201 protein-coding genes (2 of these 201 running past the window's edge) are annotated in these 223,455 nt (G+C 68.3%); 92 read left to right on the forward strand and 109 right to left on the reverse strand.

The genetic code is table 11. From position 1 onward, the window contains the following. Positions 1–1,075, reverse strand: the 5' portion of a protein-coding gene (locus ACSFA0_RS05040; protein WP_435449126.1) for a carboxypeptidase regulatory-like domain-containing protein. The gene continues 1,013 nt to the left of window position 1, outside the view; only the first 1,075 of its 2,088 coding nucleotides appear in the window; the start codon lies at positions 1,073–1,075; the stop codon falls past the left edge of the window. A 145-nt stretch (positions 1,076–1,220) separates the two neighbouring features. On the opposite strand from ACSFA0_RS05040, the gene ACSFA0_RS05045 reads away from it, so the two are divergent. The 5 genes from ACSFA0_RS05045 to ACSFA0_RS05065 all read left to right on the forward strand — a co-directional run bounded on the left by ACSFA0_RS05045 (position 1,221) and on the right by ACSFA0_RS05065 (position 7,870). Continuing rightward, positions 1,221–1,958: a response regulator gene (locus ACSFA0_RS05045; protein WP_435449127.1), complete on the forward strand. Its 738-nt coding sequence runs from the start codon at positions 1,221–1,223 to the stop codon at positions 1,956–1,958. A 20-nt stretch (positions 1,959–1,978) separates the two neighbouring features. After that, the gene (locus ACSFA0_RS05050) at positions 1,979–3,805 is read left to right on the forward strand and encodes a sensor histidine kinase (RefSeq protein ID WP_435449128.1); all 1,827 of its coding nucleotides are present in this window, start codon (positions 1,979–1,981) and stop codon (positions 3,803–3,805) included. A gap of 29 nt (positions 3,806–3,834) precedes the next feature. Further along, positions 3,835–4,989, forward strand: a complete 1,155-nt coding sequence (gene rodA, locus ACSFA0_RS05055; protein WP_435449129.1) for a rod shape-determining protein RodA — start codon at positions 3,835–3,837, stop codon at positions 4,987–4,989. 77 nt (positions 4,990–5,066) lie between these two features. Further along, a complete protein-coding gene (gene tldD / locus ACSFA0_RS05060; protein WP_435449130.1) occupies positions 5,067–6,527 on the forward strand; it encodes a metalloprotease TldD in 1,461 nt (486 codons plus the stop codon). Positions 6,528–6,751: 224 nt separating this feature from the next. Further along, the gene (locus tag ACSFA0_RS05065; RefSeq protein ID WP_435449131.1) at positions 6,752–7,870 is read left to right on the forward strand and encodes a 3-deoxy-7-phosphoheptulonate synthase; all 1,119 of its coding nucleotides are present in this window, start codon (positions 6,752–6,754) and stop codon (positions 7,868–7,870) included. A gap of 24 nt (positions 7,871–7,894) precedes the next feature. On the opposite strand, the gene ACSFA0_RS05070 is transcribed toward ACSFA0_RS05065, so the two are convergent. Both ACSFA0_RS05070 and mpl read right to left on the reverse strand, forming a co-directional pair. Further along, the gene (locus ACSFA0_RS05070; RefSeq protein ID WP_435449132.1) at positions 7,895–8,398 is read right to left on the reverse strand and encodes a cupin domain-containing protein; all 504 of its coding nucleotides are present in this window, start codon (positions 8,396–8,398) and stop codon (positions 7,895–7,897) included. Positions 8,399–8,400: 2 nt separating this feature from the next. Continuing rightward, a complete protein-coding gene (mpl, locus tag ACSFA0_RS05075) occupies positions 8,401–9,807 on the reverse strand; it encodes a UDP-N-acetylmuramate:L-alanyl-gamma-D-glutamyl-meso-diaminopimelate ligase (RefSeq protein WP_435449133.1) in 1,407 nt (468 codons plus the stop codon). Positions 9,808–9,875: 68 nt separating this feature from the next. On the opposite strand from mpl, the gene ACSFA0_RS05080 reads away from it, so the two are divergent. The 7 genes from ACSFA0_RS05080 to ACSFA0_RS05110 all read left to right on the forward strand — a co-directional run bounded on the left by ACSFA0_RS05080 (position 9,876) and on the right by ACSFA0_RS05110 (position 16,149). After that, positions 9,876–10,469 (forward strand): hypothetical protein, encoded by a 594-nt coding sequence (locus ACSFA0_RS05080; RefSeq protein ID WP_435449134.1) that lies wholly within the window; start codon positions 9,876–9,878, stop codon positions 10,467–10,469. After that, complete coding sequence (locus tag ACSFA0_RS05085) at positions 10,466–11,014, forward strand: TlpA family protein disulfide reductase (protein WP_435449135.1); 549 nt, start codon at positions 10,466–10,468, stop codon at positions 11,012–11,014. The genes ACSFA0_RS05080 and ACSFA0_RS05085 overlap by 4 nt, the downstream gene beginning before the upstream one ends. Before the next feature lie 104 nt (positions 11,015–11,118). Continuing rightward, a complete protein-coding gene (gene accB / locus ACSFA0_RS05090) occupies positions 11,119–11,574 on the forward strand; it encodes an acetyl-CoA carboxylase biotin carboxyl carrier protein (RefSeq protein ID WP_435449136.1) in 456 nt (151 codons plus the stop codon). A 2-nt stretch (positions 11,575–11,576) separates the two neighbouring features. Continuing rightward, positions 11,577–12,926, forward strand: coding sequence for an acetyl-CoA carboxylase biotin carboxylase subunit (gene accC, locus ACSFA0_RS05095; RefSeq protein WP_435449137.1), 1,350 nt, complete (start codon positions 11,577–11,579; stop codon positions 12,924–12,926). Positions 12,927–12,932: 6 nt separating this feature from the next. Further along, complete coding sequence (gene prmA / locus ACSFA0_RS05100; RefSeq protein WP_435449138.1) at positions 12,933–13,817, forward strand: 50S ribosomal protein L11 methyltransferase; 885 nt, start codon at positions 12,933–12,935, stop codon at positions 13,815–13,817. Between the two features lie 52 nt (positions 13,818–13,869). After that, a complete protein-coding gene (locus ACSFA0_RS05105; protein ID WP_435449139.1) occupies positions 13,870–15,198 on the forward strand; it encodes a zinc-ribbon and DUF3426 domain-containing protein in 1,329 nt (442 codons plus the stop codon). Between the two features lie 48 nt (positions 15,199–15,246). Then, entirely contained in the window at positions 15,247–16,149 is a 903-nt protein-coding gene (locus tag ACSFA0_RS05110; RefSeq protein ID WP_435449140.1) for a carbohydrate kinase family protein, read from the forward strand. 93 nt (positions 16,150–16,242) lie between these two features. Here ACSFA0_RS05110 and ACSFA0_RS05115 read toward each other — a convergent pair whose 3' ends face one another. The 8 genes from ACSFA0_RS05115 to ACSFA0_RS05150 form a co-directional block, all read right to left on the reverse strand. After that, positions 16,243–16,722 carry a histone H1-like DNA-binding protein gene (locus ACSFA0_RS05115; RefSeq protein WP_435449141.1) on the reverse strand — a complete coding sequence of 160 codons (480 nt, stop codon included), beginning with the start codon at positions 16,720–16,722 and terminating at the stop codon, positions 16,243–16,245. Positions 16,723–16,919: 197 nt separating this feature from the next. Beyond that, a complete protein-coding gene (locus ACSFA0_RS05120; RefSeq protein ID WP_435449142.1) occupies positions 16,920–18,149 on the reverse strand; it encodes a ribonucleotide-diphosphate reductase subunit beta in 1,230 nt (409 codons plus the stop codon). 153 nt (positions 18,150–18,302) lie between these two features. Beyond that, complete coding sequence (locus ACSFA0_RS05125; RefSeq protein ID WP_435449143.1) at positions 18,303–21,257, reverse strand: ribonucleoside-diphosphate reductase subunit alpha; 2,955 nt, start codon at positions 21,255–21,257, stop codon at positions 18,303–18,305. 368 nt (positions 21,258–21,625) lie between these two features. Further along, the gene (gene ampD, locus ACSFA0_RS05130) at positions 21,626–22,234 is read right to left on the reverse strand and encodes a 1,6-anhydro-N-acetylmuramyl-L-alanine amidase AmpD (protein ID WP_435449144.1); all 609 of its coding nucleotides are present in this window, start codon (positions 22,232–22,234) and stop codon (positions 21,626–21,628) included. After that, positions 22,227–23,783 carry a sigma-54-dependent transcriptional regulator gene (locus ACSFA0_RS05135; protein WP_435449145.1) on the reverse strand — a complete coding sequence of 519 codons (1,557 nt, stop codon included), beginning with the start codon at positions 23,781–23,783 and terminating at the stop codon, positions 22,227–22,229. Before ACSFA0_RS05135 ends, ampD begins: the two co-directional genes overlap by 8 nt. 4 nt (positions 23,784–23,787) lie before the next feature. Then, positions 23,788–25,479 carry a sensor histidine kinase gene (locus tag ACSFA0_RS05140; RefSeq protein WP_435449146.1) on the reverse strand — a complete coding sequence of 564 codons (1,692 nt, stop codon included), beginning with the start codon at positions 25,477–25,479 and terminating at the stop codon, positions 23,788–23,790. Positions 25,480–25,485: 6 nt separating this feature from the next. Then, on the reverse strand, positions 25,486–25,731 hold the full coding sequence (locus tag ACSFA0_RS05145) for a PP0621 family protein (RefSeq protein WP_435449147.1): 246 nt from the start codon (positions 25,729–25,731) through the stop codon (positions 25,486–25,488). Beyond that, a complete protein-coding gene (locus ACSFA0_RS05150; protein ID WP_435449148.1) occupies positions 25,728–26,537 on the reverse strand; it encodes a cytochrome C assembly family protein in 810 nt (269 codons plus the stop codon). Before ACSFA0_RS05150 ends, ACSFA0_RS05145 begins: the two co-directional genes overlap by 4 nt. Before the next feature lie 56 nt (positions 26,538–26,593). On the opposite strand from ACSFA0_RS05150, the gene ffh reads away from it, so the two are divergent. Next, on the forward strand, positions 26,594–27,979 hold the full coding sequence (gene ffh / locus ACSFA0_RS05155; RefSeq protein WP_435449149.1) for a signal recognition particle protein: 1,386 nt from the start codon (positions 26,594–26,596) through the stop codon (positions 27,977–27,979). Between the two features lie 65 nt (positions 27,980–28,044). On the opposite strand, the gene mdoH is transcribed toward ffh, so the two are convergent. From mdoH to ACSFA0_RS05235, 16 genes are all read right to left on the reverse strand, one after another. Then, positions 28,045–30,057 (reverse strand): glucans biosynthesis glucosyltransferase MdoH, encoded by a 2,013-nt coding sequence (gene mdoH, locus ACSFA0_RS05160; RefSeq protein WP_435449150.1) that lies wholly within the window; start codon positions 30,055–30,057, stop codon positions 28,045–28,047. A gap of 395 nt (positions 30,058–30,452) precedes the next feature. Continuing rightward, a complete protein-coding gene (locus ACSFA0_RS05165; RefSeq protein ID WP_435449151.1) occupies positions 30,453–31,877 on the reverse strand; it encodes a sigma 54-interacting transcriptional regulator in 1,425 nt (474 codons plus the stop codon). A 20-nt stretch (positions 31,878–31,897) separates the two neighbouring features. Beyond that, positions 31,898–32,560, reverse strand: coding sequence for a hypothetical protein (locus tag ACSFA0_RS05170; RefSeq protein WP_435449152.1), 663 nt, complete (start codon positions 32,558–32,560; stop codon positions 31,898–31,900). Positions 32,561–32,621: 61 nt separating this feature from the next. Further along, a complete protein-coding gene (locus tag ACSFA0_RS05175; RefSeq protein WP_435449153.1) occupies positions 32,622–34,049 on the reverse strand; it encodes a sensor histidine kinase in 1,428 nt (475 codons plus the stop codon). Further along, positions 34,049–35,416: a tRNA (N6-isopentenyl adenosine(37)-C2)-methylthiotransferase MiaB gene (gene miaB, locus ACSFA0_RS05180; protein ID WP_435449154.1), complete on the reverse strand. Its 1,368-nt coding sequence runs from the start codon at positions 35,414–35,416 to the stop codon at positions 34,049–34,051. Before miaB ends, ACSFA0_RS05175 begins: the two co-directional genes overlap by 1 nt. Before the next feature lie 95 nt (positions 35,417–35,511). Further along, positions 35,512–36,006 (reverse strand): hypothetical protein, encoded by a 495-nt coding sequence (locus ACSFA0_RS05185; RefSeq protein WP_435449155.1) that lies wholly within the window; start codon positions 36,004–36,006, stop codon positions 35,512–35,514. 80 nt (positions 36,007–36,086) lie between these two features. Beyond that, positions 36,087–37,103, reverse strand: a complete 1,017-nt coding sequence (locus ACSFA0_RS05190) for an alpha/beta hydrolase family protein (RefSeq protein ID WP_435449156.1) — start codon at positions 37,101–37,103, stop codon at positions 36,087–36,089. Then, positions 37,096–37,905, reverse strand: coding sequence for an alpha/beta fold hydrolase (locus tag ACSFA0_RS05195; protein WP_435449157.1), 810 nt, complete (start codon positions 37,903–37,905; stop codon positions 37,096–37,098). Before ACSFA0_RS05195 ends, ACSFA0_RS05190 begins: the two co-directional genes overlap by 8 nt. After that, on the reverse strand, positions 37,902–38,642 hold the full coding sequence (locus tag ACSFA0_RS05200; RefSeq protein ID WP_435449158.1) for a 4'-phosphopantetheinyl transferase family protein: 741 nt from the start codon (positions 38,640–38,642) through the stop codon (positions 37,902–37,904). The genes ACSFA0_RS05195 and ACSFA0_RS05200 overlap by 4 nt, the downstream gene beginning before the upstream one ends. Positions 38,643–38,655: 13 nt before the next feature. Further along, positions 38,656–43,662: an amino acid adenylation domain-containing protein gene (locus ACSFA0_RS05205; RefSeq protein WP_435449159.1), complete on the reverse strand. Its 5,007-nt coding sequence runs from the start codon at positions 43,660–43,662 to the stop codon at positions 38,656–38,658. Then, entirely contained in the window at positions 43,659–50,381 is a 6,723-nt protein-coding gene (locus ACSFA0_RS05210) for an amino acid adenylation domain-containing protein (RefSeq protein WP_435449160.1), read from the reverse strand. Before ACSFA0_RS05210 ends, ACSFA0_RS05205 begins: the two co-directional genes overlap by 4 nt. 340 nt (positions 50,382–50,721) lie before the next feature. Then, on the reverse strand, positions 50,722–51,363 hold the full coding sequence (locus ACSFA0_RS05215; RefSeq protein ID WP_435450894.1) for a histidine phosphatase family protein: 642 nt from the start codon (positions 51,361–51,363) through the stop codon (positions 50,722–50,724). Between the two features lie 25 nt (positions 51,364–51,388). Further along, positions 51,389–52,033 carry a DUF4136 domain-containing protein gene (locus ACSFA0_RS05220; protein WP_435449161.1) on the reverse strand — a complete coding sequence of 215 codons (645 nt, stop codon included), beginning with the start codon at positions 52,031–52,033 and terminating at the stop codon, positions 51,389–51,391. A gap of 60 nt (positions 52,034–52,093) precedes the next feature. Next, entirely contained in the window at positions 52,094–53,011 is a 918-nt protein-coding gene (ttcA, locus tag ACSFA0_RS05225) for a tRNA 2-thiocytidine(32) synthetase TtcA (protein WP_435449162.1), read from the reverse strand. After that, positions 53,008–53,379, reverse strand: a complete 372-nt coding sequence (locus ACSFA0_RS05230) for a dihydroneopterin aldolase (protein WP_435449163.1) — start codon at positions 53,377–53,379, stop codon at positions 53,008–53,010. Before ACSFA0_RS05230 ends, ttcA begins: the two co-directional genes overlap by 4 nt. 7 nt (positions 53,380–53,386) lie before the next feature. Further along, positions 53,387–54,172: an SDR family oxidoreductase gene (locus tag ACSFA0_RS05235; protein WP_435449164.1), complete on the reverse strand. Its 786-nt coding sequence runs from the start codon at positions 54,170–54,172 to the stop codon at positions 53,387–53,389. Here ACSFA0_RS05235 and ACSFA0_RS05240 point away from each other — a divergent pair. Further along, a complete protein-coding gene (locus ACSFA0_RS05240; RefSeq protein ID WP_435449165.1) occupies positions 54,171–55,301 on the forward strand; it encodes a class I SAM-dependent methyltransferase in 1,131 nt (376 codons plus the stop codon). The two genes, ACSFA0_RS05235 and ACSFA0_RS05240, sit on opposite strands and share 2 nt — an antisense overlap. A gap of 21 nt (positions 55,302–55,322) precedes the next feature. Here the strand turns inward: ACSFA0_RS05240 and ACSFA0_RS05245 are convergent, their stop codons facing one another. Further along, positions 55,323–55,703, reverse strand: a complete 381-nt coding sequence (locus tag ACSFA0_RS05245) for a DUF5329 family protein (protein WP_435449166.1) — start codon at positions 55,701–55,703, stop codon at positions 55,323–55,325. Positions 55,704–55,817: 114 nt separating this feature from the next. Here ACSFA0_RS05245 and hisN point away from each other — a divergent pair, with 114 nt between their 5' ends. The 3 genes from hisN to ACSFA0_RS05260 are packed head-to-tail and all read left to right on the forward strand — an operon-like array spanning position 55,818 to position 57,748. After that, positions 55,818–56,591: a histidinol-phosphatase gene (gene hisN, locus ACSFA0_RS05250; protein WP_435449167.1), complete on the forward strand. Its 774-nt coding sequence runs from the start codon at positions 55,818–55,820 to the stop codon at positions 56,589–56,591. Between the two features lie 10 nt (positions 56,592–56,601). Then, on the forward strand, positions 56,602–56,796 hold the full coding sequence (locus ACSFA0_RS05255; RefSeq protein ID WP_435449168.1) for a DUF2905 domain-containing protein: 195 nt from the start codon (positions 56,602–56,604) through the stop codon (positions 56,794–56,796). Between the two features lie 22 nt (positions 56,797–56,818). Then, the gene (locus tag ACSFA0_RS05260; protein ID WP_435449169.1) at positions 56,819–57,748 is read left to right on the forward strand and encodes an ROK family protein; all 930 of its coding nucleotides are present in this window, start codon (positions 56,819–56,821) and stop codon (positions 57,746–57,748) included. A gap of 3 nt (positions 57,749–57,751) precedes the next feature. Here ACSFA0_RS05260 and ACSFA0_RS05265 read toward each other — a convergent pair whose 3' ends face one another. Next, positions 57,752–58,510: an SDR family NAD(P)-dependent oxidoreductase gene (locus tag ACSFA0_RS05265; RefSeq protein WP_435449170.1), complete on the reverse strand. Its 759-nt coding sequence runs from the start codon at positions 58,508–58,510 to the stop codon at positions 57,752–57,754. Between the two features lie 111 nt (positions 58,511–58,621). On the opposite strand from ACSFA0_RS05265, the gene ACSFA0_RS05270 reads away from it, so the two are divergent. After that, complete coding sequence (locus ACSFA0_RS05270; RefSeq protein ID WP_435450895.1) at positions 58,622–59,575, forward strand: LysR family transcriptional regulator; 954 nt, start codon at positions 58,622–58,624, stop codon at positions 59,573–59,575. Here the strand turns inward: ACSFA0_RS05270 and otsA are convergent. From otsA to ACSFA0_RS05285, 3 genes are all read right to left on the reverse strand, one after another. Then, a complete protein-coding gene (gene otsA / locus ACSFA0_RS05275) occupies positions 59,547–60,935 on the reverse strand; it encodes an alpha,alpha-trehalose-phosphate synthase (UDP-forming) (protein WP_435449171.1) in 1,389 nt (462 codons plus the stop codon). The two genes, ACSFA0_RS05270 and otsA, sit on opposite strands and share 29 nt — an antisense overlap. Beyond that, positions 60,932–61,687, reverse strand: a complete 756-nt coding sequence (otsB, locus tag ACSFA0_RS05280; RefSeq protein ID WP_435449172.1) for a trehalose-phosphatase — start codon at positions 61,685–61,687, stop codon at positions 60,932–60,934. The genes otsA and otsB overlap by 4 nt, the downstream gene beginning before the upstream one ends. Before the next feature lie 72 nt (positions 61,688–61,759). Continuing rightward, positions 61,760–63,019, reverse strand: a complete 1,260-nt coding sequence (locus tag ACSFA0_RS05285; RefSeq protein ID WP_435449173.1) for a multifunctional CCA addition/repair protein — start codon at positions 63,017–63,019, stop codon at positions 61,760–61,762. A gap of 118 nt (positions 63,020–63,137) precedes the next feature. On the opposite strand from ACSFA0_RS05285, the gene ACSFA0_RS05290 reads away from it, so the two are divergent. Further along, positions 63,138–63,863 (forward strand): OmpW/AlkL family protein, encoded by a 726-nt coding sequence (locus ACSFA0_RS05290; protein WP_435449174.1) that lies wholly within the window; start codon positions 63,138–63,140, stop codon positions 63,861–63,863. Here ACSFA0_RS05290 and ACSFA0_RS05295 read toward each other — a convergent pair. From ACSFA0_RS05295 to ACSFA0_RS05310, 4 genes are all read right to left on the reverse strand, one after another. Next, a complete protein-coding gene (locus ACSFA0_RS05295; RefSeq protein ID WP_435450896.1) occupies positions 63,851–64,552 on the reverse strand; it encodes a glutathione S-transferase family protein in 702 nt (233 codons plus the stop codon). The genes ACSFA0_RS05290 and ACSFA0_RS05295 overlap by 13 nt on opposite strands. 82 nt (positions 64,553–64,634) lie before the next feature. Further along, positions 64,635–65,207, reverse strand: a complete 573-nt coding sequence (locus ACSFA0_RS05300) for an MgtC/SapB family protein (RefSeq protein ID WP_435449175.1) — start codon at positions 65,205–65,207, stop codon at positions 64,635–64,637. 84 nt (positions 65,208–65,291) lie between these two features. After that, positions 65,292–65,954 (reverse strand): mechanosensitive ion channel domain-containing protein, encoded by a 663-nt coding sequence (locus ACSFA0_RS05305; protein ID WP_435449176.1) that lies wholly within the window; start codon positions 65,952–65,954, stop codon positions 65,292–65,294. A gap of 24 nt (positions 65,955–65,978) precedes the next feature. Then, positions 65,979–67,976: a lytic transglycosylase domain-containing protein gene (locus ACSFA0_RS05310; protein WP_435449177.1), complete on the reverse strand. Its 1,998-nt coding sequence runs from the start codon at positions 67,974–67,976 to the stop codon at positions 65,979–65,981. Positions 67,977–67,985: 9 nt separating this feature from the next. Between ACSFA0_RS05310 and ACSFA0_RS05315 the strand changes: the two genes are divergently transcribed. Continuing rightward, positions 67,986–68,615 carry a 5-formyltetrahydrofolate cyclo-ligase gene (locus ACSFA0_RS05315; RefSeq protein ID WP_435449178.1) on the forward strand — a complete coding sequence of 210 codons (630 nt, stop codon included), beginning with the start codon at positions 67,986–67,988 and terminating at the stop codon, positions 68,613–68,615. A gap of 105 nt (positions 68,616–68,720) precedes the next feature. Here the strand turns inward: ACSFA0_RS05315 and ACSFA0_RS05320 are convergent, their stop codons facing one another. Further along, positions 68,721–69,704, reverse strand: coding sequence for a LysR substrate-binding domain-containing protein (locus tag ACSFA0_RS05320; RefSeq protein ID WP_435449179.1), 984 nt, complete (start codon positions 69,702–69,704; stop codon positions 68,721–68,723). Between the two features lie 125 nt (positions 69,705–69,829). On the opposite strand from ACSFA0_RS05320, the gene ACSFA0_RS05325 reads away from it, so the two are divergent. After that, complete coding sequence (locus ACSFA0_RS05325; protein WP_435449180.1) at positions 69,830–70,165, forward strand: DUF2917 domain-containing protein; 336 nt, start codon at positions 69,830–69,832, stop codon at positions 70,163–70,165. Positions 70,166–70,171: 6 nt separating this feature from the next. Here ACSFA0_RS05325 and ACSFA0_RS05330 read toward each other — a convergent pair whose 3' ends face one another. Further along, positions 70,172–70,573, reverse strand: coding sequence for a BLUF domain-containing protein (locus ACSFA0_RS05330; protein WP_435449181.1), 402 nt, complete (start codon positions 70,571–70,573; stop codon positions 70,172–70,174). Between the two features lie 160 nt (positions 70,574–70,733). Here ACSFA0_RS05330 and ACSFA0_RS05335 point away from each other — a divergent pair, with 160 nt between their 5' ends. Together ACSFA0_RS05335 and ACSFA0_RS05340 are read left to right on the forward strand one after the other, a co-directional pair. After that, a complete protein-coding gene (locus ACSFA0_RS05335) occupies positions 70,734–71,435 on the forward strand; it encodes a Crp/Fnr family transcriptional regulator (RefSeq protein ID WP_435450897.1) in 702 nt (233 codons plus the stop codon). A 119-nt stretch (positions 71,436–71,554) separates the two neighbouring features. Further along, positions 71,555–72,844 carry a polysaccharide biosynthesis protein gene (locus ACSFA0_RS05340; protein WP_435449182.1) on the forward strand — a complete coding sequence of 430 codons (1,290 nt, stop codon included), beginning with the start codon at positions 71,555–71,557 and terminating at the stop codon, positions 72,842–72,844. Between the two features lie 31 nt (positions 72,845–72,875). Here the strand turns inward: ACSFA0_RS05340 and ACSFA0_RS05345 are convergent, their stop codons facing one another. Next, on the reverse strand, positions 72,876–73,808 hold the full coding sequence (locus ACSFA0_RS05345) for a hypothetical protein (protein ID WP_435449183.1): 933 nt from the start codon (positions 73,806–73,808) through the stop codon (positions 72,876–72,878). Positions 73,809–73,985: 177 nt separating this feature from the next. Between ACSFA0_RS05345 and glmU the strand changes: the two genes are divergently transcribed. After that, a complete protein-coding gene (gene glmU, locus ACSFA0_RS05350) occupies positions 73,986–75,410 on the forward strand; it encodes a bifunctional UDP-N-acetylglucosamine diphosphorylase/glucosamine-1-phosphate N-acetyltransferase GlmU (protein ID WP_435449184.1) in 1,425 nt (474 codons plus the stop codon). On the opposite strand, the gene ACSFA0_RS05355 is transcribed toward glmU, so the two are convergent. Beyond that, positions 75,407–75,913: an Lrp/AsnC family transcriptional regulator gene (locus ACSFA0_RS05355; RefSeq protein ID WP_435450898.1), complete on the reverse strand. Its 507-nt coding sequence runs from the start codon at positions 75,911–75,913 to the stop codon at positions 75,407–75,409. The genes glmU and ACSFA0_RS05355 overlap by 4 nt on opposite strands. Positions 75,914–76,053: 140 nt before the next feature. Here ACSFA0_RS05355 and glmS point away from each other — a divergent pair, with 140 nt between their 5' ends. From glmS to ACSFA0_RS05370, 3 genes are all read left to right on the forward strand, one after another. Beyond that, positions 76,054–77,934, forward strand: coding sequence for a glutamine--fructose-6-phosphate transaminase (isomerizing) (glmS, locus tag ACSFA0_RS05360; RefSeq protein ID WP_435449185.1), 1,881 nt, complete (start codon positions 76,054–76,056; stop codon positions 77,932–77,934). Between the two features lie 61 nt (positions 77,935–77,995). After that, on the forward strand, positions 77,996–78,907 hold the full coding sequence (locus tag ACSFA0_RS05365; RefSeq protein ID WP_435449186.1) for a protein NO VEIN domain-containing protein: 912 nt from the start codon (positions 77,996–77,998) through the stop codon (positions 78,905–78,907). A 112-nt stretch (positions 78,908–79,019) separates the two neighbouring features. Continuing rightward, the gene (locus ACSFA0_RS05370) at positions 79,020–79,217 is read left to right on the forward strand and encodes a hypothetical protein (RefSeq protein WP_435449187.1); all 198 of its coding nucleotides are present in this window, start codon (positions 79,020–79,022) and stop codon (positions 79,215–79,217) included. A gap of 37 nt (positions 79,218–79,254) precedes the next feature. Here ACSFA0_RS05370 and ACSFA0_RS05375 read toward each other — a convergent pair whose 3' ends face one another. The 3 genes from ACSFA0_RS05375 to ACSFA0_RS05385 form a co-directional block, all read right to left on the reverse strand. Continuing rightward, on the reverse strand, positions 79,255–79,641 hold the full coding sequence (locus ACSFA0_RS05375; RefSeq protein WP_435449188.1) for a hypothetical protein: 387 nt from the start codon (positions 79,639–79,641) through the stop codon (positions 79,255–79,257). A 246-nt stretch (positions 79,642–79,887) separates the two neighbouring features. After that, positions 79,888–82,455: a cyanophycin synthetase gene (cphA, locus tag ACSFA0_RS05380; protein ID WP_435449189.1), complete on the reverse strand. Its 2,568-nt coding sequence runs from the start codon at positions 82,453–82,455 to the stop codon at positions 79,888–79,890. Between the two features lie 117 nt (positions 82,456–82,572). Further along, positions 82,573–84,828 carry a cyanophycin synthetase gene (locus tag ACSFA0_RS05385; protein ID WP_435449190.1) on the reverse strand — a complete coding sequence of 752 codons (2,256 nt, stop codon included), beginning with the start codon at positions 84,826–84,828 and terminating at the stop codon, positions 82,573–82,575. Between the two features lie 127 nt (positions 84,829–84,955). On the opposite strand from ACSFA0_RS05385, the gene ACSFA0_RS05395 reads away from it, so the two are divergent. From ACSFA0_RS05395 to queC, 3 genes are read left to right on the forward strand one after another with little or no spacing between them, the layout of a single operon-like run. Then, complete coding sequence (locus ACSFA0_RS05395) at positions 84,956–87,226, forward strand: cyanophycin metabolism-associated ABC transporter (RefSeq protein ID WP_475539779.1); 2,271 nt, start codon at positions 84,956–84,958, stop codon at positions 87,224–87,226. Further along, positions 87,226–87,693, forward strand: a complete 468-nt coding sequence (locus ACSFA0_RS05400; RefSeq protein WP_435449193.1) for a cyanophycin metabolism-associated DUF1854 family protein — start codon at positions 87,226–87,228, stop codon at positions 87,691–87,693. Before ACSFA0_RS05395 ends, ACSFA0_RS05400 begins: the two co-directional genes overlap by 1 nt. A gap of 45 nt (positions 87,694–87,738) precedes the next feature. Further along, entirely contained in the window at positions 87,739–88,440 is a 702-nt protein-coding gene (gene queC / locus ACSFA0_RS05405; RefSeq protein ID WP_435449194.1) for a 7-cyano-7-deazaguanine synthase QueC, read from the forward strand. Here the strand turns inward: queC and ACSFA0_RS05410 are convergent. The 13 genes from ACSFA0_RS05410 to gspG form a co-directional block, all read right to left on the reverse strand. Continuing rightward, positions 88,419–90,194, reverse strand: coding sequence for an ABC transporter ATP-binding protein/permease (locus ACSFA0_RS05410; RefSeq protein WP_435449195.1), 1,776 nt, complete (start codon positions 90,192–90,194; stop codon positions 88,419–88,421). The genes queC and ACSFA0_RS05410 overlap by 22 nt on opposite strands. A 97-nt stretch (positions 90,195–90,291) precedes the next feature. Then, a complete protein-coding gene (locus ACSFA0_RS05415; protein WP_435449196.1) occupies positions 90,292–91,188 on the reverse strand; it encodes a 5'-nucleotidase in 897 nt (298 codons plus the stop codon). Positions 91,189–91,190: 2 nt separating this feature from the next. Further along, on the reverse strand, positions 91,191–92,423 hold the full coding sequence (gspF, locus tag ACSFA0_RS05420; RefSeq protein WP_435449197.1) for a type II secretion system inner membrane protein GspF: 1,233 nt from the start codon (positions 92,421–92,423) through the stop codon (positions 91,191–91,193). 1 nt (position 92,424) lies between these two features. Further along, positions 92,425–93,843 carry a type II secretion system ATPase GspE gene (gene gspE / locus ACSFA0_RS05425; protein WP_435449198.1) on the reverse strand — a complete coding sequence of 473 codons (1,419 nt, stop codon included), beginning with the start codon at positions 93,841–93,843 and terminating at the stop codon, positions 92,425–92,427. 25 nt (positions 93,844–93,868) lie between these two features. Beyond that, entirely contained in the window at positions 93,869–96,136 is a 2,268-nt protein-coding gene (gene gspD / locus ACSFA0_RS05430; protein WP_435449199.1) for a type II secretion system secretin GspD, read from the reverse strand. A gap of 2 nt (positions 96,137–96,138) precedes the next feature. Next, complete coding sequence (gspN, locus tag ACSFA0_RS05435; protein ID WP_435449200.1) at positions 96,139–96,936, reverse strand: type II secretion system protein N; 798 nt, start codon at positions 96,934–96,936, stop codon at positions 96,139–96,141. A gap of 7 nt (positions 96,937–96,943) precedes the next feature. Beyond that, positions 96,944–97,552, reverse strand: a complete 609-nt coding sequence (gene gspM, locus ACSFA0_RS05440) for a type II secretion system protein GspM (protein WP_435449201.1) — start codon at positions 97,550–97,552, stop codon at positions 96,944–96,946. Continuing rightward, complete coding sequence (gene gspL, locus ACSFA0_RS05445) at positions 97,549–98,754, reverse strand: type II secretion system protein GspL (RefSeq protein WP_435449202.1); 1,206 nt, start codon at positions 98,752–98,754, stop codon at positions 97,549–97,551. Before gspL ends, gspM begins: the two co-directional genes overlap by 4 nt. Positions 98,755–98,891: 137 nt before the next feature. Next, positions 98,892–99,926 carry a type II secretion system minor pseudopilin GspK gene (gene gspK, locus ACSFA0_RS05450; protein WP_435449203.1) on the reverse strand — a complete coding sequence of 345 codons (1,035 nt, stop codon included), beginning with the start codon at positions 99,924–99,926 and terminating at the stop codon, positions 98,892–98,894. Next, positions 99,923–100,570 (reverse strand): PulJ/GspJ family protein, encoded by a 648-nt coding sequence (locus tag ACSFA0_RS05455; RefSeq protein WP_435449204.1) that lies wholly within the window; start codon positions 100,568–100,570, stop codon positions 99,923–99,925. Before ACSFA0_RS05455 ends, gspK begins: the two co-directional genes overlap by 4 nt. 2 nt (positions 100,571–100,572) lie before the next feature. After that, positions 100,573–100,935: a type II secretion system minor pseudopilin GspI gene (gene gspI / locus ACSFA0_RS05460; protein WP_435449205.1), complete on the reverse strand. Its 363-nt coding sequence runs from the start codon at positions 100,933–100,935 to the stop codon at positions 100,573–100,575. Next, on the reverse strand, positions 100,932–101,444 hold the full coding sequence (locus tag ACSFA0_RS05465) for a prepilin-type N-terminal cleavage/methylation domain-containing protein (protein ID WP_435449206.1): 513 nt from the start codon (positions 101,442–101,444) through the stop codon (positions 100,932–100,934). The genes gspI and ACSFA0_RS05465 overlap by 4 nt, the downstream gene beginning before the upstream one ends. After that, positions 101,419–101,859: a type II secretion system major pseudopilin GspG gene (gene gspG, locus ACSFA0_RS05470; protein ID WP_435450899.1), complete on the reverse strand. Its 441-nt coding sequence runs from the start codon at positions 101,857–101,859 to the stop codon at positions 101,419–101,421. Before gspG ends, ACSFA0_RS05465 begins: the two co-directional genes overlap by 26 nt. Before the next feature lie 76 nt (positions 101,860–101,935). Between gspG and ACSFA0_RS05475 the strand changes: the two genes are divergently transcribed. After that, complete coding sequence (locus tag ACSFA0_RS05475) at positions 101,936–102,427, forward strand: type II secretion system protein N (protein ID WP_435449207.1); 492 nt, start codon at positions 101,936–101,938, stop codon at positions 102,425–102,427. Between the two features lie 21 nt (positions 102,428–102,448). Here ACSFA0_RS05475 and ilvA read toward each other — a convergent pair whose 3' ends face one another. Beyond that, on the reverse strand, positions 102,449–104,002 hold the full coding sequence (gene ilvA / locus ACSFA0_RS05480; protein ID WP_435449208.1) for a threonine ammonia-lyase, biosynthetic: 1,554 nt from the start codon (positions 104,000–104,002) through the stop codon (positions 102,449–102,451). Between the two features lie 101 nt (positions 104,003–104,103). Next, positions 104,104–104,364, reverse strand: a complete 261-nt coding sequence (locus ACSFA0_RS05485; protein ID WP_435450985.1) for a hypothetical protein — start codon at positions 104,362–104,364, stop codon at positions 104,104–104,106. Here ACSFA0_RS05485 and ACSFA0_RS05490 point away from each other — a divergent pair. Next, positions 104,315–104,764, forward strand: a complete 450-nt coding sequence (locus tag ACSFA0_RS05490; protein WP_435449209.1) for an OsmC family protein — start codon at positions 104,315–104,317, stop codon at positions 104,762–104,764. The genes ACSFA0_RS05485 and ACSFA0_RS05490 overlap by 50 nt on opposite strands. A 9-nt stretch (positions 104,765–104,773) precedes the next feature. On the opposite strand, the gene coq7 is transcribed toward ACSFA0_RS05490, so the two are convergent. Next, the gene (coq7, locus tag ACSFA0_RS05495) at positions 104,774–105,403 is read right to left on the reverse strand and encodes a 2-polyprenyl-3-methyl-6-methoxy-1,4-benzoquinone monooxygenase (protein WP_435449210.1); all 630 of its coding nucleotides are present in this window, start codon (positions 105,401–105,403) and stop codon (positions 104,774–104,776) included. A gap of 272 nt (positions 105,404–105,675) precedes the next feature. Here coq7 and ACSFA0_RS05500 point away from each other — a divergent pair, with 272 nt between their 5' ends. The 7 genes from ACSFA0_RS05500 (at position 105,676) to ACSFA0_RS05530 (ending at position 113,985) form a co-directional block, all read left to right on the forward strand. Continuing rightward, entirely contained in the window at positions 105,676–106,851 is a 1,176-nt protein-coding gene (locus ACSFA0_RS05500) for a porin (protein ID WP_435449211.1), read from the forward strand. A gap of 220 nt (positions 106,852–107,071) precedes the next feature. Next, positions 107,072–108,052 (forward strand): ABC transporter permease, encoded by a 981-nt coding sequence (locus ACSFA0_RS05505; protein ID WP_435449212.1) that lies wholly within the window; start codon positions 107,072–107,074, stop codon positions 108,050–108,052. Next, complete coding sequence (locus tag ACSFA0_RS05510) at positions 108,052–109,275, forward strand: M20 aminoacylase family protein (protein ID WP_435449213.1); 1,224 nt, start codon at positions 108,052–108,054, stop codon at positions 109,273–109,275. Before ACSFA0_RS05505 ends, ACSFA0_RS05510 begins: the two co-directional genes overlap by 1 nt. 35 nt (positions 109,276–109,310) lie before the next feature. Then, on the forward strand, positions 109,311–110,894 hold the full coding sequence (locus ACSFA0_RS05515; RefSeq protein WP_435449214.1) for an ABC transporter substrate-binding protein: 1,584 nt from the start codon (positions 109,311–109,313) through the stop codon (positions 110,892–110,894). Positions 110,895–111,041: 147 nt separating this feature from the next. Continuing rightward, positions 111,042–111,953 (forward strand): ABC transporter permease, encoded by a 912-nt coding sequence (locus ACSFA0_RS05520; RefSeq protein WP_435449215.1) that lies wholly within the window; start codon positions 111,042–111,044, stop codon positions 111,951–111,953. Beyond that, positions 111,953–112,960, forward strand: a complete 1,008-nt coding sequence (locus ACSFA0_RS05525; protein ID WP_435449216.1) for an ABC transporter ATP-binding protein — start codon at positions 111,953–111,955, stop codon at positions 112,958–112,960. The genes ACSFA0_RS05520 and ACSFA0_RS05525 overlap by 1 nt, the downstream gene beginning before the upstream one ends. Further along, complete coding sequence (locus tag ACSFA0_RS05530; protein WP_435449217.1) at positions 112,957–113,985, forward strand: ABC transporter ATP-binding protein; 1,029 nt, start codon at positions 112,957–112,959, stop codon at positions 113,983–113,985. Before ACSFA0_RS05525 ends, ACSFA0_RS05530 begins: the two co-directional genes overlap by 4 nt. A gap of 134 nt (positions 113,986–114,119) precedes the next feature. On the opposite strand, the gene zwf is transcribed toward ACSFA0_RS05530, so the two are convergent. Next, positions 114,120–115,586: a glucose-6-phosphate dehydrogenase gene (zwf, locus tag ACSFA0_RS05535; protein ID WP_435449218.1), complete on the reverse strand. Its 1,467-nt coding sequence runs from the start codon at positions 115,584–115,586 to the stop codon at positions 114,120–114,122. Between the two features lie 125 nt (positions 115,587–115,711). Between zwf and ACSFA0_RS05540 the strand changes: the two genes are divergently transcribed. Further along, complete coding sequence (locus tag ACSFA0_RS05540; protein WP_435449219.1) at positions 115,712–116,353, forward strand: HAD family hydrolase; 642 nt, start codon at positions 115,712–115,714, stop codon at positions 116,351–116,353. On the opposite strand, the gene ACSFA0_RS05545 is transcribed toward ACSFA0_RS05540, so the two are convergent. Continuing rightward, on the reverse strand, positions 116,345–117,019 hold the full coding sequence (locus ACSFA0_RS05545) for a lipocalin family protein (RefSeq protein WP_435449220.1): 675 nt from the start codon (positions 117,017–117,019) through the stop codon (positions 116,345–116,347). The genes ACSFA0_RS05540 and ACSFA0_RS05545 overlap by 9 nt on opposite strands. A 104-nt stretch (positions 117,020–117,123) precedes the next feature. Between ACSFA0_RS05545 and tal the strand changes: the two genes are divergently transcribed. Both tal and pgi read left to right on the forward strand, forming a co-directional pair. Next, positions 117,124–118,077 (forward strand): transaldolase, encoded by a 954-nt coding sequence (gene tal / locus ACSFA0_RS05550; RefSeq protein ID WP_435449221.1) that lies wholly within the window; start codon positions 117,124–117,126, stop codon positions 118,075–118,077. Further along, positions 118,074–119,633: a glucose-6-phosphate isomerase gene (gene pgi / locus ACSFA0_RS05555; RefSeq protein WP_435449222.1), complete on the forward strand. Its 1,560-nt coding sequence runs from the start codon at positions 118,074–118,076 to the stop codon at positions 119,631–119,633. The genes tal and pgi overlap by 4 nt, the downstream gene beginning before the upstream one ends. Before the next feature lie 15 nt (positions 119,634–119,648). Here pgi and ACSFA0_RS05560 read toward each other — a convergent pair whose 3' ends face one another. After that, positions 119,649–120,434 (reverse strand): CDP-alcohol phosphatidyltransferase family protein, encoded by a 786-nt coding sequence (locus tag ACSFA0_RS05560; protein WP_435449223.1) that lies wholly within the window; start codon positions 120,432–120,434, stop codon positions 119,649–119,651. Positions 120,435–120,497: 63 nt separating this feature from the next. Here ACSFA0_RS05560 and ACSFA0_RS05565 point away from each other — a divergent pair, with 63 nt between their 5' ends. Genes ACSFA0_RS05565 through ACSFA0_RS05580 form a run of 4 tightly spaced genes read left to right on the forward strand, consistent with a single transcriptional unit; the run spans position 120,498 to position 123,915 of the window. Continuing rightward, positions 120,498–121,496, forward strand: a complete 999-nt coding sequence (locus tag ACSFA0_RS05565) for a zinc-dependent alcohol dehydrogenase (RefSeq protein ID WP_435449224.1) — start codon at positions 120,498–120,500, stop codon at positions 121,494–121,496. 27 nt (positions 121,497–121,523) lie between these two features. Next, on the forward strand, positions 121,524–121,940 hold the full coding sequence (locus ACSFA0_RS05570; protein ID WP_435449225.1) for a 6-pyruvoyl trahydropterin synthase family protein: 417 nt from the start codon (positions 121,524–121,526) through the stop codon (positions 121,938–121,940). A 17-nt stretch (positions 121,941–121,957) separates the two neighbouring features. Further along, positions 121,958–123,016 carry a glycosyltransferase family 4 protein gene (locus ACSFA0_RS05575; protein WP_435449226.1) on the forward strand — a complete coding sequence of 353 codons (1,059 nt, stop codon included), beginning with the start codon at positions 121,958–121,960 and terminating at the stop codon, positions 123,014–123,016. Then, positions 123,013–123,915: a class I SAM-dependent methyltransferase gene (locus ACSFA0_RS05580; protein WP_435449227.1), complete on the forward strand. Its 903-nt coding sequence runs from the start codon at positions 123,013–123,015 to the stop codon at positions 123,913–123,915. The genes ACSFA0_RS05575 and ACSFA0_RS05580 overlap by 4 nt, the downstream gene beginning before the upstream one ends. Positions 123,916–123,930: 15 nt before the next feature. Here ACSFA0_RS05580 and ACSFA0_RS05585 read toward each other — a convergent pair whose 3' ends face one another. After that, a complete protein-coding gene (locus tag ACSFA0_RS05585) occupies positions 123,931–124,431 on the reverse strand; it encodes a C40 family peptidase (protein WP_435449228.1) in 501 nt (166 codons plus the stop codon). A gap of 38 nt (positions 124,432–124,469) precedes the next feature. Continuing rightward, positions 124,470–125,366, reverse strand: a complete 897-nt coding sequence (gene nhaR, locus ACSFA0_RS05590; RefSeq protein ID WP_435449229.1) for a transcriptional activator NhaR — start codon at positions 125,364–125,366, stop codon at positions 124,470–124,472. 180 nt (positions 125,367–125,546) lie between these two features. On the opposite strand from nhaR, the gene ACSFA0_RS05595 reads away from it, so the two are divergent. Together ACSFA0_RS05595 and ACSFA0_RS05600 are read left to right on the forward strand one after the other, a co-directional pair. Next, positions 125,547–126,239, forward strand: coding sequence for a Bax inhibitor-1/YccA family protein (locus tag ACSFA0_RS05595; protein ID WP_435449230.1), 693 nt, complete (start codon positions 125,547–125,549; stop codon positions 126,237–126,239). 45 nt (positions 126,240–126,284) lie between these two features. Further along, positions 126,285–126,827 (forward strand): Rrf2 family transcriptional regulator, encoded by a 543-nt coding sequence (locus tag ACSFA0_RS05600; protein WP_435449231.1) that lies wholly within the window; start codon positions 126,285–126,287, stop codon positions 126,825–126,827. Here ACSFA0_RS05600 and ACSFA0_RS05605 read toward each other — a convergent pair. Beyond that, complete coding sequence (locus ACSFA0_RS05605; RefSeq protein ID WP_435450900.1) at positions 126,824–127,672, reverse strand: IclR family transcriptional regulator; 849 nt, start codon at positions 127,670–127,672, stop codon at positions 126,824–126,826. The genes ACSFA0_RS05600 and ACSFA0_RS05605 overlap by 4 nt on opposite strands. A gap of 113 nt (positions 127,673–127,785) precedes the next feature. Between ACSFA0_RS05605 and ACSFA0_RS05610 the strand changes: the two genes are divergently transcribed. Continuing rightward, positions 127,786–128,760 (forward strand): Bug family tripartite tricarboxylate transporter substrate binding protein, encoded by a 975-nt coding sequence (locus ACSFA0_RS05610; RefSeq protein WP_435449232.1) that lies wholly within the window; start codon positions 127,786–127,788, stop codon positions 128,758–128,760. 13 nt (positions 128,761–128,773) lie between these two features. Continuing rightward, positions 128,774–131,134, forward strand: coding sequence for a cytochrome P450/oxidoreductase (locus tag ACSFA0_RS05615; RefSeq protein WP_435449233.1), 2,361 nt, complete (start codon positions 128,774–128,776; stop codon positions 131,132–131,134). Between the two features lie 14 nt (positions 131,135–131,148). Here ACSFA0_RS05615 and ureG read toward each other — a convergent pair whose 3' ends face one another. The 3 genes from ureG to ureE are packed head-to-tail and all read right to left on the reverse strand — an operon-like array spanning position 131,149 to position 133,089. Then, positions 131,149–131,799, reverse strand: a complete 651-nt coding sequence (gene ureG / locus ACSFA0_RS05620; protein WP_435449234.1) for an urease accessory protein UreG — start codon at positions 131,797–131,799, stop codon at positions 131,149–131,151. A 22-nt stretch (positions 131,800–131,821) separates the two neighbouring features. Next, entirely contained in the window at positions 131,822–132,517 is a 696-nt protein-coding gene (locus ACSFA0_RS05625) for an urease accessory protein UreF (protein ID WP_435449235.1), read from the reverse strand. Further along, complete coding sequence (ureE, locus tag ACSFA0_RS05630; RefSeq protein WP_435449236.1) at positions 132,517–133,089, reverse strand: urease accessory protein UreE; 573 nt, start codon at positions 133,087–133,089, stop codon at positions 132,517–132,519. The genes ACSFA0_RS05625 and ureE overlap by 1 nt, the downstream gene beginning before the upstream one ends. Before the next feature lie 68 nt (positions 133,090–133,157). On the opposite strand from ureE, the gene ACSFA0_RS05635 reads away from it, so the two are divergent. Further along, complete coding sequence (locus ACSFA0_RS05635; RefSeq protein ID WP_435449237.1) at positions 133,158–133,385, forward strand: AbrB/MazE/SpoVT family DNA-binding domain-containing protein; 228 nt, start codon at positions 133,158–133,160, stop codon at positions 133,383–133,385. Then, positions 133,382–133,786 (forward strand): type II toxin-antitoxin system death-on-curing family toxin, encoded by a 405-nt coding sequence (locus ACSFA0_RS05640; protein WP_435449238.1) that lies wholly within the window; start codon positions 133,382–133,384, stop codon positions 133,784–133,786. Before ACSFA0_RS05635 ends, ACSFA0_RS05640 begins: the two co-directional genes overlap by 4 nt. A 4-nt stretch (positions 133,787–133,790) precedes the next feature. Here ACSFA0_RS05640 and ureC read toward each other — a convergent pair whose 3' ends face one another. Genes ureC through ACSFA0_RS05660 form a run of 4 tightly spaced genes read right to left on the reverse strand, consistent with a single transcriptional unit; the run spans position 133,791 to position 136,786 of the window. Beyond that, a complete protein-coding gene (gene ureC, locus ACSFA0_RS05645; RefSeq protein ID WP_435449239.1) occupies positions 133,791–135,509 on the reverse strand; it encodes an urease subunit alpha in 1,719 nt (572 codons plus the stop codon). Further along, positions 135,509–135,814: an urease subunit beta gene (locus ACSFA0_RS05650; RefSeq protein WP_262076435.1), complete on the reverse strand. Its 306-nt coding sequence runs from the start codon at positions 135,812–135,814 to the stop codon at positions 135,509–135,511. The genes ureC and ACSFA0_RS05650 overlap by 1 nt, the downstream gene beginning before the upstream one ends. 10 nt (positions 135,815–135,824) lie before the next feature. Continuing rightward, positions 135,825–136,448 (reverse strand): HupE/UreJ family protein, encoded by a 624-nt coding sequence (locus ACSFA0_RS05655; RefSeq protein WP_435449240.1) that lies wholly within the window; start codon positions 136,446–136,448, stop codon positions 135,825–135,827. Positions 136,449–136,483: 35 nt separating this feature from the next. Next, positions 136,484–136,786: an urease subunit gamma gene (locus ACSFA0_RS05660; protein ID WP_262076437.1), complete on the reverse strand. Its 303-nt coding sequence runs from the start codon at positions 136,784–136,786 to the stop codon at positions 136,484–136,486. 120 nt (positions 136,787–136,906) lie between these two features. Here ACSFA0_RS05660 and ACSFA0_RS05665 point away from each other — a divergent pair, with 120 nt between their 5' ends. The 4 genes from ACSFA0_RS05665 (at position 136,907) to ACSFA0_RS05680 (ending at position 143,154) form a co-directional block, all read left to right on the forward strand. Next, positions 136,907–140,443: a hybrid sensor histidine kinase/response regulator gene (locus ACSFA0_RS05665; protein ID WP_435449241.1), complete on the forward strand. Its 3,537-nt coding sequence runs from the start codon at positions 136,907–136,909 to the stop codon at positions 140,441–140,443. A 58-nt stretch (positions 140,444–140,501) separates the two neighbouring features. Beyond that, entirely contained in the window at positions 140,502–141,500 is a 999-nt protein-coding gene (locus tag ACSFA0_RS05670; protein ID WP_435449242.1) for a response regulator, read from the forward strand. A 157-nt stretch (positions 141,501–141,657) separates the two neighbouring features. Next, positions 141,658–142,404, forward strand: coding sequence for a class I SAM-dependent methyltransferase (locus ACSFA0_RS05675; protein WP_435449243.1), 747 nt, complete (start codon positions 141,658–141,660; stop codon positions 142,402–142,404). 48 nt (positions 142,405–142,452) lie between these two features. Further along, entirely contained in the window at positions 142,453–143,154 is a 702-nt protein-coding gene (locus ACSFA0_RS05680; RefSeq protein WP_435449244.1) for a hypothetical protein, read from the forward strand. Positions 143,155–143,157: 3 nt separating this feature from the next. On the opposite strand, the gene ACSFA0_RS05685 is transcribed toward ACSFA0_RS05680, so the two are convergent. The 3 genes from ACSFA0_RS05685 to ACSFA0_RS05695 are packed head-to-tail and all read right to left on the reverse strand — an operon-like array spanning position 143,158 to position 146,370. After that, positions 143,158–144,147: a Bug family tripartite tricarboxylate transporter substrate binding protein gene (locus ACSFA0_RS05685; RefSeq protein WP_435449245.1), complete on the reverse strand. Its 990-nt coding sequence runs from the start codon at positions 144,145–144,147 to the stop codon at positions 143,158–143,160. 47 nt (positions 144,148–144,194) lie between these two features. Further along, positions 144,195–145,343, reverse strand: a complete 1,149-nt coding sequence (locus ACSFA0_RS05690; protein WP_435449246.1) for a mandelate racemase/muconate lactonizing enzyme family protein — start codon at positions 145,341–145,343, stop codon at positions 144,195–144,197. A gap of 31 nt (positions 145,344–145,374) precedes the next feature. Continuing rightward, on the reverse strand, positions 145,375–146,370 hold the full coding sequence (locus tag ACSFA0_RS05695) for an NAD(P)-dependent oxidoreductase (RefSeq protein ID WP_435449247.1): 996 nt from the start codon (positions 146,368–146,370) through the stop codon (positions 145,375–145,377). A gap of 141 nt (positions 146,371–146,511) precedes the next feature. Between ACSFA0_RS05695 and ACSFA0_RS05700 the strand changes: the two genes are divergently transcribed. Continuing rightward, positions 146,512–147,255, forward strand: coding sequence for an ABC transporter substrate-binding protein (locus ACSFA0_RS05700; RefSeq protein WP_435449248.1), 744 nt, complete (start codon positions 146,512–146,514; stop codon positions 147,253–147,255). A gap of 18 nt (positions 147,256–147,273) precedes the next feature. Here the strand turns inward: ACSFA0_RS05700 and ACSFA0_RS05705 are convergent, their stop codons facing one another. Further along, a complete protein-coding gene (locus ACSFA0_RS05705) occupies positions 147,274–148,092 on the reverse strand; it encodes a FadR/GntR family transcriptional regulator (RefSeq protein WP_435449249.1) in 819 nt (272 codons plus the stop codon). A 145-nt stretch (positions 148,093–148,237) separates the two neighbouring features. On the opposite strand from ACSFA0_RS05705, the gene ACSFA0_RS05710 reads away from it, so the two are divergent. From ACSFA0_RS05710 to ACSFA0_RS05720, 3 genes are read left to right on the forward strand one after another with little or no spacing between them, the layout of a single operon-like run. Then, positions 148,238–149,209: a 2-hydroxyacid dehydrogenase gene (locus tag ACSFA0_RS05710; RefSeq protein ID WP_435449250.1), complete on the forward strand. Its 972-nt coding sequence runs from the start codon at positions 148,238–148,240 to the stop codon at positions 149,207–149,209. Between the two features lie 38 nt (positions 149,210–149,247). After that, positions 149,248–150,717, forward strand: coding sequence for an NAD-dependent succinate-semialdehyde dehydrogenase (locus ACSFA0_RS05715; RefSeq protein WP_435449251.1), 1,470 nt, complete (start codon positions 149,248–149,250; stop codon positions 150,715–150,717). 32 nt (positions 150,718–150,749) lie between these two features. After that, entirely contained in the window at positions 150,750–151,634 is an 885-nt protein-coding gene (locus ACSFA0_RS05720; RefSeq protein ID WP_435449252.1) for an NAD(P)-dependent oxidoreductase, read from the forward strand. A gap of 22 nt (positions 151,635–151,656) precedes the next feature. Here ACSFA0_RS05720 and ACSFA0_RS05725 read toward each other — a convergent pair whose 3' ends face one another. The 3 genes from ACSFA0_RS05725 to ACSFA0_RS05735 all read right to left on the reverse strand — a co-directional run bounded on the left by ACSFA0_RS05725 (position 151,657) and on the right by ACSFA0_RS05735 (position 156,025). After that, the gene (locus ACSFA0_RS05725) at positions 151,657–153,186 is read right to left on the reverse strand and encodes a methyl-accepting chemotaxis protein (RefSeq protein WP_435449253.1); all 1,530 of its coding nucleotides are present in this window, start codon (positions 153,184–153,186) and stop codon (positions 151,657–151,659) included. Positions 153,187–153,338: 152 nt separating this feature from the next. After that, complete coding sequence (gene recJ / locus ACSFA0_RS05730; RefSeq protein WP_435449254.1) at positions 153,339–155,063, reverse strand: single-stranded-DNA-specific exonuclease RecJ; 1,725 nt, start codon at positions 155,061–155,063, stop codon at positions 153,339–153,341. Then, positions 155,060–156,025 carry a hypothetical protein gene (locus tag ACSFA0_RS05735; RefSeq protein ID WP_435449255.1) on the reverse strand — a complete coding sequence of 322 codons (966 nt, stop codon included), beginning with the start codon at positions 156,023–156,025 and terminating at the stop codon, positions 155,060–155,062. The genes recJ and ACSFA0_RS05735 overlap by 4 nt, the downstream gene beginning before the upstream one ends. A 58-nt stretch (positions 156,026–156,083) precedes the next feature. Here ACSFA0_RS05735 and ACSFA0_RS05740 point away from each other — a divergent pair, with 58 nt between their 5' ends. Together ACSFA0_RS05740 and lolD are read left to right on the forward strand one after the other, a co-directional pair. Further along, positions 156,084–157,340: a lipoprotein-releasing ABC transporter permease subunit gene (locus tag ACSFA0_RS05740; RefSeq protein WP_435449256.1), complete on the forward strand. Its 1,257-nt coding sequence runs from the start codon at positions 156,084–156,086 to the stop codon at positions 157,338–157,340. Beyond that, entirely contained in the window at positions 157,333–158,100 is a 768-nt protein-coding gene (gene lolD / locus ACSFA0_RS05745; protein ID WP_435449257.1) for a lipoprotein-releasing ABC transporter ATP-binding protein LolD, read from the forward strand. The genes ACSFA0_RS05740 and lolD overlap by 8 nt, the downstream gene beginning before the upstream one ends. 31 nt (positions 158,101–158,131) lie before the next feature. Here the strand turns inward: lolD and ACSFA0_RS05750 are convergent, their stop codons facing one another. Then, positions 158,132–158,905 carry a sigma-70 family RNA polymerase sigma factor gene (locus ACSFA0_RS05750; RefSeq protein ID WP_435449258.1) on the reverse strand — a complete coding sequence of 258 codons (774 nt, stop codon included), beginning with the start codon at positions 158,903–158,905 and terminating at the stop codon, positions 158,132–158,134. A 108-nt stretch (positions 158,906–159,013) separates the two neighbouring features. On the opposite strand from ACSFA0_RS05750, the gene ACSFA0_RS05755 reads away from it, so the two are divergent. Then, the gene (locus ACSFA0_RS05755; RefSeq protein WP_435450901.1) at positions 159,014–159,604 is read left to right on the forward strand and encodes an ATP-dependent Clp protease proteolytic subunit; all 591 of its coding nucleotides are present in this window, start codon (positions 159,014–159,016) and stop codon (positions 159,602–159,604) included. A 38-nt stretch (positions 159,605–159,642) separates the two neighbouring features. On the opposite strand, the gene ACSFA0_RS05760 is transcribed toward ACSFA0_RS05755, so the two are convergent. The 4 genes from ACSFA0_RS05760 to ACSFA0_RS05775 form a co-directional block, all read right to left on the reverse strand. Then, positions 159,643–160,683 carry a VWA domain-containing protein gene (locus ACSFA0_RS05760; RefSeq protein WP_435449259.1) on the reverse strand — a complete coding sequence of 347 codons (1,041 nt, stop codon included), beginning with the start codon at positions 160,681–160,683 and terminating at the stop codon, positions 159,643–159,645. A gap of 28 nt (positions 160,684–160,711) precedes the next feature. Next, positions 160,712–161,716 (reverse strand): DUF58 domain-containing protein, encoded by a 1,005-nt coding sequence (locus ACSFA0_RS05765; protein ID WP_435449260.1) that lies wholly within the window; start codon positions 161,714–161,716, stop codon positions 160,712–160,714. A 113-nt stretch (positions 161,717–161,829) separates the two neighbouring features. Then, positions 161,830–162,843, reverse strand: a complete 1,014-nt coding sequence (locus ACSFA0_RS05770) for an AAA family ATPase (RefSeq protein WP_435449261.1) — start codon at positions 162,841–162,843, stop codon at positions 161,830–161,832. Between the two features lie 52 nt (positions 162,844–162,895). Beyond that, positions 162,896–163,876, reverse strand: coding sequence for a S1C family serine protease (locus ACSFA0_RS05775; protein WP_435449262.1), 981 nt, complete (start codon positions 163,874–163,876; stop codon positions 162,896–162,898). A gap of 88 nt (positions 163,877–163,964) precedes the next feature. Here ACSFA0_RS05775 and ACSFA0_RS05780 point away from each other — a divergent pair, with 88 nt between their 5' ends. From ACSFA0_RS05780 to ACSFA0_RS05830, 11 genes are all read left to right on the forward strand, one after another. Next, positions 163,965–164,825: a TatD family hydrolase gene (locus tag ACSFA0_RS05780; protein WP_435449263.1), complete on the forward strand. Its 861-nt coding sequence runs from the start codon at positions 163,965–163,967 to the stop codon at positions 164,823–164,825. 125 nt (positions 164,826–164,950) lie between these two features. After that, on the forward strand, positions 164,951–165,301 hold the full coding sequence (locus ACSFA0_RS05785) for a hypothetical protein (RefSeq protein WP_435449264.1): 351 nt from the start codon (positions 164,951–164,953) through the stop codon (positions 165,299–165,301). Further along, positions 165,279–165,896 carry a DNA-deoxyinosine glycosylase gene (locus tag ACSFA0_RS05790; RefSeq protein ID WP_435449265.1) on the forward strand — a complete coding sequence of 206 codons (618 nt, stop codon included), beginning with the start codon at positions 165,279–165,281 and terminating at the stop codon, positions 165,894–165,896. The genes ACSFA0_RS05785 and ACSFA0_RS05790 overlap by 23 nt, the downstream gene beginning before the upstream one ends. Continuing rightward, positions 165,896–166,648, forward strand: a complete 753-nt coding sequence (locus ACSFA0_RS05795) for a class I SAM-dependent methyltransferase (protein WP_435449266.1) — start codon at positions 165,896–165,898, stop codon at positions 166,646–166,648. The genes ACSFA0_RS05790 and ACSFA0_RS05795 overlap by 1 nt, the downstream gene beginning before the upstream one ends. Continuing rightward, the gene (gene tfpB / locus ACSFA0_RS05800) at positions 166,645–168,429 is read left to right on the forward strand and encodes a type IV pilus assembly ATPase TfpB (RefSeq protein WP_435449267.1); all 1,785 of its coding nucleotides are present in this window, start codon (positions 166,645–166,647) and stop codon (positions 168,427–168,429) included. The genes ACSFA0_RS05795 and tfpB overlap by 4 nt, the downstream gene beginning before the upstream one ends. 106 nt (positions 168,430–168,535) lie before the next feature. Next, a complete protein-coding gene (locus ACSFA0_RS05805; RefSeq protein WP_435449268.1) occupies positions 168,536–169,024 on the forward strand; it encodes a tripartite tricarboxylate transporter TctB family protein in 489 nt (162 codons plus the stop codon). A gap of 10 nt (positions 169,025–169,034) precedes the next feature. Beyond that, positions 169,035–170,546: a tripartite tricarboxylate transporter permease gene (locus ACSFA0_RS05810; RefSeq protein ID WP_435449269.1), complete on the forward strand. Its 1,512-nt coding sequence runs from the start codon at positions 169,035–169,037 to the stop codon at positions 170,544–170,546. An 86-nt stretch (positions 170,547–170,632) separates the two neighbouring features. Continuing rightward, entirely contained in the window at positions 170,633–171,604 is a 972-nt protein-coding gene (locus ACSFA0_RS05815; RefSeq protein WP_435449270.1) for a Bug family tripartite tricarboxylate transporter substrate binding protein, read from the forward strand. Between the two features lie 3 nt (positions 171,605–171,607). Beyond that, positions 171,608–173,221, forward strand: a complete 1,614-nt coding sequence (locus tag ACSFA0_RS05820) for a gamma-glutamyltransferase family protein (RefSeq protein ID WP_435449271.1) — start codon at positions 171,608–171,610, stop codon at positions 173,219–173,221. Positions 173,222–173,353: 132 nt separating this feature from the next. Next, positions 173,354–174,244 carry a DMT family transporter gene (locus ACSFA0_RS05825; protein WP_435449272.1) on the forward strand — a complete coding sequence of 297 codons (891 nt, stop codon included), beginning with the start codon at positions 173,354–173,356 and terminating at the stop codon, positions 174,242–174,244. A 16-nt stretch (positions 174,245–174,260) separates the two neighbouring features. Next, complete coding sequence (locus tag ACSFA0_RS05830) at positions 174,261–175,055, forward strand: SDR family oxidoreductase (RefSeq protein WP_435449273.1); 795 nt, start codon at positions 174,261–174,263, stop codon at positions 175,053–175,055. A 263-nt stretch (positions 175,056–175,318) separates the two neighbouring features. Here ACSFA0_RS05830 and ACSFA0_RS05835 read toward each other — a convergent pair whose 3' ends face one another. The 4 genes from ACSFA0_RS05835 to ACSFA0_RS05850 form a co-directional block, all read right to left on the reverse strand. Then, entirely contained in the window at positions 175,319–177,085 is a 1,767-nt protein-coding gene (locus tag ACSFA0_RS05835) for an ATP-binding response regulator (protein ID WP_435449274.1), read from the reverse strand. After that, a complete protein-coding gene (locus ACSFA0_RS05840; protein ID WP_435449275.1) occupies positions 177,085–177,684 on the reverse strand; it encodes a response regulator in 600 nt (199 codons plus the stop codon). Before ACSFA0_RS05840 ends, ACSFA0_RS05835 begins: the two co-directional genes overlap by 1 nt. Positions 177,685–177,757: 73 nt before the next feature. After that, positions 177,758–179,644, reverse strand: coding sequence for a hypothetical protein (locus tag ACSFA0_RS05845; RefSeq protein WP_435449276.1), 1,887 nt, complete (start codon positions 179,642–179,644; stop codon positions 177,758–177,760). Positions 179,645–179,832: 188 nt separating this feature from the next. Beyond that, positions 179,833–180,756 (reverse strand): DMT family transporter, encoded by a 924-nt coding sequence (locus ACSFA0_RS05850; RefSeq protein ID WP_435449277.1) that lies wholly within the window; start codon positions 180,754–180,756, stop codon positions 179,833–179,835. A gap of 111 nt (positions 180,757–180,867) precedes the next feature. Between ACSFA0_RS05850 and ACSFA0_RS05855 the strand changes: the two genes are divergently transcribed. After that, on the forward strand, positions 180,868–181,851 hold the full coding sequence (locus ACSFA0_RS05855) for a quinone oxidoreductase family protein (protein ID WP_435450902.1): 984 nt from the start codon (positions 180,868–180,870) through the stop codon (positions 181,849–181,851). Here the strand turns inward: ACSFA0_RS05855 and ACSFA0_RS05860 are convergent. Continuing rightward, positions 181,841–182,734, reverse strand: coding sequence for a LysR family transcriptional regulator (locus ACSFA0_RS05860; protein ID WP_435449278.1), 894 nt, complete (start codon positions 182,732–182,734; stop codon positions 181,841–181,843). The genes ACSFA0_RS05855 and ACSFA0_RS05860 overlap by 11 nt on opposite strands. A gap of 69 nt (positions 182,735–182,803) precedes the next feature. Here ACSFA0_RS05860 and ACSFA0_RS05865 point away from each other — a divergent pair, with 69 nt between their 5' ends. Beyond that, complete coding sequence (locus tag ACSFA0_RS05865) at positions 182,804–183,802, forward strand: bile acid:sodium symporter family protein (protein WP_435449279.1); 999 nt, start codon at positions 182,804–182,806, stop codon at positions 183,800–183,802. 21 nt (positions 183,803–183,823) lie between these two features. On the opposite strand, the gene ACSFA0_RS05870 is transcribed toward ACSFA0_RS05865, so the two are convergent. The 10 genes from ACSFA0_RS05870 to ACSFA0_RS05915 form a co-directional block, all read right to left on the reverse strand. Then, positions 183,824–185,485, reverse strand: a complete 1,662-nt coding sequence (locus tag ACSFA0_RS05870) for a Na/Pi cotransporter family protein (protein ID WP_435449280.1) — start codon at positions 185,483–185,485, stop codon at positions 183,824–183,826. A gap of 86 nt (positions 185,486–185,571) precedes the next feature. Then, positions 185,572–186,399 carry a phosphodiesterase gene (locus tag ACSFA0_RS05875; RefSeq protein ID WP_435449281.1) on the reverse strand — a complete coding sequence of 276 codons (828 nt, stop codon included), beginning with the start codon at positions 186,397–186,399 and terminating at the stop codon, positions 185,572–185,574. Continuing rightward, positions 186,396–187,460 carry an ABC transporter ATP-binding protein gene (locus ACSFA0_RS05880; protein WP_435449282.1) on the reverse strand — a complete coding sequence of 355 codons (1,065 nt, stop codon included), beginning with the start codon at positions 187,458–187,460 and terminating at the stop codon, positions 186,396–186,398. The genes ACSFA0_RS05875 and ACSFA0_RS05880 overlap by 4 nt, the downstream gene beginning before the upstream one ends. Next, entirely contained in the window at positions 187,450–188,250 is an 801-nt protein-coding gene (locus tag ACSFA0_RS05885; protein ID WP_435449283.1) for an ABC transporter permease, read from the reverse strand. Before ACSFA0_RS05885 ends, ACSFA0_RS05880 begins: the two co-directional genes overlap by 11 nt. Positions 188,251–188,261: 11 nt before the next feature. Then, positions 188,262–189,071 (reverse strand): ABC transporter permease, encoded by an 810-nt coding sequence (locus ACSFA0_RS05890; protein ID WP_435449284.1) that lies wholly within the window; start codon positions 189,069–189,071, stop codon positions 188,262–188,264. After that, positions 189,068–190,081, reverse strand: coding sequence for an ABC transporter substrate-binding protein (locus tag ACSFA0_RS05895; protein WP_435449285.1), 1,014 nt, complete (start codon positions 190,079–190,081; stop codon positions 189,068–189,070). The genes ACSFA0_RS05890 and ACSFA0_RS05895 overlap by 4 nt, the downstream gene beginning before the upstream one ends. A gap of 50 nt (positions 190,082–190,131) precedes the next feature. After that, positions 190,132–191,130, reverse strand: coding sequence for a LacI family DNA-binding transcriptional regulator (locus tag ACSFA0_RS05900; protein ID WP_435450903.1), 999 nt, complete (start codon positions 191,128–191,130; stop codon positions 190,132–190,134). Between the two features lie 135 nt (positions 191,131–191,265). Then, on the reverse strand, positions 191,266–191,778 hold the full coding sequence (gene lspA / locus ACSFA0_RS05905; protein ID WP_435449286.1) for a signal peptidase II: 513 nt from the start codon (positions 191,776–191,778) through the stop codon (positions 191,266–191,268). After that, the gene (ileS, locus tag ACSFA0_RS05910) at positions 191,778–194,645 is read right to left on the reverse strand and encodes an isoleucine--tRNA ligase (RefSeq protein ID WP_435449287.1); all 2,868 of its coding nucleotides are present in this window, start codon (positions 194,643–194,645) and stop codon (positions 191,778–191,780) included. Before ileS ends, lspA begins: the two co-directional genes overlap by 1 nt. A 121-nt stretch (positions 194,646–194,766) precedes the next feature. After that, the gene (locus tag ACSFA0_RS05915; protein ID WP_435449288.1) at positions 194,767–195,792 is read right to left on the reverse strand and encodes a bifunctional riboflavin kinase/FAD synthetase; all 1,026 of its coding nucleotides are present in this window, start codon (positions 195,790–195,792) and stop codon (positions 194,767–194,769) included. Between the two features lie 169 nt (positions 195,793–195,961). Between ACSFA0_RS05915 and ACSFA0_RS05920 the strand changes: the two genes are divergently transcribed. Beyond that, positions 195,962–196,519, forward strand: coding sequence for an HNH endonuclease (locus ACSFA0_RS05920; RefSeq protein ID WP_435449289.1), 558 nt, complete (start codon positions 195,962–195,964; stop codon positions 196,517–196,519). A 12-nt stretch (positions 196,520–196,531) separates the two neighbouring features. Here ACSFA0_RS05920 and ACSFA0_RS05925 read toward each other — a convergent pair whose 3' ends face one another. The 3 genes from ACSFA0_RS05925 to ACSFA0_RS05935 form a co-directional block, all read right to left on the reverse strand. Beyond that, the gene (locus tag ACSFA0_RS05925; protein WP_435449290.1) at positions 196,532–197,911 is read right to left on the reverse strand and encodes an alpha/beta fold hydrolase; all 1,380 of its coding nucleotides are present in this window, start codon (positions 197,909–197,911) and stop codon (positions 196,532–196,534) included. A 73-nt stretch (positions 197,912–197,984) separates the two neighbouring features. Beyond that, on the reverse strand, positions 197,985–199,100 hold the full coding sequence (locus ACSFA0_RS05930; protein WP_435449291.1) for an acyl-CoA dehydrogenase family protein: 1,116 nt from the start codon (positions 199,098–199,100) through the stop codon (positions 197,985–197,987). An 11-nt stretch (positions 199,101–199,111) separates the two neighbouring features. Then, positions 199,112–200,293 (reverse strand): acyl-CoA dehydrogenase family protein, encoded by a 1,182-nt coding sequence (locus ACSFA0_RS05935; RefSeq protein WP_435449292.1) that lies wholly within the window; start codon positions 200,291–200,293, stop codon positions 199,112–199,114. 165 nt (positions 200,294–200,458) lie between these two features. Between ACSFA0_RS05935 and purN the strand changes: the two genes are divergently transcribed. Beyond that, positions 200,459–201,040 carry a phosphoribosylglycinamide formyltransferase gene (gene purN / locus ACSFA0_RS05940; protein ID WP_435449293.1) on the forward strand — a complete coding sequence of 194 codons (582 nt, stop codon included), beginning with the start codon at positions 200,459–200,461 and terminating at the stop codon, positions 201,038–201,040. Positions 201,041–201,055: 15 nt separating this feature from the next. Here purN and ACSFA0_RS05945 read toward each other — a convergent pair whose 3' ends face one another. Beyond that, positions 201,056–201,289, reverse strand: coding sequence for a DUF1653 domain-containing protein (locus tag ACSFA0_RS05945; RefSeq protein WP_435449294.1), 234 nt, complete (start codon positions 201,287–201,289; stop codon positions 201,056–201,058). A gap of 74 nt (positions 201,290–201,363) precedes the next feature. On the opposite strand from ACSFA0_RS05945, the gene ACSFA0_RS05950 reads away from it, so the two are divergent. Continuing rightward, on the forward strand, positions 201,364–202,632 hold the full coding sequence (locus ACSFA0_RS05950; RefSeq protein ID WP_435449295.1) for an RsmB/NOP family class I SAM-dependent RNA methyltransferase: 1,269 nt from the start codon (positions 201,364–201,366) through the stop codon (positions 202,630–202,632). A gap of 130 nt (positions 202,633–202,762) precedes the next feature. Then, the gene (locus ACSFA0_RS05955; protein ID WP_435449296.1) at positions 202,763–203,977 is read left to right on the forward strand and encodes a DesA family fatty acid desaturase; all 1,215 of its coding nucleotides are present in this window, start codon (positions 202,763–202,765) and stop codon (positions 203,975–203,977) included. A 170-nt stretch (positions 203,978–204,147) separates the two neighbouring features. On the opposite strand, the gene rpmG is transcribed toward ACSFA0_RS05955, so the two are convergent. The 3 genes from rpmG to trxB form a co-directional block, all read right to left on the reverse strand. Further along, positions 204,148–204,321, reverse strand: a complete 174-nt coding sequence (gene rpmG / locus ACSFA0_RS05960) for a 50S ribosomal protein L33 (protein WP_007830291.1) — start codon at positions 204,319–204,321, stop codon at positions 204,148–204,150. 11 nt (positions 204,322–204,332) lie between these two features. Beyond that, positions 204,333–204,566, reverse strand: a complete 234-nt coding sequence (rpmB, locus tag ACSFA0_RS05965) for a 50S ribosomal protein L28 (RefSeq protein ID WP_007830293.1) — start codon at positions 204,564–204,566, stop codon at positions 204,333–204,335. A 233-nt stretch (positions 204,567–204,799) separates the two neighbouring features. Next, positions 204,800–205,747 carry a thioredoxin-disulfide reductase gene (gene trxB, locus ACSFA0_RS05970; protein WP_435449297.1) on the reverse strand — a complete coding sequence of 316 codons (948 nt, stop codon included), beginning with the start codon at positions 205,745–205,747 and terminating at the stop codon, positions 204,800–204,802. 162 nt (positions 205,748–205,909) lie between these two features. On the opposite strand from trxB, the gene ACSFA0_RS05975 reads away from it, so the two are divergent. From ACSFA0_RS05975 to ACSFA0_RS06010, 8 genes are all read left to right on the forward strand, one after another. Then, positions 205,910–206,584, forward strand: a complete 675-nt coding sequence (locus ACSFA0_RS05975) for a Crp/Fnr family transcriptional regulator (RefSeq protein WP_435449298.1) — start codon at positions 205,910–205,912, stop codon at positions 206,582–206,584. A gap of 129 nt (positions 206,585–206,713) precedes the next feature. Then, positions 206,714–209,101 carry a DNA translocase FtsK gene (locus tag ACSFA0_RS05980; RefSeq protein ID WP_435449299.1) on the forward strand — a complete coding sequence of 796 codons (2,388 nt, stop codon included), beginning with the start codon at positions 206,714–206,716 and terminating at the stop codon, positions 209,099–209,101. Positions 209,102–209,111: 10 nt separating this feature from the next. After that, a complete protein-coding gene (gene lolA, locus ACSFA0_RS05985; RefSeq protein WP_475539780.1) occupies positions 209,112–209,753 on the forward strand; it encodes an outer membrane lipoprotein periplasmic chaperone LolA in 642 nt (213 codons plus the stop codon). 49 nt (positions 209,754–209,802) lie between these two features. Then, positions 209,803–211,095 carry a replication-associated recombination protein A gene (locus tag ACSFA0_RS05990; protein WP_435449300.1) on the forward strand — a complete coding sequence of 431 codons (1,293 nt, stop codon included), beginning with the start codon at positions 209,803–209,805 and terminating at the stop codon, positions 211,093–211,095. A gap of 237 nt (positions 211,096–211,332) precedes the next feature. After that, the gene (locus ACSFA0_RS05995) at positions 211,333–212,262 is read left to right on the forward strand and encodes a branched-chain amino acid ABC transporter permease (protein ID WP_262072645.1); all 930 of its coding nucleotides are present in this window, start codon (positions 211,333–211,335) and stop codon (positions 212,260–212,262) included. A gap of 13 nt (positions 212,263–212,275) precedes the next feature. Further along, the gene (locus ACSFA0_RS06000) at positions 212,276–213,451 is read left to right on the forward strand and encodes a branched-chain amino acid ABC transporter permease (RefSeq protein WP_435449301.1); all 1,176 of its coding nucleotides are present in this window, start codon (positions 212,276–212,278) and stop codon (positions 213,449–213,451) included. Between the two features lie 19 nt (positions 213,452–213,470). Further along, complete coding sequence (locus ACSFA0_RS06005) at positions 213,471–214,241, forward strand: ABC transporter ATP-binding protein (protein ID WP_435449302.1); 771 nt, start codon at positions 213,471–213,473, stop codon at positions 214,239–214,241. Positions 214,242–214,368: 127 nt separating this feature from the next. Next, positions 214,369–215,133 (forward strand): ABC transporter ATP-binding protein, encoded by a 765-nt coding sequence (locus ACSFA0_RS06010; RefSeq protein ID WP_435449303.1) that lies wholly within the window; start codon positions 214,369–214,371, stop codon positions 215,131–215,133. Positions 215,134–215,260: 127 nt separating this feature from the next. Here the strand turns inward: ACSFA0_RS06010 and ACSFA0_RS06015 are convergent, their stop codons facing one another. After that, positions 215,261–216,232 carry a Bug family tripartite tricarboxylate transporter substrate binding protein gene (locus ACSFA0_RS06015; RefSeq protein ID WP_435449304.1) on the reverse strand — a complete coding sequence of 324 codons (972 nt, stop codon included), beginning with the start codon at positions 216,230–216,232 and terminating at the stop codon, positions 215,261–215,263. A gap of 42 nt (positions 216,233–216,274) precedes the next feature. Beyond that, positions 216,275–217,339, reverse strand: a complete 1,065-nt coding sequence (locus ACSFA0_RS06020; protein WP_435449305.1) for a CDP-6-deoxy-delta-3,4-glucoseen reductase — start codon at positions 217,337–217,339, stop codon at positions 216,275–216,277. Between the two features lie 40 nt (positions 217,340–217,379). On the opposite strand from ACSFA0_RS06020, the gene ACSFA0_RS06025 reads away from it, so the two are divergent. From ACSFA0_RS06025 to ACSFA0_RS06040, 4 genes are all read left to right on the forward strand, one after another. After that, a complete protein-coding gene (locus tag ACSFA0_RS06025) occupies positions 217,380–218,309 on the forward strand; it encodes an SDR family oxidoreductase (RefSeq protein ID WP_435449306.1) in 930 nt (309 codons plus the stop codon). A 67-nt stretch (positions 218,310–218,376) separates the two neighbouring features. Next, a complete protein-coding gene (locus ACSFA0_RS06030; protein ID WP_435449307.1) occupies positions 218,377–219,630 on the forward strand; it encodes a cation:proton antiporter in 1,254 nt (417 codons plus the stop codon). A gap of 16 nt (positions 219,631–219,646) precedes the next feature. Next, positions 219,647–221,125 (forward strand): sensor domain-containing diguanylate cyclase, encoded by a 1,479-nt coding sequence (locus tag ACSFA0_RS06035; RefSeq protein ID WP_435449308.1) that lies wholly within the window; start codon positions 219,647–219,649, stop codon positions 221,123–221,125. A 15-nt stretch (positions 221,126–221,140) separates the two neighbouring features. Then, positions 221,141–222,784 (forward strand): putative bifunctional diguanylate cyclase/phosphodiesterase, encoded by a 1,644-nt coding sequence (locus tag ACSFA0_RS06040; protein WP_435449309.1) that lies wholly within the window; start codon positions 221,141–221,143, stop codon positions 222,782–222,784. Between the two features lie 25 nt (positions 222,785–222,809). Here ACSFA0_RS06040 and ACSFA0_RS06045 read toward each other — a convergent pair whose 3' ends face one another. Continuing rightward, positions 222,810–223,455 carry the 3' end of a cellulose biosynthesis protein BcsC gene (locus ACSFA0_RS06045; protein ID WP_435449310.1) on the reverse strand. Its footprint extends 3,659 nt past the window's final position, so only the last 646 of its 4,305 coding nucleotides appear in the window; the start codon falls outside the window, past its right edge; it ends in the stop codon at positions 222,810–222,812.

Consider the following 223,455-nt stretch of genomic DNA (forward strand, 5'->3'; position numbering starts at 1 on the left):
CATTGGTACGCAGGAACTCGAAATTGCCGCGCTCCCACTTCAGGCCGGTGGCGCCGCTGCGGAACAGGCTGGCGTAGGCGCCGCGGTTGTTGGCGTCGCGGCCGACGTTGTTGCCGTTGCTGTAGTAGGTGCTCGGGTCGTCGTTCAGGAACAGGCTGCGGCAGGCCGGTGCCACCACGTTGGCGGCGGTGCCGGTGACCACACCGTTGTCGTTGCCGTTCGTGACGCGCTGCGACGCGGGCAGGGCATAGCAGGCGGTCATGCGCTCGAACAGGCCGGCGACCATCGCCGGTGACGGAATCGCCATCAGCTGAGAGGCCGTCACGGCCGGCAGCGTCGGCACAGTCGTGGCGTCGCTGCGGAAGACGATGGAGATCGGCGCGGCATCGGCCGTCGCGGGCTGTGCCTTCACCGTGATCTCGATGTTGGCCGCGGTGCCGTCGGGCCGCACGCTCACCGAGATGGCGTCGAGCAGCTTGTCCTGGCCGGTGCCGTCGGCGACGAAGACACCGGACATCGGGTCGATCGTCACGTTCAGCGCGCTCAGCAACGGCTGCAGCGCGGTGAGCAGTTCGCTCACCTGGGCCTGGATGGTCGTGGTCGTGACGCTCTCGGGGCGGGTCGTGATGGCGCCGGCCAGGCTGGCCGGGTTGCCATCGGGCGACAGCTGCGAGACGACGATCGTCGTCAGCGGCGTGACGTTGGCGGTGCCGCTGCCGGCACTGGCCGTGGTGCTGTAGAAGCTCAGCTCGTCGCGGCTGGCCTTGACGACCAGCGGCGCCTTGGTGCCCAGGGGCAGGGTGCAGCTGTAGGCGCCCTTGTCGTCGGTCTGGGTCGTGCAGACCGTGGCGCCGGTCTGGTCCGTGACGGTCACCGTGGCGCCGGCGAAGGCCGCGCCGGTGGCGGCGACGCCGCTCAGCGTGGCCGGGGTAGCGACCGGCTCGGTGACCGGCGGTGTCGTGCCGGTGCCGGTGCCGGGTGCCGACGTCGATCCACCGCCGTCGCCTCCGCCACCGCATGCGGCCAGCGCGAGCAACACGGCAGCCGCCAGGCCTCCACGGGTCTTCTTGTTCATCGTCATCTCGGTCCTTTGGGTGATTCGTTACAAAGTCGTTACATGCGACGGGCGCCAGTGTCTGCGGCGGGCTGCCATGACACATCCCATGAATCAGTGAGTCACAAAAAATTTCCAAGTGTTTCGCGGCGTATGCTTCGCGCCCATGCATACCGAGGTATCAACCGGGCCGGGGAGGCCGTTCAGGGTGCTGGTCGTGGAGGACGACGTACGGGCGCGTGGCTTTTTCGAGCTGAGCGTGCGTGCGAGCGAGCGCCTCCGGTGGATGGCCGGCCTCGGCACGGTGCGCCAGGCGCTCGAATGGCTGGCGGCGACCGCGGAAGCGCCGGATGTCCTGCTGGCCGACCTCGGTCTGCCCGACGGCAGCGGGCTCGAGGTGATCCGGGCCGTGGTCGCCCGTTTTCCGCAGTGCGAGCCGCTCGTGATCTCGGTCTTCGGCGACGAGGACAACGTGCTGGCGAGCATTGAGGCCGGTGCCGTCGGCTACCTGCACAAGGATGCACCGCCGGAGGACATCGCCCAGACCATTCTCGACATGAAGGCCGGGGCGTCGCCGATCTCGCCCATGATCGCGCGCCGCGTGCTGGCCAAATACCGCTTTCTGCATTTGGCGGCCAGCGCCGGGGCCCAGGCCGAGACGGCCGTCGCGCTGCCGGCCGTGCCGAGGGTCGACGCACCGGCGCTGCTGTCGGCCCGCGAACAGGAGGTGTTGACCCTCATCGCCCGCGGCTTCTCCTACGCGGAAATCGCGCGGCTCACGTCGCTGAGCGTGCACACGGTGCAGACGCACATCAAGAACCTCTACGGCAAGCTGGCGGTGCATTCGAAGAACGAGGCGGTGTTCGAGGCGACGCGGCTAGGGCTGCTGCGCCACCCGGGCTGAGGGCGGGCCTGATGAGGACGATGCTGCGATGCGTCCTGCTGGCCCTCGCGGCGCTTTGGGCGGGGCTCGCGGCAGCGGAGGCGCCGAGCGAAGGCCTGCTGGTCTTGCAGCACGGCACCGTCGTGAGCAGCGTGGATGGTCGCACCCAGGAGGGCGCCGTCTCGCTGCCCTATCACTGGGACCGCCTGCACCGCGGCCGGCCGGGCGAGGCGCGCTTCACGCTGCCCTTCAGCGTGGCGGAGACACCGACCGAGCCGTGGGGTCTGTTCATTCCGCGTGTGGGCAGTGCCTTCGATGTCGCGCTGAACGGTCATGTACTTCAGACCTACGGCGACCTCGCGCGTCCCGACGGTGCCGACTACGCCAAGGCGCCGATCTACCTGCCGATCCCGCCCCACCTGCTGCGGCCGGGCGAGAACCGGTTGCAGATCCGCATCCGCGCCGACTCGGGGCGGCGCGCCGGGCTGGCGGCGCCGACGATCGGGCCGGCGATGCCGGTCCGCGGCAACTTATTCGCGTCGGCGTACGCCTGGCGCTTCACAGGTTCGGTGCTGTTGTCGGCGTTCAGCCTCGTGGTCGGCGCCATCTCGCTGGCGCTGTGGTTCACGCAGGCCGACGCGAGCGGCACCGGCCGGCCGCGCCGCGAGCCCTTGTATCTGTGGGCGGCGCTGGCGGAATGTTGCTGGGCGTTGCGGGTGGCCGACGGCGCCATCCGCGAGCCGCCCCTGCCCTGGGTCGCCTGGGGCGTGCTGATGACGGCCTGCTATTCCGGCTGGGCCGGTTCCTGCGTCATGTTCTGCCAGCATCTGGCCGGCTGGCAGGACCGGCCCGGCATGCAGTGGCTGCAACGCGCGGTGGCGGTCGTCTTCACCATGCCCGTCCTGGCCTGCTATGTCGCCCTGACACGGGCCGAGCCCTTCTGGCTGACCGGCTGGCTGGCGCTGGAGATCGTCGCGGTGACGGCCTACGTCCTCTTCTTCCTGGCGGCGACAGTCAGGCGGCCGACACCCGCGCGGGTGCTGGTGGCATCGGCGCTGGCGCTCACCCTCGCGGTGGCGGTGCGCGACTGGCTCGTGATCCGCGTCAGCGACGCCTACGGCGACACGACCTGGGTGCGCTACACCTCGCTGTTTTTCGGCATGGCGTTGCTGGGCGTCGTGCTGATGCGTTTTCGGGACGCCAGCGCCCAGTCGCGCGACCTGTTGCGCACGCTCGCCGTCCGCGTGGCCGACCGTGAGCGCGAACTGGCGTCGGTCTATGGCCACCTGGAACTGGCTGCGCGCGAACAGGAACGCACACGGGAGCGCGAGCGCATCCTGCGCGACATGCACGACGGCGTCGGCGCGCACATCAGCGCGGCGATTCGCCAGCTGCAGTCCGGCCATGCCAGCCATGCCGAGGTCTTGCGCACGCTGCGCGATTCGCTGGACCAGCTGAAGCTGTCCATCGATTCCATCCAACTGCCGCCGGGCGATGTGCAGGCGCTGCTGGCGGGCCTGCGCTACCGGCTCGAACCCCGCTTCGCCACGTCGGGGCTGGCGCTCGAATGGGCCGTGGACGAACTGCCGTTGCTGCCGCGCCTGGACGCGCCCCTGATGCGGCAGCTGCAGTTCCTGCTGTTCGAAGCCGTGTCGAACGTGCTGCAGCACGCGCAGGCCGGCGTGCTGCGGATCGAGGCGATGAGGGTGGGCGCTGCGGTGCGCATCTGCGTCGTTGACGACGGCGTCGGCTTCGACGCGGTGCGGGTTCCGCGCGCGCTCGCGCAACGGGCTGCGGCCATCGGTGCGACCATCGCCGTGCAAAGCCGACCTGGCCGCACGGTCGTCAAGCTCGATTTCGACGTCTGAGCGAGCGCAGGCGTCGATAATCCGCGCCCATGTCGGCCGTCTTCAACCAACCCTCGTTCGCGCGCCGCATCGCGCCCATTTTTCAGGGCTTCGACGGCTTCCTCGCGTTCGCGGTGTTCCTGCTGGCCTGCGCCGGGCTGCTGACGATGTACTCGTCGGGTTTCGACCACGGCTCGCGCTTCATGGACCACGGCCGCAACATGCTGCTGGCCGGTTTCATCATGTTCGTCGTGGCGCAGGTGCCGCCGCAGCGGCTGATGCATTTCGCGGTGCCGCTCTACACGGTGGGCGTGGCGCTGTTGATCGCAGTGGCCATCTTCGGCATCACCAAGAAGGGCGCCAAGCGCTGGATCAACGTGGGCATGGTGATCCAGCCGAGCGAGATCCTGAAGATCGCCATGCCGCTGATGCTGGCCTGGTGGTTCCAGCGGCGCGAAGGGCAGTTGCGGCCGCTCGATTTCGTCATGGCCACGGTGCTGTTGGCGGTGCCTGTGGGTCTCATCATGAAGCAGCCCGACCTCGGGACGTCGCTGCTGGTGCTGGCCGCCGGCCTGTCTGTGATCTTCTTTGCCGGTCTGAGCTGGAAGCTGATCGTGCCGCCGGTGCTCGTCGGCGTGGTGGCCGTCACGCTGATCGTCGGCTTCGAGTCGCAGCTGTGCGCCGACGGCGTCGACTGGCGCGTGCTGCACGAGTACCAGAAGCAGCGGGTGTGCACGCTGCTCGATCCCACCAAGGACCCGCTGGGCAAGGGCTTTCACATCATCCAGGGGATGATCGCCATCGGCTCCGGCGGCGTGGGCGGCAAGGGCTTCATGCAGGGCACGCAGACGCACCTCGAATTCATTCCCGAGCGCACCACCGACTTCATCTTCGCCGCGTACTCCGAGGAATTCGGCCTGGCGGGCAACCTCTTCCTGATCAGCGCCTTCATCTTCCTGATCTTCCGAGGTCTGGCGATCGCCATGGACGCACCCACCCTGTTCTCGCGCCTGCTGGCCGGGGCCGTGACCATGATCTTCTTCACCTACGCCTTCGTGAACATGGGCATGGTCAGCGGCATCCTGCCGGTGGTGGGCGTGCCGTTGCCGTTCATCAGTTACGGCGGCACGGCGATGGTGACGCTGGGGCTGGCCCTGGGCATCCTGATGTCGATTTCGCGCGCCAAGAAGCTGTCCCAGAGCTGAATGCATTGCCCCCGACGAGGGGTGGGCGAAGCGGACACGCCCGGCTGCGCTGCCTGATGGCAAGCAATAATGGTTTCATGATCTCTCGCGAACCCACCATCGAACGCCTTGCCATTGCGCAGCAGCTGTTGCTCACGCCCTTCGGGCTCGACGAGTCCCACCTCGGCAAGGCGCTCGCCGAGATCAAGGCCCACCAGGTCGACGACGCCGACCTCTACTTTCAATACACGCGCAGCGAGGGCTGGAGCCTGGAAGAGGGCATCGTCAAGACGGGCAGCTTCAGCATCGACCAGGGCGTCGGCGTGCGGGCGGTGAGCGGCGAGAAGACGGCCTTCGCTTATTCCGACGACATCTCCGAAGCTTCGCTGCTCGACGCGGCGCGCACGGTGCGCGCCATCTCGTCCGCCACGCGCGGCGGCCGGGCCAAGGTGCCGACGCGCAAGGTCGCGGGCAGCCGCTCGCTCTACAACGGCGTCGACCCGATCTCCACGCTCGACAGCACCGCCAAGGTGAAGCTGCTGGAGAAAGTCGAGCAACTCGCCCGCAGCCGCGACCCGCGCGTGGCGCAGGTCATGGCCGGCCTGGCCAGCGAATACGACGTGGTGCTGGTGGCGCGCGCCGACGGCACCCTGGCGGCCGACGTGCGCCCGCTGGTGCGCCTGTCGGTGACCGTGATCGCCGAGCAGAACGGTCGCCGCGAGATGGGCTCGGGCGGCGGTGGCGGGCGTTTTGGCCTGGCCTACTTCGACGACGAGCACATCGCCGAATACGTCGACCACGCGGTCAAGGCCGCGCTGACCAACCTGGAGGCGCGTCCTGCACCCGCGGGCGAGATGACCGTTGTGCTCGGTTCCGGCTGGCCCGGCATCCTGCTGCACGAAGCCATCGGCCATGGGCTCGAGGGCGACTTCAACCGCAAGGGGTCGAGCGCCTTCGCGGGCCGCATCGGCCAGCGCGTGGCGGCCAAGGGCGTGACGGTGCTCGACGACGGCACCATCGCCGACCGCCGCGGCTCGCTCAACGTCGACGACGAGGGCAACGCCAGCCAGCGCAACGTGCTGATCGAGGACGGCATCCTCAAGGGCTACATCCAGGATTCGATGAACGCGCGCCTGATGGGCGTGAAGCCCACCGGCAATGGCCGCCGCGAAAGCTACGCCCACGTGCCGATGCCGCGCATGACCAACACCTACATGCTGGGCGGCGACAAGGACCCGCAGGAGATCGTCGCGAGCATCAAGAAGGGCCTGTACGCCACCAACTTCGGCGGCGGGCAGGTCGACATCACCAGCGGCAAGTTCGTCTTCTCGGCGAGCGAGGCCTACTGGGTCGAGAACGGCAAGATTCAGTACCCGGTGAAGGGCGCGACCATCGTCGGCAACGGCCCCGACGCGCTCACCCGCGTGACCATGATTGGCAACGACATGAAGCTCGATTCCGGCGTGGGCACCTGCGGCAAGGAAGGCCAGAGCGTGCCGGTGGGCGTTGGCCAGCCGACGCTGCGCATCGATGGCCTGACGGTCGGCGGCACCGCCTGACGCCACGGCGCAACGCCGCTTCTCGAAAAGCCGTGCTACATTCGCGCCTCATGTCGCAACACGCCGCTTTCTATTTTTCGTACTTTTGGTTCCGGATCTCCGGCGGCCTAGAGGCGAGCGCGTAAGACAAACGTACACCCTCCAAAGACCGCCGGCGCTCACGCCCCGGCGGTTTTTTTATGCCCTTTTTTTGATCCCCGAACCTTAGACCCAGGAGCCGCACGATGACCCATCCCTCCGCCCCCACCAGCGACAGCTGGTATGCGCGCGTCGAAAAAACCAGCGAAACCGACGACGAACGCATCAAGGACATCAACGTGCTCCCGCCTCCCGAACATCTGATCCGCTTCTTTCCCATTCGCGGCACCGCCGTGGAGACGCTGATCACCGGCACCCGCCGCAACATCCACAACATCATGGCCGGCACCGACGACCGGCTGCTGGTGGTGATGGGCCCGTGTTCGATCCACGACCCGATGGCCGCGCTGGAGTACGCCCGCCGCCTCAAGGTGCAGCGCGACAAGTACGCCGATTCGCTGGAGATCGTGATGCGGGTGTACTTCGAGAAGCCGCGCACCACCGTCGGCTGGAAGGGGCTGATCAACGACCCGTACCTCGACGAGAGCTTCCGCATCGACGAAGGCCTGCGCATCGCACGCCAGCTGCTGATCGACATCAACCGCATCGGCCTGCCGGCGGGCAGCGAGTTCCTCGACGTGATCTCGCCGCAGTACATCGGCGACCTGATCAGCTGGGGCGCGATCGGCGCACGCACCACCGAAAGCCAGGTGCACCGCGAACTGGCGTCGGGCTTGTCCGCGCCGATCGGCTTCAAGAACGGCACCGACGGCAACATTCGCATCGCGACCGACGCCATCCAGGCGGCGGCACGCGGGCATCACTTCCTGTCGGTCCACAAGAACGGCCAGGTCGCGATCGTGCAGACCAACGGCAACAAGGACTGCCACGTGATCCTGCGTGGCGGCAAGGCTCCCAACTACGACGCCGAGAGCGTGGCGGCGGCCTGCCGCGATCTGGAGGCCGCCAAGCTGCCACCGACCTTGATGGTCGATTGCAGCCACGCCAACAGTTCCAAGCAGCACCAGAAACAGATCGACGTGGCGCAGGACATTGCTGGCCAGATTGCCGGCGGCAGCCGCAGGGTGTTCGGCGTGATGGTCGAGAGCCACCTGAGCGCCGGCGCCCAGAAGTTCACGCCCGGCCAGGACGCGATCGGGGGCCTGACGTACGGCCAGAGCATCACCGATGCCTGCCTGGGCTGGGACGATTCGACCGCCGTGCTCGACACGCTGTCGCAGGCGGTGAAGCACCGCCGGGGCTGATTCGGCCGCGGCGCCGACGCTCGCTCAGATCAGCCGGGCGAGGTCGGGCCAATGGTGCCGCAGGAGCGCGGCCTCGTCGCTGCCGGCGGGCATCAGCGAGAAATCGGCGAAGTCGAAACCCGGGCCCACCATGCAGGCCGCCAGCGCGTAGTCGCCGCTGGTGTGCGTGGCGATCGGCTCGGCGGCCTGCCACTGGCCGGACGGCACCACATGTTGGGGACGCGTGCCATGCGCATCGACCGGCCCGAGCCGCGTGTGCGCCGGCGCGGTGCGCAGCGCCGCATCGGCGGTCCACAGGGCGAGCGGAGCGCCCTCGAGATGCACCCACACCTCGTCGGACGTCACGCGGTGCCAGCGCGAATGGTGGCCGGCCTCCAGCAGGAAGTAGATGCTCGTCATCGCCGAGCGCTCGGGTCGGCCATCGGCAGGCATGACGTGCGCGACCGAGCGAAACACCTCCCGGTACCAACCGCCTTCCGGGTGCGGCTGCAGTTCGAGCGTCTGGATGAGTTGCTGAACCCGCGTCATGGTCAGTCCCGGGCGCGCAGCGCGGCCAGCAACTTGTCGTGCACGCCGCCGAAGCCGCCGTTGCTCATGCAGACGATGTGATCGCCCGCCCGCGCTGCGGCCGCGACCTGTGCGACCAGCGGTTCGATGGCGTCGATCACGCGCGCCCGGTCGCCCATCGGCGCGAGGGCCGATGCCGCATCCCAGCCCAGCCCGCCGCTGTGGCAGAACGACAGGTCCGCCGCCTCCAGGCTCCACGGCAGTTGCGCAGCCATGGTGCCCAGCTTCATGGTGTTGCTGCGGGGCTCGAAGACCGCGAGGATGCGGTCGCCTTGCCGGCCGTCGCCATCGAGCTTGCGGCGCAGGCCGTCGAGCGTGGTGCGGATGGCCGTGGGGTGGTGCGCGAAGTCGTCGTACACCGTGACCGCGCCGCCGTCGCGCTCGACCGTGCCGCGCAGTTCCATGCGCCGGCGCACGTTGCGGAAGCTGCCCAGCGCGGTGGCCGCTTCGGCGGGCGGCACGCCCACATGGTCGGCCGCGGCGATGGCGGCCAGCGCGTTCATCTGGTTGTGCTCGCCCGACAGCGCCCACTCGACGCGGCCGACCACGGCGCCCTGGCGCAGCACGTCGAAGGCGTCGTGCGCCCCGCGGGCTTGCCACTCCGCATCCGGGCCGGTGGCGCCGAAGCCGCTCACCTCGCTCCAGCAGCCCTGGGCCAGCACGCGTCGCAGGCTGTCTTCCTTCGCGTTCACAACGACGCGGCCGGTGCCGGGCACGGTCCGCACCAAGTGGTGGAACTGCCGCTCGATGGCGGCGAGGTCGTCGAAGATGTCCGCGTGGTCGAACTCGAGGTTGTTGAGGATGGCGGTGCGCGGCCGGTAGTGGACGAACTTGCTGCGCTTGTCGAAGAAGGCGGTGTCGTACTCGTCGGCCTCGATGACGAAGGCGGGCCCCTGGCCCAGCCGCGCCGACACGCCGAAATCGAGCGGAACGCCGCCGACCAGAAAGCCGGGCGCCCGGCCGGCGCGTTCCAGCACCCACGCCAGCATCGACGTGGTGGTCGTCTTGCCGTGCGTGCCCGCCACTGCCAGCACGTGCCGGCCCTGCAGCACGTGCTCGGCCAGCCATTGCGGCCCGCTGGTGTAGGGCGCACCGGCGTCGAGGATGGCTTCCATCAGCGGAAACTTCGGCGCGCCGTCGGGCAGTCGGGCGCGCGAGACGACGTTGCCGACCACGAACATGTCGGGGGCCAGCGCCATCTGGTCGGCGCCGAAGCCCTCGATGAGGTCGATGCCGAGCGCGCGCAACTGGTCGCTCATGGGGGGGTAGACGCCGGCGTCGCAGCCTGTCACCCGGTGGCCGGCTTCGCGTGCCAGTGCAGCGACGCCGCCCATGAAGGTGCCGCAGATGCCGAGGATGTGAATGTGCATCGGTCGATTCTAGGGATGCTCCTCAGGGCAAGTTCCATGGAATGGTGCGGTGCGGGCAGAATGGCCGGATGGACACGTCGAAGCGCGAAATCGCTGCCACAGCCGCCCGCCTCGTGGTCGAGGAGGGGTTGGAGTACGGCCCGGCCAAGCGCCGCGCGTTGCGCGACCTGGGCCTGTCGGCGCGCACGGCGCTGCCGCACAACGACGACGTCGAGGCCGAGGTGCGCGACTACATCGCGCTGTTCTGCGCCGACACCCAACCGAAGGAACTGCTCGCGCTGCGCCAGCTCGCGCTGGAATGGATGGAACGCATGGCCGTCTTCCGCCCACATGTGGGAGGCTCGGTGTGGCACGGCACGGCGACCCGGCTGTCGGACGTCTACATCCAGCTGTTCTGCGACGACTGCAAGTCGGCCGAGATCGCGCTCATCGACCACCATGTCGACTACGAGCCGCGCATGGTGACCGGCTTCCATGGCGAACAGGTCGAGGCCCTGAGCGTCCATGCAATGAGCCGGGCGCTCGGGGAGGAAATCGGCGTGCATTTGCTGGTGTACGACCTGGACGACCTGCGCGGCGCGCTCAAGCCCGATTCGCAAGGGCGCACGCCCCGCGGTGACCTGCAGGCATTGCGTCGGCTGCTGGAGAAGGACGCGACATGACATCGTCATCGACTCGACGAACCTGGATGCTGGGCGGCGTGGCCGCTGCGGCGGCCGTGGCAGGCGTAGGGGCTGCCTGGTGGCGCGAGTCGGCGTCGTCGCAGGCGGCGGGTGAGCAGCTGTCCGCCAGCTTCTGGGCGTCGCGCTTCGAACAGCCGGACGGCCAGGCCTTGCAGATGGCCTCGCTCAAGGGCAAGCCGCTCCTGTTGAACTTCTGGGCCACCTGGTGCCCGCCTTGTGTCGAGGAGTTGCCGATGGTCGACCGCTTCTACCGCGATCAGCGGGCGAACGGATGGCAAGTGGTAGGCTTGGCGATCGATCGACCCGAGTCGGTCAGGAAGTTCCTCGCGCGTACGCCCGTCACTTTTCCGATCGGGATCACGGGCCTGGACGGAACCGAACTGGTCCGTGAATTGGGCAACACCGGCGGCGGGCTGCCTTTTACGCTGGTTTTAGCTGCAAATGGCAGCGTCGCAGCCCGCAAGATGGGTCAGTTGCTGCCTGCCGATCTGGAGGCTTGGCAGCGCGCAGAAGTTCACAGTTAGAATCTCCCCGATACAACCCGGCACTTGGCGTACGAACGCAGAAGTAAGCCGATTTTCAGGTGAGTTCAATCTGGAACGACCGGCACAACCGGCAATGGAGTCCCATGGATCTGCGCAAACTGAAGACACTGATCGACCTGGTGTCGGAATCGAATATCTCCGAACTGGAAATCACCGAAGCCGAAGGCAAGGTCCGCATCGTCAAGGCGGGTGAAGCCGCACCGGTGCAATACGTTCAATCGGTGGCGGCACCCGCTGTCGCTGCGCCTGCAGCGGCGGCTGCGCCTGCTGCCGCGCCGGCACCGGTGGCCGAGCCCGTGGCAAGTGGCCACACCGTGAAGTCGCCGATGGTCGGCACGTTCTACCGTTCCTCCAGCCCGGGCTCTCCCGCCTTCGTCGAGATCGGTGCCCAGGTGAAGGAGGGCGACACGCTCTGCATCATCGAGGCCATGAAGATCCTCAACGAGATCGAAGCCGACAAATCCGGCACCGTCACGCAGATCCTCGGCGAGAACGGCCAGGCGGTCGAATACGGCCAACCGCTGTTCATCATCGCGTGACCATGTTCAAGAAGATCCTGGTTGCCAACCGCGGCGAGATCGCACTTCGAATCCAGCGCGCCTGCAGCGAACTCGGCATCAAGGCCGTGATGGTCTATTCGGAAGCCGACCGCGACGCCAAGTACGTCAAGCTGGCGCAGGAGGCGGTGTGCATCGGCCCAGCGCCGTCGGCGCTGAGCTATCTCAACATGCCGGCCATCATTTCGGCCGCCGAAGTGACGGACGCCGAGGCGATTCACCCCGGCTACGGCTTCCTCAGCGAGAACGCGAACTTCGCCGAACGCGTGGAGCAGAGCGGTTTTCAGTTCATCGGTCCGACGCCCGAATCGATTCGCATCATGGGCGACAAGGTGTCGGCCAAGCAGGCGATGATCAAGGCGGGCGTGCCCTGCGTGCCGGGCTCGGAAGGCGAACTCTCCGACGACGCCGCGACCAACAAGCGCATCGCGCGGGCCATCGGCTACCCGGTCATCATCAAGGCGGCGGGCGGCGGCGGTGGCCGCGGCATGCGCGTGGTCCACACCGAGGCGGCGCTGGTCAACGCGATTCAGATGACGAAGGCGGAAGCCGGCGCGGCCTTCAACAACCCGGCCGTGTACATGGAGAAGTTCCTCCAGAATCCGCGCCACATCGAGATCCAGATCCTCGCCGACAAGCATAAGAACGCGGTGTACCTGGGCGAGCGCGACTGCTCCATGCAGCGGCGCCACCAGAAGGTGATCGAGGAATCGCCGGCGCCGGGCATCGCGCGCAAGCTGATCGAGAAGATCGGCGAGCGTTGCGTCGCGGCCTGCAAGAAGATCGGTTACCGCGGCGCGGGCACCTTCGAGTTCCTCTACGAGAACGGCGAGTTCTATTTCATCGAGATGAACACGCGCGTGCAGGTCGAGCACCCGGTGACCGAATTCACCACGGGCATCGACATCGTGAAGACGCAGATCATGGTGGCCGCGGGCGAGAAGCTCCCGTTCACGCAGCGCCAGATCGAGATGCGCGGCCATTCGATCGAATGCCGCATCAATGCCGAAGACGCCTACAAGTTCACGCCGTCGCCGGGCCGCATCACGATGTGGCACCCGCCGGGCGGGCCGGGCGTGCGCGTCGATTCGCACGTGTACACCAACTACTTCGTGCCGCCGAACTACGACTCGATGATCGGCAAGATCATCGTGCACGGCGACACCCGCGAGCAGGCGATGGCGCGCATGCGCACGGCGCTCAACGAGACCGTGATCGAAGGCATCCAGACCAACATCCCGCTGCACCGCGAGTTGATGGTCGACGCCAAGTTCATGGCCGGCGGCACCAACATCCACTACCTCGAAGAGTGGCTCGCGGCGCGGGCCCGGTGACACGCCGTGTTTGAGCTGCGCCTGCTGGCACCCGAAGAGCGTGTCGAAGACCTGAGCGATGCGCTCGAAGCCCTCGAGGCCCTGAGCGTGTCTGTCGAAGACGCCGACGCGCAGACCGATGCCGAACAGGCGCTGTTCGGCGAGCCCGGCATGCCGCCGCCGAAAGACGGTTGGCAGCGTTCGCGCGTGATCGCACTGTTCTCCGACGAAGACGCCGCGCGCGAGGCGGCCACGCTGCTGTCGGCGCAGGATTTTTTCGCCGGCTGCGAGGTGGTCGGCGTGGCCGACGTGCCGGAGCAGGACTGGGTGCGGCTCACGCAGTCGCAGTTCGCGCCCGTCGAGATCACGCCCGAGTTCTGGATCGTGCCGACGTGGCACGAGCCGCCGGCTCAGGCGCGGCAGACCATCCGCCTCGACCCGGGGCTGGCCTTCGGCACCGGCACGCACCCCACCACGCGCATGTGCCTGCGCTGGGTCGCGACGCGGCAGCCCGCTGCGCCGGCGCGCGTGCTTGACTACGGGTGCGGCTCGGGCATCCTGGCGATCGGTGCGGCGAAGTTCGGTGCGGTCGCCATCGACGCGGTCGACATCGACCCCGCGGCGGTCGAGGCCACGCGCCTCAATGCCGACGCCAATGCCGTCAAGCTCAACACCGGCCTGCCCGATGTGGCCCAGGGCCGCTACGACGTGGTGCTGGCCAACATCCTGGCTACGCCGCTCAAGGTGCTCGCGCCGCTGCTGTGCGCGCATGTCGCGCGAGGCGGTTCGCTGGTGCTGGCCGGCATCCTCGAACGCCAGGCCGACGAACTCAAGAGCGCTTACGCGCCGTACGCGGCGCTCGAGGTGAGCGATACCGAGGACGGCTGGATCCTCATGACGGCGCGCCTGTAGCCGCCGTCGGCATGCGGACCGGGCCGAGGGCCGATCCTACAATCGACCCCTCATGAGTCTCGCCACCCGCTGCCCCGAATGCGGCACCACGTTCAAGGTGGTGCGAGACCAGCTTCGCATTTCCGACGGGTGGGTGCGCTGCGGCCGTTGCAGCCATGTGTTCGACGGCACCGAGCACCTGTACGACCCCGATGCGATGTCGGCGGACGTCGCGCCGTCCGAGCCCCTCGACCCGATCGAGCTCGTGCCGACCGAGCCCTCGGCAGCGGCTCCAGCGACCGCGACTTCGGCAGCGCCCGAGGTGCCTCGGTCCGGTGCGACGCCGACCCTGGCCGATATCGATTTCTTCAACGACGCCCTGCTGCGCCTGCAGCGTGGTGCACCGTCGTCCGACGATGCTGCGGCTGCCGGCTTGTCCGCGCCGTCGGTCATCAACGACTACATTCCACAGCCACCGCGCACGCACCCCGTGGTGCTCGAGGCGCCGACGCTCGGCTGGCCATCGTTCAGCGGTTACGCGTCGACCACCACCGTGCCGGTCATCGCGTTTCCTGCCGATGAGGCACCGGTCTCGTCGCCTCTCCCACCGCAAGCGATCGAGACCTGGTCACGACTGCCGTCCCTGAACCTGGGCGACGCGCCGCCGCATGCGGCGGCCTCTGTGCCTGCTGCCGGAAGCGCACCAGACACCGACGATGCTCAGTTCCAGAAGGCGTTACGTCGTGCGCGCGTCAAGTCCGCCAAGATTGCGAGATCACGCGCCAAGGCCAAGAGCGAGCCGGCCGCCGTCGTGATGACGGCGAGCGAGCCGGCGGAACCATCGCCGGCTGCAGCCGAGACGCCGGTTGCGACCACGAGACGACGCGTCTCACGCGACGGCGATGCACCGCACCGCCTTGGCTGGCGCCTGGGCTGGCCCTGGCGCACGCTGTCGGTGGTCGCGCTGCTGGGCCTGGTGGCGCAAATGGTCTACCAGGAGCGCAGTGCCATCGTCGCCCGCCAGCCGTCGTGGCGACCGGCCTTCGCCAGTGCCTGCGAGGTGCTGGGCTGCCAGCTGGCGGCGCTGCAGCGCATCGCCGACATCACGATCGACGGTGCTTCCTTCGCACGTGAGAAGGGTGGCGAGGGCTACCAGCTGAGCTTCACCTTGCGCAACCGCGCCGACCTGCCGCTGGCCATGCCGGCGGTCGAGCTGTCACTGATCGACCTGCAGGAGCGCACCGTCGTGCGCCGCGTGCTGAGGCCCGCCGATTACGGCGCGCCGGCGGTGATCGCCGCCCGCGGCGAGCGCACTGCACTGCTGCCGATAGCGCTCGTGGGCAGCGACGTCGCCGCATTGCCGCGTGTGGCCGGATTTCATCTCGATGCCTTCTACCCCTAGTCGCGCTGCATCGCTTCTTTCCACCTTCACCCACCAACGGTCCACCCCATGGCAGCCCTGATTTGCGGTTCTCTCGCGTTCGACACCATCATGAATTTCGAAGGTCGGTTCGCCGACCAGATCCTTCCGGACCAGGTGCACATCCTGAACGTGTCCTTTCTCGTGCCGGCCTTGCGCCGTGACTTCGGCGGTTGCGCCGGCAACATCGCCTACAGCTTGAACGCGCTCGGCGGCACGGCGTTGCCGATGGCCGCTGTCGGCAGCGACGGCGCCGACTATGTCGCGCGGCTGCAGGGCCTGGGCATCGGCACCGAGTTCGTCCGCGAGATCGCCGACACCTACACGGCGCAGTGCTTCATCACCACCGACCTGACCAACAACCAGATCACCGCCTTCCACCCGGGCGCGATGCAGCAGGCACACGTCACCCGGATCGCGCCGCGCGACGATATTCAGCTTGGGATCATCTCGCCCGACGGGCGCGATGCGATGCTGCAGCACGCCGAGCAGTTCCAGGTCGCTGGCATTCCTTTCGTGTTCGACCCCGGCCAGGGGCTGCCGATGTTCAACGGCGACGAGCTCGCGCGCTTCATCGAGCAGGCGGATTGGGTCACGGTCAACGACTACGAAGGCAAGATGCTCAGCGACCGCACGGGCTGGGACAACGCCGAGATCTCGCGGCGCGTGCGCGGCCTGGTCGTGACATTGGGTGCCGATGGCTGCGATGTCTGGGTGGATGGCCAATGCACGCATGTGCCGCCTGTGACGCCGGACGCGGTGGTCGACCCGACCGGCTGCGGCGACGCCTGGCGCGGTGCGCTGCTGTTCGGACTGGAGAAGGGTTGGTCGCTGGTGGACTGCGCGGCCCTGGGCAACCGTGTGGGCGCGATCAAGATCGCGCAACGCGGGCCTCAGAATTACCAGCTCGACCGTCAAGCGCTCGGCGTCTGAACTTCGTCTGCAAGTGGCCCCTTTAAGGGGCTCAAGAAAAAAGCCCGGCACCGCAAGGTGCCGGGCTTTGCGCCTTCAGGGCCGCTGAGAAGCTCAGGGCTTGCTGGCCGTCGGAAACGGCCAGGCTGCCTGCGGGTTCAGCGTCGTCTGCGCAGCAGGGGCAGGGGCGACAGCAGCCTTCGCAGGCGCCTTGGCGGCCTTCTTGGCAGCGGGCTTCTTCGCCGCTTTCTTGGCGGCGGGCTTCTTGGCGGCCGCCTTTTTCGCGGGGGCCTTCTTCGCCGGGGCCTTCTTGGCAGCAGCCTTCTTCGCCGGCGCCTTCTTGGCAGCAGCCTTCTTAGCAGGCGCCTTCTTGGCGGCTACCTTCTTGGCAGCGACCTTCTTGGCTGGCACCTTCTTGGCAGCAACCTTCTTCGCAGGTGCCTTCTTGGCGGCTACCTTCTTGGCAGCGACCTTCTTGGCCGGAGCCTTCTTCGCCGCGACCTTCTTTGCCGGAGCCTTCTTCGCCGCGATCTTCTTGGCCGGGGCCTTCTTTGCTGCGGCTTTCTTCGCCGGCGCTTTCTTTGCAGTTGCCATTTCTTTCTCCTTGATCAAGTTGAAAAATCAACCTTTTGAAGCACTTCGCGCGCGCTGTTGCGCTCGAAGCGATCCATGGCGTTGGACATCAGATCCCAGCACCATGAACACCTGAGCCCTCTGCACCGCCACGCTCTTTGGCGCGGTCGATGCGGAGGGCAATTCCTGAATCCATCGATTGTTGTCGTTTAAAAGTTTCAATCCCAGGAGAGCGCACCACCCGACTGGTATTCGATCACGCGGGTTTCGAAGAAATTGCGCTCTTTCTTCAGGTCAATCATTTCGCTCATCCAGGGGAACGGGTTTTCTTCGTTCGGGAAGAGCGTTTCGAGGCCGATCTGCTGCGCGCGCCGGTTGGCGATGTAGCGCAGATAGCCCTTGAACATGGAGGCGTTCATGCCGAGCACACCACGGGGCATGGTGTCTTCGGCGTATTGGTATTCGAGCTCGACGGCCTTCAGGAAGAGGGCCTTGATCTCCGCCTTGAACTCGGTGGTCCAGAGGTTGGGGTTCTCGAGCTTGAGCTGGTTGATGAGGTCGATGCCGAAATTGCAGTGCATCGATTCGTCGCGCAGGATGTACTGGTACTGCTCGGCCGCGCCGGTCATCTTGTTCTGGCGGCCGAGCGCCAGGATCTGCGTGAAGCCGACGTAGAAGAACAGGCCTTCCATCAGGCAGGCGAACACGATCAGCGACTTGAGCAGCGTCTGGTCGGTCTCGTGCGTACCGGTCTTGAAGTTCGGGTCGCTGATCGCCTCGATGAAGGGGATCAGGAACTCGTCCTTGTTGCGGATGGAGGCGACCTCGTTGTACGCGTTGAAGATCTCGCTCTCGTCCAGGCCGAGCGATTCGACGATGTACTGGTAGGCGTGCGTGTGGATCGCTTCCTCGAAGGCCTGGCGCAGCAGGAACTGGCGGCACTCGGGCGCCGTGATGTGGCGGTAGGTGCCCAGCACGATGTTGTTGGCGGCCAGCGAATCGGCGGTCACAAAGAAGCCGAGGTTGCGCTTGACGATGCGGCGCTCGTCCTCGGTCAGGCCGTTCGGGTCTTTCCACAACGCGATGTCGCGCGTCATGTTCACTTCTTGCGGCATCCAGTGGTTGGCGCAGGTGGCAAGGTACTTTTCCCAGGCCCACTTGTACTTGAACGGCACCAGTTGGTTGACGTCGGTCTGGCCGTTGATGATGCGCTTGTCTGCCGCGTTCACGCGACGTGCGACGGGTGCTGGTGCTGCTTGGCGAACCGGTGCCGATGCGCCGTCATCGAGCGTCGTGCGAGGCACAGACGTGGCGGCTTGGGCAGTTTGCGGCGTCGGGAATTCCATCGAGCGGGCGACCGGTGCGCCGCTTTGCGATGGTGAGTGCTGCAATCCTTGTGGCATGTCCTTTGGCAAGGATGGCTTGACTTCTTCGTCCCAGGTCAACATAGAAAAATCCAATGCTCAAATTATGTGAGCAACGATGCGAGTTGCAAAGTGCAGCCTCACATCGCGCCCGAATTATCTCTTGCTTATGTTGTTCGCGTGCATCGCATTTTGTGGGGCGATGCCGCGAATCACATTCGCATCACGCCGACGACATCACTGGCACGCTTCGCAGGTCGGGTCGTCGACACCGCAGAACGCGATGTCGGTAGCGGGCATCGCATTGAGCTGCGCTTGCGCGGCTGCAGCAGCGGCCTCGATCGCGCTCATCTTCGGCGCATCGCTGTTGCCACCGGATGAGACCGCGTTGAGTCGGCCCGACTGCACGGTCGACTTCTCGGCATGCGTCGCGCTCTGCGTGCGCAGGTAGTAGGTCGTCTTCAGGCCGCGCAGCCAGGCGAGCTTGTAGGTGTCATCGAGCTTCTTGCCCGAGGCGCCGGCCATGTAGATGTTCAGCGACTGCGCCTGATCGATCCACTTCTGGCGACGTGCAGCGGCTTCGACCAGCCAGGTGGTCTCGACCTCGAACGCAGTGGCGTAGAGCGCCTTCACGTCCTGCGGCACGCGGTCGATCGGACGCAGCGAGCCGTCGAAGTGTTTCAGGTCCATCACCATCACGTCGTCCCACAGGCCCAGGCGCTTCAAGTCGCGCACCAGGTAGTGGTTGATGACGGTGAACTCGCCCGACAGGTTCGACTTGACCGACAGGTTGCCGAAGCAGGGTTCGATGGACGCGTCGACGCCGATGATGTTCGAGATCGTCGCGGTCGGGGCGATGGCCACGCAGTTCGAGTTGCGCATGCCGTCGGCCTTGATCTTCTGGCGCAGGGCCTCCCAGTCGAGCGTGGCCGAGCGGTCGACCTCGACGTAGCCGCCGCGGGCCTTCTCGAGCAGGTCGAGCGTGTCGATCGGCAGCACGCCCTTGTCCCACAGCGAGCCCTTGTAGCTCGAGTACTTGCCGCGCTCCTTGGCGAGGTCGGTCGACGCCCAGTAGGCGTGGTAGCAAATGGCTTCCATCGACTCGTCGGCGAACTGCACCGCTGCCTGCGAGGCGTAGGGGATGCGCAGTTCGTACAGCGCGTCCTGGAAGCCCATGAGGCCCAGGCCGACCGGACGGTGGCGCAGGTTCGAGTCGCGTGCCTTCTTGACCGCGTAGTAATTGATGTCGATCACGTTGTCGAGCATGCGCATCGCCGTCGAGATCGTCTTCTTGAGCTTGACCTGGTCGAGCACCTTGGAGGTGACGCCGTTGGCGTCGGGCGTGCCGTCCTTCAGGTGATTGATCAGGTTGACCGAGCCCAGGTTGCACACGGCAGTCTCGGTGTCGCTGGTGTTCAGCGTGATCTCGGTGCACAGGTTCGACGAGTGCACGACGCCGGCGTGCTGCTGCGGCGAGCGCACGTTGCAGGCGTCCTTGAACGTGATCCAGGGGTGGCCGGTCTCGAACAGCATCGTGAGCATCTTGCGCCACAGGTCGGCCGCGGGCAGCGTGCGCGAGGGCTTGATCTCGCCGCGCAGCGCCTTCTCTTCGTAGGCGACGTAGGCCTTTTCGAACTCGGCGCCGAACAGGTCGTGCAGGTCGGGCACGTTGTTGGGCGAGAACAGCGTCCAGGTGCCCTTTTCCATCACGCGGCGCATGAAGAGGTCGGGGATCCAGTTGGCGGTGTTCATGTCGTGCGTGCGGCGGCGGTCGTCGCCGGTGTTCTTGCGCAGCTCCAGGAACTCCTCGATGTCGAGGTGCCAGGTTTCGAGGTAGGTGCAGACGGCGCCCTTGCGCTTGCCGCCCTGGTTCACGGCCACGGCCGTGTCGTTGACGACCTTGAGGAAGGGCACGACACCCTGCGATTCGCCGTTGGTGCCCTTGATGTGGCTGCCCAGGGCGCGCACGCGGGTCCAGTCGTTGCCCAGGCCGCCAGCGAACTTCGACAGCAGCGCGTTTTCCTTGATCGACTCGTAGATGCCGTCCAAGTCGTCGGGCACGGTCGTGAGGTAGCAGCTCGACAACTGCGAGCGCAGCGTGCCGGCGTTGAACAGCGTGGGGGTCGACGACATGAAGTCGAAGGACGACAGCACTTCGTAGAACTCGATGGCGCGCGCCTCGCGGTCGATCTCGCCCAGCGACAGGCCCATGGCCACGCGCATGAAGAAGGCCTGCGGCAGCTCGATGCGGGTCTTGCGCACATGCAGGAAGTAGCGGTCGTACAGGGTCTGCAGGCCGAGGTAGTCGAACTGGTTGTCGCGTTCGGCCTTCAGGGCGGCGCCCAGGCGCGGCAGGTCGAACTGCAGCAGCTTCTCGTCGAGCAGGTCGTTGTCGACGCCCTTCTTGATGAACTGCGGGAAGTAGTCGACGTAGGCTTGCGAGCGCTCGGCGGGCATCACTTCGCGGCCGATGATCTCCTTGAAGATCGTGTGCAGCAGCAGGCGCGCGGTCGCGAAGGTGTAGTCGGGGTCCTTCTCGATCAGCGTGCGGGCGGCCAGGATCGAGGCCTTGTAGACCTCGTCGAGCGGCACGCCGTCGTACAAGTTGCGCATCGTCTCGGCCTGGATCGGCGCGGCCGTGATGCTGTCGCCCAGGCCTTCGCAGGCCGATTCGATCAGGCCCTTGAGTTCGTTCAGGTCGAGGGCGACGCGCTCGCCGCGGTCCAGCACGTGCAGCGTCGGCGCTGCGGGCGCTTCCTGTGCGACCTGCTTGGAACGTTCCTGCGTGCGGCGTTCGCGGTAGAGCACATACGCGCGGGCGATCTCGTGGTGCCCGCCACGCATGAGGCCGAGTTCGACCTGGTCCTGCACGTCCTCGATGTGGAAGGTGCCGCCGCCCGGACGCGAGCGCACCATGGCGCGCACGACGGCCTGCGTCAGCGTGTCGACCGTCTCGCGCACGCTGGCCGATGCCGCGCCCTGCGTGCCGTGCACCGCGAGGAAGGCCTTCATCATCGCGATGGCGATCTTGTTCGGCTCGAAGGGCACCACCGCGCCGTTGCGGCGAATGATCTGGTAATGCGCCAGGGCGTTGCCGGCGGGCGAGCCGGCGGTGTCGCGGGCTGCCGTGCCGACGGTGGGCGAGGGCGTGGCGCGGGTGGTGGCGGACGGTTGGTTCAGGGCGGTTTGCATTCGGTCCTCTGTTGGCAAATTCTTGTTGGGGGAAGGGTGCGGCGGAAGCGGTGTCCGGCGCTGGCGGCCGGGGAATCTTGGAGGAAGCCGGCCAGGCAGCACACTATATCTAGTGTGTGAGGGGGTCACAATCACTAGATGTAGTGTTTTTCACGAAGATCAAGGTCTGTGAAAAATGTCACACGAGGTGTTGAAGCCCCCGCATTGCCGCATGGCGACTGCATCGTTTCTACCCAAGCCAGCAGTGACGCACTTTCCCAGCGGATTTGGGCTTGAAAGCCGCATGGTTGCTGGACATCCGCCGGCCGTTTCGAGCCGCACGCAGAGCAAACGGCCGGGCATCGACAGCGAGCCCTCGATTGAAATTTCTAGCGGCTTTGCGTCTGCGGCGGAAACATTGCGCCCGGCCAGCCGGTGTCGGCCTGCAGGCGTGCCCACTGGAAGCCGGCGCCGGGGTCGTGCTTGCGTCCCGGCGCGATGTGCTCGTGGCCGGCGACGAAGTCGATCGGGTAGTGCTGCGCGATCGCCGGGCAGAGCGCGGCGAGGGTGGTGTACTGCGCGTCGTCGAAGCGCTCGCCCTCGAGGCCTTCGAGTTCGATGCCGATGGAGTCGTCGTTGCAGTTGTCGCGACCGCGCCATGCCGACGCACCGGCGTGCCAGGCGCGCGCGTCGCAGCTCACGAACTGCCACAGCGCACCGTCGCGCCGCACATAGAAGTGTGAAGAAACCTCGGCGCCGCGGATCTGCTGGAAGTACGGGTGCGCGTCCCAGTCGAGGCGGTTGGTGAAGAGTCGCTCCACCTCGTCGCCACCGTAGTGCCCGGGCGGCAGGCTGATGGAATGCAGCACGATCAGGTCGATCTGCGCCCCCGCAGGCCGCGGTCCGAAGTTCGGCGACGGCAGACGGTTCGCGCCGCGCAGCCAGCCGTCCTGCCAAAGGCCGGGCTCGACCTCGCCGGCCTCGGTCGCGTCACTCATCGCCGCCGGCATCGTCGTGGCCGTTGGGCGTGCCGATGCCCAGCCGCGCGATGCGGTAGCGGATCTGCCGCAGGCTCAGCCCCAGACGTGCGGCCGCGGCGGTGCGGTTGAAGCCGCTTTCGCGCAGGGCACGCACGAGGATCTCGCGCTCCTGCTGGTCGAGATAGGTCTGCAGGTCGGCGGGCACGGCGGGCGGCGCATCGACGTTCGCGGACGCCGGCGCGGCGACCACGGTCGGCTGCGGCGGCTGCAGCTGCGCGGGCGCCGGGATGGCCATCGCCATCGGTGCGAAGTCGGACACGCGCTCCAGCGGCGCGATGTTGCTCGGCTCGAAGTCCAGATGCAGCTCGTCGCCGTCGTTGAGCGCCACCGCGCGGTGCAGCAGGTTCTCGAGCTCGCGCACGTTGCCTTGCAGCGGGTGGGCGGCAAGGCTGTCGATCACCGCCGGCGACAGCACCGGCACGTCCATGCCTGCCTCGTGCGCGATGCGCGCGAGCAGCGCGGCACACAGCGCAGGCAGGTCTTCGCGCCGGTCGCGCAGCGCCGGCACGGCGATCTCGATCACGTTGAGCCGGTAGAACAGGTCTTGCCTGAAGCGGCCCGCCTGCACCTCGGCCTGCAGGTCCTTGTGGGTGGCGCTGACGATGCGCACGTCGACCGCGTCTTCCTGCGTCGAGCCGATCGGCCGCACGCTGCGCTCCTGAATGGCGCGCAGCAGCTTCGACTGCATGGCCAGCGGCAGGTCGCCGATCTCGTCGAGGAAGAGCGTGCCCCCGCGCGCCGCCTGGAAGTAGCCGTCGCGGTCGGCCGCCGAGCCGGTGTACGAGCCCTTGCGCGCACCGAAGAATTCCGCCTCGAGCAGGTTCTCCGGAATGGCGCCGCAGTTGACGGCCACAAAGGGCCCGTCGCTGCGCTGGCTGCAGGCATGCACCGCGCGCGCGACCAGCTCCTTGCCGGTGCCCGATTCGCCGCGCACCAGCACCGGGGCCATGCCGCGCGCCACCTTGGCGATGCGCGACTTGACCAGACGCATCGGCTCGGAGTCGCCGACCAGTCGGGCCAGCGCCGCATTACCACTGCCGTTCCCGATCGCCGACTCGCTGCTGCGCGCGTTGTCGACCGCACCGGCGCTCGGCGTGCCGGTGCGCACCGCCGCGGGCTGCGCCTGCACCGCCGAGGCCACGACCCCACGGAACTGCTTCAGGTCGACCGGCTTGGTGAGGTAGTCGAAGGCGCCGGCCTTCAGCGCCTCGACCGCGTTCTCGGCGGAGCCGTAGGCCGTCATCACGATGCAGCGCTCGCTGCGCTGTTCGCGGTGGATGCGTTGCAGGATCTCCATGCCCAGCCCGTCGGGCAGGCGCATGTCGGTGATGACCACGTCGAAGCGCTCGGCCTGCAGGTGCTTTTCCGCCTCGGCCACGCTGCCGGCGGCCTCGACGCGGTAACCCTCGCGCAGCAGCGTCAGTTCGTACAGGGTGCGCAGGTCGGGCTCGTCGTCGACGACCAGGATCTGCGCGATGCGGGGTGCGGACGGGTTGGGGTTGCTCACGACGTTATTGTGTCAGCCGCACTTCGGTCGCCGCGAAGTTGACGAAGAAGGCGTTGCCTTCCGGGCCGTCTCGCGCAACCAGGCAGCGCTCGTAGCCCATGGTCGCGCCGTGGCGCTCGCAGAGTTCCCGGCACAGGAAGAGGCCGAGGCCGCTCGACCGGCTTTCCGACGAGAAGAAAGGCTCGAACAGGTGCCGCTGCACCGCGGGGTCGAGCGGCGCGCCGTCGCTCCACACCTGCAGGCTGGCGCGCCCGGCCGTGCCGCGGTGGGTGTGGACCTGGATCGCGCCGTCGCTTGCGCTGGCGTAGCGCGCGGCGTTGTCCAGCAGGTTCACCAGGATGCGGCGCAGGTGCTCGGTGTCGAAGCGCACGTCGAGCCCCGCGGCCTCGAGCACGACCTGCACGCCGCGGTGCTGCGTCTGCTGCACCCACTCGTCGACCATCGCGCGCACCGTCGGGTCGAGCGACAGCTGTTCGTCCAGCGGCAACACGCGCTGCTGGCGCGCGCGTGCCACGTCGAGCACGTCGTCGACGATGCGCGCCAGCCGCAGCGCGTTCTGTTCGACCATCGCGGTGAGCTGGCGGTGGGCCGGGTCGGTCAGGTCTTCGCTGAGCAGCGCGCTGGCCTGGGTGATCGCGGCCAGCGGGTTGCGGATCTCGTGCGCCACCGCCGCCGACATGCGGCCCATCGCCGCCAGCTTCTCGGTGCGGATGCGGGCCTCGAGCTCGCGCAGATCCTGCAGGAACATCACGCACAGGCTGTCGTTGCGCCGGTCGCCGGAAGGCGTGAGGCGGGTGCGCACCCGCACCTCGCGCGCCGGCCCCTGGGCCTGCGCCACCGGCAGTTCGCGCGATTGCGCGGCCCGCCGCGAGAAGGTGCGACCGGCCAGCGCCGCCAGCGGGCGCCACGCCGGCTGCGACGCCAGCACGAAGGGCGGCGTCATCGACGCCAGGCCGTGCCCGAGGATCACGTCGGCCGCCGGGTTGGCGGCATGCACCCGGCCGTCGGCGTCGATCACCAGCACGCCTTCGCTGAGCGTCTCGATCACCAGGTCGTTCACCTGCGCATGCATCTGCGCCGCGCTGCGTCCGCGTTGCGCCAGCGCCTCTTCACGCGCCAGGCGCCGTGCGAGCTCGTGCGCCAGCAGCGCCACCACGAACAGGCCCGTGCCGGTGAGCGCCGCCTGCACGAAACGCGCGCTGGCGTCGGCTGGCGAGTCGATCCAGCGCCAGCCTGCGTCGGCCAGCAGCAGCAGCGTGACGGCCGCGCTGGTGCCCAGGCCCACGGTGACCGTGCCGAGCACCGCGCCCATCAACACCGGCAGCGCGAACAGCGGCGTGTAGTTGATGCTGCCGACCTGCAGCACCTGCAAGGCCGTGAAGGTGGCCAGGTCGATGCCGATGGTCACGGCCCAGGCCGCACCGAAGCCGCGGATCGGCGGGCGGAAGGGCGCGAAGCGCGCGCCCAGCAGCGCGGCGATCAAGTAGCCCGACGACAGGCCGACCGCGATCCAGTGCACGGGCTGGCCGATCGCATAGCTCACGAACTGCAGCAGCAACAGCACCGCGGCCACAAAGCAGCGTGCCGTCATGAAACCGCGCCAGAGGCGCTGCAGCGCGGTGTCGCGTTCGCTGCGGGTGTCCAAGGCAGCCCAGTCGGTCAGGGGTTCGCCGCGTGACCAGAGCAGGGAAGCCACGGCTTCTTAACCTTCGCCGATGCGCCGATGCGCCGCGCTGCAATACAGTGCGCCGCCCGGCCCCGGCAGGGCGTCGGTCGCCGGCAGGTGCAGGCCGCAGTGCGCACAACGCACCATCGCCTGCGGTGCCCCGACGGCGGGCGGCGCAGCACGCTTCGGCGCCGCTGCACGCTCACGCATATCGTCTTGTCGGTTCTTGCGCCAGAGCCAGATGCCGACCGCCACGACGAAGAGGACCAGCAGGTACTTCATGGGGTACCCCGTCCCAGCAGCACTTCGAGCACGAAGCGCGAGCCGACGTAGGCCAGCAGCAGCAGCGCTGCCCCGGCGTATAGCACGCGCCGCGCGGTGCGGCCGCGCCAGCCGAAGCGGGCACGGCCGATCAGCAGCACCGCGAAGGTCAGCCAGGCCAGCACCGAGAACAGTGTCTTGTGGTCCCACTTCCAGACCTGGCCGGCCGCGCCGTAGAGCGTTTCGCCGAACAGCAGCCCGGCCAGCAGCGTGGCCGACAGCAGCACGAAGCCCGCGCTCACGAAGCGGAAGGTGAGGCGCTCCAGCGTCAGCAGGGGCATGCCGGCCTCGGGGTCGGTGGCCTGCCGGATTTGCGTTTCGGCACGCGTGGTCAGCCAGGCGTGGACCACCGCCGCGCCGAACAGACCATAGGACGCGATGCCCAGTGCCAGATGCAACGGCAGCCAGGGTGAGGCCGCGACATCGAGCACCTTGCCCGGGAACAGCGTGGCCAGCAGCACGGCGCCCGCGCCGAGGGCGGCGAGCCCGCGCCGCAGTGCCAGCTTGGGGTACATGCGGCTTTCGATGCCGTAGACGGTCAGCACCAGCCAGGCCGTGACCGACAGCGCCGGTGCCCAGTCGAAATGCGGCTGACGGCCGACGAGGCCCCATGCCAACGCGCCGGCGTGCAGCAGCCAGGCCAAGCCGAGCAGCGAACGGGTGGCCGACGGGCCGAAGCGCGATGCGCCCGCGGCCGCAATGCCATAGGCGGCGGCGGTGGCGAAGCCCAGCGCCACGCCGAGCGGGGAGGGGCTCGCTAAAATCATGGTTCCGAGTTTAGCTGTGCCTTTGCGCGCGCTCGGGTCTCAAGGCATTCCACTCCATGGCCACCGCGCTCACCGAAAAATTCTCCCGGCTCGTCAAGACGATGAGCGGGCAGGCCCGCATCACCGAAGACAACGTGCAGGACATGCTGCGCGAAGTGCGCATGGCGCTGCTCGAGGCCGACGTGGCGCTGCCGGTGGTGCGCGATTTCGTCGCGCGTGTAAAGGAGAAGGCGCTCGGCCAGGAAGTGCTCGGTTCGCTCAAGCCCGGCCAGGCGCTGGTCGGCATCGTCAACCGTGAACTCGCGGCGACGATGGGTGAGGGCATCTCGGACATCAACCTGGCAGCCCAGCCGCCGGCCGTCATCCTCATGGCCGGCCTGCAGGGCGCCGGCAAGACCACGACCACGGCCAAGCTGGCCAAGCACCTGATCGAGAAGCGCAAGAAGAAGGTGCTGACCGTCTCGGGCGACGTCTACCGCCCGGCCGCCATCGAGCAGCTCAAGACCGTGACCAAGCAGGCCGGCGCCGAGTGGTTCCCGAGCACCGCCGACCAGAAGCCGATCGACATCGCCCGCGCCGCCATCGACCACGCGCGCCGCCACTTCTTCGACGTGCTGCTGGTCGACACCGCCGGCCGCCTGGCCATCGACGAAGTGCTCATGGCCGAGATCAAGGCCTTGCACGCCGAGCTCAACCCGGTCGAGACGCTGTTCGTCGTCGACGCCATGCAGGGCCAGGACGCGGTGAACACCGCCCGCGCCTTCAAGGAAGCGCTGCCGCTCACCGGCATCATCCTGACCAAGACCGACGGTGATTCGCGTGGCGGTGCGGCGCTGTCGGTGCGGCAGATCACCGGCGTGCCCATCAAGTTCGCCGGCACCAGCGAGAAGATCGACGGGCTCGAGGTGTTCGATGCCGAGCGCCACGCCGGCCGCATCCTGGGCATGGGCGACATCGTCGCGCTGGTCGAGCAGGTCACCGCGGGCGTCGACGTCGCCGCAGCCCAGAAGCTCGCGGCCAAGGTCAAGAGCGGCGCCGGCTTCGACCTCAACGACTTCCTCGGCCAGCTGCAGCAGATGAAGCAGATGGGCGGGCTGTCGAGCCTGATGGACAAGCTCCCGCAGCAGATGGCGGCCAAGGCAACCGAGGCCGACATGACCCGCGCCGAGCGCGACATCCGCCGCAAGGAAGGGATCATCCAGAGCATGACCCCGCTGGAACGCCGCAAGCCCGAACTGCTCAAGGCCACCCGCAAGCGCCGCATCGCCGCCGGCGCCGGCGTGCAGGTTCAGGAGGTCAACCGCATGCTCAATGAGTTCGAGCAGATGCAGACCATGATGAAGAAGATGAAGGGCGGCGGCCTGATGAAGATGATGAAGAAGATGGGTGGCATGAAGGGCATGCCGCCGATGGGCGGCGGTGGCGGTATGCCGCGCTTCTGATACCTTCCTTTCGCCCAAAGAAAAACGCCCGCTGTTGCGGGCGTTTTGCATGGAGGGGTGACGGATCAGGCCGTCGCGAGCGCCGGACGCGCCAGCTTCAGCGCATGCATCCAGGCGCGGCGCAGGACGGCCGGCGAACGCGATTCCTCGGGGATCAGCAGGTAACCGCGGTCGCGCAGCGTGGTGCCCAGCGCGATCTGGCTGGTCAGCACGGTCAGCGGGATCGCCAGCAGCAGCGGCAGGCCCACCGGCATCAGCCAGATCAGCGCGCTCGGGTCGATCAGCGCGATGCCGACGGCCAGCAGGGCGATGATCGAGGTCATCGGTGCCAGCTGCGAGAAGGCGATGCGCCATGGCACGGCAGCGGCTTCGCGGGGAGGCGACTTCCAGTTCAGCTTGACGCCGGTGAGGGCGACCACGACGAACAGCGAGTGCGCCAGCATGCGGACCGGGGCTTGCACGATGGCCAAAGCACTTTCCAGCACAGAGCTCTTGAGCAGGCCACCCAGGCCGCCGAACTGGCGTTGCTCGCCGCGCATCAGCACGGCAGCGATGCCCAGAACGCGCGGCAGGAACAGCAGGCTCAGCGTCCAGGCCCACAGAGCGGCCAGTTCCCCGGGCAGCACATGCCAGCTCGAGATCAGGCTCGAACCCGACAGCCACAGGGCGGTGCCCAGCGTCAGGAAGGCCAGCCACAGCGGGGCCGAAACGTAGGCCATGGTGCCGGTCACGAACATCGCGCGGTGCACCGGGTGGATGCCCGGCTCGGCCATCAGGCGGGCGTTTTGCAGGTTGCCCTGGCACCAGCGGCGGTCACGCTGCAGTTCGGACAGCAGGTCCGGCGGCTGTTGCTCGTAGCTGCCGACCAGGTCGGACACCAGCCACACGTGGTAGCCGGCGCGGCGCATCAGCGCGGCTTCGACGAAGTCGTGCGACATGATGCCACCCGACATGCCGCTGGTGCCGGCGATCGGTGCCAGCGCGCAGTGGTCCATGAAGGGCTTGACGCGGATGATGGCGTTGTGGCCCCAGTAGTGCGATTCGCCCAGTTGCCAGAACTGCATGCCCAGCGTGAACAGGCGGCCCGTCACGCGGGAAGCGAATTGTTGGGCGCGGGCGTGCAGCGTGACGTGGCCGATGGCCTGCGTCGCGGTCTGGATCACGCCGGCCGTCGGGTTGGCTTCCATCAGCTTGACCATCGCGGTCAGGCAGTCGCCGCTCATCACCGAGTCGGCGTCGAGCACGACCATGTACTTGTAGTCGTTGCCCCAGCGGCGGCAGAAGTCGGCCACGTTGCCGGCCTTGCGATGCGTGCGGCGGGTGCGCAGGCGGTAATAGACCTCGACCTGCGGCTGGTTGGGGCTCTCGGCCAGCGCGGCGCGCAGGTCTTCCCAGGCGGCGCGTTCGGCCTTGGCCGTTTCGGCGTCGTAGCTGTCGGACAGCACGAACACGTCGAACTGCTTCGAATGACCGGTCGCGGCGACCGACTCGCAGGTGGCGCGCAGACCGGCGAACACCGTGGCCACGTCTTCGTTGCAGATCGGCATGATGATCGCGGTGCGTGCTTCCGGATTCATCGGGTGGTCGGCCACCTGCTTGACGGACAGCGCGTGCTTGTCACCGCGCACGGAGACGTAGAAGCCCATCAGCGCGGTCACGAAACCGGTGACGACCCAGCCGGACAGCAGGCCGTACAGGCCGATCTGGCCGTATTCGAGCCAGACGTTGTCGTAGTCGGGTTGCACGCCGGCGAACAGGGTCGAGGCGATCACGGTGCTGAACAGGGCCAGCAGCATGAAGGCCAGACGGCGCTGCTTGGCGGCGCGTTGCCACGGTTGTGCCGGGCCGAGTTCGGCGGCCTGCTCGCGGGCAGCCTTGCCGCCGGCGCCGAGCTTCACCAGCATGGCGGTGCCGATGCTGTTCCAGAAACCGCGCCAGGGGCGAGGCGCCATCGAACCGCGGTTGACCGGCGGTGCGGTCACGGCATTGGGATGGCGATCCTCGCGAAACGCGCTGCGCTTCGGGGCGAGGTCGGCCGGGGTCAGAACCTTCATCTGGGAGAAATCGTTAGGTTTCATGGTCGGCTCACCAACGTTGCTTTTGAAGGGAAGAGGGGGTGTCGCCAATCGCTGGAAAGCGCTTGACGACGCAGTCGGGGTAGGCACCGCCCGATCCGTCGGAACCGGTGGCCAGCGGGCTGGCAGCACGGGGCCGTGAGAGGAGAACCTGCGGGGAGCGCAGGCCATCGCGCTGCTGGCGCAGTGCGAAAGAGGGGCTGAAAGAGGCGGTCATGCCTCTACACGGGCAATCGCCGTGCCAGTGTGGAAAAGCGCTTTTAAATCAACGGCTTAGGCGAAAATTTCACCCAAGAATCCCGCGCAGGCGCCGGGGGAGTCGGGAAAACCCCTGTTTTTGTCGCTGAACCCCGACAGCCGCTGGGGTGGTATCGACCAAATCCAATGAAATCAACGACTTACTTGCGTCGCTCTTCAGCGACAGCTTCGCCGGATGGCGACGAGGGGCCGTCCGCCTTGAAGTGACCGGGGGTGAGTTCGTGCTTCTGCAGCAGCCGGTAGAACTCGGTCCGGTTGCGGTCTGCCAGGCGCGCGGCGTCGGCCACGTTGCCATCCGTCAGCTTGAGCAGGCCCACCAGGTAGTCGCGCTCGAAGCGCTGCTTGGCGTCGGCATAGGTCTGCACTTCCACACTTGGCACGCGCAGTGCCCGCTGCACCAGCGCCAGCGGGATCAGCGGCGAACTCGACAGTGCGCAGACCTGCTCGACCACGTTGAACAGCTGCCGCACGTTGCCCGGCCAGGAGGCCGTGGTCAGTGCCTTGATCGCCTCCGGCGCGAAGCCAGACAGCCGCTTGCCGTACTTGGTCGACAGGCGCTGCAGGAAGTGGTTGGCCAGCAGCGGGATGTCCTCGCGCCGCGCCGACAGCGGCGGCAGCGTGAGCGTGACGACGTTGAGGCGGTAATACAGGTCTTCGCGGAACTGGCCCGCCTCCATCGCAGCGTCGAGGTCGCGGTGGGTGGCCGAGACGATGCGTACGTCGACCGCGATCGACTGGGCGGCACCGACCGGCCGCACCGCGCGCTCCTGCAGCACGCGCAGCAGCTTGACCTGCAGGGCGGGCGGCATGTCGCCGATCTCGTCGAGCAGCAGCGTGCCGCCGTCGGCCTGCTGGAACAGGCCCTTGTGGTTGGCGTGGGCGTCGGTGAAGGCACCCTTCATGTGGCCGAACAGTTCCGATTCGAGCAGCGCCTCGGGGATGGCCCCGCAGTTCACCGCGACGAAAGGCTTCTCGGCACGCGCGCTGGCTTTGTGGATGGCGCGGGCCAGCAGTTCCTTGCCGGCACCGCTGTCGCCGCGCAGCAGCACCGACGCGTCGGACTTGGCGACCATCCGTGCCTCCGCCAGCAGTTCGGCCATGCGGTTGCTGCGGCTGACGATCTCGGAACGCCAGCTCTCGTCGCCACCGGCGCTGGGCGTGGTGGCCGGCGAGCCCATGGCCAGCGCCTGGCTGATCTTCTCGAGCAGCTCGCGCGCGTCGTAGGGCTTGGTCAGGTAGGTGAAGACGCCACGCGCCGTCGCCTCGACCGCATCGGGGATGGTGCCGTGCGCGGTCAGCAGGATCACCGGCAGCGTGGGGTGGTCCTTGCGGATCTCGTCGAACAGCGCGAGCCCGTCGCGGCCGGGCAGGCGCACGTCGCTCAGCACCAGTTGCGGGTGCTCGATCTCCAGCTGCGTGAGCGCCGATTCGGCCGAGGTCACGGCGGTCACCTGGTAGCCGGCGGAGTTCAGCCGCATCGACAGCAGCCGCAGCATGTCGGGGTCGTCGTCGACCACCAACAAACGGGCGCCAGTGGCTTTGGCGGAAGGGGGGGCGTCGCTCATGGGATTCCTTCGCCCGCCGCTCAGGGCGTGGCGGGCTTGCTGCCGTTCGTCGGCGCCGGTGCGTTGGGCCGGGCGAAGCTGCGTTCGATGGCGCGCAGCGCTTCGATCCGGTCGTTCAATTGGTCGATGCGGCGCTGCGCGTCGCGGGCCTGCTGGGCCTGGCGGTCGCGGTCGTCCTCGACCTTGCGCTGTTCGAGGAAGCGCGCCGCCAGCAGGCGGGCCAGCGGCTGCAGCGGCTGCGCGTCGGCCGTCGGGTTCGAGATCACGCGCTGCAGCAGCCCGAGAGAACGCGCCAGATCGGCCGGCACGCGCGTCTGCGCCAGCACCAGGGCCACCTGCATCTGCACCAGCGGCACGTCGCCGGGGTCGCCCAGCCGCGCCAGCTCGGCGCCCAGTTCGTTGGCGCTGAGCGAACGCAGGCGATCGGCGTAGGTGAGGACGGCTTCGGCCGGTGTGGCGCCGCGCAGCGAATAGGCGAGCGCCGGCTGGGTGGCGAGCGCGATCGGCTCGGCCTCGACCGGGGTCACACGCACGACCGGCGGCGGGGGTGGGGCCGGCACGCGCGCGGCGGGCGGGGGTGGCGGCGGCGCAGGCGGCGGCGTGGTGCAGGCGCCCAGCAGGGTCAGCGACGACAGGGCGAGCGCCGAGGCCAGGGCCGGACAGCGGGCGAACGAAAAAGACATGGTGCGGGACAACGTGGGACGCGGGGTGTTCGGGGCGGGGATAAGACGAGGAGGGCGGGGCTCAGGCGGAGCGTGGAAGCTCGATGCGGAATCGCGCCCCGGGGCCGCCCGGCAGCAGCGCGACGTGACCCCCATGTGCAGCAATGTACTCCTGCACGATCGACAGGCCGATGCCTGTGCCTTTGACAGCGTGCTCCGGCTGGCGTTCCCCGCGGAAGAAGGGTTCGAACACGCGGTCGCGGTCGCCCTCGGCGATGCCGGGGCCGGCGTCGGCGATGTCGATGCGCGCGGTGTCCGACGTGCCGGACACGTCGAAGCGGATGACGCCACCCCGTTCGGAAAAGCGGATCGCATTCGACAGCAGGTTGGCCAGGGCCGTGCCCAGCTTGGCCGGGTCGACCGTGATCGACAGTGGCTCGCCCTCGACCTGCACCTGCAGCCCGTGCGCCTGCCACTGCAGGCGCTGCGCTTCGACCTGCTCCTCGATCAGCGGGATCAGCGCCGTGCGCTCGCGGTGCAGGTCGCGCGCCTCGAAGGCGGCGGCGTTGAAGCGCAGCAGCGCCTCGATCTGGCTCTGCAGCGAGATGGCGTTCTGCTGCAGGATCTGCGCGACCTCGCGCTGCGCCGGGTTGAGTGCGCCGGTCACGCCGTCCTCCAGCAACGAGATGCCTTCGCGCAGGGCCGCCAGCGGCGTCTTGAGTTCATGCGAGACGTGACGCAGGAAGCGTGCCTTGTCGGCATCAAGTTCCGTCAGTCGCAGGCGCAACCATTCGAGCTGCTGCGACACGCGCCGCACGTCGGCCGGGCCGCGGATGTCGATCGGCTCGTCGAGCCGGTTCTCGCCCAGGCCGACGATGGCGCGCTGCAGTCGCTTGAAGGGCCGCGCCAGCCACACGCCGAAGGCCAGCGCCAGCGCCACTGCCAGCGCGCTGGCGGCCAGCACCTCGCGCATCAAGCGCTTGCGGGCGTCTTCCAATCGCGTGGAGAGCGCGGTGTTCTGTGCCTCGATTTGCGTCTGCGCCTGCTGGGCGATGTCGGTGTTGACGGCGTCGAGGTCGCGGAACTGCATCGCCAGCGTGGTTTCGCGCGCGAGGGCGGTGTCCGGGGCGCCGACCAGCAGCCGCTCCATCGCGTCGAGCTGCATGCGCCAGGCGTCGATGGAGGTGCGCTGCACGCCGTTGTCGGCCAGCCGCGTCAACACGTTCTGCGCGTCGCGGGCGGCGTCGTCGAAGCGGCGGCGCAGCACCGCGTCGTTGAGCACCAGCGACTGGCGGCCGGCGCGCTCCATCGCGGCGCTGCGCTCGGCCAGCGACTGCGCAGCGCCCGAGAGCGTGAGCGCGCGCGTGGCCGCGTCGCGGCTCTGGGTCATCAGCGCGTCGTACTGGAACACCGCGCGCAGGGCCACGCCGACCAGCAGCGCGGTGATCAGGAGAAAGGCGAAAAGCAGCAGTTGCTGGAACGAGCCGCGCGCAGAGCCGAGCTTGGCCATCAGACGGCGATCGCGGCAGTGGCCGAGGCGGCGTCGGTGACCTCGCGCGTGGGCACTTCGCCGCGCAGCGTGTAGGCCAGCGAACGCGTGATCCGCAGGTCGATCATCTGGCCCACCAGCCGCGCATCGCCTTCGAAGTTGACGACGCGGTTGCAGGCGGTCCGGCCCATCAGCTCGCTCGCGTTCTTGCGCGATGCGCCTTCGACCAGCACGCGCTGCGTCGTGTCGACCAGCGCCTGGCCGAAGTGCTTGACGTTGGCGTCGATCGCGGCCTGCACCTGCTGCAGGCGCGCGAGCTTCACGGCGTGCGCCGTGTCGTCGTGCAGCGCGGCGGCGGGCGTGCCGGGGCGCGGGCTGAAGATGAAGCTGAAGCTCGAATCGAAGCGGCAGTCGTCGATGAGCTTCATCATTTTCGCGAAGTCCTCGTCGGTCTCGCCGGGGAAGCCGACGATGAAGTCGCTGCTCAAGGCCAGCTCGGGGCGGATGGCGCGCAGCTTGCGTACCGTGCTCTTGTATTCCATGGCGGTGTAGCCGCGCTTCATGGCCATCAGGATGCGGTCGCTGCCGTGCTGCACCGGCAGGTGCAGGTGGCTCACCAGTTTCGGCACCTTGGCATAGGCCTCGATCAGGCGCAGGGTGAATTCGTTCGGGTGGCTGGTGGTGTAGCGGATGCGCTCGATACCCGGGATCTCGGCGATGTACTCGATCAGCAGCGCGAAGTCGGCGATCTCGCTCGTGCCGCCCATCGCGCCGCGGTAGGCGTTCACGTTCTGCCCGAGCAGCGTGACCTCGCGCACGCCCTGGTCGGCCAGGCCGGCGACCTCGACCAGCACGTCGTCGAGCGGGCGGTTGATCTCCTCGCCGCGGGTGTAGGGCACCACGCAGTAGCTGCAGTACTTCGAGCAGCCTTCCATGATCGAGACGAAGGCGGTCGCGCCTTCCAAACGCGCCGGCGGCAGGTGGTCGAACTTCTCGATCTCGGGGAAGCTGATGTCGACCTGCGGGCGATCCTGAATGTCGCGCTGGGCCAGCATTTCGGGCAGGCGGTGCAGCGTCTGCGGGCCGAACACCACGTCGACGTAGGGCGCGCGCGCGATGATGGCCGCGCCTTCCTGGCTGGCCACGCAGCCGCCCACGCCGATCTTTACGCCGCGGGCCTTCAGGTGCTTGATGCGGCCGAGGTCGCTGAAGACCTTTTCCTGCGCCTTCTCGCGCACCGAGCAGGTGTTGAAGAGGATGAGGTCGGCCTCTTCCACGTCCTGCGTCGGCTCGTAGCCCTGCGCGGCGTTCAGCACGTCGGCCATCTTGTCCGAGTCGTACTCGTTCATCTGGCAGCCGAAGGTTTTGATGAAGACTTTTTTGCTCATGAGGTGGGGAAGAGAGAGGGGCCGCTGGAAGGGGCGACGCGGGCGCTCAACGGAGCGCCGAAGGAGAGGGGCGGGCGCGGCGGCTGCCGCCGACCTCACTGCCCGAAGGCGGGCAACTGGTGGTACGGCGTCTTGCCGTCGTCGGTCGCGCCGCCGGCGGCCACGAAAGGCCAGAAGTTCAGGAAGGGGCGGCCCACCGTGGCGCGCTTCACGCTCGCTTCCGTGGGGGTGAGCACCCAGACCTCGCGCACCAGGCCCGCCGGGTCGCGCGTGTAGTTGACCAGCAGGTTCTGCCCGGTGATGGCGCCGGTGGTGACCACCATGTTGTCGGCGCTGCGGATGCGCGCGCCGGGCGACAGGCGATCGGCCCGGCCGTCGAGCACGATCTCGGGTGCGGCCGTCACCATGAACTGGCCGCGCAGCGTGCCTTCCGGGAAGTTGCGACCGCCGACGGCGGCTTCGTTCTGCACGGGCGCTTCGAGCATCTGCGCGACGGCGGGCGGCGACCAAGAGAACGCTGCCGCCAGGGCGAGGGCGGGCAGCAGAGAGGTGAGAGGCGCGGCAGCAGGGGTGCGACGGCAGCGGTTCATGGTGTTTATCCAGAGGCTGGGGAACATCGGATTTTAGCGGCCGACCCCATCGGCCGCGGCCGATGGGCGTGCACGCAGCATCAGACGGTCGACGATGCCCGGCCGACGATCGAACCCACCGAGGCCGGGGATGGCGCGCCGAAGGCCACACCGCCCGCCGTGGCGCCGGGCCGGGGCGATCCACCGGTCGTGCCGAACGCCGCATCGCCCGCCCATTGGGCGATCGCATCGAGCAGCTTGGTCTGCATCGCGCGGGTGGTCGCCGTGTGGTCCACGTCGGGCCAGAAGCGGTATTGCACGCGTTCGAAGACGCGCGATCCCCGCAGCTGCCCCAGCATGCCGCGGTTGCGGTCCACCGCGTTGTAGGTCACCGAATACATCAGCGACACCGCCACCCCGCGGTCGGCCAGCGTCAACAGACGGCGTTCGTATTCGGCGGCGTCGACCACGGGCGCCTCGGCGCTGTCGAAGATGTCGCCCTGCTGGGCCGCCGGACGGCGCGTCGACCGCAGCGCGGCCAGACGCGCGAGCGTGCGTGCGCGTGCTTCGGCGTCACCGGTGCCGAACCAGTGCGTCATGTCGCGCCACCAGAAGTAGCTGGCGCGCACCGCCGCATTGAAGGGGAAGGCGGCCAGGCGGCGCAGCTTTCGCTCGATGCGCACGCCACGGGTCAGGTACTTCTCGCCATCGAAGGCGAGCATGCCCACGATGCGTGGGTCGTCGAGCGCTGCGGCCATCGCGTTCTCGGCACCGGAACAGATGCCGAACACCAGAAAGCGGCGGATGGCGAAGCGTTCGCTCAGGCAGTCCATCGCCGCCTTGATGTCTTCGACGGCCTGGACGCGAAAGGCGTGGCGGCTCTGCGCCGACGCGCTGTCGCCGATGCCGGACAGGTCGAAGCGCAGCGTCGGAACGCCGGCGCTGGCCAGCCGCCGCGCGACCTTCACGTTGATCCGGTGCGGTCCGATGCGGTGATTGACCCCGGTGTTGAGCACGAGGCAGGCCACGTCGGCGCGTCCGGCATGCGGTCGGCTGAACATGCCGAACAGGCCGCTGTCGGGGCCGAACATCAATGGGGTCTCGGTGTAGTCATTCATGAATTTCTGCCATCACACGTCGCAATGCCTCCGCGGGAACCATCTCATTGTTGGGGTGGGGGTTGCTCGTCCATATCATGGAATGCAGCAATGGCACATGGCGCGCGCTCTGCCCTGCTGTCTGCGCCGTCACCCACGCTCGGGTGGTGGTGTCGTCCGGTTTGGCGATCACCACCAGCTCGGTGCTGGCACTCATCTGCAGCGCATCGGGCGTCAGCGCCATGATCTGGCGGCGCAGCACCTCCGAGATGCCGAAGCCGAACGCCTCGGTGGCGAAAGCCTCAGGGTCGGTGCGCAGGCTGCGTCGCCATTCGGCCTTGGGGATGGCATGACTCAGCTCGAGTTCGGCGACATGCTTCTCGCGCAAATGCGCCAGGTAGCCGGGGCCCTCCAGCACCGGCTCCCACAGCACCAGCCGTGCGATGCGGGGGCTGGCCGATGCGGCCGCCTGCAGGGCCAGCGTAGCGCCGATGCGTGCACCGAACCAGACGATGCGCGACGCGCCGGAGCGCGCGACCAACTCGCGGTGTGCTTCGCCGATGTCGCGGCGCCAGCCGTCCAGGTCACCGTCCTCGTCATCGCCGGGCGAATCGCCGGTGCCGTAAGGGTCGAAACGCAGCACCGGCACGCCTCGACGCGACAGGCGCAGCGCGAGCAAGCGGTAGAAGCGGTGGCTGCGCAGCGCCTCGTGGCCCATCGGCGGGCACAGCAGCACGGCGGTGTCGCTGGCGCGCGTGCCTTCCGCCGCATGGAAGAGACCGAAAAGACGCCGCGAAGGCGGGCCGAACATCAGAGGCGTCATGCAGTGAATTCCATCGGCGCTGCAGCGCTGGCGCTGGCACCCGTCGTGAGGGGGCCGTGGCGCGACAAGCGCAGGGCCAGGGCGGCTGTCACACCCTCGCCGTCCTCGATGGAGTGCAGACGCAGATGCTCGATGCCGTCGGGCGTGGCCATGACCACCGTCTGCGGCACCGGCTCGATGCCGACCTCGAAGCCGTCGAGGGCCAGATGCAGGCCGATGCCGACCGCCTTGAGGCAGGCTTCCTTGCGGGTCCAGCAGACGAAGAAGGCGCGATCGCGTTGCGCCTCGGGGCAGGCGGCGAGCGCAGCGCGTTCGGCGGGCGAGAAGTAGGCCGCGGCCAGCGCGAGCGCATCGGGCATCGGCCGCACCCGCTCGATGTCCACGCCCAGTTCGTGGCGGGTCGACAGCGCGATGAGGCCCGTGTCCTGGCTGTGGCTGAGGTTGAAGTGCAGGCGCCCCGATGCCGGCGTCAGCGCCGGCTTGCCGAAGCGCCCGGCGACGATGTGCGGCGGCGCATCGGTGGCTCCCGGGTGCCGGTCGAGCAGTTGGCGCAGGGCGGCGTGCGCCGCGATGTAGCGGTGCCGGTCGTGCTCGAAGACGAAGCGCCGGGCACGCGCCATCTCGTCGGCCGACAGTCTGGCCCGGGCCGCCGCGGGGATGTGCTGGTCCAGGTCGATGCGCCACAGCGCGCAACCAGCGGCGGCATCGGCGGGCAGGGGCAGCGGGGCGAGGATCATGCGCACGGGCGGATCAACGCTTGCGGCCCCAGCCGGAGAACACCCGCCCGAGCAGGCCCGGCCTCGTCGGCGCGCGCGCGTCGGCGGACGTCAGCGGTGCAGGCATCGACACCTGGGAGGCCGCCAGTTGCGCCAGGCTCTCGAACAGGTAGCGCCGTGCCTCGATGCGTTGGCCGAAAGCCTGTTCCGATTGCTGCACCACGCGCATCGCCAGCAGGGAGTCGCCGCCGAGATCGAAGAAGTTGTCCGTGGGGCGGATGTCGTTGACATCGATGCCCAGCGCGCTGGCCCAGACCTGCGCCAGACGCGCCTGCTCGGGGGGCAGCAGGGCCATGGGCCGTGCTTCGCGCGCGGCTGCTGCGGCCACGACCTCTTCGTCGTGTTCGCGGTCCGACTTCGCCGCCAGCCGCGCGAGCACCTTGGCGCTCGCCGACCGCTCACGGTCGAGCAGCACCGCGAGCGTCTGGTCAGGCGCGGCGACGACGGCGTGCAACAACTCTACATAGCGTTGCTTGAACGCGGCGCCGGTTTCGGCCAGGTAGATGTCGGCGTTGTAGGTGATGGCGCCGACGAGGCCTTCGGTCTTCTCGACGAACCACAGACCGAGGTCGTCGGTCGCACCGCTTTGCCGCGTGTGGATCTGCTGGTGCTGAAGCCCGCCGAAATCGACCGGTCGCCCGCGTGCGTCCTCGAACGAAAACAACCCCTGGTAGAGACCGACGCCCTGGGCGCGCGCCGCGAACTCGGGTTCGGCGACCAGGCGCTCGAACGGGATGAGCTGGTAGCGCATGTGGTCGAGCAGCGTCTTCTTGACGTAGCGCATGAAGTCGCCGGTGCCCATCGTGCGGTCGATCTCGAACGACAGCGGCAGGACGTTGTTGAAGAAGCCCATCACCGACTCGAGTTCGAGCTGCTCCCGGCCTCGCACCGGCGCGGCGATCACGAGCGAATCGGTGTCGATCGCGCTGCCCAGCATGAGCGCGTACACGCCGAGCGCGAACATGTTGAGGGTGACGTCGTGGCGGGCGGCCGCCGCACGGAAGCGCTCCGTGGTGGCGGCGTCGAAATTCATCCACAAGGTTTCGCCGTGCCCGCTCATGCCGGACTTCCGGGGAAGGTCGGTGCGCGGTGCACGGGGGACGGGCGTGTTCGAGAAACGCGCCTTCCAGTAGGTCAGCTGCTCGGCCGCCTCGGGCCCGCCGAGCCAGGCCTCGTACCACTGGGCATAGTCCCCCGTGCTCACCGGCAGCTCGGGCAGCACGGGCTGCTCGCCGCGCACCGCCGCCCCGTACAGCGCCGCCAGCTCGCCCTGGAACAGGTCGTACGACCAGCCGTCCCAGACGAGGTGATGCACCACGAAGACGAAGGCATGGTCGGTGGGGGACATCCGGTAGAGCGCCGCATGGAACAGCGGTGCCTGGTGGATGTCGATGGGTCGATCGATGGCCTGTCGAAGGGCTGTTGCGAGAGCAATCTCGCGCTCCGACGTCGGCAGGCCCGACAGGTCGATCAACGGGAACGGGAAATCGAGCGACGGGTGGATCACCTGGCAAGGCTCGCCCGTGTCCGGGTCCTGGCCCATCGCGGTGCGAAGCGTCGACTGGCGCTGCACGATGGCGCGAAACGCCTGCTCGAACTTGTCCGTGTCCATGGGGCCGGTGAAGCGGTGCGTCGCCGGCTGGTTGTACACGGGCCGGCCCGGATGCAGCTCTTCGATGAAGCGGATGCGTTGCTGCATCGGCGTCTGCGGCGCGCGCGCGCGATTCGGCAGCGCCACGATGGGCGCGCGCCGCGGCGTGCTGGCGTTCTCGATGGCTTCGATCGCTCGCGCCAGCGCCTCGGCGGTGGGCGCTTCGAACAGCGTGCGCATCGGGACGGGCACGTCGAACTTGCGGCTCAGCAGCGTCGCCAGGCGTGCGGCCAGCAGCGAGTGGCCCCCCAGCGCGAAGAAGTCGTCGTGGACGCCGAGGCCCGGCAGGCGAAGCACCTTCTCCATCGCTTCGAGCACGGTGCGTTCGCGTTCCGTGCGGGCGGCGACGCGCGTGGTGGCGTCGGCCACGTGCGCTTCCGGTAGGGGGAGTGCCTTGCGATCGACCTTGCCGTTCGGCAGCAGCGGGATAGCCTGCAGCGGCACGACATGCTGCGGCAGCATGTACTGCGGCAGGCTGGTGGCCAGATGCCGCTTGACCGCGTCCGCGTCGAGCGTGGCACCGGGCGCCAGCATGAGATAGGCCACCAGGCGCACGTCGCCGGGCGTGTCTTCGCGGGTGATGACCACGCTTCGCGTGACGCCGGGCACTTCGTTGCAGCGCGCCTCGATCTCGCCCAGTTCGATGCGATAGCCGCGCACCTTCACTTGGGCGTCGAGCCGTCCCATGTGTTCGAGCAGGCCGTTGTTGCGCCAGCGCCCGCGGTCGCCCGTGCGATAGAGGCGCGAGGGCGTCCCGTCGACATCCACCGTGACGAAGCGGTCGGCCGTGAGTTCGGGGCGGTCGAGGTAGCCGAGCGTCACGCCGTCGCCGCCGATGCAGATCTCGCCGGGCACGCCGACGGGCATGGGCTGCAGGTGCGCGTCGAGGATCCGGACCGTCGTGTTGTCGATCGGCTGGCCGATCGACACGCCGGTGCTGGCGAGCGAGACCGGCTCGACGCGCCAGAGCGTGGACCAGATGGTCGTCTCGGTCGGGCCGTACATGTTCCAGACCTCGCCGGCCACGCCGAGCAGGTCGTGCGCCAGGTCGGGTGGCAGGCTCTCGCCGCCCACCAGCACCTTGAAGGCGGACCGGCCCTTCCATCCGCTGTCCAGCAGCATGCGCCAGAGGCCCGGTGTGGCCTGCATCATCGTGGCGCCGGTAACCGAGAGCAGGTTGGCGAGATCGCCGCCGTTCAGGACCGTCTCGCGCGGCGCGATGACGACTTCGGCACCGACGGTCAGCGGCAGCATCAGCTCGAGCACCGCGATGTCGAACGACAGGGTGGTCACGGCCACCAGCTTGTCGGTCGCCGAGATGCCCGGCTGCCGCTGCATGCTTTGCAGGAAGTTGGCCACCGCGCCATGCGGCACGGCGACGCCCTTGGGCTGGCCGGTCGAGCCGGAGGTATAGATCACATAGGCCGGGTCCTCGGCGCGCGGGTCGCGCGGATCGGCCTCGAGCGCATGGCCCGGTGCCTGCAACCAACCTGTGTCGGTGTCCAATTCGAAGCGGCGCGCGGCGGCGTCCTCGCGCCACTGGCGCGGCGCAGCGGGCACGTCCGAGCTCGTCAGCAGCATCGCCAGCGACGCGTCCTGCGCGTAGTAGTCGAGGCGCGCCTGCGGGAAGTCCGGGTCCAACGGCACGTAGGCCGCGCCCGACTTGAGCACGGCCAGCAGCGCCACGACCATGTCGTTGTCGCGCGGCAGGCAGAGGCCCACGCGTTGGCCCCGGCCGACGCCGCGCTCGCGCAGCACGCGAGCCAGCCGGTTGGAACGTGCGTCGAGCTCGCCGTAGTCGAGACCGCGCCCCCCGAGACGAACCGCGGCGTTCGAAGGCGATTGCGCAGCCTGCGCGCAGAACGCCGCGTGCATCAGCGGCGCGCCGATCCGCGCCGTCGGGGCGGGCTGCAACGCGCGCAAGGCGGACGCGTCTTCAGCGGACATGAGCGCGAGCTGGCCCACCGGCTGGACGGGCGATGCCGCCGCACTGCGCAGCAGTTGCTCATAGACCCGGAGCCAGCGCGAGATCGTGACCTTGTCGAACAGGTCGGTGTTGTACTGGACCTCGACCTGCATGCCGTCGGCCACGGGTGCGATGTTCACGAACAGCTCGAAGTTCTCGCAGGCACGGGGCACGCTGCCCAGCACCGCGTCGATGTCGGGAAAGCTGCCCTGGTTGGGGGCAGCGTCGCGGTCGACGTTGAACATCACGCTCACGAGCGGCAGGCGGCTCGGGTCGCGTGCCACGGGCAGCTTGCGCAGCAGCGTGCCGTAGGTGAGGTTCTGGTGATCGAAGGCGTCCAGCAGCAGCCCTGCCGATTGACCGATCAGGGCGTCGAAGGGCAGCGCCGCGTCGATCGCCACGCGCAGCGGCAGCAGGTTGACGCAATGGCCGACCAGCGCGGGCATGTGGCTCGCCATCTGGCCGGCGGCGGCGATGCCGATCACCAAGTCGTCCTGCGCCGTCAGCCGGTGCAGCAGCGTGGAAAAACCGCTGAAGAGCACGGCATACAGGCTGGCGCCTTGCGCGGCACCGGTCTTGCGCAAGGCATCGATCAGCCCGCGGTCGAGCACATGGTCGATGCGCTCCGATGAGAACGTGCGGACGGCCGGACGGGCGCGGTCGAGCGGCAGTTCCAGCACCGGCAGGCTGCTCCCTGCAAAGCGCGCGAGCCAGTAGTCGACGTGTTCCTGCATGGTCGGGCTGGTGGCTTCCTGCTGCTCCCAGGCCACGTAGTCGGCGTAGCCGGGCGCGGGGTCGAGCGCGGGGCCGGCGCCGATCTGTTCGGCGTAGAGCTGGCCGAGGTCGTCGGCGATCACGCCCCACGACCAGCCGTCGCAGACGGCGTGGTGCGCCGTCATCAGCAGATGAAACTCTGCCGCCGAGAGGGTGTAGAGCGCGGCGCGGAACAGCGGGCCGCTTTCGAGCGAGAAGGGTTCGCGCACCGCGGCGGCTTCGTCGGCGGCGAGCGCGCGCTGCTGCGCGTGCACGTCCAATGGCCGCAGGTCGCGCTCGACCAGTTGGAACGGTGCCGGCTCACCGATCAGCAGCTGGGTGCCATCGGCCGAGAAGGTCGAGCGCAACGACGGATGCCGTCGTACCAGTGCGTCGAAGGCCGCGGCGAGCGCCGCGGTGTCGAGCGCGCCGCGTAGCCGGAGCGTGAGCGATTCGTTGTACGACAGCGATGCTTGGGGGCCGAGCTGGTCGGCCAGCCAGACTTCGCGTTGGGCTTCGGTGCTGGGAACGGTCGCTTCGATCGCGCCCGCGGCGAAGGGATCGAAATCGGGCGCGCTGTCGGCAGGGTTCTGGAGGGTGGACTCGCTCATGCTTGCAATTTCACGAATTTGCCCTGGGCGGCCGGGTCGGGCACGAACCACGCGGGCGTGCCGTCGCGGTCGCGGCCGAGGCGGGCATTGGGAACAGGGGGATGCGCGGCGTCGAACGACGGCGCTGAGGGTGTGGAGCCCGGCAGGAACTCGGACTGCTGCATTTCGGCGACCGATTCCTTGAAGGCGGACTTGATCGTCGCGATGTCGTCGTGCGTGTGCGCGGTGGTCAGGAAGCAGGGGAAGTTGTCGAGGATGTGCACGCCGCGGCTGCGCATCATCGCGAACAGCAGGTCTTGCAGCGGGTGGTCTTCCAGCCAGCTCACGCGCCAGAGCGACGAGAAGTAGCGGATTTCCAGCGGCGCACCGACTTCGCGGCAGAACGCCGTGAGCTCGTCGGCGAGCGCTGCCGTGTGCAGGTTGAGTTGCGTCTGCAGGCCTTCTCCGGCTTCCTTCAGGTGCAGCAGCGATGCCTTGCAGGCCGCCAGCGCCAGCGGGTGCCGCACGAAGGTGCCGGCGAAATAGGTGACGCCGACGGTGGGCATCGACGCGTCGCCGTATTCCCAGGCGCCGCCGTCGAGTGCGTCCATGTACGCGCGCTTGCCGGCCACCACGCCGACCGGGAACCCGCCGCCGATGACCTTGCCGTAGCAGGCCAGGTCGGCCCGGATGCCGAAGACCGCCTGGGCGCCGCCCAGGTGCGAGCGGAATCCGGTGATCACCTCGTCGAAGATCAGGCAGGTGTCCGACTTTTCGGTGATGGCGCGCACTTCGCGCAGGAACTCGCGCGGCTGGAAATCGGGCCGGCGGCTCTGCACCGGCTCGACCAGCACGGCGGCGATGTCGTCGGCGTTGGCGCGGATGAACTCCAGCGCTTCCGGGGTGCCGTAGTCGAGCACCCGCACGTCGCCGAACATGCCCTGCATGACGCCCGGTGCGGCGGACAGCCCCTTGGCGTTGCGGCCGGCGCGCACCAGCACTTCGTCGAAGGTGCCGTGGTAGGAGCCCGCGAACAGCACGACCGTGTTGCGGCCGGTGACCGTGCGCGCGATGCGGATGGCAGCCATCACGGCTTCGGAGCCGGTATTGCACAGCGCCGCGCGGTCGAAGCCGGTCAGGTCGCAGAGCAGCCGCGTGACCTCCGCCGCGAGCGGGTGCTGCGGGCCGATCTCGTAACCCAGGTCGAGCTGGCGGTGCACGGCTTCGTTGACGAAGTCGGGCTGCCAGCCGAACAGGCTCATGCCGAAGCCGTTGAGCACGTCGACGTATTCGTTGCCGTCGATGTCCCACAGGCGCGAACCCTTGGAGCGCTCGACCACCACCTGGTAGGTGATCTCCTTGGTCGCAGGACGGAAGCCGTTGACCACGCGCGGGTCGGCCATGTGCGGCCGGTTGGCTTGCGTGAAGGCTTTGCTCTTCTGCGTGCGCTCGGTGTAGCGGCGCATGAAGGCGGCCAGCCTCGCGCGCTGGCGCTCGCTCGGCTCCTTGCTCTGCGTATGGATGCGCGCGATCGCGCCGAACGCCTTCTTGACGTCGTAGGTGATGCGCGTAGGCGATTCGGCGGCCTCGGCTTCGACGGGCGGCACCGGCTGCAGGGCCGGTGCGGGCGCAGCGGCGGCCGCAGGCGTCGCCATCGACGTGCCGACCAATGGCGCGCCGGCGAGCAGCGCCAACTGCTGCTGCATCAACTGCATCTGCTGGGCGATCACCTGGTGCATCAGGGGCTGGCCTTCGACCGAGGTAGGGAGGAAGAGCGGCAGGGCCACGGGCAGGCTTTGCTGGGCCATCACGGCCGGCGTCGGCGCGGTTGCCGCAGCGACCTGCGCGGCCGCCGCTGCGGCGGGCGGCGCCTCGGGCGGCAGCGTGGCGTCGAGGTAGCCGGCCAGCGAATCGAAGGTCCGGTAGCTCTCCATCAACTGCCGGAAGCTCAGGTTCACCTTGAAGTGCTTCTTCACCTGGCCGGCGGCCTGCGTCAGCGTGAGGGAGTCCAGGCCGAGCTCGACGAACAAGGTGTTGCCATCGGCCTGCGCCATCTCCACGCCGGAGATGTCTTCGAAGATATCGCGCAGGCGCGAGGTCAGCGCGGCGTGGCGCGCGGGGGCGGCAGTCATGGGAGGCTCCGGGGTTGGCGGGGACAAGGGGGTCGATGCGACGGCAGGGCGCGAGGCCTCGGCCTCGCGCGCCGAGGGTGCGGGCGCTACCGCGACATCGACCCAGAAACGTTGGCGTTCGAAGGGGTAGGTCGGCAGGCACAGGCGTGATTTCCGGCTGCGCGTGTCGAGATGGAGCGGGTCGATCGCTGCACCGTCGATCCACAGTCGGCCGACGGCCAGGCGCCATGCCGCGCATTCGTCGCCCGGCTGGTCGGTCAGCAGGGCGACGGCGCGCACGGGGGCTGCGCTGCCCGCCTGTTGCCGCACCAGCGTCGTGAGCGTCTGGCGCGGGCCGACCTCCACGAACAAGGCTTGGGGCAGGTCGGCGAGTGCGGTGCGGACCGCCGGCGAGAAGCGCACGGTCTCGCGCAGGTGGCGCGACCAGTACCGCGCATCGGTGGCTTCCGCCGGGCTCAGCAGCCGGCCGGTCAGGGTCGAGTAGATCGGGATCGTCGGCGGCGACAAGGGCACGTCGCGCACCAACGCCTCGAAGGGCGCGACGGCCGCGTCCATCATGGCGGAGTGGAAGGCGTGCGAGGTCTGCAGCAGGCGCGCCGTGACGCCTTCTGCATCGAGCACGATGCGAAGTGCTTCCACGTGCGCCGACGCGCCGGCGACGACGCACGCGCGGGGGCCGTTCTCGGCGGCCAGCGACAGCGTGTCGGGCAACCGCGCTTGCAGTTCTGCGGCGGGGAGGCGCACGGCCAGCATGTCGCCGGGCGGCTGCGCCTGCATCAACGCACCGCGGTGCGCGACGAGCCGCGCCGCATCGTCCAGTCGCATCACGCCAGCCACCACGGCGGCGGCGAATTCACCGACGCTGTGTCCGATGAGTGCGGCCGGCTGCAGGCCGATCGACAGCAGCTGTTGCGCCAACGCGTATTCGAGCGCGAACATGGCCGGCTGCGTCACCGACGTCGGCGACAGGGCGGCCGTGTCGGTGGACTGCAGGCACGCGCGCAGGTCGACGTCGAGCACGCCGTCGAAGGCCCGCAGGCAGTCGTCGAACGCGGCGCGAAACACCGCGTCGTGCGCGTAGAGCCCTTGCCCCATGCGCGCGTACTGCGCGCCCTGGCCGGTGAACAGCAGCACGGTCTGCGGCTGCACGGCGGCTGCAACGCCGCTGGCCCGGTTCGGGGAATCGGCGTCCCGCAACGCAGCGATCGCTTCCGTCACATCGCTGGCCACGACGCACGCGCGGTGCGAGAACACCTTGCGCCCCACCCGCAACGTGTGCGCGACGTCGGCGAGTTCGATCTGCGGGTGCGCTTCGAGATGGTCGGCGAGCCGCTGCACCATCGTGCCCAGCGCGGCCGGTGTGCGCGCCGACAGCTGCAGCAGTTGCGGCAGCGTCGTGCGTTCGCTCGGCATGGCCGGCGGCGCTTCCTCGACGATCACGTGCGCATTGGTGCCGCCGACGCCGAAGGCGCTGACCCCTGCACGACGCGGTTGCGCTGCGCGCGGCCAGGCGGCGAGCTTGTGCTGCACATGGAACGGCGTGGCGCCGAAGTCGATGGACGGGTTGGGTGCGTCGAAGTGCAGCGATGGCGGCAGCGTTTCGTGGTGCAGTGCCAGCACGGTCTTGATGAGGCCGCCGGCACCGGCCGCGGTGACCATGTGGCCCACGTTGCTCTTCAACGAGCCGATGGCGCAGAAGCCGAGGTCGCTGGTGTGGCGTGCATAGGCCTGGCGCAGGCCTTCGATCTCGACCGGGTCGCCCATCGGCGTGGCCGTGCCGTGCGCTTCGACATACGAGATGCTGCGCGCGTCCACGTCGGCCGACGCGAGCGCGGCCGACACAACCGCCGCTTGGCCCTTGATGCTCGGCGCCGTGAAGCTGGCCTTGGCACCGCCGTCGTTGTTGATCGCTGCGCCGCGCAACACCGCATAGACCGTGTCGCCATCGGCCACCGCGTCGGAGAGCCGCTTGAGCAGCACCACGGCCGCGCCGTCGCTGAACACCGTGCCCTGCGCCTGCGCGCTGAAGCTGCGCGTCTTGCCGTCGGGCGACAGCATCGAGCCTTCTTCGTACAGGTAGCCGCTGCGGGGCGGGCAGGTGACCGACGCGCCGCCGGCCAAGGCCATGTGGCATTGACCACCGCGCAACGCATGGAACGCCTGCGCGATGGCCACGAGCGACGTCGAGCAGGCGGTGTGCACCGACACGGCCGGGCCCGTCAGGTTCAGCTTGTTCGCCACGCGGGTCGTGATGTAGTCCTTCTCGTTGGCCAGCATCACCTGGAACTCGCCGACGGCTTCGATCAGGTCGGGCCGGCTGCTGACGTGGCGCTGGAAGTACGTGGCGTTGTACATGCCCGCATAGATGCCGACTGGCTCGGTGCACTGGTCCGGCGCATGGCCGGCGCGCTCCATGCATTCCCAGCACAGCTCCAGGAAGATGCGCTGCTGCGGGTCCATGAGCGCGGCTTCTTTCGGGTTGATGCCGAAGAAGGCGGCGTCGAACAGTTCGACGTCGTCGATGACGCCGCGCGCCCGCACGTAGGCCGGGTCGCTGCGCAGGGCCGCGCTCACGCTCGCGTCGAGCGTGGCGTCGGTGAAGATGCTGATGCTGTCGCGGCCGGCGACCAAGTTGTCCCAGAACTGCTCGATGTCCGCGGCACCCGGGAAGCGACCGGCCATGCCGATCACCGCAATGGGTTCTTCCGCGTGGCGCTCGCGCCCGACCGCGCGTTCACCTGGTGGTACTGCGTCCTGCAGCCCGGCCATCTCGGCGGCGATCGCCAGGGGCGTGGGGTGGCTGAAGAACAGGTTCGCCGAGAGTGGCTGCGCGCTGTGCTGTTGCAGTTGCGCCAGGACCTTCAGCACGAGCAACGAGTTGCCGCCCAGGTCGAAAAAGTTGTCGCGTCGGCCGATGCGGTCGAGCCCCAGCGCGTCGGCGAAGGCCTCGCACACCCGCGCCTCGAGTGGATGGCGCGCTGCCTCGAACGCTTCTGCCATGTCGGGCCGGGCCCGCGTGGGTGCGGGCAACGCGCGGCGGTCGAGCTTGCCGTTGTTCGTGATCGGCAGCTTGTCGAGCCACACCTGTGCGGCGGGCACCATCACGTCCGGCAGGCGGGCCGCGATGTGCGCGCGAAGTTCGTTCCACGGCACGGCCTTGTCGCGTGCCACCAGGTAAGCCACGAGGCGAGGCTGCTCGCCGGCGTCGGTGCGCGCCACCACGGCGCTGGTCAGCACGCCAGGATGCGCGTTCAGCACGCCTTCGATTTCGCCGGTCTCGATGCGGTGGCCGCGGATCTTCACCTGGCCGTCGACGCGCCCGATGAACTCGAGGGTGCCGTCGGGCAACCACCGCGCATGGTCGCCGGTGCGGTAGAGCCGATCGCCGGGGCCGCCGAACGGGTCGGGCACGAAGCGCTCGGCCGTGAGGTCGGGCCGGCCCAGATAGCCTTTGGCGAGTCCGCGGCCACCGATGCAGAGTTCACCGACCAGACCGATCGGCAACAACTCCAGCGTGGGCGTCAGCACATGCAGGGTGGTGTCGGTGATGGGGCGCCCGATCGGCACCGAGCGGGCGTCGGCGGGCAGGTCGCGCGGGATGCGATGCGTCGCGGCGAAGGTCGTGCACTCGGTGGGCCCGTAGCCGTTGATGAGCGTGAGGCCGGGCAAGGCGGCGAGCGCGCGGCGCACATGGGCCACCGACAGGGCCTCGCCGCCCGTGAGCAATTGACGCAAGCCGGCGAGGTGTTGCGGGTTGTCGTCGACGATGGCGTTGAACAGCGCGGCCGTGAGCCAGGCGGTCTTCACGCCGTGCCGATCGATCGTGCGCGCCAGCCCGGCACCCGTGGGCATCGCTTCGTCGTGCACGACACAGCACCCGCCGTTGAGCAGCGGACCCCAGATCTCGAGGGTGGACGCATCGAAGCCCAGCGGCGCCGCATGGAGCATCGGCTCGTCGGGCCGGAGGTCGACATAGTCTGCATCGACCACCAGCCGCAGGATGGCGCGATGGCAGATCTCGATGCCCTTGGGCGCACCCGTCGAGCCCGACGTGTACATCACGTAGGCGCGTGCCTCGGCGTCGACCGTCACGGGCTGCAACGGCGGCAGCGCGCGGGCGTCGGCCGTTGCCTCGTCGATCCAGAGCGCGGTCATGCCGGCCGGCATCGCAGCGGCATGCACACGCTGGCTGACCACGACCTTCACGCCCGCATCGCCCAGCATGAAATCGATGCGGTCGGCAGGGAAATCAGGCTGGACCGGGACATACGCCGCACCGGTCTTGAGGATGCCCAGCAGCGCCGCGATGGCCGCGGGCGAACGCTCGAGCATCACGCCCACCGCGTCGCCCGGCGCTACGCCGAGCGCCTGCAGCCGACGTGCCATTCGCTCGGCGTGCGCATTCAGCTCGGCGTAATTCCATGCGACCGTGCCCGCATCGTTGGCGGTGCCGATGAGCGCCACGCGCGCCGCGTGCGTCGCTGCCTGTGCGGCGAATCGCGCATGGACCGTGAGGGCGTCGTCGCGCGGCAACAGCGGGCGGTTCCACTCGTGCAGCATGCGGCGACGGTCGTCGGGCGATGCCGGCGCTGGTGCTTGCAGTGTCATGGGCGTTGGCGCGGCCGGAGGGTTGGGATAGGGCGCAACATCATGTTTCTCGTGGTCTCGAAGCAGTGCTGAAAAAGTCACTTTGCAGCAGGCGTCAGGACGGAGCAACGTTCCATTCGTAGCGCCTGACATTGCAAAGCGCTCACCGCGGGAGATCGGCCTGGCGAAAGACGCATCCTCAAAGATGCAACTGGTTGCTATTGTCGGATTGACAATCGCTCACAAAAACTTAGTACTTTGTTATTGTGCGCTTTATTTAACGGTTGTGAGTACTAAAAGCTGACACGCCTGCATAAGCAGGGGTCAATCAGCTTTGCGGGTCTCCCGGCGCTTCCTACCGTCAATCGACTTTTTCGTCCAGCGGGCGGTGGCTCAGGTGGGTGGCGTCGCCCCATCCCACCAGCCCGAAACCACCGGGCGTCCAGAGCAGGCGGTTGATGGTCGCGTTGCCCAGGTCCCAGGTGCGCGGCGACTGCAGCGCCTGGCGGGTGGCCGCCCGGTAGAGCACGTCCATGACGCCGCCGTGAGCAACCAGCGCCACCAGCGCGCCCGGATGGCGCGCCGCCAGCTCGGCGGCCACGCCCGTGATCCGGTCGCGAAACACCAGCAGGCTTTCGCCGCCTTCGGGCGCGAATTCGGGATCGCGCGTGCGCCACAGGCGGGCCTGTTCGGGCAGCGTCGCTTCGATCTCCGCGAAGCGCATGCCCTCGAAGCGGCCGAAGGCGCGTTCGCGCAATCGCGGCTCCGGCTGCACCGTCAAGCCGAGCGGGCCGGCGATGTGTTCGGCGGTGTGCCAGGCGCGCGACAGGTCGCTGGCGTAGATCACGTCGATGGCCTCGTCGGCCAAGGCTTCGCCCAGGCGCTGCGCCTGCCACAGGCCCGTTTCGTTCAGGCCGATGTCCAGTTGTCCCTGAATGCGCGTGTCGACGTTCCAGGCGGTCTCGCCATGGCGGACGGCGATCAGTCGGGTCGCTTCCATCAGTCGACAGACGTGCCGTTGTCCAGCCTCATGGCCGGGCCGCCCGGGTCGGAATCTCGATGTTCACGCGGCGCTCACCCTCTGGCGGGGTCGGAAAGCCCTGCAGCGCCGCTTCGAACATCACCGGCAGCACGGCCGCATCGGCGCTGTAGGGGCCGTCGTTGCGGGCGCGGGTTTCGTACACCACCTTGTTCGACGGCAGCTCGCGCAGCACCACGCTCACTTCCCGCAGGTACCAGGGGCTGGCCGCCGGGGGGAAGGCCGGGCCGTACCAACCGGCGCCGTACCAGCCGCGCCCATAGCCCAGGCCGAAGCGCGGGCCCGGGCCCCACGGGCCCCAGCCCGGGTAGAAGCCAGGGTCGCCCCATGGCGAATAGGTCGGCGTGACGCGTGCGCCGATCTGCGCGGTGTAGCGGGCGCCAGCGTCGTCGCGCCGGAGGCCGGTCCGCTCGAGCGCCGGCGCGGCCATCGCTTCGATCGCCGCTGCGCCGCGCGCGCCGTCGCCGTCCTGCTGCGAGGGCAGCCGCTCGAAGCGGTAGGTGGCGCCGGCCGCCACGTCGGCGGCCGGCAGGCTCGAAAAGCTGCGCACGTCGCTGTCGACCACCCAGCGGGTGGCGCATCCGGTGAGCAGGGTCAGCAGCGCAGCAGCGGTCAGGATTCGGCGAAGAGGCATGGCGAGGGATCTCCAAAGGCGCGACAGCGGCAAACAGCGCCGGCAGCGCCGTCGCACCGCTCAGAGCTGGACGATGCGCAAGGGCGAGGCCGCCGCAGGGAATTCGGGTGCGTCGAAGGCCTTGTCGCCTTCGGGGTCGGGCACACCCGTCGCCTTGAGACCCTTGAAGTCGAAGGATGTTCCGTCGAGCAGGTGCGACGGCACGATGCTCTGCAGGGCGCCGAACATGTTCTCGATGCGACCGGGGTGCTTCTTTTCCCACTCGCGCAGCATCTCGCCCACCTGCTTGCGCTGCAGGTTCTCCTGGCTGCCGCACAGCGTGCACGGGATGATAGGAAACGCGCGGTGCTGCGCCCAGCGGATCAGGTCCTTCTCGGCCACGTAGGCCAGCGGACGGATCACGACGTGGCGGCCGTCGTCGCTCACCAGCTTCGGCGGCATCGACTTGAGCTTGGCCGCGAAGAACATGTTGAGGAAGAAGGTCTGCAGCATGTCGTCGCGGTGGTGGCCCAGCGCGACCTTGGTGGCGCCCAGCTCGTCCGCCACGCGGTACAGGATGCCGCGCCGTAGCCGGCTGCACAGGCCGCAGGTCGTCTTGCCTTCCGGAATGACGCGCTTAACGATGCTGTAGGTGTCCTGCTCCTCGATGTGGAAGGGCACGCCCAGCGCGGTGAGGTAGGTCGGCAGCACGTCTTCGGGGAAGCCCGGCTGCTTCTGGTCGAGGTTGACCGCCACGATGTCGAAGTGGATCGGCGCGCGGGCGCGCAGCTTGAGCAGGATGTCGAGCAGCGCGTAGCTGTCCTTCCCGCCCGAGACGCACACCATGACCTTGTCGCCCTCTTCGATCATGTTGTAGTCGACGATGGCCTTGCCCACTTCGCGGCACAGGCGCTTCTCGAGCTTGTGCGTCTCGCGCTCGATCTTCAGGACCTTGTCCTGCGACACGGCTTCTTCGTGATCTGTCCAAACAACGCTCATGACCATTGCCCCGTTTCCACGCGAATCGCCACTTCGCAGTCGTCGAAGATCTTCAGCTTGGCGATCTTCACCCGCACGCCCAGAACGCCGGGCAGCTGCATCAGCCGGTGCGCCAGTTTGCCGATGAGGCTCTCCAGCAGGTTCATGTGCACCTCGGTGCACTCGTCGATGATGATCCGCCGCACCTTGCGGTAGTCCAGCACATGCGTGATGTCGTCGTCGGCCGGCAGCAGCGGCTGGCTGCCGAGGTTGAGCTCGGCGTCGACCTGGATCTGCTGCGGCGCGTCTTGTTCCTGCGCGAGGATGCCGACGCTCGCGTCGAAGCGCAGGCTGGTCAGCGTGAGGATCTGGGTGCCTTTGGTCAGCATCGGTGGCTCACATCAGCGAAAAATCGCGTTCGAATTTCATCAGGTGCTGGCCGCCGTCCACCAGCAGCGTGGTGCCGGTGATGGACTGGTTCTCCAGCGCGAATCGCACGGTGGCCGCCACGTCGGCGGCCGTCGAGGAGCGGCCCAGCGGGCTGGCCGAATGCAGGCGGCGGAACTTCTCTTCGCTCAGCATGTGGCTCGTGAGCGTGAGGCCCGGCGCGACACCCACCACGCGCAACTGCGGCGCCAGCGCCAGCGCCAGCATGGTGTTGGCAGCCTCCAGCGCGGCCTTCGACAGCGTGTAGCTCAGGAAGTCGGGGTTCTGGTTCCACAGCTTCTGGTCGAGCAGGTTCACCACGGCGCCTTGCGCCTCGGCGCCGCGCGACAGCAGGTGCGTGTGCAGCGCCTGCGCGAGCAGGATCGGCGCCGCGGTGTTGGTGCGCAGATGCGCCTCCAGCGACGCGAAGCCCAGGCTCGCCGCGTCGTCGTGCTCGAACAGCGAAGCACTGTTGACCACCGCATCGAGCCGGCCGAACTGCGCGACCACCTGCGGCACCAATTCGCGTACCTGGGCCTCGTCGGACAGGTCGGCGCTGACCATCGCCGACGGCAGCCCCGATCGCGCGGCGCAGTCGGCCGCGGTCTGCCGCGCCTCGTCGGCCGAGTGACGGTAGTGCACCGCCACCTGCCAACCGCCGTCGGCCAGCGCGAGCGCGATCTCGCGGCCGAGCCGCTTGGCGGCGCCGGTGACGAGAACGGTGCGCACGGGGCGCGCAGATGGGGAATGGGGCATGGAGGAGGAAGTGAAGAGAGACAATCGTGGCGTGACCACGACCCCTCCAATTTTAACGACCGCGCTCGACCGGCTCATCGGTCAGGCCATTCAACGTGCCGGCGGCTGGATCGGCTTCGACCGGTTCATGGCGCTCGCGCTCTATGCGCCAGGGCTCGGCTACTACGCCAACGCGAGCCGCAAGTTCGGCCACCTGCCGTCGTCGGGCAGCGACTTCGTCACCGCGCCCGAGCTCACGCCGCTGTTCGGCCAGACGCTGGCCGTGCAGGTGGGCGAGGCGCTGGAACGCAGTGGCACCGACGACGTGTGGGAATTCGGCGCGGGCTCCGGCGCGCTGGCGCTGCAACTGCTCGATACGCTGGGCGAACGTATCGCGCGCTACCGCATCGTCGACCTGTCGGGCACGCTGCGCGCGCGCCAGCAGGAAACGCTCGCGGCCCACGCGGCGAAGGTCGAATGGCTCGACGCGCTGCCCGAGACGATGCAAGGCGTGGTCGTCGGCAACGAGGTGCTCGACGCGATGCCGGTGCACCTGCTGGCGCGTGTGGGCGGGCGCTGGTTCGAGCGCGGCGTGGTGTCGGGCGCGCAGGGCGGCTGGGCCTGGGAAGACCGCCCGACCACGCTGCGTCCGCCGATCGAGATCGAGGGCGAGCACGACTACCTCACCGAGATCCATCCGCAGGCGAAGGCCTTCATCGCGACGCTGGCGGACCGGCTGAAGAAGGGCGCCGCCTTCTTCCTCGACTACGGCTTCCCCGAGTCGGAGTACTACCACCCGCAGCGCCACATGGGCACCTTGATGTGCCATCAGGCGCACCGCTCCGACGACAACCCGCTGCTCGACGTCGGCGCCAAGGACGTCACTGCGCATGTGGACTTCACCGGCATCGCGCTCGCCGCGCAGGACGCGGGGCTGCATGTGCTGGGCTACATCAGCCAGGGGCGCTTTCTCATCAACTGTGGCTTGCTCACCCTGTCGGATCAGGCGAGCGTGGCGCAGCGCGCGCTGGCCGGCCACCTGGTGCACGAGCACGAGATGGGCGAGCTCTTCAAGGTGATCGGTCTGGCCGCGGGCGAGCCCTGGGAGCCGATGGGTTTCGCCGCAGGCGATCGCAGCCACACGTTGTAGGCGCAGCGCGCCGCGCGTGCATCAAGGCGGCGGCAAGCCACGAAGCGTGCGCAGCTCCTTCTTCAGGAAGATGTTGGCTTCCACGGGCGCGGCGTCGCCCACCTTCACCATGTACGGCTTGCCGGTCATTTCCGAGCGCGAGGCGCACAGCTCGATGAAGTCTTCGGCGGTGAAGATCTTGTGTTTGAAGTGCGCGTACTTGGCCTGCATGTGCTGCGCCGCCTCGGCGGCCGTGTGGGCGCCACCGTTGCGCAGGAAGGTCATGGTCGACATCTGCTCGACGCGCTGGATCAGCGTTTGAATCAGCGCATGCTCCTGGGCAGAGGGCGTCGCCATGCTGAGCGTTGCCCAGGCCAGCAGCCCTGCCGGCAACAGGTGCCGGAGCCAACGATAAAACGCCATGCTTTTGTCTTTCGCGAAGGGAGCGGCCGATGCTTGCAGCGTCGGCGCGGGCTGTCAAACCCACTCGGGTCTAATGGCGCCTCGTCCCTGGTCACCTCTGCCGAAATCCGCCCGATGAGCCTCATGCCCGATCTCCTCCGCACCGCCCACGCCCTCGCCGATGCCGCGGCCGCTCAGTCGATGGCTTACTTTCGCACGCCGCTGGACATCATCACCAAGGCCGACGAAAGCCCCGTGACCCTGGCCGACCGCGCCGCTGAGACGGCGATGCGCGCCGTGCTCGCCGTCGAGCGCCCGGCCGACGGCATCTATGGCGAGGAGCACGGGTCGGAGCGCACCGACGCCGCGCGCGTGTGGGTGCTCGACCCGATCGACGGCACGCGCAGCTTCATCACCGCCTCGCCGCTGTGGGGCACGCTCATCGGCGTGCTCGAAGGCGCGCGCGTGGTGCTCGGCATGGTCGACATGCCGGTGCTGGGCGAGCGCTGGGTGGGGCAGGCCGCCGTCGGCGCGCACCGCAACGGCGTGGCCGTGCAGGTGAGCACCTGTACCGACATCGCGCAGGCGCGCATCGTGACCACCTCGCCCGACATCTTCAACGCCGCCGACTGGCAGGCCTTCGACGCGCTGAGCCGGCGCTGCGCCATGCGCCGCTTCGGCGGCGACTGCTACGGCTACGCGCAACTGGCCGGCGGCACGGTCGATCTCGTGGTCGAGACCGGCCTGCAGCCCTACGACTACCTCGGGCCCGCGGGCCTGATCGAGGCGGCCGGCGGCGTGATCACCGACTGGGAAGGCCGCGCGCTCGGTCTCACGTCCGACGGCCGCGTCGTGGCGGCGGCGACACCCGAACTCCACCGACAAGCGCTGGCCATGCTGGCCACCTAGACTGGCCTGCATGATCCGCTGGCTCATCGTCGTCGTGCTCGCGCTGCTGCTCATGAGCGGGCTGACGGCGTGGCTGCGGCGCTTCGGCTTCGGGCGCCTGCCCGGCGACTTCGAGTTCCGCGCCTTCGGGCGCGACTGGCAATTGCCGATTGGCAGCACGGTGGCGCTCAGCACCCTCGCGGCGGTGATCGCCAAACTGATTTGAATCCCAGAGAGAAACCCACGCCATGAGAGCCTGCGTCGACATCGGCGGCACCAAGGTCGCGGTCAGCCTGGCGCTGCCGGGCAACGACACGCTGATGGCGCGACAGTCCGAGCCCACCGCCAAGACCGGCGACAACGATGCGGTCGCGCGACAGGTGCTGCGGCTGATCGATGCGGCCTGCCTTGCGACCGGGGTGTCGTCCTCGGCGATCCGGTCGGTCGGCGTGTCGTCGGCGGGGCCGTTCGTGCTGAACGACGGCTACGTCGAACTCGCCACGCCCAACATCTGCGGCGGCCTGGCCGGCCCGGCGCGCGGGCTGCCGAACGACTGGATGACGGCCCTGATCGAGGCCCCGCTGCGCGCGCGCTTCGGCCGCGTGCGGGTCGAGAACGATGCGGTGGCCGCGCTCGAAGCCGAGCGCCGCTGGGGTGCGCTGCAGGGCCTGGACCACTGCGCCTACGTCACCTGGAGCACCGGGGTGGGTGTGGGCCTGTGCGTCGATGGGCGTGCGCTGCGCGGCAAGAACGGCAACGCCGGCCATGCCGGCCACACCTTCGTCTCGGACGACGACAACCGCGATGCGCTGTGCGGCTGCGGCAACGTGGGCGACGTGGAAGGTCTCGTCGCCGGCAACGCGATCGCGCGGCGCTTCGGCCAGTCGGCTGAGGATCTGTTCAAAGCAGCGGTCGCGGGCGAGTCCGAGGCCGTGCGCACCACCGACGCGCTGTGCCGCGTGATGGGCCGCACGCTCTACAACATGGTCGCCACGCTCGACCTGCAGGCCATTGCCCTGGGCGGCAGCGTGTTCTGGCACAACCGCGACTTCCTGCTGCCGCGGCTGCAGGCGCACATCGACGGCCGCCTGGTGCCGCTGACCGGCGGCGTGCGGTTGCACGCGGCGGGCCTGGGCGACAAGGTCGGCGACTACGCGGCGCTGGCGCTGGTCGACTGAGCGTTACAGAAACATTCCGCCAGACGCTTCGATGCGCTGGCCTGTGATCCAGCGGTTGCCCGGCTGCAGCAGCATCGAGAGCGCGCCGCCGATGTCGTCGGGCAGGCCAACGCGGCCGAGCGCGGTTTGCGAGGCGATCATGGCATTCAGCTGCGCGTTGTCGCGCACGGCGCCGCCGCCGAAGTCGGTCTCGATGGCACCGGGCGCCAGCACGTTCACCGCGATGCCGCGCGGCCCCAGTTCCTTCGCCAGGTAGCGCGTCAGCACCTCGATGCCGCCCTTCATCGACGCGTAGGCGGCGTAGCCGGGCAGGGCAAAGCGCGCGAGGCCGCTCGAGATGTTGACGATGCGCCCGCCGTCGGCGACCAGGGGCAGCAGCGCTTGCGTGAGGAAGAACGGGCCCTTCAGGTGGACGTCGACCAGGACGTCGAAGTCTTCTTCGGTGGTCTCCGCAAAGCTGGCATGAACGCCCATTCCTGCGTTGTTCACCAGGTGGTCGAAGGTCTCACGCTGCCAGACGCGGGCCAGCACGGCCTCCACCTCGTCAGCGAAGGCCGCGAAGCTGCCGCTCTTGGACACGTCCAGCGGCACGGCCACCGCGCGGCGCCCCAGCGCTTCGATCTCGCGGACCAGCGCGTGTGCTTCGTCGGCACCGCTGCGGTAGGTCAGGATCAGGTCGGAACCCTGGCGGGCGAGGTGCTGCGCGGTGTTCTTGCCGAGGCCGCGGCTGGCGCCGGTGATGAGGGCGATGGGGGCGTTCATGGTCATTCCTTGGGGTTGAGTTGCAATGGAATGGACTTTAAGAAAAGACAATGAACGGATAAATCGCCAGAAATCAACAAAACTGTTCATCCATGGAGAACAATGGCAGCCATGGTCATGGAACTCGGCGCGCTGCGCACTTTCGTCACGGTCGCCGAACTGGCGAGCTTCACCCGCGCGGCCGAGCGGCTCGGCATGCCCAAGGCGCGGGTGTCGACCACGGTGCAGCAGCTCGAGGCCGAGTTGGGCACGCGGCTCCTGCACCGGACCACGCGCACGGTGCGTCTCACGCCCGACGGCGAGCAGTTCCGCGAACGCGCGCTGGTGCTGCTGGCCGATTCGGACGAACTGCAGTCCTTGTTCCATCAGGCACCCAGCACCTTGCGTGGGCGCCTGCGGGTCGACATGCCGATTGCGCTGGCCCGCGAGGTGGTGATTCCACGCTTGCCGGAGTTCCTCACGGCGCATCCACAACTCGATATCGAACTGAGCACCACCGACCGCCGGGTCGACCTGGTCCACGAAGGCTTCGATTGCGTGCTGCGGGTCGGCACACTGGAAGACTCCGGCCTGGTGGCGCGGCGCCTGGGCGAGCAGTGGCAGACCAACGTCGCCAGCCCCGCCTACCTCGCCGCGCACGGCACGCCCCATACCCTGGCCGACCTCGCATTGCACCGCCTGGTGCGCTATGCGCCTGCGCTGGGCGGCGGACCGGCGCTATGGGAATACACGACCGCGCAAGGGCTGAGCACCCTGCCGATGGCCAGCGTCGTCACCGTGACCGGCACCGATGCCTACCGGGACGCTTGCCTGGCCGGCCTCGGCATCATCCAGGCGCCCGCCTACTGGCTTCGTCCGTTGATCGCCGTGGGTGCGCTGGTGGAACTGATGCCGGACTTCTGCGCGCCACCGATGCCGGTGTCACTGGTCTACCCGCACCGCCGACACGTTTCCAAGCGCGTGCAGGCTTTCATGGACTGGATGGACGCGGTGCTTCGGCCCTACCTCCAAGCGCCCGTACCGGGCGACGAGAGGCTCAGTCGCGCACGTTCGGCATCTGCCTGAGCGCGTCCAGGAAGGTGTTGCGCCACCAGTGCACGTCGTGGTCGCGGATACGCTGCAGCAGCTTCTGATGCCGCGCGCGCCGTTCGTCGAGCGGCATCTGCAGCGCCTGCTGGATCGTCTCGGCCGTGCCATGCACGTCGTACGGGTTGACCAGCAAGGCTTCCTTCATCTCCTCGGCCGCGCCGGCGAAGCGCGACAGCACCAGCACGCCCGGGTCGGCCGGGTCCTGCGCGGCCACATATTCCTTCGCCACCAGGTTCATGCCGTCGCGCAGCGGCGTCACCAACCCAACCGCGGCCGCGCGGCACAGGCCCGGCACGCGCTTGCGCGCCACCATGCGGTGGATGTAGCGCACCGGCATCCAGTCGAGTTCGCCGTAGTCGCCGTTGATGGCACCGCACAGCGATTCGAGTTCTCGCCGGATGTCGCCATAGGCGTCGACGCTCTCGCGCGTCGGCGAGGCGATCTGGATCAGCGTGGCGCTGCGCCGGTTCTCCGGGTAGTTCGCGAGCAGCTCGCGAAAGGCGCGCACCCGGTGTGGAATCCCCTTGGAGTAGTCGAGCCGGTCGATGCCCAGGAGCAGACGACGCTGCGAGTACTCGCGCTTCATCGTCTCGTACATGTCCTTGGCTTCCTTGGCATGCGTGAGCGCCAGGAACTCATCGACGTCGATGCCGATGGGGAAGGCGCTGCAGCGCACCGTCTGCCCATAGGCGCGGTACATGTCGTCGCCCAGCGCCTCGCCATGCGCCTCGTTCACCACATAGCGCTCGAAGTGCTGCACGTCCTGGTTGGCCTGGAAGCCGATCAGGTCGTAGGCGAACAGCGAGCGCGCCAGCCACTCGTGCTGCGGGATGGCCGCCATGATGATCTGCGGCGGCAGCGGGATGTGCAGGAAGAAGCCGATGCGCTGGCGGCAGCCCATGGCACGCAGCTCGGCGGCCAGCGGGATCAGGTGGTAGTCGTGCACCCAGATGATGTCGTCTTCCTTCAGAAGCGGCATCAGCTTGCGGGCGAACAGCTGGTTCACGCGGCGGTAGCCGCCGATGAAGCCGGCGTCGAAGTTCGCCAGGTCGAGGCGGTTGTGGAACACCGGCCACAGCACGTCGTTGCTGTAGCCCGCGTAGTAGCTGTCGTGGTCCTCGCGGCACAGGTCGAGCGTGGCCAGCGTGACCTTGCCGGCCTGCTGCTTGTGCATCTCGCCTTCGCCGGTCGGGCCGTCTTCGACGATGGTGCCGCTCCAGCCGAACCACATCCCGCCGGTCTGCTGCAGCGATTCGCCCAGCGCCACGGCCAGGCCGCCGGCGGCGGGCTTGCGCGGGTCGGCCACGCGGTTGGAGACGACGACCAACCGGCTCACGCCTTGGCCTCCGGGCTCGGACCATTCGCCAGCAGATCGCGCGCTTCGAGCAGCCATTCATAGACGGCCAGCGTCGAGTCGAGCCGGTGCAGCGCCTGCGTCGGGCCGGAGCCGACCTTGATCGCGATGCCGCCGCGCGGCTGCACCACCGCGAAGCCGGTCTCGTCGGTCGTGTCGTCGCCGGCGAACACCGGCACGCGTCCCGCGAAAGGCGCCTCGCGCATGAACGCGTCGATGGCGACACCCTTGTTGATGCCCGCGGGCTTCACTTCGAAGACGAACTTGCCGTGCAACAGCTCCAGCTGGGGCTGGCCGTCGAGCAGACGGACGAGCGCGTCGCGGCAGACATCGCCCAGGTCGGGCGCCATGCGGTAGTGCAGGGCGATCGCCGAGTGCTTGCGTTCCACCAGCAGGCCCTGGTGCGCGCCCGCGAGGTCGTTGCAGGCATCGAGCACGAACGCCAGGTCGGGCGGTCGCTGTTCCTGCATGTCGCCTTCGGCATCGCGGCGCTGCACGCCGTGCTCGCCGGCGGAGGGCAGGCGCAGGGGGGCGAGGAAGCGGTCGAGCACGTCGATCTGCCGGCCCGACACCACCGCGAGCGCACCGCCCAGCAGGCCGTGCAGGTCGGTGAGCAGCGCGACGAGGGCGGGCGGCACCTCGATGGCTTCGGGCGTCTCGGCCAGGGCGACCAGCGTGCCGTCGAAATCCAGGAAGAGGGCGGCGTCGGGGGTGAGGCGGGGAGGCTTCTGCATCGCGACTGACCTTAACAGTCGCTGCTGCGGGCTCGCGTCGGCCAACGCCGCGAGTGGCTGGGGCTGGTTGGCTCAGCCCGCCTCGCCCAGCAGTGCGGCCACCGCCTCGGTGCGCGCGCGGGTGACGGCCTCGCCGATCTTCGGCCCGGTGGCGCCGCGCTGTGCCGCCGCTTCGGCGATAGGCCGGGTGGCCACGGCGAGTGCGGCATCGAGCACCTTCTGCAGGCGCGCGCGTTGCGGATAGGGCCGGTCCTCGAAGCCGAGCCGGCCACGCGCGTCGCATTCGCAGGCCAGCAGCGCCTGCGCGAAGCGCTGTGGCTTGCGCAGGGCGTCGCAGCGCTCCAGCAGACGCATCAGGGCGGCGGCGCCCAGGTCGGCGCTGCGGTGGATGTTGCCGTGCTCGCGCGCCACCACCTCGGCCAGCTCGCGCAGCTCGATCGGGATGCGCCAGCGTTCGCACACGGCCTGCAGCAGCTTCGCGCTGCGCTGCTCGTGCCCGATGTGGCGCGGCAACTCGTCGGCACGGGTCGTGCCCTTGCCCAGGTCGTGCATCAGGCAGGCGAAGCGCACCGGCAACGGCGCCTCCAGGCGCGCCGCCATGTCGAGCACCATCATCAGGTGCACGCCGGTGTCGACCTCGGGGTGGTGGGCCTCCGGTTGCGGCACGCCCCACAGGCGGTCGACCTCGGGCAGCAGCACCTTCAACGCCCCGCAGTCGCGCAGCACCTCGAACAGGCGCGACGGACGGGCCGTCATCAACCCGCGTGAGAGCTCCTGCCACACGCGCTCGGGCACCAGGGCATCGACTTCGCCGTCGGCCACCATCTCGCGCATGAGCGCGAGCGTCTCGGGCGCGATCGAAAACTCGGCGAAGCGGGCGGCGAAGCGCGCGACCCGCAGGATGCGCACCGGGTCTTCGCGGAAGGCGTCGGTGACGTGGCGCAGCACCTTCTGCCGCAGGTCGCGCTGGCCGTGGTACGGGTCGACCAACGCCGACGCGTCGAGCGGTGACTCGTCGGCGCGCTCGGCGGGCAGGGCGATGGCGTTGATCGTTAGGTCGCGGCGGGCCAGGTCCTGCTCCAGCGTGACGTCGGGCGCGGCGTGCACGACGAATCCGCGATAGCCCGGCGCGCTCTTGCGTTCGGTGCGGGCCAGCGCGTATTCCTCACGCGTCTGCGGGTGCAGGAAGACGGGGAAATCGCGGCCCACCGGCAGGTAGCCGCTTGCTTCCATCTGGGCCGGCGTCGCGCCGACGACGACCCAGTCGCGGTCGCTGCCCGGCCGGCCGAGCAGGGCATCGCGGATGGCGCCACCGACGAGAAATGTGTTCATTCGGCCAAGTGTAGGGATAGCCCGGGGACAGAAAAAGCACGATCGTTCGTAATATTTCTTTCGGCAAGGGCGCGCAGAGCGCATGCCGGTCTTCATCTTCTCTCGGAGCAACTCGTCAATGAAAAAATCACTCTTCGCACTCGCGGCCGTCGCTGCCATGGGTTCGGGCAGCGCCATGGCACAGAACGCGGGCGACTGGGTGCTCGGCGCCGGCTGGCTGCATTTCGCACCGCAGGATTCCAGCAAGCCGCTGACCTTCACGTCGCCCATCAATGCCGTCGTGCCAGGCTCCGGCGCGGGCGTCGGCAGCGCCGACACGCTGGGCCTGAGCGCCACCTATTTCTTCGACAGCCACTGGGGCCTCGAAAGCGTGTTCGGTGTTCCGCCGACCTTCGAGCTGGAGGGCGAAGGCTCGCTGGCGCCGCTGGGCAAGCTCGGCGACGCCAAGCAGTGGAGCCCGACGCTGCTGGCCAAGTACTACTTCGGCAACGGCAACGACGCGTTCCGGCCCTTCGTCGGTGCGGGCGCCACCTACGTCTGGTACAGCGACGTCAACCTGACGTCGAACCTGCAGAACACGCTGGGTGGCCGGCTGGGCCGTCCGGCGGGCAGCACCACCACCCGGGCCAAGCTCGACGACTCCTTCGCGCCGGTCTTGAACATCGGTGCGGCCTACCAGTTCGACAAGCACTGGGGCGTGTCGTTCTCGGTGTCTTACATCCCGCTGAAGACCAAGGCGAAGCTCACCACCCGCTCAGCGGCAGGCGCCACCATCGGTACCAGCGAAACCAAGCTCACGCTGGACCCGATCGTGACCTACCTTCAGGCCACCTACCGGTTCTGAGCGCCCTGCAGTCGATAGGGTTCGTCTTCGACGACGAACCGGTGCTCGGCGCGCGCGGCGTCCATCCAGGCCTCGACCGCCGAAAGGGCGTGCACGCGGTCGACGTAGGCCGCGATGTCCGGCGGCACCGGCAGCGCATAGGTCTTCAGGCGCGAGGCCATCGGCGCGAAGTAGGCGTCGGCGATGCCGAAGTCGCCCAGGAGCATCGGGCCGCCGTGTTGCGCCAGCAGGCCGCCCCACAGCTGTACCAGCCGCGCCAGCTCGTTGCGCACGTCGGCCCGGTCCCGCAGCAGCAACTGCCCCTGCGTCGCGAGATCGGCTTCGATGTTCATGCCGCAATGGTTGCGGATGGCGCGGAAGCCGGCATGCATCTCGGCGCAGGCGCTGCGGGCCTGGGCGCGGGCGGCGGCATCGACGGGCCAGAGCGCCTTGTCGGGAAAGCACTCGGCCAGGTACTCGGCGATGGCCAGCGTGTCGGACACGACGATCGCGCCATCGACCAGAAAGGGCACGGTACCCGCCGGGTTCATCGGCTGCACGGTCTTTTTGAAGGCCGAATCGGGCTGCGAGAAATCCGGCCCGAACGGCACCATCACCTCTTCGAACGGAATGCCGGCCTGCGTCATGAGCACCCACGGGCGCATGGACCAGGACGAGTAATTCTTGTTGCCGATGTAGAGCTTGCGCATGGTGGTCCCCATGATCCAAAGCGTCGATGCTAGCGGCGACACGCCGTGCGATTGATGCCGAAGCACCGCCCGATTGATGCGCTCAGTGCGGCTTCCTGTCGTCGTTCGAGGGCGGGGTGGGCGCCGAGGCACGGGCGTCCTCCGGCGGCGAACGGCCCGGGCCGGTGATGCGTTCCAGGAGCGCCACCACGCGCGGCACCAGGGAGAGTACCGCCAGCGCCAGCAGGGCGCTCAAGACGGCGGTCGTCTCTCGTCCCAATCCGCATGCCAGGCCGATCGCGGCCGTCATCCATAGCCCGGCTGCGGTGGTCAGGCCCTGCACCTGCTGTTCGTCCCGACCGTGCTTGAGGATGGTGCCGGCGCAGAGAAATCCGACACCGGCCACCAGGCCCTGGATCACGCGGCTCATGTCTGCAGGCAGGATGCCCGTCTGCTGCGGGACCAGCACGAACAGCGCCGAGCCGATGGCCACCAGCATGTGCGTGCGCACGCCCGCGGCCTTGCCATGCTGCTCGCGCTCGAAGCCGAGCATGAAGCCGAGGATGGCGGCCAGCAGCAGCCGGATGAGGATGCGCACGAACTGCGCGAGGTCGGGAACGTCGGAAAATTCCGTGGCGATCACGTCGGTGATCTCGTTCCACCAGGCCATGGCCATGGGGTCGTCGGTGGGTTGATGGGGGCCATGAGTGTGGCCCGGCGCGCCGGTGCCGCGCTGTAGGCTGAAACCCTGTGCCGCCGGTCAGGTGCGTGCGTCGGCGGGTGCAGCGGGTGGCGCGATGGCCGCGGTGACGGCCGACGGCGCCGCGTCGCGCGGCTGGGCCGGCAGCGTGGGCAGCCGTCCATGCCAGCGCCGCACCGCGCGCTGGAAGAACAGGCTGTTCGGGATCTTCAGTGTGGTGCCCGCCTCGGCCGTCCCGCTTTCTTCCAGCGTGGTGTAGACCAGGTTGATGTCGAGCACACGGCCCCGCAGGCCGGGCTTCTCGCCGTTTTCCAGCAACTCCAGGACATCGTCGAGCCGGAACATGCGGGTGGTGAAGATCAGCAGCGCGCAGAAGATGTTCGACAGCACGCTCCACGCGGCGAAGAAGGCCACCGCGCCGACGGCCGCAAAGCCGGTGAAGGCGGTCCACAGCACGGTGCCCGACACGCCGAGACGCTCCAGGCTCCAAAGCAGCGCTCCGCCGTAGATCAGGAAGCCGGCGATCCGGCGCGACACCACGGCCACCTCGCCCGGCAGCGCATAGCCGGTCGTGACGCGACGGACCACCCGACGCACGAAGCGGTAGAGCAGCCACGCGCCCAACAGGATCAGGGCGACCTGCGTGGCCGGCACGATGACTTCCAGCCACTCGAGCGCCCAGTCGGGCAGCGCAGCGCGCAGGGTCTGCAGCGATCGGTTCATGGCACGGCGCTCAACGCACGGCGTTCAGGGCAGGTCCTTGTTGGGCTCGGGCTCGCGGGCATCGCGCGGGCCGACCCGGCCGAGCCGGCTCTTGAGCGATTGCGGCTGTCCCGTGATGATGGCCGCGTAGTTGGTGGTGTTGGCCAGCACCTTCTTCACGTAGTCGCGCGTCTCGTTGAAGGGCACGTTCTCGGCCCAGATGGCGGCGTCGAGCACCGGCCCGTTGCGCCAGTTGCGCGGCCGACCCGGGCCCGCGTTGTACGCGGCGGCGGCGAGCGCCATGGAGCCGTCGAAGTCGTCGAGTGCGAGCTTCAGGTAGCTGGTGCCGATGGTGATGTTGGTGTCGCGGTCGTTGATCTGGTTGGGCGTGAAGCCGGCCAGCCCGATCTTGTTGGCGGTCCACCGTGCCGTGGCCGGCATCACCTGCATCAGGCCCGAGGCGCCCACGCCGGAGCGCGCGTCCATGATGAAGCGGCTTTCCTGGCGGATCAGCCCGTAGACGTAGGCCGGGTCGAGCCCGATGTCCTGGCTCTTGCGCAGCACCGTGTCGCGAAAGGGCATGGGGAAGCGCTGGTCGATGTCGATCGCGCCCTTGGTGCGCTCGCTGGTGTTGATGCAGCGGTCCCACACCTCGCGCTGGCAGGCGAAGTCGGCGGCCGCCAGCAGCTCGCGGTCGCCCATGCCGCCGTTGTCGTGCAGGTTGGTGGCGTAGTTCCACTCGCGCACGCCCTCGGACCGCAGCCCGGTCGCGATGGCGTACAGGCCGCGGGACAGCGACGGGTTGTTGCGCGCGGCCTGCTTTTCCTCGGGCTTGAGCGGGTCGGGTTTGGTCGGCACCACGGCGCGCTGGCCCAGGTCTTCGAGCGCCAGCAGTTCGTAGAAGCCGCGCGTGCCGGCGATGGTCTCGAGCAGCGTGCGTGCCTGCGCGATGCGCGCGTCGCCGCCCATGGCCGTGAGCGCACGGGCGCGCCAGTAGACCCAGGTCGGGTCTTCCTGCGCCTTGTCGCTCATGGCGAGGATCGATGCGTTCACGTCCTTCCATTGCGCGGTGCGCAGGGCGGCGCGGACCTTCCAGCCGAGCATGTCGTCGGACAGGTCGCTGTTCTTCGTGACGTTGGCGAAGTAGACGTTGGCCTGCGGCGAGAGCTTGATCGCGACCTGCCGACCGATGGTGCCCCACAGCCAGTTGCGCTCCTCGGCGCTGAGCATCGGCGCCCACTTGCCCTCGAGCTGGCCGGCGGCCTGGTCGGGGTCGGCCATGGCGACCTTGATGAGGGCCAGCACCACCATTTCCTTGCGGGCGCGCGACGCGGCCATGACCGCACCGCCCAGAAACTTGGCCGCGCTGGCGTTGACCTGGTCGAAGGTCGGCAGTGCGTCGGGCGCAGCCAGCGTGATGGCGGCACGCGCGGCCTGCGGCCGACTGGCCTCGATCGCCAGGCGCGCTTTCTTCCAGGCGACGTCGGGCGACAGCAGGCGCGCGGCGATCAGCCGGTCGGCCGCGGTCAGGCAGCCGTCGTCGGCATCGCGCTGGCGCAGCCAGTTGTCGCGCACGAGCTCGATCTGTTCCTTGGTCGCGGTGCCGCTCTTGAGCACATCGACCAGCGTGGCATAGCACGCCACCTGCAGGTCGTCGCGCATGCGGAAGCCGGGGTACAGCGTGGCGAAGCCGTCCCAGTCGCGGCGCTGGCCGAGCAGCAGCAGCCAGTCGTTGCGCAGCCGGTCTTCCTGGTAGGTGCCGGCGTAGCGCGCGAGAAAATCCTGCACCTCGAGCGGGCTCGCTTCGTTGAGCCGCGCCTTGAGTTCCCAGTAGGCGGCCCAGGGCTCGAGCGCGTGGCCACGCGCCTGCGGCAGCAGGGCCGCCAGACGCGACTTGTCGCCGCGCTGGAAGGCCTGCTTCATCTGGACGAGCACGTCGTCGTTCATGTTCTGCGCGCAGGCCGGCTGGAACAGCGCAGCGAGCGTGAGGGTGATCGCGCCGAGGAGGTGGCGCCGGGGTGCCAAAATGCCAGTAACTTGCATCGGGGGATTATGGACAAGGCACACGATGGGAACGCGGCGGATGGCCGCAAGGAAACGGCTGCTTTTCTGAAGGCTCAACTGCGGGCAGCGCTCATCGAGCAACGCCTGGCGATGCCCGACCGCGGACAGCGGGCCGATCTTTTGCAACGCGTCATGCGCATCTGGCTGGTCGGCCGGCCCGACACCGTGATCGGCGCCTATTGGCCCATCAAGGGCGAATTCGACCCGTTGCCGGCACTGCATCGCTGGAAGGAAGACGGCGAACTGCTCGACGAGCCGCATCGCCGCCGCATCGGCCTGCCCGTGGTCAACCGCGACCACAAGACCCTGACCTTCCACTCGTGGTACCCCGGCTGCCCGATGGAGAACGATGCCTACGACATCCCGAAGCCCAAGGACACGGAGCTGATCGTGCCGACGCTGCTCTTCGTGCCGTGCCTGGGCTACAGCGCCGGCGGCTACCGGCTGGGCTACGGCGGCGGCTTCTACGACCGCACGCTGGCCTCGCTGCAGCCACGGCCGTTCACGGTGGGCCTGGGCTTCACCGGCGGCTTCCTCGACGACCTCGAGCCCGAGGCGCACGATGTGCCGCTGGACGCGATCCTCAACGACAACGGCGTGGTCTGGCCGGTGGGTTAAGACACGCTGTGCCAGGGATACCGCGGAACCGGCTTTGCCGGGCCGCTGGTATCGCCCCCTTGAGGGGGAGGCAGCGACACGCAGTGCGCTGCTTCGGGGGTGGGTTCAATCCATGTGATCGACGGTGTCTGGGTCGGGCACCTCGCCGATCGTCTCGCGCGTGGTGGCCGCCTGCTCGCGCAGCCAGTCGCAGAAGGCCTTGATCTCCGGGCGCGGCGCGCTGCGCGGGCCGATCAGCAGCCAGTAGGCCATCGGTGAATCCATGCGGTGCTGCGGCAGCACCTCGACCAGGTCGCCATTGGCCAGGCTTTCGGCGATGAGCGAACTGCGGGCGAGCACCACGCCCTGGCCGGTGAGGGCGGCCTGCACCATCTGGTAGGCGTAGTTGAAGTACAGCCAGCGTTTGGGCTGGGCGCGGCTCTGGCCGTTGTCCTCGAACCAGCGGCGCCAGGTCAGCCATTCGAGGTGCGTGCGGTGGGCGTCGCCGGCCTCGATCAGCGTGAAGCGGGCGATGTCGGCCGGCGACTTGATCGGCGGGTTGCTCTTGATGAGCCAGGGGCTGGCCACCGGCGTGAGCGTCTCGCCGAACAGGCGGATGGCGTCCGGCGGCATGTTCTCGCGCGGAGCGTAGCGCAGCGCGAGGTCGACGTCGGCGATGTCGAGGTCGACCGCCGTGTCGCTGGCGTCGATGCGGATGTCGATGTCGGGGTTGTCGCGCTGGAAGGCTTCGAGCCGCGGGATCATCCACATCGACGCGAAGGACGCGAAGGTGGTGAGCGAGACGCTCTTGCGCCCTGCGCTCTGGCGGATCTGCCGCACCGCGCCGTCGATGCGCGGCAGCGACTGCTGCACCGCCAGCAGCAGCAGCGCCCCGGCGCTGGTGAGCTCGACGGCGCGCGTGTGGCGCAGGAACAGCGCCACGCCCACCTCTTCTTCCAGCGATTGGATCTGCCGACTCACGGCCGACTGCGTGAGCGCCATTTCCTCGGACGCGGCCCGGAAATTGAGGTGTCGCGCCACCGCCTCGAAAGCGCGGAGGTGGCCGGCCGAGATCGGGCGGGTGCGCAGGTGGGTCTGGGAATGCTGCATGGATTGATGCGGGAATGGAATCAGTAGCGTACTTCCATTTCATTGGACCGCCAATGGCGGGGCACCGATCATTCATTCCCGAAGCGCGCCATTGCGCTTTGGAGAATCTGCTCGAGGAGCCCCCCATGTCTGCCGCCTACAGCCCGTCCACTTCCCTCTCGCCCCTGTCCGCCACGGTGACGAACAAGGCCGCCGTTCCGCCGGCTGTTCGTCGCGGTGCCTGGCAGATCGCGGCGGGCCAGGCGATGACGCTGAAGGCACGCAGCGAGAGCGTGCTGCGGGTCCGCCAGGGCCGGCTGTGGGTCACCCGCGACGCCACGGCGCAGTGGGGTAGCGAAGATCTGGTGCTCGCGCCAGGCGAGTCGCTCGTCGTCGCTGCCGGCCAGAAGCTCGTGATGGAGCCCTGGGACAGCTTCGGCGCGACCTACAGCTGGGACGCCAGCGCCGACGCCGCGGGCTGAACGTCGTCAGCCGCTGACGTCGAAGCTCGGCCGGAGCGCCAGAAAGCGCTCGAGCGCGGCCTGACCTTCCAGGGCGTGGATGCCGGCCATGTCGTCCGGCTCGTCGCTCTGCGCGAAGCCCAGGTCGAAGCGGTGGTAGCGGCGCTCGTCGCGCGGGCCTTCGTAGAGCACCTGCACGTCGCTGTGCCGGGCGTCCAGACGAATCCGTTCCATCAGCGGGCGCAGCGCTTCGGGCGGCCCCTCGATGTGCTGGCAGAAATGGAGACCGTCGAACACCAGCAGCCCCGTGATGCCACGCTCGGCATTGCGCGCGCGCGCCTGGGCGACGATCTGGCCGACCACGGTGGGTCGCTGGTGAGGGGCGAGAACGCTGACGTAGAGAAGTTCGAGGAAAGCGGGTGCGGGCATGGACGGGAAAGAGTGCCGGGCGAGTGTAGGAAGCGGCACGAATTCATGAAATGTCAAAAGACACTCCCACCGCGCCTATAGTCCCGGCGTGAAATTCGACGAACACACCCTGCCCACGCCCCTGTTGCCGCACTGCGACCGCGCGTGCGAGGCGTGCGGGCTGCGCGGCAACCCGGCCTTCCTGCCGATCTCGGCCGATGACCTGAAGGCGATCGAGGCTTTCCGCGTCGGCACCCGTCGTGTGGAGGCCGGCGGCGCGGTCATCGACGAGCATTCGCGCTCTGCCCAGCTCTTCACGCTCTACGCAGGCTGGGCCTTTCGTTACAAGACGCTGAGCGACGGGCGTCGTCAGATCCTCAGCTTTCTGCTGCCGGGCGACTTCATCGGCTTGCAGGACGAGTTCGCGGAAGGGCAGACGCATGGCGTCGAGGCCGCCTCGGACACGACCCTCTGCGTGTTCGAGCGCGGCCGGCTCTGGGAGCTGTTCCATGCGCAACCCAAGCTGGGCTATGACATCACCTGGCTGGCCGCGCGCGAAGAAAAGATGATCGACGACAACCTCGTGACAACCGGCCGGCGCAACGCCGGTGAACGGGTGGCGATGCTGTTGATGCACCTCTACCGCCGGGCGGAGCGTGTGGGCATGGTGCGCGACGGCTGGGTCCCGTTCCCGTTCAACCAGCAGCACATCGCCGATGCGCTGGGGCTGTCGCTGGTGCATACCAACAAGACACTGCGGCGGTTGCAGCGCATGGGACTGCACAAGATCGACAGCGGCTGGCTGCGCATCCTCGAGCCGCATGCGCTCGAAACCCTGGGCGACTATTTCGAGCGGCCTTTGCGGCATGTGCCACTGATCTGACGCCCGCCCCGGCCGCCACGCCGCACCTTCGCGTATCGTCGGGGCTCATCGCCGGGAGCCGGCCGCTGCCGGCCTCGTCCTTCCCTTTCCATGCCGCCTTCCTGCGTCCTGTCCATTCCGTGAAGCTTTTCTCCCGCGAGCGCCTGCGCCAGGTCGTCATGGTCGGTGGCATCGAATCCTTCGGTGTCATCCTGAGCGGCATCGCCGGCCTGCTCATCGTGAACATCCTGCCGAAGGACCAGTACGCCGCCTACACCTTCCTCGTGGCCTGCACCACGCTGATGATGGGCATCACCGACCTGGGGCTGGCGCATTGCTGCCTGCCGGTCGTCGGGCAGCGCAACCGCGACGTTCCCTGGGTGGTCGCCGCCTGCCACCACGTCTTCCACAAGCGCTGGGTGCTGCTGTCGGCCGGGCTGGTGATCATCGTGCCCTACTGGTACTTCACCTCGCGGGAGCACGGCTGGACCGGGAAGGGCTACTGGCTCGCGTCCGCGCTGGTGCTGGGCGTGGTGCTGATCCAGCTGCGCGAGCATTACTCGAACACCGTGCTGCTGATCCTGGCGCAGATCTCCACACTCAACCGCATCGCCTTCGCCTCGCACGGGGTGCGCATCGCCCTGGTCGGGGCGGTCCTGCTGATGCCGATGACGGCCTATTCGACCGCCGGCCTGATGGTCGCCACCGCGGGCGCCAGCCTGGTGGCGTTGATGTTCTACGCGCGCGCCTTCCGTCTGCAGGGCATCGGCACTCACCGGCTCGACACCACCGATGCCACGCGGGTCGACAAGGAGATCTTCCGCATCGCCCGGCCGCTGGTGCTGCCGGCCATCTTCTACCAGGTGCAGGGCGTCGTCACAGTGTTCATCGTCTCGCTCTTCGGCACCTCCAACATGGTGGCCGAGGTGGGCGCCTTCGGTCGGCTGGCCATGGCGCTGGTGGTGGTCGACCGGGTGGCCAACGTGCTGCTGTTCCCGGCCATCGCCCGCGCGCAGGCGGGACCGCGCTTCGTGCGGGTGCTGGCGCAGATCCACGGCCTCTACCTGCTGGCGATGGCCTGCACCTTCCTCACGTCGCTGCTGTTCCCGCAGTACTGGATCCTGCTGCTGGGCGAGCAGTACCGCAGCCTGACGCCGCTGGTCTGGATGATGTTCCTGTCGTCGCTGCTGTCCAACGCGGCGGGCTTCGCCTTCCGGACCTTGACGGTGCGTGGCGCCACGGGGCGGCAGAGCTTCAGCATCGTCGCGACGCTGGTCACGCAGGTGCTCTACCTGTGGCTGGTCGGCATCAGCGACCTGAAGTCGGTGCTCGGCTTCGGCGTGGCGAGCAGCGCGGCCAGCTTCGTCTTTCAGTACAGCCTGCTGCTGGCGCACTGGCGCGAATGGCGCACCGAGGCGACGCACCCCTGAGCCGGCGTGCGGGCGGTGCGCCCGGCCGGGGTCAGCGGCGCTGGTAGAACCGGCCGATGGCCGACGCCACCCGCAGCGCGCGGCGATGGCGCTTGAGTTCGGCGTCCGAGAACATCCGGATCGGCCCGTCGACATGCTGGAAGTAGGCCTTGGTCTGCACCGACGGCGAATGGCCGGCGAGTGCCATGCGGAGGTGCGGCATGTTCCAGGGCTTGGGCGAGCCGATGGCGTGCGACAGGTAATAGCCGCCGGTGGTGAAGTCCATCGCGTCGGGGCCGGCGGTGTTGAGCAGCGCGCTGTGCGCCGTCAGCGCGAAGTTCAGCGCGTCCTGGTCGGTCGAATGGAACAGCGTCGCGGAGCCCCCCGCCTTGATGTGCTTGACGCCCTGGTTGTAGTCGAGCACGAGGGCGCACAGTCGCTCCCACAGCACCAGGAAATCGAGATGCTGGCGTGGCACGCCGATGAAGCCGGCGTTGTAGTAGCGTTCGCTCGGCCGGATCGACGGCATGCCGTGCTCGCTGAAGAAGGCGTTCCAGAGCAGGCGCTTCGGGTGGCGCGCCGGAAAGGCCCAGTTGACGTCTTCCGCCAGCGACAGGGCGTCGTCGGTGAACCAGCCGCAGAGCGATGGCCAGTCGCACTTCACCACGATGTCGGGGTCGATGTAGGCGACCAGGTCGGTGTCGGGCGCGAGCTTCTCGAAGACCTCGCGCACGAAGGTCGGCTTGTAATAGGTGAAGTGCAGCGGCGTGTCGAGCAGCACCATGCGCAGTTGGAAGCCCGGGCTCACCTGGTAGGTGGCCGTCGCCGCGTCGTAGGACGGCGATTCGGTGAGCCAGGCCGGCAGGGCGCCCCGGTAGCCGGCCCACAACGTGCCCGAGAACCCGGCGCTGACGAGGGAGTTGGACAGGGCGGCGAGGCCGAAGTGGTAGTTCCCTTCGAACAGCGTACAGAGAGAAATTTTCATGAAGGCTAGATGGGGAGCGCGCGAAGTGTAGTCAAAAGTGATTACTTTTCGGCGTTTTCAGGATGGCTTGGCGGGATTGTTGCAGCAGCGGACGCCATATCGTGAACAAATCGTCAACTCTTGCCCCGGGCCGATAATTCGGGCCCACCGAACGAGAGCAGCGAAGAAGCCATGAGCATGAACCAGGCGCAAACCGAACAACCCCCCGTGGCGATCGACGTCGTGGTGATGGCCGCGGGCAAGGGCACGCGCATGAAGAGCACCCGCCCGAAGCTGCTGCATCGCCTGGGCGGCCGGGCGCTGGTGGCGCGGGTGCTCGACACGGCGGCGCGCATCGGCGCACGGCATGTGGTGGTGGTCACCGGTCATGGCGCGGAGGAGGTCGAGGCCGCGATCGGTGCCGATTTCGCCGACATGGCCCCTCGTTTCGTGCGCCAGATGCCGCAGCTCGGCACCGGCCATGCCGTGCAGCAGGCCGTGCCCGCGCTGCCCGACGACGGCGTCGTGCTGGTGCTGTCGGGCGACGTGCCGCTGATCGGCGAGCCGGCGCTGCAGGCGCTGATCGCGGCCAGCGCCGGCGAGCGGCTGGCGCTGCTCACCATCGAGTTCGACGACCCGACCGGCTACGGCCGCGTCCTACGCGATCCGCCGACCGGCCAGGTGTTGGCCATCGTCGAGCAGAAGGACGCCACCGTGGCGCAGCGCGCCGTGCGTGAGGTCTACAGCGGCGTGATGGCCGTTCCGGCTCGGCAGCTCAAGGCCTGGCTGGCCCGCCTGGACAACCGCAATGCGCAGGGCGAGTACTACCTCACCGACATCGTCGGCTTCGCGACGGCCGACGGCGTGCCGGTGGTCGCCCACCGCATCGACGACCCGGTGCAGGTGGCGGGCGTCAACAGCCCGGCGCAGCTGGCCGCACTGGAACGCGCCTTGCAGCAGCGCCAGGCCGATGCGCTCATGGCCGACGGCGTGCGGCTGGCCGACCCGGCGCGCTTCGACCTGCGCGGCACGCTGGCCTGCGGCATGGATGTCGAGATCGACGTCAACTGCGTCTTCGAGGGCGCCGTGGTGCTGGGCGACGGCGTGCGCATCGGCGCCAATTGCGTCATCGCCAACGCGCGCATCGAGGCGGGCGCGGTGATCCATCCCTTCACGCACATCGATGGCGAGAAGGCGGGCGTGACCGTCGGCCGCGAGGCGCGCATTGGCCCCTTCGCGCGGCTGCGGCCCGGCGCTCAATTGGGCGCGGAAGTGCACATCGGCAACTTCGTCGAGGTGAAGAATTCCACCCTCGCGGACGGCGCCAAGGCCAACCACCTGGCCTACCTGGGCGACGCCACGGTGGGCGCGCGCGTGAACTACGGCGCGGGCAGCATCACCGCCAACTACGACGGCGCGAACAAGCACCGCACCGTGATCGAGGACGACGTGCACGTCGGCAGCAACTGCGTGCTAGTAGCGCCGGTGACGATCGGCGCGGGCGGCACCGTCGGCGGCGGCTCGGTCGTGAGCAAGAGCACGGCGTCCGGCGCGCTCACGGTGGCGCGCGCGCGGCAGACCAGCTTCCCGAACTGGCCGCGGCCGCAGAAGAAGCAAGGCTAAGGCGCCGCTGTCGGCGACATCGGCAGGACCGGCAGCCGGCTGTCGAACTTCGCCCGCTTGATGGCGAAGAAGGCCTTGACGTTGCGCACGTTCGCATCGGCCGTGAAGAGGCGCTGCGCCAGCGCCTGGTAGCCGGGCATGTCGCGCGCGATCACCACCAGCACGAAGTCGGGGCCGGGCGAGACGCGCCAGCACTGCTGCACCGCGTCGTCGGCAACCACGCGCGCCTCGAAGGCGTCGAGCGCGGCGGCGTCCTGCCGGTCGAGCGAGACCTCCACCAGCGCCTGCAGGCCGTGGCCCAGCAGCGGCGCGAGCCGGTCAGGCGAGAGGATCGCGACCTGGCGCTCGATCAGCCCGGCGGCGCGCAGGCGTTGCACCCGGCGCAGGCAGGTGGGCGGCGAGATGTGGTGGTCGGCGGCCAGTTGCTGGTTGGTCAGCGAGGCGTCGCGTTGCAGGGCATCGAGCAGGCGCAAGTCGATCGCATCGAGTGATATAGATTCCATTATTGGCAAACTGATGGAATAAAAATTCATGTGAATGAGTGGATGGAATTTTATTGCCATCAACCTCAAATAAGGAAAGCATCATTCATGCGGTGCGCCCTACGATCGCCGCACTCGGACACAACCCTAAAGGCCCTCCCATGTGCGGCATCGTCGGCGCAGCCTCCCATCGCAACATCGTTCCCGTCCTCGTGCAGGGCCTGCAGCGGCTGGAATACCGCGGCTACGACTCCTGCGGCGTGGCCGTCCACGCCAACGGCCTGACCCGCACCCGCACGACCTCGCGCGTCGCCGACCTAGTGGCGCAGGTGCGCGACGACCATGTCGAGGGCCTGACCGGCATCGCCCACACGCGCTGGGCTACGCATGGCGCGCCGGCCGTGCACAACGCCCATCCGCACTTCAGCTACGGCCCCGGCGAAGGGCCGGACAGCGCCCGGCCGCCGCGCGTGGCGCTGGTGCACAACGGCATCATCGAGAACCACGAGGCGCTGCGTGCGTCGCTGCAGGGGCGCGGCTATGTGTTTACGAGCCAGACCGATACCGAGGTCATCGCCCACCTGATCGACAGCCATTACGACGGCGATCTGTTCGAGGCGGTCAAGGCGGCGGTGCAACAGCTGCACGGCGCCTACGCCATCGCCGCGATCTGCCGCGACGAGCCGCACCGCGTGGTCGGCGCGCGCGCCGGCTCGCCGCTGATCGTCGGCCTGGGCGCCGACGGCACCGAGCGATTCCTGGCCAGCGATGCGATGGCGCTGGCCGGCGTGACCGACCAGATCGTCTACCTGGAGGAGGGCGACGTGGTCGACCTGCAGCCGGGCAAGCACTGGATCGTCGACCGCGCCCACAAGCCGGTGAGCCGCACGGTGCGCACCGTGCAGGCGCACAGTGGTGCCGCCGAGCTCGGGCCCTACCGCCACTACATGCAGAAGGAAATCTTCGAGCAGCCGCGCGCCATCGCCGACACGCTCGAGGGCGTGCAAGGCATCGTGCCCGAGCTGTTCGACGGCGTCGGCCAGGACGGGGCCACAGGCGCCAGCGCGCACCGCGTCTTCCAGGCCATCGACAAGGTGCTGATCCTCGCCTGCGGCACCAGCTACTACAGCGGCTGCGCGGCCAAGTACTGGCTGGAGGGCATCGCGAAGATCCCGACGCAGGTCGAGATCGCCAGCGAATACCGCTACCGCGACTCGGTGCCCGACCCGAAGACGCTGGTCGTCACCATCACGCAGTCGGGCGAAACGGCCGACACGCTGGCCGCCCTGAAGCATGCGCGTTCGCTCGGCATGGAGCAGACGCTGACCATCTGCAACGTCGCCACCAGCGCGATGGTGCGCGAATGCAAGCTCGCCTACATCACGCGCGCCGGCGTGGAGATCGGCGTGGCGTCGACCAAGGCCTTCACGACGCAGTTGGCCGGCCTGTTCCTGCTGACGTTGGCGCTGGCACAAGCCAAGGGCCGCCTGAGCGACGAGGCCGAAGCCGGCTACCTGAAGGCGATGCGCCATCTCCCGGTCGCGCTGCAGTCGGTGCTCGCGCTCGAGCCGCAGATCATCGGCTGGGCCGAGGACTTCGCACGCAAGGAAAACGCGCTCTTCCTCGGCCGCGGGCTGCACTATCCGATCGCCCTCGAAGGCGCGCTGAAGCTCAAGGAAGTGACCTACATCCACGCCGAGGCCTACGCCGCCGGCGAGCTCAAGCACGGGCCGCTGGCGCTGGTGACCGCCGAGATGCCGGTGGTGGCCGTGGCGCCGAACGACGCGCTGCTCGAGAAGCTCAAGAGCAACCTGCAGGAAGTGCGCGCGCGCGGCGGCGTGCTCTACGTGCTGGCCGACGGCGACACGCACATCGAGAACAGCGAAGGCATTCACGTCATCCGCATGCCCGAACACTACGGCGCGCTGTCGCCGCTGCTGCACGTGGTGCCGCTGCAACTGCTGGCCTACCACACGGCCTGCGCACGCGGCACCGACGTCGACAAGCCGCGCAATCTGGCCAAGAGTGTCACCGTAGAGTAAAAAAGCGTCCGGGCTGCGGCATACTTTCGACCCCTCAACGCACCAGCGAGCAGCCCACGGAATGGAAAAGGAAGTCGACCCCCAGGTCCTCAAGATCATCGATGAAAAGCGTCTGTCGGGCCCACGGCTGACGCCGGTCGAGATCGTCGCGAAGATGGGGGTGTTCGACGCGCGGGACAAGCCCTTCGAATACGCCTGGCTCGCCACTGGCGATATCGTCATCGCCACCATCTGGGCCGAGTACCTCAGCGTGGGAGCCGGCGGGCGCTGGTTCATGCTCGAGTCGCTAGACACGCAGCGCCGCGCTGGCGGCGGTGCGCGCAACGCCAACCAGACGCAGCGCGCCAAGGACCGGCTCGAACTGCTGAAGAAGACCTTCGACGCGGGGCAGGGCTTCCGCGCCGTGCTGCAGACCAACCGCATCGCGATCGCCGAGGTCGAAAGCAGCAAGAACTCCAAGGTGTCGACCCGTGTGCGGGACGACGACGAATGGCATGTGGCCGCGTGGGAGCCCGACCGCCAGTTCGCGGTGCTGGTCCGCGGGCCGCGCGGCTGGATGCCGACCGATGCCGAACTGCTGGCCGCCCGGGTGCGCGGCAGCATGCCGAACGACGGTGAGGCGGCAGCGTCGATGTCCGGAACAGCATCGCCGGACGAGGTCCATGCAGCGGCGATGCTCTACGTGACGAGGCATTTCAACGGCTACGGCTACAAGACCGAATCGGTGACCGGCCAGGGCCTGGGCTACGACCTCGACGTGCTCGACAAGAAGGGTGTGACGCTGCTGAAGGTCGCCGTCAAGGGCACCTCCAGCGCGGTGACCAAGTTCGGTCTGTCGGACGACGAGCGCAAGGGCTCGACCCGCGAGCCGCTCTGGCGCATGCTGGTGGTGTCGGACGCGCTGACGGCATCGCCGACGCACAAAATCTACAAGCCGACCGAAGTGACGAACGCCTCTGGTTTCGAGGCCTGAGACGGCCCCGTTACAGGTTCAGATCACAATCCGTGACAAACTGCAAGGCGTCTAGCCTCTAGGCCAATCGGTGGATGTTCTTCCCTCCCGATTGCGCCCTACGATCCCTCTCATGTCTTCTCCTCACCCCGATACGTCCGAATTCGCCGCGTTGCTCGACTTCGTGGCAACCGGTGGCCGCGCGCGGGAACAGCTCAAGCCGACGCAAAGCGCCGAGCAGCTGGCTGCGCAGATGCTCGCACCACGCGCAAAGGCGATGACCACTGCGCTGGTGACCATCGCCAAGGCCGTGCTCGGCCGGCCTCACTGAGGCCCGCTGGCCGCCGGCAGTGGCGGCCAGGCCCGCGTCAGCGGGCGGGCGCAGGGATCGGCGTGACGGTTTCGCGAATCACACCGCCGCCCAGCACGCTGCCGTCGGTCGCCGACATCCCCGTGCCCTTCACGCGCGCCTCGCAGGCGGCACGGTCGGCCATCGGCTGCAGCTCGCAGCGCGCGAGCGCGTTCTGGTCGTAGGTCGTCGGTGACGCACTGGTCAAGCCATTGCGTTGCGCCTCTTGCTTGGCTGCGCCGCGTTCGCGCAAGCATGCTGCGCGGTCCTGCAGCACGCCGTCACAGGGCAGGCTCGTGGACGCGGCGCTGCCGGGTGCGGCACCTTGTGCAAAAACGGCGGGTGCGCTGGCGAAGGTGCCTGCGGCACACAGGGCGAGGCCGAGGGTGCGGATCGAACGGATCATGGGAATACTCCTGGAGCAGATGAAGCGCCTGATCGTCGATAGCCGCTTCTCGCGTCGCGCTGCCGTCGTCGTAGGCTTGAAGCGTCACGATCACGGCTCCTGCGGCGCGCGGGTGCGGGACACCGCAGCGACATGCCTGCCCGCCCGCCGTCAATCGGTGTGGGACAGGTCTTTCAAGCGGCGCGTGGGGTGTCGCCCCAACCCGCCCCAACCCGCCTCATCCCGCCTCAACCCGCCCAAGCCCGTCTAACCCGCTGCGATCCGCTGTGCCAGATGCGCCAGCGCCTCGTCCACCTGGTCGACCAGGATGAGCGACAGGTCACCCGGCTGCAGGCGTTCGAGCGCACGGTCGATGGCGATGAACTCGCCGCGGATCTCCTCGATGTGCCGGGTGCGCCGCGCGCCCTGCAGGCCCTGACGCAGCAGCGCCATCACCTCGCCGTCGGCACGGCCGCGCTGGGCCGCGTCCTGGTAGAGGATCACGTCGTCGAAGGCCTCGCCGAGGATGGCCGTCTGGTCGCGGATGTCGCAGTCGCGCCGGTCGCCCGCACCGCTGATCACGACCGAACGCCGCTGTGCCGGCAGGGTGTCGACGGCGGCCACCAGCGCCTTCATCGCATCGGTGTTGTGCCCGTAGTCGGCGATCACGGTCGCGCCGCGGTATTCCATCATGTTGAAGCGACCCGGCACGCCCGCTGCGTCGTTCTTGAAGCTGGAGAGCCCGCTGCGGATCGTGTCCCAGTCCAGCCCCACGGCCCAGGCCGCCGCGGTGGCGGCCATCACGTTCTCGACCTGGAAGGGCAGCGTGCCGTTGCGGGTGATCGGCACGTCGCGCAGCGGCACGCGCTCGCGCCACGAGCCTTCGGCGGCGATCAGCGCGTCGCGGTCGATGTAGACGGTCCGCTTGCCTTGCGCGCGGTGCGTGGCCATCACCGGGTGCTGGCGGTCGGCGGTGAAGAAGACGACGTGGCCGGGGCAGGTGGCGGCCATCGCCGCGACGTTCGGGTCGGCGGCGTTGAGCACCGCGTAGCCATGGTCGGCCACGTTGCGCACGATCACGCGCTTGAGCACCGCGAGGTCTTCGACGGTGGTGATGTAGTTCAGCCCCAGGTGGTCGCCGCTGCCGAGGTTGGTGACGACCGCGACCTGGCAGCGGTCGAAACCCAGGCCCTCGCGCAGCACGCCGCCGCGCGCCACCTCGAACACCGCCGCATCCACCTCGGGGTGCAGCAGCACGTTGCGTGCGCTCTTGGGGCCGCTGCAGTCGCCGCTGTCGGTCTGGCGGCCGTCGACCCACACGCCGTCGGTGTTGGTCATGCCGGTGCGCAGGCCGCTGGAGGCGAGGAGGTGGTTGATGAGCCGCGCCGTCGTCGTCTTGCCGTTGGTGCCGGTGACCGCCACGACCGGGATGCGGCCGTCGTCGCCGTGCGCATACAGCGTGTCCATCACCGCTTCGCCGACCGCGCGACCGCGGCCGAAGGAGGGCGAGATGTGCATGCGCAGGCCGGGTGCGGCGTTGACCTCCACCACGCCGCCGTGCTGCTCTTCCAGCGGGCGCAGCACGTTCTCGCAGACCATGTCGACGCCGCAGATGTGCAGGCCGACCATCTGCGCCGCGTCGACCGCGCGCGCAGCCACCTCGGGGTGCACGGTGTCGGTCACGTCGGTGGCCGTGCCGCCGGTCGACAGGTTGGCGTTGTTGCGCAGCACCACGCGCTGGCCGCGCGCGGGCACGCTGTCGGGCGTGAGGCCCTGCGCTTCGAGCCGGCCAACGGCGATGGCGTCGAGCCGGATCTTGGTGAGCGAGGTGGCGTGCCCCTCGCCGCGTCGCGGGTCGAGGTTGACCGTGTCGACCAGCTGGCGAACCGTGCTCGTGCCGTCGCCGATCACCTGCGGCGGGTCGCGGCGGGCCGCGGCGACCAGCCGGTCGCCCACCACCAGCAGGCGGTAGTCGAAGCCCGGCAGGAATTTCTCGACCATCACTTCGCCATACGTCGCGGCCGAATCGAAGGCGGCGTTCAATTGCTCGCGCGTCACGATGTTGACCGTCACGCCCTTGCCCTGGTTGCCGTCCTGCGGCTTCACCACCACCGGCAGGCCGATCTCCATGGCCGCGGCCCAGGCGTCGTCGGCGTCGCTCACCGGCCGGCCCAGCGGCACCGGCACGCCGGCGGCGTTGAGCAACTGCTTGGTGAGTTCCTTGTCCTGCGCGATGGCCTCGGCCACGCCGCTGGTGCTGTCGACCTCGGCCGCCTGGATGCGACGCTGGCGCGAGCCCCAGCCGAACTGCACCAGGCTGCCGCGCGTGAGGCGGCGGTACGGAATGCCGCGCGCCACGGCCGCGTCGACGATCGAGCCGGTACTGGGGCCGAGGCGTTCGGATTCGTCCAGGTCGCGCAGTTCGGCGATGGCCGCCTGGGCGTCGAAGGCGCCGTCGTTCAAGGCCGCGCCGATCAGCTCGGTCGCCAGTGCGACCGCGCGGCGGCCGACCGCCTCTTCGCAGTACTGCACCACGACCTGGTAGACGCCGTCTTCCAGCGTGCGGGTGGTGCGCCCGAAAATCACGCTGCAGCCGCCTTGCGATTGCAGCGCCAGCGCGGCGTTCTCCAGCACATGCGCGAGCGACAGTGGCTGGCCGAGCACCATCGGGTGCAGCTCGCCGATGGTCGGGAACAGCGCCCGCAGGCGCGTCTCGAAGCCGGGCAACTGCTCGATGGCGTTCTCGGCGCCGTCGCAGGCCACGACGGCCTCGATGGCCGTGTGGCGGCTCCAGAGATTGGGCCCGCGCAGGGCGCGGATGCGGTTAACTTCCATGCTATTGGCTCCCCCCCGATGGCGTAAACGCCCTCCCCCCCAAGGGGGCGCAGCGAGCGGCCCGGCAAAGCCGGTCCCGCGGCTGCCCACGAACGGAGGCGCCAAGGGTCAGAGAATTCATGCGTTGAGTTGGCGAGATGGATGAGGTTGGCTCTGCGACAGCTGCAGCGACGCGAGCGCCGCCTGCAGGTCAGCCTCGAAGGCCTCCGCGCCGGCGCCGATCAGGTTGAGCGGAATGCCCAGCGCCCAGCCCGCGGCCACGGCGGCGAGCAGCACGTCGAGGCTCACGCCAGGGTGCGTGGCGCGCCACACGGTGAGCCGGCCCAGGCCGGGCAGGAAGGACTCGCTGCTGCCGTTGGCCAGCACGACGCGGTCCTGCCGCACGAGCACGGCCTTGCCACCGGCGGCCTGGTGGGTCGTCAGCGCGGGGGCGCCGGCGTCCGACGCATACAGGACGACCGTGCCGTCGCACAACGGCGCCAGGCCCGCCACGCGCGGGTCGGCAGCGTTGAGCACGGCGGTGCCTTCGGGCAGTACCACGTCGACCTGCGTGCGCAGCACCTTCACCATCTGGTCGCTCTCGGCGATGTCGAACTCGGCCAGCGCTTCGAAGCCCTCCAGGTCGGTCACGATGCCGACCTGGCAGCGGTCGTAGGCCAGCCCGTCGCGCAGGATCGAGGCGGCACCGTTCTCGATGACCACCGCCTCGACCGCGCGGTTGACCAGCAGCCGGTGGCCGGCCTCCCAGGTGGCGCTGGGACGCGCGTCGACGCGGCGGCGCTCGAGGAACAGGCCGTCGCCGCAGGCCAGGCCGGTGTGGCGCCCGCCCAGGCCGGTGAGCCACGCGACCAGGCGCGCCAGCACGGCGGTGTCGCGTGAACCGGCCACGCCCACGACGGGAATGCGGCCGGCCGGGCCGTCGTCGTCGGCCAGCGGGAACAGGTGGTCGCAGATGGCACGGCCCACCGGGCGGGGCGAACCCACGGCCGGCTTCAGGTGCATCAGCAGGCCCGGGCCGGCGTTGACTTCGACGATGGCACCGCGCTGCGCCGCCAGTGGCCGCGAGATGTCCTGGGCCACCAGGTCGATGCCGGCGATGTCGAGGCCGACGATGCGGGCCGCGAGCACGGCGGCGTGGGCCACTTCGGGGTGGACCTGGTCGGTGCAGTCGACGCTGAGGTTGCCGTTGCGCTGGATCGTCACCACCTGGCCCTTGGCCGGCACCGAGGCGCCGTCGAGGCTCTGGCGCTTCAGCTCCAGCTGCAGCTTGGCGTCGGTCGCGAGGTCGATCACGTCGAGCGGAAATTCTTCTTCCGCGCCGCGCCGCGGGTCGCTGTTGAGCTGGCTGTCGATCAGCGCTGCGACGCTCGAGGTGCCGTCGCCGGTCACGGTGATGATGTCGCCGCGTGCGGCCGCGACCACCTGGCCGCCGACCACCAGCAGGCGGTGCTCGTGGCCGCGCACGAAGCGCTCGACCATCACGTCGCTGCCTTCGGGTTCGGCCACGGCGAAGGCGGCCATCACCTCGTCGCGTGTCGTCAGTTCGAGGGAGACGCCACGGCCGTGGTTGGCGTCCGACGGCTTCACGACCACCGGCAGGCCGATGTCCTCGGCGGCGCCCCAGGCTTCTTCCGCGCTCTCGACCACCTGGCCTTCGGGCACCGGCACGCCGCAGCTCTGCAGCAGCGACTTGGTCAGCTCCTTGTCGCTGGCGATCGATTCGCCGATGGCGCTGGTGTGGTCGGTCTCGGCCGTCCAGATGCGCTGCTGCGCGGCACCGTAGCCCAGCTGGACGAGGTTGCCGCTGTTCAGGCGCATGTGCGGGATGCCGCGGTCGGCCGCCGCGCCGACGATGCAGGCAGTGCTCGGGCCGAGGTAGCAGTCCTCGACCTTGGCCTTGACGGCATCGACCGCGCGCTGGACATCGGCGGCGTCGAAAGGCGTGTCGTTGATCGCGGCCATCAGCAGGCGGTGGCCCTCGGCCAGCGCGGCGCGCGCCACCTGCTCGTCGCGTGCGCGGAACACCATCCGGTAGACGGCGTGCTTCGAGGTGCTGCGGGTTTGCCCGAAGCCGGTCGGCATGCCCGCCAGGTTGAGCAGTTCGATCACGACGTGCTCCAGCACATGGCCGGCCCAGGTGCCCTCGTTCAGCCGCTGGATGAAGCCGCCGCGCTCGCCCACGCCGCAGTGGTGCTCGATCAGCGCCGGCAGCAGGGTCGTCAGGCGGTCGGTGAAGCCGGGAATCAGGTTGGACGGGAAGTCTTCCAGCGCGCCGAGGTCGAGCCAGACTTCGAGTACCGGGCGGTAGGTCCAAAGGTTGGGGCCGCGCAGATAGCGCGTTCGCAGCAGGCGGATGTCGTCGAAACGGGTCATGGAAACGTTCGTGGTGCTGGGGTCGAGCGCCCGCGCGCCTTCAGGCGCGCCCATGGCGATGGATCAGAATCGGCGCCCGGCAGGCGCCTTCAGGCAGCCCGCGGCGGGTCCCAGACACAGAAACACAATGCAACATCACGATCCAGTCGGTACCCCGGAGGGCGAAGCGGGAACGGCTCCAGGCGCGCTGAAAAGCCGGCTGATAGCCGCCGAGAACGTTCTGGCAACACTTGCGGTTGACCTCGACGGCGAACTTCAGTTTGCGCAGGGCCTGCTGGCCCTCACCGACCGGCGGCTGCTCGACCAAGGACCAGAGGGTGTGTGGCGTGAGTGGGCGCTCGCCCCAGAGCTCCAGTTGCAGTTGGCTGACCACGCCGGCGTCGGCACGCTCGACCTGTTGGGGCCGCAGGGCCGGCTCGCGCGCTGGCGCTTCACGCTGGCGCAGCAACCGGCCGCGTTGCGCCTGCTCAAGCTGTTCGACCAGCGCATCGCCGGCGCGGCCAGCCCGGCGCCGATCGATGGCGACGAACTGGCCGGCGCCGAGCCCGAACTGCAGGCGCCGCCTTCGACCTGGGTGCTGCTGCGCCTCGGCCGCTTCGCCAGGCCGTACCGCAAGCAGCTCCTCGCCGGTTTCCTGCTCACGCTCGCCTCGACCGCCGCCACGCTGGTGCCGCCGTACCTGACGATCCCGCTGATGGACGACATCCTGATCCCTTTTCAGAACGGGCAGCAGATCCCGGTCGGCAAGGTCGTGATGTTCCTGGCTGCGTTGCTGGCGGCTGCGCTCACCGGCTGGGGGCTGGGCTGGGCGCGCACCTACCTGCTCGCGCTGGTGTCCGAGCGCATCGGCGCCGACCTGCGCACCACCACCTACGAGCACCTGCTGACGCTGCCGCTGGACTATTTCGGCGGCAAGCGCACCGGCGACCTGATGTCGCGCATCGGCTCCGAGACCGACCGCATCAACGTGTTCCTGTCGCTGCATGCGCTCGACTTCCTGACCGACGTCCTGATGATCGTGATGACGGCCGTCATCCTCGTCTCCATCAACCCGTTGCTGGCGGTCGTCACGCTGGTGCCGCTGCCTTTCATCGCCTGGATGATCCATGTGGTGCGCGATCGGCTGCGCACCGGCTTCGAGAAGATCGACCGCGTGTGGAGCGAGGTGACCAACGTGCTGGCCGACACCATCCCCGGCATTCGCGTGGTGAAGGCCTTCGCGCAGGAGAAGCGCGAGGCCGACCGCTTCCACGCCGCCAACGCCTACAACCTGCAGGTCAACGACAAGCTCAACAAGACCTGGTCGCTGTTCACGCCCAGCGTATCGCTGCTCACCGAGATCGGCCTCTTGGTGGTGTGGGGCTTCGGCATCTGGCAGGTGGCGCGCGGCCGCATCACCGTGGGGGTGCTGACGGCCTTCATCGCCTACATCGGCCGCTTCTACACGCGGCTCGATTCGATGAGCCGAATCGTGTCGGTCACGCAGAAGGCCGCGGCCGGCGCCAAGCGCATCTTCGACATCCTTGACCATGTGAGCAACGTGCCCGAGCCCGTGAATCCGGTGAAGGTCGGGCGGGTGTCGGGCCGCATCGAGATGAAGGACGTGGGCTTCCGTTACGGCTCGCGCGCCGTTATCCGTGATCTCGATCTGGTCATCGAACCTGGCGAGATGATCGGGCTGGTCGGCCACAGCGGCTCGGGCAAGAGCACGCTGGTCAACCTGATCTGCCGCTTCTACGACGTGACCGACGGCGCGATCCTGGTCGACGGCACCGACATCCGCCGCTTTGCCGTGGCCGACTACCGGCGCCACGTGGGGCTGGTGCTGCAGGAGCCCTTCCTCTTCTTCGGCACCATCGCGCAGAACATCGCGTACGGCAAGCCGGATGCGACGCGCGAGGAGATCGTCGCGGCCGCGCGCGCCGCGCATGCGCACGACTTCATCCTGCGCCTCGCGCATGGCTACGACTCACTGGTGGGCGAGCGCGGCCAGGGGCTGTCGGGCGGCGAGCGCCAGCGCATCAGCATCGCGCGCGCACTGCTGATCGACCCGCGCATCCTGATCCTCGACGAGGCCACGTCGGCCGTCGACACCGAGACCGAGAAGGAGATCCAGAAGGCGCTCGACAACCTCGTGAAGGGTCGCACCACCATCGCCATCGCCCACCGCCTGTCGACGCTGCGCAAGGCCGACCGCCTGGTCGTGATGGACCGCGGCGAGATCGTCGAGGTCGGCCCGCATGACGCGCTGATGGCGAAGGAGGGCGCGTACTGGCGGCTCTACCAGGCGCAGCTGCGGCAAGCCGATGAAGAAGCGAGCGACGGCGCGGTGGCCGAGCGCACCGGCGTCGCGGTCGCCCTGAGCAACCATGCGGCGCATCCCGCAGGAGACGCGTGATGCCGATCGACTTTCAACTCGAACGCGACGCCTTCGGTCGCCTGGTCCTGATCGACGCGCAAGGCCAGCGCCACGAAGGCATCGTGCCGGTGCGCGCCTTTCCGCTGAGCGCGCCCGGCGAAGGGCTGTCGCTGGTCGGCGCCGACGGGCGCGAGTGCGTGTGGGTCGACCGCATCGACGCACTGCCCGCGGCGAACCGCGCGCTGCTCGACGCGGAGCTCGCCGCACGCGACTTCGCACCGACGCTCCTGAAGCTGCACAAGGTGTCGAGCTTCGGCGTGCCCAGCACCTGGCAGGTGAGCACCGACCGCGGCGAGACGAGCTTCGTGCTCAAGGCTGAAGAGGACATCCGACGGCTGGAGGGTGGCGCGTTGCTGATCGCCAGCGCGCATGGGGTGCAGTTCCGCATCCCCGACGTGAAGGCGCTGGACCGCCCGTCTCGCAAGCTGCTGGAACGCTTTCTCTAGCTGCGAAACTTGGGCGTCTGATTCAAGCGATCCAAGGAAACGCCCATGCACACCACCGCCCTCGTTCTCTTCTCCGGCGGTCAGGACTCGACCACCTGCCTGGCCGATGCGCTGTCGCGCTACGAGCGCGTCGAGACGCTGGGCTTCGAGTACGGCCAGCGCCACCGCATCGAGATGGACGTGCGTCAGACGGTGCGCACGCAACTGCGCGAGCGCTTCCCCGCGTGGGCGCCGCGGCTCGGCGACGACCATGTGCTGAACGTCGATTCGCTCTCGCAGATCGGCGGCTCGTCCCTCACCGACGAGGTCGCCTTCGCCATGCAGGCCGACGGCCTGCCCAACACCTTCGTGCCGGGGCGCAACCTGCTCTTCCTCACGCTGGCCGGCGCCTTGGCTTACCGCCGCGGGCTGCAGGTGATCGTCACCGGCGTCTGCGAAACTGACTACTCCGGCTACCCCGATTGCCGCGACGACACGATGAAGGCGATGCAGTTGGCGCTCTCGCTCGGCCTCGACCGCCGCCTGGTGATCGAGACGCCGCTGATGTGGATCGACAAGGCGCAGACGTGGGCGATGGCGCACCGGCTCGGCGGCGATGCGCTGGTCGACCTCATCGTCGAGGAGACCCACACCTGCTACCAGGGCGACCGCACGCAGCGGCACGCCTGGGGCTATGGCTGCGGTGCGTGCCCGGCGTGCGAGCTGCGCGCCGCGGGGTGGGCGCGCTACGTCGACGCGACGGTGTAGCGCGCCGCGGCGCCCTCGGTCGACGGCACCAGCGTCCAGCGCTTGTCGTGGAAGGCGCCCACCGAGGCGCGGTGCGCGATCGACACCATGGCGCCGCCCGCGGCCTTCACATCGGCCGAAAGCCGGCGGTAGAGCGTTTCCTCGGCGGCCGTGTCGAGCGCGCTGGTCGCTTCGTCGGCGAACAGCCAGCGCGGCTTGCGCAGCAGCACGCGCGCGATCGCCAGGCGCTGTTGCTCGCCGCCCGAAAGCTTCTGGCTCCAAGTGTCGGTGTCGTCGAGCCGATCGGCCAGTGCCGGCAGCAGCGCGTCGTCGAGGGCGGCCTTCAGCTGCGCATCGTCGTAATCCGCGGCCGGGCGCGGGTACGCCAGCGCATCGCGCAGCCGCCCGTCCGGCACATAGGGCCGCTGCGGAATGAACATCGCATCTTCGGGCAGTGCGACGCTCCCGCGCGCGAAGGGCCAGATGCCCGCGAAGGTGCGGAACAGCGTCGACTTGCCACTGCCCGACGGGCCCTGCAGCAGCACGGTGTCGCCGGGCGCGAGCGTGAGTGCCGCGTGCTGCATCAGCAGCGTGCCGTCGGGCAGGGCGACGTCGAGTTCGGTCGCGCTCAGGCCGTCCGTTGCACCGATCTCGCGCGACAGCGCCGGCGACGCATCGGCATGGGCCCGCATCGCGGCATCGAAGGTGGTCAGCCGGTCGGCGGTGGCGCGCCAGACGGCCACGCGGTCGTAGTTGTCGACGAACCAGCTGAGCGAATCCTGCACGCGGCCGAAGGCCGAGTTCACCTGCATCAGCTGGCCCAGCTGGATGGCGCCGCTGAAGAAGCGCGGCGCCTGAACGATGAAGGCGAAGATCACCGACGCCTGGCCGAACGACGCGGTGAACGCCACCAGGTTCTTTTGCGCCTTGATCAGCTGCAGGTAGTTTTTCAGCACGGCCCCGAAGCGCAGGTCGAGCTGCCCGTGCTCGACCTTCTCGCCACGGTCCAGCGCGATCGCTTCGCTGTATTCGCGCACCCGCACCAGGTGATGCCGGAAGTCGGCTTCGTAACGCTGCTGCTGGAAGTTCAACCCGATCAGCGGCCGGCCGATCAGGTGCGTGATGGCGGTGCCGACGGCGCAGTAGATCAATGCGATCCACACCATCGATCCCGGGATCGTGAACGCATGGCCACCCAGCGTGAAGCTGGCTGTGCCGCTCTGCGTCCAGAGGATGCCGATGAAGCTGACGAGCGTGACCACCGCGTTGAGCAGTCCCATCGACAGCGTCATCGTGTAGTCGGTGAACATCTGCATGTCCTCCTGGATGCGCTGGTCGGGGTTGTCCGGCGTCGGCGCATCACCGCCGGACGTCGCGTAGCGCGCGAGCTCCAGCCGGTAAAAGGTGTGGTCGGCCATCCAGCGGCCGAGGTAGTTGCGCGTCATCCAAGCGCGCCAGCGCATCTGCAGGATCTGCGTGAGATAGAACTTCAGGATGGCGATCACGATGAAGCCGGCAGCGATCCAGCAGAACACGCCGATCTCGCGCCAGAAGACCGCCTGGTCCTTGTTCTGCAGCGCGTCGTAGAAGCGCCCGAACCACTGGTTGTTGAGCACCAGCATGTAGACCGCCAGCAGATTCAGCACGACGATGGTCGCGAGCATGAGCCGCGCCATCCATTTTTCCTCGGCGCTGAAGTACGGTGCGGCGAGCTTTCCGATGCGGCGCAGGGTGTCGAGGAGGGAGGTGGATCGCGCGGGTTCGGACATCGGCATGCAGTCATCGTGGGCGCCCTGGGGCGCGATGCGCACATCCTAGCGTCGCGCCGCGCTGACTCGCTGAGGCGAGGCTTAAGCCGCCGCCCGATGTCGTTCAGGGGTTGCTGATCCCGCTGGACACGTGGCCCGAAGGCACGTGCCGTGCGGCAGCGTCGACGTGGCCGGTCTGGTCGTCGAAGAAGAAGTCGGGCTCGAACTCGCGCAGGAATTCGCCCTTGGGCAGGCCGCCCAGGAACATCGCCTCGTCGACGCGCACGTTCCAGTTCATCAGCGTGCGGATGGCGCGCTCGTGGGCCGGTGCGCTGCGTGCCGTGACGAGCGCGGTGCGGATGCGCATCGACGCATTGCCCGCCATCTGCAGCCGATGCAGCGCGGCGAGCAATGGCTTGAAGGGACCTTCGGGAAGCGGCAACTGGGCCTTGCTCGATTCGTGCAGTTGGAAGGCGTCGAGCCCCTCGGCCTGGAACACACGCTCGGCCTCGTCGCTGAACAGCACCGCGTCGCCGTCGAAGGCGATGCGCACTTCATTCGGGAAGGCATCGCTGGCCTTCACCGATTCGACCAGCACGCGCGCGGCGGGAAAGCCGGCATGCAGCGCCTCGCGCACGTCCTCGGCGTTGACGGAGAGAAAGAGATGCGCGCGCAGCGGCCGAAGGTAGCCGAAGGGCGCACGCCCTTGCGTGAACACGCCGCGCTGCAGCTTGATGCCGGCGGCGGTGCTGGAGCGGAAGATGCGCATGCCCGACACCGGATCGTTGCGCGAGAGGATCACGACCTCGACGCGCTGCACGCCGTCGTCGTTGAAGCGAAGCAGCTTCTGCACCAACGAGTACGCGATGCCCGGTTGCGCCGGCACGTCGAGCCGCTCGTACTGCAGCCGCATGTAGCCGTCGGGGTCGCCGGACTCGAAGAGGCGGTTCTCTTCTTCGAGGTTGAACAGTGCCCTCGAGGAGATCGCCACCACCAGCTTGTCGTCGAGCGTTGCGGCCATGGCTACTTCACGAACTGGTTGAGCTGGATGATCGGCATCAGCACGGCGAGCACGATCAGCATCACCACACCGCCCATGCCGACGATCAGCAGCGGCTCGAGGATGGTGGCCAGGTGCATCGCGCGGCGCTGCACCTCGGCGCCCAGTTGCGTGGCCGCGCGCTGGAGCATCAGCGGCAGCGTGCCGGTCTGTTCGCCCAGGCGCGCGAACATCGAGACGATGCCGGGGAAGCGCTTCTTCTGCGCGAGGGCCGAGGCCAGCGGCGCGCCTTCGCGAACCAGCACCAGCGCGTCGAGCGCATCGGCGCGCATGGCGCGGTTGCCCAGCGTTTCGGCAGCCGCCTGCAACGCGCGCAGGATCGGAACGCCGGCGGTCGCCAGCATCGCGAGCGTGCTGGCGAAGCGCGCCGCGTTGTAGCCGCGCGCCAGCTTGCCCACCAGCGGCAGTGTGAGCCAGGCGGCGTCGAACTTCTCGCGGAAAGCGGGCCGCGCCAGTGCGGTGCGCAGCGCCACCACGCCGACCACGATGGCGACGAGCATCGCCCAGCCGTAGTTGCGCACGAAGTCGCTGATGGCCAGCATCGCGACGGTGAGGAAGGGCAGCGCACGCTTGGTGCCGGCGAACACGTTGGCCACCTGCGGCACCACGTAGCTCACCAGGAAGATCACGATGACGATCGCCACCAGTGTGACGATGGCTGGGTACAGCGCCGCGCCGACCAGCTTCTGCTGCAGCGCCTGGCGCTCTTCCAGGTCGTCAGCCAGACGTTCGAGCACCAGGCCGAGGTTGCCACTGTGCTCGCCGGCGCCGATCACGGCGGTGTAGATGGGCGAGAACTCGCGCGGGTGCTGCGCCAGCGCGCGCGCGAAGGGCGAGCCGGCGTTGACTTCCGCGCGCAGCGACGCGACCAGGTTGCGCTGGTTCTCGCGCTCGGCCTCGTCAGTCAGGGCTGTCAGCGCGCGCTCCAGCGGCAGACCGGACGACACGAGCCCGGCGATCTGCCGCGTCCACACCGCGAGCTCGGTGGTGCTGAAGACGCGCCCGCCGCCGATGAAGCGGCGCCATCCGCCGCTTTCCTTGCGCTGCGCGGCGGCATTGCCGACGACCGTGACTTCCAGAGGAATGAGCTTCTGCGCGCGCAGCATGCCTCGCGCCGTGCGCGCGGTCTCGGCCTCGAGCACGCCCCTGCGCGGGTTGCCCTGGTCGTCGATTGCCTCGAAGGAATAGGCGGGCACGTCAGTCTCGGGTCACGCGCATCAGCTCGGCGCGCGAGGTGACGCCGGCTTGCACCAGGCGCTCTCCGTCTTCGCGCATCGAGCGCAGGCCGCCGCGTTCGGCCGCCACGAAGATCTGGCTCTCGGGTGCGCGGCTGTGGATCAGCGACTGCACCGTGTCATCGGCCACCAGCAGCTCGAAGATGCCCGTGCGGCCCTGGTAGCCGGTGTGGCCGCACGCCTCACAGCCCACCGGCGCGAACTCGCCGTTGTCGGACGGCGCGGCGCAGACCGGGCAGATCTTGCGCACCAGGCGCTGCGCGAGCACGCCCAGCAGCGACGAGCTCAGCAGAAAGGGTTCGACGCCCATGTCGGTCAGCCGTGTCACCGCGCTGACCGCATCGTTGGTGTGCAGCGTGGCCAGCACCAGGTGGCCGGTGAGCGAGGCCTGGATGGCGATCTGCGCGGTCTCGAAGTCGCGGATCTCGCCGATCATGATGATGTCCGGGTCCTGCCGAAGGATCGCGCGCAGGGCCTTGGCGAAGGTGAGCTCGATCTTGGCGTTGACCTGCGTCTGGCCGACACCCGCCAGCTCATACTCGATCGGGTCCTCGACCGTCATGATGTTGCTGCGGCTCGCGTCGAGCCGGGCCAGCGCCGAGTACAGCGTGGTGGTCTTGCCCGAGCCCGTGGGGCCGGTCACCAGGATGATGCCGTGCGGCTGCGAGATCAACGTCTCGAAGCGCGCCAGCGTGTCACCGAGCATGCCCACCGATTCGAGCGTGAGCTTGCTTTCGTTCTTGTCCAGGAGACGCAACACCGCGCGTTCGCCGTGCGCGCTGGGCAGCGTCGACACGCGCACGTCGACCGCGCGGGTGCCGATGCGCAGCGAGATGCGGCCGTCCTGCGGCAGGCGCTTCTCGGCGATGTCGAGGTCAGCCATGATCTTCAGTCGCGAGATCAGCGCGGCATGCAGCGCGCGGTTCGGCTGCACCACTTCGCGCAGCGTGCCGTCGATGCGGAAGCGCACCGACGACGTGCGCTCGTAGGGCTCGATGTGGATGTCGCTGGCGCCGTCGCGCGCCGCCTGCGTCAGCAGCGCATTGAGCATGCGGATGATGGGGGCGTCGCCCGCCGACTCGAGCAAGTCTTCGACCGCGGGCAGCTCCTGCATCATGCGCGACAGGTCGGCCTCGCCCTGCACCTCGCTCACCACCGTGGCGGCGTTCGATTCGCCCTTGGCATAGGCCGCGCTGATGCGCTGCGCCAGCTGGTCGGCCGGCAGCGGTTCGAAGGCCTTGATGGTGAAGCGGCGTGACACCTCGCCCAGCGCGCTGCGCGGCGGCGTGCGAGGCATCCACAACGTGCAACTGCCGTCGTCGGCTTCTTCCAACAGCAGTTGCTGGGCACGCGCAAAGGCGTAGGGCAGGGGGTAGCGCATTGCGGTCGTGGCTTGCGAGACGTGGTCAGGGCAGTTCGCGGCGGCTCGCCGGGTCGGCTGTCGGCGGCAACGTGCCCCGGAGCGGACTCGAGCCGAGCTGCGAACTCGCCGGCGCCAACGGCGGCGGGATCAGCCGCGTGCCTTCGATGCGGCGGTCGCCGTCGCTCGATTCGGGCAGCGGCGGCAGGACCGCCGATTCGTCCACGCCGCGCAGCACGAAACTGTTCTCGGGCTGGGTGGTCTGCTGCATCGTGCGGATCGCATCGTAGCGGTCGACCGCGAATGCATTGGTGCTCTGGCCGTCGCGCATCACGACCGGCCGCAGGAAGACCATCAGGTTGGTCTTCTTGCGACTGCGCACCTCGCTCTTGAACAGGTTGCCGAGGATCGGCACATCACCCAGCAAAGGTACTTTCTCCGTGCCGCCGGAGTACTCGTCCTGCAGCAGACCGCCGAGCATCACGATGCTGCCGTTCTCCACCAGAACGTTCGACTCGATGCTGCGCTTGTTGGTGGTGGGCCCGTTCACGTCGGCCCGCGTGGATTGATCGACGCTCGAGACCTCCTGGAAGATCTGCATCTTGATCGTCCCGTTCTCGTTGATCTGCGGCTTCACGCGTAGCGTCAGGCCCACGTCCTTGCGTTCGACGGTGGTGAAGGGGTTGACGGTCGAGCTGTTGCCGTTGGTGCTGGCGTACTGCCCGGTCACGAAGGGCACGTTCTGGCCGATGATGATCTTCGCTTCTTCGTTGTCCAGCGTGAGCAGGTTGGGCGTCGACAGCACGTTGCCTTCGCCGTTGCTCTGCAATGCCCGTGCCACCAGGCCCAGCACGTTGCCACCGGCGATCGTGGTGCCCAGGCCGATGTTGAAGCCGCTCGACGGCTGCTGCGCCACACCGGTGCTCGAGGTGGCCGAGCTCAGGTTGAAGATGTTGGCGCCGGCCAGGCTGGAGTTGGTGCCCACGGCCCCGGTGGCGCCGATGGCGGTCTGCCACTGGATGCCGAACTCGGCGGCCTTGTTGGCGTTGACCTCGATGATCAGGCTCTCGACCATGACCTGGGCCCGCCGGCCATCGAGGCGATCGATCACGGCGCGAAGCTGGCGGTACTGGGGCTCCGACGCGGTGATGATCAACGAGTTGGTGGTGGGGTCTGCCTGGATCTGGCCACCGGTGGAGGGCTGATTGTTGTTGTTCAGCGGCGCCGTGGCGGCGCTGCTGAGCCCGCCGCCCAATCCCTGCTGATTCTGGTTGAGGCTGGTGGGCTGCTGCTGGGCGGCTCCCGTGGTGGCGAAGGCATTGGCCCCACCCGCGGTGTTGCCGGCGCCGCCGCGTGCGTCGCTCGACATGGCCGCGCGCAGCGTCGTGGCGAGCTTCACCGCATCGGCATTCTTCAGATAGACGACGTAGATGTTGCCGGCGTCGCCGTTGCTGCCCTGCTCGGGCGCCCGGTCGAGCTTGGCGACCAGCGTGCGCACCAGCTGCGCACGTGCCGGGTTGGCGGCACGCAGGATCAGCGAGTTGCTGCGCGGGTCGGCTAGCAGCGTGGTGCGGAAGGTGGCGTCGACGGTGCCGGGCGCGCCAGCGGCCGGGCCGGTGCTGCTGCCGCCTTCGATCAGCCGCGTCACCAGCGGCACCATGTCGGTAGCGATCGAGTTTTTCAGCGGGATGACCTCGATGTCCGACGCGTTCGGCACGTCGAGCGCGGCCACGATGCGCGCCAGGCGACGCATGTTCTCGGCGTAGTCGGTGATCACCAGCGAGTTGTTGCCGGGGTTCACGTTGATGGTGTTGTTCGGCGCGATCAGCGGGCGCAGCACCGGCAGCAGGTTGTTGGCGGCCTCGTAGTTGAGCTTGAAGACCTGCGTCACGATCTGGTTGCCGCTCAGGTTGGCGGCGGCGCCGATCGAGGTGGTCACGGCGCTGCTCTGCAGCTTGGCGTCGGCTTCCGGCACGATCTTGTAGAGCCCGTCGGCCTGCACCACCGCGAAGCCCTGCAGGCGCAGTGCGGCGGCGAACTGGTTGAAGGCCGCGGCGGGCGCGATGGCGCGGTCGGTCTGCAGGTTGATCGTGCCCTTGACGCGCGGGTCGACCACCACGTCGCGGCCGGTGATCACGGCCATGGTGCGCGCCACCGATTCGATCTCGGCGTTGTTGAAGTTCAGCGTGATTGGTTCGCCGCGGCGCGGTGCGCCGTCCTGCGCGAAGGCCGGTGCGATGCCGGTCGTCAGCAGCAGCTGCGCTGCCAGGGCGACGAGGCCCATGCGCGTGCCGAAGGAGGGGAATGGCTTCATGGTCAACCCAGTGTGATGAGCGAGCGCGCCCCTTGGCGCCGCCCGATGATGTTCAACAAGTTCGACAAGGCGTCTTCGCGGCCCGTGGCCGCACTGGCCTCGCCGTCGAAGCGCATGGCGCGGCCGTTCCAGCGGCCGCTGCCGTTGAGCTGCAGGCTGCCTTCGCGCGTGGTCAGCAGCAGGGTCGGCGTCGGGCCGCCGTCGACGGTGACGCGGTAGCTGCCCATCGGCCGCAGTGTGGAGAGGCTCGACGAGATGTCGGTCGCGTCGAGCGTGGCGCGCCCGGCGACGCCGAGCTGGTCGCCCTTGAATTCCAGGACCAGGCCCTGCGTGGCCAGGTCGAGCGTGCCTTCGGGCTTGAGCGTGTTCCATGGCGCGCCGAAGCCGCTGAGCATTGCGGCCGGCCAGCGGGACGTGCCGTCGCGCCAGTCGAGCTGCGCGCCACCGGCGCCGGGCCGCACCAAGAGGCGAAGCGGCTGCGGCGCGCAACAGGGCAGGCGCAGCGTAGCGTCGAGCGCCCCCCAGCGTGGTCGCAGCGTCCAGTCGAGCAGGCCGGGCAGCGAGATGGATTCGGCACCGCTGGCGCCGCTGGAGAACACCACGCCGGCCGTGCCGCTCCAGACGGTCCCGCGTGCGTTGACGAGCTGCAGCTGGTCGCCCGTCGCGCCGGCCAGCGCCGCGGCCAGCCACCGTGCCGGCGCGTATACGGTCAGCGCAGCAGCGCATCCGAGCACCAGGCCGAGCAGCGCCCAACGCCAGCCGTGCGAAACAGGAGATTGCAAAGCGGGGGAGGTGGCCATCGGGTGCTCAGCGCGCCGGCAGGTTCATGACCAGCGTGCCGTCCCAGCGCACCCGGGTGTCGGCGGCAGCGGCTGCGTTCGCTGCCGCCGCGGTGGCGGCGCCGGGTCCGCTCGGGAAGGCGCCGGCCGAGCGACCGGGCACGGGTGCGCCGCCTTGCGTGCGTGTCAGGTGCACCTCGCGCGGCACCGCGCGGGCGTTGCCGCGGGCCTGGGCCAGCCATTGTGCGAGCCCATCGGCCGGCGTGGCGCGCAGTGTGACCAGCACGCCTTCGCCGGCACCTGCACCGGCGACCTGGATCTGGGCGTTCGGCCCCAGGCCCTGGCGCACCGAGGTTTCGAGCGCGCGCAGCGCGTCTTCGCGGTTGGCGCGCGGCTGCGCCTGCAGTGCCTTGGCCTGGAGCTGCAGCGCCGCCATCTGCTGGAGCTGCGCATCGAGTTCGGCGTGGGCGGCCGGCGCGGTCGCCAACGTGCGCAGGGCGGGTGCCAGCGCGACCCACCAGACCAATGCGAGTGTCACCAGCGTGCCGGCGACCATGACCATGCGCTGCTCGCGCGGGGCGAGCTCGGGCCACCACGCCTGCCAACGGGCTTGCAGGGTTTCTATCCAGGTGTTCATCGGGCGGCCTCGGCCTGCACCAGCAGCAGGTCGCCTTCGCTGCGCGCGTTGTAGCCGCGCGAAGCCAGCGTCGTCGACAGCGCATTGGTGTCGGCCATGCCGAGTGCGAGGCCGCGCAGCCGCAGTTGGCCGGCGCTGTAGTCGATGGCGGTGGGCAGCTTGCCGGCCGGCAGGCTGGCGGCCAGGGCCGCGAGCATCGGTTCGAGGTCGGCCGGCGACATGCCGCCGGTGGCCTGTTGAAGGGTGGCGACTTCGCGCGTCATCTGCACCAGCGGTTCGTAGATCTGCACCGACGGAAAGGTCTGCGCGAGGATGCTGCGGATGCTGCCGCGCTTGGCCTCGAGCGCGTTGCGCTCCTTCCAGGCCCACGCGTTCACGCCGATGAGCTGCGCCAGCACCAGCACCAGGGCCCCCCAGCGCGCGGCCCGCCATTGCGGCGCGCGCCACAGGGTCTGCACGATCGCACCGAGCTTCTTGCTGGCACGGGCGCGCCCGGTGGAGGCGAGGTCGAACTGGGCCAGATCCCAGCCGGTGCGCGTGGTTTCGAGCCAGCGCACGGCCGGCTTCACGATCGGTACGGGTCGTCCCAGCAGGCTCTCGGCCAGCTCGGCCACGGCCGGCTCGGCCAGCACATTGGCACCGTCGGGCAGGGCGCCCATCGCCGTCAGGCCGGCGCTGTCGAGCGGCAGCGTGAGCACACCCTGGGTGTCGCAGACGGTGATGAAGGCGTCGTCGGCATCGCCGGTCGCGAACACCATCGGCGGCGCACCGGGCGGTTGCGGGGCGAATTCGGGAACGATGCGCGTGACGCGGCGGCCGGCCGATTCGAGCGACTGCACCGCGCCGCGCACCCAGGCGCGGTTGCAGGCCGCCACCCAGACCGGCTTGCCGACGGCGGCGTCGGGCTCGAGCGCGAAATGCAGGCTGTCGGGCTCGTCGAGCAGGCGGTCTTCGAGCAGCCCGTTGAGCACCGCGCGCAGTCGCGCTGCGCTGCTCAGGCTGCCCTGCGGCAACGTGATCTGATGCCACGACAGTGCCGCAGCGGGCAATGCCAGCACCACGTCGTCGCTCGTCGGCAGCAGCGAGGGCAGGGAACTGCCGCGCGATCGGTACTTGCGCCCATCGCTGGACCACATCACCCAGCCGAACTCGCCGCCGGCCGGAACCAGTGGGGGTGGGAGGGTGACGATCAGAAGCGGCATGGAGTCGGTCGGAAGAAAGGGGTCGCCATTGTAGAAGTCGGAGGTGCGAAATCGCTATGGACTTGATAGCGATCCAGGCAATCCAGACGCACTTCGGCAGGGTTTTTTAACTTAAAACTGTGTCAGCACGTCCGGGTTCACAATTTGCCGGGAATCTCCGTGGTGCCGGCGCCACGTTCGCGCCAGAGGATGCTCAGGTCGGTGCCGTTGCGCCGCACCAGCGAATGCTCGTCGACCCAGTGGTTTTCCAGCCGCAGGCGCCCGTGGACCTCGAAGAAGGCGGTGCCGACGCCGAGCGCCGTGGTGTCGAGGGGCTTGGTGCCGGTCGCCGGGAAAGCGTCCGCCGTCGACTTGAAATAGCCGCTGGCGCGTTGCAGCACCACGCGCCGTGCACCGGCCAGATCGAGTTCGGGCACCGCCGCGAACAGAGCTTCCCCGCTCGCGGTGTTGACGTTGAGCGTGGTCTTGACCGGGAGCACGGTGGCGTAAGGTGCCAGCGCGGCGGCCGTGCTCGGCGAGACGCCGAGCCAGACGATCTGCGCAAGCTGCTGCGGAATCAGCGGTGCCGTGCTGTCGTCGGTCGGCGCGGCGGCCGAGACGCCGCGGGCTGCCGCCGGGTCGACCGGCGCCGGCTTGGCACGCTGCAAGGCGCTGGTCATGACCGAGACCTCTTGCGTCGGCAAGCCCAGCAGCTCGAACAGTTTGGTGAACGACGCCACCGCCGCGGGCACCGGCTTGCCGTTGTCCACCAGGTTCATCACGTTGAGCTTGGATTGCGCATCGACGATGCGGCCCGAGAGGAAGGCGTCGGGCAGGCCGTCGAGCTCGTCGGCCGAGACGTTCTTGTCGCCGGCCAGGAAGCTCGTCAGCCGCGCTTCCTCGAGCGGAACCGCCCACGGCTCGCTCAGGTTGTCGGTGCCGCTGGTCGCGCTGCCCGACCGCCCGTCTTCCCGCAGGATCAGCCGTGACCAGTCGAGCGCGCCGATCAGCACCCAGGCGGCCTGCACGCGGGCGCGCTCGGCCGCTTCGATTTCGGTCGCGCGCCACTGCTGCCACAGCGCACCCGCCGCGAAAGTCGCGACCAGCGTGACCGTGAGCATCGCAGCCAGCAGGGCAGCGCCGGCCTGGCGGGGTGGGCGCGGGCGGTGCGCGAGGTGCGTGCGCATGCTCATGACTTGGGCACCGCAGCGGTCGGCCGCACCCAGTCGCGCGTCAGCACGCCGGTCAGGCCATTGCCCGGCGGCAGGTTCAGCACCAGGCGGATGCCGTCGGGGATGGCGTTCGCCATGCCTTCGGCATTGACCGCAGGCGTCCAGACGCCGTTGCGGAAGTACGAGAGCTGCCAGCTTTCGAGCGGCATGAGCGTGAGTTCGGCACCGCCCGCGCCGCTGCGGCCGTCCTGTGCCCAGGTGGCGGCGCGTTCCCAGGCCTGTTGCCAGTCGGCGCGCGTCGTGACCTCGGGCGACTGCCAGCGGCGCCATTGCGTGCCGGTGGCCGCATCGGTGCGCAGCGCCCACGCCACCACGACCACCGTGGGCCGGGTGCTGTCGCCGCCGCGGCGGGTGATGCGCAATGCGCTGCCGCTCCAGTCGATCGGCTGCAGCTGCGTGAGCACGATGGTCGCGTCCAGGTCGGTCGCCCACTGCGACAGCGTGGTCTGCAGTGTGAGCACCGCATCGCCGCGCGCCTGCGTGACGGTCTGCGCGCGCGTCATGCCGTCCAGCCCGCGCCAACTCATCATCGCCAGCAACGCCATGGCCGCGATGGCGACCATGAGTTCGATGAGCGTGAAGCCCAGGAGGTGACGACGGCGCATGGTCAGTACCGTCCCACCACCGTGGACACCTGAAGGATCTGCGCATCTGCCGCGTCGCGCACGCGCACGTCGACGCGGCGGAAGTTGGGATTGAGCGTCTGCGTGGTCGACACGGCCACCGTGAAGGCCACGTTGGCCTGCGTGCACACCACGGTGCCGGTGCCGACCGCCGGCATCTGCGTCGAAAGCCGTGCTTTGGTCAGCTCGTTCTCGGCACACAGCTGCGCCAGCATCACGTCGGTCTGCCGCTGGGCGTTGCGGGTGAGGGCCGATGTGGCCTGCGTGCCCGCGGCCAGTGCAATGGCGACGATGGCCAGCGCCACGAGCACCTCGATCAGCGTGAAGCCGGCGGCGCGTCGCGTCATGGCGCAACCACGGCGAAGGGGCGCAGGCCATCGGTGGCGATGCGCAGGGTGCGCACCGGCAGGGTGTCGCTGGTCAGCAGCACTTGCTGCGGCGCGATGATCGGTTCCGGCCCCAGCTGCAGCGCCGGCAGCAGCCGACCGTCGGCCGTCGCCGGCTGGGCGCTGATGCCCTCGGCCAGCCAGTCGCTCGGCAGCGTGCCCGGCGGCAGGCCGTCGAAGACGAAGCCACGCGGGCCCTGCGGCGTCGGTCGCCAGAAAACCACTGTGCCGCTGGTGCGCGACTGGGCGCGGGCCGATTCCAGCAGGGCCGACAGGCGATCCGCCTCGCGGTCGAGCGTCACCTGGCCGGAATCGCGCAAAGCCAGGCCGACGCCGGCCGTGGCCATGGCGATGATGGCGATCACCACCAGCAGTTCGAGCAGCGTGAAGCCGGCGCGACGGCGGCGTGGCGCAGCGCCGACGGGCCCAGGCTGGCGAGTCCGGTTATTGCCAGCTGCCGATGTCGGCATTGTTGCCTTCGCCGCCGGGCTGGCCGTCGGCGCCGAGCGAGAGCACGTCGATCTCGCCCTTGATGCCCGGGTTGAGGTACTGGTAGGGGCGTCCCCACGGATCGTTCGGCAGCTTTTCGACGTAGGGCTTCCAGTTGGGGGCGGCCGGGCCGGAGGTCGGCCGTGCGAGCAGCGCCTGCAGACCCTGCTCCGCCGTCGGGTAGCGCTGGTTGTCGAGCCGGTAGAGCTTCAGCGCCTGCATCAGGTTGTTGACGTCGGTCTTGGCGGCGGTGGCGCGCGCGTCGTCGGCGCGGCCGATCACGTTGGGCACGATCAACGCGGCCAGCACGCCGATGATGACGAGCACCACCATCAGTTCGATGAGCGTGAAGCCGCGTTGCAAGGCGCGTGCGAAGGGGCGGCGGAAGGATGGCATGGGCAAGGGGTGGCGGTCGTCGACTGACATGGGGTTGTCGCCTTTGGCGGCGTTGCGTGCATGATAATCCGCCCCCATGACGCTTCCCTACGCCTCTTCGCGCTGGCCCGTGGCCACCACCACGCTGGGCCTCTGGGCGCTGGCGGCGGCGAGCGTCGTGTTCTGGGGGCTGCGGTTGGCGGCGCCGGCCGATGCGATGGTGCCGCCACCCGTGGCGCGTGCCACGACAGCGGCCATCGACCCGGCAGCCGTCGCGCGCATGTTCGGCGTGGTCACGGCGAAGACCGAGGTCGCTGCCGCGCCCGAGGCCGCAAGCCGCTTCTCTTTGCTGGGCGTGGTGGCCGACACCGCGCAGCACGGCGCTGCGCTGATCGCTGTCGACGGCAAGCCCGCGCGGCCCTTCCGGGTCGGCAGCATGCTGGCGGACGGCTTCGTGCTGCAGTCGGTCGGTCCGCGCAGCGCGGCGCTGGGGGGCAGCTACGACGGACCGACGGCGATCACCTTGCAGCTGCCGGTGCGCCCGATGGCGGTGCCGGCGGCGCCGACGCCGGTCACTGCGGGCAACTGAGCCTGCTCGTCTTCTGCGGGCTCAGGCCTGCAGGAACAGGCGGTAGACCGGGTTGCCAGTTTCTTCCACGTACGGATAACCCAGCGTCTTGAGGAAATCCTCGAACGCGCCGTGGTCGGCCGCCGGCACCTGCAACCCCACCAGGATGCGGCCGTAGTCGGCGCCCTGGTTGCGGTAGTGGAAGAGGCTGATGTTCCAGTTCGGCCGCATGAGGCTCAGGAACTTCAGCAAGGCACCCGGCCGCTCGGGGAAGACGAAGCGCAGCAGGCGCTCGTCGTGCGCGAGGCCGGTCCGGCCGCCAACCATGTGGCGGATGTGTTCCTTGGCGAGCTCGTCGTGCGTCAGGTCGATCGCGCCGAAGCCGTGCGCGACAAAGGTGTGCGCAATGGTGGTCGATTCGCCGCGCACCGTCGTCGTGAGGCCGACGAAGACGTGCGCCTCTTTCGTGTCGCTGATGCGGTAGTTGAACTCGGTGACGTTGCGCGACGCGCCCGGCAGCTCGCCCACCAGTTCGCAGAAGCGGCGGAAGCTGCCGCGGGCTTCGGGGATCGTGACGGCGAACAGCGCCTCGCGCTCCTCGCCGACTTCCGCGCGCTCGGCCACGAAGCGCAGGCGGTCGAAGTTCATGTTCGCGCCGCACAGGATCGCCGCGTAGGTCTCGCCTTGTGCCTGGTGTTTCTCGACGTACTGCTTGATCGCCGCCACGGCCAGGGCACCGGCCGGCTCGACGATGCTGCGCGTGTCGATGAAGACGTCTTTGATGCCGGCGCAGACCGCGTCGGTATCGACGGTGATGAATTCGTCTACCAGCTCGCGTGCGATGCGGAAGGTCTCCTCGCCGACGAGCTTCACCGCGGTGCCGTCGGAAAACAGGCCGACATCGGCCAGCGTGACCCGTTCGTGCGCCGCCACCGACTGCATCATTGCGTCGGAGTCGTTCATCTGCACGCCGATCACCTTGATCTCGGGGCGCACCGCCTTGATGTAGTTCGCCACGCCCGAGATCAGCCCGCCGCCGCCGATCGCGACGAACACGGCGTCGAGCCGGCCCTGGTGCTGGCGCAGGATCTCCATCGCGATGGTGCCCTGGCCGGCGATCACGTCCGGGTCGTCGAACGGATGGACGAAGGTCAGTCCCTGGGCCTGCTGGAGTTCCAGCGCGTGGGCATAGGCGTCGGAGTAGCTGTCGCCGAACAGCGCGACGTCGCCGCCGAGCGCGCGTACCGCGTCGACCTTCAGCTGCGGCGTGGTCACCGGCATGACGACCACGGCGCGGGCCCCGAGGGTGCGCGCGCTGAGCGCCACGCCCTGCGCATGGTTGCCAGCAGAGGCGCAGATGACGCCCTTGGCGAGTTGCGCCGCGGTGAGCCGTACCATCTTGTTGTACGCACCGCGCAGCTTGAAGCTGAACACCGGCTGCTGGTCTTCGCGCTTGAGCAGCACCGTGTTGCCCAGCCGTGCGCTGAGCGCGCGCGCCGGCTCCAGCGCCGACTCGACGGCCACGTCGTAGACGCGCGCGGTCAGGATGCGCTTGAGATAGTCGGCGGGGGCGAGGGGCGGGGTGGGCGTGCTCATGGGGTGCCGATGATAGGCGTGAGGTAGGGGGCCCCCACGCTCCGCCGCTGCGCGGGTCGCTGCCCCCGGGGGGAGCCTTTCGCCTTGGGCGGCCCGGCGCCTCAAGAAAAAAGCCCCGAGTCTTGCGACTCGGGGCTAAATCCACCAATTGAGAGGGTGGAGGAGACAACCGGTGCGCACTCCGGAAAGCGCGCCATGAAATAAAGTATATCGGGTGTTTGTTGCAATGCAACAAGCGCTGACGCTTTTCCCACACAGATCGCATCGGCTTTCGTGAGGAGCGCACGTTTCTTCTTTGGAGTTCGAACAGATATGGAATGCACAGTCAGCTGGACCGGCAACGCAGGGACCGATTCGTCCATGGGCTTCGTGGCCGAGACCGGCAGTGGCCACGTCCTGGTCATGGACGGCGCCCCGGATGCGGGGAAGCCGCAGAACGGTGGCCGTAACCTGGCGCCGCGCCCGATGGAAACCGTGTTGGCCGGCACCGGCGGCTGCACGGCGTACGACGTGGTGCTCATCCTCAAGCGCGGTCGCCACCAGGTCGAGCGCTGCAGCGTCAAGCTGACCAGCGAACGGGCCGAAACGGACCCGAAAGTCTTCACCAAGATCCACATGCACTTCACGGTGGCGGGCAAGGGCATCCCGCCGGCGGCCGTCGAGCGGGCGATCGCCCTGAGCCACGAGACCTACTGCTCGGCCAGCATCATGCTCGGCAAGATGGCGGACATCACCACCAGTTTCGACCTGATCGAGGTATGACGCCTTCGTTCAGATGCGGTGCGCGACCGTCGTCATGACCCGTGCGGCCATGCGCATCAGGCCCTTCACAGGGGGCGGAAGCTCCCGCCCGCCCGCATCGAGGGCCTCCGCGGCATGGCGGGCTTCGTCGAGCTTCATCTGTGCCACCACGGCGCGAGAAGCGGTGTCGCCCGTCGGCAGTTTGCGCATGTGCCCGTCGAGGTGGGCTTCGACCTGGCGCTCGGTCTCGGCCACGAAGCCGAGACTGATCGGGTCGCCCAGCCGCCCGGCGATCAAACCCAGACCGAAGGCGCCCGCATACCAGAGGGGGTTGAGACGGGAAGGGTGGGCGCCCAGTTCGTCCAGCCGCTGCCGGGTCCAGGCCAGGTGATCGGTCTCCTCTTCGGAAGCCGCCAGGAGGTGGGCCCGCAGTACCGGGTCCTTCGTGGCCGCGGCCTGTGCGGTGTAGAGCGCTTGGGCGCACACCTCGCCGACATGGTTCACGCGCATCAGAGCGCCCGCTTCCTTTCGGTCGGCATCGCTCAACGGCGTTGGCGGGCTGCTGGGGAGCGGCGCCGGTCGGTTCGCATGCGGCTTGGCAAAAAGCGTTCGCAATGCGGCATCGGCGGCGATCAGCATCGAATCGGTAGTCAGAGGCATGTGCCTATTCTGACCTGATCGCGGGTGAAAGCCGGGTGCGGGGCCCACATCACCGGACACACCGCTGTCGCATGCTTGTTGCGGCCCTGCAACGAAACCGCCGACCCTTTCGAGATTTCAAGTGAATTCTTTTGCTCTGCTGCGGCGGCTCTGGTGCAATAGCTACAACTTCCCAAAAGGAGGTTGGCCCGGGGTCCGGTGGGAGCACAAAGTGTTCAGCACAGTGCGCCCTCTGCACCGGAGCCCTATGTTTAACCTTGGAGAAACTTGCAATGAAAAAATCCCTAGTTGCTCTGGCTGTTCTGGCTGCTGCCGGTGCCGCCTCGGCTCAATCGTCGGTGACCCTGTTCGGTATCGTTGACGCCGGCGTGAGCTACTACGACGCCAAGACCAAGCTGCCTAACGGCGACAGCGTGAAGAGCAAGCAGTGGGGCCTGACGAACTCGGGCTACAACTCCAGCCGTATCGGCTTCCGTGGCACGGAAGACCTGGGTGGCGGTCTGGCTGCTGGCTTCTGGCTCGAAGGCGCACTCGGCAACGACAACGGCACCACGGGTGGCACCGGCTACACCTCGGGCACGACCACGTCTAGCACGATCTTCTTCAACCGTCGTTCGACCGTCAGCCTGTCGGGCGCATTCGGTGAAGTGCGTCTGGGTCGTGACTTCACGCCTAGCTTCTGGAACGACACCACGTTCGATCCGTTCGGCACCAACGGCGTTGGCACGAACATCATCAACAACACGCACAACTCGGTGCTGAGCGCCCTGGGTTCGCCGGTTGACAACAACTACGTTCGTTCGAGCAACAGCGTCGGTTACTTCCTGCCGCCGAACCTCGGTGGTTTCTACGGTCAGCTGCAATACGCTTTCCATGAAAACCTGAGCACCGACGGCGGCTTCAAGAGCAAGGGTGGCCAGTACGCTGGTGGCCGCTTCGGCTACGCCAACGGCCCGCTGGACGTCGCAGTGGCTTACGGCCAAGGCGTGACGACCGACACCGCCGCTCTGGAAGTCCAAGCGAAGACCCTGAACCTGGGCGCTTCTTATGACCTGGGCATGGTCAAGCTGTTCGGCGAAGTGTCGCAAGTCAAGAACTCGTTCGAATACGCTGCTCCTGGCCTCGATATCGATCCGAAGATCAACGGTTTCCTGCTGGGTGCAACGGCTCCCATCGGCGCTGGCCTGATCCGCGTGTCGTACTCGCAAGCCAAGGCTGACCTGGACAGCGGCGTTGCTGATCCGAAGTCGCAGAAGTTCGCGATTGGCTACGTGCACAACCTGTCGAAGCGCACGGCTCTGTACACGACCTATGCCTTCATCAAGAACAAGAACTACGGCGTCGGCACCGGTGGTGCTGTGACCGCTGGTGGTTCGCCGAGCTACTCGTTGGCTGGCACGGCCGACAAGGCCAACGGCTTCGACTTCGGTATCCGTCACTCGTTCTAATCCCTCGCTGGCCTCGGCCAGCTTTGGTCAAGAACTCAAGAGTCGCCCGGCGCAAGTCGGGCGACTTTTTTTGTGCCTGCGATTCGGCGACCCCATGTGCCCGGAATGGTGCATGCGCACCGCAACGGCTTGCACTTGTCAACCGCGCTTGACCCGGGGGCGGGCATGGCGCTTGCTCGCTAGCATTCCATCTTCCCTTTCGCTGGAACGTCCCCCCTGAATGCTTGCTTTTGTTCTCCGTCGCCTGTTTCAGGCTGCGATCGTGATGGTCGCTGTGGCGTTCATTTCCTTCCTGTTGTTCCAGTACGTCGGCGATCCCGTGGTGTTCTTGCTGGGGCAGGACGCCCGGCCTGAGCAGATCGCCCAACTGCGCGCCGATCTCGGCCTCGACAGGCCCTTCTTCGTGCAGTTCTGGCACTTCCTTTCCAATGCGGTGCAGGGCGAATTCGGCTTGAGCCTGCGTCAAGGCGCCAAGGTGTCCCGGCTGATCGGTGAGCGCTTCCCGGCCACGCTCGAGCTGGCGCTGGTGGCGGCCGTTCTGGCGCTCGCCGTCGGCATTCCGATGGGCGTCTACACGGCGCTGCGCCGCGGTACGTTCATGAGCCAGTTCTTCATGACGCTGTCGCTCTTGGGCGTCTCGCTGCCGACCTTCCTCATCGGCATCCTGCTGATCCTCGTGTTCGCGGTGCATCTCGGCTGGTTTCCGAGCTTCGGTCGTGGGGACACGGTGCAGTTCGGCTGGTGGACCAGCGGGCTCTTCACGCGCGATGGCTGGCATCACCTGGTGCTGCCGGCCGTAACGCTGGCGATCTTCCAGCTCACGCTGATCATGCGGTTGGTGCGCGCCGAGATGCTCGAGGTGCTGCGCACCGACTACATCAAGTTCGCCCGCGCACGAGGCCTTAGCAATCGCGCCATCCATTTCGGCCACGCGCTCAAGAACACGCTGGTGCCCGTGATGACCATCACCGGCCTGCAGCTGGGCGGGCTGATTGCCTTCGCGATCATCACTGAGAGCGTCTTCCAGTGGCCCGGCATGGGCCTGCTGTTCATCCAGGCCGTGACCTTTGCCGACATCCCGGTGATGTCCGCCTACCTGTGCCTGATCGCGCTGATCTTCGTGGTCATCAACCTTGTGGTCGACCTGCTGTATTTCGCGGTCGACCCGCGGCTGCGCGTCGGCAAGGCGGGGGGGCACTGATGCAGGCCGCACGCATCAAGCCGTCGGGCCGCGCGTTCGCCCATATCGCCGAATTCCATTCCGAGCTCACTGCCCTGCGGCGTGAGTTGCATGCGCACCCGGAGCTCGGCTTCGAAGAGGTTTACACGGCCGCGCGCGTGAAAGAAGCGTTGCGGGCTTGCGGCGTCGACGAGATCCACGAAGGCATCGGCAAGACCGGCTTCGTCGCGGTGATCCGCGGCCAGCGCGACACGCGCGGTGCCATGATCGGCCTGCGCGCCGACATGGACGCGCTGCCGATGACCGAGCACAACGACTTCACCTGGAAGTCGTCCAAACAGGGTCTGATGCATGGCTGCGGCCACGACGGCCACACCACCATGCTCGTGGGCGCCGCCCGCTACCTGGCCAAGACCCGCCACTTCGACGGCACGGCCGTGCTCATCTTCCAGCCCGGTGAAGAAGGCTTCGCCGGCGCCCGCGTGATGATCGAAGACGGCCTGTTCGATCGCTTCCCGGTGCAGTCGGTCTACGGCATGCACAACTGGCCGTCGATGAAGCCGGGCACAGTCGGCATCAACATGGGCGCGATGATGGCGGCGGCCGATCGCGTCACCATCGACGTCACCGGCCGCGGCGGCCATGGGGCGCATGCCTACCAGACGGTCGACCCGGTGCTGGTGTCGGCGCACATCATCACCGCGGCGCAGAGCCTGGTGTCGCGCAACGTGCGGCCGATCGACAGCGCCGTGCTCAGCCTGGTCGCGATGCAGGCCGGCGACCTCGGCGCCTTCAGCGTGATTCCCGGCAAGGCCACGCTGGTGGGCACCGTGCGCACCTTCAACCCCGAAGTGCAAGACCTGATCGAGCGCCGCCTGAGCGAGCTGTGCAGCGGCGTGGCGCTGGGCTTCGGCGCGAGCGCCAGCGTGCACTACGACCGCATCTATCCGGCCACCATCAACACGCCGCGCGAAGCGGCCTTTGCGGCCGATGTGGCCGAGCGTCTGGTGGGCGCCGAGCATGTCGATCGCGACATGGAGCCGAGCATGGGCGCGGAAGATTTCTCGTTCATGCTGCAGGTCAAGCCGGGCGCCTACCTGCGCATCGGGCAGGGCGGTGCGGGGGGCGTCGGCAGCACCTCGCTGCACAACAGCCGATACGATTTCAACGACGAGATCCTGCCGCTCGGTGCGGCCTTGCACGCCAGCCTGGCGGAGCAGGGTATGCCGCTCGCGCAGGACTGAGTTCCAGCTTTTTCAACGCAGTCAGGAGTCTTTCCATGAAGTTCAAATCCACCGTGCTCGCCACCGCTGTCCTGTCTGCGCTGTGCGCGGCCAGCTTGTCGGTCGGCGCGCAGACCATCCGCATCGCCAACCAGGGCGACGCGCTGTCGCTCGACCCGCATTCGCTGAACGAGTCGCTGCAACTCTCCACCACCGCCAACGTGTACGAGACGCTCACCGGCCGCAACAAGGACCTGAGCCTCGCGCCGCTCCTGGCGACGAGCTGGAAGCAGGTGTCGCCCAGCGTCTGGCGCTTCGAGCTGCGCAAGGGTGTGCAATTCCATGACGGCACGCCCTTCACGGCCGACGACGTGCTCTTCAGCCTTGCCCGCGCCGGTGGCGACGGCTCCGACATGAAGAGCAACACGAACGACATCAAGGAAGTGCGCAAGGTCAACGACCACACCATCGACATCGAGACGAAGGCACCGTTCCCCGTGCTGCCGGACGTTCTGTCGACCGTCATGATCATGAGCAAGAAGTGGTGCATCGAGAACAACGCCGAGAAGCCGGTCGATCGCCGCAAGGGCATCGAGAACACCGCGTCCTTCAAGGCCAACGGCACCGGTCCGTTCCGCGTGCGCGAACGCCAGCCGAACGTGCGGACCGTGTTCGTCCGCAACGGCACCTACTGGGGCAAGATCGAAGGCAACGTGCAGGAAGTGATCTTCACGCCCATCGCCAATCCGTCGACGCGTGTGGCGGCCTTGCTCTCGGGCGAAGTCGACGTGATGGAGCCGATTCCCGTCCAGGACATCCCGCGCGTGAACGCCAGTGCCAACGCCCGCGCCGTGGTCGGCCCCGAGCTGCGCACGATCTTTCTCGGCATGGACCAGAAGCGCGACGAACTGCTCTATTCGAGCGTGAAGGGCAAGAACCCGTTCAAGGACAAGCGCGTGCGCCAGGCCTTCTATCAAGGCATCGACATCGTCGGCATCCAGCGTACGGTGATGCGCGGCGCATCGCGGCCCACCGCGCTGATGGTCGGCCCCGGCATCACGGGCTGGACCGAGGCGCAGGACAAGCGGCTGCCCTACGACATGGAAGCGGCCAAGAAGCTGCTGGCCGACGCGGGCTACCCAAGCGGCTTCGAAGTGACGATGAACTGCCCGAACGACCGCTATGTGAACGACGGCCAGATCTGCCAGGCCGTAGCTGCCAACCTCGCACGCATCGGCATCAAGATCAACCTCGCTGCTGAGACCAAGGGCACCTACTTCCCCAAGATCCTGCGCCGCGACACCAGCTTCTATCTGCTGGGCTGGACGCCGTCGACCTACGACGCGCACAACGCGCTCAATGCCCTGATGCGCTGCCCGGACGACAAGGCCGGCGACGGCCAGTTCAACCTCGGCGCCTACTGCAACCCGAAGTTCGACGAGCTGACGGTCAAGGTCCAGTCGGAAACCGACAAGACCAAGCGTGATGCGCTGATCAAGGAGGCGTTCGATGTGCACACCGCCGACATCGGTCACCTGCCGCTGCATCAGCAGTCGCTGGCCTGGGGTGTGAGCAAGAAGGTGGCGCTCACGCAGATGGCCGACAACTACATGTTCTACAAGTGGATGACGGTCAAGTGACCACCCCCGATCCGGCGCACTGCGTGTAGCCGGTTCCCCCTCAAGGGGCAACGCCAGCGGCCCGGCTGAGCCGGTTCCGCGGCGTTTCACGAACGGGCTTTGCTTTGCTCGCCATCATGCGGCGAAGCTGCCCACTTAACACTCACGATGATCAAAACACTCGCGCGCTGGGCCGACAGCGACGTCGGTTACAGCTTCCGGACTTCTCCCGTCGCCATGGTGGCGGCGGTGATCGCGTTCGTCTGCATCTTCTGCGCGGCCTTCGCCGGATGGGTGTCGCCGCACAACCCGTTCGACCTGGCCAAGCTCGAACTCATGGATGCACGCCTGCCGCCCGCCTGGTACCCCGAGGGGTCGCGCAAGTACCTGCTCGGCACCGACGACCAGGGCCGCGACATCCTCTCAGCCGTGATCTACGGCGCGCGCATCTCGCTGATCGTCGGCGTGGTGTCGGTGTTTCTCTCCGTCGCGGTCGGCACCTTGCTCGGGCTGATCGCGGGCTTTCGCGGCGGCTGGGTCGACGCGGCGCTGATGCGCCTGTGCGATGTGATGCTGTCCTTCCCGCCCATCCTGGTCGCGCTGCTTATCTCGGGCGTCGGCCGGGCACTGTTCCCGAACGCCGACACCACGGTCGCCTTCGGCGTGCTGATCTTCTCCATCTCGCTGACCAAGTGGGTGGACTACGCCCGCACGGTGCGCGGCTCCACCATGGTCGAGCGCAACAAGGAATACGTGCAGGCCGCGCGTGTCACCGGCGTGGCGCCGATGCGCATCATGCTGCGCCACGTGCTGCCCAACGTGACCGGCCCGGTGATGGTGCTCGCCACCATCCAGGTGGCGACCGCGATCATCACCGAGGCGACGCTGTCATTCCTGGGCGTCGGCGTGCCGCCGACGTCGCCGTCGCTGGGCTCGCTCATCAGCGTCGGCAACCAGTACCTCTTCTCCGGCGAATGGTGGATGACGGTGTTCCCCGGCCTGATGCTGGTGCTCATCGCGCTCAGCGTGAACCTGCTGGGCGACTGGCTGCGCGACGCGCTCAACCCGAGGCTTCGCTGATGACTCAACCCTTGCTCCAAGTCCAGAACCTGGTCGTCGAATTTCCCGGGCGCCGCGGCACGCTGCGTGCCCTCGACGACATCTCCTTCGACATCGCGCCGGGCGAAATCCTCGGCGTGGTGGGCGAGTCCGGTGCCGGCAAGTCGCTGACGGGCGCCGCCATCATCGGCCTGCTCGAGCCGCCGGGCCGCGTCGCCGGTGGCGAGATACGCCTGGAGGGCGAGCGCATCGACAACCTGTCGCACGACAAGATGCGCCACATCCGCGGCCGCAAGATCGGTGCGATCTTCCAGGACCCGCTGACCTCGCTGAACCCGCTGTACACCGTGGGCCGGCAGCTGGTGGAAACTATCCAGGCGCATCTGCCGGTGAACGGCGCCGAGGCGCGGCGCCGCGCGATCAGCCTGTTGCAGGACACCGGCATCCCGGCCGCCGAGCAGCGCATCGACCACTACCCGCACCAGTTCTCCGGCGGCATGCGGCAGCGCGTGGTGATCGCGCTGGCGCTGGCGGCCGAGCCCAAGCTGATCGTCGCCGACGAGCCGACCACCGCGCTCGACGTGTCGATCCAGGCGCAGATCATTCAGCTGCTCAAGCGCATCTGCAAGGAGCGCGGCGCGGCGGTGATGCTCATCACCCACGACATGGGCGTGATCGCCGAGACCTGCGACCGCGTGGCCGTGCTCTATGCCGGCCGCGTCGCCGAGATCGGCCCGGTGCAGGAAGTCATCCACCAGCCGGCGCACCCCTACACGATGGGCCTGATGGCCTCCATTCCCGACATCGAGGTCGACCGCGAGCGCCTCAACCAGATCGATGGTGCCATGCCCCGCCTGAACGCCATTCCGCGCGGCTGCGCCTACAACCCGCGCTGCCCGCGCGTCTTCGAGCGTTGCACGCAGGAGCGGCCCGATTTGCTCAACGCCGGTGCGACGCGCGCGGCCTGCTGGCTGCACGATGCGCACGACCCGCACACGGCGCTGCACCGCACGGGAGCGGCCGCATGAGCGCGACCACAACAATGAACGCCTCGCAGGCCGGCGTGCCGCTGGTCGAGGTGCGCGACCTTGCCAAGACCTTCGACGTCTCGCCACCTTGGCTCAACCGTGTGATCGAGCGCAAACCGAAGCAACTGCTGAACGCAGTCGACGGCGTCAGCTTCGAGATCGAGCGCGGCAAGACGTTGGCGCTGGTCGGTGAATCGGGCTGCGGCAAGAGCACCGTCGCGCGCCTCATGGTCGGCCTGTACGGCCCCACGCGCGGCGGCATGCAGTTCGACAACCAGGATGCGCACGCTGCCTTCAAGACGCCCGAAGGCCGCACGCTGCGCCGACGCATCCAGATGATTTTCCAGGACCCATACGCGAGCCTGAACCCGCGCTGGATCGTGGAAGACATCATCGGCGAGCCGCTGCGCGAGCACGGCATCCTGCAGAAAGGCCCGGCGCTCAAGCAGCGCGTGGGCGAGCTGCTGCAGTCGGTCGGCCTGAGCCCGCTCGACATGCCCAAGTACCCGCACCAGTTCTCCGGTGGCCAGCGCCAGCGCATCTCGATTGCGCGGGCACTCGCCACGCAGCCGGAGTTCCTGGTCTGCGACGAGCCGACGTCGGCGCTCGACGTGAGCGTGCAGGCGCAGGTGCTCAACATCATGAAGGACCTGCAGCGCGAGCAGGGCCTGACCTACCTCTTCATCTCGCACAACCTCGCGGTGGTGCGGCACGTGGCCGACCAGGTCGGCGTGATGTACCTGGGCCGCCTGGTCGAGGTGGCCGACAAGCACATGCTGTTTGATTCGCCACAGCATCCGTACACGCGGATGCTGCTCGATGCCATTCCGCAGATGAAGCACACCGGTCGCTCGCGCACGCCGGTGCAGGGCGAGGTGCCGAACCCGCTCAACCCGCCGACCGGCTGTACCTTCCACCCGCGCTGCCCTCACGCCAACGCGCGCTGCAAGGCGGAGCGCCCGCCGCTGCAGATGCTGCGCGGCGTGAAGGTGGCCTGCCACGCGGTGGACGAAGGCCGGATTTAGCCGGTTCAACCTGTCTGTCGAGGCGCGGGTCCCTTCCAGGAACACCGCGGAACCGGCTTCGCCGGGCCGCTGGTGTTGCCCCCGGTAGGGGGAGGGAGGCTACGCGAAGCGAGCAAGCCTGGGGGCGAGCCAATTCATTGCTCTTCGCTCCACGAGAACCCGTCGCGCGCGATCATCGCGCTCGACGCGCTCGGCCCCCAGGTGCCGGCCGCGTAGGGCCGTGGCGCGCCGTCGGACGACCAGCTGTCGATCAGCGGCTCGACCCAGCGCCAGGCCTCTTCCTGCTCGTCGCTGCGCACGAAGAGGTTGAGCCGCCCGTCGATCACGTCCAGCAACAGTCGCTCGTAGGCACCCACGCGTTCGCTGCCGAAGCGCTTGTCGAAGTCGAGGTCGAGCTGCACCGGCGCCAGCGGCTGCGTCGCGTCGCCATTGGGGCGCTTGCGGTTGTTCTGCGCCTGCGACAGCAGGTGCAGTTCGAGCCCGTCCTTGGGCTGCAGGTTGATCACCAGCCGGTTCGCGGCGCCGGCCGGTGCGCGGAAGATGGCATGCGGCGTGGGACGGAAGTTCACCTCGATGCGGGCATCGCGCGAGGCCAGCCGCTTGCCGGTGCGGATGTAGAAGGGCACGCCGGCCCAGCGCCAGTTCGCGATCTCGGCGCGCAGCGCAACGAAGGTCTCGGTGCGACTCTGCGGGTCGATGCCCGCTTCCGACAGGTAGCCCGGCACCCGCTCGCCGTAGGCCGTGCCGGCCGTGTACTGGCCGCGGATGGCGTGCAGGCCGAGCGTCTCGGGCGTCCAGGGCTTGAGCGAGCGCAGCACCTTGAGCTTCTCGTCGCGCAGCGCGTCGGCATGCGCGTTGATCGGTGGCTCCATGGCGATGGCGCAGACCAGTTGCAGGGCGTGGTTCTGCACCATGTCGCGCAGCGCGCCGGTCTGGTCGTAGAAGGCGCCGCGCTTCTCCACGCCCAGGTCTTCGGCGATCGTGATCTGGATGTTGGCGATGTGCTCGCGCCGCCAGATCGGCTCGAACAGCGCATTGCCGAAGCGCAGCGCGAAAAGGTTCTGCACCGATGGCTTGCCGAGGTAATGGTCGATGCGGAAGACCTGCTTCTCGCTGAGCACCTTGCCCACCGCGTCGTTGATCGCGCGGTTCGACGCCAGGTCGTGGCCCAGCGGCTTCTCGAGCACGACCCGCGTGCGCGGCGTGTTGAGGTTGGCAGCGGCGATCTGCTCGACCACCTGCGTGAAGAGCGCCGGCGCCGTGGCCACGTACATCACCACCGTGTCGGCATTGCGGCGCTTGAGCATGTCGGCGAGCTGGGCATAGTGGCCGGGCTTCGACAGGTCCATGCGCAGGAAGTACAGCATCGAGGCGAACTTCTTGAACTCCTCGGGGCTGGGCCGCTTGGCGCCTTCGACTGCGGCGAAGCGCGATTCGATCAGCTCGCGGTACTGGTCGTCCGACAGGTCGTCTCGCGCCACGCCGATGATGCGTCCGCCTTCGGGCAGGCTGCCGTGGCGGAAGGCCTGGAACAGGGCCGGCATCAGCTTGCGCCATGCGAGGTCGCCAGTGCCGCCGAACAGAACGAGGTCGAAGCTCATGGAAAAAGAATCCGTGGAGTTGGGGGAGGGCCGAGCACGAAGCTTGCCACCCGAATGGTACTGGCCGCGGGTGCAGCGCCCAGGCCGCTCGGCCTGCGTTCGCGCCGCATGGAACAATCCGACCCATGAATGTCGTTTTCGATCTCGGCGCGGTGGTGGTGGCCTGGGAGCCGGCCCGGCTCCTCCAGGCGCATTTCCCAGAGCGCGCACCGACGGCCGAAGCCGCGCAGGCGCTGGCCCGGGCCTTCTTCCATCACGAGGATTGGCTGGCCTTCGACTGCGGACTTCGCAGCGTCGACGAGGTCGTGTCCCGCACCGCCAGCCGATTGGTCCTTCCCGCGTCAACGGTGCATGACATGGTGGCGCCCTTGGGCGAGCGGCTCGACCCGATCCCCGACAGCGTCGAACTGCTCGATGAACTGCGCACACGGCGCGACAGTGGCGAAGACATTCGCCTGTTTTACCTGTCGAACATGCCGGTGCCCTACGCGCGGGCCTTGGAGCGACGTTTGCCGTTTTTCCAGTGGTTCGACGGTGGTGTGTTCTCGGGCGACGTGAAGCGCATCAAGCCGAACAGCGAGATCTACGAACTGCTGGCCTGGCGCCACGGCTTCGACCCGGCGCAGACCCTGTTCATCGACGACATGGCGCCCAATGTGGAAGCTGCACGGGCGCTCGGTTGGCATGCCATCCACTGCACCACGCCGAAGGTACTGCGCGCGCAGGTGGCGAGGTACCTGTCGCCCCGCGAGCCGTCGTCAGTCTGAAGCGCCGGTGCGCACCACCTTGTCGACGTCGAAGCCCAGGCTGCGCGCGTAGTCGAGGTAGGTGTTGAGCGTGGCGGCATCGAGCACCGGGTCGCGCGATAGCACCCACAGGTAGTCGCGGTCCGGCGTCCCGACCAGCGACACCTCGTAGTCGCGGTCGAGCTTCAGGATCCAGTAGTCGCCCCACACCATCGGCAGCCAGCTGAGCCACGATGGCGCGAAGCGCACCTCGAGCCGCCCGGCGCCAGGCTGACCCGCCACCGGCACCACGCGCGCACTGCCGACTGCTTCCTCAAAGCTGCCGTTGGCCAGGATGCAGCGGTTGCGCACCTCGATCGTGCCGTCCGCCAGCGGGGTGTAGTCGGCCGAGACCGGGCCGACGCACTGTTTCTGAAAGCGGTTCGGCAGCCGTGCCTGTTCGTGCCACATGCCGGCGTAGCGCTTGAGGTCGACCGGCGCGACCGCCTGCAGTGGTGCGCGCATCAGCGGTGCACCATCGGCCGGGCCGGCGAGGGCATGGGCCCGCGCACTGCGGGCCACACCGAACGCGGCGAGCGCCAGGACGCCGCCCACGCAGAAGGCGGTGGCCAGCGTGCCGATCGACGCGCTGACGCGGCGGTCGTTGAACGGAGCGGGGGCGGGGGGCGAACGGCGGCGTGTCGGCATGGGCTTCTCCATCAAGTCAGGGTGGGATCGTAGGCGTCCCGGCCCGCCATACCCGTCAGCCATGGACCACACGGCCTGTAGTTTCCGGACGGGATAATGGCCATATGAACCAACTCGATGCCCTCCGTCAATGGACCACCGTGGTCGCCGACACCGGTGACTTCCGTCAGCTCGCCCAGTTCAAACCGCAGGACGCGACGACCAACCCGTCGCTCATCCTGAAGGCCGTGCAGAAGCCGGACTACCGGCCGCTGCTCGACGACGCGGTGAAGACGCACCGCGGGCTGGCTGTCGACGAGGTCATCGACCGGCTGCTGGTGCGCTTCGGTACCGAGATCCTGCCGCTCATCCCCGGTCGCGTGTCGACCGAAGTGGATGCCCGCCTAAGCTTCGACACCGCCGCCACCGTGGCACGGGCCGACCGCATCGTGGCGCTGTACCGCGCCGAAGGCATCGACCCCGAGCAGCGGCTGTTGATCAAGATCGCCGCCACCTGGGAAGGCATCGAGGCCGCGCGCATCCTGGAGCAGAAGGGCATCCACACCAACCTCACGCTGCTGTTCTCCTTCGCGCAGGCGGTGGCTTGCGGCGCGGCGGGCGTGAAGCTCATTTCGCCCTTCGTCGGGCGCATCTACGACTGGTACAAGAAGTCGGCCGGCAGCGCCTGGGACGAGGCCGCGCGCAGCGGCGCCAACGACCCGGGCGTGCAGTCGGTGCGGCAGATCTTCGACTACTACAAGCGCCACGGCATCGCCACCGAGGTGATGGGCGCGAGCTTCCGCAACACCGGGCAGATCGCCGCGCTGGCCGGCTGCGATCTGCTCACCATCAGCCCCGACCTGCTGGCCGAGTTGGCGGCCAGCGACGCGCCGCTGGCGCATGCGCTCGACGCCGAAGCAGCGAAGTCGCGCGACATCCCGAAGGTCTCGCTCGACGAGGCGGCCTTCCGCTTCGCGCTGAACGAGGACGCCATGGCCACCGAGAAGCTGGCCGAGGGCATCCGTGCGTTCGCGGCCGATGCGGTCAAGCTCGAGAAGCTGATGCTGGAGGTGCAATGAGCGCGCGTACCGGCGTACGCTGCGACCGCACCGCAGCCTGGAAACAACTGCAGCAGCACTACGAAAACACTGGCGCCGGCTTCGACTTGCGCACGGCCTTCGAGACCGACGGTGACGCACGCTTTGCGGCCTTCAGCGAGGCCGCACCCCATGTCTTCGCCGACCTGTCGAAGAACCTGATCGACGCACGCACCGAAGCGCTGCTGCTGGCGCTGGCGCGCGAGTCCGGCCTGGAGGCGCACCGCGACGCGATGTTCGCTGGCGAGCCGATCAACCGCACCGAAGACCGCGCGGTGATGCACTTCCTGCTGCGCGCGCCGGCCGACATCCCGGTGGCCGCGCACAACAAGGCCGCGCTGGCCGACGTGCACGCCACCCTCGACGCCATGCTGGCCTACGCGGAGCAGGTCCGCGGCGACCACACCATCACCGATGTGGTGAACATCGGCATCGGCGGCTCCGACCTCGGCCCGCAGATGGCGGTGCTGGCGCTCGACGAATTCGTCGCGCCGGGCAAGCGCTTCCACTTCGTCTCGAACGTCGACGGGCACGAACTGGCCGGCGTGCTCAAGGGCCTGGCGCCGGAGCACACGCTCTTCCTCATCGCGTCGAAGACCTTCACCACGGCCGAGACAATGGCCAATGCGCAATCGGCCAAGCGCTGGTTCGCGCAATCCGGAGGGGTGGACGTGGCGCGTCACTTCGCCGCGCTTACCACCAACGTCGAAGCCGCGCACGCCTTCGGCATCGAGAAGACCTTCGGTTTCTGGGATTGGGTCGGCGGCCGCTATTCGCTGTGGTCGGCCATCGGCCTGCCGATCGCGCTGGCCATCGGCGCCGACGGCTTTCGCGCGCTGCTGGCAGGGGCGCATGCCATGGACGAGCACTTCCGCACCGCCCCGCTGGCGCAGAACCTGCCGGTGCGCCTCGGCCTGCTCGACGTCTGGTACCGCAACTTCCACGGTTTCACCAGCCGCAGCATCGCGCCGTACCACAGCGCGCTCAAGCGCGTGCCGGCCTATCTGCAGCAGCTCGAGATGGAGAGCAACGGCAAGCAGGTCGATGCCAGCGGCGAAGCGCTGCCTTTCGGCACCTCGCCCGTGCTGTGGGGCGAGCCGGGCACCAACGGCCAGCACGCCTACTTCCAGATGCTGCACCAGGGTACCGATGTGACGCCCCTGGAATTCGTCGCGGTGCGCGATGCGGCGCACGACCTGGAAGGCCACCACCCCAAGCTGCTGGCCAACGCGCTCGCGCAGGCGCAGGCGCTGATGGTCGGCCAAGCCGATGCGGGTGGTCACAAGAACTTCCCCGGCAACCGGCCGAGCACCTTCTTCGTGCTGGAGAAGCTCACGCCCGAAGCACTCGGCGCCTTTCTCGCGATGTACGAACACCGCGTGTTCACCAGCGGGGCGCTGTGGGGCATCAATAGCTTCGACCAGTGGGGCGTGGAGCTCGGCAAAGTGCTCGCGAGGGACATCGAACCCCGCCTGGCCTCCGGCGACACGCAGGGCCTGGACACTTCGACGGCGGGGTTGATTGCGCGCCTGCGCTGAAGCGGGCCCGGCCCTTCAGCAACTGGCCACGTCGCTGCGGCGCTGGCGCGCCAGCCCCACGATGTCGGCCGCGAAGGAGTACACCAGCGCGGCCAGTCCGGCCCCGGCGATCACACTGGCCCACATGGGCGGGACGATCGGCGCGAGGCAGACGATGAGCGTGGCGATCTGCCCCACGCACACCGTCTTGCGGCGCACGCTGGCCGGCAGCGGCGCCGCCAGCCAGGGCCAGACCACGGCGGCCAGCACGAAGGCATAGCGCAGGGCGCCGGCGGCCAGCACCCAGGCGCCGGTCTTGTCGAGGGCTGCCACCAGCACGCTCAGCGCGGCGATCAGCAAGGCATCGGTCTCCATGTCGAAACGCGCGCCGAACGCGCTGGCCTGGCCGCGGCGGCGGGCGACCGCACCGTCGACGGCGTCGAGCAGCGCGCTGACAGTGGCCAGCCCGACAACGCACCAGGCCAGCACCGGCGACTGAAGTGCCGGCTCGCCGACACCCGCGGCCAACAGCGCGACCAGCGCGAGACGAAAGAGCGTGATGCCGTTGGCGACCCCGAAACGACGGTGGGGGGCATGCGTCGGCAGGGCCTGCCACACGAAGGCCGATGCCGCGCCGAACACCGCGATGGCCTTGGGCACGAACCATGGGCCCGTCCCGGCCACCACCATGACCCCGGCCGCGACGCCGACCAAGCCGAGGCCCATGTACGCCAGCGCGAACGCTGCGTCGCGCTCGAGCGCGTCATGCCCAGCGCCGCGGCGCGTTCGCGGTGGGGCTGCGTGGGTGATCATCGTCTTCATTAAGATCGCTCATCGCCGAATCGGCCAGCGTCCGGGTGCCGCTCTCGCGGCAACGAAATGAGCATGCCAGCAATTCATCCCCCTTTGGTGTCCGATGACTTCCGCGCCTGCTGGACCGAGGCGCCGGGCCGCGCCGCGATCCGCAGCGGCACGCTGGCGCCTTCCGCCGACGGCGACGTGCAAGTGCGCGCCCTGCACAGTGCCGTGAGCCGCGGCACCGAGCTGCTGGTGTTCAACGGCGAGGTGCCCGAGAGCGAACACGCGCGCATGCGTGCGCCCTTCCAGGACGGCGATTTTCCGGCGCCGGTGAAGTACGGCTATGCCAGCGTCGGCGTCGTCGAAGCGGGGCCGTCCGCACTACAGGGTCGGGCCGTCTTCTGCCTGCACCCGCACCAGACGCGCTACGTCGTGCCGCAGGGCGCGGTGCACCTGTTGCCCGACGGCGTGCCGCCCGCGCGTGCGGTACTCGCCGCCAACGTGGAGACCGCGGTCAATGCGCTGTGGGATGCCGCCCCGCGCGTCGGCGACCGCGTCGCGGTGGTCGGCGGCGGCGTGGTGGGCTTGCTGGTGGCGTGGCTGGCCTCGCGCATGCCCGGCGTGCAGGTCGAGCTCGTCGATGTTCGCGCCGAGCGCGCACCGGTTGCTATGCGCCTGGGCCTGGCCTTCTGCACCCCTTCGACGGCAACGCCCGACGCCGACCTCGTCGTGCATGCCAGCGGCCAGGCGGCCGGGTTGGTCACGGCGCTCGGCCTCGCAGGCTTCGAGGCCACCGTGCTCGAATTGAGCTGGTACGGCAGCCGTGCCGTCGCGCTGCCGCTGGGCGAGGCCTTCCATGCCCGCCGGCTGACGCTGCGCAGCTCGCAGGTCGGGCATGTGGCCACCGCGCAGCGCAGCCGGTGGACGCACGCGCGGCGCATGGCGCTCGCGCTCTCGCTGCTGCGCGACCCGGTGCTCGACGCATTGATCACCGACGTTGCACCCTTCGACGATCTGCCGCAGGTGCTCGCGCGCCTGGCCGCCGGTGCGCCCGACACGCTGTGCCAGCGCATCGACTATCCCTGAACCCTCCTTCAACGAAAGCCTGCAGCCATGTACAGCGTCAACGTCCGCGACCACTTCATGATCGCCCACAGCTTCCGCGGCGAAGCCTTCGGGCCGGCGCAGCGGCTGCACGGTGCCACCTATGTGGTCGACGCCGAATTCCGCCGCCGCGCCCTCGATGCCGACGGCATGGTGGTCGACATCGCCCTCGCCACCGAGGTGCTGCGCCGCGTGCTGGGCGAACTGAACCTGCGCAACCTCGACGACGATCCGGCCTTCGCGGGGCAGAACACCACGACCGAGTTCATGGCGCGGGTGGTCTTCGAGCGCATCGCCGCGGCCGTGGCGGCTGGCGAATTGGGCGCGCATGCCGGTGGCCTCGAATCGCTGCGGGTGCGGCTGAGCGAATCGCATGTCGCGTGGGCCGCCTACGAGGCTCCGTTGAACGACGTGCAGGCGCACTGAGCCCTGCAGGACGCCGCATGTCGCGCGACTGCATCTTCCTCGTGCCCGGCGACTGGGAAGGCCGCACCGGCGGCTACCTGTACGACCGGCGCATCGTCGACGGCCTGCGGGCCGCCGGCTGGCGCGTCACGCGGCGCTCTCCGGGCGACGGGTTTCCGCTGCCCGACGCCACCGCCCGCGAGCAGGCGCGCGGCGTGATCGACGCGTTGCCCGACGGTGCGCTGGTGGTGGCCGATGGGCTCGGCTTCTCCGCTTTGCCCGAACTGGTCGAGCAACATGCGCAGCGCTTGCGGTGGTTGGCGCTGGTGCACCATCCGCTGGCTTTCGAGTCGGGCTTGTCGCCGGACGAGCAGGCGCGGCTTTTCGACAGCGAACGGCGCGCCCTGGCCTGTGCGCGCCAGGTGGTCGTGACCAGCGCATCGACGGCGCGTGCGCTCGCCGGCTTCGACGTGCCAACCGGGCGCATCACGGTCATCGAGCCCGGCACCGATCGCGCGCCCCAGGCGACCGGCGGCGGCGCGGGCGCCGGTGCGCTGTCGCTGCTGTGCGTGGCGACCGTCACCGCGCGCAAGGGCCACACGGTGCTGCTCGATGCGCTCGCGGGCCTGCAGGGCCGGGCGTGGCATCTGCATTGCGCCGGCAGCCTGGCGCGCGACGACGCGACGGTCGCGGCGGTGCGCGCCGGCGTGGCGGGCCATGGCCTGGCCGGGCGCGTTACCTGGCACGGCGAAGTCGACGGGCCGGCGCTCGAGGCGCTCTACGCCCAGGCCGACCTCTTCGTGCTGCCGTCTTTCCACGAAGGCTACGGCATGGCGCTGGCGGAAGCGTTGGCGCACGGCCTGCCCATCGTGAGCAGCGCGGCGGGCGCGATTCCCGACACCGTGCCCGCCAGGGCCGGCGTGCTGGTGCCGCCCGGCGATCCCGAAGCGTTGCGCGGCGCGCTTCAACGCCTGATGGACGATGTGGCCTGGCGCGCCTCGCTGGCCGCCGGCGCACGTGAGGCGGCCGAGCGCCTGCCCACGTGGGACGACGCCAGCGCGCGCTTCGCGGCCGTGCTCGATGCGGTGGCGGCATGAGCGGCTTCAGCAACGAGTGGCTGGCGCAGCGCGAGCCCTTCGACCGTACGGCGCGCGCGTCGGCTGCCGCCGCGTTCGACTGGAAGGCGCTCGCGACGCAGCTGCGTGGCGAAGGCAGCCACGACGCCACCGTCACCGTGCTGGACCTCGGTTGCGGCACCGGCGCCAACCTGCGTGAGATCGCGCCGCGGCTGGGGGCTAGGCAGCACTGGCGTCTGGTCGACCACGACGCGGCGCTGCTGGCTGCGGTGCCCGAGACGCTGACACGCTGGGCGGAGGCGCAAGGTTGGCAGGTGCGGCCGCATGGCGAGCTGCTGCGCATCGAGGGCGGCACGCTCTGCCTCGACGTCGCTTGTGTGCACACCGACCTCGCCGCGGGTTTCGATGCCGTGCCTTTCGATGGCGCGCAGCTGGTGAGCTGTTCCGCGCTGCTCGATCTCGTCTCGCAACCCTGGCTCGAAGCACTCGTGGCGCGATGCGTGGGCATCGGCGCCGCCGTGTGCTGGGCGCTCAGTGTCGACAGCCGTCTTGCGTGGAGCGATGCGGATGCCGACGACGCGCGGGTGCACGACGCCTTCCGCGCGCACCAGCGCCGCGACAAGGGCTTCGGTGCCGCGCTCGGCGACGCGGCCGTGCAGGTGGCCACGCACTTTCTGGCGACGGCGGGCTATCGCGTCCGGGCCGCCGGGAGTGACTGGGTCATCGAGGGCGCGCGCGGCACCTCTGACCGCGAAATGCTGCGTGCCCTGATCGATGGCATGGCACACGCCGCGCGCGAGCAATGCCCGGCGCACGCGGCGCGCATCGATGCCTGGCGCGCGCGTCGGAGCTCGATGGTGGGCACGACACATTTGCGCGTGGGCCATGTCGATCTGCTGGGCTGGCCTTCGAAGGGTTGAGGCCGCATGCAAGGTTCAGGGCCGGCGCACCGCCAGCGCCTGCCGCGACCAGTACGGGCCGTTCAGCTTGTCGAGCCTCACGTCGCCGCCGCTCGACGGCGCATGCACGAACTGCCCGTTGCCCACGTAGATGCCGGCATGCGTGGGGCGGCCGCCGCCGAAGAGCACCAGGTCCCCGGTCTGCAGGTCACGGCTGTCGACGGGCTGGCCGAAGCCGGCGAGCTGCGCCACGGTGCGCGGCGGGGCGACGCCGGCGCTGCTGCGGTAGACGTAGTTGATGAGGCCGCTGCAGTCGAAGCCACCGTCGACCGTGTTGCCGCCGTAGCGGTAGGGCGTGCCCACCAGCCCGAGCGCGTGGATGGCGATGTCCTGGGCCTGCGTCGGCGTGAGGGCGCTGTAGGCGACCGGCGCGCGGCCCTTCGGCGCCGGGCCGCTCGCGCAGCCCGCCAGGACGAGGCCGACAGCGACGATGCTGCTGCGCAGGAGCGTGTCCCACAGGGCGTGCTTGGCGTTCATGCAGGAATGGTACGGTGTCCGATCGGCCATTCGACCCGTCACTTCCGCGGGAACTGCACCCGCGCCGCGCGTGTGATGGCGGCCACGCAGGGGTGCGTGATGCGCCGCTCCACCGAGATGCCGAAGAACTCCTCCACGAGTTCGGAGGCGCGGCCCATCACCTCCACGCCGTACTGCGCGCAGGTCTCGTCCTCGAGCACCGTGGGCGACATGAAGACGCCGCGGCCCTCGCCACCGAAGGCCTTGAGCAAGGCGGCATCGTCGAATTCGCCGATCAAGCGCGGACGCAGCGCGTGCTCGGCCAGCCACAGGTCGAGCCGCTGTCGCATGGCGGAGGCCGAGCCCTGGATGAGCATCGGCGCGCCGTCCAGGCACTGCGGGAAGGGCTGCGTCAGCGTGCGATGCAAGGCTGGTGCGGCGAAGAAGCTCATGCCCGTGATGCCCAGCGTGTGGTTGAAGGCTTTCACGCTGGTCTGCTTGCCCATCGGCTCGTTGGCGATCACCAGGTCGAGCCGCTGCACAGACAACTGGCCGAGCAGGTCGCGGAAGTGGCCTTCGTGGCAGACCAGCCGCACCGGTTCCGCCACGGAGAGCGCCGGTTCCAGCAGACGGTAGGCCATGGCCTTGGGTACCGCGTCCGCGATGCCGACGCGAAAGTGCAGGATGCGCCCGCCGCCGCGCTTGTTGCCGACGGCGGCTTCGAGTTCCGCACCCAGCGTGAAGATCTGTTCGGCATAGCTCAGGGCGGTGCGGCCTTCGGGGGTGAGTTCGACGCCGCGCCCGTTCTTCTGAAACAGGTGGCAGCCCATCGATTCCTCCAGCAGCTTGATCTGGGTGGACAGTGTCTGCGGCGTGATGTGCAATTGTTCGCCGGCGCGCACGATGCCGCCCGCCTTGGCCGCGGCCCAGAAGTAGTAGAGGTGCTTGAAATTCATGGTTCCGTCTCGATACTAAGCTTTAAGCGAAGTAATGATGCCGAAAATTCTACTTTTCTCGAAGGCTCGATGCGCCTACAGTGCAACTCGACTCTTTCCCTTTTCATTGTTTTTTCCGCCCGCGTTCGAGTACGGCCTCCGACCGCTTCAGGCTAACCGCCGGTTCACGAAGGACATCACATGAACGAGACTCTCTCCAGCTACGGCGCCCATGGCGCCCTGGCATCCCCGGCGCAGCGCAACCAGGTGCTGCGCAACACCTACTGGCTGCTTGCCCTGTCGATGGTGCCCACGGTGCTGGGCGCCTGGGTCGGCGTGGCCACGGGCATCACCCGCGCCATGTCGCCCGGCATCGGCATGGTCGTCTTCCTCGCCGGGGCGTTCGGCTTCATGTTCGCGATCGAGAAGACGAAGAACTCGGCCGCTGGCGTGCCGGTGCTGCTGGCCTTCACCTTCTTCATGGGCCTCATGCTGTCGCGTCTGGTGGGCTCGGTGCTGGGCCTGGCGAACGGCGCCGGACTGATCATGACGGCCTTCGCCGGCACGGGTGCGGTGTTCCTGGGCATGGCGACGCTGTCGTCGGTGATCAAGCGTGACCTCTCGTCCATGGGCAAGTGGCTCTTCATCGGCGCCATCCTGCTGCTGGTCGCGGGCATCGCGAACTTCTTCATCCAGTCGAGCGCGCTGATGATCACGCTGGCCGTGCTGGCCATCGGCATCTTCTCGGCCTTCATCCTGCACGACCTCAAGCGCGTGAAGGACGGCTACGAGACCAACTACATCAGCGCCACGCTGGGCGTTTACCTGAGCCTCTACAACGTCTTCCAATCGCTGCTGATGCTGCTGGGCATCGGTGGCAGCCGCGAAGAGTAAGCCGCGCTTCCATTCATCGACCCCGCGCCAGAAAGGAACAACACCATGCGCCTGAGTACCAAGGGCCGCCTCGCGGTCGTTGCCATGATCGACGTCGCCCTGCATCGCAAGACGGGGCCGATCTCCCTGGCTGTCCTGAGCCGTCGTCAGCGCATCTCGCTGTCGTACCTCGAGCAGATGTTCGCCGACCTGCGCCGCCATGGCCTGGTCGCCTCGACCCGCGGTCCGGGCGGGGGCTACGGACTGGGCCGCGACGCGGCCTCGATCACCGTCGCCGACATCCTGTTCGCGGTCGATGGCCCGGCCGAGGAAGCCGGTGCGAAGAGCCGCGCCAAGGCGGCGGACGACGCTCAGCGTTGCGCCACGCCCGAGCTGTGGGATTCGCTCAGCCGCAAGGTGGTCGAGTTCCTCGATTCGGTCCACCTGCAGAAGCTGGTCGACGACCAGATCGCGCTGGGCGTGCAGCTGCATTCGCAGGAAGAGCCCGTGACCAAGCGGCCCGAGCCGCTGCGCGCGGCCGTCAAGCCCTCGCGCCCCAACGCGCCCAACTCGGTGTTCGAGCTGGCGCGCTTCGGGATCGCCGGCTAAGTACCTTTCGACGCCGCGCAGCCGTGCCCGAGCAGGGCACTGGCCGCTGCGGCTTCGCGCCGCACCGCTGCGGCAATCGGCCCCTCGGCCGATGGGTCGAAGCCGCCGCTGGCCCCCAGCGCGGTGAGCACGGCGCAGACACGGCCCGCATAGTCGTAGACCGGCGCGGCCACCGCACTGATGCCGCGCAAATAGGTGTCGTGCACCGGCGCGCACTGGGCGGCCACGATATCTCGCCGCAGCACCCCCAACGGATCGTCCGGATCGAGTTGGCGGCGCAGCTCGACGGGTGCGGCCATCAGTTCCTCCTTCGCCATCGCGCGCACGCGCGACTCGTCCAGGAAGCCCAGGAACGCCCGGCCCGTGGCCGACCACAGCATCGACAGCACCGAGCCGACCCGCACATTGACCGTCACCGGCAGGCCGGGCTCCTCGAAGCGCACGATGGTCGGGCCCTTGTTGCCCATCACCGCCACGAAACAGGTCACCTCCAACGATTCACGCAGGCGGATCAGCGCGGGCTCTGCCACGCGGATCGGGTCGGCCTGCCGCATCGCCGCCAGACCGATCTGGATCGCCTCGGCTCCGAGGTGGTAGTGCTGCGAGCCGCTGTCCTGCACCACCAACGCCGCTTCCACCAGGCTCACGAGATAGCGGTGGACCTTGGCCGGGCTTTCGCCCACGTGGGCCGACAGCGCCGTGAGGCTGGCCCGCCCGCCCAGCCGGGCCAGGCCCTTGAGCACCGCCATGCCCACTTCGGCGGACTGCACGCGCTGACGCCGATCTCTGTCGCGTGGCGGCACGGACTCGGGGGGAAGAACGTTGGCTTTCTTGGACGTCGACATCGGATGGAGCGAGGGCATCAGGGTTGGCACGGGGTGGTGAATTACGCACTGCGTATTACGATTACGCAAGAGTTCTTCCCCCCACACCGATACCCCCGATCGAAAGAGACACGATGAAGAAATACCTCGCCTGCGCCTTGTTCGCCCTGCCGATGTGGGCTGCGACGAACGCCGCCGCCCAGCCTGCCGCGTTTCCCGTCAAGCCGATCCGCTGGATCGTGCCGTACGCGGCCGGCGGCGGTTCCGACTTCCTCGCCCGCACCATCGGCCAGACACTGTCGACACAGGTCGGCCAGCCGGTGCTGGTGGACAACAAGCCGGGCGGCAACACGGCGCTGGCCGCAGCCGAAACGGCGCGTTCAGCGGCCGACGGCTACACCGTGCTGTCGGCCGACAACGGCACGATGGTGTTCAACCCCGCGCTGTACAAGTCGCTGAGCTACAGCCCGACGAAGGACCTGGCGCCGGTCACGCTGATGGGCCGCTTCCCGATGATCCTGGTGGTCGGCGCCAACAGCGGCATCGCCACTGCGCAGGACTTCATCGCGCAGGCGCGCGCCAAGCCGGGCAGCATGAACTACGCATCGGCTGGCGCGGGCAGCCCGCACCACCTGGCGATGGAACTGCTCAAGGTCCAGTCGAAGGTCTTCATGGTCCACGTGCCCTACCGCGGCGCCGCGCCGGCGCTGGCCGATGTGGTGGGTGGCCAGGTGCCGGCGATGATGGTGGACATGGCGGCCGGCGCCGGCTTCATCAAGGGCGGCAAGGTCAAGGCGCTGGCCGTGGCCAACGCCACCCGTCTGCCGCAGCTGCCCGACGTGCCGACCTTCGCCGAACTCGGCATCAAGAACGTCGAGGCCGCCGCGCTGGTCGGCATGGTCGTGCCCGCCGCCACTCCGCCCGACGTGATCAACGCGCTGAACAAGTCGGTGGTGGCGGCCATCAACGAGCCGGGCGTGCGCAAGCGGCTGATCGACTTCGGCGTGGAGCCGGTGGGCAACACGCCGGCCCAGTTCGCCGAACTGCTGCGCACCGAGACCACGCGCTGGCACAAGCTGATCACCGATCTCAAGATCACCCTGGATTGACGGAGCGAACGGCATGACGACGGTGACTGACCCTCGCGCGCCGGCGGCCACGGGCTGCCCCGTGGACCACCGCGCGCTGTCCGCGCAGGCAGCGCCCAACGGTTGCCCCGTCAGCCATCGCGCCGCCGCCTTCGACCCCTTCGAGGAAGGCTACCAGCAGGACCCGCCCGACTACGTGCGCTGGGCGCGCGAGCAGGAGCCGACCTTCTACAGCCCGAAGCTCGGCTACTGGGTCGTCACGCGCTACGAGAGCATCAAGGCGATCTTCCGCGACCACCACACCTTCAGCCCGTCGATCGCGCTGGAGAAGATCACGCCGACCGGCGCCGAAGCCAACGCGGTGCTCGCGTCGTACGGCTTCGCGCTCAACCGCACGCTGGTGAATGAAGACGAGCCGGCCCACATGCCGCGCCGCCGTGCGTTGATGGACCCGTTCACGCCCGACGAGTTGAAGCACCACGAGCCGATGGTGCGGGCGCTGGCGCGCGAGTACGTCGATCGCTTCATCGACGACGGCCGGGCCGACCTGGTCGACCAGATGCTGTGGGAGGTGCCGCTCACCGTGGCACTGCATTTCCTCGGCGTGCCCGAGGAAGACATGGACACGCTGCGCGAGTATTCGATCGCGCACACCGTCAACACCTGGGGCCGGCCCAAGCCCGAAGAGCAGGTCGCCGTGGCCCACGCCGTCGGCAACTTCTGGCAGTTCGCCGGCAAGGTGCTCGACAAGATGCGGCAGGACCCCGAAGCCGCCGGCTGGATGCAGTACGGCATCCGCAAGCAGCGCGAGCAGCCCGACGTGGTGACCGACTCGTACCTGCACTCGATGATGATGGCCGGCATCGTCGCGGCGCACGAGACCACCGCGAACGCCACGGCGAATGCGATGAAGCTGCTGCTGCAGCACCCCAGCGTGTGGCGCGAGATCTGCGACGACCCGAGCCTGATTCCGAACGCGGTGGAAGAGTGCCTGCGCCACAACGGCTCGGTCGCGGCCTGGAGGCGCCTGGCGACGAAGGACGTGCAGATCGACGGCATCGACATCCCGGCGGGCTCGAAGCTGCTGATCGTCACCTCGTCGGCCAACCACGACGACCGCCATTTCGCGGACGCCGACCTGTTCGATATCCGCCGCGACAACGCCAGCGACCACCTGACCTTCGGCTACGGCGCGCACCAGTGCATGGGCAAGAACCTGGCGCGCATGGAGATGCAGATCTTCCTGGAGGAGTTCACGCGCCGCCTGCCGCACATGCGGCTGGCCGAGCAGCAGTTCAGCTACGTGCCGAACACCTCCTTCCGCGGGCCGGAGCATCTGTGGGTCGAATGGGACCCGCAGCACAACCCCGAGCGGACGCAGCCTGCATTGCGTCGGCCGGAGGCGCCCATGCCCGTGCGCATCGGCGAGCCGTCGAAGGGCGCGATCACGCGGCCGGTGGTAGTGGAAAGCGTGACGCCGGTGGCCGATGGCATCGTGAAGCTGCGCCTCGTTGCGCCCGATGGCCGCGCGCTGCCGCGGTGGGCGCCGGGCTCGCACATCGACATCGAATGCGGCTCGCCTGACCTGTCGCGCCAATACTCGCTGTGCGGCGACCCCGTCGACGCCAACGCCTTCGAGGTCGCGGTGCTGCGCGAGCCTGATGGCCGCGGCGGCTCGGCGTGGATCCACGCCAACGTGCGTGTCGGCGACCGGCTCAAGATCCGCGGCCCGCGCAACCATTTCCGGCTCGACGAGGCGCGCCGCGAGGTGATCTTCATCGCCGGCGGGATCGGCATCACGCCCGTCAGTGCAATGGCGCGGCGTGCGCAGGCGCTGGGCATGGACTACCAACTGCACTACAGCGGCCGCCGGCGCTCGGCGATGCCCTTCATCGACGAACTGGGCGCGCTGCATGGCGACCGGCTGCACCTGCACATCGGCGAAGAGGGCGGCCGCAACGATCTGGCCGCGCTGCTGGCCACGCCGCAGGCCGGCACGCAGATCTACGCGTGCGGCCCGGTGCGCATGCTGCAGGCGCTGGAAGCGGCCTGCGCGAAGTGGCCCGAGGATGCGTTGCGCGTTGAGCATTTCGAATCCACCCTCGGCGCGCTCGACCCATCGAAGGAACACGCCTTCGAGGTCGAGTTGAAGGACTCCGGCATCGTCATCACGGTGCCGGCCGACCAGACGGTGCTGAGCGCCCTGCGCGCCGCCAACATCGACGTGCAGAGCGATTGCGAGGAGGGCCTGTGCGGCTCCTGCGAGGTGCGGGTGCTGGCCGGCGAGGTCGACCACCGCGACGTGGTGCTCACGCGCGCCGAGCGTGATGCGAACCAGAAGATGATGACCTGCTGCTCGCGCGCCTGCGGTCAGCGGATCGTGCTCGAGCTGTAGGCGGCCTGCAGACCTCAGTCTTCCTTGAGCATCCCGCGCTCTTCGATGAAGGCCACGACCTCGGCCAGGCCGGTGTGGGTCTTCAGGTTGGTCATGACGTACGGGCGCTGCTTGCGCATGCGCTGCGTGTCGGCCTCCATCACATCCAGGTTGGCGCCCACGTAAGGCGCGAGATCGGTCTTGTTGATGACGAAGAGGTCGCTCTTGGTGATGCCAGGCCCGCCCTTGCGCGGGATCTTCTCGCCGGCCGCCACGTCGATGACGTAGATCGTCAGGTCGCTCAGTTCGGGGCTGAAGGTCGCGGCCAGGTTGTCGCCACCGCTTTCCACGAACACGATGTCGGCGTCGGGGTATTCGACCAGCATGCGGTCGATCGCTTCGAGGTTGATCGAGCAGTCTTCGCGGATGGCGGTGTGCGGGCAGCCGCCCGTTTCCACCCCCATGATGCGCTCGGCCGGCAACGCGCCCGAGACGGTCAGCAGGCGCTGGTCTTCCTTGGTGTAGATGTCGTTGGTGATGGCGACCAGGTCGTACTTGTCGCGCATCGCCTTGCACAGCATCTCGAGCAGCGTGGTCTTGCCGGAGCCGACCGGCCCGCCGATGCCCACGCGCAAGGGCGGCAGTTTCTTGGTGCGATTGGCGATGTGGTGCAGGGCGGAGGCCATGGTGCGTCTCGTTTGAAAAAAGTCAGCTTCTGAAAAGGCGGGAGTACTGCGTCTCGTGCCGCGCCGAATGGATGGCGAGCATCGGGGAGAAGGCCTGGCGGTCGTCGTCGTCGAGGGCGATGGCGCGGTCGACGGCGGCGGGGATTTCGGCCGACAGGCGGCCCAGCATGCGCTGGCCGGCGCTCTGGCCGAGCGGCACCGATTTCACGGCGGCGCCGATCATGTTCTCGGCCCAGCCGAAGGCGAAGGCCAGGCAACCGTCGCGCACGCTGGCCTGCGTGCGGCTGGCCGCGAAGGCGAAGGCCACCGGGTAGGTGATGGTGACGGCCAGTCCCTCGAACTGCGCGGCGACGTCGGCATGGTGCAGCTTCAGCCACTCGACGAAGGAGCGGCCCATCTGCTCGGTCTGCAACAGGAATTCGGTCGATTCGCGCGTCTGCAGCACCCAGGCGTTGAGCGCCGCGATGCGCGCGGCGTCGGCGCTGCGCCAGGCGGTGATCGCTTGCGCCACCACCGGCAGATCGCCGCGCGCGAGGCCGAGGTGCAGCTGGTCGACGATCCAGTCGGAGGCCCTCGCTTCGTTGTCGATGCCCCCCCACTCGACGCCGGCCTCGAAGCCTTCGGAGTACGAGAAGCCACCGATCGGCAGGGCCGGCGAGGCCAGCCAGATCAGCTGCAGGAGGGCGGCGGCAGGCATTGCGCCTGCGGTGTCGGTCATCAATGCGAGTGATCGTGTGCGTGGTCGTGCGCACCGGCATAGGCGTCCGGGTGCAGCACCGGCCCGACCGGTGCGGCGCCATGCGAGTGGCTATGGTCGTGTCCATGCCCGCCGCCGTGCGCGCCATAGGCGCCGCCTTCCGGCTCGAAGGCCTCGTCGGCTTCGCGCACGATCAGGTGCATCGACCGCAGCATGGCGGCCAGCACGTGGTCCGGCTCGATCTTCAGGTGGTCGGGCTTGAGCTCGATCGGCACATGCCGGTTGCCCAGGTGGTAGGCGGCCCGCGTCAGGTCGAAGGGCGTGCCGTGCTGCGTGCAATGCGTGATGACCAGCACCGCCTGCGGCGCCGCGATCACCTTGATGAGCGAGCCGTCTTCCGCCACCAGCACATCGCCACCGCGCACGGCCGTGCCGCGCGGCAGGAACACGCCGATGCGGCGGCCCTGCGAATCGACGGTGTCGAAGCGGCTCTTCTGGCGCACGTCCCAGTCGAGTTCCACCGTGGCGGCGCGCTTGAGCAGCACGGCGGCGAGACCGCCGCCCTGGGGCATGAGTTTGTTGGCGTTGAGCATGACGGCTTGCAGTTCTTGGTGACGATAGATAATATAACGATTGTTATAACTTAGCGCATGGAGTCATCATGTCCGCGATCAAGCTCAGTCAGATTGGCAATTCGGTGGGTGTCATCTTGCCGAAGGAGTTGCTCGCAAGCATGAATGTGGGCAAGGGCGACACGGTTTACGCGACCAAGGCTGCCAATGGTGGCATCAACCTGACCCCTTACGATGAAGCGTTCGAGCATCAGATCGAGGCTGCGCGGCGCATCATGAAGAAGCGACGCAACGTACTGCGCGAGCTGGCCAAGTGACAGCTGCCAACCAGCCGTGGGTTTGGCTGAGCGACAAGCTTCTGCTGCTGGTGCATGAAGAGCAACTTGCCGAGCACGGAGGGCCGGGTGGCGTGCGTGACGCAAGCTTGCTCGCCTCGGCGCTGGGACGTCCGCAGCATCGCGCACTGTACGAATCGCCGGACGCGGCTGCGCTCACGGCGAGCTATGCCTTCGGCATCGCGCGCAACCATCCCTTCGTCGATGGCAACAAGCGGACCGCCTTCGTCGCGATGGAGGTCTTTCTCGATTTCAACGGATTCGAGTTGACAGCGGACGACGAAAGCTGCGTCTTGAAAATGCTGGGCCTTGCCGCTGGTGACGTCGACGAACTTGCGTTTGCTCAATGGATTCGCGATCACCTCGCGCCTCGCGACATCTGAGCTTTCAAAACAGGAAATACCGCTGCGTCATCGGCAGTGAGGTCGCCGGCTCGCACACCAGTAGATGCCCGTCCGCGCGCACCGCGTAGGTCTGCGCGTCGATTTCCATCTTCGGCGTGTAGCCGTTGTGCACCATGTGCTGCTTGCGCACGCCGCGGATGTTCTTCACCGCCGACAGCGTCTTGTGCAGGCCGTAGCGTTCGCCAATGCCGGCGTTGAGGCCGGCCTGCGAGACGAAGGTGAGCGAGCTGCGATGCAGCGAGCCGCCGTATGAACCGAACATGGGCCGGTAGTGCACCGGCTGCGGCGTGGGGATCGACGCATTCGGGTCGCCCATGGCCGCCATCGCGATGGTGCCGCCCTTGATGATGGTGAAGGGCTTCACGCCGAAGAAGGCCGGCTTCCACACCACCAGGTCGGCCCACTTGCCGACCTCGATGCTGCCCACTTCGTGCGCGATACCGTGCGCGATGGCCGGGTTGATCGTGTACTTCGACACATAGCGCTTGGCGCGGAAGTTGTCGTTGCGCGCGTTGTCTTCCGGCAGCTTGCCACGCTGGCCCTTCATCTTGTGCGCCGTCTGCCACGTGCGGATGATCACTTCGCCGACGCGGCCCATGGCCTGTGAGTCGGAGCTGAACATGCTGATGGCGCCCAGGTCGTGCAGGATGTCTTCCGCCGCGATGGTCTCCTTGCGAATGCGCGACTCGGCAAAGGCCAGGTCTTCCGCGATGCCGGCGTCCAGGTGATGGCACACCATGAGCATGTCGACGTGCTCGTCCAGCGTGTTCACGGTGTAGGGCATCGTCGGGTTGGTCGACGAGGGCAGAAAGTTGTCCTCGCCCACCACGCGCAGGATGTCCGGTGCATGGCCGCCACCAGCGCCTTCGGTGTGGAAGGCGCAGATGCCGCGGCCCTTGACGGCCGCGATGGTGTTCTCGACGAAGCCCGATTCGTTGAGCGTGTCGGAGTGGATCGCCACCTGCGTGTCGGTGGCGTCTGCCACGTCCAGGCAGTTGCTGATGGCGGCGGGCGTGGTGCCCCAGTCTTCGTGCAGCTTGAGGCCGATCACGCCGGCGTCGATCTGCTCGTGCAGCGCGGCCGGCAGGCTGGCGTTGCCCTTGCCGAGAAAGCCCAGGTTCATCGGGAAGGCGTCGGCCGCCTGCAGCATGCGCTCGATGTGCCAGGGGCCGGGCGTGCAGGTGGTGGCGAAGGTGCCGGTGGCCGGGCCGGTGCCGCCGCCGAGCATCGTGGTCACGCCGGAGGTCAGCGCCTCTTCGATCTGCTGCGGCGCGATGAAGTGGATGTGGCTGTCGATGCCACCGGCCGTGACGATGTTGCCTTCGCAGCTGATCACCTCGGTGCCCGGGCCGATGACGATGTCGACGCCCGGCTGCACGTCGGGGTTGCCGGCCTTGCCGATCGCGACGATGCGTCCGTCCTTCAGGCCGATGTCGGCCTTCACGATGCCCCAGTGGTCGAGGATCAGCGCATTGGTCATCACCGTGTCGACGGCGCCTTCGCTGCGCATCCGCTGCGACTGCGCCATGCCGTCGCGGATCGTCTTGCCGCCGCCGAACTTCACCTCTTCGCCGTAGCCGCCGGCGCGCAACGTGTAGTCGGCCTCGACCTCGATCACGAGGTCGGTGTCGGCCAGCCGCACGCGGTCGCCCACGGTGGGGCCGAAGATTTCCGCGTAGGCGCGGCGTCCAATCGTTGCCATCAGAGTTTTCCTTGCACCAGGCCGCGAAAGCCGTAGACCACGCGGTCGCCGGCGAAGTCGCACAGTTCGACCGTGCGTTGCTGGCCCGGCTCGAAGCGCACCGCCGTGCCCGACGCGATGTTCAGCCGCATGCCGCGTGCGGCTTCGCGGTCGAAGCCCAGCGCACCGTTGGTTTCGGCGAAGTGGTAGTGCGAGCCGACCTGGATCGGACGGTCGGCCGTGTTCTGCACGACCATCGTGAGCGTGCGGCGGCCGGGGTTGAGGGTGTGCTCGCCCTCGTCGGTGAAGAGTTCGCCGGGGATCATGCGATGAGCCTCAGGCCAGTGGCATGAGCAGGGCCGCGCCGAACAGCGCGACGGCCGCACCGGCCACACGCGGCAGCCAAGCGCTGCGCTGGCGCAGCGCCCAGCCGACTGCGATGCCTGCAGCGTGCAGCAGCGCGGTGGCGAGCACCATGCCGCCGATCGCCAAACCGGCCCCGTGATCGCCCGCCAATTCGTAGCCATGCGCCACGCCATGGAACACGGCGAAGGCGCCGACCACCGCTGCGGCGACCGGGCCGGGCAGGCGCAGCCGCGTGACGACCAGCAGGCCGATCACCAGCAGCGATGCGGCGATCATCGGTTCGACCGCCGGCACCTGCACGCCCGCCAGGCCGACGAGCGCGCCGACCAGCAGCATCGCCGCGAAGCCGACGGGTGCCCACAGCACGTCACGGGCGCCGCGCGCGATCAATGCGCTCCACAGGCCGACCGCGACCATCGCAGCCAGGTGGTCCATGCCGGTGAAGGGGTGCAGGAAGCCCTGCACAAAGCCGATGTCGTGGTGCGCCGCGCCATCCGCGCCGACGTGGGCCGAGGCCAGCAGCGGCAAGGCGCCGAGGGTGGCCGCAGCCAGGGAGGGCAGCAGGGCTGCGAAAGAGGAACGCGTCAGGCGCATGAGAATCTCCGCTCGGGGGAAAGAGAAAAAAGGGATCAGACGATCGGCTGGTGCACCGTGACCAGCTTGGTGCCGTCGGGGAAGGTGGCCTCGACCTGGATGTCCGGGATCATCTCGGGCACGCCGTCCATCACGTCGGCGCGCGTGAGCACGCTGCGGCCGTCGCTCATCAACGCGGCCACGCTCTTGCCGTCGCGGGCGCCTTCCATCACGGCGGCGGAAATCAACGCCACGGCTTCGGGGTAGTTGAGCTTCAGCCCACGGGCCTGGCGGCGCTCGGCCAGCAGCGCCGCCGTGAAGATCAACAGCTTGTCTTTTTCGCGAGGTGTGAGTTCCATGGGCGGTCGGGGTGCGGGCGTGATGGCAAGAGAGGGCCCGATTATGGGCAGCCGTCCCGCCGATGCAACACTCGTGCCGTGGCACAGAACCTGCACCGAAACGGTGTGAACGACACCGCGATGCCTCCCCCTTCCGACGACGCGCCGCAACGCATCGTCAAGGTCCGGCGCGACTACAACAGCTGGGTGGCGCGCGAGACGCTGGAAGACTACGCGCTGCGCTACACGCCGCAGCGCTTTCGCACCATGTCGGAATGGCGGGTGGCCAACACAGCCTTCGGCGGCGCCGCGTCCTTTCTGATCCTCGAGGCGGTGGGCGCCACGCTGCTGGTGCAGTACGGCTTCGTCAACGCCTTCTGGGCGGTGCTGGTCACCGGCTTGATCATCTTCCTGGCCGGTCTGCCCATCAGCACCTACGCCGCGCGCTATGGCGTCGACATGGACCTGCTCACCCGCGGCGCCGGCTTCGGCTACATCGGCTCGACGCTCACCTCGCTCATCTACGCGTCCTTCACCTTCATCTTCTTCGCGCTCGAGGCGGCCGTGATGGCCTATGCGCTCGAACTCGCACTGGGTATACCCCCCGCCTGGGGCTACCTGGTCTGTGCGCTCGTGGTGATTCCGCTGGTGACCCATGGCGTCTCGGCCATCAGTCGGCTTCAGATGTGGACCCAGCCCGTGTGGCTGCTCATGCTGGTCGTGCCCTTCATCTATGTGCTGGTGCGCGATCCTGGGGCGTTTTCGGGGCTGACGCACTACGCTGGCGCCGCAGGGCGCGCCATCGGCTTCGATCTGCACTTGTTTGGTGCCGCCTTGACGGTCGGCATCGCCCTCATCACCCAGCTCGGCGAGCAGGCCGACTACCTGCGCTTCATGCCCGTGCAGACACCGGCCAACCGCAGGCGCTGGTGGGGTGGGGTGCTGATGGGCGGCCCGGGCTGGGTCGTGATGGGTGTGCTCAAGATGGTGGGCGGGATGATGCTGGCCTACCTCGCCATCGGCCACATGGTGCCGCCCGAACGCGCGGTCGATCCGAACCAGATGTACCTGGCGGCTTTCGAGTACGTCTTCCCGGACTACGGCTGGGCGGTCGCGGCCACGGCGATCTTCGTCGTGATCTCGCAGCTGAAGATCAACGTGACCAATGCCTACGCCGGCTCGCTGGCCTGGAGCAACTTCTTCTCGCGCGTCACGCACAGCCACCCGGGCCGCGTGGTGTGGGTGGTGTTCAACGCGCTCATCGCCTTCATGCTGATGGAAATGAACGTGTTCGAGGCGCTGGGCGACGTGCTGGGCCTCTACGCCAACATCGCCATCGCCTGGATGATGGCGGTGGTGGCCGACCTGGTCATCAACAAGCCGCTGGGCCTGTCGCCGCCGGGCATCGAGTTCAAGCGCGCGCACTTGTGGGACATCAACCCGGTCGGCGTGGGCGCGATGGCGCTGGCCTCGGTGCTGTCGATCACGGCACACCTCGGGGTCTTCGGGCCGCTGCCGCAGGCCTTCTCTGCGCTCATCGCCATGGGCACCGCGCTGGTGGCCGCGCCGATCATCGCCTGGGCCACGCGCGGCAAGTACTACCTGGCGCGCGGCCCGGTGCAGCGCACGGCAGACGCCGGCGCGAAAGGCATCCACTGGATCCAGTTCGAGCCCGACGCCGGCCCGTACCAGCGCCTGCGCGTGCAGCGCTGCGTGATCTGCGAGCGCGAGTACGAAGGCCCCGACATGGCGCATTGCCCCGCCTACCAGGGCGCGATCTGCTCGCTGTGCTGCACGCTCGACGCGCGCTGCGGCGACCTCTGCAAGCCGCAGGCGAGCCTGTCGGTGCAGTGGTCGGGGGCGCTGCGCTGGCTGCTGCCGCGGCGCGTGTGGCCGTACCTCGACACCGGGCTCGGCCACTTCCTGCTGCTCACGCTGGTCATCGTGCCGCTGCTGGCTACGGTCTTCGGCGTGCTCTACCAGCAGGAGCTCCGCGCGCTCGGCGAAAGCGCGTTGGGTCTGATGCCCGCCGGCGATGCCGCCACTGCGGTGATGAAGGCGCAGCACGCGTCGCTCAAGTCCGGCTTCCTGAAAAGCTACATGGCGTTGCTCCTCATCGCGGGCATTGTGGCCTGGTGGCTGGTGCTGGCGCACCAGAGCCGCAAGGTGGCGCAGGAAGAATCGAACCGGCAGACGCGGCTGCTCATGCGCGAGATCGAGTTGCACAAGGAAACCGACCGTGCGCTGCAGGCCGCCAAGCAGAGCGCAGACATCGCACGCGAGCAGGCCGACCATGCCAACCAGGCCAAGAGCCGCTACATCAGCGCCATCAGCCACGAGCTGCGCACGCCGCTCAATTCCATCCTCGGCTACGCGCAGCTGATGGGCGAAGACGCGACCGTGCCGCCGCACCGCCAGCAGGCGGTTGCCGTGATCAAGCGCGGCGGCGAACACCTGCTGTCGCTCATCGAAGGCACGCTCGACATCGCCCACATCGAGGCCGGCAAGCTCACGCTGCATGCGCGGCCGATGCCCTTCGCTGCGGCGATGCGCGAACTGGCCGACATGTTCGAGCTGCAGGCGGCCGAGAAGGGACTGGCCTTCCATTTTGACGCGGCGGGCAACGTGCCCGAGGTGGTGCGCGCCGACGAGAAGCGGGTTCGGCAGATCCTGATCAACCTGCTGGGCAACGCCATCAAGTTCACCCGTGCAGGCGAAGTCACGCTGCGGCTGCGCTATGCGCGCGAGTTCGCGACGCTCGACATCGACGACACCGGCCCCGGCATGTCGGCCGACGAGATCGACCGCATCTTCGAGCCCTTCGCGCGGGGCGAGGCCGCGGGCGTGAGCGCGCGTGCCGCTGCGCCCGGTGCCGGGCTGGGCCTGACCATCGCCAAGATGCTGACCGACCTGATGGGCGGCGAGATGTCGGTGCGGAGCACGCCTGGTCAAGGCTCGGTGTTTCGCGTGCGACTTTTCCTGCCGCGGGTGCACGAGGCCGCGCTGGCCGGCCGTGCCGCAGCGGCGCCTGCGGTGGCGGCACGCCCGCGCCGCGGCTACCAGGGGCCGCGCCTGCGCGTGCTGGTGGTCGACAACGAGGAGGCCGACCGCGAGCTGTTGGTCGACGTGCTGGCGCCGATCGGCTTCGAGCTGCGCACCGCAGCCAGCGGCCACGATGCGCTGGACCTCATCGCCGCTGGCTTCCGGCCCGACGCAATGTTCGTCGACCTCGCGATGCCGGGCATCGACGGCTGGGAGACCATCCGCCGTGCGCGCGGCTTCGATGCGTCGATGGCGCCGCGCTGCGTCGCCATCGTCTCGGCCAACGCCTTCGACAAGCGGCTGGAGAACGACGTGGGCATCGCGCCGGAGGACTTCTTCGTCAAGCCCGTGCGACACAGCGAACTGCTCGACTGGCTGGAGCGCCAATTGCCGATTCGCTGGACCGACACCGCTGCTGCGCCGACCGCGGCACCCGTTGTGGCGGCTACGCTTGTGCGCCCGTCGCTCACGCATCTGCGCGCGCTGCAGGAAGCCGTCGGACTGGGTTACTTTCGCGGCATCATGAATCAGCTCGATGCCATCGACGCTGCGCAACCCGAATGCGCCGCCTGGACCGCTGCCCAGCGCGCGCTGGCGCGCCAGTTCCGCTTCGAGGCGATGGATTGCTCGGCATGAACGCCGCCCGGCCGCCCGAAGGCGTTCAGCACCGCAGCGCGAAGCGCGGAGGTTTCCAATGAACGCTTCCACACCACCGACCCGCGATTTCGCCCGCAACGCCGACCTGGTGTTGATCGTCGACGATGTGCCCGACAACCTGGCGGTGCTCCACGACGCGCTCGACGAATCCGGCTACACCGTGCTGGTCGCCACCAGCGGCGAGGCCGCGCTGGCCCGCGCCGCGCAGGCCCGGCCCGACATCGTGCTGCTCGACGCGATGATGCCGGGCATGGACGGCTTCGAGGTGGCGCGCCGCCTGAAGGCCGATGCCGCCACCGCGCACATCCCGATCGTCTTCATGACCGGCCTCACCGAGACCGAGCACTTGGTCGCCGCGCTGGAGGCCGGCGGCGTCGACTACGTCACCAAGCCGATCAAGCCGAAGGAAGTGCTCGCGCGCATGAACGTGCACCTGCAGGGCGCCCGCCGCGCGCGGCAGGAGGCGCAGCAGGCCGGCCAGGCGCGCAACGCGCTCGACGCCTTCGGCTACGCCAGCATCACCGTGCGCCTGCCCGAGGGTCGCATCATCTGGCAGACCGCGCTGGCGCGCGAGATGCTGCAGCGCTACTGCGACACCGTGGCGCCCGCCACGCCGCCGGCCGTGCTCGACTGGCTGCACCGCCACCTGCCCGACGTGCAGCGCGCACAGACCGAGCCGCCGCCGCTGTCGATCGTGCAGGGCGCGCGAACGCTCACGCTGCGCCTGCACCAGCAGACCGGCCACGACGACGCGGGCGACGACTGGCTGATCATCATGCGCGAGGTGTCCGACACCTCCGTCATCGAGGCGATGAGCCTGAGCCTGAAGCTCACCGCGCGGGAGGCCGAGGTGCTGTACTGGGTGGTCAAGGGCAAGACCAACCGCGACATCGGCGAGATCCTCGGCAGCAGCCCGGCCACCGTGAAGAAGCACCTCGAACGCGTCTACGTGAAGCTTGGCGTCGAGACCCGCACCGCCGCGGCCGGCGTGGCGACCAAGCGCATCCGCGAGTTGCAGCCGCAGTTCGAGCTATAGGGCGATCCAGAGGCGTCGCGGCAGTGGCCGGGCCGGGTCTGGGAAGAGGGTTTTCCCCGGGCCGAACCGTGAAATCGGTCGCTGAACATTTGCACACGAATGGGTATAAATATTGGCCAGGTGTGCACGGCACATCGCAGAAGCCTCGAGGCGCGCCATGAACAATCTCGTCATCGCCAAGTATTTCGATTGGGGAACTGGGTCCGCGGAAAAACTGCCCGAGGACGTGGCACAACTGGCCCAGCGTCTCGGCCCCAAGTGGCGGATCGAGCGTGCGATGGACCCGGGACGCGACATGACGAACATGGCGCAACGCGCCAACCTGTGGCACTTCGCGTCGCAGGTCATCGCTTACGGCGTGCCCGGCGACTTCGCCGAATTCGGGTCGTTCGACGGCAAGTGCGGCGTCATCTTCCAGAAGGTGATCGATGCGACCGACACCACGCGGCACCTGCATCTCTATGACCATTTCCAATTCGAGTTCAACCTGACCGGGCGCGACATCCAGAGCGAGCTCAAGCGAAATTTCGCCTCGGCCGAGGCATCGCCGCCAGTGATTCATGTCGGTGATTTCGAAGACACGGTGCCCGACGAGTTGCCCGAAACGCTCGCCTTCGTCCACATTGACTGCGGTTTCGGTGGCGACCCCGAAGCCCATGCCGAAGTGATCGAGCGCCTGCTGGTGCACGTGTACCCCCGCATGTCCCCCGGTGCCGTCTGCATGCTGATGGACTACCACGAAGCCGGCCGCAGCGAGGGGCCCGACCACAACCCCGGCGTCGCGATCGCGGCGCGCCGCTTCTTCGCGGACAAGCCGGAAAAAGTGTCGCTACTGTGGGCCGGCGAGTACAGCCACGGCTACTTTCGCAAACGCCAAGCAGGCGGGGTCGCGTCGGGCGGCTGATCGCGCTTGCGGGCCTACAGTACGGCGCTCTGCCGCCGATACATGCCCATGACCTTTTGCTTCTCGGACCTGCGACATCCCGTCCTCGCCGCCTGCCTCCTGGCCTGCACGCAAGCGCAGGCGGCCGGCCATTTCGACGTCGACGATGCAGGCACGCTCGATGCAGACCAGTGTCTGGTCGAGGTGTGGGCCGGTCGGCTGCGCAGCCCTGCCGACCTGAATTTTCAGCATGTCGGCGGGGCCTGCGCCGTCGGCCCGGTGGAGCTGGGGTTCAACGTCGACCGTGCCTCGGCGCCTGGCTCGGCGGCTGCCGTGCTCGTCGGCCCGCAGATCAAGTGGAATTTCTGGGGCCGCGAGCCGGAGGCGACATGGAGCGCTGCCGCAGCGTTGGCGACCAGCGTCGACGCGCGCCACGGCGGTCGGGCCGGCGGGCAATTGCTCCTGCCGCTGAGCTGGCGCGCCAGCGATCGCCTCGACGTGCTGGTCAACGCCGGGGCCGGCTGGGCCACCGGCACCGGCGTGGCCACGGCCCGCGGCGGTGCCGCGCTGGCATGGACCTTCAACGAATACATCACGCTGATCGCCGAGCGCAACCGCGCTTTCGACCTGTGGACATCGCGCCTGGGCGTGCGCATCGCCGTCGCGCCGCTGACGACGATCGAGCTCAGCGCATCGCGCAGCGGTCGCACCGACGACGGCCGCCTGCGCGGCATCGTGATCGGGCTGAACCGCGAGTTCTCGCGGCGTTGAGACTCACTCGATCTTGATGCCCGCGTCGTTCACCACCTTGGTCCACTTCGGCACTTCCTTCTGCAGCAGCTGGCCGAAGGCGTCGGGCGTGCTGGCCACCACTTCCACGCCCTGCTCGCGGAACTGCTTGACCACCTCGGGGTCCTTCAGGATGGCGACGATGTCCTGGTTGGCGCGGTCGACAACCGCCTTGGGCACGCCGGCCGGCATCTGCATGCCGAACCACACCACCACCTCGTAGCCAGGCACGCCGGCTTCCTGCACGGTCGGGGTGTCGGGCAGCAGGCCGGCGCGGCTGCTGCCGGTCACAGCGATGGGCTTGAGCTTGCTCGCCTTGATCTGCTGCATCAGGTTGGGCACGTTGTCGAACAGCACATCGATCTCGCCGCCCAGCATCGCCATCACGGCCGGCGCGCTGCCCTTGTAGGGCACGTGCGTCATCTTCGTACCGGTCATGCTCATGAAGAGCTCCATCGACAGGTGGTTGGACGAGCCCGAGCCGGTCGAGCCGTAGTTCAGCTTGCCCGGGTTCTTCTTCGCATAGTCGATGAGTTCCTTCAGGTTGCTCACGCCCGGCAGGTCGGGGCGGATCACCAGCGCGTTCTGCGTGTAGCCGGCCCACACCAGCGGCTGGAAGTCGGTCAGCGCGCTGTAGGGCAGCTTGCTGCCGTAGAGCGCCGGCAACGCCGAGAAGGGCAGGGGCGTGATCAGGATGGTGTAGCCGTCGGCGGGCGCCTTGGCCGCGATGTTGTTGCCCAGCACGGTATTGCCACCGGGGCGGTTGTCGACCACCACCGACTGCTTCCAGACCTTGCCGAGCCGGTCGCCCACCGTGCGCGCCAGCGTGTCGTTGAAGCCGCCCGGCGGGTACGGCACGATGATGCGCGTCGGCTTGCTCGGGTAGTCGTCGGCTGCGGCCGCGACGCCGCACAGGGCCAGCCCGAGGCACAGCGGCGCTGCGAGGCGAATGAGGGTTCGTTTCGTGAAAGGCATGTCTTGTCTCCGTTTGGTTTTTTGGGGGAGGGGCAGGGGCGCTGACGTCAGAACTTCACGACATAGCCGGGGCCGTCGACCATCGGGTACTTGTCGAAGATCGATTCGTCCACCTCGATGCCCAGGCCATGGCCCTTCGGCGGTTCGACACAGCCGTCGGCGCCGATGGCGAAGGTGCTGCCGAACATGTCGCGGAAGGGGTTGAACTTCGACACGCAGGCCTCGAAGTAGCCGGCGTTTTCGGTGGCTGCCAGGAAGTGCAGCGTGGCCGCGTGGTTCAGGCCCGTGGCCGAACTGTGCGCGTGCACCGGAATGCGGAAGGCCGAGGCCATGGCCGCGATGCGCACGCCTTCGGTGATGCCGCCGCTCTTCGACAGGTCGGGCTGCCACACCTGCACCGCGCCCGCGTCCAGCATCTGGCCGAACTCGAAGCGGGTGAAGTGGTTCTCGCCGGCGGCGATCGGCACCAGCGGCGTGATCTTCGCGGCCTCGCGGTACGACGCGAAGTCGTTGCAGGCAAAGGGTTCTTCCAGCCAGCCGGCGTGGATGTCGGCCAGCGCCGGCAGCACGCGGCGCACGTCGGCGATGGTGTAGGCGGTGTTGGCGTCGGTCAGGATGTCGATGTCGTCGCCCAGCACCTCGCGCACCTTGCGCACGCGGGCGATGTCGTTCTTCACCGTGTCGCCGATGCGCAGCTTGACGGCCTTGTAGCCTTGCTCGACATACGACTGCGCTTCTTCGGCCATCGACTCGGCCGGCTGGTAGCCCAGCGCGATGCCGCCGGCGTACGCCGGAATGCGCCGGTGCGAGCCGCCCAGCAGTTCGTACAGCGGCATCTTGGCGGCCTTGCCGCGGATGTCCCACAGCGCCATGTCGATGCCCGACAGCGCCAGGCAGGTGCCGGCGCCCAGGCCGTGGCTCGACAGCTGCATGCGGTGCACACGCTGCCATGCGCCCACCACGTCGGTCGCGTTCATGCCGACGAGCAGCGGCTGCAGCGTGTTGTGCACCAGTGCCGTGATGGCGCCGGGGCTGCGGCCGGGGTGTGCCTCACCGTAGCCGGTGATGCCTTCGGAGGTTTCGACGCGGATGATGATGCAGTCGCGCTTGAGCGTGCTGCCGATGCCCATGGTCACGGTCTTGCCTTCGGGCAGGCGGTAGGACAGCGGCACGGCGGTGATGCGGGTGATCTTCAAGGGTTGTCTCCTGTGCGTTGAAAGAGGGCGGTCAGGCGCGCAGCGCGGGCGGCGTGCCGAAGACCTGCGGGTTGACGATGTTGGGCGGCTGCTCGCCGCGCAGCAGCAGCGCGGCCAGCGTGTCGACGGCCAGCAGGCCCATGGCGCGCTCGGCCTCCTGCGTGAGGCCGGCGAGGTGCGGCGTGAGCAGCACGCCGGGGTGGCGGCGCAAGGCGCTGTCGTCCGGCAGCGGCTGGGTCTCGAACACGTCGAGCACCGCGCCGGCCAGGTGGCCCGCATCCAGGGCGGCCGCGAGGTCGTCTTCGCGCACCACGGGGCCGCGCCCGACGTTGACGAGCACCGCGTTCGGCTTGGCCTGCGCGAGCACCTCGGCATTCACCATGCCGCGCGTCTGTTCGGTGAGCGGGCAGGCGATCACGACGAAATCGCTGGCGGCGAACAGCTCAGTGAGCGACAGCGTCGTGATGCCCGCGGGCACCCTCGACGGCGTGCCGGTGCACACCGCCAGCGTCATGCCGAAGCCGTGCCGCGCGATGTCGCTGATGCGCTGGCCGATGGCGCCGTAGCCAACCACGCCGAGCGTACGTCCCTGCAGTTCGAAGGTGCGCGCGCCGGCCTGCGTGCGGGCCGCCCAGTCGCCGCTGCGCACGCTCAGGTCGAAGGCGGCCAGCTGGCGGCTGTGCGCCAGCAACGCAGCGAACACGTACTCGGCCACTGCATTGGCATTGACGGCCGGCGTGTTGCCGACCGGAATGCCGTTGGCCGTGGCGCGTTGCACCGGGATGAAGTCGAGCCCGACGCCCTGGCGCATCACACCGCGCAGCGCATGCGGCCGGTCGAACAGGTCGGGCGGCAACAGCCGCCGCACGATCAGACCCTGCGTGTCGGCCATGGCCTCCCGCAGCGCCGCGTCGCTCTGCGTGCGGGTGAGCCCGTCGGGCAGCTGCGACACGGCCGCCCAGGTGGCGAGGCGCGCCTGCGCGTCGGGGTGCAGCGGGTCGGTCAGCAGGACACGAGGAAGATGCATGGTGCGTCAGAAGTTGTGTGATGAATCTATCAGACAACTTTTTAGCTGACGACCGGGTTTGTGCGGAGTCGCGGCAACCCGCGTGCGCCATGGCCCGCACCCGGATCGGCGTTATTCTTCGATGCTCAACAGGAAACCGCCATGACCTTCGACCCTGCTGTCCGCCAGGCCTTCGCATCGCAAGGCGTGCTGCGCGCCTCCATCAACCTCGGCAATCCCATCCTCGCGAAGAAGGACAAGACGACGGGCGAGCCTGGCGGCGTGTCGGTCGACCTGGCCCGCGCCTTTGCAGACCGCCTCGGCGTCGGGCTCGAGCTGGTCGTGTTCGACACGGCGGGGAAGTCGGTCGAGGCCGTTGCCGACGAGAAGGCCGACATCGGCTTCTTCGCCATCGACCCGGTGCGCGGCGCGCAGATCGCCTTCACGCATGCCTACGTGCTCATCGAAGGCAGCTACCTGGTGCGCGACGGCTCGCCGCTGCAAGACAACGGCGAGGTCGATCGCGCGGGCCATCGCATCGCGGTCGGCAAGGGCAGCGCGTACGACCTGTACCTGACGCGCGAACTCAAGCACGCCGAGATCGTGCGCGCGCCGAGTTCGCCCACCGTGGTGCAAACCTTCCTGGACCAGAACCTCGATGTCGCGGCTGGCGTTCGGCAGCAGCTCGAGGCCGATGTGCAGAGGCATGCGGGCCTGCGGCTTCTCCCGGGCCGCTTCATGGTGATCCAGCAGGCCATGGGCACGCCGAAGTCGCGCGGGCAAGAAGCGGCGGCCGTGCTTAGTGCCTTCGTGGAGGAGATGAAGGCTTCGGGCTTCGTCGCCGACGCGCTGGCGCGCCACGGCATCCAGGGCGCCTCGGTGGCGCCGACCGAACCGGCCGCCTGATCGAAGTCGGGGCGGCCTTCAGCGCTTGGTCGTCGGAAGGCCCGGCGTGCCGCCCAGCTTGGTGCGGGCCACGCGCTGCGCGGCCGCGCGGCTGTCACCGGTCCAGAAATCCTTGCCGGCCTGCTCGATGCGCTGGCCGGTGTTGTGCATGTGCAGGAAGGCGGCGGTGCGCGCAGCGGCCGGGTCGCGTGCCTTGATGGCGGCGCAGATCGCTTCGTGCTCGGCCAGCACCTGGGCGGCGAGGTCGGTGCGCCGTGCCTCGTTGGCGCGGGTCAGACGGATCGCGTCGTGCAGCGCCCGCGTCAGCATGCCCAGCAGCTCGGTGTAGTGCGGGTTGTGCGCCGCGCGCGAGATGGCGATGTGGAAGGCCAGGTCTTCGGCCACGCCGTCACCGCCGTCCTTCACCGCGCGTGCGATGGCGCGCAGCGACTGCTGGATCAGCGTCATCTCGGCGCCGGTGCGGCGCTCGGCCGCCAGCGCCGCCATTTCGGCCTCGATGCCGCGGCGCAGTTCGAGGATGCGCAGCACCCCCTCGGCGGGGTTCTCGTTCGGCTGGCCGAGACGGAAAGCGTCGGACACCTTCGGGTCGCGCACCACCGTGCCGCTGCCCTGGCGCGTCTCGACCAGGCCTTCGGACTTGAGCCGAGAGATGGCCTCGCGCACCACCGTGCGGCTCACGCCGTACTGCTCGGTCATCGACTGTTCCGTCGGCAGGCGCGTGTTGACCGGATAGACCCGCGCGCGGATGTCGGCCGCGATGAGCCCCGTCACGCGATCGGCCAGCGTGCCTTCGGTAGCGATGCGGGCGTTCGGCGCGTCGGTGGTGGAGAAGGCCATGGCGGTCGGTCGTGCGGGCGGTTCGGAGGGAGCGAAGAATACCACCGACGCTCTCGTGCTTGACAAAGTGATATGACGTATTTGTAATACGACCAGAGACAACGCGGCACCTTCCGGGCTGCGAGAAAACCCTGATCGCTCCGTCATGAACCTTCCGCCACGGCCTCGCGCCTTTCTGTGCCGCCGCTTCACGCCCGCCGTCGAGGCCGCGCTGCGGGAACGTTTCGCACTGGAGGTGAGCGAGGACGACGCGATCCTGCCGTCTGCCGAAATCGCGCGCCGAGCCGCGGGTTGCGAACTGCTCTTCGTCAGCGCCACCGAAGCCGTCGACGCCGCCACCATCGCGCAACTCGCACCCACGCTGCGCGTGATCGCGACCCTCTCGGTGGGCTACGATCACATCGACAGGGCGGCCGCGCGCGCTGCCGGCGTGCAGGTGCTGCACACGCCCGACGTGCTGAGCGATGCCTGCGCCGAGATCGCGCTCATGTTGCTGCTCAACGCCTGTCGCCGCGGCTTCGAGGCCGATCGGCTGGTGCGCAGCGGTGCGTGGGCGGGCTGGGCGCCGACGCAACTGCTGGGCATGGGCCTGGTCGGCCGCCGGCTCGGCATCTTCGGCATGGGCCGCATCGGGCGTGCCATCGCCGTGCGCGCCCGCGCCTTCGGCTTGGGCATCCACTATCACAACCGGTCGCGGCTCGACGCGGCGCTGGAAGAGGGCGCGACCTACCATGCCACGCTCGACGGGCTGCTCGCCGCGAGCGACATCCTGATGATCGCGGCGCCCGGTGCGCCGTCGCTGCGCGGCACCTTCGACGCCGAGCGGCTGGCGGTGCTGCCTGCAGGCGCCGTGGTGGTGAACATCTCGCGCGGCGACCTGGTCGACGACGAGGCCCTGATCGCTGCGCTCCACAGCGGCCAGGTGCGTGCAGCCGGGCTCGACGTCTTCGCCAACGAGCCCCATGTCCACCCGGGCTATTGCACGCTGGACAACGTCTTTCTCTCGCCCCATATCGGCAGCGCCACGCACGAGACGCGCGACGCGATGGGCTGGCTGCTGATCCACGGCGTCGAGGCCCTGGCGCGCGGCGAGACGCCCGACAACCTGCTTTCCTGATTACCTGATTACCTGATTCCCACCCAACCACCCTTGCCATGAAGCTCCAACACCCCGATCTGTTCCGCCAGCAATGCCACATCGACGGCCGCTGGGTCGATGCGTCCGACGGCGCGACCCTCGACGTCACCAACCCGGCCGACGACAGTGTTCTCGGCACCGTGCCGCGCCTGACCGCGGGCGACGTGCGCAGCGCCATCGACGCGGCGAACAAGGCGCTGCCGGGCTGGCGTGACACCAGCGCCAAGGAGCGCTCGCGCCTGATGCGCCGCTGGTACGACCTCTGCATGGCGCACCAGGACGACCTGGGCATGCTGCTGACGCTCGAGCAGGGCAAGCCGCTGGCCGAGGCCAAGGGCGAGATCGCTTACGGGTCCAGCTTCATCGAATGGTTCGCCGAAGAGGCCAAGCGCGTCTATGGCGACATCATTCCGGCCGCGACGATGGACCGCCGCATCGTGGTGCTCAAGCAGCCGGTCGGCGTGGTCGCGGCGATCACGCCGTGGAACTTCCCCAACGCGATGATCACGCGCAAGGCGGGTGCCGCGCTGGCGGCCGGATGCACCATCGTCATCAAGCCGGCGTCGGCCACGCCGTGCTCGGCGCTGGCCCTCGCGCAACTCGCGGCCGAGGCGGGCATTCCCGCCGGTGTGCTCAACGTGGTGACCGGTTCGGCCTCGACCGTCGGCGGCGAACTCACCGGCAGCCCGATCGTGCGCAAGCTGTCGTTCACCGGATCCACCGAGGTCGGCAAGAAGCTGATGGAACAGTGTGCGGGCACCGTGAAGAAGGTGTCGATGGAGCTGGGCGGCAACGCACCCTTCATCGTGTTCGACGACGCCGACCTCGATGCCGCCGTGGCCGGCGTGATGGCTTCGAAGTTCCGCAACGCGGGCCAGACCTGCGTGTGCGCCAACCGCATCTTCGTGCAGGCCGGCATCTACGACCGCTTCACCGAAAAGCTCAAGGCGACGGTCGAGGCGCAGGTCGTCGGCAACGGGCTGGAGAAGGGTGTCAACCTCGGCCCGCTGATCGACGACGCGGCGGTGGCCAAGGTGCGCGAGCACATCGAGGACGCCGTGGGCCTGGGTGCTCATGTCGTGACCGGCGGCAAGGCGCATGCGCTGGGCGGCCGCTTCTTCGCGCCGACCATCCTGGCGAACGTCTCGCCGGACTCGAAGCTGATGCAGGAAGAAACCTTCGGCCCCGTGGCGCCGCTGATCCGCTTCGACACCGACGAACAGGCGGTGGCGATGGCCAACGACACGCCCTTCGGCCTGGCCGCCTACTTCTACACGCAGGACTACGCGCGCGCCTGGCGCGTGGCCGAGGCGCTGGAGGTTGGTATCGTCGGGCTCAACGAAGGGTTGATCTCGACCGAGCTCGCACCCTTCGGCGGTATCAAGGAATCGGGTGTCGGGCGCGAAGGCTCCAAGTACGGCATCGACGACTACCTCGAGATCAAGTACGTCTGCGCCGGCGGCCTCGGCCGTCCGATGCGGGCATGACCATCACAGTGATTTCAGCGCAGGAGATACGAATGGAAAACATCGGACTGGTCGGCGTCGGCCTCATGGGCCACGGCATCGCGAGCAACATCGTCAAGCACGGCCACCCGCTGTCGGTGCTGGAGCACCCGGGCAACCAGCCGCTCGACGCGCTGAAGGCGGCGGGCGTGAAGACCTTCGCCACCGCGAGCGAGCTGGCCGCGGCGGTCGACGTGGTGATCCTGTGCGTCACCGGCACGCCGCAGGTCGAGGCGGTGCTGCTCGGCGACACCGGCGTGCTCAAGGGCATCCGACCCGGCACGATCATCATCGATTGCTCGACCGCGCTGCCCGATTCGACCGAGCGTCTGGCCAAGATCGTCGCCGAGGCCGGCGGCCGCTTCATGGACGCCGCGATGACGCGCACGCCCAAGGAAGCCGCCGAAGGGCGCCTCAACCTGCTGGTCGGCGGCGATGCCGAGCTGTTCCGCGACTGCCGGCCGCTCCTGGCCTGCTTCGCCGAGAACATCACGCATGCCGGCCCGGTGGGCGCCGGGCATCGCATGAAGCTGCTGCACAACTACGTGTCGCTCGGCTCCGTCGCGCTGATCGCCGAGGCCGCCGCCTGCGCCGAGCGCGCCGGCGTCGACCCCGAAGTCTTCGTCGACGTGCTGGTCAAGGGTGGTGGCGGCGGCACCGCGCTGGAACGGCTGCGCCCCTTCTTGTTGAACAAGGACCCGAGCGGTTTGCGCTTCGCGATGTCGAACGCGCAGAAGGACTTGGGCTACTACACGGCCATGGCCGAGGCCAGCCACTCGGCCCGGAGCATTGCCGATGGCGTGCGCCAGACACTCGACGGTGCGGTGCAGGCCGGCAACGGCGAGGCGCTGCTGCCGGAACTGGTGGCGGTGCTGGCGAAGCGCGGCGACGGCAGCTAGGGCCAACAGGGGATTCGGCGCGTCACGCTGCGACCGTGAACGCCGATACCGCCTGCACCAGGTGCCGCGCCTGCACCCGCATGCCCTCGGCCGCCGCTGCGCTTTCTTCCACCAGCGCGGCATTCTGTTGCGTGGCCTGGTCGATCTGGGTGATCGCCTCGCCCACCTGTGACACACCGGCGCTCTGCTGGGTATTGGCCGAGCTGATCTCGCCCATGACGCCGGTGAGGCGCTGGACCGAGGCGACCACCTCGGTCATCGTCGTGCTGGCCTGACGGACCAGCGCGTTGCCCTGATCGACGCGCTGAACGCTGGCGTCGATCAGCTTCTTGATGTCTTTCGAAGCGCTGGCCGAGCGGCTGGCCAGGCTGCGCACTTCACTGGCCACCACGGCGAAGCCGCGCCCCTGTTCGCCGGCGCGGGCCGCTTCGACCGCGGCATTCAGCGCCAGGATGTTCGTCTGGAAGGCGATGCCGTCGATCATGCCGATGATGTCGGCGATCTTCTTCGAGCTGTCGTCGATCGAGCGCATGGTGTCGGCCACCTGTCGCACCGCCTCGCCGCCCTTGGTCGCCGCCGCCGAAGCGTCCTGCGCCAGCTGATCGGCATGCTGCGTGCTGTCGGCGTTCTGCTGGACGGTGGCATTGAGTTCCTCCATCGACGCCGCGGTTTCCTCGAGCGCTGCCGCCTGCTTCTCGGTCCGTTGGCTCAGCTCGTTGTTGCCCTGGGCAATCTGCGACGAGGCGCTCGCCACCGACTCCGAACTCCGGCGCACCTCGCCCACCACCGTGGTCAGGCTGGCCTGCATGTCCTTCAGTACCGTCAGCAGCTGTGCGGTTTCGTCCTTGCCCCGTGCGTCGAACTGGCGGCTCAGGTCGCCCGCCGCGACGGCGCGCGCGACCTCCACCGCCCGTTGGATCGGGCGCGTGATCGTCCGGCTGAACAGCACGCTGGCGCAGAGGCTCGCTCCGCACACCGCGAGCATCAGCACGATGGAAATCGTCGAGGCGCGTTGGCCATCGGCGGCGGCCTGCGTCGAGACGATCGCGCTGTCCGCCGCGATCTTGTCGATCGATGCGTCCAGCAACTTGGCCGGCTCACGGTCCATGCCGCTGACGGCAGCGTCGCCTGCCGCGGGGTCGAAGCCGGCCGCTACGAAGGCGTCGAAGCCCTTGCGGTAGTTCATGCCCATCGTGGCGTGCGACGCGGCGAACCGTTCCACCAGCGCCTTCGCTTCGCCCGCGGGCAGGGCGGCGATGAGCTTGCGGCTGGTCGCGTCCACGTCCTGTTCGATCTTGCGGAACGCACTCCAGTGCCGGTCCAACGCTTTCGGGTCCTGGCCACGGAGCAGCACGTTCTTCCATTCCTGCACCTGGGTCTTGAAGGCCAGCGCCAGGGTGTTGGCGTCACGTTCGCTGTCGTTGCTCGCCTGCACCGTCGTGGCGTAGGTCGCAAGCGATTGGTTCAGGCCGGCGATGCCGAACAGCGCGGCGCCGAGCACCAGAAGCAGTGCGGCGACCATGACCAGCGGAAGTTTGAGGCTCAGTTTCATCGGGGTTTCCAGATCGGGGGCACCGACGGCCCTCGGCATCGCCACGGAGAATCCGAAAAGGCAGGCCAGCAGGGCACCGAGGGTGCCAAGCAGGTTATCGGCGTGCGCCAGCCGAACTTGAGGGCGGCCTTGCGATGGGCGCTGTCGGCCCGCTACGCGCCTTCGGCACCCTCGATCAGGAAGCGCACCCGCCGCAGGCCCTGCCATTCATCGGCATCGAGCCGGAAGGCCAGCACCACCTTAGTCGGCAGCGGCTCGGTGTGGCCGAACCAGATGCCGTCGACCGGCTTGCCCTGGTGCTTGAGCCGCAGCGCCAGGTGCTTCTCGCCGACCAGGCGCTGCGAGATCACTTCGACCTCTTCGCTGAAGGTCGGCGGCGCGAAGCCCTGGCCCCAGACCTCGCGGTGCAGCGTGTCGACCAGGTCGACGCGCATGTACTCGGCGGCGATCGGGCCGTCGGTGTCGATGCGGCGCGTGAGGGAGGCGGCGTCGAGCCATTCGGTGGCGACCTGTGCCAGCGCGCGCTCGAAGGTGCCGATCTGGTCGCGTGCCACGGTGCAGCCCGCCGCCATCGCATGGCCGCCGAAGCGCAGCAGCACGCCGGGGTGCCGCTTGGCGACCAGGTCGAGCGCATCGCGCAGGTGGAAGCCGGGGATGGAGCGGCCCGAGCCCTTCAGCTCGTGCTCCTTGCCCGGTGCGCCGCTGGCGGCGAACACGAAGGTCGGGCGGTGGAAGCGGTCCTTGAGGCGCGACGCGACGATGCCGACCACGCCTTCGTGGAAGGCCGCGTCGAACACGCTGATGGCCGCGGGCACCGACTCACCGCCGTTGCCATCGACGTCGAACAGCGACTCCGCCAGCATCAGCGCCTGGTCGCGCATGCCGCCCTCGATGTCCCGTCGCTCGCGGTTGATGCCGTCGAGCATTCGCGCCAGTTCGTCGGCGCGACCGGCATCGTCGGTCAGCAGGCATTCGATGCCCAGCGTCATGTCGGCCAGCCGGCCGGCTGCGTTGATGCGCGGGCCGAGTGCGAACCCGAAGTCGAAGGTGGTGGCGACAGGCGCCTTGCGGCCGGCGGCGCTGAACAACGCGGCGATGCCGGCGGGCAGTGCGCCGGCGCGGATGCGGCGCAGGCCCTGGGCGACCAAGCGGCGGTTGTTGGCGTCGAGCTTGACCACGTCGGCCACAGTGCCGAGTGCGACCAGCGGCAGCAGCACGTCGAGCTTGGGTTGGCTGGCGGCATCGAAGACGCCGCGCGCCCGCAGCTCGGACCGCAGTGCCAGCAACACATAGAACATCACGCCTACGCCGGCGATGCTCTTGCTCTGGAACTCGCAGCCGGGCTGGTTCGGGTTCACCAGCACGTCGGCGTCGGGCAGTTGCGGACCGGGCAGGTGGTGGTCGGTCACCAGCACCTGCAGGCCGCGCGCTTTGGCAGCAGCGACGCCGTCGACGCTGGCGATGCCGTTGTCGACGGTGATGAGCATGTCGGCGCCGCCGTCGGCCACGCGCTCGGCGATCGGCGGCGTGAGGCCGTAGCCGTCGACCACGCGGTCGGGCACCAGGTAGGCGACATGTCTGGCGCCGAGCAGCTTCAGGCCGCGCACGGCGACCGCGCAGGCGGTGGCGCCGTCGCAGTCGTAGTCGGCCACGATGCACAGGCGCTTGTCGTCGCGGATGGCGTCGGCCAGCAGCACGGCGGCCTCGCGCGCGCCCTTGAGCGTGTCGGGCGGCAGCAGGCGCGCCAAGCCATCGTCGAGCTCTTCCTTGCCGAGCACGCCGCGCGCCGCGTAAAGCCGCGCCAGCAGCGGGTGCACGCCGGCCTGCTCCAGCGCCCAGACGCTGCGCGGCGGGATCTCGCGGGCGACGATCTTCACAGCGCGGCCAGCACCGTCGTGGCTTGCGTGCGGGTGAACAGGTTCTTCACCCAGCTGACGGCGCCGCGCGGCTGCGGTTCAAAACGGCGCGCGGCGCGGTCGCCGCACAGCGTGAGCTGCACCGCCTCGCCGCGGCGGTAGGCGGCCAGCAGTTCGGCGATGGGGCCGGCGTCGAGCGCCTGCCAGGCGGCCGTCCATGCCGCGGCGTCGTCGCGCAGTGCCGGGGCGCGCAGCGTGTCGAGCACGGTCGGGCTCTCCGCGTTGAGACGGCCTTGCGTCAGCACGCCGGTGCCACTCAACCAGAAGGAGTTGATCGGCTGCAGGCCGCGCGCGATGCGCTCGTCGTTCACGCGCTGCGTGTAGAGCAGCATCTGCATCTCGTTCTGCAGCTTGCGCACCGGCTTGAGTGCATCGGTCAGCGGCGCCCAGGCCGAGATCGGCCCGCCGGCCGCGCGGTCGAGCGATGCGGTGGGCAGGCCGCGGAACAGCTCGCCACGCGCGAGCCAGCGGCCGGGCGCGGTCGAGCGACGCAGCACGATGCCGTCTTCCTGGAAGAAAGGGCGGGCGGCTTCGAGCAGCGCCTGCGATTCGGAGGCGTCGATCGCCATGTCGCTCGGGTCGTGCAGCACCACCTCGTCGATGGCGACTTCCCAGTGACACAGCGTCAGCACGGCCCAGGGCTCGTCGGCGCCGGCGCGCGAGAGCCCCGTCTGCTGCGCCTCGCGCGCACCCCAGGCGATGCAACCGTCGGCCGCGTCGATGCCGAGGGCGCGAGCCAGCGCGCGCTCGTGCGGCGGTGTGAGGGTGGTGTCGGCCTGCGTGTCGTCGTGGGCCACGGCGAGGCGGGTGATGAGTGCGTCGAGATTCGGGAGTTGCAACGTGGCCAGCGCGGCAGGACAAGCGGAAGACCCGCGGCCGGCAAAGGGGATCAGGAGATGTGTCGGGGAGGGGGGAAGGGCCATGGGGCCTATTGTCGGGTCAGGGCGAAGAGCCACTTCGGGATGCCACAATTCCGCTCCTATGCCCCTTCCTTACGAACTGCAACTCGGCTGGCGCTACACGCGTGCGGGCCGGGCGACGCGGCGCAACGGCTTCATCTCCTTCATCTCCGGTGTCTCGATGCTCGGCATCGCGCTGGGCGTGGCGGCGCTGATCATCGTGCTGTCGGTCATGAACGGCTTCCAGAAAGAGGTGCGCGACCGCATGCTCGGCGTCGTCTCGCACATCGAGATCTTCTCGCGCGACGGCCAGGCGCTGCAGGACATCGGCCCGATCATGGACGCGGCGCGCAAGAACCCCGAGGTGATCGGCGTGGCCCCTTTCATCACCACCCAGGCGCTCATCGCGCGCGGCGAGGACATGAAGGGCGCGCTGGTGCGCGGCATCGAGCCCAGGCTCGAACCCGAGGTGACCGACTTCGCGAGCACCGCGCAGAAGGGCGCGCTCGACAAGCTGGTGCCCGGCGAATTCGGCATCGTGCTGGGCGGCGAGCTGGCGCGTTCGCTCTTCGTGCGGGCCGGCGACCAGGTCACGCTGGTGGCGCCGGGCGGCCAGGTGACGCCGGCCGGCGTGGTACCGCGGCTGAAGCAGTTCACCGTGGTCGGCACCTTCGATTCGGGGCACTACGAATACGACTCGGCACTGGCCATGATCCACGAGCAGGACGCGGCCCGCGTGTTCCGACTCGAAGGCCCGAGCGGCGTGCGCCTGAAGCTCAAGGACCTGAACCAGGCGCGCCAGGTGGCCGACGAGCTGGCGGTCACGCTGCCGGGCTCATTCCTGATCCGCGACTGGACCCGCCAGAACAAGACCTGGTTCGCCGCGGTGCAGGTCGAGAAACGCATGATGTTCATCATCCTCACGCTGATCGTCGCGGTGGCGGCCTTCAACCTCGTGTCGACGCTGGTCATGACCGTGACCGACAAGCGCGCCGACATCGCCATCCTGCGCACGCTGGGCGCGAGCCCGAAAAGCATCATGGGCATCTTCGTGGTGCAGGGCGCGATGGTGGGCGTGATCGGCACCGTCGGCGGCTTGCTGCTGGGCCTGGGCATCGCCTACAACATCGACGTCATCGTGCCGGCGCTGGAGCGGCTGTTCCAGGCGAGCTTCCTGCCCAAGGACATCTACCTGATCAGCCGCATGCCGAGCGACCCGCAGCGGTCGGACATCATGCCCATCACGCTGATCTCGCTGGCGCTGGCGTTCGTGGCCACGCTGTATCCGAGCTGGCGCGCCAGCCGGGTCAATCCTGCGGAGGCGCTGCGCTATGAGTGACATGACCCCCACGCTCGGCACTGGCGTGTCCTCGCTGCCCCCCGAGGGGGCCGCCATCGGCTTGGGGCGGCCCGGCGCCGATGGGCCCAAGGTCGTCCTCAAGGTCCGCGGCCTGACCAAGCGCTTCCACGAAGGCCGCATCGACCTCACCGTGCTGCATGGCGTCGACCTCGACGTGCATGCCGGCGAGACGCTGGCCATCGTCGGCGCTTCGGGCTCGGGCAAGAGCACGATGCTGCACCTGATGGGCGGGCTCGACGCGCCGACCTCGGGCAGCGTCGAGTTGCACGGCAAGAACATCGCGCACGCCGATGCGGCCGAACAGGGCCGGCTGCGCAATCGGCACCTCGGCTTCGTCTACCAGTTCCATCACTTGCTGCCGGAATTCAGCGCGCTCGACAACGTCGGCATGCCGCTGAAGATCCGGCGCGCGCCACCCGCGGAACAGGTCGAGGCGGCCACGAAGATGCTCAAGGCGGTCGGCCTCGGCGAGCGGCTGCAGCACCGCCCGGCGGAACTGTCAGGCGGCGAACGCCAGCGCGTCGCCATCGCGCGCGCACTGGTGACCCAGCCCGACTGCGTGCTGGCCGACGAGCCCACCGGCAATCTCGACCGCAGCACGGCCGACGGCGTGTTCGCGCTGATGCTCGAACTGGCCCGCCAGCACGGCACCGCCTTCGTCATGGTGACGCACGACGAGACGCTGGCTAGCCGGTGCGACCGCGTGCTGCGGCTGGTGGCGGGGCGGCTGGCCGACTGATTGCTTTCTTGCCGTCCCCGGTGGGGCGGCGCTAGTGCGAAGACAGGGCCAACGGCTGTTCTTCTTGCGTTGGCCGCACATCGAGCGGCAGCACGCACAACACCTTGCCACCCAGCGTCAGCACCAGGCCGAGCCGGCCACCCATCTGCATCACCTGGCAGACCGCGCGCGACGTTCCGGAGTGGGGGGCTATCACTGCCGCGGCAGCGACCGCACGCACCGGCGGCTGCCGCAGCATCGCGAACAGCGTTCGTGGATCGCCGTCGCGCAGTGCTTGCCTGTACATCCGGAAATGGGCCTCTGACGCCGCGTCTTCGCTGTCCCTGTCCTGACGCAGCCGCAGCAGTGCGCGATGCAACTGCTGTCGGCACGCCGCTTCGGTCCTGCCGCTGGCCTGCGCCATTTCCTTGAAGCTGGCTTCGAAGACTTCACGCAGCAGCACGGCGGCACCCTCGGCCGGCGACAGCCTGGCGGCCATCGACCGCAGCGCCCGGTCGATGGATTCCGCCTGCGCCGCCTCGGCCTCGGCCGACGGGGCGTTGGCGGCAGACGCATCGGCGTCGCGCAGCCAGCGCTGCATCCAGTTGTCGCGCCGCAGACGATCGATCGCGAGGTGCTGCATCACCGTGGTCAGCCACGCCTGCGCCGAATCGGGTCGCAGCGTGTCACCGGCTTCGAGCGCGCGCAGGTAGGCGTCCTGGACCACGTCTTCGGCATCGGCGTGCCCGGCGAGCATGCGCGCCGCCGCACGAACCAGGCGTTGTCGCAGCACCGGGAATTGCGAGAGATAGCGTTCGTCGAGCATCGCGCCAGCTTGCCACAGCGCGCGCCATGTCACGAAACCGCGGGCTTGTTCGTCAAGACAGTTCCATTCACAGGAGCCTTCCTCATGCCCACCTCGCCCATGTTCTCCATGGCATCCGACGACGACACGCACCCCGCGTCCACGGCCGAGCCGCGCAATTCCTACCTCGAGGAAAAGGCGTTCAAGTCGCGCACGCTCCTCATCTTCGGCAGCATCACCGATTCCGTGGCCGCCGACGTCACGCGCCGGCTGATCGCACTGGACGCCGACAGCCCCGAGAAGCCCATCGACATCCTCGTGAGTTCGCCGGGCGGCCACCTGGAATCGGGCGACGCGATCCACATCGTGCGTTTCATCAGCGCGCCGGTGAACATGATCGGCACCGGCTGGGTCGGCAGCGCCGCCACGCACCTGTTCCTGGCCGCGCCTCGGGAGCGCCGCGTGTGCCTGCCGAACACGCGCTTCCTGATCCACCAACCCAGCGGCGGCGCGGGCGGGCAGGCGACCGATATCGCCATCCAGGCGCAGGAGATCCTCAAGGCCCGCCTGCGCATCGCGCACGAGATCGCCCGCGAGACCGGCAAGCCGATCGAACAGGTGCTGCTCGACATCGAGCGCGACCGCTGGCTCTCGGCGCAGGAGGCGGTCGAGTACGGGCTGGTCTCCCGCATCGTCCAGCGGAAGACGGAGCTGGGCTGAGAGGGCTGAGGCCCCCGCGTCGGTCCGGCGCGGCGGACTCAAAGAATCCGGTTGAACCAGAACAGCGACAACCCCGCCGACAGGAAGGCCAGCAGCGCCGCGCCGAGGGCGAAGAGCGCGGAGACTTCCGTCTCCTTCTTCTCGACCGTGAGGCGCGAGCTCAGCGTGTCGTAGACCTTCTTCAGGTCGGCCGCGGTGCCGGCGTAGAAGTACTCGCCGGAGGTCTTGTTGGCCACGGCCTTGAGCGTCTCCTCGTCGAGCCGCACGCGCATCGACCAGCCCTCGAAGCCGATGGTTTCGCCGTCGACCGTGCCGATGCCGACCGTGTACACGCGCACGCCGCGGTCAGCCGCGACCTTGGCCGCGTCCATCGGGTCGACGCCCGTGGTGCGCTGGCCGTCGGTCAGCATGATGACTGCGGCGGACGTGTACGAACCCGGCGCCACCGGTGTGAATTCGGGCGGTGGCGCCTTGCCGGCCTGCTCGATCGGCACGCCGCGCTGGCGGCTCTGCGGGCCGAAGTTGGAGATGTCGATGCCGGCCTGCGGGAACAGCGTGGCGAGCGACACCACGATGGCATTGCCGGTGGCGGTGGCGCGTTGCAACTGAAAGGCGTCGATGGCGGTGACCAGGTCGTCGCGGTTGACGGTGGGCAGCTGCGCCACCTGCGCGCTGCCGGCGAAGGCCACGATGCCGACCTTCACGGTGCGGGGCAGGTCCTTGATGAAGGCCTTGGCGGCCTCCTGCGCTGCGACCAGGCGGTTGGGCAGCACGTCGGTGGCGCGCATGCTGCCGGACACGTCCATCGCCAGGATGATGGTCTGCTGGTTCGACGGCAGCACCACCACCGCCATCGGCCGCGCCGCGGCGATGAGCATCGCCACCATCGCTAGCAGAAAGAGCAGGGGCGGGATGTGCCGCTTCATGCTCTGGCCAGCGCCCATCGCCTCGCGCACGATCGACAGGCTGGCGTAACGCAGCGCCAGCTTTTTCTTGCGACGCATCAGCCATACGTACAGCAGCACCAGCAAGGGCACGGCGGTCAGCAGCCAGAGGAACTGGGGCCACAGGAAATTCATGGAGCGCTCCCGGATGTGGTCGCGAAGGTCATGCAGGCGCCGCCTTGCGGAATGGATATTGCGCGCCACCCGTGCGGACCCGGCGCTTGCGCAGGTCGGCGAAGCGCAGGATGGCCGCGGCCAGTTCGTCGTCGGTGGAGAGTTCGAGCGTGTCGACGCCGGCCTTGGCCAACGTGGCGCGCAGCGTGGCTTCGCGCTCAGCGGCGATGCGCGCGAAGCGCTTGCGGAACCCGGCGTCGTGCGTGTCGACCCACAGCTGCTCGCCCGTCTCGGCGTCGCGCAGCGGTACCAGGCCGAGGTCGGGCAGCGAAAGCTCGAGCGGGTCGAAAAGCCGCACCGCGACCACCTCGTGGCGCTGCGTCAGCTGGGCCAGCGGCTTCTCCCAACCCGGCTCGGTCAGAAAGTCGGACACCACGAAGACGGTCGAGCGCCGCGGCATCAGCACGGCCGCGGACTTCAGCAGGTCGGACAGCCGCGTCATGCCCTTCGTGGGCTTGCCTTCGACGGACCGCTTGTCCATGGCGTGCAGCAGATGCAGCACATGCGGCCGGCCGCTGCGCGGCGGGATCACCGCTTCGAGATCGTTGCCGTAGACCAATGCGCCGACCCGGTTGCCGTGCCGCGTCAGCAGCCGGGCCAGCACGCCGACGAAGCCTTGCGAGATCTCGCGCTTGGCCTTGAGGCCAGAGCCGAAATCCACCGAGCGGCTCAGGTCGAGCACGAACCAGGCGGTCATCTCGCGGTCTTCGGTGTAGACGCGCACATGCGGCACCTGCAACCGCGCGGTCACGTTCCAGTCGATGTGGCGCACGTCGTCGTGGTGCTGGTACTCGCGCAGGTCGGCCAGGTCGAGCCCGGTGCCGCGCATCAGCGTGCGGTAGTCGCCCTGCAGCAGGCCGTCGAGCCGGCGGATCACGGTCCATTCGAGCCGGCGCAGCACGCGCTCGGCGGCACCCGCAGCCGTCTCGGCCACGGCGACCGCCTGTGCGTCGTTGGCAGCGCGGGTGCGCTTACTGGGCCACCAGCTTTTCATGGCTTTTCCAGGAACACCGCGGAACCGGCTTCGCCGGGCCGCTGGTGTTGCCCCCGGCGAGGGGGAGGCGGAGCGACACGCAGTGCGCGAAGACTGGGGGAGTGCTCATTGCTCTAGGCCACCAGCTTTTCATGCTCGAGCGGCTTGGGAGGGGCGGGAATCGCACGCATGATCTTCTCGATCAGCCCGTCGGCGGTCAGGCCTTCGGACAGGCCCTCGTACGACAGCGTCACGCGGTGGCGCAGCACGTCGGGCACCAGCGCGGTCATGTCCTCCGGCAGCGCGTAGCTCCTGCCGCGAAGCAGGGCCAGCGCACGCGCGCCCTCGGTGAGGTTGATGCTGGCGCGCGGGCTGGCGCCGAAGGTGATGAAGCGGCGCATGTCCTTCAGGCCGTGCTTCTCGGGCGTGCGCGTGGCCGACACCAGCTTCACCGCGTACTGGATGAGGGACGGGTCGACGTACACGCGTCGTGCCTCGGCCTGCAGGGCGGCGAGCTGGTCGGTGGTGGCGACGACGGCCGGCTGCACCGGCGGGCCGATCACGCGCTGCACGATGACGAACTCTTCTTCGTCGGTCGGGTAGTCGACCAGCACCTTCATCATGAAACGGTCGACCTGCGCCTCGGGCAGCGGGTAGGTGCCTTCGGTCTCGATCGGGTTCTGCGTCGCCATCACGAGGAAAGGGCGCGGCACCTTGTGCGTCTCGCCGGCGATGGTCACCTGGCGCTCTTGCATCACCTCGAGCAGCGCACTCTGCACCTTGGCCGGCGCGCGGTTGATTTCGTCGGCCAGTAGCAGGTTGGCGAACACCGGGCCGAGCGCGGTGGAGAAGTCGCCGGTCTTCTGGTTGTAGATGCGCGTGCCGACCAGGTCGGCTGGCACCAGGTCGGGCGTGAACTGGATGCGCTTGAACTGGCCGCTCACGGTGTCGGCCAGCGTCTTGATGGTGAGCGTCTTCGCCAGGCCCGGCACGCCTTCGACCAGCAGGTGACCACCGGCCAGCATCGCGACCATCACGCGTTCGAGGAAGCGGTCCTGGCCGACCACGACACGCTTCACCTCGTAGAGGATCTGCTCCATCAGCTCGGCCGTGGCGGGTGAATTGGTCGGGGTTGTCTCGAAGCTCATGCGCGTGCTTTCGTGAAGGAGTGAAAGGCGAAGATGGCGAACGGTGAGAAGGTCAGAACGGTGGCGAGCCCAGCGCCGAAGCGGCGTTCTCGATCGGCACGGCGAAACCGATGCCGATGAAGGTGCGCTGCTGCGTGGGATTGAGGATGGCGGTCACGATGCCGAGCACCTCGCCATTCATGTTGATCAGCGGGCCGCCCGAATTGCCGGGGTTGGCGGCTGCGTCGAACTGGATCAGGTTGCCCAGCTCCTGCTTGCCTTCCGGCGAACGGAACGAGCGCTTGAGGCCGGACACGACGCCCGCCGACACGGAAGGGCCGATGCCGAACGGGAAACCGACCGCGGCGACCTGATCGCCTGATTGCAGGTCGGCAGTCGAGGTCATGGTCGCGGCGATCAGGTCGTCGGGTATCTTCTTCGCCTGCAGCACGGCGAGGTCGTTCTCGGGCTGCACGCCGGTGATGGTCGCCTCCGCCTCGAGGCCGTCGGAGAAGGTGATCTTGATCTTTTCCGACCCCGCGACCACGTGGAGGTTGGTGAGGATCACGCCCTTGTCGACGATGACCACGCCGGTGCCCACGCCGCGCTCGACCTCGGTGCCGGGCGCTGGATCGGCTTCGGGCGCCTTGCCGCGCGCCATGTTGCGCCCGCGCTTCTCGGTCTTCGCTTCAGGCGTCGCACGCTCGGTGCCGTAGCCGACCACGCGCACCACGGAGGGCCGGATGATGGCCGCCGCGCGGGTGGCCTGAGAGGGGAGGACGTTGGTCTGCAGCGTGCGCAGCACGGCGGCGTCGATGTCCTTCTGCGTCAGCGTGTGTCCGGACTGGCGCGGCCAGAACACCGCACCGCCGACGGTCAGTGCGAGCACGAGAACCAGCAGGCCCGCGAAGGACTTTCGACCCGGCTGCCATCGCGTCGGCGCGACGGCAGGCGCATCCGGCGGCGCGCCGACGGCGGGCGCATCCCCCTCGCGGGGCGCGTCGGCATCTTTCGACGCTTGCGGCGAGCGGCTGTAAATACCAGTCCTGCGCATCGGCACCTCCGGGCAAAGAGTGACGTGTCAAAGAATTCACGGTAGCACGCTTTGTGCCGCCTTGCATCGCTTCGGGCATCATGGCCCGATGACCGGTTTCATCGATACACACTGTCACCTGGATGCCCCGGAGTTCGGCGACGAAGGGCCCGCCGTGCGGGCACGGGCCGACGCTGCGGGCGTTGCGCTGTGCGTCATTCCTGCGGTAGCGGTCTCCAACTTTGCGACAGTGCGCACGCTGGCACATGCGCAGGGCGACGCTTATGCGCTGGGCATCCATCCGCTGTGCACCGGCGACGCGCAGGAGGCTGACCTGCAGACGCTCGATGCCGAACTGACCGCGCGCCGGGGCGACCCACGTCTGGTCGCGGTGGGCGAGATCGGGTTGGACTACTTCGTGCCCGAACTCGACGGGCCGAAGCAGGAGCACTTCTTCCATGCGCAATTGCAGCTCGCCCGCGCGCACGACCTGCCGGTGATCATCCATGTGCGCCGTTCGGTCGACAAGGTGCTCAAGCATCTGCGCCAGGTCGGTGCGGGTCGCCCGTGGCGGGGCATCGCGCACGCTTTCAACGGCAGCGAGCAGCAGGCCAAGGCCTGCATCGACATCGGGCTCAAGCTGGGCTTCGGCGGTACCGTGACCTTCGACCGTGCGCTGCAGGTGCGCCGACTCGCCACGGCGCTACCGCTCGATGCGATCGTCATGGAAACCGATGCGCCGGACATCCAGCCGCACTGGCTCTACCGCACCCAGACAGAACGCGAAGCCGGTGCCGCACAGGGCCGCAACGAGCCCGCCGAGCTGCCGCGCATCGCCGCGGTGCTGGCGCAGTTGCGCGGCATGACGCCGGACGAACTCGCGCAGGCGAGCACGCGCAACGCACTGAGCGCATTGCCTGGCCTGTCTTCGTTGGTGACGCCGTCAGGCGGTGGTCAGGCAAGCGTGTAGGCCGACATGCCGTCGTGCGACAAAACAGCGTCGCCGGTAGCCGCGTTGTCATCCGCGCCGTCGGATCGCCCGTTGTCCGGTCAGTGCGGCATGTCCGTGACTACAACGCAAACAAGGAGCTTTCCATGACCTCGACCCTCTTCCGTTCGATCCCCGCTGTTCTGGCGCTGGGCATCGCCTCCATCGGTTTCTCCGCTGCCGCACAGACGCCGGCACCGGCGCCGGCCGTGGCCCCTGCCACCGCCCCAGCGCCGACCGTGACCGAGAAGGTCAAGACGGGCACCAAGAAGGCCTACAACGCCACCAAGCGCACCGCCAAGAAGGCTGGTCACGCCACCGCCAATGGTGCGAAGAAGGCAGGCGGCGCGGTCGCCAATGTTGGCCACAAGACGGCCGATGGCATGCGCAGCGCAGGCCACAAGATCGGTGAGAAGATCCCCGGCACCGCCGAGAATGAAGCCGCCAAGAAGCCCTGATCCTGCGACCGGTCTCGACCGGCCTGCACCCTCGAAGAACCCGCCGCGGCGGGTTTTTTCTCGTGCGCCGTCCGATGCGCCGTCGCTCGACGGTCTGGCGCCCATCGTGTCGGCGCAGACGGTGGTGCTGGTGCTGGGCAGCTTCCCGGGCGCGCGGTCGCTGGCGGAGGGGCGCTACTATGCCCATCCGCAGAACCACTTCTGGAAGATCTTGCAAGCCCTCTGGCCCGCCCACCCTCTGCCTTCGGGCACCGCATCCGCCGAGCGCGCCGACTGGTTGACGCAGCATGGCCTCGGCCTGTGGGACGTGTATGGCAGCTGCCAACGCGAGGGCAGCCTCGACACGTCGATCCGCGATGCAGCGCTCAACGACTTCTCGACCCTCGAGGTGCCGCGGCTCGCCGCCATCGCGCACAACGGCGCCGAGAGCTTTCGCCATGCGCCCAAGGTGATCGACGCCCTGCGCGACGGCGGCCACGGCGTTCTGCCGGCCTACAAGCTGCCGTCGACCAGCCCCGCGCATGCGGCGATGCCCTTCGACCGCAAATGCGAGGCCTGGCACGACGTGTTCGCACGGCATGGGTTGGTCGCGTGATGGCAGCGCGCGCACCGGCCCTGCCTGAGGTCAACTTTTCCGACTGGGGCGACATCCGCTACCTGCACCTCGGCACGGAATGGGTGCAGGGCTCGATGAAGCTCGACGCGCCCTTCGAGATCGAATTGGAATACGTGCAGCGCATGATGGCCTGGCTGCTCTTCGTCGAGCCGTCGAGCGTCATGAACCGCCACGCGATGCAGCTGGGCCTGGGCGCGGCCACACTCACCAAGTTCAGCCGCAAGCAGTTGCGCATGCGCACCACCGCGGTCGAGCTCAACCCGCAGGTCGTCGCGGCCTGCCGCGGCTGGTTCAAGCTGCCGGCCGACGACGCCAAGCTGCGCGTGGTGCTGGCCGATGCCGGCACCGAGATCCGCAAGCCCGAGTGGCAAGGCACGGTCGATGCGCTGCAGGTCGACCTGTACGACCACGAGGCCGCCGCGCCGGTGCTCGACAGCGAAGCCTTCTATGCCGACTGCCGCGGCCTGCTGACCGAGGACGGCTGCATGACGGTCAACCTCTTCGGCCGCTCGTCGAGCTACGAACGCAGCCTCGAGAAGATCGCCGCCGCCTTCGGCACCGAGGCGGTCTGGGCCTTCAAGCCGACGCGCGAGGGCAACACCGTCGTGCTGGCGCAGCGCACGCCGACCCGGCCCAAGCGCGACGCACTTGCCGAGCGGGCACAGACCATCCAGACTCGCTGGGGATTGCCGGCCCCCAAGTGGCTGCGCGTCTTCAAATCCATGTCATGAGCGTCGTCTCGCCACCCGCTGCCGCGTCCCGCCACGAAGGCCCGCTCGACCTGCGCCTGCTGATCGAGTGGCTCGCCGCCGACGGCGTGATTTCGCCGCACGAGGCCAAGCGCACCATCGCACGCTGTGCGCAGGCCGAGAGCCGGCAGGCACCCTTGGTGCGCTTGGCGAACGTCGCGATGACACGCGAGAAAGACGGCAAGCCGCTCGACCTCGAGATGCTCACCGAATGGCTGGCCGGGCGCGCCGCGTTGCAGTACCTGCGCATCGATCCGCTGAAGGTCGACGTGGGCAAGGTGGCCGACACCATGAGCGCGGCCTACGCCGAGCGCCACAAGGTGCTGCCGGTGCAGGTCACGCCCAGCGAAGTGGTGGTGGCCACCGCCGAGCCCTTCCTGACCGACTGGATGTCCGAGGTCGAGCGCCAGTCGCGCCGCGCAGTGCGCCGCGTGGTGGCCAACCCAGCTGACATCCAGCGCTACACGGCCGAGTTCTTCGCGCTGGCCAAGTCGGTGCGCGCGGCGCAGAAGGCTGGCGGCAACGCGGGCGGCGCGAGCTTCGAGCAGCTGGTCGAGCTGGGCAAGAGCAACAAGCAGCTCGACGCCAACGACCAGAGCGTGGTGCAGGTGGTTGACTGGCTGTGGCAGTACGCCTTCGACCAGCGCGCCAGCGACATCCACCTGGAGCCGCGGCGCGAGCAGGGCGTGGTGCGCTTTCGCATCGACGGCGTGCTGCACCCGGCCTACCAGATGCCCATGGGCGTGATGAACGCGATGGTCGCGCGCATCAAGCTGCTCGGCCGCATGGACGTGGTCGAGAAGCGCCGCCCGCTCGACGGCCGCATCAAGACGCGGAACATGCGCGGCGACGAGGTCGAGATGCGCCTGTCGACGCTGCCCACCGCCTTCGGCGAGAAGATGGTGATGCGGATCTTCGACCCCGATACCGCGGTGAAGGACCTCGACGCACTGGGCTTCGCGCAGCACGACGCCAAGCGCTGGGAACAGCTCGTCACGCGGCCGCACGGCATCATCCTGGTGACCGGGCCGACCGGCTCGGGCAAGACCACCACGCTGTACTCCACGCTCAAGCGGGTGGCGACTGAAGAGGTCAACGTCAGCACCATCGAGGACCCGATCGAGATGATCGAGCCGTCCTTCAACCAGACGCAGGTGCAGCCGCAGCTCGACTTCGGCTTCACCGAGGGGCTGCGCGCGCTGATGCGGCAGGACCCGGACATCATCATGGTCGGTGAAATCCGCGATCTGGCCACCGCCGACATGGCGGTGCAGGCCGCGCTCACCGGCCACCTGGTGTTCAGCACGCTGCACACCAACGATGCGCCCAGCGCCATCACGCGGCTGATGGAGCTGGGCGTGCCGTCGTACCTGATCAACGCCGTGATGCTCGGCGTGCTGGCGCAGCGGCTGGTGCGCACGCTGTGCCCGCTGTGCAAGCAGCCCGACGAGTCGGTCACGCGCGAGAAGCTCGCCGAGTTCGTCGCGCCCTGGCAGATCACCGGTTCGGTGCGCGCCTACCGGCCGGTAGGCTGCGTGGACTGCCGTATGACCGGCTACATGGGCCGCATGGGCCTGTACGAACTGCTCAGCATCAGCGAGGAGTTCAAGGCGCGCGTGAACAAGGAGCCGGTCCTTTCCGCTCTGCGCCGCCAAGCCGTGGCCGACGGCATGCGCCCGCTGCGCCTGGCCGGCGCGCTGCGCGTGGCCGAAGGCGTGACGACCATCGAGGAAGTCCTGAGCGCTACCCCGCCCCTGGAGTGACCAGGCTTCGGGCTAACCCTAGCTCTGCGGTTAGTGGAATCCACATCAGCCTGACCGCACCCTGACCACACAATCGGCCGTTCGAATTTTTTCGAGGAGATTGTTCGTGAAAATCAAAAGTCAGAAGGACTTCTTTGCGGGGCTGATGTTCACCCTCGTCGGGATCGCCTTCGCATGGGGTGCGACCACCTACAACGTGGGGACGGGTGCGCGGATGGGCCCGGGCTACTTCCCGATGATGCTGGGGATCTTGCTGGCCGTCCTCGGCCTCGTGGTGATCTTCGGTGCGCTCACCATCGAGACGGTCAACGGCGACCCGATCGGCAAGATCGCCTGGAAGCCGCTGGGCTTCATCATCGGCGCCAACCTGATCTTCGGCGTGCTGCTCGGCGGCGTCGTGGCGTGGGGCCTGCCCGCCATGGGCCTGATCGCCGCGATCTACGCGCTGGTGCTCATCGCGGGCTTGGCCGGGGAGCAGTACAGCTTCAAGGCCAGCCTGATCCTCGCCACCATCCTCGCGGTCGGCAGCTACCTCGCCTTCGTGGTCGCACTCAAGCTGCAGTTCCAGGTCTGGCCCACCTTCATTTCGGGCTGAGACACACACCATGGACCTGATCAATAACCTTTCCATCGGCTTCACCGCGGCGTTCACGCTGCAGAACCTGATCTATTGCTTCGTCGGCTGTCTTCTGGGCACGCTGATCGGCGTGCTCCCAGGCATCGGCCCGGTCGCGACCATTGCGATGCTGCTGCCCGCGACCTACGCGCTGCCACCGGTGGCAGCGCTCATCATGCTGGCCGGCATCTACTACGGCTCGCAGTACGGCGGCTCGACCACCGCGATCCTGGTGAACCTGCCGGGCGAATCGTCTTCCGTGGTGACCGTGATCGACGGGCACCAGATGGCCAAGCAGGGCAGGGCGGGCCCCGCGCTCGCGGCCGCCGGCCTGGGCTCCTTCTTCGCCGGTTGCGTGGGCACGCTGATCCTGGCCGCCTTCGCGCCGCCGCTGACCGAACTGGCTTTCAAGTTCGGCCCGGCCGAGTACTTCTCGCTCATGATCCTGGGCCTGATCGGCGCCGTGGTGCTGGCCTCGGGCTCGCTGCTCAAGGCCATCGCGATGATCGTGCTGGGCCTGCTCATCGGCCTGGTCGGCACCGACGTGAACTCGGGCGTCGCGCGCTTCAGCTTCGACATCCCCGAACTCACCGACGGCATCGGCTTCATCGTGATCGCCATGGGTGTGTTCGGTTACGGTGAAATCATCGCCAACCTGTCGCGCCCGGAAGAAGAGCGCCAGGTCTTCACCGCCGAAGTGCACGGCCTGTGGCCCACCAAGGAAGACTTCAAGAACATGCTGCCGGCCGTGCTGCGCGGCACGGCGCTCGGTTCTTCGCTGGGCATCCTGCCCGGCGGCGGCGCGTTGCTGTCGGCCTTCGCGGCCTACACGCTCGAGAAGAAAATGAAGCTCAAGGCCGGCGAAGTGCCCTTCGGCAAGGGCAACATCCGCGGCGTGGCCGGCCCCGAGGCCGCCAACAACGCCGGTGCGCAAACCTCCTTCATCCCGCTGCTGACGCTCGGCATTCCGCCGAACCCGGTGATGGCGCTGATGGTGGGTGCGATGACCATCCACAACATCCAGCCCGGCCCGCAGGTGATGACCAGCAACCCGGAACTGTTCTGGGGCCTGATCGCCTCGATGTGGATCGGCAACGCGATGCTGATCGTGCTGAACCTGCCGCTCATCGGCATCTGGATCAAGCTGCTGTCCATCCCTTACCGTTGGCTGTTCCCGGCCATCGTGCTGTTCTGCGCGATCGGCGTGTACTCGACGAACAACAACGTGTTCGACATCTGGATGGTCGCCATCTTCGGCGTGGTGGGCTACACCTTCATCAAGCTCGGCTGCGAACCCGCGCCGCTGTTGTTGGGGCTGATCCTCGGGCCGATGATGGAAGAGAACCTGCGGCGCGCGCTGCTGCTGTCGCGCGGCGACTGGAGCGTGTTCGTGACCCGTCCGATCTCGGCCGGTCTGCTGGCGGCCGCGGCGCTGTTGCTGCTGATCGTGCTGCTGCCCTCGGTCAAGTCCAAACGCGAAGAGGCTTTCGTCGAAGACTGACGCAAGCCTTCGCTCTCACGCCGGCGCCTTCGGGCGCCGTTTTCATTGCAGCAAGGCTTTTGCCGAGCCGTCAGAATCGACCTCCTATGAAAAGAACCTTCTTCTTGAAGACCCTCGCGCTCGCGGTGGGTTTCGTTGCCCTGCCCGCGGTCTGGGCCCAGAGCTATCCCGCCAAGCCGATCCGGCTGGTCGTGCCTTTCCCGGCCGCCGGCGCCACCGATCTCTTTGCGCGCACCCTGTCGCAGAAGATGGGCGAGAAGCTCGGCACCACCATCGTCATCGACAACAAGCCCGGCGCCGGCGGCTCGATCGGCGCCGACCTCGCGGCCAAGGCGCCGGCCGACGGGTACACGCTGCTGCTGGCGACCACCAGCACGCACTCGATCGGCCCGGCCATCAACCCGCGCCTGCCGTACGACACGGTGCGCGACTTCACGCCGATCGCCCATGTCGGCGACGCGCCGAGCATCATGCTCGTGCCCAACAGCTCACCGGCGAAGACGGTGCGCGAGTGGATCGAGCTGGCCAAGAAGAACCCCGGCAGGCTCAACTACGCGTCGAGCGGCAACGGCACCATCGTGCAGCTGACCTCTGAGCTGTTCAAGTCGCAGGCGGGCGTGTTCGTGACGCACATCCCGTACCGGGGCACGGCGCTGGCCATCCCCGACCTGATCAGCGGCAAGGTCGACGTGCTGTTCGACTCGCTGCCCACCGGCATGCCGCATGTGCGCGACGGCCGCCTGCGCGCGCTCGGCGTGACCTCGCTCAAGCGCAGCCCGCTGGCGCCCGATGTGCCGCCGATCGCGGATGTGCTGCCCGGTTTCGAATCGAACACCTGGTTCGGCCTGTACGGGCCCAAGGGCCTGCCACCGGAACTCGTCGCGCGCGTGAATACCGCCGCGAACCAGGCGCTGGCCGACCCGGAGGTGCGCGACAAGCTCTCGCGCCTGGGCATCGAACCGACGACCAGCACGCCGGCGCAGTTCGCGAGCATGGTGGCGCAAGACGCCGGCAAGTGGAAAAAGATCATCACCGAACGCAAGATCACGGGCGACTGACACATGAACTTCGATTACGCCAACCCCTACCGTTCCACCCGCATTCCGGTCTTTGCGCGCAACGTCGTCTCGACCTCGCACCCGCTCGCCGCGCAAGCCGGCCTGCGCATCCTGCAGCAGGGCGGCAATGCGGTCGATGCGGCCGTGGCCACAGCGGCGGTGATGACGCTGGTCGAGCCCGTCAGCAACGGCCTGGGCAGCGATGCCTTCTGCATCCTGTGGGACGGCAAGGAACTGCACGGCCTCAACGCCTCGGGTTGCGCGCCGCAGGCCTGGACGCCCGATTACTTCCGCCGCAAATACGGTGACGGCGCGACCACGCCCCCGCAACGCGGCATGGATTCGGTGACGGTGCCTGGTGCCGTCGGTGGCTGGATGGCGCTGTCGGAACGCTTCGGCAAGCTGCCCTTCGAGGCGCTGATGGCGCCGGCCATCGAGATCGCCGAGCGCGGCTACCTCATGCCGCCGGTGGTGCAGCAGAAGTGGGCCGCGGCCACGCCAATCCTGCAGGGCCAGCCCGGCTTTGCCGACAGCTTCCTGCCCTGGGGCCGTGCGCCGAACGTCGGCGAGCTGTTCCGCTTCCCGGCGGCGGCACGGGCTCTCAAGGCCATCGCCGCGACGAAGGGCCAAGCCTTCTACAGCGGCGAGATTGCCGAAGCGCTGGAGGCGTTTTCCGACGCCAACGGCGGCAAGCTCAAGGTGCGCGACCTCGCCAACTGGAAGCCCGAGTGGGTCACGCCGACCGCGCAGGACTACCGCGGCCACACGCTGCACGAGATCCCGCCCAACGGCCAGGGCATCGCCGCACAGATCGCACTGGGCATCCTGCAGCACTTCGACATGGCGGGCATGCCGGTCGACAGCGTCGCGTTCCAGCATGTGCAGATCGAGGCCATGAAGCTGGCCTTCGCCGACACCTACCGCTACGTCTCGGAGCCGTCGTCGATGACGGTGACCCCCCTGCAGATGCTCGATGCCGACTATCTCGCATCGCGTGCCAAACTGATCGACATGACGAAGGCGCAGGATTTCAAGGCGGGCAACCCCATCAAGGGCGGCACCATCTACCTCACGGCCGCGGACGAGAGCGGCATGATGGTCAGCTTCATCCAGAGCAACTACATGGGCTTCGGTTCGGGCTGCGTGGAGCCGGGCTTCGGCATCAGCCTGCAGAACCGCGGCCACGGCTTCAGCCTGAACGCCGACAGCCCCAACGTGGTCGCACCGGGCAAGCGCCCCTTCCACACCATCATCCCGGCCTTCCTCACCAAGGACGGCCAGCCGGTGATGAGCTTCGGCGTGATGGGCGGCAACATGCAGCCTCAGGGCCACATGCAGACCTTGGTGCGCATGCTCGACCACGGACAGAACCCGCAGGCCGCTTGCGATGCGCCGCGCTGGCGCTTCAACCAGGGGTTGGAGATCAACGTCGAAGGCGCGATGGACCCGAAGACGGTCGAAGGGCTGAGCGCGCTGGGTCACCAAGTCGACGTCATCGACGACTCGTACCAGGACTTCGGTGCCGGCCAGTTCATCTGGCGCGCGGGTGATCCGGCGGTCGAGGGCTATATCGCGGCCAGCGATCCGCGCCGCGACGGACTCGCTGCGGGGTATTAGAACCACCCCGAGGCGGCGCACTGCGTGTCGCCGCTTCCCCTCAAGGGGCGATACCTGCGGCCCGGCGGAGCCGGTTCCGCGGTATCTCTGAAACAGACCTACGTGACCTCACCGATCGTTCATTCATCACCTGTGCAAAAGCCGCTCGCCGCGGGCCTCGCATTGGCCACCTTCGGTGCCATCGCCTTCAGCGGCAAGGCGATCATCGTCAAGCTGGCCTACCGCTATGGGGTCGACGCGGTCACGCTGATCATGCTGCGCATGCTGTTCGCGCTGCCGCTCTTTGTAGGCATGGCGTGGTGGGCCGGGCGCGGCAAGCCGCCGCCGACTCGGCGCGATTGGCTGGGCGTGCTGGGGCTGGGCTTCTCGGGCTACTACCTGGCGAGCTTTCTCGACTTCGCGGGGCTGGCGTACATCACGGCCAGCCTCGAGCGGCTCATCCTGTACCTCAACCCGACGCTGGTGCTGCTGTTCGGCTGGATCGTCTACCGCCGCCGGATCACGCGTTGGCAGATGCTCGGCATGGCCATCAGCTATGCCGGCGTGCTGCTGGTGTTCGGCCACGAGGTGCAGCTGGGCCAGACGGCCGCGGCGGCCTGGGGCACGCTGCTGGTGTTCCTGAGCGCGGTGAGTTATGCCGTCTATCTCGTCGCCAGCGGCGAGTTCGTCAAGCGCCTGGGCTCGCTGCGGCTGGTCGGCCTGGCCACCAGCGTGGCCTGCCTTCTGTGCATTGCGCAATTCCTGGTGCTGCGGCCGGTGAGCGGGGTGTTCGAGCTGGCGCCGCAAGTCATCTGGCTGTCGGTGCTGAACGCGACCCTGTGCACCGCCGTGCCGGTGCTCTCGGTCATGATGGCGATCGAGCGCATCGGCGCGCCCATGGCCGCACAGACCGGCATGGTCGGGCCGATGTCGACCATCCTGATGGGTGTGGTGATCCTCGGCGAACCGTTCACCGCGTGGACCGCGGCCGGCACGGTGCTGGTGATCACCGGAATTTTTGTCTTCACACGAACTGGGCGCTAGGCCCGAAGGAACTCACATGGATCTCGGAATCGCGGGCCGCACGGCCCTGGTATGCGGCGGCAGCAAGGGCCTGGGCCTGGGCTGCGCCGAAGCACTGGTGCGCGAAGGCGTGAACGTGGTGGTGGTGGCGCGCGGCGCCGAAGCATTGCAGGCTGCTGCAGCGCGGCTCGAAGCCGCCGCGGCCGGTTCGCCCAAGCCTTTCGTCAAGACGGTCGCCGCCGACATCACGACGCCCGAAGGCCGCGCCGCCGCCTTCGCTGCGCATGCCGACTACGACATCGTCGTGACCAACGCCGGCGGTCCGCCGCCTGGCGACTTCCGCGACTGGGACCGCGAGGCATGGATCAAGGCGGTCGACGCCAACATGCTCACGCCCATCGAGCTGATCAAGGCCACGGTCGACGGCATGGCCGCGCGTGGCTACGGCCGCATCGTGAACATCACGTCGAGCTCGGTGAAGGCGCCGATCGACATCCTGGGCCTGTCCAACGGCGCGCGCAGCGGCCTCACCGGCTTCGTGGCGGGCGTGGCGCGCACGCCGATCGCCGCCAAGGGCGTGACCATCAACAACCTGCTGCCGGGCTCTTTCGATACCGATCGCCTCAAGGGCACCATGGCCGGTGCGGCGAAGAAGAGCGGCCTCGATGTCGACATCGTGCGTGCCAACCGCCAGAAGGGCATTCCGGCCGGCCGCTTCGGCAACCCGGAGGAGTTCGGTGCCATCTGTGCCTTCCTGTGCAGCCTGCAGGCCGGCTACATGACGGGCCAGAACGTGCTGGCCGACGGCGGCGCGTACCCCGGCACCTACTGACGCACTGCGCGCAGTACAGCGCGCTCAGTTTGGCGAGCCGCTTGTCGACGGCCAACCGGGCCTGTGTCCTGTGGCCCAGGTGGCTGACCCTCAGGACCGTCATGCAGGCCCCGATCATCGTGGCGGAGGTCGACAGGATGTGCGCCGACAGGCCACGGGTGGGCGGGATGTCCGGCATGGGCGTCGTCATGTGGGCGCGTGCGTGGACGAGCGCGTGTCGAGCCCGTGGAGGCCGCCTGAGGCAGGCCTTCAACCGCGGCACTTCAACGCGCCGGCAGCGCCTCGGCCAGGGCGCGGTACAGGAGCGGCGGCGACACCGGCTTGTGCAGCAGCGTGATGCCATGCGCGGCCGCTTCGCGCAGGCGATCCGGTGCGGTGTCGCCGGTGATCAGCACCGTGGGCGCCGGGCGGCCGAGCGCGGCGTGCAGCGCTTCAATGGCCTGCAGGCCGGTGCGCTGCTCTCGCAGGCGGTAATCGGTGACCAGCAGATCGGGCGGTCGTTGCGTCGCCAGGGCCAGGCCCTGTGCGATGGTCGGCGCCACGTCGCAGGTGCAGCCCCAGGATTGCAGCAGTTCGGCCATGCCCATCAGGATGGTTTCATCGTCGTCGATCACCAGCACGTGCGCATCGAGCACGCGCGGCGCGGTGTGCTCGATGCGCACCGAAGCGGGTTGCACGCAGGAGGCGATCGGCAGGCGCACGCCGAACACGCTGCCGCGCCGCGGCGCCGAGCGCAGCGACAGCGTGTGCCCGAGGGTTCGCGCGAGCCCGTCCACGATGGCCAGACCGAGCCCGAAGCCCTTGTGCCGATCGCGCTCGGGGTTGTCGAGCTGGTGGAACTCCCGGAACACCTCGGCCTGGTGTTCGGGCGCGATGCCGATGCCGGTGTCCCACACTTCGAGCCATGCCTCCGGACCGCGCTGTCGGCAGGTCACGAGCAGGCCGCCGCGCCGGGTGTAGCGGATCGCGTTCGAGACCAGGTTGCGCAGGATCAGCCCCACCAGGGCCGGGTCGGACGCCAGCACCAGCGCCGATTCGCGCGAGCGGTAGGTCAGGCCCCTGGCGTCGGCCTGCGGACCGAACTCACGCTCGATCATGTTGAGCATCGGCTGGATGGCGAAGGCCTCGCGCTGCGGGCGGATCACGCCGGCTTCGATGCGCGAGTAGTCGAACAGGGTGCCCAGCATCGCGGCCGATGCGTCCACCGCTTCGCCCGCACGGGCCAGCAGACTGCGTTGGCGCTCGGTGAGTTCGGTCGCGCCGAGCAGTTCGAGGAACAGGCCCTGCGCATGCACCGGCTGGCGCAGGTCGTGGCTCGCGGCGGCGAGCACCTGGGACTTGGCCGCGCTGGCGTCCTCCGCCTGGCGTTGCGCACGCTCGGCGGCGTCGTGCTCTGCGCGCACGCGCTCGAGCAGGTCGGCGTTCTCGAACCGTAGCTGGATCGAGGTGCGGGCCGCCCGCGCGCCGCGGATCGCCTGGTCGAGCAAGGTCGCGGCAAACAAGGCGCCGCCGAACGCCACGGCCGGATGCTCGGCCAGGCCGCGCAGCCCCACGCCGAACAGGACGGCCGCCGAGCTCGACAGCAGAAAAGCGATAGACAGGGGCAGCAGGGAACCCAGCGTCGACACCGCGCCGCTCTGCACCGCAGCGACCAGGGCGTAGACCACGGCGAGCTGCGCCGCGTCCGCATCGGGTCGCATCGCCCACAGCAGGACGCCCCAGTTCATCGCGCCCACCACGGTGCCGATCAGCAGTTCACCGGTCATGCGCCGGGCCTGGGCGTCCGTCATCGGCGTCCAGCGGTCATGCTGAACGACCATGCGGTGGATGTTGGCGGCAATGGCGAACTGCACCAGGCACCACAGGTTGAGCGCCGAGGCGCTGGCGGCCGGGGCCAGGGCCAACCGCACCAGCACGACCATCAGCAACCCCACCCAGGTCGTGCCGCGGATGTTGTCGATCACGAGCCGCACCTGCTGCGCCAGCAGGCGCGGCTCATCCAGCCGCAGCAGCCTGCGCAGGTCGATCATCAGTAGACCAGGCCGCGTTGCCGCGCGACGAACACCGCCTCAGTCCGGCTGCCCACGTCGAAGAACGCGAGGATGTCCTGCACATGGCGGCGTACCGTGTTCTCCGACAGGTCGAGCCGCCGTGCGATGGTCTTGTTGGGCAGCCCCTGGTGCATCAGCTCGATCACCTCGCACTGCCGCGGCGTGAGGCTGCGAGACGTCGGTGTCGAGGCCGACGGATGCGCGACCTGCGCGCCCGACAACGCGAGCCGGATCGCCTCGACGATCCTTGCCGCGGATTCGGTCTTCGCGATGAAGCCGTCGGCGCCGCGTGCCTGCGCTTCACGCACGCTGTGTGCGTCGGTGTGCGACGACACCACCAGCAGCCGCGCGCCGGGCCAGCGGCGGCGCATCGGCGCGATGCCGGCCAGGCCGTTGATGCCCTGCAGCTGGACGTCGAGCAGCACGACGTCCACTGCATCCGTCTCCAGCGCCATGGCCTCTTCGAGCGCGCCGACTTCATGCACTGTGGCGTCGGGCAGCGCGGCCCGGATCACCAGCGCCAGTCCGGTGCGGAACATGGCGTGGTCATCGACGATGAGAACACGGGGCGGATGCATGGGCGCAATTTTAGGAACGGGCGAAACGCGTGCGGCCAGCATGGTGCCGGCCGCAAGAGGGGCGAGGCCCGCCTTATGGAGGGGGCAATGTAGGAAGCGGAGGGGGCGATGGAGGAGGCGCCGACGAGGAGCAGCTCACGTCGATGTTGCTCACGTTCGCTGTCGCCCCCCCGCTGCGGTTGACCGCGAAGCAGCTGTAGCCGGTGCCGGTGGTGTCGACACTCACGTTGTATGCCGTGCCGCCAGGCACGCTGCCCAGGCTGTAGGCACCGTTGCCGGTCAGCGGCACGGCGGTGGTGTTGGACGAGTCGCCGTTCAGCATCAGCACCATGCTCGGGTACGGCCCGCCCGCGTCGAGCCCGCTGGCGGTGCCACCCAGGGTGAACGGGCCGGCGGGGGTGCAACTGACCACGATGCCGTCCACGGCGTTGGCCGGCATCGTGCCGGTGCCGCCGCTGACGCTGCAGGCATAGCCCGTGGGGCTGACCGTGCCCGCGGTGACGGCGTAGCTCTGGCCCGCCCCCACCTGCGTGGACAGGGTGAAGGGCAGGAAGTCGAAGTCATCGCCGTTGGGATTGCTCACCGTCTGGCCGTCGCTGCCGTTGAGCAGCAGCGTGACCGACCCACCCTGCGGCAGGCCCGTGACGTTGCCGCTCAGGCTGTACGGCGTCGGTCCGCAACTCACGGCCACGTTGCCGGCGTTGATGTCGGCGATGGTGCCGCTGGCGTTGGCAAGGGTGCAGGTGTATCCCGACGGCGCATCGCTGCTGGTCACGCTGTAACTGCTGCCCGCGAACAACTGCGTGCTCATGGTGAATGCGCCGTTGGCCGAGACGGTCTGTGGCGTGCCACCGTTCAGCGCCAACTTGACGCTGCCGCCGCTGGGCAGCCCGCTGACGGTGCCACCGACGCTGTATGGCGTGCTGACCTTCATGCGCAGCTTCCAGGTGGCATCGGCCAGCCGGGGGTCCATGGCTTTGAGGTCGGCCGCGTTGTCGCAGACCGTGCGCACGCGCAGATCGAAGGAACCGTTCACGAGCGGCGTGAAGTTGATGTCGAAGTTCGAAGTCCTCGTGTACTCGGTATACATGAACGTCCCAAATACGGAGAAAATTTTCTCGGATGTGGTGGTTCTGGAAGACGCGGCGAACTGGTTCAACGGGATCCAGACGCCACCGGCCAGCATGTCGAGTGCCATCTGGCTGGCCTGACAGTAGGGCGCATCCGGGCCGTGGGACCAGCTGACCACACTGAACCGAGCGGTCGCGGTTTGGCCCAGCAGGGCTTCAATCTGTACTTCGGCCTGGTTGAGATACACGTCCCGGAAGACGTCCGCTAAGGTCAATTGGCGGTCCTTGACCTTCATACCGGTGGTTGAGGAGATGTCGAGCCTTGCCAAAGACGCTACCAAGGCCGCAGCATCGGCGTTGTCGTTCTTACCCGTCGGGGTGACGCTATAGACCCACGAAAACCCCGTGCGCTGGATCTCCACATAGCCATCACCTACCGTGCTGGCCTGCGGATACCACCCGGTGGTCAGGTCCGACACATAGACGCGCGGCGTGCCCTTGGTGGTGTCGATCGGGATGCGGATGGTCACCGGCTGCGCGATGGTGACGTCATGCGGCGTCAGCTCGTAGACCTTGCTCTGTGCCACCGCCAAGCTGCTGCCCTGCGGCAGGCTGGCCGGCGCGCCAGCGCTGCTTTCGGTGATGGTGATCTTGGTGGCCGCGGACAGCGCGCCCGCCGGCACCACGATGGTCACCCCGCCCGGGCCGACCAGGGTGCCGCCGCTGGCATCCAGGGTGGTCGAGGCCGTTGTCGGAGCAGTGGTCGGTCCGGTGGCCGGTGCTGTGGTGGTCGGCGCAGTCGCGTCGCTGTCGGATCCACCGCCGCCGCAAGCGGCCAGTGCGGTCGCGAGGCAAAGCGGCAGGGCTGTTCGGAGCAGTGCGTAGAACATGGGATTTCCTGGGTCGTTGATGGGTCGAGGGACTCCTCTTCAAAAAGTGTATTTCTCGTAACAAAGGTTTCTCAACGTTCCCGGGTGTCGGCCGTGAAATTGGTACGTCGACTGGTCTGCATGGACCAGCACCGGCGGCGCTTTCTGTGCGGTCCTTGCAACAGAGCGGCGATGTCCGCGAAGGAGATCTACCGCCCGGTCGCTGTCGGACCGCGCACCGACGACAGCACGATGCCGCCCACGATCAGCGCGAAGGCCACACCGTGGTACGCGTGCGGCACCTCGCCCAGGAAGGTGGCCGACAGCAGCGCGGCGAACAGCGGCGTCAGATTGAGGAAGAAGGCGGCCGTCTTCGGGCCGGCGCGCTGCGCCCCGGCGCTCCAGCAGCGAAAGGCCAGGAGGGCCGGGCCCACCGCGATGAAGACCAGCGCAGCGGCCAGCCACCAACTCCAGTGCACATACATCGCGCCCGCCGCCCATTCCCCGGCGGCGAACAGCCCCGACCACGCCAGGCCGAACACCATCTGCGCCATCAGGAAGGCGGCCCAGTCCTCGCGCAGGCCCGCGGGCTCGTTCGTGCCCACGAGCATCCAGCTGTACACCGACCAGGCGAGCACGGCCAGCAGGATGTAGAGGTCACCCGGCACCAGCCGCAAGGCCGCCAGGTGGCGCCAGTCGCCCTGGGCCAGCACCAGCAGCACGCCGAGCATCGACACCACGGCGCCGGCCATCTCGTAGCGCGTGGCACGCTGGCCGAAGAAGAGCGTGCCCAGCAGCAGCATCCAGAACGGCGTGCTGGAGGTGATCAGGGTGACGTTCAGCGGTGTCGAGGTCTGCAGGGCCAGGTACTGAAAGGCGTTGTAGATGCCCACGCCCAGCAATCCGAGCACGCTGTAGCGCCGCCAGTGGCGCCACATCGGATGGTCGCGCCGCAGCACCCCGTGCGCCAGCGGCAGCAGCACGAAAAAGGCCAGCACCCAGCGGATGAAGTTCAGCGTGAGCGGCGAAGCCATGTCCTTGAGCAGGCGGCCGAGCACCGCGTTGGCGGCCCACAGCAGCGGCGGCGTGGCAAGCAGGAGGATGGTGGAAAGGGTGAGGCGAGACGGCTGCATGGGCGCGAGAGGGGTGAACCGGGCGATTGTCCCCTCCGCTCGCGACGCACCCGCGCGTGGCACGATCGAGGGCTGTCGACCCCGTCCATTTCGCAGGAGACCTTTCCCATGATGAGCAAAGCCGTTCGCATCGACCGCCCCGGCGGCCCCGAAGAACTCAAGATCGTCGACGTCGAGGTCGGCGCGCCCGGCCCCGGCGAGATCCGCATCCGCCACAAGGCCATCGGCCTCAACTTCATCGACACCTACCAGCGCAGCGGGCTCTACCCGTTCGCGATGCCGCTGCAGCTCGGCATGGAGGCCTCGGGCGTGGTCGAAGCGGTGGGCGAGGGCGTGACCCACCTGCAGCCCGGCGACCGCGCGGCCTATGCCAGCGGGCCGCCCGGTGCCTATTGCGAGCTGCGCGTGATGCCGGCCAAGAACGTGTGCAAGCTGCCCGACGCGATCTCCTTCGAGACCGGCGCGGCCATGATGCTCAAGGGCCTGACCGCGCAGTACCTGCTGAAGAAGACGCTGCCGGCCGAAGGCCTGCAGGCGGGCGACTTCATCGTGTTCCACGCTGCGGCCGGCGGCGTCGGCCTGATCGCCTGCCAGTGGGCCAAGGCGCTCGGACTGCAGCTCATCGGCACGGCCGGCTCCGACGCCAAGTGCAAGCTGGCGCTGGAACACGGCGCGGCGCATGCGATCAATTACAGCACCGAGAACTTCGCCGAGCGCGTGAAGGCGATCACCGGTGGCAAGGGCGTGAAGGTGGTGTACGACTCGGTCGGCAAAGACACCTACGAAGGCTCGATCGACTGCCTGCGCCCCTTCGGCCTGCTGGCGGTCTTCGGCAACGGTTCGGGCCCCACGCCGCCGATCAACCTCGGCATGCTGGCCTCGAAGGGCTCGCTCTACGTGACGCGCCCGACGCTGTTCACCCACATCGCCACGCGCGAGGCCACGCAGGCCATGGCCGACGACCTGTTCGCGGTGGTGCAGAGCGGCGCGGTGAAGATCCCGATCGATCAGCGCTACGCGCTGGAGGATGTGCAGCAGGCGCACCGCGACCTGGAAGCGCGCAAGACCACCGGCTGCACCATCCTCACGCTGTAGCCGCCGCCGTCTCGCGCACCAGCCGCCACACGCGCTGCGCCAGCGGCGAGGGCGCGCGGTTGCGGCGGTGCACCAGCATCACGCGGCGCTCGATGCGTGGCACCAGCGGCAGCGACACCAGCGTGCCGAGCCCGCCGGGCGGCACGGCCAGCGCCGGCATCACGCTGATGCCGATGCCCGCCTCGACCATGCGGAACACGGTGGTCGGGTGGCCCAGTTGCTGCGCCACCTCGGCCTGCACGCCATGGCCGGCCAGCGCGTCGTCGATCAGCCGGCGGCTGCCCGACGCATGGTCGAGCAGCACCAGCGGATGGCCGGCCAGCGCCGACCACCGCACCGTCTTGCGCGCGGCCAGCGCATGGCCAGCGGGCACCACCAGCACGAAGGGGTCGTTCAGGATCGTCTCGGCCGTCAGGTCGTCGGTCGACGAAGGCTCGATCACCACGCCGAAGTCGACTTCGCCGGTGCGCACACTGTCGAGCGCGTCCTGCTGGATGCGGTCGAGCAGCACCAGCTGGATGTCGGGCTCCTGGCGCGCGCAGGCCGCGATGCAGGCCGGCATGAGCTGCGCCGACAGCGTCGGGCTGCTGGCCACGCGCACCTTGCCGCGCCGCGCACTGGCCATGCCGCGCACGTCGAGCAAGGTCTGGTCGAGTTCGTCGAGCACGCGCTCGAGCCGGGCCGCCAGCGATTGGCCGGCGTCGGTCAGCACCACCTCGCGCGTGGTGCGGTCCAGCAGCTTCAGTCCGACTTGCGATTCGAGTTCGAGGATCGCGCGGCTCACTGCCGGCTGGGTCAGCGCCACGGCATCGCCCGCGCGGCTGAAGTTGCGCTCACCGGCGACGGCCAGGAAGACGCGGAGCTGGCGCAGCGTGACGTTCATGCGCTCGAATCATATATCTATCAAATAAATCCATTTCTCTTTGGACGAGGCCAAGAGCCCAATGCACCCATGGCCCGTTCACGCTACCTCCCCGACAACTTCACCCTCGCCCTCGTCTCGACGGTGGTGCTCGCCAGCCTGCTGCCCGCTTCCGGCGGCACCGCGCACTTCTTCGAGCGCCTCACCACCGTGGCGATCGGCCTGCTGTTCTTCCTGCATGGCGCCAAGCTCTCGCGCGAAGCGATCGTCCAGGGCGTCGGCCACTGGCGCTTGCACCTGCTTGTGCTGGCGTGCACCTTCGTGCTGTTCCCGGCGCTCGGGCTGGCGCTGCGACCGGTGCTCGAACCGCTGGTGACGCCCGCGCTCTACACCGGCGTGCTCTACCTCTGCGTGCTGCCCGCCACCGTGCTGTCGGCCATCGCCTTCACTTCGCTGGCCCGCGGCAACGTGCCGGCCGCGATCTGCAGTGCGTCGGCCTCCACGCTGCTCGGCGTGTTCGTCACGCCGCTGCTGGTGGGCCTGGTCGTCACGACAGGCGCCGGCAGCTCAGCCTCGTTCGACGCCATCGGCCGCATCCTGCTGCAACTGATGGCGCCCTTTGTCGTCGGCCACTTGCTGCGGCCGTGGATCGGCGCCTGGGTCAAGCGCCACGCGTCGACGCTCACGCTGGTCGACCGCGGCTCGATCCTGCTGGTGGTCTACACGGCCTTCAGCGCGGCCGTGATCGAAGGGCTGTGGAAGCAGGTGTCGCCCACGGCGCTGGCTGGCCTGCTGGTGGTGCTGGCCGTGCTGCTGGCGATCGCGCTGGTCTCGACGACCTGGCTGGCGCGCAAGTTCGGCTTCGACAAGGCCGACGAAGTGACCATCGTGTTCTGCGGCTCCAAGAAGAGCCTGGCGAGCGGCGTGCCGATGGCGCACGTGCTGTTCGCCGCGAGCACGGTGGGCACCATCGTGCTGCCCGTGATGCTCTTTCATCAGATGCAGCTGATGGTCTGCGCCGTGCTGGCGCAGCGCTATGCGCGTCGCCCGGTGGATGAGGCGCCGGCAGCCGTCGCCAAGCCGGCTTGAACGGCCGCGCCGCCCAATCGATCAGTTGTCCAGCGGGTGCAGGCGCGATTCGCGCAGCCGGCTCGGGGCCAGCGCGCCGGCCGAGTCGAGGATCGGGTAGGCGATCGAGCAGATGTGCGAGTTGATGCGCTTGAGGTCGCTGATCAGGTCGATGTGCAGCGAACTGGTCTCCATGCTCGGCGCGGTGCGGTCCATCAGCCGGCTCAGGTGGGTGGTGGCGTAGGCGCGTTCCAGGTCGCGGAAGCGCGCCTTCTCTTCCAGCAGCTTCTGCGCGTCGCGCACGTTGCCGTTGAGGAACACGCTCATGCCCAGGCGCAGGTTGGCGACCAGCCGTTCGTGCAGCTCGACGATCTCGGCCATGCCGGCCGGCGAGAAGTTGCGCTGCGGCTTGATCTTCTTGTCCTCGATGTCGATGATCACGCGCTCGATGATGTCGCCCACCTGCTCCATGTTGATGGTGAAGCTGATGATGTCGGTCCAGCGCTTGCTCTCTTCTTCGCCCAGCGCCTCGCGCGAGATCTTCGTCAGGTAGTACTTGATGTCGGAGTAGAGCCGGTCGACCTGGTCGTCGAGCTTGCGCAGTTCCTCGGCCAGCTTCAGGTCGTTGTGGCGGATCACGTTGAGCATGCCGATCAGCATGGTCTCCACGATGTCGGCCTGGTGCAGCGCCTCGCGCGCGGCGTTCGAGATGGCCAGCGTCGGCGTCGACAGCGCCGACGGGTCCAGGTGCTGCGGCCGGGCCGTCGAGGAGCCTTCCTTGGGCACCGGCAGCAGGCGCTTCACCAGCTCGGCCACCCAGCCGGTGAGAAAGATGAATCCGAGGCTCACCACCACGTTGAAGGCCAGGTGGTAGAGCACGACGAGCTGTGTCGCGCCATTCACGTAGGGGCGCACATACTGCAGGTACATCCCGATGAAGGGCGCCGCCACCGCCACGCCGAGCAGCTTGAAGAGCAGGTTGCCCACCGTCACCTGCCGCACCGCGATGTCCGACTTGGCCGTGGTCAGCACCGCCAGCACGCCGCTGCCCAGGTTGGCGCCGAGCACCAGGCCCAGCGCGACGTCGAGCGGCACCACCGCCGAGGTCGCCATGGCGGCGACCAGCAGCACCACGGCGAGGCTCGAGTACGCCACGACGGCCAGCGCCGCGCCGATGGTGATCTCCAGCAGCACGTCGCTGCTGATGGACACCAGCACCGCGCGCATGGCCGGCGAATCGAACAGCGGGCCGGTGGCTTGCACCACCAGCTGCAGCGCCAGCAGCATCAGGCCCAGGCCGATCAGGATGCGGCCGAAGCGGCCCGCCGCACTGGCCGGCCGGGTGATCGAGAAGACCACCCCGGTGAAGATGAAGAGCGGCGACAGCCACGAGAGATCGGTTGAGAACAGCACCGACATCAGCGCCGTGCCCACGTCGGCGCCGCGCATCACGGCCAGCGCCGCGGGCAGGGTGATGAGCCCCTGGCCGACGAAGGACGAGGTCATCAGCGAGGTCGCGGTGCTCGACTGCACCAGCGCCGTCACGCCGATGCCCGACAGCGCCGCGGTGAATCGGTTGCGCATGCTGCGCGCCAGGAACTTGCGCAGGTTGCCTCCGAACACGCGCAGCACGCCGGTGCGGACCAGGTGGGTGCCCCAGACGAGGAGCGCGACTGCTGCCAGCAGGTTCAGCAGATGTTTCATGGGCGGCGGATGGCTTTCTCTTTTCTTGTTCGAGCCTCGGTTGCCGGCACGGGTCGTGTGGCAAGGCGGCCAGGTGGGCGCCGGGTTCAGTCGATCAGGGCTCCATTCTCATGGAAAGGATACGGCCCCTCGAAATCGCCCGAGGCCGCCAGGTGCGTGACCAGCCGTTGCCCGTCCCAGGCATGCACCCGGAAGCCGGGTGGTTCGAGCATCCACGCGGACGGCGCGGCCGGGTCGAGGTCCAGCGCCACCTGGTGGCCGGGCGCCGGCGAGGTCGACGCGATGGTGCCGCCGAAGCGCACGTCGATGGCGCGGTGCAGGTGGCCGCAGATCACGCGCTCGACGTTCGGGTGACGCGCGACCAGCGCTTCGAGTTCGGCGGCGCCTTCGAGCAGCCCGATGTCGTCCATGTGGCCGATCAGCGTGCGGAAGGGCGGGTGGTGCATGGCGATGACGACCGGCTCGTGACTGCACGCGTCGAGCTGCGCGGCGAGCCAGTCGAGGCGTTCGGCATCGAGCGTGCCGTGGCTGTGGCCGGGCACGCAGGTGTCGAGCGTGAGCAACCGGATAGCGCCGACCTTCACGCTGTATTGCACGAAGCTGCCGCTGTCGCCCAGGTAGGTGTGCGCAGGGAAGCTGCGGCGTAGCTGGTCGCGGTCGTCGTGGTTGCCGGGCATCAGGTAGATCGGCATGGTCAGCGGCGCCAACAGCTCGGCCATGTGCGCGTACTCGGCCGCGCGGCCGAAGTCGCTCAGGTCGCCGGTGATGACCACCGCATCGGGCGCCTGGCGCAGGCGCAGCACGCTCTGCACGGCGCGTTTCAGGTAGGGCGCGGTGTCGATGCGGCCATAGGCCAGCCGGCCCGGCTCGCGGATGTGGAGGTCGGTGAGTTGAACGAGAAAGTTGGTGGTCATGCGACAGCCTCTTGCGAGGTCATGAGACGTTCGGTCGGGATGCGCACACCGATCTCGTCGCCCACCTGGAAGCGCGTGTCGCGTGCCGCGTCGACCAGCAGGCTCGGCTGGCCCGCGGTGCGCAGCCGCAACTGCACCCTGTCGCCGAGGAAGGTGCGCTGCTCGACGGCGCCGATGCCCCAGCCGGCCTGACCGGCCGGACCGATCTGGACGTCTTCGGGGCGCACGAGCAGCGTGGGGTGGTTCATCCAGGCGGCAGGGCATGCCATGCTCGTGCCGCCGACGAACACCACGCCGCGTGCGATGGCTTCGGGCGTGCGTTCCAGCCGGTTCACCCGGCCCAGGAACTCGGCCACGAAGGGATGGGCGGGTGCGCGGTACAGGTCTTCGCCGCGGCCGATCTGCACGATGCGCCCGGCCCGCATCACGGCCAGCCGGTCGGCGATGGCCATCGCTTCCTGCTGGTCGTGCGTGACGTGCACGGCCGTGATGTGCAGGCGGCGCAGCAGCTCGGCCAGCTCGTCGCGCAGCGACTCCTTGAGCTTGGCGTCGAGCGCGGCCAGCGGCTCGTCGAGCAGCAGCACGCGCGGGCGCACCGCCACCGCACGTGCCAGGGCCACGCGCTGCCGCTGGCCGCCGGAGAGTTCGCTGGGCCGCTTGTTCTCGAGCCCGGTGAGGCGCGTGAGGTCGACCAGTTCGCCGACCACATGCTTCTCTTCGGATGCCGCGACGCCGCGAATGCGCAGCCCGTAGCCGATGTTGGCGGCCACGCTCATCTGCGGGAACAGCGCGTAGCTCTGGAACACCATGCCCACGCCGCGCTGCTCGACCGGCTTGTGCGTGACGTCCTGGTCGCCGAAGCGGATGGTGCCGCCGTCGTCGAGCGTCTCGAGCCCGGCGATCAGGCGCAGCAGCGTGGTCTTGCCGCAGCCCGAGGGGCCGAGCAGCGCGAGCACTTCGCCCGGCTCCACGTGCAGGGTCGTCGATTGCAGGCCGCGCGTGCCGTCGGCGTAGGTTTTGGCGACGTTGTCGATGTCGACGGGGATGCGTTCAAGTTCCATGGCGTTTCTGCAGGAGATGGGCGAGGGACTGCAAGCCCCACAGCACCGGGAGGATGACGATGAAGAAGACCAGCGTGTAGGCCGAGCCCACCTCCAGCCGCATCGAGGCGTAGCTGTCGGCCAGGCCGACGGGCAGCGTGCGCGTGAGCGGCGTGTGCAGCATCCAGGTCAGGTTGAATTCGCCGACCGAGAGCGTGAAGACCATCAGGCTGCCCGCCACGATGGCCGGGAACACGGCCGGCACCAGGATGCCCATGAAGCGCTGGCGAAAGCTGGCGCCCAGCGTGCGCGCCGCTTCTTCCAATGCGACGAGGTCATGGCGCTGGAAGGCCGAGGCCACGGTGCGCACCATGAAGGGCAGCGTGAAGATGATGTGTCCAACCAGGATGAAGGCGAAGCTCTGGCGGAAGGCGCTGATCTGCCCGTAGGCCAGGATCAGCGCCAGCGCGGTCGCCAGGCCCGGCACCGCGACCGGCAGCGTCAGCAGCTCCTCGAAGATGCGCGCGGCGCGCGAGCGGCTGCGCGCCAGCGCATAGGCGCACGGCACGCCGAGCACGATGGTGCAAGCGACGCAGATGAATGCCAGCGCCAGCGACCAGCCGACCGTGCCGCCGTAGACCTCCCACACCTCGCTGAGCCAGCGCGTCGTGAGCCCGCTCTTCAGGCCCACGCTGTAGTTGTTGACCAGGCCGGCCATCACCGACAGCAGCATCGGGGAGATCATGAAGAAGCTGACGAGCGCGGTGATCGCGAAGAGGAAGGGCGCCCGGGTGGTTGTGTGTGATCGCATGCGTCCTCCGTTCAGCGCACCGCGGGGCTACCGCCAAAGTGGCGAGCCAGGAACAGCACGGCCCAGGTCACCACGCCCAGCGCGATCGACAGCGACGCGGCCAGCGCGAAGTTGGCGTAGTTGGTGAACTCGTTGTAGATGGTGATCGGGATCACCTCGAACTTGCTCGCCAGCGTGAAGGCGGTGCCGAAGGCGCCCATCGAGGTCGCGAACAAAATCGCGCCGCACGCGAGCGTGGTCGGCGCCAGCTCGGGCAGCCACACGTCGCGCACCACGCGCAGCCGCGAAGCGCCGAGCGAACGCGCGGCTTCCTCCAGCTGCAGGTTCATCGATTCGGCCGCCGCCGCATAGGTCGCGATGGCGCGCGGCAGCGAGAAATACAGGTAGGCCAGGAACAGGCCGAGCAGGCCATACGCGAAGGTGATGCGTTCGCCGGTGAGCGCATCCGAGATGTCTGCCACCACGCCCTGCCGACCGCCCAGCAGGATCACGAAGAAGCCGATGATCACGCCGGGAAAGGACAGCGGCAGCGTCAGCAGCGACAGCAGCACGCGCTTGCCGACGAAGTCGCGCCGCGCCAGGTACACGCCGACCGCGCCGCCGAGGACCAGCGTGGCCAGCGTCACGCCGAGCGACAGCAGCACCGTGTTGAGCATGCTCTGCAGGTAGCGGCCGTCGGTGAGCACGGCGAAGTAGGTGGCCCAGCCTTTCTCTGCCGGCAGCGCCAGCAGGCGCAGCACCGGCAGCAGCCAGAACATCAGGAAGAAGGCGGCGGCCGGCGCTGCGCAGCCGAGCAGCAGCCAGCGCTGGCCGGACTTCAACGCACGTCCTTCAGGTAGCTGTCGGAGAAGGCGCGTTGCGCGGCGGCCATGCGGCCGTAGTCGACCGTCTTGGCCCGCTTGTACTCGGCGGCGGGCAGGAACTGCGCCTCGACGTCCTTGGGCATCGCGCCGGCACGCACCGGGCGCAGGTAGGCCTTGGCCCAGATCGCCTGGCCTTCATCGGACAGCACGAAGTCGAGCACCTTCTTGGCGTCGGCGGAATGCGGCGCGTTGGCCACCATGCTCATCACGTAGGGCACGACGACGGTGCCTTCGGCCGGGATCACGAAGGCGACGTTGGCCTTGTCCTTGTACTTGGCGCGGTAGGCGTTGAAGTCGTAGTCGAGCAGGATCGCGATCTCACCCGACAGCACGCGCGCATACGAGGTCTGCTTGGGCACGATCGGCTCGTTCTTCTGCAGCGCCTTGAAGTAGTCGATGGCCGGGCCGAAGTTGTCGAGCGTGCCGCCGCGCGCCTCATTGACCGCCACTGCGCCGACGTAGCCGACGAAGGCCGAGGCCGGGTCGAGGTAGCCGATCAGGCCCTTGTACTCGGGCTTGAGCAGGTCGGCCCACGACTTCGGAATCGGCTTGCCCTTGAGCGCATCGACGTTGACCATGAAGCCGAGCGTGCCGGAATGGATCGTGAACCAGTGGCCCGCCGGGTCCTTCAGGCCATCGGGGATGTCCTTCCAGTTGGCGGGCCGGTAGGGGGCGACCACGCCGTCCTTCTGCGCCTGGATGGCGAAGGTGACGCCGAGGTAGGTCACGTCGGCCACCGGGCTGGCCTTCTCGGCGGTGAGCTGGGCCAGCGACTGGCCGGAGTTCTTGTTGTCCGGCGGCACGGTGACGCCGGTCTTGGCCTTGATGGCGCGCAGCTGCGTGCCCCAGTCGGCCCATTCGGTCGGGCAGTTGTAGCAAATGGCGGTCTGCGCCAAGGTGACGCTGGCGGCAGCGAGGCCGGCGGCCAGCACGCCGAGGCGGGCGATGCGTTTCAGGGTGAGTGACATGGAAAGCTCCTGGGTTGGAAGAGATCGTTGGGAAGAAAGGGACGGGGAGATCAGGTGGCCGCCGCCGCGCACGACTCGCCTTCGCGGAAGGCGTGTGGCAGCAGCAGGCTGGCGTCGGCACGGGGCACGACGCCGTCGGCCAGCGCCTTCACCAGCAGCTCGACGCTGTGGCGACCGATGTCGTGGTTGGGCTGCATCACGGTGCTCAGCGCGGGCGTCAGGTCCTGGCCCAGCGCGATGCCATCGAAGCCGACCACGGCCAGGTCCTGCGGCACGCGCAGGCCGTCGAGCGACGCGGCGCGGATGCTGCGGATGGCCAGCAGGTCGTTCGAGCAGAACAGGGCGGTGGGCCGCGGCGTCTGCGCGAGGTAGTGGCGAAGCGCGTCGACCGCGGTCTCGACGAAGGGCACCTCGAGCACCGGCGGTGCCGCCAGGCCGGCGGCCTTCATGCCGTGCAGGTAGCCGCGGTAGCGCTGCTGCGCCCGGTCGGACGCGGCCATGGTGCCGGTCACCATCGCGATGCGCCGATGGCCGAGCCCCACCAGCCGCGCCACCACCTCGGCGGAGGCGCCTTCGCTGTCGACCGACACGCAGGGGTGCGACGCGTGCCTGTTGTAGGCCAGCACGTAGGGCACGGCGTTGGCGCGCAGGCGTTCGAGCGCCTGCGAGGTCGTCGGGTTCGACACCACCAGGATCATCCCGTCGACGTTGCCCGCGAGCAGCTGGCTCACGGCGCGCTCTTCCTCGGCGAGCTGGTAGTCGGTGGTCACCGGCACGATCGCGTAGCCGCTTGCCGCTGCTGCCTGCGCGATGCCTTGCAGGCATTCGGCGAAGGTTGGGTTCAGCAGTGTGGGCAGCACGACCCCGAGCACCCGGCTGCGCTGGGTGCGCAGCGTGCGGGCGCTGGCGTTGGCCACGTAGCCGAGCTCCGCCGCCACGCGCTCCACCAGCGCGCGCGTGGCGGGCGCCACCTTGTCGGGGAAATTGAACGCGCGCGACACCGTGGCGACGGACACGCCGGCGCGTTGGGCAACGATCTGGATGTTCATCGTGGGCATCGGGACGGCTTCATGTAATCGATTACATTGGAGCGCGTCAGTGTGACGCCGTGATGACTCAAAAAAAACCGCGTTAACCCTGGGAGGTCAACGCGGTTGTCAGTTTGAGCGGGAGGCGGGTGCGGGCTACTTGCCGCGCCGTACGCGCCGGACCTCGTCGAGGATCAGGCAGATCGCACCGACGGTGATGGCGCTGTCGGCCACGTTGAAGGCGGGAAAGTGGCTGTTGCCGATGTGGAAGTCGAGAAAGTCGACGACGTAGCCGTGCATCATGCGGTCGACCACGTTGCCGATGGCGCCGCCCAGGATGCAGGCCATCGCGAAGCTGAACAGCTTCTGCCCCGGGTGCGACTTGAGCATCCAGACGATGAAGATCGCCGCCGCCACGCCGATGCCGGTGAACAGCCAGCGCTGCCAGCCCGAATGGTCGGCCAGGAACGAGAAGGCCGCACCGGTGTTGTGGGCCCGCACGATGTTGAAGAAGCTCGTGACGTAGGTCGCGTCGCCGAGCCGGTAGTAGCCGAGGATCAGCGTCTTGGTGAACTGGTCGAGGATGAACAGGACCAGCGCCAGGCCGAGCCAGGGCCAGATGCCGGCACCGGACGACGACAGCTTGCGGGTGGTGGCGGTGCGGGCCATCAGGCGACGCTCCGCGCTTCGCCCGCGCCGTAGAGGTTGGTGGTGCAGCGGCCGCAGATCGTCGGGTGGGCTGGGTCGTGGCCGACATCGGCGCGGTAGTGCCAGCAGCGCTCGCACTTGGTGTCGGTGCTGGGTGTGATCACCGTGGCGGCGGCGTCGCCGGCCAGCAGCTCGATCGCCGAGGTGATGAAGACGAACTTCAGGTCGTCGCCCAGCGACGCCAGCAGCGCATGGTCTTCCGGCAGCACCGTGAGCGCGACGTTGGCCTGCAGCGACGAGCCGACCTGGCCGGTGCCGCGCACCGCCTCGATCTCCTTGTTCACGCCGTCGCGGATCTCGCGGATGCGCGTCCACTTGGCCAGCAGGCCGTCGTCCGGCATGCCGAGGTCGCTGTAGACCTGCGTGAAGATCGAGTCGCCCGGCTGGCCGGTGCCCACCAACTTCCACGCCTCCTCGGCCGTGAAGCTGAGGAAGGGCGCCATCCAGCGCAGCATCGCCTGCGTGATGTGCCAGAGCGCGGTCTGGGCGCTGCGGCGCGCGTGGGAGCCGGGCGCGGTCGTGTAGAGCCGGTCCTTCAGCACGTCGAGGTAGAAGCCACCGAGGTCTTCCGAGCAGTAGAGCTGAAGCTTGGCGACCACCGGGTGGAACTCGTACACCTTGTAGTGCGCCAGCACCTCGGCCTGGAACTGCGCCGCGCGGCTGAGCGCGTAGCGGTCGATCTCCAGCAACTGGTCGAGCGGCACCGCGTCCTTGGCGACATCGAAGTCGCTGGTGTTCGCCAGCAGGAAGCGCAGCGTGTTGCGGATGCGGCGATACGCATCGACCACGCGCGCGAGGATCTTGTCGTCGCCCGCGATGTCGCCCGAATAGTCGCTGGCCGCCACCCACAGGCGGATGATTTCCGCGCCCAGCTTCTTGCTGATTTCTTGCGGGTCGATGCCGTTGCCGAGCGACTTGCTCATCTTGCGGCCCTGGCTGTCGACCGTGAAGCCGTGCGTCAGCAGGCCGCGGTAGGGCGCGCGGCCTTCGAGGGCTGAGGCCAGCAGCAGGGAAGAGTGGAACCACCCGCGGTGCTGGTCGTGGCCTTCGAGGTACAGGTCGGCCTCGGGGCCGGCGTCGTGGTGCACCGTGGGGTGCGTGCCGCGCAGCACATGCCAGAAGGTCGAGCCCGAGTCGAACCACACCTCCAGGATGTCGGTGCTCTTGGTGTAGCTCGGCGCGTCTTCGGCGCCGAGGATTTCCTCGGCGGTCACGCGGCTCCAGGCTTCGATGCCGCCTTGCTCCACAATGTCGGCGGCCTGGTCGAGGATCTCCATCGTGCGCGGGTGCAGCTCGCCCGAATCCTTGTGCAGGAAGAACGGGATCGGCACGCCCCAGCTGCGCTGGCGCGAGATGCACCAGTCGGGCCGGTTGGCGATCATGTCGTGCAGGCGCGCCTTGCCGTTCTCCGGGTAGAAGTGCGTCTTCTCGATGGCTTCGAGCGCGGTCTGGCGCAGCGTCTGCGGCGCCTTGTCCTTGGTGAACACGCCTTCGCCTTCGTCCATGCGGATGAACCACTGCGCCGCGGCGCGGTAGATCACCGGCGTCTTGTGGCGCCAGCAGTGCGGGTAGCTGTGGGTGATGCCTTCGGTGGCCACCAGGCGGTTCGCATCACGCAGCGCGGCGATGATCTCCGGCACGGCCTTCCAGATGTGCTGTCCGCCGAACAGCGGGAAGTCCGGCGCGTACGTGCCGTTGCCCTGCACCGGGTTCAGGATGTCGTCGTAGGCCATGCCGTGCGCGACGCAGGAGTTGAAGTCGTCCACGCCGTAGGCGGGCGAGGAGTGCACCAGGCCGGTACCGTCGGTGGCGGTGGCGTAGTCGGCCAGGTAGACCGGCGCCAGGCGCTTGTAGCCCTGCACCCCGTTCTCGTCCGCGACGTCGTACAGCGGATGCTCGAACTCGAGCCCGCCCAGCGCCTCGCCCTTGACGGTGGCCAGCACCTTGCCGTCGAGTGCGTAGCGGTTCATGCACATCTCGACCAGCGAGGTGGCGAGGATCAGCAGGCCACGCTCCGTGTCGACGAGCGAATACTCCAGCTCGGGGTTCAGGTTGATCGCCTGGTTGGCCGGGATGGTCCACGCGGTGGTGGTCCAGATGACGGCGAAGATGTCGCCCAGCACGTCGGGGCGGCCGAAGGCGGCCAGCACCTTCTCGCGCTCGTGGGCCTTGAAGGCCACGTCGAGCGTCTGCGACTTCTTGTCGGCGTACTCGATCTCGAACTCGGCCAGCGACGAGCCGCAGTCGAAGCACCAGTACACCGGCTTCAGGCCACGGTAGACGAAGCCGCGCTCGATCACGCGCTTGAAGGCGCGCAGCTCGCCGGCCTCGTTCGCGAAGTCCATCGTCTTGTACGGGTGGTCCCACTCGCCCAGCACGCCCAGGCGCTGGAAGTCGACCATCTGCTGGGCGATCTGCTCGGTCGCGAAGGCGCGGCTCTTGGCCTGCATGTCGTCGCGGCTGAGGTTGCGGCCGTACTTCTTCTCGATGGCGTTCTCGATCGGCAGGCCATGGCAGTCCCAGCCCGGCACGTAGAGCGCGTCGAAGCCCTCCAGCTGCCGCGCCTTGGTGATCATGTCCTTCAGGATCTTGTTGACGGCGTGACCCATGTGGATCTGGCCGTTGGCGTAGGGCGGGCCGTCGTGCAGGATGAACTTGGGCGCGCCGACGCGCGCATCACGCAGCCGCTTGTAGAGGCCCTGGTCTTCCCATTCCTTGACCCAGCCCGGCTCGCGCTTGGCCATGTCGCCGCGCATCGGGAAGGGGGTGTCGGGCAGGTTGAGGGTGGCGCGGTAGTCAGTGCCGCCTTCGGGTTTTTTGTCAGACATGGGGTTTCCGGAAGTCTGCGCTGCCCTGGCAGCGCGCGAGGAATCGAAGGGTGCGTGCGGCGCCGGTGATGGCGACGCGGGACGCGAGGAAGTGGCGAAGGAGCGGGATCGGCTTCCCGCCCTAAATTCGGTCGCGCGTGGTCTGACGGTGGGTGGAAGCGAAGAACGCACGTGCGTCGCGGCCATCCTTGGCGATCCCTGCGGTGAGGGCTTCGAGGCTGGTGTAGCGCAATTCGTCGTGCAGTTTGTGCAGCAGTTCCACGCGAACGATTTTACCGTAGGCCCCTTCGGCGCCGAGTTCGGCGGGCCAATCCAGGCAGTGCGTCTCCAGCAGCACGCGGCCGGCATTCACGTCGTTGGCGTCCAGCGACGGCCGCACGCCGAGGTTCGCGACACCCTTGAGCGGCTTCGGCGTCAGCCCGTGTACCAGCACGGCGAAGATGCCGCTGGCCGCCGGCTTCCAGTGCTTGAAGCGCAGGTTGAACGTGCGGAAGCCGTCGTCCTTGCCCGGCGCCGAAGCCCCCAGCGCGCGGCCCAGCTTGCGGCCGTGCACCACGTGGCCCGAGATGGCGTAGGGCCGGCCCAGCAGCGCGTGGGCGTCGGCCATGCGGCCGTCGGCGAGCGCCTCGCGCACCGCCGAACTGGAGACGCGCAGATTCTTCACTTCGTAGCTGTTCATGCGGGCCACGTCGAAGCCGTGCGCCTCGCCGGCCGCATCGAGCATCGCGTAGTCGCCCGCGCGCTTGGCGCCGAAGCGGAAGTCGTCGCCCACCAGCACGTAGCGCGCGCCCAGGCCGTCGCGCAGCACGTGCTGGATGAACTCGTCGGGCGTCTGGGCGGCGAGCCGGGCGTCGAAAGGCAGCACGATGGTCTGCGCCACGCCGCAATCGGCCAACTCGCTGAGCTTGTCGCGCAGGGTGCCGATGCGCGCCGGGGCGAGTTCCGGCCGCTTGTTCACCGCCGCGAAGTAGTCGCGGGGATGCGGCTCGAAGGTGAGCACGCAGCTGGGCAGCCCACGCTGGCGCGCCTCGGTGGCGAGCAGCGCCAGCATGGCCTGGTGGCCCCGGTGCACGCCGTCGAAATTGCCGATGGTCAGGGCGCAGGCCGGAGCCACGCCGGGATGCCGAAACCCGCGAAAAACCTGCATGGATCGATCTGTTTTTGATAGCGCTGCATGCCCATGGAATGGGCAGGACAGGCCTGTTTGTCACAAAGCCGGTATATTGTGACGCAGTGCGTTGTGGCGCGCGGTCCTTCGGTCGCGCAGCGGCGCACAGGTCTCTCCGTGTTCTTCCCTTGTTTTCGAGGAGGCGTGTGTGAAGGTCTTGAAGCTGTCGGCCCAAGGGCTGCCCCAGTCGTGGATTTCGCTGGAAGAAGCGGTGCTCCACTATGCGGCGGACGAAGTGCGCTGGGAGGTCGGCGCGCAGGTGGCGGTGTTCCGCGGCGGGTACAACGCGGTGACGGGAATGCAATCGCAGATCGCGATCAACAGCATCATCGGCACCAAGGGCGTGCCGCGCATCAACCCTTTCACGCAGCGGCCGGGCCTCACCAACGGCAAGCTGTTCGCCCGCGACCGCAACATCTGCGCCTACTGCGGCTGCCACTTCCACGAAGACGAACTCACGCGCGAACACATCATTCCCTTCGCGCAGAAGGGCATCGACACGTGGATGAACGTCGTCACCGCCTGCAAGCCGTGCAACCACCGCAAGAGCAGCCGCACGCCCGAGCAGGCAAACATGCCGCTGCTGTACACGCCCTACGTGCCCAGCCTGTGGGAAGACTTCATCCTGCGCAACCGCCGCATCCTGGCGGATCAGATGGAGTTTTTGATGGCGCATCTGCCGCAGAGTTCGCGGCTGCACGGATAGCCGCCGGCGGTTTCAGTACGTCAGTTCGAGCACGCTGACGTGGCCTTGCGCCAGCGGCCAGCTGAGGCCGGCCAGACGTTCGCCATTGAAATCGGCCGTGACGCTGCGCTGCGCATCGACCGGCAACTTCAGCTTCGAACTCGAGACGCCCGCACCCCGCGGGGGCACGCCGGGCAGCGTGTTCTGGCCATCGAAGCGCATGGTGTCACGCTGCGCGTCGAAGTAGCCGCGCGGCCGCGTGAAGATCACGAGGGCCTTGGCGTCCTGATCGGCTGCGGCGATGCGCTCGGGCCGCAGGTTGACGACGCTGCTCGAACGCGGGAAGGGCGAGCGGTAGATGTGTGTCGTCGCATAGCCGGGCGCGCTCACGACGAACTCGTAACCCGTGCCGGCTTCGGCGACGAACGGCCCCCAGCGTCCGTCGCTGCCGACGGCACGGTCCCACACCGCCGCGCCGCGCCGTGCGCCGGTGTCGCGCTCGATGGCGAACACGGTCACGCGCGCCCCGGCGATCGGCAGGTTGTTGGCGAAGTTGCCGCTGGCCGGCCTCAGCGGGTCGAGACCCAGACCCGTCACGCGACCCGACAGCGCGATCACCGATTCCGGCGCTGGTTGCAGCGTGCGTGGCGCTTCGCCGGTGAGAAAGCGCCACATGGCGTCGAAGGCGGCGGACGAGAACGCCGTCTCGCGGTGGTCGGCGCGCGGCAGCACGAGGTTGGTCGCGCCCTTGAGTGCCGGCCCGTCGTAGCCAACGTTCGTCGGCTTGCCCGGTGCGCCGATCCAGGTGCCTTCGGGCTGCGCGTACTTGTCGTTGCTGTCGGAACGCAGCGTGAGCCAGCGCACGCCCGGCGTGACCTCGTCACCGTTCGGTCCCTTCGACGTGTTGAGCTGCTTCAGGAAGGGTGACAGCGCCGAGAACTCGCTGCCCTCGTTGAAGCCCGGGATCGACCAGATGCCGTGCGCCGGATTGCCGCCGAGCACGACATGGCTCACCACGCGGTCGCCGCCACCGTTCTGCACGTAGTGGCGGATCGTGTTGCCGCCGCGCGAGTTGCCGATGAGGATCAGCTTTGCGGCGCCGGTGGCCTGCAGCACGCGCTCGACCTCCGCTTTCAGGAAAGCCATCGACTCCGCCGTGGAACTGCGGCCGGGCTGCGCGACCGCGTCGTTGTCGCGCGCGAGCGGCATCGGCTGGTCGAAGGCGAAGAGGCGCTCGCGCGGCCAGCCGTTCGATTCGAAGCGCCAGATCGTCGTCTGCCACAGCGCCGCCGAGTCGCCGTTGCCGTGCACGAAGACGATGGGTGGGCGCTGGGTGGTTGACGGCGTCACGGCACAGGCGGCAAGCAGGGGGGTGGAGAGGCCGGCGGCCAGGAGCTTGCGTCGGGTGGTCATTGTGCGGAAATCCTCTCGATGAAAAACGCCCGCCAGCGCAATGCGGGCGGGCGTGGTGCTTCGGGCGTGACGCTCAGGCGAAGACGCCGGCGGTCTCCTCCATTCGGTTCGAGACCTCGCCCAGGTGATGCAGCGTGTCCCCGAAGGTCATCTCCATCTGGGTCAGGCGCTTGAAGTAATGGCTCACGATGTACTCATCGGTCACCCCGATGCCGCCGTGCAACTGCACCGCGTTCTGGCCGACGAAGCGCATCGAGACGCCCAGCTGGTACTTGGCGCGCGCCATCGCCTGCCGGCGTTCGGCGGCAGGCGCGTTGAGCTTGAGACTGGCGTAGTAGCTCATCGAACGTGCCAGCTCCAGCTGCATCTTCATGTCGGCCACGCGATGGCGCAGTGCCTGGAAGCTGGCGATGGTCACGCCGAACTGCTTGCGCGTGTTCATGTACTCGACGGTCACAGCCAGGGTCTTGTCCATCACGCCCACGGCTTCGGCGCAGACGGCAGCGATGCCGATGTCGACCGCATGCTCGAGGGCCGTGAGGCCGTCGAGCGTGACCAGCACGGCCGCCGCCTTGTCGAACACGACTTCGGCTGCACGGCCGCCGTCCTGTGTGCCGTAGCCGCGTGCGGCGACACCATCGGCACTGCGCTCGACCAGGAACATCGCGATCTTGCCGTCGACCGTGGCGGGCACGAGGTAGGCGTCGGCCTGGTCGCCGGCGGGCACGACGCTCTTGATGCCCGAGACGGTCCAGCCGTCGGCAGCCTTCGCGGCCTGGGCCTCGCACACGTCGAGCCGGCAGCGCGCCTTGCGTTCCTGCTGGGCCAGCACGACCAGTGCCTCCCCGCCAGCGATGCGCGGCAGCCAGGCGGCCTTCAAATCGGCGCCCGCGTACCCGCTGAGCACGCCGCTGGCGATCAGCGTCTGCGCGAAGGGCTCGAGCACGATGCCGCGCCCCAGTTCTTCCATCACCACCATGCCGGCCACCGGCCCCATGCCGAGGCCGCCGTCGTCTTCCGAGATGTAGAGGCCGCCGAGGCCCAGCTCGGACAGTTCGTCCCACGCCTCGCGCGAGAAGCCGCCGGCGGCTTCGATGCCGCGGCGGCGCTCGAAGTCATAGCCCTTGTCGACCCACTTGCGGACGGCGTCGCGCAGCTGTTCCTGATCGTCGGAGAAATTGAAGTCCATGTCTTGTCTCCTTAGCCCAGCACCGTCTGGGCGACGATGTTGCGTTGCACTTCGTTGGAGCCACCGTAGATGGTGGTCTTGCGCATGTTGAAGTAGTTCGATGCGAGCGGTGCCAGGCCGACGTGGCCGCCGGGGAAGTCGCCTTGCCAGCCGGCATGCATCGCTTCGCGGATCAGCGGCAGCGAATAGGCGCCACCGGCGAGCATCATCAGCTCGGTGTAACGCTGCTGGATCTCGCTGCCCTTGATCTTGAGCAGGCCGGCGACGTCGAGCGTGTTCTTGCCCGAGGCGGCGGCAGACAGCACGCGCAGCACCATCATCTCCAGCGCGACCACGTCGACTTCGAGCTTGGCGATCTCGTCGCGGAAGCGCATGTCGTCCCACAGGCCTTCGGTCTTGGCGATGCGCTTGAGGCGCTCGAGCTCGCGCTTGGCGCGGTTCACGTCGGCGATGTTGGTGCGCTCGTGCGAGAGCAGGTGCTTGGCGTAGGTCCAGCCCTTGTTCTCCTCGCCGATCAGGTTCTCGGCCGGCACCTCCACGTTGTCGAACCAGACCTCGTTCACCTCGACACTGCCGTCGAGCAGCTTGATCGGGCGCACCGTGACACCAGGCGATTTCATGTCGAGCAGCAGGAAGCTGATGCCGGTCTGCGGCTTGCCTTCGCTGCTGGTGCGCACAAGGTTGAACATCCAGTCGCCGTACTGGCCGAGCGTGGTCCAGGTCTTCTGGCCGTTGACGATGTACTTGTCGCCCTGGCGCTCGGCCTTGGTCTTGAGCGACGCCAGGTCGGAGCCCGAGCCAGGCTCGCTGTAGCCCTGGCTCCACCAGACTTCACCGCTGGCGATGCCAGGCAGAAAGCGCTGGTGCTGCTCGGGCGTACCGAAGGCCTGGATCACCGGCGCGACCATCACCGGGCCGAAGGGCACGATGCGCGGCGCGCCGGCCAGCGCGGTTTCTTCCTCGAAAAGGTGGCGCTGCACGGCGGTCCAGCCGGGGCCGCCGAATTCCTTGGGCCAGCCGTAACCCAGCCAGCCCTTCTTGCCAAGGATCTTGGCCCAATTCTGCAGATCGTCGCGCGTCAGTTCGAGCGCGTTGTGCACCTTGTGGGAAATCTCGCTGGGGAGGTTTTCCTTGACCCAGGCGCGAATCTCTTCGCGGAACGTCTGTTCCTCGGGTGTGAAGCTCAAATCCATGCGTGCCTCGCTGTGTTGGTCCGTCGCCGCGAGGGAAGCGGCGTGTCTCCGGAGACCGACTTTTTAGCACGGTCGTGCGCTCGGGAGGTGTCTGCGCTGCGACATGGCGCCGACGTCGCCAGGGCGTTTTCGGGGCGTCGCGGCCCGCGGATAATCCCGCCTCCCATGAAGAACATCGTGATCCTGATTTCCGGCGAAGGCTCCAACATGGCGGCCATCGTGCGTGCCGCGGAACAGGGGCGGTGGGCCGAGCGTTTCGATGCGCGCGTCGCCGCTGTGCTGAGCAACCGCCCCGAAGCTGCCGGCCTGACCTTCGCGCGCGAACGCGGCATCGCCACCGCGGCCATCTCGCACAAGGACTTCGCGACCCGGGAGGCCTTCGATGCGGCACTGGCGGCGGCCATCGAGCCGCATGCGCCGGCGCTGGTCGTGCTGGCCGGCTTCATGCGCATCCTGACGCCGGGCTTCGTCGAGCGCTACGCGGGGCGCCTGATCAACATCCATCCGTCGCTGCTGCCGGCATTTCCGGGGCTGAACACGCACCAGCGGGCGATTGAAGCCGGCTGCCGGGTGGCCGGTGCCACGGTGCATCAGGTCACGGTCGAGCTCGACCATGGGCCGATCCTCGATCAGGCGGTGGTGCCGGTGATCGCCGACGACACGCCAGCCACGCTGGCCGAGCGCGTGCTGACGCAGGAGCATCGGCTGTATCCGCGCGCCATCGAGGGTTGGCTGCGACGCGGCTGAGCGACGCGAGCCGGTTCAGACCTTGCGAAAGCGCGGCTGCACCACGCCGTCGATGTCGACCGTCTCCAGGAACATGGCCGCCGGGCGCACCCAGAGGCCGCGCTGGCCGTAGAGCGCGCGATAGAGCGTCATCGGCTCCAGCGTCTCGCTGTGCCGCACCGTGTCGACGACTTCGTACTCGCCGCCCTTGTAGTGGCGGTACAGGCCGGGCGGGGTTTCGATCAGGGGTGGGAGGTCGTCGTCGTTCATGGGCGGGAGGCTCGGAAAAAGGTGATCGGCATTCTCGGGCAGGGCATCGCGGGCGCGGCTGAGACAATCGGGGCATGCATCCCAAAGTTTTGTTGGAGGCCTGCGCCGATCTGGTCAGCCTCGTCCTAAAGTTCGATCACCCGGCCGATCAGGTCGTCTCCCGTTTCTTTCGCGACCACCGCGAACTCGGCCCGCGCGAGCGGGCGACCCTCGCCGAGACCGTCTACACCGTGCTTCGCAAGAAGCTGCTGTTCGATCACCTGTCGCCTTCGGGCACGGGTTCGAAGGAGCGGCGCATGGCGATCCTGGGCTTCTACGGCCCGCGCGACTTCTTGAAGAGCGCCCTCAACGACGTGGAAAAGCGCTGGCTCGACAACTGCGACGCCGTGCTGCCAGCCGACCTGCTGGAGCGTCACCGCCACAACCTGCCCGAATGGCTGGTGGCGCCGCTCAAGGCGCAACTGGGCGACGAATTTTGGGCGCTGGCCGAGAGCCTGCAGCAGCCGGCGCCGCTGGACCTGCGGGTGAACGCGCTGCACGACAAGCGCGCCGACGTCCAGAAGGAACTCGCAAAGGTGTCGATCAAGGCCGTACCCACGCCGTTCTCGCCATGGGGTCTGCGCATCGACGGCAAGCCGGCGCTGACCAAGCTCGACGCGTTCACGCGCGGTGCCATCGAGGTGCAGGACGAGGGCTCCCAACTGCTGGCCCTGCTGCTGGACGCCAAACGCGGCGAGATGGTGGTCGATTTCTGCGCCGGCGCGGGCGGCAAGACGCTGGCGATCGGCGCCACCATGCGCAGCACCGGCCGGCTCTACGCCTTCGACACCTCGGCGCACCGGCTCGACGCCCTCAAGCCGAGGCTGGCGCGCAGCAAGCTGTCGAACGTGCACCCGGCGGCGATCGCGCATGAACGGGATGACCGCGTGAAGCGGCTCGCCGGCAAGATCGACCGGGTGCTGGTCGACGCGCCGTGCTCGGGCCTGGGCACGCTGCGGCGCAACCCCGACCTGAAATGGCGGCAGTCGCCCAAGTCGGTGGAAGAACTGACCGCCAAGCAGACGGCGATCCTGCAGAGCGCGGCGCGGCTGGTGAAGAGCGGCGGTCGGCTCGTCTACGCGACCTGCAGCGTGCTGCCGGAGGAGAACGAGGCCATCGCCGAAGCCTTTTCGGCGGCGAACCCGGACTTCGAACTGCAAGACGCCGGCCCCTTGCTAACGGGGCTGAAGGTGGAGGGGGCCGAAGGCCTCTGCGCGGGCGGCGAGGGCGCGCGCTATCTGCGCCTCTGGCCGCACCGGCACGCCACCGATGGCTTCTTTGCGGCCGTGTGGAACCGGAAGTAGGCGAACGACTCCAAACTGAGGGAAAACGCCTGCCCCATCAAGGATTTGACCCTCTTTTTCAGGGGGCGGCCTTAAAATTGCAGGTTACCTGGAGGCTGCACCTTCGTGCGGCCATGGAGTATCGAACTCAATGTTGCTTCCTGACTCGGCCGTTCTGAGCGCGGCCATCGACTGGCTCGGCCACGGCTTGTGGAACATCGCATGGTGGGAGATCGTGTTGTACACGCTCGTGACCACGCACATCACGATTGCTGCGGTCACGATCTTCCTGCACCGCACGCAGACGCACCGGGCTATGGATCTCGGTCCAATTCCGTCGCATTTCTTCCGCTTCTGGCTGTGGCTGGGCACGGGCATGGTGACCAAGGAATGGGTTGCCATCCACCGCAAGCACCACGCCAAGTGCGAGACCGAGGAAGACCCGCACAGCCCCCAGGTCAAGGGCCTCGACGAAGTCATGTGGCGCGGTGCCGAGCTGTATCGCAAGGAGTCGAAGAACAAGGACACGGTCGAGCGTTTCGGCCATGGCACGCCTGACGACTGGATCGAGCGCAACCTGTATTCGCGTTTCAGCTGGCAGGGTGTGGGCCTGATGCTGGTGATCAATCTCGCGCTGTTCGGTGCCGCAGGCGCCGCCGTGTGGGCCGTGCAGATGCTCTGGATCCCGTTCTGGGCGGCCGGCGTGGTCAACGGCATCGGCCACTTCTGGGGCTATCGCAACTTCGAGGCGACCGACGCCAGCACCAACCTGATCCCTTGGGGCATCATCATTGGCGGTGAAGAGTTGCACAACAACCACCACACGTATCCGACGTCGGCCAAGTTCTCGGTCAAGAAGTACGAGTTCGACATCGGCTGGGTCTACATCAGCCTGATGCAGAAAATCGGCTGGGCCAAGGTCAAGAAGCTGCCGCCGAAACTGCTGATGGGCGACGTGAAACCGGTGGCGGACGAGAAGACGCTCGAGGCGCTGATCGCCAACCGCTACGAAGTGATGGCCGGCTACGCCCGCGAAATGCGCCGTACCACGCACCATGAGCTGGAAGCGCTCAAGGCCAAGGGCGCCGACCTGTCGGTCCTGAAAGCTGCCAAGCGCTGGCTGCACCGCGACGACGACAAGGTTCCAGCAGCGGCGCGCACGCACATCGTTCAGGCGCGTGCCGCGCACCCGGTGCTCGACAAGATGGTGACGATGCGCGAAGAGCTGCGCCAGCTGTGGCTCAACACCTCGCATTCCCGCGAGCAACTGGCGGCTGATCTGGCAGCTTGGTGCCGCCGCGCAGAAGAGAGCGGTATTGCCGGGCTGCGCGAGTTTTCGACCCGCCTCCGGGCTGCTCGCGCCTGACGCTGCGGTCCGCCACGCCATGCCGGCTTCGGCCGGACCAACAAAAAACCGACCCTGGGGTCGGTTTTTTTGTGGCCGCTGCGATCGCAGTTTCTGAGAATCGACGGTCAACGTCCAGGCAATAAAAAAGCCTGCTGAACCAGCAGGCTTTCCCGGGGCATCGCGCTGAATTACTTCAGCTTGATTTCCTTGTATTCGACGTGCTTGCGCGCCTTTGGGTCGAACTTCATGATCGACATCTTTTCAGGCATCGTCTTCTTGTTCTTGCTGGTCGTGTAGAAATGGCCGGTACCCGCGGTGGATTCCAGCTTGATCTTCTCGCGTCCGCCTTTGCTCGTTGCCATGATGATGTTCCTTAAGCTTGGCCGCGTGCGCGCAGGTCTGCGAGCACGGCATCGATGCCGTTCTTGTCGATCAGGCGCAGTGCAGCGCTCGAAACACGCAGGCGAACCCAGCGGTTTTCGGTCTCGACCCAGAAACGACGGTATTGCAGGTTCGGCAGGAACCGGCGCTTGGTTTTGTTGTTGGCGTGGGAAACATTGTTCCCGACCATCGGGCCCTTGCCCGTGACGTCACATACGCGTGCCATGTGGACACTTCTTTCATAAACAGCTGGCATCCGAGGAGCCCATGGCGCACAGCCTGAGGGCTTTCGCGACAGGGTGTCGCGGGATGTTTTGCAGCTTGACCTCGCCAGAAACGGGTGGCGGTACCCCGGCTGCCGGTCGGCCTTCAAAAGGCTGCGATTTCGGCAAAGCCTTGGATTATAGCCCCAACGTCTATTTCGCCGCCACCGAGAGGGTGTAGTGTCGACGAACGGCGTCACTCTTGCTCGAGGAATCGCTGGGCGTCGAGGGCGGCCATGCAGCCGGTGCCCGCGCTGGTGATGGCCTGGCGATAGATGTGATCCTGCACATCGCCCGCGGCGAAAACGCCGGGCACGCTCGTCATCGTCGCGAAGCCCTGGAGCCCCGACTTGGTGACGATGTAGCCGTCTTTCATTTCAAGTTTGCCCTGGAAGATGTCGGTGTTGGGGTGGTGCCCAATGGCGATGAAGCAGCCCTTGAGGTCGATCTGCTCGGTGGTGCCGTCGTCCGTGCTTTTCAGCCGGATGCCGGTCACGCCCGAATCGTCGCCCAGCACTTCGTCGAGCACCTTGTGCGTCTTCAGGACGATCTTGCCTTCGGCCACCTTCTCGTTGAGTTTGTCGACCAGGATCGGCTCGGCCTTGAACTTGTCGCGCCGATGTACGAGCGTGACCTTGCTCGCGATATTCGACAGATACAGGGCCTCTTCGACCGCCGTGTTGCCGCCGCCGACGACGCAGACTTCCTGCTCGCGGTAGAAAAAGCCGTCGCAGGTGGCGCAGCCGGAGACGCCTCGGCCCATGAAATGCTGCTCGGAGTCGAGGCCCAGATACTTGGCCGAGGCGCCGGTCGCGATGATGAGCGTGTCGCACGTGTAGGTGCTGTCGCCTTTGAGCGTGAAGGGGCGCTGGCTGAAGTCGACTTCGCTGATGTGGTCGAAGACGATCTGGGTCTTGAAGCGCTCCGCGTGCTCCAGGAAGCGCTGCATCAGCTCGGGGCCCTGCACGCCGTGCACGTCGGCGGGCCAGTTGTCGACCTCGGTGGTGGTCATGAGTTGTCCCCCTTGCGCCATGCCGGTGATCAGCAGAGGCTGCAGGTTGGCGCGCGCGGCATAGACTGCAGCCGTGTAACCGGCGGGACCCGAGCCGAGAATGAGGACCTTGGCGTGTTGTATTGAGGACATAGATGGAAAACCTGTCGTTTTTCGTGTATCAGGGTGTACATTTTCAGGGGTGATTGCCGCTGAGTATCACCGTTCGGGTCCGCTCCGGGAGGGGACGTTTTCAATACGTGCGATTGTATGAATCCATGAAGGATCGACTCGCGCGTTATCGGGGATTGATAAATGTCGATGCTGTCCAACCTTGAATTGCTGCGCCGCGTACCTTTGTTCGCCGCGCTGACACCCACCCAGTCGGCCAGCATTGCCGACGCAATTGTCAAAAAGCGTTTCAAGCGCGCGGAAGTGATCGTGGAGCAGGGCAAGAAGACCGACGCTCTCTACATCATCCTCACCGGCCGCGCCCGCGTGATGAGCACCGACAGCCGCGGTCGCGAAGTGATCCTGGCGACGCTCCAGCCGGGCGATTACATCGGCGAGATGAGCCTGATCGACGACGAGCCGCACTCGGCCACCGTCCGCACCGAAATCCAGACCGACGTCCTCATGCTCGACCGCGATGCCTTCTCGCGTTGCCTGCCTGAGAACTCGTCGATGTCGTACAACATCATGCGCGGCCTGGTGCAGCGCCTGCGCCACGCCGACCGCAAGATCGAATCGCTGGCGCTGATGGACGTCTATGGCCGTGTCGCACGCTCGCTGATCGAGTTCGCGGTGGACGACGGCCAGGGCAACCTGAAAATCCGCGACAAGATCTCCCGCCAAGACCTCGCCAAGATGGTCGGCGCTTCGCGCGAAATGGTGAGCCGCGTCATGAAGGACCTGGAAGAGCGCGGTTTCGTTCAGACACAAGCCGATGGTTCGATGCTCGTCAAGGAGCGACTCTCGTCGCTGGCCTGACGCCGCGGCGGGCCAGCACGCCCGCCGGCCTTTGCGCAAACGCCACGCCCGGTGGCGGCCTGTGCCGTTTTCCGTTGTAGTCTCCATGCGCCCACGGTTCTTTTCGACCGTCGGGGCCTTGCGCTGCCCATGACCTATTCCTTGAACACACTCCAGTCCTCGACCGCGGGCGACCCGCCGGTGCGCGTGCGCGCCTTACGCTTCGCACACGAAATCACCCTGATCGCCGGCTTCGTCGTGCTGATGTTCTGGCTGATCGCCATGCTGAGCTTCACCCCGTCGGACGCGGCCTGGTCGACCTCGGGCACGGGCGGCGAGGTGAAGAACTGGGGCGGCCGCATCGGCGCCTGGATCTCCGACGGCAGTTATTTCCTCGGTGGCTATTCGATCTGGTGGGCGCTTGCCGCAGGCCTGCGCGTGTGGCTGTCGTCGCTCGCCGGATGGCTGCGCGGGGGCGAGGCCGGCGGTGCATCTGCTTCTGCGCCTCAAGGGCGCTTCAACCGCAGCCGGCTCGCCTTCTGGTTCGGCCTCGTGATCCTGTTGTGCGCCAGCGCCATGCTCGAATGGTCGCGTCTGTACCGCCTCGAATTCCGGCTGCCCGGCCACGGCGGTGGCGTGCTCGGGTATTTCGTCGGCCCACTGAGCGTCAAGTGGATGGGCTTCACCGGCTCGGCGCTGATCGCGATCGCCGGCGGTGTGATCGGCTCGGCGCTGGTGTTTCGTTTTTCGTGGAGCCACATCGCCGAACGCATCGGCGCCCGCGTCTATTCGCTGTTCGAGTCGCGCCGCGAAAAGCGCGAGATCGCCGAAGACATCGCGCTGGGGCGGCAGGCCGCACGTGAGCGCGAAGAGGTCGGCTTCACGGAGGAGCGCGACAGCGCACCGATGCCGGTCGACGACACGCTGCCGCCCGAGCCGCGACTCAAGCGCCGGGCGCCGCCGCCGCCGCCGGTGCAGATCGAGCCGGCGCTGGCGGAGGTGCCGAAGAGCGACCGTGTCGTCAAGGAGCGCCAGAAGCCGTTGTTCAAGGAGTTGCCCGACAGCAAGCTGCCGCAGGTCGACCTGCTCGACGCGGCGCAGCTGCGCCAGGAGACCGTCTCGAGCGACACGCTCGAGATGACCTCGCGCATGATCGAGAAGAAGTTGAAGGACTTCGGCGTGCAGGTGCGCGTGGTGCTGGCGTCCCCCGGCCCCGTGATCACCCGCTACGAGATCGAGCCCGCCACCGGTGTGAAGGGTTCGCAGATCGTCGGTCTGGCGAAGGACCTGGCGCGTTCGCTGTCGCTGGTGTCGATCCGCGTGGTGGAGACCATTCCCGGCAAGAACTTCATGGCGCTCGAGTTGCCCAATGCCAAGCGGCAGTCGATCAAGCTCAGTGAAATCTTGGGCTCGCAGGTTTACAACGAAGGCAAGTCCTTCCTGACTATGGGCCTGGGCAAGGACATCATCGGCAACCCGGTGGTGGCCGACCTCGCCAAGATGCCGCACGTGCTGGTGGCCGGCACCACCGGCTCGGGCAAGTCGGTCGGTATCAACGCGATGATCCTGAGCCTGCTCTACAAGGCCGAGGCGCGCGACGTGCGCCTGCTCATGATCGACCCGAAGATGCTCGAAATGTCGGTGTACGAGGGCATTCCGCACCTGCTGGCGCCCGTGGTCACCGACATGCGGCAGGCGGCGCACGGCCTGACCTGGTGCGTCGCCGAGATGGAGCGCCGCTACAAGCTGATGAGCAAGCTGGGCGTGCGCAACCTGGCGGGCTACAACCAGAAGATCGACGAGGCCAAGGCGCGCGAGGAGTTCATCTACAACCCCTTCAGCCTGACGCCGGACGACCCCGAGCCGCTGCGTCGCGAGCCGCACATCGTGGTGGTCATCGACGAGCTGGCCGACCTGATGATGGTGGTCGGCAAGAAGATCGAAGAGCTCATCGCCCGCCTGGCGCAGAAGGCGCGCGCCGCCGGCATTCACCTGATCCTGGCGACACAGCGGCCCAGCGTCGACGTGATCACCGGCCTGATCAAGGCCAACATCCCGACCCGCATCGCCTTCCAGGTGTCCAGCAAGATCGACTCGCGGACCATCCTCGACCAGATGGGCGCCGAGGCCCTGCTGGGCATGGGTGACATGCTTTACATGCCGAGTGGTACGGGCTTGCCAATCCGCGTGCATGGTGCGTTCGTGAGCGACGAGGAAGTGCATCGCGTGGTGGCCTACCTCAAGAGCCAGGGCGAGCCGGACTACATCGAGGGCGTGCTCGAAGGCGGAACCGTCGACGGCGACGGCGATCTACTGGGGGACGGTGGCGGCGACGCCGAGAAAGACCCGATGTACGACCAGGCGGTCGAAGTCGTGCTCAAGAACCGCAAGGCCAGCATTTCGCTGGTGCAACGCCACCTGAAGATCGGCTACAACCGCGCGGCGCGGCTGGTCGAGGACATGGAAAAAGCCGGGCTGGTCAGCGCCATGAGCGGCGCGGGCCAGCGCGAAATTCTGGTGCCCGCGCGCACCGAATGAACGGAAGACGATGCAGTTGTTGAAGAAGTCACTGGCTGGTTTTTGCATGGCGGGCGCCGCGATGAGCGTCTGGGCCGGCGGCATGGAAAGCCTCGAGGCCTTCGTGAAGAACGTGAAGTCCGGTCGCGCCGAGTTCACGCAGACCGTGACCGCGCCGGCCCGAGAAGGCCAGCCCTCGCGTGCGAAGGTGTCGACCGGCACGTTCGAATTCCAGCGCCCGGGCCAGTTCAAGTTCGACTACAAGAAGCCGTTCGCGCAGACCATCGTGGCCGACGGCAAGACGCTCTGGCTCTACGACGCCGACCTGAACCAGGTCACGCAGCGTGCGCAGGCGCAGGCCCTGGGCTCCACGCCTGCGGCTTTGATTGCAGCCGCGCCCGACCTGCGTGCGCTGCAGGCCGATTTCACGCTGGAATCGGCGCCGGAGCGCGACGGCCTGCAGTGGGTCAAGGCCACGCCGAAGGCGAAGGACGGGCAGCTGCAGGGCATCCAGGTCGGCTTCCACGGCGAAGCGCTCGCGGCGCTCGAAATCCAGGACAGCTTCGGCCAGCGCTCGGTGCTGAAGTTCACCAAGGTCGAGGTCAACCCTGCGCTGGGCGCGGGCGCCTTCGCTTTCAAGGCGCCTGCGGGCGCAGACGTGCTCAAGCAATAGCCGCTACCTCGCAGCCGCCGGACGGCCGCGGCGAGAATGGCCATCGCTCATGGCCATATCCACCCTGCCTCCTCTCGCCGAACGCCTTCGCCCGAAAACCCTCGGCGAGGTGATCGGGCAGCAGCACCTGCTCGGCCCCGGCATGCCGCTGCGCATCGCCTTCGAATCCGGCCAGCCGCACTCCTGCATCCTCTGGGGCCCGCCGGGCACCGGCAAGACCACCATCGCCCGCCTGATGGCCGATGCCTTCGACGCACAGTTCCTGAGCATCAGCGCCGTGCTCGGCGGCGTGAAGGACATCCGCGAAGCCGTCGAGCGGGCCACCGCAGCGCGCGATGGCCTGGAGCAGCGCCGCACCATTGTCTTCGTCGACGAGGTGCACCGCTTCAACAAGAGCCAGCAGGACGCCTTCCTGCCGCACGTCGAGTCGGGCCTGTTCACCTTCATCGGTGCGACGACGGAGAACCCGTCTTTCGAGGTCAACTCGGCGCTCTTGTCGCGCGCCGCGGTCTACGTGCTGCAGCCGTTGACCGAGGTGGACCTGAAGCAGATCGTCGCCAAGGCGCAGGCCATCGACGCGGTGCCGTCGATCGACGACGCGGCGGTCGAGCGGCTGGTGGCCTACGCCGACGGCGACGCGCGTCGGCTGCTCAACACGCTCGAAACCCTGTCCGTGGCCGCGCGCGCCGAGAAGCTCGACCACATCGCCGACGACTGGCTGCTGCGCGTGCTGGGCGAGCGCATGCGCCGCTACGACAAGGGCGGCGAGCAGTTCTACGACACCATCAGCGCGCTGCACAAGTCGGTGCGCGGCAGCGACCCCGACGCCGCGCTCTACTGGTTCGTGCGCATGCTCGACGGCGGTGCCGACCCGCGCTACATGGCACGTCGCCTGGTGCGCATGGCCAGTGAGGACATCGGCCTGGCGGACCCGCGCGCGCTGCGGCTGGCCCTCGACGCGGCCGAGGTCTACGAGCGCCTGGGCACGCCCGAAGGCGAACTGGCGCTGGCCGAGTGCGTGATCTACCTGGCCATCGCGCCCAAGTCGAACGCCGTCTACAAGGCCTACAACGAGGTCAAGGCCTTCATCAAGAAGGACGGCACGCGTCCCGTCCCCATGCACCTGCGCAACGCCCCGACGAAGCTCATGAAGGAACTCGACTACGGCAAGGGTTACCGCTACGCGCACGACGAGGAGGGCGGGTTCGCTGCCGGCGAAAGTTATCTGCCCGACGGGATGGCTGCGCCAGGCTTCTACCGGCCGGTCGAACGCGGCCTGGAGATCCGCATTGCCGAGAAGATGCGCGAACTGCGGCGCCGCAACGACGATGCGGCCAAGTAGCGCGATGGGCTTGGCCTGCCCTCGGCGCGTTCCGACATCGAAACGACCTGGCGTCAAGGGGTAAATCCCCCGCCGGGTTGCGTCTCGGGGCCCCGAGCACGTGACTACAATCCCGCCCACAACTCGCCAAGCGCCACATGCTGGCGGGTTTTTTGCTAGATGGGCTCTGCAGCGTCAACCCGACACCGCAGGGGAGTAAAGCACCTCGCAAAGGTGCCTTCACATTAGGGACTCTTTATGGAAATCTTGCTGCAGCAGATCATCAACGGTCTGGTTCTCGGCAGCATGTATGCCTTGATAGCCTTGGGCTACACCATGGTGTACGGCATCATCAACCTGATCAATTTCGCGCATGGCGAGGTCCTGATGGTCGGCGCGCTGACCAGCTGGACGGTGATCGGCCTGATGCAGGACGCCATGCCCGGCGCGCCCGGCTGGCTGATCCTGCTGCTGGCGCTGATCATCGCGTGCGTGGTCGCGGCCACGCTCAACTTCGTGATCGAGAAGGTCGCCTACCGGCCGCTGCGCAACAGCCCGAAGCTGGCGCCGCTCATCACGGCCATCGGCATGTCGATCCTGCTGCAGACGCTGGCGATGATCATCTGGCGGCCGACCAACAAGGCATACCCCACGCTGCTGCCGAGCGAATCGATCGTGGTCGGCGGCGCGTCGATCTCGCCCACGCAGATCATGATCCTGGTGGTCACCGCGATCTCGCTGGCCATCCTGACCTGGCTGGTCAACTACACCAAGCTGGGCCGCGCGATGCGCGCCACCGCCGAGAACCCGCGTGTCGCTTCTCTGATGGGCATCCGGCCCGACATGGTGATCTCGGCGACCTTCATCATCGGTGCGGTGCTCGCGGCCATCGCCGGCGTGATGTACGCGTCGAACTACGGCATCGCGCAGCACGCCATGGGCTTCGGCCCCGGCCTCAAGGCCTTCACGGCGGCCGTGTTCGGCGGCATCGGCAACCTGGCCGGTGCGGTGGTCGGCGGCATCCTGCTCGGCCTCATCGAGGCCATCGGTGCCGGCTACCTGGGCACCGTCACCGGTGGCGTGCTGGGCAGCCAGCACAGCGACATCTTCGCCTTCGTCATCCTGATCCTGACGCTGACCGTGCGGCCTTCCGGCCTGCTGGGCGAGCGCGTGGCAGACCGAGCCTGAAGGAAGCGACGTCATGAAAAGCAAGAACCTCATCGTCTTTTTGATTGCCGCGGTCGCATTGCTCGCACTGCCGCTGCTGCTGCAGACCCAGGGCAACGCCTGGGTGCGCATCGTCGACATCGCGCTGCTCTACGTGCTGCTGGCCCTGGGCCTGAACATCGTGGTCGGCTACGCCGGCCTGCTCGACCTGGGCTATGTGGCCTTCTTCGCCATCGGTGCCTACCTGTACGCGCTGCTCGGCTCGCCGCACCTGACCGAAACCTTCCCGGCCATCAAGGCGATGTTCCCGGGCGGGCTGCATGCGCCGCTCCTGATCGTGATTCCGCTGGCCCTGGTGCTGGCGGGCGTGTTCGGCGTGCTGCTCGGCGCGCCGACGCTGCGCCTGCGTGGCGACTACCTCGCGATCGTGACGCTCGGTTTCGGCGAGATCATCCGCGTGTTCCTGAACACGCTCGACCACCCGGTGAACATCACCAACGGTCCGAAAGGGCTGGACGCCATCGAGCCGGTGCATTTCTGGGGCCTGAACCTCGGTCGGCCGCTCAAGCTGGGCGACTACACGATCTCCTCGGTGTCGCTCTACTACTACCTGTTCCTGGCGCTGGTGATCTTCACCGTGATCATCTCGCACCGCCTGCAGCTGTCGCGCATCGGCCGCGCCTGGATGGCGATCCGCGAAGACGAGATCGCCGCAAAGGCGATGGGCATCAACACCCGCAACATGAAGCTGCTGGCCTTCGGCATGGGCGCCAGCTTCGGCGGCGTGTCCGGTGCGATGTTCGCGTCCTTCCAGAGCTTCGTGTCGCCCGAGTCCTTCAGCCTGATGGAGTCGGTGATGATTGTCGCGATGGTGGTTCTGGGCGGCATCGGCCACCTGCCGGGCGTGATCCTCGGCGCGGTGCTGCTCGCGGCGCTGCCCGAGGTGCTGCGCTACGTGGCCGGCCCGCTGCAGTCGATGACCGATGGCCGGCTGGATGCGTCCATCCTGCGCCAGCTGTTCATCGCACTCGCGATGATCGTGATCATGCTGGTGCGCCCGCGCGGCCTGTGGCCGTCGCCCGAGCACGGCAAATCGCTGCGGCGCAAGGGTGATGCCAAGCCTGGCACGCCGATCGAGGCGCCGGGTGTGGACAGCCCGGCCGACGAGGTGCCGGGTTCGCCCTCGCGCCCCATGTCGATCAACCCCTGAACGGATGGAACCCCAGACCATGACTGACACCATCCTCGAAGTCCGCGGCATCTCCAAGCGTTTCGGCGGGCTGCAAGCCCTGTCGGACGTCGGCATCAAGATCCAGCGCGGCCAGGTCTACGGCCTGATCGGCCCCAACGGCGCCGGCAAGACCACCTTCTTCAACGTGATCACCGGCCTTTACACGCCCGACAGCGGCACCTTCGAGCTGGCGGGCAAGCCCTACCAGCCGACGGCGGTGCACGAAGTGGCCAAGGCCGGCATCGCGCGTACCTTCCAGAACATCCGGCTCTTCGCGGACATGACTGCGCTGGAGAACGTGATGGTCGGGCGCCACGTGCGCACCCATTCGGGCGTGATCGGCGCCATGCTGCGCACGGGCAGTTTCAAGGCCGAAGAGGCCGCCATTGCCGACCGTGCGTACGAGCTGCTCGAGTACGTCGGCATCGCCAAGTTCGCCGACTACAAGGCCCGCACGCTGAGCTACGGCGACCAGCGCCGTCTCGAAATCGCGCGCGCCCTGGCCACCGACCCGCAGCTCATCGCACTCGACGAACCGGCCGCCGGCATGAACGCGACCGAGAAGGTCATGCTGCGCGAACTCATCAGCCAGATCCGCAAGGACAACCGCACCATCCTGCTGATCGAACACGACGTGAAGCTGGTGATGGGCCTGTGCGACCGCCTCACGGTGCTCGACTACGGCAAGCAGATCGCCGAGGGCACGCCCGCGGAAGTGCAGAAGAACGAAAAGGTGATCGAGGCTTACCTCGGCACCGGAGCGCATTGATTGCTCGCCCCCAGGTCGCGCTCACTGCGTGTAGCGCTCCGCACCCCCTACCGGGGGCAATACCAGCGGCCCGGCAAAGCCGGTTCCGCGGTATTTCTGAAACAGACATGACGCTGGAAGCAATGTGATGAACGAAACAATTTCCCCCGTGGCGGTGTCGGCAACGGCCAAGGCCACCGGCAAGACCCTGCTGAAGGTCACCGGCCTGAAGGTCGCCTACGGCGGCATCCAGGCCGTGAAAGGCGTCGACTTCGAGGTGCACGAGGGCGAACTGGTGTCGCTCATCGGCTCCAACGGCGCTGGCAAGACGACCACGATGAAGGCCATCACCGGGACGCTGCCCTTCGTCGACGGCGACATCCAGTTTCTCGGCCGCAGCATCAAGGGCCGCGGCGCCTGGGACCTCGTGGGCGAAGGCCTGGTGATGGTGCCCGAAGGCCGCGGCGTCTTCACGCGCATGACCATCACCGAGAACCTGCAGATCGGTGCCTACATCCGCAACGACAAGGGCGGCATCGCGGCGGACATCGAGCGCATGTTCACCATCTTCCCGCGCCTGAAGGAGCGCAAGGACCAGCTCGCCGGCACCATGTCGGGCGGCGAGCAGCAGATGCTCGCCATGGGCCGCGCGCTGATGGCGCAACCCAAGGTGCTGCTGCTCGACGAACCGTCGATGGGCCTGTCGCCCATCATGGTCGACAAGATCTTCGAGGTGGTGAAGAACGTCTACGACCAGGGCGTGACCGTGCTGCTGGTCGAGCAGAATGCCAGCCGCGCGCTGCAGATCGCCGACCGCGGCTATGTCATGGAGTCGGGCCTGATCACCATGACGGGCGATGCGAAGATCATGCTCAACGACCCCAAAGTCAGAGCCGCCTACCTGGGCGAATGAGAAAGCCGCCCTCGGGCGGCTTTGTTTTTTCCAGGGACACCGCGGAACCGGCTTCGCCGGGCCGCTGGTGTCGCCCCCTGAAAGGGGGAAGGGCGCTGCGACACGAAGTGCACGAGCCCCTCGGGGGTCAGTCTACTTTCGCTCCTGTCGCCTTCACCACCTTCTCGTACTTCGCCAGCTCGCTCTTCATGAACGCGCCGAACTGTTCGGGCGTGTTCGACACCGGCTCGGCCAGCAGGGTGCCGAAGCGCGTCTTCGTCTCAGGGGCGTTGAGCGCAGCGACGAAGGCCTGGTTCAGCTTGGCGACCACGTCGGGCGGCGTGCCCGCCGGTGCGACCAGGCCCCACCAGGTGTCGATCGCGAAACCCTTGAGCGTCGCGGCCACGGCCGGCACGCCGGGCAGGGCGCTGCTGGGCTGCGCGGTCGTCACGGCGATGGCCTTGAGCTTGCCCGAGCGGATGTTCGGTGCCGCGGTGGCCAGGTTGTCGAAGTTGAAGTCGACCTGGCCCGACAGCAGCGCGAGCTGGGCCGGGTTGCCGCCGTTGTAGGGGATGTGCAGCGCGAAGATGCCGGCCTGCTGCTTGAACATCTCGCCGGCCAGGTGCCCGGCGCTGCCGTTGCCGCCGCTGCCGTAGTTCAGCTTGGCCGGATTGGCCTTGGCGTAGGCGATGAGTTCGGCCAGCGTGTTGATCTTCAGGCGCTGTGCGGCTTCGGCGTTCATCACCAGCACGTTCGGCACGCGGACCATCTGCGTGATGGGCGCGAAGTCGGTGGCCGCGTTGAAGGGCATCTTGCTGTAGAGCCACGGGTTGACCGCGTGGGTGGCCGTGGCCGCGATGCCGATGGTCAGCCCGTCCGGCGCGGCCTTGGCCACCGCGTCGGCGCCGATGTTGCCGCCGGCCCCCGGCTTGTTGTCGATGATCACCGTGCCCAGCGAATCCTTGACCCGCTCGGCCACGATGCGTGCCGTGACGTCGATCGGGCCGCCGGCGGCGTAGGGAACGATCAGTCGGATCGGGCGCTGCTGCGCCTGTGCCGGGACCATGGCGATCAGGGCGGTGGCGGCCAGGGCGCCCAGGAGGAAGTGTCTCGTCTTCATTGTTCGTTGTCGTCCGTCAGTCAGTCAGAAAAGAGGTGGGTGTCAGGGCAGCGCCTTGTCGGCTTCGGTGGTGAAGGCGTCCGCGTAGAACTCGTCTTCGGGCAGGCCGGCCTCGGCCACGTAGTCCCGCTTGGCCGAGTCGACCACGATCGGCGCACCGCAGGCATACACCTGGTGGCCCGACAGATCGGCGAAGTCCTCGAGCACGGCACGGTGGACGAAGCCGGTGCGGCCGGTCCAGTTGTCGTCGGGCACGGCGTTCGACACCACCGGCACGTAGCGCAGGTTCGGCATCTCGGCCATCTGTGCGCGCAGCCAGTCGTCCATGTACAGATCCTCAGGACGGCGGCCGCCCCAATACACGGTGGCGGGCCGGTCGATGGCCTTGAACTTCATGTGCTCGATGAGCGCCTTGATCGGCGCGAAGCCGGTGCCCGAGGCGAGCATGACGATCGGTTTGCCGGAGTCCTCGCGCAGGAAGAAGCTGCCGTAGGGCCCCTCGATGCGCAGGATTTCCTTTTCCTTCATTGCGCCGAAGACGTGGTCGGTGAACTTGCCGCCGGGCATGTGCCGGATGTGCAGCTCGATGCCGGTGCCCGGCTCGCTCAGCGTGTGCGGCGCGTTCGCCATCGAATAGCTGCGGCGCGCGCCGTCGCGCAGCAGAAATTCGACGTACTGCCCGGCGTGGAACTGCAACGGCTCGCCGGCCGGCAGCTGCAGCCGCACCATCATCACATCGTGCGAGAGCTTGGTCATCGCGAGCACGCGCGAGGGCATCTTGCGGATCGGGAAGGCGCCCAGCTCGGTGACCTGGCGCGACTCGAGCATCACGTCGCTCGTCGCGGTGGCGCAGCAGGTCAGCACGAAGCCGGCGAGTTCCTCTTCGGCGCTCAGCGCCTTGCTCTGGTGCGGGCCGTGGGTGACTTCGCCCGACAGCTTGCGGCACTTGCAGGAGCCGCAGGCCCCGTCCTTGCAGCCGTAGGGCAGGCCGATGCCCTGGCGGATGCCGGCAGCCAGTATCGATTCGTCGCCCTGAGCGGTGAACTGACGGCCACTGGGCTCGACGGTGATCTGGAAGCCGGCCGGGTGCGGGGGGGCGCTCGTCATGGGTATTCTTCGGGTTCGTCTCTGCGGGAAGCCTTCGATTTTGCCTTCAATCCACAACCCCTACGGCGCGCTGCCCGCGCGCTTCCGGCGGCAGCGCGTGCTGATCGTCGGTTGCGGCGACGTCGGCCTGCGCGCCGCGTCCCTGCTGAAAGGCCGCGTGCAAGTGCTGGCGGTGACTTCGTCACCCGAGCGCGTGCCCGTGCTGCGTGCAGCCGGCCTGCGTCCGCTGGTGGCCGATCTCGATGCACCTGCGAGCCTGCGTCGGCTGGCGGGCCTGGCCGATCGGGTGCTGCACCTGGCGCCGCCGCCCGGCGTCGAGGGTGCCGGCTGGTGGCGCGACGCGCGCACCACGGCGCTGGTGCGCGCGCTGCGCCAGCGCTCGCTGCCGGCGGCGCTGGTCTACGGCTCGACCAGCGGCGTCTACGGCGACTGCGGCGGCGCCCGCATCGACGAGACGCGCGCCGTTCGCCCGCACACGCCGCGGGCGCACCGGCGCGTCGACGCCGAACGCGCCGTGCGCTGGCTGGGGCGGGCCGGCGTGGCGACGCGCATCCTGCGCATCCCCGGCATCTACGCGCCGGACCGCACGGGCGGCACCCCGCGTGAGCGATTGCGCAAGGGCACGCCGGTCCTGCGCGCGGAAGACGATGTCTATACGAACCACATCCACGCCGACGACCTGGCGCGCATCTGCGTCGCGGCGCTGTGGCGTGGCGGAACGCAGCGCGTCTTCCATGCGAGCGACGACACCGCGCTGAAGATGGGTGACTACATGGACCTGGCCGCCGATCTGTACGGCGTGCCGCGGCCGCCCCGCATCGCGCGCGACGCGGCGCAAACGCAGCTGCCCCTGTCGCTGCTGAGCTTCATGGGCGAGTCGCGGCGCCTCGACAACGGACGGCTCAAGCGGGAGCTGCGCGTGCGCCTGCGCTATCCGACGGTCGAGAGCGGATTGCGGCCCGCTTCTTGAATGCGCCGACAGACATAATCGGCCCCGGGCGTTTGCAAAACAACGTCAAAAATTCATCGTCCACCGCATGCCCACGACGCAACTGTCCGTTTACTTCTTCCTGCAGATCGCCGTGATCATCACGGTCTGCCAGCTCGTGGGCCGGCTGGCGCAGAAGCTCGGGCAGCCGCAGGTGGTGGGCGAGATGATCGCCGGCGTCGCGCTGGGGCCGTCGCTGCTGGGCATGGCCTTCCCGGAGCTCCAGCGCGCGCTGTTCCCCAAAGAGACGCTCGGCATGCTCTACGTCGGCGGGCAATTGGGCGTGGGGCTCTACATGTTCCTGGTCGGCACCGAATTCCGCGCCGATCACTTCAAGAGCCGCTTCCGAAGCGCTGCCTCGGTGTCGGCGGCCGGCATCCTCGTGCCCTTCGTGCTGGCCTTCGCGTTGATCCCCTGGCTGCTCACCATTCCCGGCCTGTTCTCGGCCAAGGCCAAGCCGCTGGAGGCGGCGCTGTTTCTGGGCGCGGCCATCGCCATCACGGCGTTCCCGATGCTCGCGCGCATCATCCATGAGCGCGGATTGGCGGGCACTTCGCTGGGCACGCTGGCGCTGACCGCCGGTGCGGTCGACGACGCAGCCGCCTGGTGCATCCTGGCGATCGTGCTGGCCAGCTTCGGCGGGCAGTGGGGTGGCGCCTACGCGGCCATCGGTGGTGGCATCGTCTATGCGCTTTTCATGATCTTCGTCGGCTCGCGCCTGCTCAAGCGCCTGGCCCACCATGTTCGGCCGGACGCGCCCTTGAGCGCCACGATGCTGGCCACCGTGCTGGTGCTGTTCGCGCTGAGCGCTTTCGCCATGGACGCCATCGGCATCCACGCCGTGTTCGGCGGCTTCCTGCTGGGCGCGGTGCTGCCGCGCGGCGCGCTCACCGAAAAGCTGCGCGCGCAGTTGCAGCCTTTCGTCGTGGTCTTCCTGCTGCCGATGTTCTTCACCTACTCCGGCCTCAACACCCACCTGGCGGTGCTGTTGCAGCCGGGCATCCTGATCGCGGCGGTGGCGATCCTCGCGGCCTCGTTCTGCGGCAAGGGCATCGCCTGCTGGGCCGCGGCGCGGCTGTCGGGCGAGAGCCAGCGCGATGCGATGGCCATCGGTTCGCTGATGAACGCCCGCGGGCTGATGGAGCTCATCATCATCAACATCGGCCTGCAGGCCGGTGTGATCGAGCCGGGCCTGTTCTCCATCCTGGTCCTCATGGCGATCCTCACGACGCTGATGGCCACTCCCTTGTTCAACTGGGTGACACGTGTCCCCAAGCCTGCCGCCGTGCAGGCGCACGTCTGAGTCGAAGAAAAGCACCATGTCCCAGCTGACCGATTTCGAATCCATGTTCGACCTGGCGCCGGTGTCGCTGTGGGTGGAGGACTTCAGCGAGGTACGCAGGATCTTCGAGCGCTGGCGTGCCGAAGGCGTCGACGACCTGATCGCCCATCTGCGTGCCGAGCCGGCGCGCGTGGGCGAGTGCATGTCCTCGATCCGGGTGCTGAAGGTCAACCAGACCACGCTCGACCTTTTCGGCGCCGCCGACCACGCGGCGCTGGTGGCCGGCCTCGGCCAGATCTTCAGCGGCGACATGGCCGAACTGATGACCCACGAGCTCGACCAGCTCTGGCAGGGCAAGATGCTCTACGAAAACACGACGGTCAACTACACGCTCGACGGCCGTCGGCTCGACGTGCAGCTTCGCGTGCGCATCCTGCCGGGCCACGAAGCCACCTGGGACCGCGTGCTGGTCTCGCTCGACGACATCACGGCGCGCATGAAGGCGGTGCGTGAACGCGAGGCCAGCGCGGCGTATGCGCAGGGCCTGTTCGAGCACTCGCCAGTCTCGCTGTGGGTGGAAGATTTCAGCGCGGTCAAGAAGCTGCTGGACGACATTCGGCAGCGCGGCATCACCGACTTCAACACCTTTCTCAAGGTCCATCCTGAATTCGTCACCCGCTGCATCCAGGAGATCCGGGTGATCGACGTGAACCGCGAGACCCTGCGCATGTTCGCGGCCGACGACCGCCGCATGCTGCTGGAGAACATCCCTCGCATCTTCCGCGACGAGATGCGCGACTCCTTCGCCGAGCAGCTGCAGGACCTGTGGGTCGGCAAGACGGTGCAGCACCGCGAGGTGATCAACTATTCGCTCAACGGCGAGCTGGTCAACATCCACATGCAGTTCACCGTGCTCGAATCGCACCTGCACGACTGGAGCATGGTGCTGGTGTCGTTGATGGACATCACGGCGCGCAAGAAGGCCGAGGCCTACCTCGAGTACCTGGGCAAGCACGACGTGCTGACGCAGCTGCGCAACCGCACCTTCTACACGGAGGAGCTCAACCGCCTCAACCGCAAGGGGCCCTGGCCGGTGTCGGTGCTGCTGATCGACCTCAACGGCTTGAAGCAGGTGAACGACGACGACGGCCATGCGGCCGGCGACGCGCTGCTGCGCCGTGCCGGCGAGGTATTGGGCCAGGCGGTCGAGAGTCCGGCCTGGCCGGCGCGCGTCGGCGGCGACGAGTTCGCGGTGCTGATGCCCGCCACCGACGAGCGCGGTGCCGAGACGGTGCGCGAGCGCATCCTGTCGATGGTCGAACTCAACAACCAGTTCTATGCCGGTCGCAGCGGCCACGCGCTGAGCCTGGCCGTCGGGCTGGCGACCTGCGACGTGGGCGAGCCGCTGGAGAACGCCCTGATGCGCGCGGACAAGGCGATGTACCGCGACAAGGCGCTGCACTACGAAACCCACGTGAAGTGGCGCACCGGCGACGCACCGCCCCCGCCGGTCTGAGCCGACAATCCCCACGTGCAGATATCTCCCATGCTCGCCCGCTCGCTGTCCGGCCACCTCACCATCTGCGAGGGGCAGATCCTGTGGGCCGACGAGGACGCCCATCAGCTGCTGGGCTACCCCATGGGCGCCCTGATCGACCTGCCGTTCTCCGACGTGTGCGCGAATGCCTCCGGCATCCCCGTGCCGGCACGCGGCGGCGTCGATGGCCCCGACCTGCAGCTGAAGACGCACGACGGCAGCGCGGTGCGCGTCGATGCGCGGGCCGAGCGCATGGACGAGTACTGCGTCCTCTGGACCTTCAGCCCGGTGGCGCGCGGCGCACGGGCCGGCCGGATCGATTTCCTGGCGCGGCATGACGCACTCACCCGGTTGCCCAACCGCATCCCGCCGGTCGAGGAGCTGCGCGAGCGTCTGAACCTGCGCGACGGGCGGATGCTGGCGGTGTGCTATCTGGACATCGACCGCTTCCGCGACGTCAACGACCGCTTCGGACCGATGGGCGGCGACACCGTGCTGCGCGAGGTGGCGCGGCGTCTGAAGGCCGGGCTGCCGCACGAGGCCGTGGTCGCCCGCGTGGGCGGCGACGAGTTCGCGCTGGCGGTGTCCGTCGGCAGCCGACAGCAGTGCGAAAACCTGGTGGCCCAGCTGCTCGCGCGGCTGGCGCACCCGTTCCGCATGAAAGATGACACCGCCCGCCTGCGCGCCAGCGTGGGCGTGGCGCTGATGGCCGACGCCGAGCAGCCGACCGAGGTGATGCTGCAGCACGCGCAGCATGCGGTCTTCTTCGCCAAGCGCGCCGGCGGCAGCCAGCTGCACTTCTTCGATGCCAGCCAGGCGCTGGAAGAGCAGGAATCGCTGGAGCTTCGGCGTGCCATGGCCGAAGGCATGGCACGCGGCGAGTTCTGGCTGGCCTACCAGCCCAAGGTCGACATGCGCTGCGGCCGCGTCATCGGCGCCGAAGCGCTGATCCGCTGGCGGCATCCGGCCTACGGTCAGCTGCAGCCGGGCGACTTCATCCCGCACATCGAGAACCACGAACTGGTGGAGCTGCTGGGCGACTGGGCCATCGGCGAGGCCCTGCGCCAGGCCGCGGCCTGGCAGGCTGCGGGCACCGGCACTTCGGTGAGTGTGAACATCAACCCACGCCAGATGCAGCGCCCGGACTTCATCGAGCGGCTCGGCGAGCACCTGGCGCGCTATCCGGGGCTGCCGGCCGGCACGCTCGAGCTCGAGATCCTCGAGACCAGCGCCATCAAGGACTTCGCCACCGTCACCCGCTTCATCGAGGCGTGCCGTTCCTTCGGCGTGCCGGTGGCGATGGACGACTTCGGCACCGGCTATTCGTCGCTGACTTACCTGCGTCGGCTGCCGGTCGCCGCGCTCAAGCTCGACCAGTCCTTCGTCAACGGCGTGATCGACAACGCCGAGGACCAGGCGATCGTCAAGGGCATCCTGCTGCTGGCCCAGGGGCTGGGACTGAAGGCCATCGCCGAGGGCGTGGAGTCGGTGGCGCACGGTGCCGCGCTGATGGCGCTGGGCTGCACGCTCGGCCAGGGCTACGGCATCGCGCGCCCGATGGAGCCCGACGCCCTGCCGGGCTGGATCGCCGACTACGAACGCGCCCCGCTCTGGGGCCGCGCTGCCGACTGCGGCTGAGCCGGGCCGCGCGGCGGGCACGTGATCAGAGCAGCGGCGTGTAAGGCGAATTGAACGGGTTCAGGCCCGGCGTCGCCGCGGCATTGCCCAGGATGCTCGACCCACCGCCGAACAGGTAGCGCAGGTAGATGCTGCCGGTCAGCTGCCGGTAGTTCTGCGCGTTGTTCAGGCCCAGCGCGCCGCCCAGGTAAAGCGACGGTGCCAGCTGGTATTCGACCGCGCCCGCGAAGTTGTAGGCGAGGCCCGTTTCGGTGCTGCCGGCATACAGGCCGTTGTAGCCCGGGCCCGTGAGGTTCAGGCCGCTGGCCAGTCCGGCCATCGTGTAGCTCGCGTTCTGCCGCACCGCGTCGGTCGGGAAGTAGGGCGAGTCGTCCTGGGTGAACGACTGCACGCCGAGCGACGCGTTGACGCGCCACGACAGCCGGTTGGCGCGCCCGCTCCAGTCCACCGGAAAGGCCACGCTCACGTAGCGCTGCGGGCTGAAGTAGCCGCCGTGGCCGAAGGTGAAGTAGCTCAGGTTCTTGTCGTAGTGCATCAACCCGATGTTCATGCCGGCAGTCAGGTTGGAGCCGGTGCCGCGCAGGATGTGCATGTACATGCCGCCGCCCACTTCAGCGCGGTTGTTGTCCGCCACGTTCAGGCCGGTGAGCACGCCGTAGGACCCGTAGCCA

The organism is Variovorax restrictus, from assembly GCF_051216715.1.
GTDB lineage: Bacteria > Pseudomonadota > Gammaproteobacteria > Burkholderiales > Burkholderiaceae_C > Variovorax.

What these genes read in the sequence shown, in the direction of transcription:
- ACSFA0_RS05655 (WP_435449240.1), bottom strand. Translation starts at nt 136,448, where the DNA reads ATGCGCCTGACGCGTTCCTCTTTCGCAGCCCTGCTGCCCTCCCTGGCT.
- ACSFA0_RS05315 (WP_435449178.1), top strand. Translation starts at nt 67,986, where the DNA reads ATGGACAAGGCACACGATGGGAACGCGGCGGATGGCCGCAAGGAAACG.
- ACSFA0_RS05760 (WP_435449259.1), bottom strand. Translation starts at nt 160,683, where the DNA reads ATGAATTTCCTGTGGCCCCAGTTCCTCTGGCTGCTGACCGCCGTGCCC.
- ACSFA0_RS05835 (WP_435449274.1), bottom strand. Translation starts at nt 177,085, where the DNA reads ATGATCGACCTGCGCAGGCTGCTGCGGCTGGATGAGCCGCGCCTGCTG.
- ACSFA0_RS05545 (WP_435449220.1), bottom strand. Translation starts at nt 117,019, where the DNA reads ATGCCGACACGCCGCCGTTCGCCCCCCGCCCCCGCTCCGTTCAACGAC.
- ACSFA0_RS06010 (WP_435449303.1), top strand. Translation starts at nt 214,369, where the DNA reads ATGAACGAAACAATTTCCCCCGTGGCGGTGTCGGCAACGGCCAAGGCC.
- ACSFA0_RS05975 (WP_435449298.1), top strand. Translation starts at nt 205,910, where the DNA reads ATGTCGATGCTGTCCAACCTTGAATTGCTGCGCCGCGTACCTTTGTTC.
- ACSFA0_RS05840 (WP_435449275.1), bottom strand. Translation starts at nt 177,684, where the DNA reads ATGCATCCGCCCCGTGTTCTCATCGTCGATGACCACGCCATGTTCCGC.
- ACSFA0_RS05845 (WP_435449276.1), bottom strand. Translation starts at nt 179,644, where the DNA reads ATGTTCTACGCACTGCTCCGAACAGCCCTGCCGCTTTGCCTCGCGACC.
- ACSFA0_RS05515 (WP_435449214.1), top strand. Translation starts at nt 109,311, where the DNA reads ATGAAGTTCAAATCCACCGTGCTCGCCACCGCTGTCCTGTCTGCGCTG.
- glmU (WP_435449184.1), top strand. Translation starts at nt 73,986, where the DNA reads ATGAACCAGGCGCAAACCGAACAACCCCCCGTGGCGATCGACGTCGTG.
- rodA (WP_435449129.1), top strand. Translation starts at nt 3,835, where the DNA reads ATGTCGGCCGTCTTCAACCAACCCTCGTTCGCGCGCCGCATCGCGCCC.
- ACSFA0_RS05195 (WP_435449157.1), bottom strand. Translation starts at nt 37,905, where the DNA reads ATGACGCCTCTGATGTTCGGCCCGCCTTCGCGGCGTCTTTTCGGTCTC.
- ACSFA0_RS05520 (WP_435449215.1), top strand. Translation starts at nt 111,042, where the DNA reads ATGATCAAAACACTCGCGCGCTGGGCCGACAGCGACGTCGGTTACAGC.
- ACSFA0_RS05150 (WP_435449148.1), bottom strand. Translation starts at nt 26,537, where the DNA reads ATGATTTTAGCGAGCCCCTCCCCGCTCGGCGTGGCGCTGGGCTTCGCC.
- ACSFA0_RS06035 (WP_435449308.1), top strand. Translation starts at nt 219,647, where the DNA reads ATGTCCCAGCTGACCGATTTCGAATCCATGTTCGACCTGGCGCCGGTG.
- ACSFA0_RS05455 (WP_435449204.1), bottom strand. Translation starts at nt 100,570, where the DNA reads ATGCGCCGTCGTCACCTCCTGGGCTTCACGCTCATCGAACTCATGGTC.
- ACSFA0_RS05270 (WP_435450895.1), top strand. Translation starts at nt 58,622, where the DNA reads ATGGTCATGGAACTCGGCGCGCTGCGCACTTTCGTCACGGTCGCCGAA.
- ACSFA0_RS05370 (WP_435449187.1), top strand. Translation starts at nt 79,020, where the DNA reads ATGTCTTCTCCTCACCCCGATACGTCCGAATTCGCCGCGTTGCTCGAC.
- purN (WP_435449293.1), top strand. Translation starts at nt 200,459, where the DNA reads ATGAAGAACATCGTGATCCTGATTTCCGGCGAAGGCTCCAACATGGCG.
- ACSFA0_RS05560 (WP_435449223.1), bottom strand. Translation starts at nt 120,434, where the DNA reads ATGAAGACGATGATCACCCACGCAGCCCCACCGCGAACGCGCCGCGGC.
- ACSFA0_RS05415 (WP_435449196.1), bottom strand. Translation starts at nt 91,188, where the DNA reads ATGGCCGCAACGCTCGACGACAAGCTGGTGGTGGCGATCTCCTCGAGG.
- ampD (WP_435449144.1), bottom strand. Translation starts at nt 22,234, where the DNA reads ATGAGTGACGCGACCGAGGCCGGCGAGGTCGAGCCCGGCCTTTGGCAG.
- ACSFA0_RS05585 (WP_435449228.1), bottom strand. Translation starts at nt 124,431, where the DNA reads ATGAACGCCAAGCACGCCCTGTGGGACACGCTCCTGCGCAGCAGCATC.
- gspE (WP_435449198.1), bottom strand. Translation starts at nt 93,843, where the DNA reads ATGCGCTACCCCCTGCCCTACGCCTTTGCGCGTGCCCAGCAACTGCTG.
- ACSFA0_RS05710 (WP_435449250.1), top strand. Translation starts at nt 148,238, where the DNA reads ATGAACCTTCCGCCACGGCCTCGCGCCTTTCTGTGCCGCCGCTTCACG.
- ureG (WP_435449234.1), bottom strand. Translation starts at nt 131,799, where the DNA reads ATGGCCTCCGCCCTGCACCACATCGCCAATCGCACCAAGAAACTGCCG.
- ACSFA0_RS05750 (WP_435449258.1), bottom strand. Translation starts at nt 158,905, where the DNA reads ATGCTCGACGAACGCTATCTCTCGCAATTCCCGGTGCTGCGACAACGC.
- ACSFA0_RS06015 (WP_435449304.1), bottom strand. Translation starts at nt 216,232, where the DNA reads ATGAAGACGAGACACTTCCTCCTGGGCGCCCTGGCCGCCACCGCCCTG.
- ACSFA0_RS05295 (WP_435450896.1), bottom strand. Translation starts at nt 64,552, where the DNA reads ATGCGCAAGCTCTACATCGGCAACAAGAATTACTCGTCCTGGTCCATG.
- ACSFA0_RS05145 (WP_435449147.1), bottom strand. Translation starts at nt 25,731, where the DNA reads ATGAAGTACCTGCTGGTCCTCTTCGTCGTGGCGGTCGGCATCTGGCTC.
- ACSFA0_RS05680 (WP_435449244.1), top strand. Translation starts at nt 142,453, where the DNA reads ATGACCTTTTGCTTCTCGGACCTGCGACATCCCGTCCTCGCCGCCTGC.
- ACSFA0_RS05290 (WP_435449174.1), top strand. Translation starts at nt 63,138, where the DNA reads ATGAAAAAATCACTCTTCGCACTCGCGGCCGTCGCTGCCATGGGTTCG.
- ACSFA0_RS05170 (WP_435449152.1), bottom strand. Translation starts at nt 32,560, where the DNA reads ATGTCTTTTTCGTTCGCCCGCTGTCCGGCCCTGGCCTCGGCGCTCGCC.
- ACSFA0_RS05205 (WP_435449159.1), bottom strand. Translation starts at nt 43,662, where the DNA reads ATGAGCGAGTCCACCCTCCAGAACCCTGCCGACAGCGCGCCCGATTTC.
- ACSFA0_RS05740 (WP_435449256.1), top strand. Translation starts at nt 156,084, where the DNA reads ATGCCCCTTCCTTACGAACTGCAACTCGGCTGGCGCTACACGCGTGCG.
- ACSFA0_RS05675 (WP_435449243.1), top strand. Translation starts at nt 141,658, where the DNA reads ATGAACAATCTCGTCATCGCCAAGTATTTCGATTGGGGAACTGGGTCC.
- gspD (WP_435449199.1), bottom strand. Translation starts at nt 96,136, where the DNA reads ATGAAGCCATTCCCCTCCTTCGGCACGCGCATGGGCCTCGTCGCCCTG.
- ACSFA0_RS05375 (WP_435449188.1), bottom strand. Translation starts at nt 79,641, where the DNA reads ATGATCCGTTCGATCCGCACCCTCGGCCTCGCCCTGTGTGCCGCAGGC.
- ACSFA0_RS05285 (WP_435449173.1), bottom strand. Translation starts at nt 63,019, where the DNA reads ATGAACACATTTCTCGTCGGTGGCGCCATCCGCGATGCCCTGCTCGGC.
- lspA (WP_435449286.1), bottom strand. Translation starts at nt 191,778, where the DNA reads ATGGCCCGCACCGCCACCACCCGCAAGCTGTCGTCGTCCGGTGCCGGC.
- gspG (WP_435450899.1), bottom strand. Translation starts at nt 101,859, where the DNA reads ATGCCATCCTTCCGCCGCCCCTTCGCACGCGCCTTGCAACGCGGCTTC.
- ACSFA0_RS05365 (WP_435449186.1), top strand. Translation starts at nt 77,996, where the DNA reads ATGGAAAAGGAAGTCGACCCCCAGGTCCTCAAGATCATCGATGAAAAG.
- ACSFA0_RS06020 (WP_435449305.1), bottom strand. Translation starts at nt 217,339, where the DNA reads ATGACGAGCGCCCCCCCGCACCCGGCCGGCTTCCAGATCACCGTCGAG.
- ACSFA0_RS05830 (WP_435449273.1), top strand. Translation starts at nt 174,261, where the DNA reads ATGGATCTCGGAATCGCGGGCCGCACGGCCCTGGTATGCGGCGGCAGC.
- ACSFA0_RS05050 (WP_435449128.1), top strand. Translation starts at nt 1,979, where the DNA reads ATGCTGCGATGCGTCCTGCTGGCCCTCGCGGCGCTTTGGGCGGGGCTC.
- ACSFA0_RS05355 (WP_435450898.1), bottom strand. Translation starts at nt 75,913, where the DNA reads ATGGAATCTATATCACTCGATGCGATCGACTTGCGCCTGCTCGATGCC.
- ACSFA0_RS05715 (WP_435449251.1), top strand. Translation starts at nt 149,248, where the DNA reads ATGAAGCTCCAACACCCCGATCTGTTCCGCCAGCAATGCCACATCGAC.
- ACSFA0_RS05240 (WP_435449165.1), top strand. Translation starts at nt 54,171, where the DNA reads ATGGAGGAGGAAGTGAAGAGAGACAATCGTGGCGTGACCACGACCCCT.
- ACSFA0_RS05945 (WP_435449294.1), bottom strand. Translation starts at nt 201,289, where the DNA reads ATGAACGACGACGACCTCCCACCCCTGATCGAAACCCCGCCCGGCCTG.
- gspN (WP_435449200.1), bottom strand. Translation starts at nt 96,936, where the DNA reads ATGGCCACCTCCCCCGCTTTGCAATCTCCTGTTTCGCACGGCTGGCGT.
- ACSFA0_RS05720 (WP_435449252.1), top strand. Translation starts at nt 150,750, where the DNA reads ATGGAAAACATCGGACTGGTCGGCGTCGGCCTCATGGGCCACGGCATC.
- ACSFA0_RS05345 (WP_435449183.1), bottom strand. Translation starts at nt 73,808, where the DNA reads ATGAAAATTTCTCTCTGTACGCTGTTCGAAGGGAACTACCACTTCGGC.
- ACSFA0_RS05485 (WP_435450985.1), bottom strand. Translation starts at nt 104,364, where the DNA reads ATGGACGAATCGGTCCCTGCGTTGCCGGTCCAGCTGACTGTGCATTCC.
- queC (WP_435449194.1), top strand. Translation starts at nt 87,739, where the DNA reads ATGCACACCACCGCCCTCGTTCTCTTCTCCGGCGGTCAGGACTCGACC.
- ACSFA0_RS05525 (WP_435449216.1), top strand. Translation starts at nt 111,953, where the DNA reads ATGACTCAACCCTTGCTCCAAGTCCAGAACCTGGTCGTCGAATTTCCC.
- ACSFA0_RS05765 (WP_435449260.1), bottom strand. Translation starts at nt 161,716, where the DNA reads ATGAAAAGCTGGTGGCCCAGTAAGCGCACCCGCGCTGCCAACGACGCA.
- ureC (WP_435449239.1), bottom strand. Translation starts at nt 135,509, where the DNA reads ATGGCAACGATTGGACGCCGCGCCTACGCGGAAATCTTCGGCCCCACC.
- ACSFA0_RS05870 (WP_435449280.1), bottom strand. Translation starts at nt 185,485, where the DNA reads ATGAAACATCTGCTGAACCTGCTGGCAGCAGTCGCGCTCCTCGTCTGG.
- ACSFA0_RS05120 (WP_435449142.1), bottom strand. Translation starts at nt 18,149, where the DNA reads ATGTTGACCTGGGACGAAGAAGTCAAGCCATCCTTGCCAAAGGACATG.
- ACSFA0_RS05755 (WP_435450901.1), top strand. Translation starts at nt 159,014, where the DNA reads ATGGCATCCGACGACGACACGCACCCCGCGTCCACGGCCGAGCCGCGC.
- tldD (WP_435449130.1), top strand. Translation starts at nt 5,067, where the DNA reads ATGATCTCTCGCGAACCCACCATCGAACGCCTTGCCATTGCGCAGCAG.
- ACSFA0_RS05260 (WP_435449169.1), top strand. Translation starts at nt 56,819, where the DNA reads ATGAGAGCCTGCGTCGACATCGGCGGCACCAAGGTCGCGGTCAGCCTG.
- ACSFA0_RS05725 (WP_435449253.1), bottom strand. Translation starts at nt 153,186, where the DNA reads ATGAAACTGAGCCTCAAACTTCCGCTGGTCATGGTCGCCGCACTGCTT.
- ACSFA0_RS05475 (WP_435449207.1), top strand. Translation starts at nt 101,936, where the DNA reads ATGACGCTTCCCTACGCCTCTTCGCGCTGGCCCGTGGCCACCACCACG.
- ACSFA0_RS05175 (WP_435449153.1), bottom strand. Translation starts at nt 34,049, where the DNA reads ATGGCCAAGCTCGGCTCTGCGCGCGGCTCGTTCCAGCAACTGCTGCTT.
- ACSFA0_RS05610 (WP_435449232.1), top strand. Translation starts at nt 127,786, where the DNA reads ATGAAGAAATACCTCGCCTGCGCCTTGTTCGCCCTGCCGATGTGGGCT.
- zwf (WP_435449218.1), bottom strand. Translation starts at nt 115,586, where the DNA reads ATGAGCTTCGACCTCGTTCTGTTCGGCGGCACTGGCGACCTCGCATGG.
- ACSFA0_RS05600 (WP_435449231.1), top strand. Translation starts at nt 126,285, where the DNA reads ATGCGCCTGAGTACCAAGGGCCGCCTCGCGGTCGTTGCCATGATCGAC.
- rpmG (WP_007830291.1), bottom strand. Translation starts at nt 204,321, where the DNA reads ATGGCAACGAGCAAAGGCGGACGCGAGAAGATCAAGCTGGAATCCACC.
- ACSFA0_RS05665 (WP_435449241.1), top strand. Translation starts at nt 136,907, where the DNA reads ATGCCTCCCCCTTCCGACGACGCGCCGCAACGCATCGTCAAGGTCCGG.
- ACSFA0_RS05990 (WP_435449300.1), top strand. Translation starts at nt 209,803, where the DNA reads ATGGCCATATCCACCCTGCCTCCTCTCGCCGAACGCCTTCGCCCGAAA.
- ACSFA0_RS05395 (WP_475539779.1), top strand. Translation starts at nt 84,956, where the DNA reads ATGCAACATCACGATCCAGTCGGTACCCCGGAGGGCGAAGCGGGAACG.
- cphA (WP_435449189.1), bottom strand. Translation starts at nt 82,455, where the DNA reads ATGGAAGTTAACCGCATCCGCGCCCTGCGCGGGCCCAATCTCTGGAGC.
- ACSFA0_RS06000 (WP_435449301.1), top strand. Translation starts at nt 212,276, where the DNA reads ATGAAAAGCAAGAACCTCATCGTCTTTTTGATTGCCGCGGTCGCATTG.
- ACSFA0_RS05245 (WP_435449166.1), bottom strand. Translation starts at nt 55,703, where the DNA reads ATGGCGTTTTATCGTTGGCTCCGGCACCTGTTGCCGGCAGGGCTGCTG.
- ACSFA0_RS05110 (WP_435449140.1), top strand. Translation starts at nt 15,247, where the DNA reads ATGGCAGCCCTGATTTGCGGTTCTCTCGCGTTCGACACCATCATGAAT.
- ACSFA0_RS05595 (WP_435449230.1), top strand. Translation starts at nt 125,547, where the DNA reads ATGAACGAGACTCTCTCCAGCTACGGCGCCCATGGCGCCCTGGCATCC.
- mpl (WP_435449133.1), bottom strand. Translation starts at nt 9,807, where the DNA reads ATGCACATTCACATCCTCGGCATCTGCGGCACCTTCATGGGCGGCGTC.
- ACSFA0_RS05220 (WP_435449161.1), bottom strand. Translation starts at nt 52,033, where the DNA reads ATGCCTCTTCGCCGAATCCTGACCGCTGCTGCGCTGCTGACCCTGCTC.
- accC (WP_435449137.1), top strand. Translation starts at nt 11,577, where the DNA reads ATGTTCAAGAAGATCCTGGTTGCCAACCGCGGCGAGATCGCACTTCGA.
- ACSFA0_RS05065 (WP_435449131.1), top strand. Translation starts at nt 6,752, where the DNA reads ATGACCCATCCCTCCGCCCCCACCAGCGACAGCTGGTATGCGCGCGTC.
- ACSFA0_RS05650 (WP_262076435.1), bottom strand. Translation starts at nt 135,814, where the DNA reads ATGATCCCCGGCGAACTCTTCACCGACGAGGGCGAGCACACCCTCAAC.
- ACSFA0_RS05795 (WP_435449266.1), top strand. Translation starts at nt 165,896, where the DNA reads ATGGCAGCGCGCGCACCGGCCCTGCCTGAGGTCAACTTTTCCGACTGG.
- ACSFA0_RS05300 (WP_435449175.1), bottom strand. Translation starts at nt 65,207, where the DNA reads ATGGCCATGGCCTGGTGGAACGAGATCACCGACGTGATCGCCACGGAA.
- mdoH (WP_435449150.1), bottom strand. Translation starts at nt 30,057, where the DNA reads ATGAAACCTAACGATTTCTCCCAGATGAAGGTTCTGACCCCGGCCGAC.
- ACSFA0_RS05635 (WP_435449237.1), top strand. Translation starts at nt 133,158, where the DNA reads ATGTCCGCGATCAAGCTCAGTCAGATTGGCAATTCGGTGGGTGTCATC.
- ACSFA0_RS05850 (WP_435449277.1), bottom strand. Translation starts at nt 180,756, where the DNA reads ATGCAGCCGTCTCGCCTCACCCTTTCCACCATCCTCCTGCTTGCCACG.
- ACSFA0_RS05995 (WP_262072645.1), top strand. Translation starts at nt 211,333, where the DNA reads ATGGAAATCTTGCTGCAGCAGATCATCAACGGTCTGGTTCTCGGCAGC.
- miaB (WP_435449154.1), bottom strand. Translation starts at nt 35,416, where the DNA reads ATGAGCAAAAAAGTCTTCATCAAAACCTTCGGCTGCCAGATGAACGAG.
- lolA (WP_475539780.1), top strand. Translation starts at nt 209,112, where the DNA reads ATGCAGTTGTTGAAGAAGTCACTGGCTGGTTTTTGCATGGCGGGCGCC.
- ACSFA0_RS05500 (WP_435449211.1), top strand. Translation starts at nt 105,676, where the DNA reads ATGAAAAAATCCCTAGTTGCTCTGGCTGTTCTGGCTGCTGCCGGTGCC.
- ACSFA0_RS05815 (WP_435449270.1), top strand. Translation starts at nt 170,633, where the DNA reads ATGAAAAGAACCTTCTTCTTGAAGACCCTCGCGCTCGCGGTGGGTTTC.
- ACSFA0_RS05615 (WP_435449233.1), top strand. Translation starts at nt 128,774, where the DNA reads ATGACGACGGTGACTGACCCTCGCGCGCCGGCGGCCACGGGCTGCCCC.
- tal (WP_435449221.1), top strand. Translation starts at nt 117,124, where the DNA reads ATGAACCAACTCGATGCCCTCCGTCAATGGACCACCGTGGTCGCCGAC.
- ACSFA0_RS05955 (WP_435449296.1), top strand. Translation starts at nt 202,763, where the DNA reads ATGTTGCTTCCTGACTCGGCCGTTCTGAGCGCGGCCATCGACTGGCTC.
- ACSFA0_RS05105 (WP_435449139.1), top strand. Translation starts at nt 13,870, where the DNA reads ATGAGTCTCGCCACCCGCTGCCCCGAATGCGGCACCACGTTCAAGGTG.
- ACSFA0_RS06030 (WP_435449307.1), top strand. Translation starts at nt 218,377, where the DNA reads ATGCCCACGACGCAACTGTCCGTTTACTTCTTCCTGCAGATCGCCGTG.
- coq7 (WP_435449210.1), bottom strand. Translation starts at nt 105,403, where the DNA reads ATGCCTCTGACTACCGATTCGATGCTGATCGCCGCCGATGCCGCATTG.
- ACSFA0_RS05695 (WP_435449247.1), bottom strand. Translation starts at nt 146,370, where the DNA reads ATGCATCTTCCTCGTGTCCTGCTGACCGACCCGCTGCACCCCGACGCG.
- accB (WP_435449136.1), top strand. Translation starts at nt 11,119, where the DNA reads ATGGATCTGCGCAAACTGAAGACACTGATCGACCTGGTGTCGGAATCG.
- rpmB (WP_007830293.1), bottom strand. Translation starts at nt 204,566, where the DNA reads ATGGCACGCGTATGTGACGTCACGGGCAAGGGCCCGATGGTCGGGAAC.
- ACSFA0_RS05385 (WP_435449190.1), bottom strand. Translation starts at nt 84,828, where the DNA reads ATGACCCGTTTCGACGACATCCGCCTGCTGCGAACGCGCTATCTGCGC.
- trxB (WP_435449297.1), bottom strand. Translation starts at nt 205,747, where the DNA reads ATGTCCTCAATACAACACGCCAAGGTCCTCATTCTCGGCTCGGGTCCC.
- ACSFA0_RS05210 (WP_435449160.1), bottom strand. Translation starts at nt 50,381, where the DNA reads ATGACACTGCAAGCACCAGCGCCGGCATCGCCCGACGACCGTCGCCGC.
- ACSFA0_RS05305 (WP_435449176.1), bottom strand. Translation starts at nt 65,954, where the DNA reads ATGAACCGATCGCTGCAGACCCTGCGCGCTGCGCTGCCCGACTGGGCG.
- ACSFA0_RS05605 (WP_435450900.1), bottom strand. Translation starts at nt 127,672, where the DNA reads ATGTCGACGTCCAAGAAAGCCAACGTTCTTCCCCCCGAGTCCGTGCCG.
- ACSFA0_RS05115 (WP_435449141.1), bottom strand. Translation starts at nt 16,722, where the DNA reads ATGGCAACTGCAAAGAAAGCGCCGGCGAAGAAAGCCGCAGCAAAGAAG.
- ACSFA0_RS05320 (WP_435449179.1), bottom strand. Translation starts at nt 69,704, where the DNA reads ATGCAGCATTCCCAGACCCACCTGCGCACCCGCCCGATCTCGGCCGGC.
- ACSFA0_RS05565 (WP_435449224.1), top strand. Translation starts at nt 120,498, where the DNA reads ATGCCAGCAATTCATCCCCCTTTGGTGTCCGATGACTTCCGCGCCTGC.
- ACSFA0_RS05200 (WP_435449158.1), bottom strand. Translation starts at nt 38,642, where the DNA reads ATGATCCTCGCCCCGCTGCCCCTGCCCGCCGATGCCGCCGCTGGTTGC.
- ACSFA0_RS05510 (WP_435449213.1), top strand. Translation starts at nt 108,052, where the DNA reads ATGCAGGCCGCACGCATCAAGCCGTCGGGCCGCGCGTTCGCCCATATC.
- ACSFA0_RS05685 (WP_435449245.1), bottom strand. Translation starts at nt 144,147, where the DNA reads ATGCCTTTCACGAAACGAACCCTCATTCGCCTCGCAGCGCCGCTGTGC.
- ACSFA0_RS05770 (WP_435449261.1), bottom strand. Translation starts at nt 162,843, where the DNA reads ATGAGCTTCGAGACAACCCCGACCAATTCACCCGCCACGGCCGAGCTG.
- ACSFA0_RS05125 (WP_435449143.1), bottom strand. Translation starts at nt 21,257, where the DNA reads ATGCAAACCGCCCTGAACCAACCGTCCGCCACCACCCGCGCCACGCCC.
- nhaR (WP_435449229.1), bottom strand. Translation starts at nt 125,366, where the DNA reads ATGAATTTCAAGCACCTCTACTACTTCTGGGCCGCGGCCAAGGCGGGC.
- ACSFA0_RS05490 (WP_435449209.1), top strand. Translation starts at nt 104,315, where the DNA reads ATGGAATGCACAGTCAGCTGGACCGGCAACGCAGGGACCGATTCGTCC.
- ACSFA0_RS05855 (WP_435450902.1), top strand. Translation starts at nt 180,868, where the DNA reads ATGAGCAAAGCCGTTCGCATCGACCGCCCCGGCGGCCCCGAAGAACTC.
- ACSFA0_RS05625 (WP_435449235.1), bottom strand. Translation starts at nt 132,517, where the DNA reads ATGACCGACACCGCAGGCGCAATGCCTGCCGCCGCCCTCCTGCAGCTG.
- glmS (WP_435449185.1), top strand. Translation starts at nt 76,054, where the DNA reads ATGTGCGGCATCGTCGGCGCAGCCTCCCATCGCAACATCGTTCCCGTC.
- ACSFA0_RS05775 (WP_435449262.1), bottom strand. Translation starts at nt 163,876, where the DNA reads ATGCGCAGGACTGGTATTTACAGCCGCTCGCCGCAAGCGTCGAAAGAT.
- ACSFA0_RS05400 (WP_435449193.1), top strand. Translation starts at nt 87,226, where the DNA reads ATGCCGATCGACTTTCAACTCGAACGCGACGCCTTCGGTCGCCTGGTC.
- ACSFA0_RS05080 (WP_435449134.1), top strand. Translation starts at nt 9,876, where the DNA reads ATGGACACGTCGAAGCGCGAAATCGCTGCCACAGCCGCCCGCCTCGTG.
- ACSFA0_RS05190 (WP_435449156.1), bottom strand. Translation starts at nt 37,103, where the DNA reads ATGAATGACTACACCGAGACCCCATTGATGTTCGGCCCCGACAGCGGC.
- gspI (WP_435449205.1), bottom strand. Translation starts at nt 100,935, where the DNA reads ATGACGCGACGCGCCGCCGGCTTCACGCTGATCGAGGTGCTCGTGGCG.
- ACSFA0_RS05925 (WP_435449290.1), bottom strand. Translation starts at nt 197,911, where the DNA reads ATGACCACCCGACGCAAGCTCCTGGCCGCCGGCCTCTCCACCCCCCTG.
- ACSFA0_RS05810 (WP_435449269.1), top strand. Translation starts at nt 169,035, where the DNA reads ATGGACCTGATCAATAACCTTTCCATCGGCTTCACCGCGGCGTTCACG.
- ACSFA0_RS05785 (WP_435449264.1), top strand. Translation starts at nt 164,951, where the DNA reads ATGACCTCGACCCTCTTCCGTTCGATCCCCGCTGTTCTGGCGCTGGGC.
- ACSFA0_RS05930 (WP_435449291.1), bottom strand. Translation starts at nt 199,100, where the DNA reads ATGGACTTCAATTTCTCCGACGATCAGGAACAGCTGCGCGACGCCGTC.
- lolD (WP_435449257.1), top strand. Translation starts at nt 157,333, where the DNA reads ATGAGTGACATGACCCCCACGCTCGGCACTGGCGTGTCCTCGCTGCCC.
- ACSFA0_RS05310 (WP_435449177.1), bottom strand. Translation starts at nt 67,976, where the DNA reads ATGCAAGTTACTGGCATTTTGGCACCCCGGCGCCACCTCCTCGGCGCG.
- ACSFA0_RS05820 (WP_435449271.1), top strand. Translation starts at nt 171,608, where the DNA reads ATGAACTTCGATTACGCCAACCCCTACCGTTCCACCCGCATTCCGGTC.
- ACSFA0_RS05880 (WP_435449282.1), bottom strand. Translation starts at nt 187,460, where the DNA reads ATGGAACTTGAACGCATCCCCGTCGACATCGACAACGTCGCCAAAACC.
- ACSFA0_RS05575 (WP_435449226.1), top strand. Translation starts at nt 121,958, where the DNA reads ATGTCGCGCGACTGCATCTTCCTCGTGCCCGGCGACTGGGAAGGCCGC.
- ureE (WP_435449236.1), bottom strand. Translation starts at nt 133,089, where the DNA reads ATGCTCAACGCCAACAAACTCATGCCCCAGGGCGGCGGTCTCGCCGCC.
- gspM (WP_435449201.1), bottom strand. Translation starts at nt 97,552, where the DNA reads ATGAACACCTGGATAGAAACCCTGCAAGCCCGTTGGCAGGCGTGGTGG.
- ACSFA0_RS05865 (WP_435449279.1), top strand. Translation starts at nt 182,804, where the DNA reads ATGGCCCGTTCACGCTACCTCCCCGACAACTTCACCCTCGCCCTCGTC.
- gspK (WP_435449203.1), bottom strand. Translation starts at nt 99,926, where the DNA reads ATGAGCATGCGCACGCACCTCGCGCACCGCCCGCGCCCACCCCGCCAG.
- ACSFA0_RS05330 (WP_435449181.1), bottom strand. Translation starts at nt 70,573, where the DNA reads ATGCCCGCACCCGCTTTCCTCGAACTTCTCTACGTCAGCGTTCTCGCC.
- ACSFA0_RS05465 (WP_435449206.1), bottom strand. Translation starts at nt 101,444, where the DNA reads ATGCCGACATCGGCAGCTGGCAATAACCGGACTCGCCAGCCTGGGCCC.
- ACSFA0_RS05540 (WP_435449219.1), top strand. Translation starts at nt 115,712, where the DNA reads ATGAATGTCGTTTTCGATCTCGGCGCGGTGGTGGTGGCCTGGGAGCCG.
- ACSFA0_RS05165 (WP_435449151.1), bottom strand. Translation starts at nt 31,877, where the DNA reads ATGAGCGACGCCCCCCCTTCCGCCAAAGCCACTGGCGCCCGTTTGTTG.
- hisN (WP_435449167.1), top strand. Translation starts at nt 55,818, where the DNA reads ATGAGCCTCATGCCCGATCTCCTCCGCACCGCCCACGCCCTCGCCGAT.
- ACSFA0_RS05885 (WP_435449283.1), bottom strand. Translation starts at nt 188,250, where the DNA reads ATGCGATCACACACAACCACCCGGGCGCCCTTCCTCTTCGCGATCACC.
- ACSFA0_RS05570 (WP_435449225.1), top strand. Translation starts at nt 121,524, where the DNA reads ATGTACAGCGTCAACGTCCGCGACCACTTCATGATCGCCCACAGCTTC.
- ACSFA0_RS05780 (WP_435449263.1), top strand. Translation starts at nt 163,965, where the DNA reads ATGACCGGTTTCATCGATACACACTGTCACCTGGATGCCCCGGAGTTC.
- ACSFA0_RS05705 (WP_435449249.1), bottom strand. Translation starts at nt 148,092, where the DNA reads ATGGCCTTCTCCACCACCGACGCGCCGAACGCCCGCATCGCTACCGAA.
- ACSFA0_RS05505 (WP_435449212.1), top strand. Translation starts at nt 107,072, where the DNA reads ATGCTTGCTTTTGTTCTCCGTCGCCTGTTTCAGGCTGCGATCGTGATG.
- tfpB (WP_435449267.1), top strand. Translation starts at nt 166,645, where the DNA reads ATGAGCGTCGTCTCGCCACCCGCTGCCGCGTCCCGCCACGAAGGCCCG.
- ACSFA0_RS05045 (WP_435449127.1), top strand. Translation starts at nt 1,221, where the DNA reads ATGCATACCGAGGTATCAACCGGGCCGGGGAGGCCGTTCAGGGTGCTG.
- ACSFA0_RS05070 (WP_435449132.1), bottom strand. Translation starts at nt 8,398, where the DNA reads ATGACGCGGGTTCAGCAACTCATCCAGACGCTCGAACTGCAGCCGCAC.
- ACSFA0_RS05860 (WP_435449278.1), bottom strand. Translation starts at nt 182,734, where the DNA reads ATGAACGTCACGCTGCGCCAGCTCCGCGTCTTCCTGGCCGTCGCCGGT.
- ACSFA0_RS05980 (WP_435449299.1), top strand. Translation starts at nt 206,714, where the DNA reads ATGACCTATTCCTTGAACACACTCCAGTCCTCGACCGCGGGCGACCCG.
- ACSFA0_RS05580 (WP_435449227.1), top strand. Translation starts at nt 123,013, where the DNA reads ATGAGCGGCTTCAGCAACGAGTGGCTGGCGCAGCGCGAGCCCTTCGAC.
- ttcA (WP_435449162.1), bottom strand. Translation starts at nt 53,011, where the DNA reads ATGAGCGTTGTTTGGACAGATCACGAAGAAGCCGTGTCGCAGGACAAG.
- ACSFA0_RS05265 (WP_435449170.1), bottom strand. Translation starts at nt 58,510, where the DNA reads ATGAACGCCCCCATCGCCCTCATCACCGGCGCCAGCCGCGGCCTCGGC.
- pgi (WP_435449222.1), top strand. Translation starts at nt 118,074, where the DNA reads ATGAGCGCGCGTACCGGCGTACGCTGCGACCGCACCGCAGCCTGGAAA.
- ACSFA0_RS05790 (WP_435449265.1), top strand. Translation starts at nt 165,279, where the DNA reads ATGAAGCCGCCAAGAAGCCCTGATCCTGCGACCGGTCTCGACCGGCCT.
- ACSFA0_RS05325 (WP_435449180.1), top strand. Translation starts at nt 69,830, where the DNA reads ATGTCTGCCGCCTACAGCCCGTCCACTTCCCTCTCGCCCCTGTCCGCC.
- ACSFA0_RS05735 (WP_435449255.1), bottom strand. Translation starts at nt 156,025, where the DNA reads ATGGCCCTTCCCCCCTCCCCGACACATCTCCTGATCCCCTTTGCCGGC.
- ACSFA0_RS05085 (WP_435449135.1), top strand. Translation starts at nt 10,466, where the DNA reads ATGACATCGTCATCGACTCGACGAACCTGGATGCTGGGCGGCGTGGCC.
- ACSFA0_RS05670 (WP_435449242.1), top strand. Translation starts at nt 140,502, where the DNA reads ATGAACGCTTCCACACCACCGACCCGCGATTTCGCCCGCAACGCCGAC.
- ACSFA0_RS05700 (WP_435449248.1), top strand. Translation starts at nt 146,512, where the DNA reads ATGACCTTCGACCCTGCTGTCCGCCAGGCCTTCGCATCGCAAGGCGTG.
- ACSFA0_RS05185 (WP_435449155.1), bottom strand. Translation starts at nt 36,006, where the DNA reads ATGAACCGCTGCCGTCGCACCCCTGCTGCCGCGCCTCTCACCTCTCTG.
- ACSFA0_RS05235 (WP_435449164.1), bottom strand. Translation starts at nt 54,172, where the DNA reads ATGCCCCATTCCCCATCTGCGCGCCCCGTGCGCACCGTTCTCGTCACC.
- ACSFA0_RS05875 (WP_435449281.1), bottom strand. Translation starts at nt 186,399, where the DNA reads ATGACCACCAACTTTCTCGTTCAACTCACCGACCTCCACATCCGCGAG.
- ACSFA0_RS05935 (WP_435449292.1), bottom strand. Translation starts at nt 200,293, where the DNA reads ATGGATTTGAGCTTCACACCCGAGGAACAGACGTTCCGCGAAGAGATT.
- ACSFA0_RS05660 (WP_262076437.1), bottom strand. Translation starts at nt 136,786, where the DNA reads ATGGAACTCACACCTCGCGAAAAAGACAAGCTGTTGATCTTCACGGCG.
- ACSFA0_RS05530 (WP_435449217.1), top strand. Translation starts at nt 112,957, where the DNA reads ATGAGCGCGACCACAACAATGAACGCCTCGCAGGCCGGCGTGCCGCTG.
- ACSFA0_RS05230 (WP_435449163.1), bottom strand. Translation starts at nt 53,379, where the DNA reads ATGCTGACCAAAGGCACCCAGATCCTCACGCTGACCAGCCTGCGCTTC.
- ffh (WP_435449149.1), top strand. Translation starts at nt 26,594, where the DNA reads ATGGCCACCGCGCTCACCGAAAAATTCTCCCGGCTCGTCAAGACGATG.
- ACSFA0_RS05915 (WP_435449288.1), bottom strand. Translation starts at nt 195,792, where the DNA reads ATGCAGGTTTTTCGCGGGTTTCGGCATCCCGGCGTGGCTCCGGCCTGC.
- ACSFA0_RS06005 (WP_435449302.1), top strand. Translation starts at nt 213,471, where the DNA reads ATGACTGACACCATCCTCGAAGTCCGCGGCATCTCCAAGCGTTTCGGC.
- ACSFA0_RS05895 (WP_435449285.1), bottom strand. Translation starts at nt 190,081, where the DNA reads ATGTCACTCACCCTGAAACGCATCGCCCGCCTCGGCGTGCTGGCCGCC.
- ACSFA0_RS05900 (WP_435450903.1), bottom strand. Translation starts at nt 191,130, where the DNA reads ATGAACATCCAGATCGTTGCCCAACGCGCCGGCGTGTCCGTCGCCACG.
- otsB (WP_435449172.1), bottom strand. Translation starts at nt 61,687, where the DNA reads ATGCAGAAGCCTCCCCGCCTCACCCCCGACGCCGCCCTCTTCCTGGAT.
- ileS (WP_435449287.1), bottom strand. Translation starts at nt 194,645, where the DNA reads ATGTCTGACAAAAAACCCGAAGGCGGCACTGACTACCGCGCCACCCTC.
- ACSFA0_RS05255 (WP_435449168.1), top strand. Translation starts at nt 56,602, where the DNA reads ATGATCCGCTGGCTCATCGTCGTCGTGCTCGCGCTGCTGCTCATGAGC.
- gspL (WP_435449202.1), bottom strand. Translation starts at nt 98,754, where the DNA reads ATGCCGCTTCTGATCGTCACCCTCCCACCCCCACTGGTTCCGGCCGGC.
- ACSFA0_RS05410 (WP_435449195.1), bottom strand. Translation starts at nt 90,194, where the DNA reads ATGCCGATGTCCGAACCCGCGCGATCCACCTCCCTCCTCGACACCCTG.
- ACSFA0_RS05950 (WP_435449295.1), top strand. Translation starts at nt 201,364, where the DNA reads ATGCATCCCAAAGTTTTGTTGGAGGCCTGCGCCGATCTGGTCAGCCTC.
- ilvA (WP_435449208.1), bottom strand. Translation starts at nt 104,002, where the DNA reads ATGAGCACGCCCACCCCGCCCCTCGCCCCCGCCGACTATCTCAAGCGC.